The following is a 230,686-nucleotide window of genomic DNA, read 5'->3' on the forward strand; positions in this document are numbered from 1 at the left end:
CTGTTCGACAGTTGTACCGAACTCATGCATATGACGGACTGCCATCATCGCGTAATAACCGGTATAAAAACCGCCGATAGGATAGTCGAAATTTGTATCACTAGCTAGAGCGATGAACTCATTTCCCTTCCACGTATTTACGTGAGACATTGTTTCGAATCCGTAAACTACGACTGCATCCATCCTTCCGGATGCTATCTCTTCGTATCCTGCTTGGAAAGCCAGACCCCCTGTTGCACCACCGCCTTCAATTCTCTTGCTTGGCTTCGGTACTAATCCAAGGTAATCCTGCACCATTATTCCCGCCATAAGCTGCCTCTGGAAGTGGTCCGAAAAATAGGAGGCCACGGATCCATCTATATCGGCCAATGTAAGGCCGGCGTCGTTCATGGCGTAGTCAAATGCCTTCTTTACACGAAGGCGAAAATCCATGTCCGGAGAAGCCTTGGAAAACTTTGTTACACCTCCGGCAACCATGTATACGTCTCTACCCTTCGATTTCATATATCTTTAACTTATTACAATTAATAAATATTTTGCGCAATTATTACTGATATAATGCTACCATACCAGAATTGAAGCTATTTAATTAATGATTGGCTTAACCTTATTTCCCTCATAAGTATATTAAAACTTCTTACTAGATCTTCAGGATCGAGTATAAACGTAACGTCCGTGTAGAACGACACTATTTGTATTATGTTTATGCCATTGTGTGAAAGTATGGAGGACAGGTAGGCCACATAGCCACGGGTAAAAGTTATAGTCTCGGGACTGGTCATCACGATCTCTGAAAGCTTCCTATCCATCTGTATTACTTCTCCCTTAGGTATGCTTCTAACAATCTTTTCCGCATCGTTATCGTTCATGACAAGCGCTGCACCCTGAACACCCTGTATTAGCCTAAACCTGCCGTAGTTGATAGATTGCCTCTCGGCTAGCGAAAGTATGAGCTTCATGTTTTCGCTCTTTGGTTTAAGAATTATTACCGTTACGTTAGTATACATCTCTACGGTTGATCTAGAAAGTATATTCTTGTAGTCAGGTTCGCCTGACTGCGGCTTATATCTTTTCAGGGCCGCTTCTACGGCCTGGAAGCTTTTGATGTTGTACTGTTCCATTATCTTTCTAGAAAGGGATGAAAAATTAACTATCCCTTCACTCAAGGCTTCCATCACGTAAGGATGTCTACTTACATATTCCTTGACAAGATCTGAAACATTCATATTTAGTAAACTAAATCGCTTTTATGAATGTATATTTTTGGGCACTTAAGTCCAATATTTTGCAATTATGCAAGATTTAAATAAAGTTTGGCCGGAAGCTTATATATGTCTGCAACAATCAATTTTCTAATGTTGAAGAGAGAACTCGGCATAATCGATCTAACGATGTCTTCCGTTACAGGAATGATAGGATCTGGGTGGCTTTTCTCTGCATTATACGCATCTTCTATTGCAGGGCCATATTCTATTATATCTTGGATCGTAGGCTCCCTAATAGTCGCTGTCCTCGCACTGATCTATGCAGATCTTAGCGGCAGAATGCCAACTGCAGGGGCCGCAGCTGCCTATCCGTTCCTGACTAATGGAGATGCAGCTGGCTCGATAAACGCATGGTCACTGTTTCTTGGCTACGCTTCGACTCCGCCTTTAGAGGTTATTGCATCAATAACTTACATGAACTTTGTAATGCCTGGACTAATAAATAGTTCAGGAATGCTAACACTAAGGGGAATGCTTATCGCTATCTCCCTTTTATTCGTTTTCTTCATCATAAACGCTATGGGTATAAGGCACACTTCCAAGGTAAACAACTACATTTCTTACCTTAAGATCGGAATTCCGATAATAACAAGCTTCTTCTTTATATCAACTATGTTCTCCATCTCAAATTTCTCTTATGTGTCATCCGTTCATCCTGAAGGCATTTTCACTGCAATACCTGATGCAGGCATAGCCTTCTCTTTTCTTGGCTTCAGGCAGGCTGTTGAACTTTCTGGAGAAGCGAAGAACCCACAAAGAACAGTTCCAATAGCCATAATGCTCTCTGTTGCCATAGCGTCAGGGATATACCTCCTAGTTCAGGTGGCCTTCATAGGCTCGCTTAAGTGGTTTAGCTTAACACCTGGAGACTGGTCTGGACTTTACAACAGTGCATATTCATCTGGCCCAATGCTGGTGCTGGCTTCAGCTCTAGGCCTCGGAGCACTTGCCTCGGTACTGCTATTCGACGGAGTAGTTTCACCTCTAGGTACGAGCAACGTATATCAGACGTCAACTTCTAGGGTAGTATACAGGATCAGTCGCATGGGTTTCCTAACTAAGAAGATCGGAACGCTCAACTCAAATTCAGTACCGTTCTACGCATTGCTGCTCGACTTCTTTGTAATGTCCCTCTTCATTCTGCCTTTCCCATCCTGGTATGACCTTGTTTCAGTTAATTCCGACTTAACCATAATTGCATACATGACGGGGCCTATATCCCTAGTCATAATGAATCAGCTGGGAATTGCACCGAAAGGATTCAAGTTACCTTTGGCAAAAATTCTTGCACCTTTGGGCTTTGTTTTCTCAATTCTCATAATTTATTGGTCAGGGTACCCTACTACACTATACATGAGCATAATTGCACTTGCAGGCCTTGTTCTTTTCATATTTGCACGCAGGAGTCCGTTAAAGAGCCTTGTGGGGGCTTCCTACATGATATTTATCCTCATATTCGTGCCAGTGGCATCATTCCTTGGCAGTTATGGGATTGGCCTTTTTCCGTTTCCATACGACATAGCAATAGTTGCTGTGGCTTCCCTTGGAGCCTTTGCCATTGGTACAAGGTTGTACGTCCCGTCAGCGGATATGAGTGATAGGATCAAAGAAACTGTCAATTAAAAATTTAAAAAAAATTTATTTTTTAAGGTTATGCTGCTGTATATTGCCCCCCAGACTTGCCTATGCTAAGGAGCTTCATCTCGTGGTGCAAAAGCAAAAGTATGATCAATATTACTGGTATAACTGAAACAAAGGAATACTTCAAACCTATGTAAAGTACTACCGAACCTGATACGAACGGCATAACGGAGCCGATAGCCATCATTATTGAGAAAAACAGGCTGTTTGCAGCGTTCCTTGATGATATATCAAAGGCCCTGGATATGGAAATCACGGACAATGGATAGGTGAATCCATGCGGGAAGCCCAGTATTAACATCGATAGCTCCATAACAGTTAAGCTTGGCGACTCCACTATGCCCATAAGGCCAACAGTAGTAAGCAAGACTGAAAGGATCATTAGGCGCCAGAGGTTTTCGGGAGGCTTGAGCGCAAGGAGCAGCCTGCTTATAAATGAAGTAAAGAAGAAGCTTGAGAACATTAAAGTAACGGTCGAATACGAAGCGCCGAAGAAGTCCCTGGCGTATATGCCTCCGAATGTCAGTATAAACGCGAACGGTATATTGTAGGTCATTATGTTGTATACTGAAACTTTGAACCCGTGATTCTTAATGACGTTCTTTGCCTCTATCTTCACGTTGCTTTGCTCTTCAGGAAACTTTATGAAAAATGAAGTAACGAAAACTAATGCGGGGAATATGCTGAAGAATATAAAAGTCTCTAGTAACGGGTATATCCTAAGCAGATAACCTTCTATTGCAGGTCCGGCTACAAGTGAAATGCTAAGCGTAAGAGTATATATGGAAAGTACGCGTTCCCTAGCTTTTCTGTCTGGCAAGAGGCTTGCAGATGTTATAATGTTCGGCATTATTGCCCCAAGAACAAAGCCAGACACGAAGACTATTGGCCATATTGTTATTGAATTTGAAAAATAGAATGTTGGAAAAACTAACGCATAGGCAAGTGAAGAAGCGATAAAGACTTTCCTCCTCAAAGTACTGGATAACTTTGAATTGATGAACGCACTCATCACGAATGTGGCCAGTGCACCAACAGCAGAGACCGAGCCTACTAGGAACTCGTTAAAGTGTATTATGTACCTTGCAACAAGGGGTATTTCTGTCATGAACATGTTGTTGCTGGCCCTTACTGCAAAGGTTATTGTGACGATTACTAATATTGCGTACAGTAAGGAAATGTTACCCTTCTTTCCATTCATAAAAGCGCTCTCAACTGGAATGGTTTAGGACAATCGCCCTGAACTCTTCATACGGCTTAACCTCAAGAGGGCCGGATTCTGACTTAAGGATAGCTGCATGTATGAATTCTGTGTCGAATTTTATCGGTAATACTGAAGCTACGTATTCAGCTGTTCCGGAAGGATCTTGCCTAAACCTATCAATGCCCTCCGAATAAACTGAATTAAAATAGTCAAGAATCTCCGGCTTGACGTATGCGGCACAGCTGCCAGGCATATATAATTTAGTTTCTGCAAATAGATCCTCAAATGCTTTGCCCTTAGCAAACGCAGATGATAGCACTGCAGAGTCTATCTTATTTTGGGTAAGCATATTCCTTATTTCACGTTGGTCTTCCGCGTAAACTATCTCTGACTCCTTCTTGTTGAGATCTAGCAATGCCCGCAGAAGGACGTCGTTCGCGCTACCCTTCCTCCATACACCGATCTTTTTACCAATATCAGGGTACACAACAGAGAGCTTCCTTATAAGTGAGATATTAAAATTTATGCCTCTTTTTACTAGAGAAACTGTCGAATCAAGAACTATGTCCCCCTGACCCTTTTTATCAAATATCATATCGATGTCCTTTGCCTTAGCAGCTATCAATGGATAAGAAACAGGACCAGGTGCTACAATTGCTTTTATCTTTTCCATATATTGATATGGAGTTTATCTATAAATAGTTTATTCTACTCTTCGTCTATAAGATCGACCGTCTTTAATAGATCATCAATTATTTTCCTCGCTATCAACAACGATTCCGAATGAGAACAAAGGAACTTTTTCCCCTCCTCCGTAATGTAATACTTGGTAAGCGTTTGACCCTTTTCGTTCTTAGCGTTTTCTGATGTTACGAAATTCCTCTCCTTCATTGTTTTCAGGAGTACATAAATCGAGCCCTGGGGAAGAGGATTTCCAATGACAGATGATAAGGTCTTTTGTAGTTCGTATCCGTGCATAGGCCCCCTAACAAGCTCCTTCAACAGGTATAGGGTAATAAGGCCATGGAGTATCCTCTCCTTGGTTGGATCACTGTTCATAATATAGTAATAGTTTATAGCTTAAAAGATTGTCTATAAGTCACTTATTCCTACTTTCTATTCTATTTCGCAATACTGATTTCAATTTTTCTATAGACGCCGGATTTTCAAGGCCGGTACGGTCTCCGACAATGTCTCCATAAACATAGATCTCCCTAAGGAACCTTCTGAGTATTTTTCCACTTGGGGTCTTCGGCATCTCTTCAACAACGATTACATCGGACGGTGCTGCAAACTTCCCAATGCCCTCCTCAATCATCTTTGATATAGTTTCTTCAATGCCTGTCGCTGATATATCATTCTTCAATGAAACGAATACAACGGGAGTGAGACCTCTGATTTCATCAGGGATTCCTACAACTGCACATTCAGCTATTCCGTTTACGCTAGCTACAAGGCTCTCCATCTCCATCGTGCTCAGTCTATGGCCGGAAACGTTGATTACATCATCATTCCTCCCGAGAACCCAAAAGTGGCCATCTTTATCCTTTACAGCAACATCATAGGTGAAATACAATCCTTCTAACTTTCCATAGTATTCTTTTAAGAAACGTTCGTGTTCGTTCCATAGATCGCGGATCATCATAGGGAACGGTTTCTTTATTACTAAATTTCCTGGACGTTCAAGCACTGGATTACCCTCATCGTCAACAACATCCAAGGATGCTCCCAGGAACTCGATGCCGCTAGATCCTGGCTTCATGCCAGTAGCAAAGGCAGATCCTGCAAGCGGAGTTCCAGCAGTTTCGGTTTGCCCCCACGTATTATTAATGTATGCAGATCTGAAGTGTTTATTCATCCAGTGCCACGCTTCTGGATTCAACGGCTCGCCCACTAGTCCTATTACACGAACGGATGAAACATCATACTTGCCCTCTGGAAAGCCGTACTTCATCAGCATCCTTATCAAAGTTGGAGCTGTGAAAATTTTTGTTACTTTGTATTTTTGCACTATTTCGTAGAAACGATCTTGAGAAGGGTAATCGATTGCCCCTTCATAAAATAGAGTCGTAGAGCCATTAGCAAGAGCCCCAATTATACCCCATATATGCATAGTAAGCCATCCTATGTCAGCTGTGCACCAAAGTACATCAGATTTACTCAAATCGAGGTGGTGCTTTGCATACACGTAGTTGTTCACCAGAAATCCGGCACCCGAAAGCACCACTCCTTTTGGCTTACCTGTTGTACCTGATGTATAAAAGACTATGCCAGGCTCGTTTGCCTCGACATCTCCCCCTTTGTCTTTATCGTTAAACTTCGCTATTAGGCTGTAAAAGTCTAAATCTCTTTCTGTAAAATTCAGATTGAGCCCTACATTTTTTACTACGATGATCTTTTCAAAATTAGAATCTCGAATCTCATCCACTTTTTTCTTTAACTCCACTAGTTTGCCTCTTCTGTATGTTCCGTCTGCAGTTATTATTATCATAGGGTTAAAATGCTTTAACCTGTTCTCCAATGCCTGCGTAGAGAAACCAGAAAATATTGTATTGAAAACAGCACCAACCCTGTAGCACGCGAGCACACTGAATAATGTTTCAGGTATGTTTGGCAGAAATATAGAGACTCTGTCACCTTTCTTTACGCCTAGGCTTCTTAGAGCATTTGAAAGTTTGTTTACAATAGATTGCAGCATTGCGTATGTATATACAGCGCTTCGCCCTGTTTCGCTCTCAAATATCAAAGCAGCTCTATTAGCTTCCCCAGCTTCTATATGTCTATCTATGAGGTTTTCAGCAACGTTTAAATAGCCTCCCTTGAAAAAGGAAAATTCAGGAAGTCTGCCTTCCATTACGGTATCCCATTTCTTTCTCCAAACTAGATCAGAAGCAATACTCTCCCAAAAGCCATTTGGATCGTTCTTCGAGAATTCAAGCAAACGCTTAAATTCATCCCTTTTCTTCTCGTCTATTCTAAGGATCTCCTTACTATTTAAAACAAAATTCGGTAGATCATATGTCATGGCATTTACTAACATGTAATTAAGATTATTTAAAGATTTTCAAATACGTATATCTTATATCTATATAATATATACTAAAATGATATCTTTATTGTACTTCCTATTTTCTCTTCTTGTATATCTACATCTAGCCCCTCAGTACGCATTTGTTCGTAGATCTTCTGGGCCTTATCTCTGCTAGTAAAATAAAGGTATAGGGCTTCAACTCCGAATTCCGGGAGACGGTCAGAAGCATATATGGCTTCCATAGCTTTTTCAACAGTACTAATAAACTTTGATCTATCGCACGAAAGCCTTCCAGATTCAATCCTTGAAATGCCCTCTTTAACAACCCATTCATATTTAACCTTGCCTTCAACCTTTGAATCGGATTTAGTGAAAAGTAATGAATTCAAGTTAAGACCATAAATTATTAAAATGATGCCAATTATAATATCAACTAATCCAAGATAAATGTCAACAACTATTGTCACTGCGCCAACTATCGCAATAGCCAATCCTATTATTACATCATGGGCCTCTATGCTAATCGGTTAGTTATTGAAGTAAACTTTTTGAATTTTCTGATCCCAAAATATTCTAAGGCACATGTCCGTATCCTTTCAATCGTTGTTGAATATGGTCCTTCCGAGTTCTTCTATTTCTTTAATGGAATCTAGGTCTTCAGTGTTGCTCAAGTCTCCGGGGTCTTGGCCAAGGAATGAGGATCTTATAACACGCCTCATGGTCTTGCCATTCCTCGTCTTTGGCAGTTTTCTCAATCGCAGCACATAGGACGGCGAGAATGGCTTTCCCATCTTAGATTCTATAGCGTCTTTTATCCTACCTGATAGATCCGGTTCGCCAACGTAAAACACAGCGAGAGCTTCACCCTTTATTTTATCTGGTATGGAAATTACAGCTGCCTCTATAACGCCGTTCACTGCCATTACAATATCTTCCAATTCGTTGGGCCCGACCCTTTTGCCAGCTACCTTTATCACATCGTCCGCCCTTCCATAGAGATAAAAATAGCCATCTTCATCCATTTCTCCAAAGTCGCCGTGAAACCAAACACCCTGAAATCTAGACCAATAGCTTTCGAGGTAGCGGTCCTCTGCCATCCACAAACCCCGCGTCATAGAAGGTGATGGCTTCTTTGCTACAAGATAACCGACCTTTCCATAGACCTCTTTTCCGTTTTCGTCAAATATGGATGCGTTCATTCCGAGCCCGCGGTAGAGGCATTTCGGTTTAATCGGTATTGCCGGGTTCGATGCAAGGAAGCAGCCGATAATGTCAGTGCCTCCAGAGATATTCGAAATAGGCGTTTTGCCTCCACCAAGAACATTGAACAAGTAGCTCCACGACTCGTCGTCCCAAGGTTCGCCGGTAGATCCAAAGAGCCTTACTGTATTGAATCTTCTCTCAATATTTTTATACCTCAGCATGCGAACGAGAGTTGGCGATAGACCAAGCAGTGTAACGTTGTTATCTTCAAGTATGGTGAAGAGTCTAGAGGCATCCGGATAATCTACAGCACCGTCATACAGATAAATCGTCCCGTGCAGTACATTCGTACCTATTAAGGCCCACGGGCCCATCATCCACCCAAGATCGGTTATCCAGTGAAGCACGTCACCGTCCTTCAAGTCCATATAGTACTTCACCTCTTTGGCTATGTTAATCAAGGCTCCACCGTGGACGTGTACAGTTCCCTTAGGCTTTCCTGTTGTCCCAGATGTATAAAGCATTATGGCTGTGTCTTCCGATCCCGTTTTCTCCGTCTCTATCCGCTTCTGCCCATGCATAGCATCTTCGAAACTATAGCCTTTTTTGCTACCGCCTTCAGCTATTATGGGCAAGCCAACCTTCTCGGCTACAGACATCATGTCGACAAATTTTCCTTTTCTGGAGTATCCTTTGGATGTAAAGAGAAGCTTCACTCCAGCATCTTCAACGCGTGTTTTTACAGCTTCATAGCCGTATCCTGAGAACATAGGAACGGCTACTGCTCCAATTCGAAGTATGGAATAGAAAGCGATTGCACTCTTTAAGTTAAAAGGCATGTAGATGCCAACCCTATCGCCTTTCCGTATCCCCATATCAAGAAGAGTAGAGGCAACAGAAGATACATATATATTGAGTCCGGAATAGGAAAGCGTTTCCCTTTCGAGATATTCATTCTGGTAAATTACTGCAGGCTTTGACGAATCCTTATACCTTGAGACTGCGTTATACTCTATGTTTATGAGTCCTTCAGTAAACCATTTCGTATGTTGCGGCCCGCCTGAATTGTCAAAAACTTTTTTGTATGGAGAAAAGAATTCAATTCCAGTATCTTTAATCACCTGAGGCCAAAACCATTCTGGGTCTGAATCTGCTTTATCGTAGAGTTCCTTTACAGTGATTCCAACAGAAGAAGCAAACATCCCCAAATTCGTTGATGCTATCTCCGCTTCATCAGGCTTATAAACAAACATTATATGATTATAGTAAGTTATATATTTAATATTTATCCAATATACCCTTAGTTAATGTCCTCTCCAAGCTTATATTTCCTTATCAAGCTCTTTGCTATGATCCTCTTCCTTATCTCTGTCGTACCAGCTCCTATTTGGCCCAAAATTGCGTCCCTCAGGAACATCTCAATACCAGTATCCTTTATGTATCCGTATCCGCCAAATATTTGTATTGCTTCCCTCGCAATGTATTCTGCTGATTCTGATGCGTGCATTATGGCTGCTGCTGCGTATAAAGGATCGTCCCTGCTGCTTTCTAGCTTCTCCAATGCCCTATATGCAAGAATCCTGCTTGTTTCGTACTTTGTATACATATAGGCGAGCTTCTCTTGTATTAGCTCAAACTCACTAATAGGCAGGGAGAACTGTTTTCTTTCACTTGAGTACTTTACTGCCTCATCTAGTGCCCTTCTAGCCAGTCCAACAAATATAAATGCAAGTATTACCCTCTCTGAATTAAGGCCAGACATTATTATCCTTTTGCCATCGCCTCTCTTTCCAACTATCCTTTCATTTCCTATATCAATATCATTGAAAAACAGTTCTCCCGTCGGAGATCCTCTCATCCCCATCTTCTCAAACTTCTTTCCACGCTCAAAGCCTTTATCTGATGAAAGTACAATAACAGAAGTGTATGAATCTCCATCTTTAGCGTGCACGAGAAACAGATCAGCATACGGGCCATTAGTTATGAACGTCTTACTTCCTGTCAGAAAAATTCGACCACCGTGATCGTGCAACGTAGTATGCATAGCAAGCGCGTCTGAACCTGAACCTGGCTCCGTCAAACATAACGAACCTATCCACTCACCGGATGCAAGTTTAGGTACGAATTTTTCCCTTATAGCCTGGGATCCGTTCCTATAAACGTTATCAAGGCACAAGTTGCTGTGCGCACCATAGGATAAGGCGAGGGAAGGTGATGAATAGCCTAGTTCTTCCTCTATCACAGCCTGTGTAATATATCCCGCATCCGATCCGCCGTATTCCTGAGGTATGGTTACACCGAGGTAGCCGAGCTTTCCCATTTCCTTGAAAACGTCCACAGGAAAATAATCTTCCCTGTCTATCTTCATCCTTATGGGTTCTACTTCCTTCTTTACGAATTCCTTTATAGAGTTCCTAAGCAGATCATCCGCATCGACATAACTGTGCATGCGTGTATGAATCACTGATTCAATATATAGAGTTTATCATTGAATTATTTCACGATTGAATGAGATATAACGATGAAATATCTATAATTGTACTAGAAGATCCCGATATTTTTCGATATCACTTTTATAGTTTATGTTTATGAAGTTCACTTCATCATCCGATCCTATATCATAATATTGCAAAGGTTGTGTAAGAAGAAAAGCATGGAGGCTTTCTCCGCCTTTGTCCAGGTATTCCTTCAAAGCATTGTAAAGATCTTCCGTGTATATACCGAAGAGCGGTTCAAGCATGCCGTCCATGTGACGCGGAAAGAGCGGTGAGCCTTTGTATTGGGAAAGCATCTTCGAAACTAGCTCAGGCTTTATCAATGGCATATCCCCGGCTACAGCAAAGAATGTACCAAATTTGTCGATTGCTGCAAGGACGGAATCGGTTATTATTCCATTCGTTGTATCAAATTCTATGCTGCAGCCGTTACATATAATATCTTTGTCCTTCGTAAACACGTAAACCTTGCCTATATTTGATAATTTTGAAACAATAATCTCCAAAAGGCTTTTTCCACCAATCATGTATGAATGCTTGCCTGGAAATCTTACGCTCCTCTTGACAAAAACCACGAATGGCATTTTAACTTCCATAGGATCATTACCTCATAATTTGCAATATCTATCGCCATATTTAAGAGTCACCTATCCCAATTTATCCTCAATGAGTTAAAAATATTAATTTTAATCTTCAGATATAATTATCCCGTACTGCCCGAGATAATTTATAAATTGTTTGTAAAAATTCTCATCTTTTCCGAGGATTTCAGGTGCAACAACACCATATTTACCAATCTCATTTTTAGAGAGGAAGTCTGCCGTTGCTGATGCTGGAACAGAAGTTACGTTTGCCATTGAAGACCGCTTTCTTTTCTCATCGTATGGCGCCACCATGCTGGCCTCATGCTTTACAATGTCACCATTCCTTGTTCCAGTAACTTTAACGTACATGAGAGAAACATCCTTCACGCCGCTCATAGAGAGATTATTCCTAAATATCTCAGCTGTAAAATCAAAGGGTGCTATTTCGCTGTTTCCTACTTTAACCTTTTTACGGCTAAAGAAGCCTAGGTCCTTAAGTAGCCTTATCTTTTCTGCATGCCCGCTGTATCGTACAGTTTTCTCCCACATGCTGCCAGATGCACGGATGGTCTTGCCTAATGTGCGTAGGCCGTCAGTGTAGAATGCTTCAAGGTCTGTGTATTTCTGTATATTAATTTTCTCAAGGCCGCTAAGTGGTTCTACCTGAGTGATGCTACCGTTCTGTACGATGTGAACAGGCCTTGTATATTCGTCAAGCAAGCCTTCAACCGACCACGTTATTACGTAGTCCAGGCCGCCTATACGTTTCTCTGGTATACCACCCACATATATGTGTACATCCTTTACGTCTTCCAGTTCGTACGAAAAATGGCCTACAAGTACGTTGCTTATGCCTGGAGCAAATCCTATATCTGGCACAATAACTGAAGAACTCTTCTTCGCAACATCGTCAAGAAGAAAGACATCATCTTCATAATAAGATATATCTATCATCCTTACCCCAAAAGGAGCGATAGATTTTGCAAATTGAAAACCTACGCTTCCAGGAAGTGCCGATACCACTATATCGTAGTCAGATATTATGTGCTTTATATCGTCGCGAAGGGCATCCACCTGGATCACGCTTACTCTGCTACCAATATTATCCTGAATCTTCCTTAGGTTTGTTGGATCACGGTCTGCAACCGTCACATCCATCCCGTCCACCAAATTGAGTGCTACAGATGAACCTATTTGTCCCGATCCAAATACAATGCCTTTCATGTTTGTATATAAGTTGAAATAATTTTATTTTATCCATTGCGTAATGAGTAACGGCATAATCCCAAAAAATAGAGTAATTAATCGCCATTCCTATCTAATACCGATATGTATTGCAGGAGAGGCATTAGGCTGTTCCTTACATTCATCCCTTTCTCTGTTAGGGCGTAGGTAGTAATTTGACCAGATCTTCTTTCAACAAGACCAGAGTCTATAAGGTCCTTTATCCTCCTAGATAGGATCGTACTGCTTATCCCGGGTATAGAGGACCTAATGTCATTGAAGTTTTGCCTTGTGCTGCCGTTTCCCAACACGGATATGATCAGCATTGTGTATTTCTTGCCAAGGAGATGAAGGACAGATTCTGATGGATCGATACATATTTCTGTATCCCCGTATCTCAACATGCAAGCTTTAGACCTTGTTTGATCCATATGGATCCATACTATTATTGCTATATAATTCCTTCCTGACCCTTTGCCCAGTTGAGCATGCTTTCAAAGGGCACTTCATGCATATCGGTTCTTTCCTGCAGAAGTCCTTGCTTAATTGAACTATCATCGCATGAAAATTCTGCATCAGTTTTACATCAGCGAGTTGTTCTTCAACGCTTTTCTTTATGGAATCCACTTCATCAAAGGATGAATACCTCTCAAGAAATCTTACTGTATACTTATCTATAACAAAAACAGGAGCGTCGAGAGCGTAAAGGAGTATAGAATTGAGGGTCTCTTGCCCGATTCCTTTGATAGATTTCAATCTCTCAGCAAATGCATCAATATCCTTTATCCTATCAATTCCATTGAATTCCCCTACTATTAAGCAAGATACAGCTTTAAGCCTCTCCGCCTTCTGGTTGTAAAAACCTGAGCTCCTTATTAGTTTGGCGATCTCATTCTTCTCTATTTTGCAAACATCTTCGAGTTTCGTTATGCCGTGCGATTTCAGGTTTGCTATTGCTTTTTCCACGTTTTTCCAACTGGTATTCTGCGTTAGAATTGCTCCTATAACGATCTCATCTTTAGTTTCTGCCGGCCACCATCCAAGATCACCGTAGTAACGAAAAAGCTCTTCGTAAATATTTGCAAAATTCGGAGGGTTTGATGTCATTCCAAGGATTCTATTACACCGTACCCTATAAGTCTCCACCTATTCAATACGCGCCTTCCTATAGCCACGCGCATTCCGTTAAATGCAGCAACAGGATATTTTAGAGAAACTTCTATATCCGTACCTTTCACGTTGCTTACTACACCAACAGTATTTGCAGTAGCCACTGTAAACATCAAGGTCTCCTTTGCCCTTATAGGCTCAACGTTAAGTTCCTGGTCTGACCCGACAACACGCTTAAGCAGGTGTGCTTCCAGCCTCATTGAGAACGAGATAGGCGGCACCTTGCCTATGTATCCAGCTATCCTGCCAGTGAACGCATCTCCCTTTGTCAAGAATGGATCTAATTTTGTACCAACGGCGGCAAGGCCGCCTGGTTTTATCATATCATAGGAATATTTTCCAGCCATAAGGCTTACCACTTCCGTGGTAACATTGGTCCAAACAGTCTTATTTCCCCTGGTATTTTGTATGCCAGGTACTATTTCGATCTCATCGCCTATTTTTAGTGATCCCTGTGTAAGGGAACCCCCTATTATTCCTCCCTTAATCTGATCGATTGGCGTACCTGGTTTATTTACATCAAAGGATCTAGCAATATACATTATCGGATCGGATCCTTCGTTGTACTCGGGTGTAGGTATATACTTTTCAATAGCTTCAAACAAGATATCTATATTTGTATTATGATATGCACTGACCGGTATTATGGGTGCATTTTCAGCAATGCTGCCCTTAACAAATGCCTTGATCTCTTTATAACTTTCCAGTGCTCGCTCTCTTGTTACTAAGTCTATTTTATTTTGCACAATAACTATGTTCTTTATGCCCATTATCTCTAATGCAGTAAGGTGCTCCCTTGTCTGCGGCTGAGGGCAATGTTCGTTAGCCGCTATAACCAATAGCGCACCATTCATGAGGGCCGAACCAGATAGCATAGTGGCCATAAGCGTTTCATGGCCAGGAGCGTCTACAATCGATATCACACGTTCAAGTTCGCAATTCTCACTGGGTTGCCTTGTATAATAAGGATTCCCAGAAGCATCGTAACACTTATAAACCGGCGTATCAGCATAACCTAGCTTTATAGAAATTCCTCTCTTTATTTCTTCAGAATGCGTATCCGTCTTTACGCCTGTCAGGGCGAGAGTTAAAGTGCTCTTGCCATGATCGACGTGACCCACCATACCTATGTTTACAGTGGGCTGAGGCATTTTAAGCTTGCTGATCATCTTTTTTCTCCTCTATGGGCGTCGGCCCATACTGAGTTATCTTGAGATTAATCTGCGTTATGTCCGATCCGATTATAGAACCACGTGCAGTGATCCTCTTTCTTATGCCATTCTTGCCACGGTATCCAGAGGTATACTTAACAAGTATCTGCTTCTTGCCTTGGGTCTGCAGGTCCGGCCTCATAGCGAAACCGTCAACCGAACTTCCACCAGTTATCTTCATCTTATAGCCTACGAGATCAAAGAATACACCGTCTACTTCTTCGCCTATTTTTCTTCCGATTAGAGAACTCATTCTCTCGCTTGGAATTTCCCTCTTATACGTCTTACCTGTCTTAGGATCTGCAATTATTGCCAATGAATTTGCCATGCTAATCTGATGGCTAATATCAATACCCTTTATAAGAATTTAGGGATGATATGCTGTGCCCTAAAATTTACCTTTGCTTTTATGGATAATTAATTGCATTTAAATCGAAATAAAATATACGGGTTCTGTGATAGTTCTTGGACTTGAAGGTACAGCACACACGATAAGCTGTGGGATACTGGATGAAAATAGCATAATGGCTAACGTCTCATCCATGTACAAGCCAAAAACTGGCGGCATCCATCCAACTCAGGCTGCAGCTCACCATGTAGATAAGGTCTCTGAAGTAATAGCTAAGGCTATCGAGATTGCAGGAATAAAACCCTCAGATATCGATCTTGTGGCGTTCTCTATGGGACCAGGGCTTGGCCCATCGCTGAGGGTAACGAGCACTGCAGCAAGGACTCTCGCGGTCACCCTAAAAAGACCCATAATTGGTGTGAACCATCCGCTTGGCCACATAGAGATCGGGAAGAGGTTAAGCGGTGCACAAGATCCAGTTATGCTATACGTATCTGGCGGAAATACGCAAGTGATTGCACATCTTAACGGAAGATACCGTGTACTTGGCGAGACTCTCGATATCGGAATAGGAAATATGATCGACAAATTTGCCAGGTATGCGGGCATTCCCTTTCCAGGAGGCCCTGAAATTGAGAAGCTTGCAAAGGACGGTCGCAAGCTTCTTACTCTACCCTACTCCGTCAAAGGCATGGATACTTCGTTTTCCGGCATCCTAACCTCAGCGCTCGAATATCTTAAAAAGGGAGAACCAGTGGAAGATATAAGCTTCAGCATTCAGGAAACAGCTTTTTCAATGTTAGTTGAGGTGCTTGAAAGGGCACTTTATGTTTCAGGCAAAGACGAGGTACTTATGGCTGGCGGTGTTGCCCTCAATAACAGGTTAAGGGAGATGGTTTCTGAAATGGGGCGCGAGGTGGATGCCACTACGTACATGACTGATAAGAACTACTGCATGGACAACGGAGCTATGATAGCTCAGGCCGGACTCTTGATGTATAAATCTGGTATAAGGATGAATATAGAGGATACAAGCATAAACCCAAGGTATAGAATCGACGAAGTTGATGCACCTTGGGTAATTGAAAAAAATGTAAAATACAGGGATGCCGGTGCTGAATCAAGGATCGTTAATACAGATTTCTATGGGCGTAGCGCTGTTAAGAAGATCCGCATAGCAAAGGGATACAGGCTTAAGGAATTAGACGAGAGGATCAGGGGCGAACGTATGAAAAACGAGTTTACGGTGATCAGAAGGATGAGGGATGCTGGAATATGCGTGCCAATTGTATATGATTATGATCCATTTGAAAAAACACTTACCTTGAGCCAAATTCAAGGGGAATTACTTAGGGATGTCATACGTGCGAGGCCGAACGTTATGGGCAACGTAGGACATGATGTTGCAGTTATGCACAAAAATAAAATTTCACACGGAGACCTTACAGTGAACAATATAATCGTATCTGACAGGATATGCTTTATCGATGCGAGTATGGGAAAGGTAAACGCAGAACTAGAAGACCTTGCAGTCGATGTGTATACTCTTGAGGATTCAATAAATAGCCTGAGTGAAAATGGAAAAACACTCATGAAGGAATTTAAAATGTCGTATAGAGCAAATTTTCCACAAGCAAATGATGTACTGAACATAGTTGAAGACATAAGAAGGAGGCATAGGTATGTTTAAATTCGTTACAAGCAACAAGCACAAGTTTGAAGAGATCAAAGAGCTTGGGACACGTTATGGCATAGACATTGAATGGGTCAACATGAAATACGAAGAAATTCAGGAGGAAAGCACAGAAAAAATATCCTATGACAGCTGCAAGAAATTAATTAATTTGGTAGATAGCCCGTTCTTCATAGACGATACTGGGCTATATATTGAAAGCCTTAACGGCTTCCCTGGCCCATACTCATCATATGTTTCAAAAACCATAGGTAATTACGGCATATTGAAGTTGATGAACGGCATAGAAAAGAGAAGCGCTTACTTCGTTACTGTAATATCATTAAATGAGGGTGGAAAAATAACTCAGTTTACTGGCAAGGTCATTGGCGAAATATCAAAGGAGATCAGAGGAAAAAATGGATTTGGTTACGATCCTATATTTATTCCGAATGGAAGTGAAAGAACATTCGCAGAAATGGAAACTTCTGAAAAAAATATGGTTTCGCACAGGAGCATGGCATTCAAAGGGTTATTCAGCTATATTAAGGAAAACTACAATAAGTGAGAAAAACAAATTTAAATGCACAGAAAATAATTGAAACTTATAAAAAGCGAGGCATAATTTTTATATGTTGATCCCTCTTTTATTCATAAATAATCGACTTTCTGATGTTTTTTGAAAGGAATGAAAACCAATCGATCATTTTATGAGCTTCTATTTATTTCTTTCGATTGTGAAGGTATTTTTAACCAGTCTAATGTCGAATTACGTCATCTGTGATGTACATTCTGAAATAAATTAGAAAAAAACAAAAAACATATAAATAAACTCGCTATGTTCTGTCAATGAGTGAATTTGACGTTGCGGTAATAGGTGCAGGGCCGGCAGGATCTTCCGCTGCCATAAGGCTTGCCCAAAACGGGATGAATGTCCTACTTGTTGAACGTGGTGACCCTCCAGGAACAAAGAACGTATCAGGTGCAGTTCTCTGGGGCAATGAACTTGCTAAGGTTGTCCCAGATTGGGAGAGGAGTGCACCAGTTGAAAGATACGTTACAAGAAAAGAAGTAGCCTTCCTCACGGAAAAATCCAAGATTGCTATTAGTTTTAGCTCAGAGGAACTCCAGAATAGTAAGTCTGGAAAGATTATTGTCAGAGGCAAGTTTGACCAGTGGCTTGCAAAAAAGGCCAAGGATGCTGGAGCGATGCTTGTAACCGGCGTTACTGTAGATAGACTCGCCATCGACAATGGAAAAGTAATCGGCATACAGCAGGACAATGACGTAATTACTGCTGATGCCGTAGTGGTAGCAGAAGGGGCCAATCCTAGGGTACTTATAAACTCAGGCCTTAGGCCGAAATTATCCGACCGTGATGTTGCGCTCGGAATAAAAGAAACAATTAAACTTCCCGAAAATGTCATAAACGAAAGGTTTAACGTCGATTCAAAAAGCGGATTTGCATCTGAGTTCGTGCTTGGTTTCCTCGATGACGGATTGCTTTCTGGCGGTTTTCTCTATACAAATAAAGATACAGTCTCACTCGGTATAGTTGCTTCATTAGATCGCCTTAGGGCAAATGGAGTGACACATTCTTACGATATAATGGGAAAGTTCGAAGAACATCCTTTCATAAAGAACCTTATAAAAGATGGCATACCGGATGAATATGCGGCTCATCTTGTACCCGAAGGTGGAATTTCGAGCATGCCAAAACTCTATGGAAATGGATATCTTGTGGCCGGTGATGCCGCAGCATTCACATTCAGCAATGGCATGGTGCTGCAGGGAATAAATTATGCCATTACATCTGGCATACTAGCTGCCGATACAATAATAGAAAACAGAAATAACATAAATGAAAATACACTGGCAAAGTACGTTGATAAACTAAGGGAAAGTTACGTACTCAGCGATCTCTACAACTTCAATGGCATACAGAACGTAACGTGGAGTGATTTTGTACAAAAAAGCCTCCCTACCCTTGCGGAATCAGTTATGATGAGCCTCTTCGATGAAAAGGGAATGCCGAAAAAGCATCTTAGGCAGATTGTCACAGACGCAATGAAGAGCGGCCACATGAAGTACAGCGATCTCATTACAAATGGGTACCGTGTTATAAAGAGGATGTGAGGTGAAGTTAATGAAAATAGAAGAAAAATTATCGTTATTAAATTATAAAACGGATAAATCATACGCACATATAACAATAAACCCGGATATATGCAGTACATGCCCAGATCATTTCTGCGTGTTTGCGTGCCCTGCCAACTGCTATACGCTTATAAATGGCAAGCTTAACTTCAAATATGAAGACTGCGTAGAATGTGGAACCTGCGATATAGCCTGCTCCCATGGGAGTGTTAAGTGGACGCTACCAAAGGGGGATAACGGAGTTATATACAAATACGGGTGATGCCGAGTGTTGAACATAGTGGTTATGATTAAGCAAGTTCCTGACAGCAGTGAAGTTGAAATTGATCCGGTGAAGATGACGTTAAACAGAACGAAGGCTAGGAACGTAGTAAACGCTTCTGACTTAAATGCACTGGAATACGCCCTACAGATAAAGGATAAAGTGGGTGCCACGATAACTGTAATATCTATGGGGCCACCGATGGCAGATTCAGCCATAATAGAATGCATGGCTAGGGGCGCAGATCGTGGCATACTCATAACTGATAGGGCATTTGCTGGTGCCGATACTTATCCGACAGGCCTAACGCTTGCGGCAACGATATCTAAAATAGGGAACGTTGACATAATATTTGGAGGAGACGAAACAACTGATTCTAGTACAGGTCACGTAGGTCCCGGGGTAGCAGAATTCCTCGGTATAGATCAAATTACATATGCAAAAACAGTAGACTACGAAGATGGATATGTAGTAGCTACTCGTGAACTTGAAGATGGTGACGAAATTGTAAAAGTAAAGCCTCCGGTACTGGTAACTGTACTCTTGAATTCAAATTTACCAAGGCACCAGAGCCTCAGGAAAAAGATAGACGCTTTGAGGAAAGGCGTTGAAAGTTGGGGCGTAAATGAGCTCGGTTTAAAGCCTGAGTGGGTTGGTCTTCGCGGATCTCCTACCATAGTAAGATCTATGAAGACAATAAAGGAGATTGAGCATATGAAGAAGAAGATAGATATAGATCACCTTGGCGATATGGTTAAGGAACTTGTTGACAAGGGTCTAATAAAGGCAGGTGGTTCCCAATGACTGGACTCATAAATGCTATACCTGCAACAAACAAGGACGAATATAAGAATGTTGGAGTATATATAGAGCATAGGGGAGACGAATTAAAAAGGCCTTCCATAGAAATGATAGGCATAGGGAAGCAGCTTGCAAGGAAGGTAAACGAAAAGCTTATCTGCGTAGTTATTGGCGATAAGGTAGATGGCATTGCCAAGGAAGTTGGAGAATATGGCTGTGATATAGTGCTGGCTGCTGAATCTCCAGAACTAGCCGAATATAGGACTATGCCCTACGCTGAGATAATCGGCGGCTATATTCAGGAATATAAGCCGAATATATTCCTGCTTGCCGCAACTAGGAACGGCAGAGACTTGGCTTCAAGGATAGCGGTTAAGTCCAGGACAGGTATAACAGCAGACTGTACCGTACTTGATATAGATGAAAACAGAACTCTTCTTGCAAACAGGCCTACGTATGGTGAGAGTACTCTAGCAGAGATACTATGCAGGAACCACAGACCACAAATGGCTACTGCGAGGCCGGGCATATTTCCGCCTGCAGAGAAGGAAAAAGACCATAAATACGAGGTAATTAAAAAGAAAGTTGACGTAGACAAGAAACTTCTCGGAAAGCAGATACTCAAATTCATCCCAAGAAAATCAACAGACCTTACTAGTGCGAAGATCGTCGTAGCTGGAGGCCTGGGGCTTGGCGGGCCTGATGGCTTTAAGATGCTTGAGGAACTTGCGAATCTCATTGGAGGCGCCGTAGGTTCATCAAGGCCGCCGGTTGATCTTGGCTGGATAACAAGGGATCACCAGGTCGGGCAGACAGGCCAGTCGGTGAGGCCTGACCTATACATAGCGGTAGGCATATCTGGAAAGCCGCAGCACATAGCCGGAATGAAATTTTCCAAGGTTATAGTATCCATAAACAAAGATCCAAACGCTGAAATCACGAAATACTCAGACTATATAATCACCGAAGACTACAGAAAGGTGATTCCTGCCCTAATAGATGCAATAAAGAATTCCAAAAAGGCCCAGGCACCTGTTCAAAAGGCCTGACCTACCGACCTTTTTTCTATTTCATTTTTTATAATTTCAAGGAACTCGTTCATGCCGTAGGTCTTTGATTTGCCTGCTCTGTTTCTCACCGTTACTGTATTATCCTGTTCCTCCTTCGCCCCTACTACTACTATGTACGATGGACGCTGGTCATGTATCATTTTTATCTTTTTGCTCACTGTATCAGGGCCGTCGTCAACTACACTCCTTATACCCGCATCAAGGAGACTCTTGTTAACTTTCCTGGCATACTCTGCATTGGCCGTGCCCACAGGTATGACGTAGGTCTGTATCGGTGTTAGCCAAGTCGGCAATTTACCAGCAAAATGCTCAAGCAGTATTGCCATGAAGCGTTCATAGCTGCCGTATATTGCCCTATGTATGATCACGACCCTCTCTTCCTTCCCCTCACTGTTGGTATACGTAAGACCAAAATTTATTGGCATAAAGAAATCGACCTGTATTGTGGAAAGCTGCCACATTCGGCCTAGCGCATCTTTAACATGAACATCTATTTTTGGGCCGTAAAACGCGGCTTCTCCAGGGTATTCCTTATACGTAATTCCCATACTATCCATTGCCTGCCTAAGTTGTTCAGTAGCGTTGTCCCAGGTAGAAAAATCAGGATCCATATTATGTGAATGGCATACCGGGCATTCTATATCGGTACCGCGCAGACCCTCGACTCTATTGCCACAATCTTTGCAAACATAACTTAAAAGATAATTTTCCGGGTGTTCCTTGTCTATTACGCTTAGATCAAAGGCCATTTCTATGTTTCCGAATACAGTAGTAAAGGTCTCCCTGACCATGCCAAGCAGAGTCTTTATCTCACCTACTATTTGATCCATCCTTATGAATTCGTGACCATCATCTTGGGTAAATGCCCTAGGCCTGGTGAGACCACCAACTTCTCCGGACTTCTCGTACCTGTAAACAGTACCCGGCTCTGAGTACTTAACCGGAAGGTCTCTGTAGCTGTACTTTCTCCTTGCAAATATTGCTATATGGCCCGGGCAGTTCATTGGCTTTATGCCATAACTGTCTCCGTCCGGCAATACAAACAAATACATGTTCGGTTTGTACTTTGCATAGTGCCCAGACTGCTTCCATATAGTATCTTTAAACACATGGGGAGTCCAAACGTCAGTCCAGCCGTTCTTTCCATTTACGTAATCCATGTACTTTATGAGTTCTTTCCTAATTATCTGGCCGTTCGGCGTGTACATAGGAAATCCGGGTGCCCATTCAGAGTTAAAAACGGCAAGGTCCATCTCAGCTATTATTTTTCTGTGATCTCTCTTCTTTGCCTCCTCAAGGTTCTCAAGGTAGCGTCTCAGTGATTTTTCGTCTGGAAATGCAGTTCCGTATATTCTAACAAGGTTTTTACTTTCGTCGTACTTGTATACCGCACTTGCTATTGAGAGCAGCTTAAATGCCTTTATGTATCCGGTTGATGGCACATGTGGACCAAGGCACAGATCTACAAAGTTTCCCTGCTGGTACACGGAGCTTTTTCCTTCCACATTTTCATTTATAATCCTTATTTTGTATGGATTTTTTGAAAAAATCTTCAGCAATTCATCTTTACTGTATATCATTCTCCTTATTGGGACATTCTCCTTAACTATTCTCTTCATCTCTTCTTCTATCTTCGATAAATCTTCTTCGGTAATCGGCTTCATATCAAAATCGTAGTAGAAGCCATTTTCAACTACCGGCCCAGTGTTCGGAAGGGCTTCTGGAAAGAGATTGGTAACAGCATTTGCGAGAAGATGAGCAGCTGAATGCCTTAGTATGTAGAGGCCATCTTCGGAATCTAGGTATACTGGTTGAACGGCCTCGTCTTCTCCCGCAATTTCATCCAGATCGAGAAATTTATCACCTTTTTTTACCGCTATTACCTTCTTATCATTTATGGCATCACGGTACCTCTGTCCTTTCTGTACCCGGATCTCGTTAATTGGCATAATTAGGTAAATGTAAACGGTATAAAAAGATGAAGATTACAAATAATCATTCTCGATTTAGATCATAAAGACAGGGCAAAAAATAGGTGTCATAGAGCTATATCCACAGCATATCCTTTGTTTCTATGTTTCGTGAAGGATTTTGTTTTAGCAAGCACCATTGACACAAAATTAAATGCAATAACTATGAAAATTCCGGTATCGTAAAAAAAAGTTAAAAACGCGCATATTCTGCCGACAGTCCATCACTTAAGATGCATAAGGCAATAAGGAATGCCGCAGGAATTAAAAAAGCAGTTCTTTTATATTTAGATATTTGTTATAAAATATATAAATATTAATTTATCCAGACGGTCTTTATGTTTGTAAACTCTAGCATTCCATATCTGGACAATTCTCTACCAACTCCGCTTTTCTTAACACCGCCGAATGGCAGCCTTGGATCCGATGCAACTATCTTGTTGACAAACACCATTCCGGCCTGTATTTCTGGGATGAGTTTTTCGGCCTCATCAGGATTCCCCCATATCGAAGCCCCTAAACCGAACGGTGTCTCATTGGATATCTCGACTGCTTCTTCCGGTTTGTCAAAGTATTTTACAACCGCTACGGGCCCAAAGATCTCCTCATTATACCTTACGTCAGTCTTTATTATTGTTGGCATTACTATGTTACCCTGATAATCTCCGCCGATTACCAATTCCGATTTTCCTTTGAGATCCGATACCTGCCTTAGTACGGTTTCCTTTTGATCCTGGCTAGAGAGCGGCCCTAGGAATGTATCAGAGTTCAGCGGATCTCCTATTTTTACCCTTGAAAATTCATCCTTTAGCATTTCCACAAATTTCTCCCCGATCTTTCTGTTTACTATGAAACGCTTGGAAGCTATGCAACTTTGGCCATTATTCTGAAGCCTACCAAAAACAGCATTTTTTACAGTATCTTCTAAATTATAATCGTCCAAAACTATAAATGGGTCTGAACCACCAAGCTCCATAACAAACTTCTTTATATTTTTCCCCGCAATCTCTGCTATCCTAGAGCCTGTCGAAGTAGATCCAGTAAAAGACACTCCATCTACTTCTGGTATTACCGAAGAAGCAGTTTCACCAGACGTTATAACGGATCTAAATGCATCTGTATTAAGCAGATCTTGAATTTTAAGGCTTGTTCCAGAAACTATAGAGGCATGTTTGAGTATGACTGTATTTCCAGCTGCCAAGGCAGGAATTGCAGCCCTCATAACCTGCCAGACAGGGAAATTCCAAGGCATTATAATTAGGATAACTCCAATTGGATCGAATCTCACATAACTCTTTCGTGCTTCGGTCTTTACATCTTCGATCGCCAGGAACTTTTCTGCGTTCTCAATTACATAGTCCATTAGCCAAATAGATTTCTTTACCTCGGAGATGCTCTGGGAAATTGGTTTTCCCATTTCCAGGCTCATAAGCTTTGAAAGATCGTCTATTTGAGTTTCAAAATTCTTTTTTGCCGCCTTTATTACCTCTATGCGTTCACCAATATTCTTTCTCCACTTAGCCTGGTACTCTCTTAGATCCTTTATTTTCCTAATCACTTGTTCTTTGTCTTCCTCATTGTAACTGGCTATGACCTCTCCCGTATATGGATTCAAGGTCTTAATCATCTTCCCATCGCTTCCTTGAATAGGAATTCAATATCTGATTTATCAATTTTCTTCGGTGATAAGCCTATAAGCCTCTGCTGAGCCATTGTTCCATCTACCAATTTTTCGATGTCCGAAGATGTAAAGTCTAAATCTGATAAATTGTCTGGAATCTTTAGGGCATGGAGCAGGTCTATGTAGTAGCCGTACAGGGTATCTCCAATGTCTTCCGCACTCATACCTTCTGTATCGTAACCCAGCGCTGTGAGAACATCAGCAAATCTTTCAGGGACAAACTTTGATAGGTACCTAAAAACGTAGGCTGCTGGTATGGCGGTGCTTATTCCATGTGGCGATATTGGATAGCCGAAGTCGTAGTCATCTGGATGCCACTTCTTTATCATTCCGGCAATTGGATAAGCCATCGCATGCGGTATATGGACACCTACATGGCCGAAGCCCATTCCCGCTATGCTTGCCCCCATAGTCATATAATATCTGGCTTCTAGATCAAGCGGATCTGCAAAGGCCCTTCTTAGATACTTGTGCACCCACTCTATGGCCTGCAACCCAAAGAGATCTCCTATTGGCGTACTTCCAGAGTAAACTGGCCTTTCATCAGGTGATGCTACAGGCGGCCTAGCTGTATATGGGTGTGAGGTATAGGATTCTATAGCGTGGTTAAGTACATCTAGGCCTGTCGATGCCGTTACCTTCGGCGGCATGGTTAGAGTATTAACAGGATCAATTATGGCTAGGCTTGGCCTTATGAAGGGATTGCTTATCCCTGTCTTCACATGCAAGCGCTCTACATCAAATATAGTAACGTTAGTTGTCTCGCTCCCAGTTCCGGCCGTAGTAGGTATAGCTATATGTGGGAGAAGGTCCCCCTCTGGAATCATACCCTTTCCTATAGGCTTGTTAATGTAGTCATTGATATCACGGGGATACTTGTAGAGCAGATTGAGTATCTTAGCGGTATCTATTGTAGAGCCTCCTCCAAATGAGATTAAGCCATCTATCTTCTTTCCCTTTATGGCCTCATAGCCTTTTGTTAGATTTTCGTCATCTGGCTCAGTTTTAACCTCATCAAACACTGCATAATTAATACCAGATTCAGAGAGCGATGACAACACATCATGGAATTGCTTTGAGTCTTTCAGTCTGGGCCCAACAACAACCAAAGCGTTTTTGATCTTAAGCCCAACAGCGTCTTTTCCAACTTCTTTCGTAGTATTCATCCCAAACTTTATTTTCGGTACGTTTATGACAAAAGCGGTATCGTTAAAATTCGTCGATATTAGGTAGTTTCCTTCCATAAAGATCACTCCACAAATTTCGGTGCATGTGGATATTTATCCCAAATTCCTGGATCATGGCTTATTATAAGTTTCTGCTTCCTTGCCTTTTCACGTATCTTCATCTTCTTAATATAGGAGTTCCATTCCGTAGCATTAGATAGAAGCCATCCCTTCGCCTCCACATCGTACTCTTTGGGGAGATGTAGGAAATCGCCCGTTAAAGTGTACATGCTACCCTTTTCTGTTTTCACCGTGAGAACTTGATGGCCGGCAGTATGCCCTCCTGTGAACTCAGCATAAACACCATCGACTATCTCGAAGACAGGATCGTCTAAGGGCATCCACGCGGCACCTTTCAAAGGTAAAAGGTCTGAGTAATCATATGCACCACTCTTTCCCTGCCAAATCAATGAAAGAGCACTTTCAAGTTCCTTTTTTTGTACTATTATGGGCACATGCGAGTCCTTAAAGACAGCTGCTTGGCCAATATGATCAAGATGGAGATGTGAAATGACAACGAAATCAATGTCTTCTGGTTTTAGGCCGATAAGCTTAAGCTGGTTCTCTATATGGTTTTGATCATCCATCTTTGTTATTGGAAAAGCCTCCATGAGTCCTCTTTCATGTGTTTTCATAGCATCTGGGGCTATGCCAGTATCGAAAAGTATTCTAGCATCAGGATGATCGATGAGTGCGCCGGTGATCGGTATCTCAACCCAGTCACGCCTAGGGTTCCTTTCACTGTTTGTCATAGCACCGCCCAGCTGCCCTGGCAAAAACCAACCTATGTCGCCTCCGAGCCAACCGTAATCCAACAAGTATATCTTGCTAGCAGGCATATCTGAAATAACGAAAAAGCATATTTTAGCTTTATGGATTTATATATTACAATAATACCACTGGAACATCGCGAAATCACAGTATCCCCGTAAAAATCATTGCATAATCGTATCCATAGGATCATCTTCCATTTATTATTTTGAATTTTGAGACTAAATAAAATATACAAACTAGAACTTCCTCTTAGAATAATGCGTTAATCTCATGCAGGTGTCGGGATTTGGACCCGAGTCGAAAGCTTGGAAGGCTCTCGTGCTACCAGGCTACACCACACCTGCTCCCACCTGTATCATTGCACGAGATATAAAATTTATTGGATTATTAATGGTTTAAGGAATGCCCTACCCAATAGTCGGAGCGTTTTGCGTGATACTTGCATACATGTGGTACGTCATTTCAGAGGTTAAGTTAGCGCCGTTGACATATGTGGACGCATACACACTAACGTAGTAAGTTGAATCATAGTTCAAATTGGTAAGGTTGAAGTAAAGATAGTTGCCGCTTAGATGTGAAGATATAATTGATGGAGGGCCTCCAGCTTCATATTCGACTACTTTAGTAAAATTTACGCCTGAATAAGCAAATACGTAAACTCGAAAACTATCATTTGGTACTGCTATATTGTATACGCCGTTTGAGAAAGGCACCGAAGTCCAGCCGCCATTGCTGAACATTTGGATGTTGGATATTTCAGGACCAGAAACATGGCTGAAAGGAGGATTAAGCACTAATATCCAGAAAACTATCCACGTCAAAAAAAGTTCGCCTATGAAAAGGATCCTATGTGTTGTTTTCTTCGACACCTTTACCCCAAGGCCCTTGAGTATGTATTCCGAAAACACAAGAACAATTAGAAGCAGAAGCACAGAAAAATACCAATAACCGATGAGTTGAAGATAACCGGACAATATACCTATTACTGCCCCAATTATAAATATCATTACTATGGATTTTGCCCGTTCCTTCTCATCAAATAGGAATTGCTTTTCGTCGAATTCTGGAACTTTGACCAATGGCTCTTCTGTATCCTTGGGCATTTGGCAACCCTATTTTTACTTTATTAATGAATTTAACGATCTTACTGGATCTGGACTCTTGACTACGCCAGAAGATACGAGTATTCCTTGTGCCCCTAGATCCAGCGATTTCCTTACGTCCTGCCTGTTTTTTATCCCTGCACCGACAAGCACTGGAACTCCTTCTGTACCGCATATATCAACGATTTCACTTATTATTTCAGGCTTTGCAGTCGATACGGACACGTTTCCGCCAATTAACTCTTTAGGTTCATAGGCTATGAACGACGGCTTAAGTGCAGAATACCTTTTTGCTTCTTCCATTGACTCAACGCAAAGGGCTATTTCAAACCCTAGCATCTGCGCTTTCTTTACCGTTGAAATGATCTTGTCCTCACCCAATCGCCTCTCTGAATGATTAAGCAAGGAACCTATTATACCGTAATTCATAAGCGATTCTATAGCTATGTGGCCTGTGTACGGACCATATCCCACATCATCCACGTGCTGCGAAAAAAACTCAACATTCCTAAATTCATGCGCATTATGCAGATCTAAAATAGCAGGTGCAATTATCAAACGGACACTGTCGTATTTTGGCAGTTTGGAAACAAATTCTACAAAATTCTTCCCATTAGCTTCTGCATAATTTTTCAAATTAACTATTACAGTAAACATTGAAAACGTATGTCGACGTATTTCAAACATTTTTCTGATTCCTGCGTAGAGGATAAACTAAAATAATATCATCCATCAATGAATCGCGCTGAATATCATTAGTCCTCGCCCTCAAGGTAGTAAAAGTCCCCTATCATTGCCCTTACCTCTTTTTCAGGCAAAGAGAATCGCCTTACTTTAACGTTGCTTTCTAGGAGCATAAGTTCAGCAAGTTCGTCGGGATATCCTTCTGCGTAGACAATTTCCTTTATTTGTGCGTTCATGATCATTTTAGAGCACACTACACACGGGTGGGTAGTAACATAAATTGTTGAATCCTTTATACTCACACCGTGAACAGCTGCTTGAATTATTGCGTTCTGTTCGGCATGCAGGCCGCGGCAGAGTTCATGGCGCTCTCCCGATGGTATCTTTAGGTCTTCCCTTATACAGCCGACTACGTCGCAGTGCGCTGTCCCTGAGGGTGGGCCATTGTACCCTGTGGCGAGCACGTTCTTGTCCTTGACTATAACGGCACCAACCTTGCGCCTTATGCAGTTAGTCCTAGATGCAGCTAAATAAGCCATCCTCATAAAGTATTCGTCCCAAGATGGTCTCTTTACAAGCTCCACATTCTCACAGCCATCATTTAGATATAAATGTTTTCTACAAAAATAGAAAAAAATTACTGCCTTAAGGAAACAAAAAGAACTATGAATGACGCTAACCCAATTGAATTGATCAGTATTAACGGTACAGAAACTGATGCCCCAACAAAGTGTGAAAAGTTATAGTAGTAATAAACGGACAAAATGGACTGCAATAAAAATAAGGTGGAAAATAACACGATGGGCAAGAGGAATTTCGACTTAACAGCAATTATAGTCTTAACATAGAAAGCTATTATAGTTGCAAGAAGAGCAGCTTCGATAAGTATTATTATTATGTTAGTTAGCCAGAATATGCCCATCGTTTTCACCAATCATAAAAAATATAAAAATTTATTTAATTACACCTTGTTCAGTGGGCCAGGAGCTCCGCCCAGCACGTTGAAGACTTCACTAACTATCTCGAACTGGAATTGCCCGGTCTTTACGTTGAATCCCATATTCTGATATACGATTTGGTATGAAACGTTGATGTAGTCGAAGGTTGTCGCGTTCTTCTGCACTACAAATTGTACTGTTGCATTAACGTATGCCATGTCTCCCTTCATAGCTACAGTCGGTGGCTCCTCGGCATAGAACCATACTGCAATCCAAGCCTTGAAGAATTTGTTCCAGACTGCGCTTATGTTAGAATATCCCTGGTAAGTTCCATTGAGCGTGCTGTTCACCCAATAGAGCGTCGCGCTGTCGTTATACTGTTCCATCACGGACGTTAAGTTTTCAATTGCTATATTGTTCCAGTGGCTGAATGCAAGTGCAAGCACCTGATTGTACATATCCTGATTTTCATTGGTTGATATGTATCCTGTACCTACGATGTGCCAAGTCTCGCCAACGATTTTGTATTGGCCCATTTCCTTGTAATAGTTGAGCGTATAGCTAATATTCAGGTATTCTACCGTATTATTCGCAGATGTAGGCGTAACTATAAACTGATTCATTGATGTGACCGTAGCTGTTTTTCCAATAACAGAAACAGATGGCGGCGTCACAGTATAGAACCAGACGGCGGACCATAGGCCAAAGAATTTGCCCCATGTACCTATTATGCTTGATACCCCTGAATACGTTCCAGTAAGTGGGCCGCCGATCCAGTCTAATGTGGCGTTAGACGCGTACTCAGGCTGAAGGAGGCTTGTGTTTTCTATGGCTATGTAGTCCCAGTGTTCCATTGCCTGTGCTTCTACCTCTTGTGTGAGAACTGCTGATGGTACACTTGCTAAAATGCCCGCACCTGTTATGTGCCATACCTCATGGGTAATGTAGAACTGCCCGCCTGATTTCATGAAGTCAAGAGTATATGACACATTAATGTACTCAACCGTGTTGTTAACGTTAAATGGTGTTACAATAAATTGCACTGGTGCAGTGACCTGTGCGGTATCGCCACTCGTTGTTACTACTGGCGGGTTAGAGGTATAGAGCCATACTGCAGACCATAGGCCAAAGAACTTATTCCAAGTTGAATCTATAGCAGACAGCCCAGTATACGTGCCGCTTAGCGGACCGCCTATCCACTGTAGAGTAGCGTTAGACAAATACTGCGAAGAGACAAGTGTGGTATTTTCTATTGCAATGTTGTTCCAATGTTCAAAAGCATCTCCAAGCACGGCATTTGGTTTGTAATCTTGCGCATTCGCCTGCGCTGTGCTGTACGCAGACGAAGTCTTAGAGTTCTGATAGTAGGAATAGCCAAAAGCACCTGCAAAAACTATTACAAGTGCTATGGCTACGCCAAGAGCTACCTTTAGAGTATCCATATATGCTTATTATAGACTTAGTACAAGTGAATTTTTCAAAATTATTTGCAAATTATGTGCAAATCTTTTGCATTTTGCGCATAGAAAAGGATTTCCTTATATTCATACAGATAAAATAATATTCTTTGCTCTACCATTTTTGGCCAGTTATCTTTTCAAACATCATTCTGTATAGATCGGACACTTTCGATACCATATCATCGGAGAGTGCGGGTATATCTGGTTCTGGTAGCCCATTCTCCCTGGCATAGTATAGTTTATCGTGGTACCCTATAGATCTATAGTACTGCCTTACCATTTCCTTGCTGAGCTCAACCACCCTGCCGTTATCATATTCTTTCTCGTCCCAGAACCTGTCTTCATCTGCTGTGCCAAAGGTGTCAACTACAACTATCCTTCTTTCTCGGTCTAGAGCTATTTCTTTCTTTCCATCTGCATGTATGAGTCCTCTTTTTGATACTTCCATATCAATTCTTCGATCTATCTTGAACACTGCCTCCATTATTTCGCAGTAATCTTCTAAAGTTAAGCCGCCTATTTCCATAGCTTCCTTTTTTGTGAGCAATCGATCGGTCTCTTCCCTCTTGGTTGTAGCCTCGAATATAGGATCTATTAATTTTTCACCGTATTCAGGTACATGCTTTAGGCCTATGTCCATTGGCTTAACTTTGCCCTCCTTTATTCTATCATAAAGAGAGCCGGCTACATAGTACCTTGTTATAAACTCAAGGGGAATTACGTAATTGCTTGATCCTAAGCTAACTTTATTCGGGACCGCAAACTTCCGAACGCGCATTGTCCTATTATCGATCAATTCGATGAAGTGGGACTTCATTCCATAAGATTCTATGAGCTGAAACCAGAATGCAGAAGTCCTGCAAAGTGATTCTCCCTTGTTGTCTATTTCGTTTGGTATAATCTTATCGAATACAGATATCCTGTTTGAAAATTTGAATACAAGCGTGTCACCGTCATCGTACACATCCTTTACTTTTCCTGTAGTAAGTAACTTCATATTGGCATATTATCGCCGAGAATAATAAGCTTAGCAGTTGTTTTGGGTTTAAGACTTTATACTACATACTACTCATGTGACCAATGAATGCCTTTTTAAAGGCTCTTCATGGGCTCGACCACGATTATATTCCAGTATGGTTCATGAGACAGGCTGGTAGGTATTTGAATGTTTACAAAGATTATAGAAAAAAACTTGGGCTGGAAGGCATGATGACAGACGCCGATGTTATAGTTAAAATTACACACTCTCCTGTAGATATGATCGGAGTGGATGCTGCTATAATCTTTGCTGATATAACTACACCTCTACCAGGTCTTGGTTTCAAGGTTAGGTTCGAAGATAATGTAGGCCCTATTGTGCTGAACAATTTAAGCGATAACGGGTTTTCCGGAATTAATGAATTCGATGAAGCAAGTTTTAATCATCCTGTATTGAAAGCAATATCTATGTACAGAGAGATGTACAGAGAACCTTTGATTGGTTTCTGTGGGTCTCCAGTTACACTTCTCTCTTATCTTATAGCCGGATCTTTTGACAAAGATTTGGCCAAGACGAAGCGGCTTATGCTTACAGATCCCTCAAAATACAAAGAAATATCAACCTTGCTTACAGATGCCTCCGTAAAGTACGCAAAGCTGCAAATTAAAAAGGGCGTGGATGCCTTTCAATTGTTCGACAGCTGGGCAGGATATCTTTCCCCACGCCAGTATAAAGAATTCGCCGTTCCATACATAAACGACATACTAAGTGAAATCGCAGGGAAGGTACCGACCATATATTTCAGTACAATGACATCCTCTTTCGTATTTCAATCCGGCATCATTTCCGATTTCATTTCAGTTGACTGGAGAGTAGAAATGGATAAAGTAGTAAAAGAATCAGGCGACTATGGGCTCCAAGGGAATCTAGATCCATTTATAGTCAACTATGATTATGCATTTGCAGAATCCGAACATATAATAAATGCCGTGAAAGGAAATAATAGATACATATTCAATACAGGGCACGGCATACTGCCTGATACAGATCCAAAAAGGTTAATAGAAATTGTAAAATACGTCCACAGCGTGAATCTATGAAAACAGCAGTTCTGCTTCTCTCCTACGGAAGCCCTGAGAAAATGTCAGATATTGATGAATACCTTTCAAAAATTTTCGGAGGAAAGCCTGTTCCAAAGGGCGTTGCAGAAGAGAATTACAGGAAATACGAAATGTTCGGCGGACTCTCACCGTCAAACAGGATAATTCAGAGCATTAGGGATAGGCTTCAGAAAAGGTTCGATCAAAGCGGGGATGTGGATGTATTCACAGCCTTCAAGCATTGGTATCCCTCCATCGGAGAGGTTGTTCCAGATCTGAAAGGTTACGACAACATAGTTTCTATCCCACTTTTTTCCTTTTTTTCAGAAAATGTAAAAGCGAGTTATTATAAGCCCCTTGCCGAAGCACTTGAGAAAAATGACATACGAACTAAGATGGAGTTTGTTAACGGCATAAGCAATTACGATCTCTTCATCCCAATGTGGATACATCTAATAGAAGAGAAAGAAAAAGGTGATTCATTCTATCTCTTCGATGCACATAGTCTCCCGCATCCTGAAAACGAAGAGGATTATCTCTTCTGGCTCAGGTACTCGACGTACAAGATAACCCAGATAATGGGCCTTCGCTCTTCTGACTTTGGATTTCAGGGAGGCCATGAAGGATGGCTAGGCCCGAGTATATACAACGTCTACAGAAAGGCCAAGGAGAAGAAGATAATTGCTGTTCCCATATCCTTCCTCTACGACCACTTAGAGATTCTATACGATCTGGATTATGAATTCAGGAAAAAGATCGAGGAAGACGGCTATTCTTATGAAAGAGTGCCAATGCCAAACGATTCAGCTATCTTCATAACTCTGCTCGAGAGGATAGTTTCATCATCTATAACTCACCTTAGCGGGGAATTAATTGGAAACGGAAAAGAAAAGAGTGAAAACTTCATTTAAATAGCACGATTTGGATCATATATTTGACAACTGACGAATTTGAAATAGACGAAATATATTTTAAATCCGTGGGTATAACTTCATTATGATAGGTGCAGTGATAGAGGCAGGTGTTGGGATTACCGCTGCACTCATATCACTGATCGAGGATAAGCAAAACTTCCTTAAAAAGTATGAAGTTTCTTTAATAATACTTCCAATACTTGTGATATTTTTTCACTCCATGCTTATAGTGCCAATATACGTTTTTTCAATAATATCAGGTACTTACCTATACAGCAAGAAGTTCTATTATCCATTCCTTTTGCTATTCGTGTCTGTATTCCTTATCTATATAGTTTATGGGATAAACTACCCATGGAAATCCACAGACATCGCGATCTCAGCAGGCATGATCGTTGTAATGGTTTTTGATAGCAGGGAAAAGGAATACGTAAAGCAAAACGAGATGAACAGGGGAACGGATAGGAAAAAGGAGATCAGAAGGGACTACGTTCAAATACTTGCAGGTGCAGTTATAATTCTTCTGATATATTATTACGGAATAGACGTATCGCGAATACTTGTCACATTCGGTTCTCTCGTTTTATACGTTACAGGAAATTTTCTTGCAGGGCGACCGGATCTCTTGCTTGGAAAGCTCCTTAATAGCCTTGAAAGGAGCAGTACAAAACTGGGGATCGGATCGCTCTGGTTCGCATCAGGCATACTCATAGCATATAGTCTTCACGACAGCACAGCTGTTGTGATGATGATAGTATTCTCCATAGCTGTAGGAGATTCTCTGGCAACAATAATAGGGACTTCAGTATCGAGCCCAAAGCTTCCTATAAACAGAAAAAAGAGTGCTGCTGGATCGATCGCTTTCTTTGCTGCTTCCGCAGCCTTTGCCATCTTTGTCCTAGGTTATGCCGGCCTCTTCTACGCTGCTGTAGCAACCATTACTGAGGCAGTTTCTGGATTTCCTTTGGACGATAATCTCACTGTCCCGTTCATCCTTTCAATTTTAGCTTATGTATCAAAAATGTTATGACAGCATCGATCTCTATCCGCTACAAAATAAAATGGGATTTATGTTAAGCCAAACAATAATATCTTTATCTTCAGTTAAAAGGAATCTCAAAAAATTGATGATAAAAGGCGACTACCTATATTTGCTATAATCGTATATGAGATTTATCAGTTTTTTCTGCGTATCGTAGTCTATTACGCCTTCTTGGTACTTTCTACCAATAAACTCCTTTGCTTCCTTTATCCCTTTTTTGGATGCCAACGAATAGATGGTGCCTCTTATAGCCCCCCTGACACTGTCTGGAAGGCCCTCGACCGTTTTGCCGAGCATGTATCCAAACTCTTCGCTTCTACTCATATCCAATTTCTTTTCTCTTTTCTGGAACTCCCCCCTATCAGAGAATCCTCTCTTTTCAAACTGTTGTCTTTTCATGTTGCTTTATATTCCTAATTTTATACTGTATTTATACTTTTTTATGAGGCGGATATTGAACATCGATTTCATTCGTATAAGGTAAAGAGCTTTTGGTCCCTCATGCCGTCAAATATTCCCAAGCGAACCCCGCTATCAATCCATCCATAGGAATAATTAAGGGATGCGAAGGCGTTTATGATATCTCCCTTTGCATAAAAAAACTTGGCATCTTCGAAATAGCTCTTAATCATTTTAAAGCTATCTTCTGCGAATTTCCTTAGAAAAGACCTTTCCGGAACAGCTATACTGAGTTTTGAGAGAGCAGCTTCTTCAACCTCTATATAATGTTTTACCTTTGCAATAAGTTCATCTTCAATCAAGGGAAACACCCTCAGATCTTTTCTTGAAGAACCCGCTGTTTTTCAGATTCCATAAATTCAGACATTTTGGCCATAAGATCGGGATATTTTATTGACAGTATTCGAATTGCCAACAGAGCTGCATTCTTCGAATTGCCAATAGCAACAGTAGCTACTGGCACACCAGAAGGCATTTGCACTATTGATAGCAGGGAATCCATCCCTCCTAGGTTTTTCGTAGGAACTGGCACTCCAATCACCGGCAATGGAGTCATCGCAGCAACCATGCCAGGCAGGTGTGCAGCTCCGCCTGCTCCAGCTATTATAGCTTCTATTCCAGAGGAAGCTGCCTCCTTTGCAAACTGCATCATAAACTCTGGAGTCCTATGTGCAGAGACCACTTTCGAGATTACATCTACACCGAACTCGTTGAGTGTATCTATGGCGGCTTTCATTACTTCGTAATCGCTTGAACTCCCCATGATTACTGCAACCTTTGGCATGAATCGCAAATCTCTCAACCACTAGTTAAGTTTTGTCCTTAATCTCTTTAGTATTATCGCTGATACCATACTCATCGAGATATTCTTTTAACTCTTCTGATGAGCTGATGACTGCGGTTGAAGCTTTCCTTATCCTATTCATTATTGCAAGGCCTATACCTTTCTCTTCAAATGGGATAATGACGCCGTAATTGTAGCTACTATCGTCTAATTCGATAAAGCTCGAGAATAGGTTGTGCGCAACTGAATAGAGGTCGGAATCTCTGCCTACTATAATCTTATTCGTGCTTATCCCTTGAGATACCTCTTCTGTACACATCAATACACCATTGTTTGGTAGCTCTTCTTTAAGAGATTCAACAACTTCCCTATCTTTACACAGAAATATCTTCTTGTTAGGGGAATAGTGCCTATACTTCATGCCGGGTGTTATAGCAACCTTTGCCTCTGCCTTGCCCAGCGCAACCTTATCAACTGTTATTTTACCAAATAAAGGTTCTAGATCTTCTACAGAAAATGCCCCTGGCCTAAGCAACCTTACAGGATCCTGCGTTAGATCTATTATTGTGGATTCTATTCCGAATTTGACTTTTCCGGCATCTATAATAACATCGACCCTGCCATCAAGAAATCTTATGGCATCCTTCGAATCAGTTATACTAGGTTTTGTCGATATATTGGCAGAAGGAGCTGCTATAGGACCGGCCATATCGATTAGGTTCCTAGCTATACTATCATCGGGCATCCTTATTGCGACAGTAGGAAGCTTCGCCGTCACCGTATCCGGAATACCGTTGGCTTTCTCGACAACTACGGTAAGTGGGCCTGGCCAAAGCTCTTTTAAAATAGCTTTATACTCTTCTTTAACATTTTTTGAGAAATTTTCCAACTGATCCATATCTGAAATGTGAACTATCAAAGGGTTATCAGACGGCCTACCCTTTGCAATAAAAATTTTTTTACAAGCCTCATCATTCATCGCATTTGCACCTAGGCCGTAAACTGTTTCGGTAGGAAATACGACCGTGCCCCCATGCTTTAGAGCTTCAACAGCATAGTACAGATCATCCTTGGAATAAGAGTTTCGGTCAATGTGGATTACCCTTGTCATATGCTCCGATATTTATCGTTCATATATATCGGTTATTTGAGCGATCTATTGCGCCAGCGAAAGCCTATGAGCTAACTAACATTTTTATAATTGCAGGTAATCAAAAAATATGGATTTCAGTATAGAAGAATATGATTTGACCTTCGATTTTGACCTCAGTGAGTTCACCTATCGTGGGAAAGAAAAAATAAAACTTTCTGGTGAAGCAAACGAACTCGTACTTGACTCTGTCAGGTTATCCATAGATAGCGTCAAATTGAATGGGTCAGCCGTTGATTTTGATGTTAACGACAAGGCGCTCAGAATAGAAAGCAGAATTAAGAGTGGAGATGTAGTAGATATCGACTTTCATGCAAAGGTAAGCGACACACTAATGGGATTATACCTTTCGAAGACAAGAGAAGGTACCATGATAACTACACAGTTCGAATCAACAGGCGCTAGGATGGCTTTTCCCTGTATTGATCATCCTGCCTACAAGGCAGTCTTCTCAATAACTCTTGTAATAGACAAAGACTACGATGCAATATCGAACATGCCTGTAAAGAAGGTAGAGACATCTGACAGGAAGATAGTGGAGTTTGAGAAGACTCCAAGGATGTCAACCTATCTGCTGTACATAGGTGTTGGAAAGTTCAAGTATGCATCAGAACGTTACAAGGACAGGGAGATAATACTTGCATCCCTTAAGGACATTAAGTCGAAGTATCCAATCGATATAGCTAAAAGGTCAATAGAGTTCTACGAAGGTTACTTCGGAATACCCTATGCACTGCCAAAGATGCACCTGATATCAGTTCCGGAATTCGGAGCAGGTGCAATGGAGAACTGGGGTGCAATAACATTTAGAGAGATCGCACTTATGGCGACTGAAGATTCTGGATCCCTTATGAAGCAAAATGCAGCCATAACCATTGCCCACGAAATAGCCCACCAGTGGTTCGGAGATCTCGTCACAATGAAGTGGTGGAACGATCTGTGGCTGAATGAGAGTTTTGCAACATTCATGAGTTATAAGACGGTCGATTCGTTCAGCAAACAGTGGGACGTATTTTCCGATTTCATAAAGAGCGAGACTGGCGGCGCACTTCGCTCAGATTCTCTCAAGAATACGCACCCTATAGAGGTTGATGTAAAGGATCCTGATGAGATATCGCAGATATTTGATGAGATAAGCTATGGAAAGGGTGCGTCAATACTCAGGATGATAGAAGACTATGTTGGTGCTGAAGACTTCAGGAAGGGCATATCGAAATACCTAAAAGAACATGCATATGGAAACGCAGAAGGCTCTGATCTATGGAATGCAATAGAAACAGAATCAGGAAAACCAGTGAACAGGATAATGGAGGCATGGATAACAAAGGCAGGCTATCCAGTATTAAAGGTAAACAAAGACGGTAATAGGATAAGGCTAACGCAGGAACAGTTTTACCTGGACGGGACAAGTGGAAACACGGAGTGGCCAATACCGCTCACCATAATAACAAAAAAAGGCAAGGTATCTATGCTAATGGAGGATGAAGTGTACATAGACGAAATGCTCAAACTAAACGCAAACAACAGCGGCTTCTACAGGGTTATGTATGACAATGATACTTTCAACACGGTTATAAGTAGCTTAGACAAATTCTCAAATCTCGACAAATGGGGCCTCTTAAACGATATGTATGCTTTCTTAGTATCCGGCAGGCTCTCAGTCAACGAATATGTGGAAAGGATAAAGAACTTCCTAAATGATGAAGATCACCTGGTTGTTGAAGAAATAGCTTCTCAGCTTACCTCCCTATATCTGATAAAACCATCCTCTCAAGTGGTTTATCAGCTTGCCAAGGACTATCTTAGGAATCAAGTTCAGAGACTTGGAACGAAAAAGAAAGGTGAAGACGACAAGATCTCTAAGCTAAGGGGTATAGTTTACCAGGACCTCGTAACTGTGGATGAGGATTTTGCAAAGGAGCTTTCTCCGCAGTTCGCCAGCCTGAGTGAGGATCCCGATCTTGCCTTGGCAAAAGCAGTAGCTAAAGCGAGAACAGATGGCCTAAATGAACTCATTGACGCTGCAAACAAGTATACAGACGATGAAATAAGGGTAAGAGTGATAGCTGCCATGGGTTGGTGCAGCAAGGACCAGCTCTCCACAATATTCAGTCTTATCGACAACGGCACCATTAAAAAACAAGACATGCTATATGTATTTTCTTTCGTGGTTACAAATCCGTCAGGAAGAGATTTCTTCTTCCAAAATATTGACAAAATCGTCTCGCTGATGGAACATGCGTTCGAAGGAACAGGTTACACAAGTAGGATACTTGAGGGTTCCATTCCGTATATAGGTCTCGAAAAGTATGAAGAAATCAAAGCTAAAGCCAGCCAGATCAGAAGCCCAAGCTACAATGTTGGAATAGATAAAGGGCTCGAAACTCTTGAAATAATAAGAAAGTTATATAATAAATTATGAAAATATTAAAAAATTATGCTTTTTCTTTAGATATATTTGGCTGTTTATGCATCGCATAGACTATTGCGGTTCCAATCACTACAACTACAAGGTTTATAACTAGTGCAGTTAAACCGACAAATATTAAACCGAAAGCAGATGGCATGAGGGTCGTCTTAATAATTGAATAATGCAAGTATACAAAATTTGAGTATATTTCGAAGTAGACACCGGATGCTATTCCCGCTAGCCATCCAGCTGCAATAGCGTATTTTTCAAGGTGCTTTACATACATACCAAGGAATACTGCCGGGAGAGTCTGCAGTATTATTATGCCGCCTATAAGCTGCAAACTGATAGCGTATGTTTCAGGCACTATGAAGACGAAGCCAAGTGCGAGAAGCTGGAAAAATACCATGGACAGTTTGGCTATAAACGTCTCCCTTTTCTCCTCTAAGTTTCGATTTACATATCTTATAACATTCCTTGTTAGTAGTGTTGCCTGCGACATAGACATTATAGCGGCCGGAACAAGCCCGCCTATGAATATGCCAAGGAATGCAAAACCAGTAAACCACTGCGGTGTTACACTTGCTATTATTGTTGGCACAACCAAGGCACCCTGGATGGAAGACGGATATATTTTGAGAGCAGATTCAGCTGCAGGTATTCCGTATACGATGACACCAAACAACGCCAGGAATGCCAGTCCTATCCCGTATATTGGCAAAAGCGCGGTGCTTAGCCTGAGTTTTTTGGCTGACATTGAACTTAAGCTTCCATTTATTGCATGCGGGTAAAGGTAAAGGGCAGCTGCACTCATCAGAAACAGAGACCAGTAAGCGTTGTACAATTTAGGAGGCAGATCAGCGTATACCGGCTTTACAGTAAATGCAGTTGTAAAAGCACTGTGGTAGGCTACGAGAGCTACCACAATCACGACTATCACTGTGGTAAATATTATTATGTCTTTCATCACAGCTGTCAAAGACGCACCTCGAAGACCACTTGTATAGGTGAATGCTATAAGCGCAAGAAAAGCCAGCACCAGTGCTATGTTACTGATCAAAGTGACGTTGCCGCCGACAGGATGAAGTAGAGCAGTAAGTATGGCTCTCATACCGACTATTTGCAGGGCTATATAAGGTAGCTCAGCAACGATTCCTGTTAGTGCTATAACTATTGCCAGCGATTCGCTATTGAACCTGTCTTTTACGAAATCTCCTGCAGTCACATAGCCTTTTTCCTTCGCTATTGCCCACAGTTTCGGCATTGTGAGCATGGCTATCGCGAAAGCCAAAGACACATAAGGTACTGCGAAGAAATAGACACTTCCAACCGAGTACATTGAAGACGGCACAGCAATGAAAGTATAAGCTGTATACAGATCAGCTCCCACAAGGAACCACACCAGAAAAGTGCCAAGTCGCCTGCCGCCGAGTGCCCACTCAGGCAGCTGATTCAGATTTCCCTTCCTGAAATTCTTTGCGAGAAACCCAATCGCTATGAAGACAATAAAGAAAACCAGGAACACTGAAATTTCAACTGTATCGATCACTCCTTCACCCCTTTATCTATTATGTAAGCAGCTATGCCAAAGAGAAGTGCAGATATAGCAAGCCAAAGCGTCTGGTACCAATAGAAAAATGAGAGACCACCTATTGCTGGATTCACCCTATTGTATGTAGGTATCGCAAAATATGCGACAAACGGGATGATCAGCAATATCCCGACAATAATGTCTTTAGTGTTCATTGATAGCTAATGATCTGGGCAATATTTAAATTTTTTTAAATCAATTTAATACATTATTTATACTATAAAGGTTTTATTGAAAAATTAATTGCAACTCATTTACCCCTTCTTCTATTTCGAATAAGTTATCTTCTATGTACTTAGTATTTCCGTTTATAGTAATGCCCTTAACGTAAACTCCGTGGAATTTAATTGTAACCGCTTTGATGCTACTTCCACGATGTATATTTATTTTTCCGTCTTTTGATACAGAAATATCGAGTTCTGAGTCTTCTCCTCCAGCATCTATGTAAATTTTTGCAGATTCTCCCTCTTCGGAATGGAATACGTGCAGGATTAATTTCCCCTCATCCCTTGCTATTATTGATCCGGATCTAATGTATATAGGTATCATGTTAAGAGGCGCTTCTACCTTAATTTCACCAAATACCTTTTCATCACTGTATAGGTTATACCATAATCCGGGTGGAAGCTTAACTATCCTCGAAGTTGAATGCTCTGAAAAAATAGGTGCTACAAGTATGGAATCGCCAAAGAGATATTCATCATCGACAAGAAGCATATCCGGATTGCTACTATACCAGTATACTGGTCTGATCATAGGTATCCCAGTAATGGATGAAGATATAGCCTCACTGTATATCTGGGGGAGGAATGAGTGCCTAAGTTTAATTATGTCTCTGATTATTCCCAAGTACTTTTCTCCAAACTCCCACGGTTCTCTCCTCTTTGACTTTTTATTGGAATGAACGCGGAATAACGGGTAAAAAATCGCTGACTGCAGCCATCTAATAAATAGTTCAGCGTCAGGAGATCCAACAAAACCACCAATATCGCAGCCAGTTAGTGAAATTCCAGAAGCTGACATGTGAAGTATAGTAAGCAGGTTTTGCTTCATCTCTTTCCAGCTGGTTTCAGTATCACCGGTCCAAATCCATGCGTACCTGCTTATTCCAGCCCAACCGGATCGTGAAAGTATGAATGGTCTTTCCGTTTTGGATAAGTGGTCATACGCGGCCTTATCCATATAGTAACCGAAGAGATTATGGACTTCGCTGTGAGAGCCATTAGATTGCGCCGCTGATAGTGCCATACTGTTGTCACCCCAGGCCACGAATATGGCAGGCTCGTTCATGTCGTGCCAAAATCCGGATACACCGTTCTTTTTCATGAAGTCGTATTTTTTTCCCCACCACTCCCTTACATCATTGCGAGAAAAATCAGGAAAAGCTGCCATCAACGGCCAAACGGGTGCATAGAATATATTTCCGTCAGGGTATTTTATGAAATAACCATTTTTAACAGCTTCGTCATATATTGTGTATCCTGGTTCCATCTTGACGTTTGGTTCCATTATCGTTATCAGACGGACTCCCCTTTCTCCCAAGTATTTCGTTAGATCTTTCACGTCCCAGAATCTATCGGAATTAAAGGTGAAAACCTTGAATTCATCCATGTAATCTATGTCCAAATATATTGCAGACAGGGGTATACCAAGCTCATTAAACCTATCTACTATAGACCTTACCTCTGCAGAGCTCATATAGCTATACCTTGACTGCTGAAACCCGAAAGCCCAGTATGGCGGCCTGTACGGTTTTCCAGTGATTTCTGAGAACTTAGAATATATCGATTTTATATCCCCTGTTATAACATAATATACCATGGGCTTCGATTTGAAATAAAACGTCACTTTATCTTCTCTTGAGAACCCTATATCTACGGTTGCATCTCCTGCATTCTCGAAAAAGATTAGGTACGAAACATCATCATGCAAGTGGAGCAGAACGGGTATATTTAGGTATAATGGATCAGAATCTGGCCCGTATGATCCTTTTGCATCGTGGTTCCAGAGTCTATAAACGTGACCTCTTAGGTTTATTGGTCCAGCCTTCTCGCCTAGGCCAGAAAATAGATCGTCACCGAATATTCTCAGGCTCTGAGACAGGACTTCGTTGAAATCTGGAATATACCCCTGATAAATCAACTTTCCGTCTTGATCTTTCAGATACAATCCATTCTCATCAAGTGAGATGGAATAATTTCCTACAGACACCGTATTATCGTGCAGCTGCAGATCATCAAATTCTATGTTCTCCACGGGAAGTTTCGGGCCGTCTGTCCAGGAAAACTTAAAGACGCCGTCGCCCCTTGCCTCTACCTTAAGGTCATAATTTTCAAAGTGGAAGTATACATATTTATTCGATTTTTCTGCAGATAGAAATCGACCTATTTTTTTCATATTTAATTTTTTATAATAAATAGAGTCGTATCTATCTCTAGTAAGGGAATAGCTAATCCTATCCTTCAGCATTCCGTCTCCAAATGTTTTTAAGAACCCATCAATTTCTTCGAGAAGTTGCATATATATCTGTTGAGTAAACAATAGTAAAATATTAAATTTTTTACCAATCTTAACGGTATTTATTTTGATGTTAATCTTAGGCACCAGTAAATTCTCAATAAACTAATAAAATAATTATAAATAAATGTTAATAGAAATATTTAATATAGGGCCCATTGTTGATGCGGTTCACTAAAAATTTTTTCTAGTTGTTTCAAGATGTATTTCCTTCATTTTTACCCTAGCTTCATGTCTAATCATGTCTATACTGCCAATCTCCCTGTCTTCGACTATAGTAAACGCTCTACCTGCTGCACCCATTCTAGCAGTCCTGCCAACGCGATGTACGTAAACCCTAGGGTCGTCTGGGACATCATAATTTATAATATCTGAAATTCCACCAATATCTAAGCCTCTTGCGGCAACGTTAGTGGCAACGAGAAACCTGCCAAAGTTTTTGAACCTGTAAAGCGCTTTTTCTCTCTGGGCTTGAGTCAAGTCTCCGTGCATTATTACGGCATCTTGCCCGTGATTAATCAGCGCTTCATATATCATGTTGGCGCCTGCCTTAGTTCTAGAGAATATTATTGACTTTTCAGGCTTGTATTTATCGATGTAGGAGAATAGTGTACGGAGCTTTCTTTCCCTCCTGCTTACTGCGTAATTATGATCTATGCCATTTACCGTTACCTCATCCTTTGATAAAAATAATATTTCTTCATTATGCATAAAGCCCTTTGCCAGTTCGATTATTTCTGATGGTATCGTTGCAGAGAAAAGAAATGACTGCCTTTCAACTGGGAGTACATTTATTATCTTCTTAATATCCTCTATAAATCCCATGTCAAGCATTTCATCAGCTTCGTCAAGAACAAAATAGGAGACCTTATCAAAATTTAAGATCCCCCTATCTATAAGATCAAGAGTTCTACCAGGTGTACCGACTATTATATTAGCGCCGCGCAATATCAGTTCAATTTGTTTATTGATTGATACTCCACCGTATACAACAACAGTCCTTATTCCAGATCTTTTGCCTAAAGCCTCAGAAACCTTTGCAACTTGAACCGCCAGCTCCCTTGTTGGTAGAAGAATAAGAGCTCTTATTCCCTTTTCCTTTGCTGTGTTGTTTATTATAGGTATCAAATAAGCAGCCGTCTTTCCAGAGCCTGTCTTTGACCTAACAACTAAGTCAGAGCCTGCAAGAGCAATCGGTATTGCCATAGACTGAACCTCAGTCGGCTCACTATAACCCGTGCCCCTTATACTTTCAATCAATTCATTCCTTAAATTAAATTCTTCGAACCCTTTCATTTCCAACACTGTTTAGTAAAAAATAGATTGCAACATGCTTCTCTATTTTTATTCCATATCGTCATTCTGGTCTTATATAAAAAGATGCCTCGCTTGCTTAGAATTTTTCATTAATTATCTAGTGGCATCGCAATATACAGAGATATATAACATTATAAAACTATTTAATATTTAAAATCACTATATTATAATATCAGAATATAAATACATGATAATTTGAATATTGTCAGGTTAAGCTTATATTAGTTCTACCACTTATTCATTTCGATACTATGGAAAACGAAAATGTCTATTTGGTTGACTTTAAGCGCACAGCCTTTTCGCGCTCCAGGCCTAATGATCCGGAGAGGGATGTCTTTAATTCCTTAAGAATGGACGAAGCAATGGCAAAATTGATAAATATAGTGATCGATGAAACTGGTATAAGACCGGAAGAAATCAATGATGTAATCACAGGATGCGCCCTGCAACAGGATGAGAATTGGACTTATGGCGGAAGGCATCCAATTCTACTAGCCAACCTCCCTGACAATGTTCCTGGAATGGCACTTGACAGAGCATGCTCTTCATCATTGAACGCCATAACAATTGGTGCTATGGAGATAATGACCGGAAATGCAGATATCGTTATGGCTGGCGGATACGAACATATGACCCACGTACCGATGAGCAACAGTCCGTTTCTGAAGCCAAATGTTAAGCTACTTGTCAGGCCAGAATATATGCACTACGATATGAATACGGGTTATTCTATGGGGCTTACTGCTGAAAAACTCGCTTCGCTCCACCACATTGGAAGGGAAGAAATGGATCAGTATGCCCTTAGGAGCCATCAGCTGGCATCTAAGGCCTTGGACGATGGATACTTCAAAGGGGAGATCGTTCCAATGGAAGTCGAGATAGGAGGAGAGACAAAGATAATCGATTCGGATCAGAGTATAAGGAAGAACACGTCGCTAGAGGAGATGCAGAAACTTAGACCTGCATTCAAGGACGATGGTGTAATTACTGCCGGGAATTCTTCCCCGTTAAATGCAGGTGCATCCTTAACACTGCTCATGTCGGAGAAGAAGGTGAAAGAATATGGCCTTAAACCTCTCTCGCGTATAGTGTCATTCGGCTGGGCTGGAGTAGATCCCAGCATAATGGGTGAAGGCCCAGTCCCAGCTACTCAAAAGGCACTTGCCAAGGCAGGAATGAAAGTAGAGGACATAGATTACTGGGAGATCAATGAAGCCTTCGCAGTAGTCGTCCTAAATGCAATGAAGGAGCTCGGAATAGAAGAAAACAAGGTAAACATTCATGGTGGGGGTATATCGATAGGCCATCCGCTTGGTGCAACCGGAGCTAGGATAGCCGGAACGCTGTCTAGAATATTGAACGAAAAGCAAGCTGAGTATGGAGTTGCTACGCTCTGTGTTGGAGGGGGGCAAGGATACTCGGTGATTTTTGAGAGGTATTAATATGAATTTTGAACTTGATGAAAACCTATTAAACTTTAGGAAAAAGATAGAAGAGTTTGCGAAAAGAGAATTTACCGAAGATTTAGCTTCGAAATACGATGAGCAAGAACACTACCCAGAAGATGTCTTTACGAAGATGATGTCCGAAGGAATTTTTGATTACACGAATCCCTGGAACATACTTATGGCGACAGAAGCTTTATGCAAGTACGATGCTGGCATGGGAATATCTATGCTCGTACCATTCTTCGGAAATGAGGTAATTGCACTTTTTGGCAATGATGAACAGAAGAAAAAGTACTTGAGCAGAGTTTTTGCTGGGAAAGCAAAAATGGGCCTAGCTGTTACAGAGCCAGGTGGTGGCAGCGATGTAGCAAACATAAAAACTACCGCTGTAAAAGAGGGAGATCATTATGTACTAAATGGATCAAAGATGTTTATTACAAACGGAGACATAGCGGATTTCTTTGTTCTCCTTGCAAGGACGTCTCAGGAAAAAAAGAAACACCACGGTATGAGTGTATTTATAGTAGAGAGGGACTTTGAAGGCTTTAGATCTAACAAGATAAAGGGTAAACTCGGAGTTAGAGCAACTGATACCGCTGAGCTCACATTGGAAAATGTAAAGGTACCTGAGGAGAACCTGGTTGGTGAACCTGGCAGAGGCTTTTACTATATAATGACGTTCTTTGACATAAGCAGGGCCTATGTTGCTGCACAAGCTCTCGGCATCGCCGAGGGAATACTCGAAAGAACTTTATCCATACTACAGAAGGATGGCCCGCTGACATCTCAGCCTGAAAGAGTGCAGTTTACTATAGCAGATATGGCCACTAGGATTGAGGCAACAAAACTTTTAACTTATGAGGCTGCATCTTACATATTTAACTTCAACCCAAACCCTGCTGTGACGAGCATGGCGAAGGCATACGCCGCCGAAACAGCCGTTTACGTATCAAGAAAGGCTATGGAGGTAACGGGAATCGACGGCCTTACATCTAGCATTGAGAGATCGTTTAGGGATGCTAAAATAATGGAGATATGGGAAGGCACGAGCGAAATAGAAAAGCTTGTAATAGCCAGAATGCTTAAAACAGGTGATGTCCAGTGATGGAAGAGTACGAAATATTACGTAACACTGTTAGAGAGTTCGCCAATAAAGAGATAGAAAACATTTCGAAGGATATCGAGATAAAAGGCATACCTGATACACTTGTCCTCAAACTCGGCGCCCAGGGTTTCCTTGCTGCAACTGCTCCTCAGGAAAAAGGCGGTTCAGGCTTAGACGAATTAGGTTACATAATAGTGCTTGAGGAGCTCTCTAGAGTTTCGCCGTCAGTAGCTATGAAGGTTTTCCTGACCAACTTCTATCTACAGCTAAATCCGGATGACGATGTGAATTATATCGCTTCCGGAAAGAAGAGGGTATCAGTAGCATTCCCAGACTATTATGCCAGGGGAAAATCTGGCAAGGTTGAAGTCTCAGCAGGCAAGATAAATGCTACCAAGGAAAACGTAATAAATGCAAATGTCGAAGCAATAGCATTGACGGATGGTAAAGATGTTTACGCTGTAAGCAAGGAATAAGTACAAAGGAAAAGAGGCATATGGGCATACGTGGCCTTGATCTTTCGGACTTATTCGTGTCTGGTGCTTCATACAAAAGGCTTGGCTCAGAGGAAATGATGAGATCCACATTCCAGAAGCTCGATAGAGAGATAGCTGCAATTTTCCTTGGCTTGTCCGATGGTACCATATCTAAGGCTATAGAATATTCAAAGGTAAGGACTGCATTTGATCATCCCCTGAAAGATTATTCACCTATATTCGACGACCTAGTTTCCTTGAAGATGGAGATCGATGTGCTTAGGTTCTATCTTTATGGATCGGGTGACGAGTATTCAAGAGCACTCATAAAGATCAAGGCAAAAGATCTGTCTCTTAGAGCCACTAGGGTCTCCCTTCAGACTCATGGCGGCTATGGATACATACACGACTTCGGGATAGAAAAATACTATAGGGATGCTATGGCACTTTCAGTCTATTTCGGCCAGGACAAGTACGAAAATATGGTACTATCAGATCACATCTTCGGAGAGGCAGGGGGCATAATCTGAGGTTATGCGAATTACGAAAATGAGGTTAAGGAGGCAGAAAGTCTCGCCATTCACCACGGGCATGGGTAGCCTCCTTATAAAAAGTTTAAATATTTTTTTCGTAAAGAATATTCAATGGGAGTGGTTCGCTGAGCCACTCAACTGCTCCTCAAATGAGAGATATAAACACGAATCGATTGGAAAAACACCCTCCCTTTAGGGCGTGGAGGAAGTCGTATAAATTTATTTTATTATTTGTGCAGATCTTATTTTTCGATATTTTATACATATCAATTTGATATTGCCAATTTATATTTTTATTGGAGCAATTGGATTTCATCAAATTTTATCCTAATAATTTCGTTTTACCTTGAAATTCCGTAATCAATTGTTTTTGGCTCAAAAAATATATTTATTATTTTTCCTAAGACCTGTACAGGAAGTATACTCCTGTCGATTTTGAGGAGAGCAAGTTTTCCCCATCATAGACCAATACTTCCACGTATGCGATGCTTTTTCCAATCCTATCAACTCTTGAAATGAACCTTACGGGACCCTTTGCTATGGGTCTCATGAACTCTGTGTTGAAACTCACCGTTACCTGATTTACTATGCCTGGATAAGTCATGGCTGACAGCCCACCGATTGCATCGGAAATAGCCATAACTGCTCCACCATTCATTATTTCACCTATTCTGAGCAGGTTATTGCGTAGCGGGACGATTATGGAAATTTCCCCCTCTCTTATGTACTCCGGTTCAAATTGAATTGTTTTTAAGAAGCCGTCAAGACTGAAAAGATTTTTAAGGTCAGAGCCGTCAAACATCCCATGCTCATTTCTTACTCTTTTAAAAGTTTATGATCACAATTACAATTATTTTTATATTCAGACATATTTCTATTCCTTGATTCATCTACCTTTTTTTAAGTAATTTCTTTTAGAAAGAGAAAATATATTAAGAACATTAGCAATATAAATACATGAATGGCGATTACCAGCTGACAATAGACAAGATGTTAGAGAGCGGAGTCTCTTCGAATCCAAATCAGATAATAAATTATAGCGGCAAAAAAACTTTTACTTATAAAGAGTTCAGAGAGAGGGTTTACAGGCTCGCAAAAGCATTAATTTCCATAGGGGTTAAGAAGGGAGACACGGTAGCAGTCATAGACTGGGATACATACGTATACTTGGAGGCCTACTTTGCTGTTCCAATGATAGGGGCGGTACTGCATACGGTTAACGTTAGGTATCCTCAAGATCTTATATACTACACAATGGATCACGCCGAGGATAAGTATGTTATAGTAAGGGACGAATTTGTCCCTATTCTCTCAAAGAATAAGGAGGCTTTCTACTTCATAAAGGGCTGGATTATATATTCCGAATACGGGAATGTCCCAGACGAACTTTCTCCAAAGTACATCTATGATGAGTTGATGTCGAAAAACTACGATATCGAACTTCCAGAAATATCGGAAAACGATCTAGCAACGACCTTCTACACATCCGGAACTACTGGAATTCCAAAAGGTGTACAGTTTACACACAGGCAGATAGTTTTGCACGCAATATCATCCGGCTTGGCACTATCTGACAGGCCTATTAGCCTGACTGCAGATGACGTCATAATGCCGTTGGTGCCAATGTTTCATGTTCATGCTTGGGGAGTTCCTTATATGACAATAATGAGCGGCCGGCAATATGTCCTTCCTGGTCGTTATGACTTCGATCATATAATAGATCTTATCGCACAAGAAAATATCACGGTGATAGCCATGGTACCTTCGATCCTCTACATGATCGTTACGAATCCAAATGTAGGGAAGATAGCTGGGAGAAAGATAAGAGCGATAATAGGAGGCGGAGCTCTTCCTGAAGGCCTCCAGAAAGCTGCAGAAAAGCTTGGTATAATGGCAATATCTGGTTATGGCCTCTCTGAGACTGCCCCTATACTTACGCTAGCTACATACAACTCTGATGTCAAGAAGCTCCCACTTGAAGAGCAAAAGAAGTATCACCTCAAGACTGGAATACCAATACCGCTTGTACAGCTCCGTGTTATCGATGACAAATGGAACGATGTGCCAAGAGATGAGAAAACCATAGGCGAGATCGTGGTAAGGGCGCCCTGGTTGACGTCTGTGTATGTAAAGAACAAAGAGGGTACTGAAGCTTTGTGGAAGGGCGGCTGGATGCACACAGGTGATTTGGCTGTTATGGATAAGTTTGGATACATTAAGATAGTTGACAGAGAAAAGGATGCGGTAAAGTCTGGCGGGGAGTTTATACCATCACTTATACTAGAAGATGCAATAAGTGCGTGTCCTGGTGTTGTTGAAAACGCTGTCGTTGGAAAGCCCCATGAGAAGTGGGGAGAGAGGCCGGTAGCCTTCTATACAGGTACTGCTAAGCCAGAGGAGATAAGAAAATGCTTGGAAGATATTGTGAGGCAGGGAAGAATTGCAAAATTTTGGATTCCAGACGACTTCATAAACGTAAAAGAATTTGTAAAGACCAGTACTGGCAAAATAGACAAAAAAGTACTCAGGGAAATGTTGAAAAAATAAATTATTTTCCCTGATAATTAGGCTTTCTTTTTGAAAGGAATGCGGATATGCCTTCCTTCAGATCTTCTGTACCGTACAGAGTTCCCATAGCCATAGATTCCATCTCTAGACCATCGTCAAGGGATGTATTGGCGCTTCTAAGCAACAGACGCTTAGCAAGAGCGGCAGATATTGGCGCAACCCTCTCCGATATGTCCTTTGCAAACTTCAAAGTTTCAGCATCGATCTCCTGCGGCTTGTATAATCTAGATACTAACCCGATTTCATAAGCCCTTTTGCCGTCAAAGCGCTCAGCAGTTAAAACGTAATAAGACGCCCTAGATTCGCCAATCAGCTTAGACAGCTTCTGCGAGCCTCCCCAGCCGGGTATGAGACCTAGCGTCACTTCAGGGAAACCGATCTGCACGTCTTCAGTTGCAACTCGAATATCGCAGGCAAGCGATAGTTCCAGGCCACCACCAAGCACGTACCCTTTCATCTCTGCTATTGTTATCTTTGGCATCTCACTCAGAAGCTTGAAGATCCTTTCTCCTTTCCTAGAAAATTCAAGGAAATCGAAGGTACTGGAGAAAAATGAGTCAAGCTGTGCGCCGGCTGAGAATACTGATCCATTTCCAGTTATTACGACGACATTTATCTCTCTATCATGCCACAGATCGTTTATCTGCTGCTCCAGTGCATCTAGGACAGCCGAGTTTATGAGATTGTTCTTTGTGTTGTTAAGGCGGAGCACTGCAATCTTTCCATTCCTTTCAAGAATAACTGGGTCAGATGATTCTACGATAGAGGGCTTTTCCTGTTCAGTCTGTTGTCCTCGCACTGGGGGCTCAAATTTTTCAGATATGAGTGATTTAAGCCTACCTTCTGATATTGACTTGGCGGGCTGGAATACCGAAACTCCGAACTTGTTGTATAGAGATTCTAATTTGCTTTTTATCTCCGCATTTGTGAGGCCTTTTGCAACAGTTATGGGGCCGAATGGCCTGTTCATACCCAACTTGACGCCTATCTCGATGTCTTCAGGCGAGACGATCTTTTCCTCTATTATTTTCACAGCCTCATTTATCTCGAGCGCAAATATGTCCATAAGCTCAACGTTTTTAGTAGGCTGGGCGTCTGGTATCTGGGCCTTACCATTAACCCACTTGTAGAAACCTTCTCCTGTCTTTAGGCCCAGCTTCTTTTCGTTGTAGAGTTTGTTGTATACCTGGCATTTAGCATAATCAGGAGAAAGTTCCTTCGCGTAGTATTCTAGGGAATGGTATACAGTATCGATGCCAACGTAATCCATTAGCTCGTATGGGCCCATAGGAAGTCCCTGAGACCTAGCAAATCTGTCTACTTCCTCAGGTTTCGCTATCCCTTTATCAAGTACAAGGCAGAAGTAAAGTGATTCGGGTGCGTTTATCCTGTTGACAACAAATCCTGGGGTATCCTTGTAAACCTTTATAGGTATCTTTCCAATTTTCTTGGAAAAATCATAAACTGCTTCAAATACTTCGTCTTCAGTATAATCACTCCTTATTACTTCTACCAGTTTCAATACTACTGGAGGGTTGAAGAAATGCATTCCAACGACCTTTCCCTTTTTCTTTACACCTTCAGCTATCTCTGTCAGCCTTATGTTCGAAGTATTCGTAGCAAGTATGGCATCCTCTTTAGTGCTCTGATCTAACTGCGCGAAAACCTGCCTTTTTATATCTAGAATCTCTGGCACAGCCTCTATGACGAGATCGGCATCTTTTACAGATTCAGGTATGCTGGTGAAGTAATGTATCCTTCCAAGCACCTTTGTTTTGTCTGATAGTTTTCCAGACTTTACAAGCCGGTCAAGACTTGCATCAATTTCGGCTTTGGCTTTAGCCAGAACATCATCAGATATATCCTCCAGATTAACATCATAGCCAGCAAGCGCTATAGTTTCCGCAATCCCGTGACCCATTATCCCGGATCCAATCACGGTTACTTTACTTATTTCCAAAATTAATCACCTCGTTTTGCCTATGACGCTAATTATTTTTTGAACAAAGAATAAGTCTCCTGAAACAGTGACCTTTCCGCTCATGAAAGCTGAAAAGGCGTTAAGCTTGCCGGTTATTATATCAGATAGGGTCTGATCTGAGCATTTAACAGTTGCATCAGCTTTCTCAGGTGTTTCATCTGTAAGTTGTATTTTGCCATTTTTAATAATGATAGTGAATGGCTTGGCATCAGAAAGTGCTATTGAAACAATTTTTTCGGCGTTAGCTATTCCAGAAAGATCTTTTTCGTTTACCTTCGAAACCATTTCATTTATTAATTCTTTAGAACCCATAGTAAAGTATAGGATCATAATCCATATAATTTTTCCCTAGGTTGTAAATAGTGAGCTATTAAATGAATTGATAGAATTAAGAATATTTAAAACTTAGAAGATATATTTTATTCTTCGTAATCGCATGCTGGATTTGAGCATCTAAATACCTTTATCTCTCCCTTTTGATCATATACCGGGACGAGAACGCCTACACCACACTTTGGGCAGAGATGTTTGTAATCTTTCGTGCGGTGGGATAGAAGTACGTCCACTATGCTGGCCCTAGATAAATATCTTGATAGATCTGTCAGCGTGATTATGCCAACGACCTTTCCTGTAGAATCAACAACGGCGCACCTTTCAAGACCGTTTTCGCTTAGATATGCCGCAGCGTCTCTAACATCATAACTACTTGGTACCTTTGGTATCGGTTTCCTCATCACGTATTTTATCTGTACCTCATCCGGCTTCTTGTTTCTCGGGATAAATCTCTTTATAATGCTTCTTTCACTTATCAAACCAACGTCTTTACCTTCGTTGTCTTTAACTATAAGGCCATATAGCCTGTTTTCATTCATTATCTTGACAGCATCGAAGACGCTAGAATTTTCATTCACGGACCTATAATTTGTATTCATTATCTTTTCCACTCTCATAGATTCAATATTTAAATTAATAATATAACATTTATTATAATTTAGAAAGAGTCCGACCGTTTTCTGACTAACTCCAACCATAAAAATAAGCGCAATAGATCATCCATGCAAGAAAAAGGACAAAAATACAGTACTTTGGAAGAAAAGTTTATCAATAAAAAGAGTCTACATATCAAGGATAAGATGACCAGATTCGTACTTGTATCTGACACCACACTGAGTTATGAATATAGACACTTTCCATTGCTAGACTTTCTCCCTTGTGCACCTGGTAAGACAATACCTGGACCAATATACAGGTTCTTGAAAGGACCAGAACCACCTAATGTAAACGGGATAGTCAAATATGCTCCATATGCAGTCAGAAAAATAGAAGCTTCTCTGGTTAAGCGATTTGGGAGGGATAGTGTCGTTGTAGTCAATGAAGACTACCTTGGGGAGTACGTTGATGATAAAACTGAGGTCATAGGCGTCTCCACCATGGATCCGCTTGGCTTGGGCCCGACTACTATGTCCTATTATGCACTCTTTGGCGGTGACCTTGATGCGTGGGTCAGACGCGAATGGGATACGTTGATGGAGAAGGTTAACAAAGCGAGAGAAGGTAAGAAAGCAAAACTGATAGTGGGCGGCCCTGGGGTTTGGGAGTTTACTATACTAAGAGATGAGATCGATAAATACAAGGTCGATTACTACGTCCAGGGTGAAACGGACGATGTTGTTGCGGATCTATTCGAGCAGGTAGCTGAAGGCAACATAGACAAACAGATGTTCTTCAATGGCTATATGAGCTACGACGAAGAGTTCCACAAGGTACTTAAAAAAGACGAGAAGTTTCTAGCACGTGGAATAACACAATCTGCCTATCCAAGGCTTGAAGATATCCCTGAAATAGTAAACCCGTCGATGAAAGGTATGGTAGAGGTCATGAGGGGTTGTGGAGTAGGATGCGATTTCTGTGAGGTTACATTGAGGCCTTTAAGGTACATGCCTCTAAGCATGATAATAGATGAGATAAAGATAAACGTTGCCGGCGGTGTAGACAACGCATGGCTGCATTCTGATGAAATATTCGGCTATAAACACGGCCACTTTTTCGAACCTAATGAAGAAGCACTTAGCGAGCTTTTCTCCGCTGTTATGAGCGTTCCTGGCGTAAAGACATCTAACCCGACGCATGGAAGGATCTCAATACCTGCTGGATACCCAGAAATGATTGAAAAGCTTTCCAAGATACTGAAAGCCGGCCCAAGGAACTGGATCGGCATCCAGACTGGCCTTGAAACAGGGAGCGAAGTACTCGCAAAGAAGCACATGCCCAATAAGACTTTGCCGCTCAGAATTGGAGTAGATGGTTCATGGCAGGATATCGTATGGCAGGGAGTCAACGTAGAGACAAAGTACTATTGGAGATCGGCCTTTACAATTCAGGTAGGGCAAGAAGGCGAAACACCAGAGGATCTTTGGGACACTATCGCCCTTATTAACAAGTTGAGCAACTCATATGTTGATGGCAGGCCATTCGAATTTACAGTTACGCCTTTAGTCAATGTACCGCTTGGAAGGATAAAGTCGAGGAAGCTGAATACAAATCTACTTGATGTCAACGGCTTAGCTGTCTATTATGCATCCTACAGGCACCTTGCAAAGATGGCAGCAAGGGACGGTTTTAGAGACGCCCATGGAAACGCTTTTCTGAAGCTAGCTACTGGCGGTCTAATATCCTTCGGCGGAAGGCTTATGATGGACTTTATTGAGAAGAAAGCTGAGAAGGCAGGCGTTGACATAGAGAAGGTGAAGCGCTGGGGTGTCGAGGGTACTGATGAAATTACCTCATTGGCCCAGTTTGTAAGAGCGTGATAATTATTTATCATTTAACTACATATCATTCTTATGAAGTATGTTCGTCTAGGTAGTTCAGGTACTCTTGTATCCCAGCTTGCACTTGGCACGTGGCATCTGCCAGGTTCGAATAGATACTCATCGGATGGTGTGGAGAAAGTCGATGAAAGTGAGTTCCAGAGGATCTTCAAGAAAGCATACGATGCAGGTATTAATTTTTTTGATACCGCTAACATATACCACGGCAGGGTTGAGAAGAATGAAGATCATATAGATCACATAGGAAATTCCGAGAGAATACTTGGCAAAGCCATCAAAGGATACGAAAGGGAATCCTTAGTCATAGCAACTAAGGTTAGGGGGCCAGTTTCTAAGTTCATTAACGGGGAGGGGCTCTCACGAAAACACATAATGTGGCAGATAAAGGAAAGCCTTCAGAGACTTGGCCTAGAATACGTTGATCTCTACCAAATACACTGGAGCGACAGCCTTACGCCACACGAAGAAACAGCGAGAGTATTAAGCCATATAGTCGATCTTGATATGGCAAGATACATTGGCGAAAGCAACCACTCTGCCGAAGATATAGTGGATTTTATGAACATCTCAGAAAAGCTCAACTTGCATCACTTTGTCACGATGCAGGAGCCTTACAATATACTGCAGAGGGGAATAGAGAAGGATAAGATCCCTGTGGCGAAGAAGTATGGTATGGGTATCTTAGCCTATGTACCACTTGCACAGGGAGTTCTCACAGGAAAATACGTATCTGGGCCAGAAAAAGGATCAAGATCATCGTATTATCCCGAAATAATTGATTTCCACCAGAAGAATCAAAAGAAGATAGACGCGTTGATTAACTTCGCCAAGGAAAAAGACATAACTGGAGGGCAGCTGGCTATTGCTTGGTTGATAAAGAAATCGCAGATCGAGGGGATACCCATAATTCCGCTGCTCGGAATTACTAAGGAAAAATACCTTGAAGAAAATCTGAAAGCCTTAGAAGTAAACCTTACGGATTCTGATATGAGGGAAATTGATAGGATGGTCCTGTGAGCCTTATCGATAAAATATCGCATTATCCTATTTTATGAATTTATTTTTGAAGTTCTTTTGAGAAGAGCCTCTTCAAGCTTTGGAGCTACCCTTATCACACCCAAGTGTGATAGTGCCTGCGGAAAATTCCCCAAAAAATCACCAGATTTCTCATCTATCTCCTCTGAGTACAGCCCTAGGTGGTTTGCCTTTTCAAGCACAGATTCTAGGACCTCTCTGGCCTTCTTAAGCCTCTTCATAAGTATTAGATCCTCTATATACCAGAATGTCAACATTAAGAAGGAACCTTCATCGCCTTTCAGGCCGTCATCTTCCCTGTACCTCTTGAAGAGGTAACCGTCAACCATCAACTCTTTTTCAATCCTTGAAAGTGTACCCAGAAACTTCTCATCATTGGCTGGTATAAAGCCAAGTATTGGGAGCCTAAGGAGCGCAGCATCTATGTTTTTGCTTCCGTAGTACTGTACAAAGCTGTTTGTATCCGTATCGAATCCCTTTTCAAGAACTTCTTTCTTTATTTCATCCTGTATAGATTTCCACTGCTTGATCGGAGCACTTAACCCAAGGTCCTTCGCCATTGAAATAGCACTATCAAAGGCAGCCCACGACATAACTTTTGAATACACATACTGTTTCGGCTCAGTACGAAATTCCCAGATGCTTGAATCTGGATACTTCCAAAGGTATTCGATCTTGGCCATAACCTGCTCCACGAAATCCCATAGATAAGAGTTTACTATGCCGCCCGCCTTCGCCATCGAGTGAATTGCCCTTACAATCGAACCGTATTGGTCTATCTGAAGCTGATCCACAGCTTTGTTTCCTATCCTTACAGGGCGGGATCCCCTATATCCTTCGTAGTCTATAATCCTCTCCTCGAGATCATTTGAGTCATCTATGCTGTAGATGGTCCTAATCCTATTATCCCTTGTAATCATATCCATCATATCGTATAGGAACTCAGTTGCCTCGTACTTATATCCGATGCTGGAAAGGGCTTCAATGACGTATGCTGTGTCCCTTATCCACGTAAACCTGTAATCCCAATTCCTTTCGCCCCCTATTGCTTCTGGTAGACTAGCAGTGGGTGCCGCTACCATAAGCCCAGTCGGCTCATAAAAAAGCACCTTTAAAGCAAGCGCCGACCTCATTACCATACTATGGTACGCGCCCGCATAGCTAGACGAAGAAGCCCACTTTCTCCAGTAATCAGTGGTCTCCTGCAGCCTAAGGTATGACTTATAATCAGTTGTCCGGAATAGGTGATGGATACCATAGAGTGCAATAATCCATGATGAGCTTCTAGGTTCCATTTTGACATTCCCGAATATACGGTCGGAATTCTTCCTTAGAGGAAACTCAGATGATATTCCTATAGATTCCTTGTCAGTCGTGAAAATAAATCCGTGCTGATCCTTCTCTATTATCGGCTTATCCTGCCCATAGTTGAAAGTAGGCTTGAAGTCTATGGTTATATCTATAGGTTCCGAAAATGATTCCACAAATCTGTGAACCTCGGGAAAACTTATTTTCCCGTATTCTGAATCCGGCATAAAATCTGTGAGGCGTAGTATTATCTTACCATTCTTTACGAACTCAGTAACAAGGACGTTCGTCATCTCCTTATAATATTGATCGACGTAAACATCGGTTGTGTCTGAGGGGAATATTGCAAAGTAACCGCCTTTGTTCTTATCGAGTATAGAGGAGAATACGGCGTTTGAATTAAAATTTGGCAGGCAGCCCCAATCTATGTATCCGTTCATGGCTACAAGCATTGCAGTCCTATTGTTGCCAATAAAACCATGATACTGTATTTTGGGGTATCCTTCGACTGTTATATCCGAATATTTAACAAGACCATGAAAGGCCATATGAGTCAGTTCATGCGGTATTTTTTTCATGGATATTAACGTTATCTACGGTAAGATCCAATTCCATGCTTGAATAAGTAACTCAGGACGTATAATACTGTTCGATCTTTAACTCTCAACGAAATGCATAGAATAACTATGGCATTGTAAATCATGTCCTACAAAGATTTATATCTATCAAATTATAAGTATTGTGTGGATACCCAGAGATTTGTAATAACGATGAACGGCGATAATATATCCTTTATCGTGGGAGATAACGCAATCAACCACTTATCCGAGGAAGCTGGGAAGTATGATAGTATCGTTATAATGATAAGCAAGACCGTCGAGGAGATGTATGCAAACCATATACCTGATGTAGGTAGCTTTGGAAATTCCGTGGTAAAGATATCCCTCAACGATGGAGAATCATTAAAATCGTTAAGAAACTATCAAAAGATCGTTAAAGTGCTGCTGGAGAGAAAGGTAGACAGACGATCCCTGCTGGTATACATTGGTGGTGGTACGGTAGGAGACCTTGCTGGCTTTGTAGCTTCAACATATAAAAGAGGTGTTATGATGATCGCAGTGCCGACGACATTGCTTGCACAAGTCGATAGCTCCATAGGTGGCAAGAACGGCTTGGACTTCTCGGATGTCAAGAATGTGATAGGGACTTTCTATAATCCGTACATGGTTATTGACGATACCGTGTTCTTGAAGAACAATTCGTTCATAATAAGGGAGGGGATGTCTGAAGTCATCAAGTACGCTATAATATCGGGCGGCGACATGTACGATACCCTGAATAGATGTTCCATAGACAATTTTGATGCTTGCGCAACTAATATAATAAAACTGAGCGTAAAGATAAAAAGTGAAATAGTTAACAGGGACTTTTATGATCGCACCGGGATAAGGAGCGTATTGAACCTAGGCCATACAATAGCCCACGGAATAGAGGGCGCAACAAAGGGTAGTATTTCACATGGAAAGGCGGTAGCAACTGGAATGCTTGTCGAAGCCCACATAGGAGAAAAATACGGAAATACAAACCATGAAGTCATCGAAGCAATACGCGATTTAATGAAAAGATATGGGATAGAGGAATTAAACTTAAAGGAAATTGGGCCAGGAAACATACTTAGGTATATTTCCAACGACAAGAAAATTATGGAGGGCTACATCAATATGCCAGTGCCTTCAGAAATAGGGAAGGTTATAACGATGAAGGCGACTGAACGCATGATAAGCGACGGAATAAACACTTTCATAAAGGAAAATGATGCCTCCTGATTATGTATTTGGGCTCATAGGCCATCCCGTATCCCACTCAATAGGGCAGATTGTCTACAACAGGTATTTCCAGAAAAAGGGATTAAATGCCATTTATCTATCTATTGATATATTTCCAGAGACGCTAAAATATTTCATGTCTTATGCATCCAAGATGGATGGGTTCAACGTTACGATACCTCATAAAATAAGTATAATGGATTACCTAGACCAAATAGATTGGGAGGCCCGTTCAATAGGATCTGTCAACTTAGTAAAAACTGAGGATGGATTATTAAAGGGCTTCAACACAGACTACTATGGCATAGAATATATGTTCAAAAAAGGCGGCGTCGATGTAAGCGGAAAGAGCATAGTCGTAGCAGGGTCTGGAGGGATAGCTAGAACTGTTATACACTATTTAATTAAGAACAATGCTAAAAGTGTGACAGTAAAAGCCAGAGATGTCAAACTTGCGAAGAATAAACTTAATGCGTACGATGTAGATATAAAAGAATATGCCAATAATGATTATGACATATACATCAACTGCACACCGCTAGGCACAGAGGCCGTCGGGGATCCATTCCCTGAGGTTCAATTTGGCAAAGGGAAAATAGCAGTAGATGTGGTCTATAATCCTCCAGTTACTCCATTCCTTAAAAGAGCAGGCATTTCGGGATCAAAAACATTGTCTGGTCTTGATCTTTACATTGGCCAGGCTATTAAAACACTGGATATACTAACATCAGGATGCGACATCGATACCTTAATTAATTCCGTAAGGGTGGCCGTAAATGAAGTTCGCTGAAGCTACCACCAATGGAGGTATATCAATACTTTCAGCTTTCATAGATGGATTAGGCGGTGCTTTTTCCATAGATCTTCCCCTTACAGCAACAGTTTATGCTGGAACTAGGAGAAGAGAGGATAGATTGATGGAAGCCATAAGAAGTGAATTTGGAATAAAGGATCAACTAACTTATAAAGTGAAAAGCTCAATACCAGCCGGTTATGGATTAAAGAGCAGCAGTGCGCTTGTTCTGGCCCTGGCCAAGGCGTCCTTATTATACAAATCCGTGGATATAGAGGATGCGGATTTACTTGTGCGCCTTGCCAATATTTCCAAAGCGGTTGGTCTTTCAGCCACTGGGGCACTCGACGATCTGTGCCAAGCCTTATACGGTGGTTACTGCATCACAGACAACAAAAGGATGAAAATTATCAAAAGAGGAAAGCTTCCTGAACTTGCTGTGCTTGTTTGTGCAAGAGGAGAAACAAGGCCTTCGAGATCTATAAATATCCGTGGAAATTATTTTAAAGTTGCCAGATCCGCTGAGAACCTCGCACAAAGGGGCTTCATATTCCAGGCAGCGGTTCTCAACGGCTTTATCTATGGAACAATATTCGGCATAGATCTAGAGACGGTAAGGAAGATCGAAGAGAATGGAGCTAATTATGCATCCCAAAGCGGAAAGGGGCCTGCTGTTTTTGGATTATTCACAGATCCCAGTGACGCAAAGAGGGCAAAAATGGATATCGGTTTTGGGATAGTGACAAAGATAAACAACCATGGGATACGTTATAGAATATATGATAGTTAAGGTTTCAAATCTTGGCGGGAGTGGTATTGCCGAAATGCCATCGTCAAAGAGTTTTACCCAGCGGTATGTACTCGCCTCGGCTTTTCTAAACAAGAGCGTAGTGCTGAATGGTATAACCATAACAAACGATGATGATGTTGCAATGAGGATAGCTGAAAGCGTTGGATCTACAATTACAATAAACAATAGATCGATAAAGATCTCTAGCAATTTCAAGTGCCCAGAAGAAATATATGTTGGTGAATCTGGCACTTCCTACCGGCTTTCCATAGGCCTACTTGCTGCATCTGGTTGTGTTACAAGAATTAAGGGTGAGGATAGCCTTGCAAAGAGACCTATTGAGCCTCTTCTAATGGCATTAGGGGAAAATGGAGTAAAATTTGAAAGGAACGAAGCGGGTTTCTACAATGTGGATGGAAGAAACTCTCAGAAAAAGCACGTCGAGATAGAGGGGTCTAGTTCACAGTTCGTATCATCCCTTATGCTATACTATGCCAAGAAGGGCGGCGGCGAATTTACGGCAAGAAACATTAAATCGATAGGATACGTCTATATAACAAAGAGAGTTCTCTATGATCTGGGCTATTTTGCTAACATAGAGAGAACCATAACAATAAATCCAACAGGTGTATGGAAGACTGCCATAGACGTTGAACCAGATTATTCGTCGATGGCGTTTTTTATGGTGCTAGGCCTGCTATCTGATTCAGTTGATGTGAGGTTTAGGATAAAGAGGATTAGCCGAATCCAGCCCGATTCCGTGATACTAGATCTTTTCAAGAATAACATTCTAATTAATGGGGAAGAAATACGCGTAATAAGCGGCATAAATGAGCCTGTTTCAGTTGATGCAGATATGAATCCAGACCTCTGCCCGCCATTATCTGTCATAGGAATTTTTTCAAAGTACGGAGTGCAGATAAGGAACTACGAAAGGCTTAAGACTAAGGAGAGCAACAGGTACGAGGGCATTATTGATCTTGCAGAAAGGTTCGGTGCAAATGTGGAAGACAACGGCCAGGATCTTTTCATAAAACCTGGCTCAGTAAGGTTTCCAGATGTTATCTCATATAAAGATCATAGGATGATAATGGCAGCTTCCATAGCTTCGCTCATAGGTGGTTTTCCGACTGTTATAGAAAATGCGGAAAAGACTGCCAAGAGTTTTCCTGGTTTCTTTGCAGAACTCTCAAAGTTCGCAAATGTAGAGGAACTGGCATAATTTTTATATGCTTCAACAATTAACTGATATGCTTATTTTTCAGGATATTAGAAAATTGATATTTGAGAGGGTAAATGAAGTTCATAAGACACCAGAAAATGATGTGTATGTCGATCCAACTGGACATTCAGATTTTACAGTAAGAGTATTCAGGTTAATAAATCAGCCAGATGGAAGGGAGAAAATAGAGAAGATGATAGAAAAGATAAGGACTATTGAAAATATTTCTGGCGCTAAGTTAGAAAATGGATACATTAATATTTATTTGGACAAAAGGGGCGTACTTAGATACCTTCTGGATTATGTTGAAAAGTATGGGAAATATCCAGATACGTTCCAGGAGCCAGAAAGAGTAAGCGTAGAACATACGAGTGCCAACCCGACAGGGCCGCTGCACATTGGAAGGGCAAGAAATTCCATAATAGGAGATTCTATTTCACGCCTATTAGGGAGATTCGGCTATAGAGTAACAAAACAATACTTTGTAAACGACTCAGGAAAACAGATGCTTTCGCTATATACTGCTTACGAGAAGTACAATGGCCCAATGACAATGGATAATCTACTCCAAGATTATCAGAAGATTTACAAGGAAATAGAGAAGGACAAGAGCGTAGAGGAGGAGATCGAAAATAATTTAATGCGGTATGAGAGAGCAGACCCAAATATCTATGGAAAACTTCGCGAGATCGCTGGCGTTATGCTTCAGGGAATAACAGGGACGCTGGCCAAGGTATGGATAGGATTCGATGAATTTAACTGGGAATCGGATTTCATTCGTTCTGGAGAAGTAGAAAAGGCGATAGAATCTGTAAATCCGTCTGAGGAGGGCGGTGCTAAATACATAGAGGTGGGCGGCAGGAAAGTCTTTTTAACAAGAAGCGACGGCACAACACTCTATTTTTCTCGAGACATAGCCTACCATTTGTATAAAGCTCAAAATTTCGACTGGATAATTAATGTCCTCGGAGAGGATCATAAAGAGCACGGAAAATTGCTAGAGCATGTTATGAAGGGCATTATGAACATAGAGAGTAAAATGTCCTTCGTTTACTATAGCTTTATAACTCTTGAGAGCGGAAAGATGTCAACCCGGCGTGGTAATATAGTTACACTGGAAGACTTGATCGAGAGGACCTTTGAAGAGGCGCTCCGAATAGTAAGAGAAAAGAGGCCAGATCTAGAAGAAGAAAGAATGAAAGAAATAGCAAAGGTCATAGCTTCTTCGTCAATAAGGTTCAACATAATACGTGTAAGCGCACCAAAGCCAATAACCTTCAGGTGGGACGAGGCCCTTAACTTTGAAGGAAATTCAGCACCCTTTATTATGTACACCTACGCAAGGGGCGCCAGCATAATTAAGAAGAAGGAAAGGGATGAAAAAGACTTCTCAACAGAAATGGATCATGAAGAAGAAGAATTAGTAAGGCAGATGTATCTCTACCCTTATGTCCTATCAGACGCAGCTCAGAACCTGAGACCGGATATAATTGCTGGTTATCTAATTGATCTAGCGCAGAAGTTTAATGACTTTTATAAGGCGTGCAGAGTGATAGGGGCTCCAGATGGGGTTTACGACAGAAGAATTAGATTGATCGAAACGTACATGAAAATTGTAGAAGATGCAGGGGATATACTTGGTATAAAAATGTTAGAAGAAATTTAAAAATTTATTTTTTCTTTTCCTGTTTTTTGGGAAGTTCAGTCTTTGGCTGTGGCCCCTTCTGTTGTTTTGGTGTTCCTGACCTCAGCTTGTAGTATACGTATATAACTATCACGAGTACCACAATTACTGACACAACTATCAGAGGCGTCCTGTAAGCAGGGGGATTTACGCTTACAGTCTGTGTCAAAGCACCAGCAGTAACGAAGGATCTAGGTTCGGAATTCACGCTCGCTGTTGCATACACAGATACCTTTCCCGAGGTAGGTGGTACCCAGTTTATAGATACATTGTCTGATGCACCTGCCTTTATCTCGCTCACAGTCGTAGAGCCATAAACTTTCCCGTTGACATAAACTTGTATTAGTACATTATATGCATTTTCAGTACCAAGGTTAGAGACGTTGACATAGAGCTTAGAAGAAGACCCCTGATACTGTGCTCCAGATGCATATATCGAATTTACGACAAGCCTCGGCGTAACTACAACCATTGATACTGTTTTGTTTGCGTAACCCGATACATTGGATGGATTTGTCACCTGAAGAGAGATCTTCATGCTTGCTACCGTGTTAAACACTATTTGAAGATATGATTCATTCATAGGAGTAAGGTTTGTGTATGTGGTATCAGACGGGGCTGCAGGAGTGCCATTTATGTATTCAATTATCCATTGGAATTTCAGAGAGCTGAATGGATAGTAAGGATCGGTAGTGTTGTTAGCGCTGAGTGTTATAACCTTTCCTGCAACAGGGTTCGTAATGTATGTATTATTGTATTTCATGAAAAATGTAGCAGATGGTGGTGTTGTATCATTTACGTATACCTTCATCAGTATGTGGTATACATTGCCGGCTTCGGTTGTAATATTTGCAAATGATACTTGGTTTCCGTAGCCAGGGGCAATGCTTGGATGCGAGAATGCGTATGATACATTATCTCCTATGTATGTAGCTGTTGGAAACTTCCAGTTGTAGCCAAGGTAAACATTATAGCCAGATAGAACTAAAGATGAACCGTAGAGGCTGTATGATATCTGAGCAGATTGCGGTACTGATAAACTAACAAGCATAGTTTCATTCGTCGAGTACAGCTTGCTTGTGTATGAAATAGAGTGGCCGTTATAAGAAGCTGAAAACTTTACCTTCGGCGCAGTGGTATTATTCAATGACAACACCGTGAAGTTTGAATAGGCTGTTCCACCGGAAGGACTTCTCACAAATACGCTCACACTCGTGGATGATGACCTGAAAACATTTGATATATTATATCCGTAAAATACGGATGAGCCAATAGTCCAAGTAAAGTTGGCTTGCATATAATCATCAGAATTTGTAACAGGGTTGAAGTACGCGGTCGATGAATTCAGGTAAACAGTTTGATTCCGTGGTACAACGTATACGGAGTTGGTCGAGGTAGAGTTAAGAACATAGTTGTTTGAAACCATGTCCTTCCAGTACAGAGTGTATGAGGAATTCGTCATAACTGGAGAAACCACTGGTGAAAACTTAAGAGTGGCCCAAACATTTGATGGCTGAGGCTTAATCTTAACAAACATATAGGATGATGACAGTGGGACATTGGAGGAAGATACTGCAAGGGATGTGTTGTGGTAACTTATATTATAATAATAGTTGAGTGCACCAGGTAAATACTGAGTTCCGTAGACGTAGACGTTAATCGTGTTCAGAGAACTGACCGGACTAACATTTGCATAGACAGCATTAATGGTAGCATGAGAAGTATTGGATGTGCTGATAACCGATACTTTAGGCACAGCAGTTAGGTTATAGTACACTCCATTAACCATAAAGCTCTTCTGTGTGTAGTTCTGTGCAAGGCCGTAGAAGTATTTCACCATTTCAGATGTAGTTATGTGATCAAGCTTCATTTGCCAGTATAACGATCCGACGCTTGAATTGCCAAAAAATGCTGGAAAGGTTGTGGCATTATTTAGGTTATAAGTTATGTTCAAGTATAACTGTTTCAAGTTTGATGAAATACTGTAGTTGTAATAAACATTCGAGGTTGATGGTTGCAAAGCCACTGTATTTCCGTTTTCAGAGGATTTGAAAACCTGCGGTGAATATCCAGGTGCTTCAACAACCACTATGGTATTAGGTGTATTCGAGTATACGGAAAACGAATAACCCGAAAATGGTATAACGGTATAATTGTATGGTGATACATCATTTATGAGCACAATATTTCCATTTGGAACATTTGTGAACCCATAGTAGTTAGGTGTGTTAGGCGTTATATTAAAAGTAGAAGAAGAGGAATTTATACTCATCAAATACGTTGTTATCTTCGATGAGTAATTTAAGATAGCGTAAATAGGCGTATTAATCGGTAGTTGGAAGATGTAAGTACCAGCATTTACCTGCGTTTCATTGAATACAAAATTGTCCGCAGTTTTAAACATAAGCATTGCTGGCTTCGTTATACCCTTAACGTTTACGCTTATGCCATAAGTCTGAACTGCGTTAACGTTTACACTAATATCGTAAGAACTAGAAGTTAGGTTGAAGGGTATGGTCTTCGAATAATATATCGTATTATTTATCGGGCCAGTACCATAATAATTAGGGATGTAAACGTAATATTTCCCAAAGGTAAGGTTAGCGGTAAAGCTTGGCCCCATTCCCTTAGCTACTAGAACGCCATTGGAGTTGAGTATTTTAACAGGCACATCAGCCGGACCCAATGGCGATGTTACCTTTACATTTACAACGCCGGTCTGAATCGGCTTGGCTAGGCTAATTCCCGCTAGGGAACTCAATGCTACAAGCGAAATCAAAGCTATCGCAACAATAGATTTATTCACCGATATCCTCCCTTTTTTCTGCCTAAGGAAAACTTTTCTTATAAATATTATGATCATTTAGCCCTTAACAACGGCCAATGGAACCATACGCACTATTGATCTTGCAAGATGGGCCCCTTCTACCGCGGCAACAACTTCATCAACGTTCTTGTAGCTTCCGGGTGCTTCTTCGTAGAGGACACGCTTAGTTGCAGGCCTGGCATAGACGTCCTTTTCTTCCAACTCCCTATCCACTATTGAAGAAAACTTCTTTATGGCCTGATTTCTGCTTAGTACTCTCCCTGACCCATGGCATGCGGTTCCGAACGATTTTATTAGATTTTCTTTAACTCCGACTAAGACGTAAGAAGCTGTCCCCATGCTCCCTGGTATCAGAACAGGATGCCCAGTATCCTCAAATGGTGGAGATGATTTGCCAGGACCGAATGCCCTGGTGGCTCCTTTTCTATGAACAATGAGGCTCTTCGTTTTCCCCTCAACTATGTGATCCTCAACTTTCGCAATATTATGCGCTAGGCTATAAACTAATTCTGGTTCTACATCGAAGAATTTTTTGAAGACCTTCCTCACGCCATAAATAGCCATCTGCCTATTTACAAAAGCAAAATTTGCTGCAGACTTCATGGCGTCTAGGTAATTTTCGCCTATTTTTGATTTTACGTGAATTGAGATTAACTCAGGGTCTGAGGTCTTAATAGATTCCCGACTTTCCCTTAGTTCTCTTAAGTAATCTGTTGCAACCTGATGCCCAAGGCCCCTAGAACCAGTATGGATCATCACTGTCACCTCATCTTTATAGAGGCCAAACTTACGTGCAACGTCCTCGTCGAAAATGTCTGATACCCTCTGAATCTCAAGGAAATGGTTGCCAGCCCCTAGAGTGCCTATCTGCGAGAGTCCTCTCTGCATAGCCTGCTTTGACACATGTGTGCCATGGCTTTCTATCGAACCGTTATCTTCAGTATTGATCATATCCAATTCTGTGGCGAGGCCTCTAGAAACTGCCCATTTCAGTCCGGATGTCAAAATTTCTTGAAGATCGTTTTGGTTCACTGGAAAACCCTTCCTCGAAGTAAGACCACTAGGAACTTCCTGAAAAATATAGTCTGTGATATCCTTTATCCTCGGTTTAATTTGGGCATAGTTCATCCCTGTTCGCAGTAGAGCTACTCCACAGTTTATGTCATAACCTACGCCGCCTGGTGATATTATACCCTCGTCATAGTCGAATGCAGCCACCCCTCCTATTGGGAATCCGTAGCCCAGGTGTATGTCCGGCATAGCATAGGAGGCTTCCACTATACCAGGTAACTTCGCTACATTTACCACCTGGTTTAATGATCCATCTTCTACCGTATTCTTGAATAATTTATCTGTGGAGTAAACTATTCCATGGACTATCATATCACCTTCCCTTGGTATTTCATAAGTATAATCGTCTATTTTCCGAATATTCATAATCAGCAATTGATTTCCCGATCATAAACTTTGGCTATAAACCATAGAAAAAGATTAAAATGAATTTACCGCTTTGTTCTTTGGTTAACTATGGACGATAAGTGTATCGAAATTGATAACTTTCCAGAGGAAAAAAAGTTTAAGATAAAATTAGAAGCTGCACTGATATTGGATGCACAGCGTATAAAAGCATTGTATAATGAAAGGAAAAAATTCGATGATTATATAGATGAAAGGCTTAACATAATAAAGAACATGCTTGGTATTGAAGGGGATTTTGCTGTTAAGGATGGCGATAAGGAGATAATCGTGGTATCTAAAGGCGAAATAAAGATAAATCTTTAGAGAAGCCCATTTTTTTTATTATGCTGAGTTCAGTTCTAACAGAATAAAAATATATGCTAGCATGTGATACGTGTACATGAAGGAATATTCAATATTTAGGGAGATCATAAACGACATGGATACCCTTAAGCGGCATATCTCAGTCATCAACGTTTTATTGAGGGAGCAGCCTATTGGGATAATAAAACTTTCCCAAGAAACAGGCATTCCTGAACACAAGATAAGGTATTCCCTAAGGATACTAGAACAGGAAAACATAATATCTCCATCTAGGGAAGGGGCAATACTTACTCCAGACTTTATAGAGCATAAGGAACAAATAATAGCTGATGCTGAAAAAGTCCTTGAAGAAGCAACCAAAATTGCTGAAGATGTAAGAAAGATGCTTGAGAAGAAATGATTAATAACGACAATTACATTTTTAAGCGTTATGCTGTGGAAAAAAGCACAGGAAGAAACGCACGATTATATAATAAGAAAAGCCGATCCATCCGATGCTGCCGGAATCATTTCCTGCATGCAGAGCGTGATGGATGAACGTATATATCTTGTAGGCGAATATTATCTTTTGTCAGAGCGCGCCGAGCAGGAGAGAATTAAGAGCCTTGATGACCTTACGCTTGTTTGCGTGATAGATAGGAAGGTAGTTGGAGTTCTTACCGTTCAAAGGGGGATATATAGGAAGAATCGGCACACTGGTATGCTAGGTATTGCTATAATGGCCGGCCACAGGCATAAAGGCCTTGGAACAAGGATGATAAAAGAGGCTATATTGTGGTGCGAGGATCAAGGTATAAAAAAATTAAACCTAGAGGTTTTCTCAACTAATGTAAATGCCATAAAAACTTATGAAAAAGTTGGATTCGAGGTCGAAGGGAAGAGAAGAAAGCAGTTTTTAATCGATGGGCAATATGTTGATGACGTACTAATGACTTATTATGTTGATAAAAGCCTAAAGGAATGATTAATCTTCTCTTATAACCATGTACCTATCTATTAAATAAACGGCTTGTTTAATTACGCCTTCTGGAACATCTATATCCTTCATTTTTGCGTCTTCCACCATTGCTGATATCTGTATTGCAACCCTCTTCATGTCTTCAAGAGCAGAATAAAGTGAGAATTTTATGGCGGCATATCTTGATTCCAGTTCAGCCTTTTGCCTCAACAGATCTTGGTATTTTTGGCAGGTGTCAAAAAGGACACTAAAATGATATCTAAGATCTTCATCGCTATCTATCAGTTCTATGTCCGATTCATCAATGCTTATGCATTTTTTTGCTTCCCCAAGTTCAGTCACCAAGCACACCCTTAAACCAATTAATTATGTTTTGCGCGTTATTCCTGTCGTTATTCACTTCGCTAAGCCTTTTCGATATTGATTCGACATCCGAATTTAATCTTTCAATCTCATCATTTATCTGAAAAATCATAGCTTTATAATATGCTGTTTCAGATAGAATGCGTGATTTAAGACGATCCTTATCCATAATATGACAATCTAAACATACTATTTACCTTTAACTAAGCGCTTGAAATTTAATATAGCCGGATTGTAGCACTTTCCGATTGAAAATATTAAATTCCATGACAAGTTACATAATGGTATGAAAACGATGATCTGGAATATAGATTACTTCTGTAACCTGAGGTGCAAAAGCTGCAACGCCTGGCAGGGCAAAATATTCTTTCCGGAAGATCTCATAGACAAACATATAGAAGAAATGAAAAAAAACGGAATCAAAATAGTATCGGTAACTGGAGGGGAACCCACTCTTAATAAGTCCGTGGTCGAGATAGTGAAGAAATTAAAAGAACATCACTTCTTCACCCACATAGCTACAAACGGTACAAATCCTTATGTTATGAGAAAGCTATATCCATATCTCGATGCAGTTACGATATCGCTTGACAGCGATGTACCCGAAGAGCACAACGCCTATAGAGGATTAAAGATCTTCGATACAGTTGTATCTACAATAAAAGAGGCAAAAAACAGTGTTAAGATCGTTACTGCTAACATGCTGGTAACGAATTTCAATTATTTCAAAGTAGGCAGGATAGCAGATTTTGCCAATAAAGAGCTTGGAGTACCACTTTCCATGTGCTTCCCGGAGCAAGACGCATACTATTTCCAGGATTTTCATGTAACAAACGACATGATAAAACAGGCATTCCAATATGCTTATGAAAACTACAGCAGGCACGTATTTGGAAATATGAGGTCGTATTACAAGGATGCAGTTGATTACCTTGAAGGAAGATCGAGTTTACAGTGCAAAGCAGGTCAAGAGATATTCTATACGGATTATCGTGGAAAGGTACATCCATGTTTCGAGCATGTGGAGGTAGTTTTAAACAAAAAACCGGAATGGGATAGGTATGATAACCACTGCTCTCAATGCTTCACTGAATGCTTTTTAGAGCCATCCATAGACAGGACATTCGAGGCAGCCTCACTCATAGGTAAGATATGGTGGTTCAATCACGTTAAGAAGAGGGATATTAGATACGTAGATACGAAAAGAGTCAAGAGTATTCCATCTTGAACAAACAAAAATAATTGAACTTATATCTATTACAAATAATGATCTTTTCTCAGGAAGAACTTTTTAAACCATACAATTTCGTAATAAATAAGGATAGCTTCCGTGAATATTATTAGGAGCAAGCCATAGATAAGAATCAAGTTGGTTCCTATTGACTGGTAAACTACGTCCTCGTATATAGATACATTTGGGATAAACGTCAGCGAAAAACCAACTATTAGAACGTCAAAGAAAATGCATCCAATTAAATAAAAACCACGAAGAAAGTCACCAAAGATATATTCAAGTTTTTGCCTAGTTGTTAATTGCTTCCCTTCGGTTACCTCTTCTTCCTCCTCCTTTTCAATTACCTGGATTTGGCGCATTCTCTATTTCCTCCTTCACTGGAGATTCGTACAGAAGGCAGGAAACGAAGTGGTCCTTCTTGGCTTCCACGAGTTTCGGCACATCCGGCTCTATCATTTTTATTGCAAGCGACTTGCCATCGCTTTCCCAAGTTATATTTTCTATAGCTTTGTACATTATGCCTCTCTTTCCTAAAGATTCTTTATCTACTATAGACTGCACAACTGAAAGTACCTTCTGCTGATCCTGTACCTGACTAGAAAACCTGACGTGCAATATATTATTGCCTTCGTCTACAACTATCTTTGATATCTCAGGCAAGGCTTCTGCTTCTGGATTCCTGAAAACATCAAAGGCGTCACGTATTGGCTCGGACAGATCGCGTGGAGACCATCCACAGTTTCTCATTGCCTCAGGGCATCTGTTATGGAAATAGCAGCCCTTGGGCGGGTTAACCGGACTGGGTATCTCTCCTTCAAGTATAATATGCTGCTTCTTAGTGTCTGGATCTGGCACAGGTATGGCTGAAAGCAATGCCTTTGTGTAAGGATGAAGCATCTCTGTGAATAACGTATGCGTTTCTGCAATCTCGACTATTTTTCCAAGGTACATAACGATAACACGATCTGACATGCTTCGTATCACGTTTAGATGGTGCGATATAAAAAGGTATGTCAGGTTATGCCTCTGCTGGATGTCTTTCAGCATGTTTAATATCTGTGCCTGTACAGAAACATCGAGCGCTGAAGTGGGCTCATCCAAAAGGAGCAGATCCGGCTCTATTGATATTGCTCTGGCAATACCTATTCTCTGCCTCTGCCCACCGCTGAATTCATGTGGGAATCTATAAAGGTGATCTTCGCTAAGGCCTATTTCATTTATGATCTCTTTTTCCTTTTCAAGGATCTCTTCCTTCGACATGTTTGTCAATAATTTCATTGGCTCCGCTATTATGTCCTTTATGAGCTTCCTTGGGTCAAGGGATGAAAAAGGATCCTGGAAAACAGGCTGCATATACCTCCTGTATTCTTTTATCTGCTTAGGCTTCATCTTAGTCAGAGAATATTTCTTCCTGAAGGGTATTAGTTCATCTTCCACTTCCTTTATTCTACGTTTATCTTCTTCTGATTTCTCCTTTTTATGCGTCAATGAATAATACTCTTCTTCAAGTTCTATTGCCTTTTTCATAATGTCCTGATCTAGGTGAAAGTAAACGTTACCATCTGTCGCCTTAGTTAGTTGAAGGATTGTTCGACCAAGAGTTGTCTTACCACAGCCGGTTTCTCCGACAATCCCTATTGTTTCTCCCTTCTTTGCGGTGAACGTAACATCATCAACAGCTTTAACGTAACCAAGATTTCTTCCAAGACCGTTAGGGATATCGAAATACTTCTTCAAATGTGAAACATAAAGTATGATTTCATCTTCCATTACTCTGCCTCCTTTTCTACACCATTCTTATCTTCAAATAGAAAACAGGCAACCTTGTGACCGTTGCCTATGTCTATTAGCTTAGGTTTCTCTTTATCGCATATATCCATCCTAAAAGGACATCTCGGATTAAACCTGCACCCTGACGGCGGATTAATAAGATTCGGAACAGAACCCTTTATAGATTCCAACTTCTCGAACTTATCGACTTTAACATCTGGCCTTGGAATCGCCTTGAGCAGGCCAACAGTATATGGGTGCTTTGGATTCTTAAATATTTCTTTAACGGGTGCTTCTTCCACTATATTGCCTGCATACATTACCGCTACTCTGTGACACATCTCAGCTATAACTGCGAGATCGTGCGTTATAAAAAGAATCGATGTTTTAGTTACTCTGTTTAGATCCTTCATTATATCGAGTATCTGAGCCTGCGTTGTTACATCTAGCGCAGTTGTAGGTTCGTCTGCGATCAAAATCTTGGGATTTGATGAAAGGGCCATTGCTATCATTGACCTTTGAAGCATGCCTCCACTGAGCTCGTGTGGATAAGAATCAATGACTCTTTCCGGACCAGCTATGTTGACAAGCTTTAGTAATTCTAAGGCTCTCCTTCTAGCCTCTTTCTTGAAAGGTTCATCGATTCTTTTCCCTATAAATTTCTTTATTATCCGATAACTAGTAAATTTGGATCTTATGTAGGATTGTGTATGCTTTATTTGGCCTCGAAGTTCTGATATTTTATTCTCATCTTTCCTACTCTCAGCCGCAAGGAGCTGAAGGTTTAGATCGAAAAGTAGCTCATTGTATCTTTCGTAATCACGCTCTAATCCTATGTACTTAAGGTTAATATGGGTTTTTTGTTCCTCTACAATACTTTTTAGCTCCTGAAGGGCATTTTGATCATTTCTCTCGATTATCTCAATTATGCCTTCCTCAGCTTCAGCCACACCGTAATCCTGGGCCCATGAATGTACGTATCTTCTCAGCTCTAGATGTGACTTAAGAGCTGAAGCAGTTTCATAAAATTTCTTAAGATCATCGTCACTCATAGTTTCGCGTCTTATTATACTGTTGGCTATTTCTATCTTGCTGTGAAGCAGTATAGCTTCTGTTATCTGATCCCCTATTTTCATAACTGGGTTCATTGAAAGGGATGGTTCTTGGAATATCATCGATATTTTGTTTCCCCTGATCTTAGACATTATAAAATTGTGTCTCTTCATGTATCTTTTATTTCTTTTAACCTTTACCTTAGTTTCTGACTTAACTATTATTTTTGCCTGTTTATCGAGATCCGCAAGAATATTAAAGTTATCTATGTAAATTTCACCTGAAATTATCCTGCCTGGTGGATCTGGTATGAGGTCCATAATGGAAGTAGCCGTTACGCTTTTTCCGCAGCCACTCTCACCTACAAGTCCCAGTATCTCACCTGGCTTGATTTGGAAAGATACCCCATCGAGAGCTTTTACTATGCCTTTGTATGTAAAGAACTGCGTAACTAGATTATTCACCTTCACGATTGGCTGAATTTCTTCTTCTTTAGATCTCTGTTCTTCTATCATCTTTATCTCCTCTGCCTTGGGTCAAGTACGTCTCTAAGACCGTCTCCGAGGAGACTGACTGATACCGTAAATATCATCAGGAAAATAGCCGGTATCAATACAGCCCACCACTTACCAAATATAAGATATGATTCACCCCAAACCATCATCCTACCAAGTTCAGGTAGGAATGGATCAACTGGCACGACGCCAAGAAATTCGAGAGCTGCAAAAAGTTGCACAACTGTCCCTATATCCAAAGAGAACTGAACGAAGAGCGGAGACAGGACCCCCGGTATTACGTGATAGAAAATGTTTCTAACTGAAGAAGATCCGGCAGCATTAGCAGCTTCTATGAAATTCATATTCTTTATGGAAAGAGTGAGGCTTCTTCCTAGCCTTGCATAAATAGGCCACCATACTATTATGAACGCCAATGCAATATTAGTAAAGGTCAAGCCGATTATAAAAGCAATCGCTAAAGCTAGTATTAATGCCGGTATACTGAAAAATATATCAGTTATCCTCATCATAGCTTCATCAATAAGACCGCCATAGTAGGCCGATACCGTACCAAGTATTAAGCCTATCAGCGCACCTGTCAGCACTATTTCCACGGACAAGGTAAGATCAACTTTCAATGCGGCAAGCATGTCAGGTAGTATAGGTATACCATATTCCGTTGTACCTAGCCAGTAATACCATCCATGGGAAAGCGTTGGAGGGAGAACGAGTGTTGCACTTGGATAATAGCTCTTCCCATGTAAAAAGTTAAGTGCTGAACTTAGATTGGAAACACCAAGCCACCTCGGATCTATATAATCGATTACAGCTATAGCAAAATATACTAAAGTTATTAGCAAACCTACAAAGGCTATTTTGTTAGAAACGATAAGTCTAAGAGTGAAGAGAAAATCTTCAAGCCTAGCTGATCTCTTTTTTTGTTCCTTTCTTCTAGCTTTAAATACTTCTACTTCTGCCATTTGAGCACCTCAATACCTAATCCTTGGATCCAAGAAGGCATACACAACATCGACAATCAGGTTTGCAAACACAAGCACTAAGCCAAATACCAAAGTAACACCCATGACGCCATATATTGAATAACTAGTTATTGCGTTAATGCCAAGTAGGCCCATTCCAGGATAATCGAAAACGTCTTCGATTAAAACTACACCACCCAGCAAACTTGCAAATAGGAGGCCCAAAACAGTAACGGTAGGAATGAGTGCGTTCTTCCTTATGTGCCTTCTTATTATAACTTTCTCAGGTACACCCTTTGCCCTGGCGGTCTTCACATATTCCTGCCTCATATTATCCATCATGCCTGCCCTGAGAAACCTCACTATGCCTGCAAGTATACCCAAGGTCAAAGTAAGGACCGGTAGAACAATATGAAGAAGACCGCTGTATGCAATAGCATAATTGTGGTGAATTAAAGCATCGAATATTATCAAGTGCGTAGGGTGGCTTACAAGAGCACTTGTACCAGGCGTAGTTAACCACGAAGGAACAGGAAACGGAACTAAAGCGTAATTAAATGTTCCAGAAATCGGGAAAACACCAAGAGGGTTTCCTGTTATAGCACCCCTTCCGAACACAATTTGGAATAAAAGAGCGAGTACGAAGGCAGGCATAGCGTATACAGCAAGTGAGAATATTCTACCTGCGTGATCGGCAAGGGAATTGGGCTTTGAACCGATGTAAGTGCCCAGGGGTATAGATATCAATACTGACAATATTACAGCAAATATAGTCAACTGCAATGTATTCGGGAAGAATTCCTCTATACCTGTAAGCACTGGGCCTGTATAAAAGTTACTTACCATAAACCCCCAATTGCCATGTATAAGTGCAGCTAAATAGAAAAAGTACTGTATAGGAACAGGATAGTCTAAGCCAAGTATAGCCTTCGCATGAGCAATCTGAACAGATCTAGGAAGCGTACTATGCGGATTTACATACTGAGATAACAATAGAGAAGTGGGCAAGGCTCTAACAAGGATAAATGTCAACAAAGTCAACCCTATTAGCGTCGGAATTAAAAGGAGCAGTCTACGGATTATAAAGAATCGTAACTCCATATAGTTAGATCAAAATTTACTATAAAAGAATTTTGCAAATTCAGACCAATAGAATTCATTTATCCATTCGACAATCAATATTTTTAAAAAATATTTAAAATATAATATATTTTACGCAATTATCGATTTATATGTCTAAGTGTAGTAAAGGTAATTGTATAGTAAGTCTCCGCCACCGATCGTCCCTATAATGTTCTGTTCCCAGGTTTTCATAACACTCATTGGTACCTTATAAGACATTATCTGGAAATCTACTGCCTGATAGAGGTAAACATAGAATGTCATGTTTATGAGTTCCTCGTTCATCTTGTGGAACCAATAGAGGGCTAGTGTAATATTGGACGTCGAAGTTCCATTATTGTAGTAGCCAATCATCTTCTGCAGATACATAGCTTCCGTTACGTTTCGAGCCGGATTGCTTGTGTTGTATCCGATCCACCACGGAGTCATGTCATTCGGGCCTGGATATGTTGTTGAGTTTTCTGGCAATGCCATTGGACCCAAATAATCCGTTGGATACGGGTAATCCGGAGCCCATCCTAATTCATATATAGGCATGGGATTTTGACCCTGGACCTGGTATCCAATGATACTCGGGAATGCAAGTGGTATAACCGTAAAAGTAAAACCTGTAATGAATGTTGACAGATAATCACCCCACTGAGTTGCTCCAGCTAGATCGTCCGGATCACCACTGAATATTATTATTGGTATATTGAGCGGTTTCCCCTGGTATACATAATCACCCTTATTCGTACCTGATGTTGCGACAGTTATATCTAATGACGAATTTCCGGTAGAATTAACAAGTTTATTCCAGTCTCTTACTCCCTCTTCCCAGTACATCTTGGCTAGGTTTAGGTTGAAGTATGGAACCTGTCCGTTAGTTGTCGCATTCAGTTCATTTATGCTCTGATATCCCAGCATACCTACATCAAGCATACCAGCATATGGTACTGCAAAGGTAACGTTATATATTGCATTTCCTTCGTCCTTGTTCAAATACTCGCTCTCGTTGTAGGCGTAGGCAAAAGCCTTTCTTATCTGCAGAACTGAGAATAAGGCTGAAGGCATATTGGCACTTTTGTCTAGAGTAGACAGCATCGTAGTATTAACGTTTGCATTAAAGTTGTACCAGAATATGCTAAGGGACGGCTTCGACAAATAGTAATCTATGTGTGAAGCATTAAGACCCTCTACCAAAGACCAGTCGCTCGTCGGTATTCCCCCAGTCTGAGCGTAGCCCGATTTCAGCTGCAGATACCTTGTCGAGGTTTCCCCTATGTATTCAAGGACGACTTTATCTATATGCGCCCTCGGGAACCATGGACCAGGAGGATTAAAATCGGGATTCTTAATTAATACTACGGCAGATGATGGGATTATGTAGTCTATTTCATACGGACCGTCAGCCATAACGTTGTTAACCAGATATTGGTTGTAGTCTGAAGCTGATCCTTGTGCTTTATACTCGTTGAAGCCAGTAGCGTTCCATGGGAGCGAATAGGGCGTTAAACCTGACTTCCAGGCCAAAGCTGGCTGGGATGCTGTAGCATGGGCTACTATCCAGTTAGCGTCCATTACATAGTCTCCGCTGGCAGAAAGTAGCTCAAATACGAAATTAGGTGTGAGAGGTTTCTGGAAGTGGAATGTTATACTATTCGTGGCGTTATCCACTGTCATGTTTTGGGTTATGTTCCAGAATGTATTAGAGGTATAATAATTGCCAGGCAGAAGTACTTGGGCGATTATCCAGCCTGGTGTCTCAGGAGAACCTGCATCAAACAAGAGTGTTCGTATGTACGAATAATATACATCCCATGCTGTTACAGGCTGCCCGTTCTGCCATGTAGCGTTAGACCTTATGTGGAAAGTGTAGTTTTCATATGGCTTTATGTGAACTGTGTAGCTAATTCCCCATGGAGTATGTACAGTGTAATTCTTGTAATTCGTATTTATGCCACCGTTAGTTGTTGATGGGAGCTGAGAGGCAAGTTGAGGTACGAATGAAGTAGAAGAAGATCCATTGTACGTGACTAGGAACTGATAAACATTTTCAAGTATTTCGTCAGAAACCGTATCGTATGCTATAGCTCCATCCAGGGTCTTATATGCTCCAGTCTCATCCTCAGCGTTGACGAAAGTCGTTACTACGGTTGGCGCGACATACAGAGAAGCTGAACTCGCAACAACAAAATCCTGATAGAAGTAAGTGTGGAATATGCCTGCAGTTACATTGATAGCTCCAGTCGTAGAGTTGAGTATCTCTCCAGTGTATGTAACCACACCGATTTCATAGAAACCTGACCCAAGGTTGGTCAAATTAACATAGGCTTCGGATGGTGGCAACTTGAATGATCCACTGGTATTATTGTAATAGTACGGCAACGTTATTTGGTCTACTAGAGATCCGTTTTTATAGATGTAAGCAACCTGAGATATTATTGTAAAATCGGGATTTGATGGCAGTGTATAATAACCCACTAAATACGACAGACTAGTTCCAATTGGGAATATCTGCGTTTGATTTATAAGCGCATTTTTCGAGCTGCTTATAAGAGATACCGTTGCTAGTGATTCATTTTGCGGGAGAACAGGCGCTGCGGCAACTACAGACACGAGAGAATCCAAACTTGTATAAGTCGAACCACCGAAATTAACTACATAATAGACGTAGTAGTTCCCTGGATATTTGTATATATGGGATACCGTTACCGTATCCGAACCTGTATAGTAAACGGTAGATGTTGTTTGATCACCCCAGTATATGGTCATATTGTCAAATTTTCCATTTGTGGTTATCGTCATTGTATACGGCTGTCCTATTGAGGCTGTTGATTGAGCAGATGTCACTTTCGCACTTGTTCCCGTTGTCACCGGATGGTAGAAGCCCAACACGCTGACTACAACAATAATAACTACAAGCACAGCTATTATTGCGTACCATTTCGTGTTGGACGCTTTTGGTGCAACAGGAGGGATATTAGGTTGAGTATTATCCATATTCTTATCCTCCAATTTATGCAAGTGCTTATGTAAATCTAAATATTTAAATTTTGTTGAACCCTATATTTTAGAGTAGATGCTAAATAGTTTCTAGATCAATGCTGTCAGATATCTCATTCACCTTTTACATTGCTCCGTGATTTATAAAAAGTGTTACCAGGGGTTGGCCCAGCAGAAGAAAATAAAAAAGTATCATCTGGAGGTTTACTAACATTAAAAATTTATAACATACCAATTTATCTAAAATTTAAAGTCTAAACGTGCCAAAGCCCACGTGCAAAGATTTCAGTACTTGAGCTTAATTATATAAATAAGGGACCAGATTGAGAATAAAAATTGAACACAAGAAGCAAAGAGATAAAATCCAATTCAGATATCTTTGGCTCTTGTTGTTATCAATAGTACTTATATTAGCAGGAATCAGCGTAACAGCGTTTTCATATACGCAGCATCCTACCTATTACATAAACTCCTCATCGAAGACAGTAATTGTAGGGAATGGCAGTGCAGAATTCTATGGATATTCTGGACTTCCATCTAATCTTACTATAAAGACAGTAAACGGCAATGCGACAGTAGAAGTATACCTAGTATCCGTATACAAAAACGCACTAGGCATAACACAGATAAGTTATACTCTTGAAGGCCACGAAATTATCGGCTTTAATGAGACCACAATAATACGATTGCCCGTACAGTACTTTAGTCCAGAGTATAAAGTGAACGTAACATCAAGCAACAGTACGAATGTAACATTAGTATTCTCAACTCAAATTCCGCAAAAAGCTGCATCAAATATTTATATAGAAGCAATAGGCATATCAATGCTTATATTCGGGATAGTAACGCTTGTAGTTTACATAACAAAAAATAAAACGCCTTGAGGATTATGCAAATTCCTCAAGATCATCTTCAGTTAGTTGGTGTATTTTCTGGTCTATCAAAGGTCCATCTTTAAGGACTTCATCCAGATCTTCATAGGTCGGCCTTTCAACTTCGTAAAAGACTCCGATCGGTATTTTGTCTCCCCATTCAAGACCGAGTTTGTATGCCTGATCGAAGTTGGTAACGTCGTTACCTTCCAGATGGTATACCCTCGGCCTGAAATATTCATAGCTGTTCTCCTTATTCCAAGTAACACATGGGCTCAACACATCGATGAATGAGAAACCCTTGTGCTTTATTGCTTTAACAGTTAATTCCTTGAGGTGCTTTATGTCGCCAGAAAAGCCGCGTGCTACAAATGTTGCACCCGCATTTAGTGCAAATGTTATTGGGTTAAAAGGAGTTTCTATGTTACCATCAGGTGTTGTTTTTGTCCTTAGGCCGATCGGTGCAGTAGGAGATGCCTGGCCAGTTGTTAATCCGAATACCTGGTTATCCGATACCATATACGTAATATCTACATTTCTCTTGGCGGTATGGAAGAAATGCTGAGTACCTTCGAAGAATCCGTCGCCGTCTCCACCGTATGCAATTACCGTCAATTTTGAATTTGCCCATTTGACTCCGGAGGCAAATGGAAGGAGTCGGCCATGCAATCCGTGATATCCGTACGTGTTCAGGAATTCCGGCATATTTGAAGAACATCCTATACCGCTAGCTACCACTACATCCTTTGGATCTATCTTCAATTCTGCCAGTGCCATAGTAATCGCTGAGAGCTGAGCAAAATTTCCGCATCCTGGGCACCAGTCAGGTGGTACCCTTTTGTTTTTATAATCATTCATATTCATATACATCACTCCTTTATAACTTCCTTTTTCTTTCCAATCCGTATCTCAATTTCATTAGCCAGAGCACCTGGATAGAAAGCTTCACCATCATACTTTGTTATCAGTTCAGGCTTGATTAGGAATTGTGCTGCAATATACTTTGAAAGTTGCCCTGAGTAGTTATTCTCTACAGCAAATATCTTCTTTCTGTTCTTAAGTAGGGAACCAATGTCAGGGTTCAGTGGGAATACATTTTTGACCTCTATTGCCCCGATTTTTATCCCTTTCGATCTAAGGATATCTATGGCCTCTTCGACAGCTCCTTTTGTGCTTCCCCACTGTATTATAACGTACTCAGCATCTGATATTTTGTACGTTGGTGTAGGTGGCATTTCTTCAATATAGGTATCAAGCTTTCTCATCCTCTTCTGCATCATCTTTATCCTATCTATTGGATTCGTAATTGCATCGCTAACAACGTCACCATATTCATTGTGCTCGTCTGAATCTTCATTATGCATTAACCCAGCTTGCCCAGGAATAGCCCTTGGAGAAATGCCTGTATCAGTTATAAGATACCTTTTATAATCTTCTTCGTTATCCTTTGCCCTTTCTCCATTGTCAATCTTAAAGTTAAGATCTAATCCGTCTAAAGTATCGTAATGCTCTGCAAGGTAAAGATCTGACATAACAAATACCGGTGTTTGGTACTTTTCAGCTAAGTTCATAGCTTCCCTGGTTATATAGAACGCTTCTTCTATATCCCCGGGAGCGAAAACGATCCTCGGGAAGTCTCCTTGAGAAGCTCCAAGGACTTGATTCAGGTCACCTTGCTCGGTTTTAGTGGGTAAGCCTGTTGATGGGCCAGGCCTCTGCGCCTCGTATATCACTATGGGGACTTCTGTCATACCGGCCAATCCAACTGCTTCAGTCATAAGTGCAAATCCTCCGCCGGATGACCCAGTCATGGCCCTTACTCCTGCATAGTTCGCACCTATGGTGGTATTTATAGCAGATATTTCATCTTCCGGTATTTTGACAAAAACACCATATTTCTTTGCATGCTGTGCAAGGAAGTGTAGAGCTGATGAAGCTGGAGTCATTGGATAGGCCACATACATCTTAAGGCCGCCAGCAACAGCACCTAAGGCAACGGACATACCTCCAGAAAGCATATACTTCTTCTTACCATACTTAAATTTCTTGCCAAGCGGCTTATAATTTGCCAGATAATAATCGTAACCCTCTTTGGCTGCCTTTACATTGGCTTCAGCTATGTCGCCTTTCTTCCCAAACTGATCCCTTATAACACCAGCGAGGATATCAAAGTCTATGCCTATAGCAGCTATCGCCGCTCCAAGGCCGACTGTGTTTTTTAACAACGGATTCTTGCTGTACTTTGATGCAATATCTGATAGGGGAATTGGGCAGTAATTAGTTTCCCTCTTAGTATAGTTCTTTATTGAGCTATCAAATATAGCAACACCGTCTTTTCCAAGGGGAGATGCCCCTCCTTCGTTTATCTCTGGATTTGTGTGCCTTTCAACGCCGTCAAGATTAAGAGCTATCAATACATCTAACCCGTCTCCTTGATTTTTTACTTTCTCGTCCGAAGCCCTTACTTGGTACCAGGATTCACCGCCTCTTATTATATCCTGATAATAGTTGTACGATGTAGCGTATAACCCGCTTCTTGCAAAAGTTCTAATAAGTATCTCTCCTGCGGATTGCACACCGTCACCAGCTGCACCCGCAACTCTTATAATAACTTCATTTTGTTTCATGATGCTCGTGTTTTGTTATTACTGTATGATATTAATATGTTTTTTCCCAAAAGTTAACGTATCGATATTTAGATATTTGAACACGTCATTAAATATTAGATTGTATACTTATCTAAGCATTAAATTATTTTATCTCGATGCAAAATAAAATAATCAAAAATTTATAGACGTATTCTATATTCTATTATGAGAACTGAAAGGGATGTAATTGGAGAAATACAGCTTGAAGATACTGTATTTTACGGTATAAATACTGCTAGGGCCAAGGAAAATTTCAGGATAACCGGCCTGACCTCCGATTCTGACCACATCGTTTCTATTGCACAGATAAAAAAAGCAGCAGCCATGGCTAATGCGGAAGCTGGTGCACTGGACAAGGAAAAAGCTGAATTTATAGAGAAAGCGTGTGATGAGATCATAAGTGGAAGATACCACGACCAATTTGTTATAGATGTTTACCAGGCCGGTGCTGGAACATCTTTCAACATGAACGCAAATGAGGTAATTGCAAACGTTGCACTTACATTAATGGGCAAGAACAAAGGAGATTACTCAGTAATACACCCCAACGACCACGTCAACATGAGCCAATCAACAAATGACGTTTATCCTACAATGATGCGGCTAACGGTGACGAAAAAAGTGAAGAAACTTAAGGAGGCCATTTCCGACTTAATAGAAAGCCTGGAAAAGAAATCCAAGGAACTTAGGGGTATACCAAAACCAGGCAGGACGCACCTTCAGGATGCAGCACCTGTAACGGTTGGATTGGAATTTTCTGCCTACGCATATGCAATAAAAAAGGATAGAGATGAAATTACTGATGCCCTTGATTATATAATGGAATTAAACATAGGGGGGACGGCAGTCGGCACGGGCATAAATACATCAAAAAATTATCAGGAGAACGTTGTAAAGCATATAGCTGAGATAACGAGGGAAAATTTCAGGAAGAGCAGCAATCTGATGGGAATTATGCAGTTTATGACTGATTTTTCGAGAGTGATGAATGCTGTTACGAACCTAGCACTAGATATTGAAAAGATAGCTAATGACATAAGGCTTCTCTACTCAGGTCCTGGGACAGGTATACATGAAATAATAATACCCGCGGTGCAGCAAGGTTCGTCCATAATGCCTGGAAAAATAAATCCGTCCATAGCAGAGGCAATGAACATGATATGCCATTCGGTTATAGGTGCGCAACAGGCAGTAAACATGAGCGTACAGGCCGGGCAACTGGAACTAAATGTAATGATGCCTAATATAGATTACGAGCTAACGAGATCAATCGACATAATGAGAAACGGCCTAATAATGTTCAAAGAAAAACTCATCGACGGGATCAAGGCCAACGTAAACACATGCAGAGAACATCTCGCAAATAGCTTTGGATCCGCTGCACTCTTGAATCCATACCTTGGCTATGATAATGTTGCAAAGATAGTCAGAGAAGCCGTCGAAACTGGTAAATCAATAAAATCATTAGTGTTAGCAACTGGTAAAATCACAGAAGAGCAGTATATGAAAATTATGGAAAGTGGAGTCCCAAAGGATTGAGGACTCCATCAAATCTATATTCCTATCCACGGGTTTTTACGGTAAGCCTTGGATATGATCATTGTTTCAAAATTTTTAACCCCATTTAGTTTTGAAATAAAAGCCTCAAAATTCTCAATTGCTTCCAAATTAAGGAAGAGCGTTTCTGCTATCAGTTGGTTTTTACCACGCCTTCTGTAGAGACTAAGGACGTTTATATTATCGCTTATGGCTCCCGCTATTTCATCCATCCTATTTGGGTCTACGTCAATTATTATATATGCTTTTATACTGTTTTCCACTGCTTGAAGATCAACAAGTGCGGAGAATCCTATTATGATCTTTTTCTTTACCAGTTCGTTTATTCTTCGCCTCACCGTTGCTTCGCTTGTGTTCAGAGCTTTGGCTATTTCGGCGTTCGATATGCGTGCATTGTACCTTAAAAAACATATTATTTGTTTATCGAGTTCATCCACGGGGAGCAAAGAGGGATCTATTTTCGACCACCTTATGGCGACATCACAGCTATATCCCTCCAAGTACTGATCTGAAATGTCTTTCTTCTCCATATTATGTTATTTAATTTAAATATATAAATTATTAGTTTCAGATTCTGTTATTTTATAACGTATTGCAAAAAAGTAATTTATATTTTATGAAATATAGTCGTCTATCGTTTTTTGCCGAACGACATACAAACTAAAATATAAGGACAAAATTCACACTCAGATGAAGATATACTTTGAAGCCTACGGCTGCACTTTGAACCAGGGTGAGACCGCACTCTACGTGAATAAACTCCTAAACGAAGGAAATACGCTTGTATCGAATCCAAAAGAAGCGGATCTATCTATAATAGGCACCTGCGCTGTCATAAAAAAGACGGAAGATCATATGATGGCAAGGATACAGAATCTTTCTAGGTTCGGGAAAGTTGAAGTTATAGGGTGCTTAGCTCCTGTTAAGGGAAAAACCATGGTGGAAGATAATGTCAGCGTAATAGAGAAGGATAGATTCCGAAGCTTTCAAGAGGTCATAGATGAAGTAAGCCCTGTAAATGCAGAGATCGTTTCAGGCATACCAATTAATCAGGGATGTACTGGAAAATGCAATTTCTGCGTATCCCATATAGCTAGAGGAAAACTTGTTTCAAGAAAGCCTGAAAAGATCGCTGGACAGATAAAAATACTCCTTCAGCGCGGAATCAAGGAAATAAAGATAACATCTCTAGATACAGCAGCTTATGGCAAGGATATAGGGCTTCGCCTGCCTCATCTGATAAGAACGATAACAGAAATCGGGGATGACTTTAGGCTAAGGGTAGGAATGATGGAACCCAAGAACACCTTAGAAATTGTTGACGATCTCATAAGTGCATACAGAAGCGAGAAGGTTTTCAAGTTCCTTCATCTTCCCGTGCAGAGCGGAGACGATTATGTCCTAGAAGTTATGAACCGGGAATATACTGTATCAGATTTTATTAGAATAACAGGCAAATTTAGGGAGGCTTTCCCAGATTCGACCCTTTCTACTGATTTAATAATAGGGTACTACGCAGAAAATGATGATAGTTTCGAGAAAACTGTCCAATTAATAGAAAAAATAAGGCCAGAAATTATTAACGTCACTAAGTTCTCTCCGAGGGAACTGACAGCTGACTTCGAAAAGAGGCCAAAGCCCACTAATATACTAAAAGAGCAGGACAGAATGATAGCGGACATGCATAAGGAGATACTACAAGAAAAATTTTCCAATCTTATAGGAAAGACAGAATTTGTATTGATTACGGAAAACGGTAAAGGGCGATCAATGATAGGGCGGGACCATGCCTACAGGCCAATAGTTATAATGGACAAAACAAGGAAATTTGAATTTCATCAGGTTGAAATAACTGGATTTGAAAATACTTCACTTATCGGCAGGATCATCGACTGAAACTATCTCGTCCAGCACATATCTATTTGAGTTTTTAACGAAGCCCATTTCAAACTCAGCCGGAGTCAGCAAAGGCATGGTGAATTTTTGCTGGTCATCTATCGGAACCCTTGGGCAGCCTGTATATACTACTGCATCACATCTCATGTTCTCTAAATCCTGATTCGATATGTTGTCCGTAACGGCTAAAATACCTTCAAGCCCCATCTGCTGGACCTGGCGTAGAATGATTCTTGCCAGTCTTTCTCTCCTCTGGCCTATCCTTGTGTCAGATATAATGCATATTTTCCTTGCTTCTTTGGCTCTGAATATCTGGGCATACCTTTTTCTGATAAACTTGTCTGCTTCATCCTTCATAGAGTGAAGCTTATAGTCGTTTAAATCTAAGACAAAAACCTCTCTTTCTGTAGACAGTTGTGCACCTATGCCATGAAATTGTCCAGTAGACACAAGAACGTACGCATCCACATCGTAGGATATGCTATGCACAGAGCTAAAATTGCATCCTAGTACCTGCCCGTCATAGGCCATCCTGCCATCTTTTTTTCCGATTATAACGGTAAATCCCTTATTTTCAAAGATTTTCCTGACTTCATCAGCAACTTCTTTATACTGAACTGAGAATAAGAGGCCGATACGATCGTATTTTCCCTCCAACAGCGATGTATCAATGTTCGAAATCCTCGCATTATAGTGGTGCTCAACAAAAATTGTAGGTTTTGGGTATTTTACGTTTGGCATAGGGGAATGCCCGATCTGAACTATCGCATCTACCTTATCATAGATGGATGAGGGGCCGATATCACAAGCCCCGTATACTGGTGAAGATGATATCACTACATTATAATTAGCTGAAAGGTAGTTAAAATAGTGATATACCTCGGGCTTGAGTCCGTCAGGCAGCTGTAGTAATATCTTCTTTGCCCCTAGATGTTCTAATGCAGCACGTATCTCCTCTATATCTTTGTATATATCTAAATTCATATAATTCTCAAAATTATTTTTGTACATAATCTAAACACTTTGACGGTCCTTATCTACACTGATCTTCAACTAATATACAATCATTTCGTATTATAGATATCTCAAAACCTTTCGATCAGGTTATGTATGAATAGAGGCATAAATTATAAGCTGGGCTATAAGCGACAATACAGTCGATACTAGTATTGGGACTAAGAAAGGAACTCTATAGATCATTACCTTTCCGCTATTTGTATCTTTAAGTTGGTACTTTATAGTGTTTCTTAAGTATTCGTGTTCGTCGTACAGCACATTTAGCCCCCTTAGCTTTAATCCATTCAAACGTGCGTAGACAACAAAATAAAGCAAAGCCCCTCCAGATGCAACCGCTATAAAGAAAACGAAGACAATAGAAAATGGGATATAATTGTTGAAGCGTGGAATAGAAGAAAATAGCAGCACCACAGAAACAATGCCCTTTATATCTCCTATGCCAAAAAGAAGCTCACCGAATCCCGTGAGAAGGAACATACCTACAATCAAAATCGTCAATAAATTAATTGTATCAAAAAATCCTATTCCAATTATTATTAATGGCAAAACAATATAGACATAAATATTCGGTTTTATAAATACGGCAACCGTAGAAAGTATAGTAACGATGGACATGACAACATCCTTATCCAATATATAAAACGCCAAGGCCAGAATGAATATTGGCAGGAAGGTAAAGGAGTTTATACTTCTTTTCTTTACATCAGAATGTGATCCGAAGATTAGCAGGGGTAAGCTTATAGCGATAGATGCTATAATCGGAATGAATCCGTTCATCTCTCGAAATAATGTATGTATGTTTTATTTAAGTTTCTGCGGAAAGAAAAAATTTCCTCCTAAAATAATAAGAAAACCTTTGAAGAAATGCGCATTAAACCTGAATCTCGTCTCCAGTTTTTTCTTTTCTCTTTAATATCACACCGATGATTGCTATTATTATGCCTATTATTAACAAGACTATGCCAAATACGGAGAGAAGAGACAGGTATGAAACTGATAGCGGCAAATACGAGTATGTTACGGGTGGTTGTGAACTATTAAATGCGAGCAGGTAATAGCTTCCAGTTCCCAAATCGTATCCTTTAACGTAGAGCGAAGATACGTGAGTATTTTCAATTGGGCTTATAGCGTAAGTTGCATAATTACCCGATGTTACTTTTGAATAGTTTGATGAGGTTACCACAATCCAATTGGGGAATGTACTTGAAACAGTAAAGAGTGAAGATGAAGTGAGCGTGATCTCCCTACCGTATTGCCCCGTGGCAAGCTCTTTTACAGCAGTATCCGTAACAGTATAGTGGAGGATGGCTGCGTCACCTCCAGCAAATATCACTATGCCAATGACAAGAACTACGACACCGATGAGTACAATTTTTTTCCTCATATGAAAAAAATGATAAAATTGCAATATTAAAAACTTTATATCTAATTTTTTGGAGGCAAAAATGAAGAAAAATTTAAGTGGCTCTATTTCTTGCCGCTGGATCCGGATGAGCTCTTATTGTAGCTCATAGAGGCTTTTCTCAACGACGATAGGCCGTTATTCTCGAATAAGTCGCTAATTTGTTCCACGGACAATTCTTTGGTTTCTGGCATTATATAATAAAAGATCAATACTGCTATTAATGAAAGGATGCCGAAAACAAACATTACATTTTTTATTGTTATTAATGCTTCGAGTACAGGGAATATTTCTATTATGGCAAAGTTAGCGATCCAATCTACAAAAGCTCCAAGAGATGCATAGAGGCCTCTCATATTGGTTGGGAAGTACTCACCCTGAATCATCCAACCTGTACCACCGACACCGAATGCAAAGAAGATTATGAAGCCGGCAAATGCAATTAGTAAACCAACATCAAATTTAAGGTAGAGCAAAAGCCCGCCCAGTAAACCGAAGAACGTCATACCGGAGTATCCTAGTAGGGCTAACTTCCTTCTTCCGACCGTATCTATGTACCTGAAGCCTATGTATGTTGCTGCCACGTTAATCACTGCGAGTATTGTTGCAGCTGCTACAGCATATATTTGTGTAAATACTAAAGATTGCGTTGCCGAGCCAAACAGGTGTAATTTTTCAATTACTATTGGCCCATAATAGAACGGTATATTTATGCCAGTAATCTGTTGGAATACAAAGAAAAGGGCGACAACTAGAAATGCTCTCTTCACACCGTTTGTGATCTTAGCTCTCTGCCTAAACTTAACCTCCTTTAGCTCATCAACACTTAGATTTAATCCGAGTTTCTTGAAAGCCTCTGAGGCTTCCTTGTATTTTCCGTTGATCATTAACCATCTTGGAGATTCGGGCATCATAAACCTAAAGCCTAGGCCAATGAGAGCAGGTATGGCCGCAACACCAAGCATTATCCTCCAGTCTAAAACTGAAGCTAGACCTGGTGCAGCATAGAGTGTGGCCATTCCTACAATATAAGCACCAAGTATTCCTATAGTTATCATCCACTGCTGCAGTATTCCGAGTGAACCTCTCCTGTCTTTAGGGGCATACTCGGATATATAAGCTGTAGCTATACCAGAATCAGCACCGACCGCCAAACCTATAAGTGTTCTTGATAGGAGAAGCATGGCGAGATCTATGGTAAATGCTGATAGTATTGCACCAGCCGCATAAATAGCTGCATCTGCTATCAATAGATATTTCCTGCCGTACCTATCCGTGAGACCAGCTGCAATCAAAGCTCCTACGGCAGCCCCCAGAGATGCACCTGCAACTAGGTATCCTTCTATGAAACCCTGCACAGGGTATGGAATAAACACCAACGCTGTGCCGATATTAGAAGTATCGTAACCGAAGAGAAAACCACCGATAGTTGCGAGTAAGGTCAGTAGCCAATAGAACCTTGTGACTTTGCTGAAGTCAAGTTTTTCTATAACTTCATGATATTCCATATTCTTCGATAAATAGACTGTATTTAATCTTTTGTCAGAAAATATATGAAATATATCCAAAAACTCTGTAATCTAAATGATTATAAATTCACCGCAAAAATATATTTGATAAAATTCTAAATAAATCGAAAAATTTACATAAATCTTCAATCAATGGCCGTTATAAATAGCCCAGTTAGGATTGCATTATTTATAAAGTGTAAGGGAACAGCAATTGCCTTGTTAAGCAATTTCGGTATAGCTAAGCTTTCTTCGTACCCTGTGGCTCCAAATAAACTGACTGCAGATTCAGTAACTGCTATTGATCTTTCCGTGGAAAACAGCTTTGCAGAATAGGCTAGGCGGATATCATCATTTATCGATGCCCTATAAACCAGAGATCTTGCTGCCTCTGTATCAGCATACAAATGGAAGAGCTTATCTTGAACTGTCTGGTTAGATAAGAGACTTTTACAAGCTATTTTTCTCTCTTTAACATGCGATGAAACTAGCTCCAAAGCACGTTCCATTATTCCAAGGGAGATTGATGCAGCGCCTATTGAAAATATCCTTGCTATAGTTGGAATTATTTTTATGCCTTCGTTCTCCTTTCCAAGGATTCTGTGTTTTTCAAGTATGAGATTATTGAAGCTTATTTCGCCCCAACCTATCCCTTTCATTGCTGATCCGATAAGATGAGTTCCGAGTTCTAATCCTACGTCACTTTTTAAAACAATAAATGTAGTAAACGCAGCTGGATCTTCATGCGTTTTGGCCAGAACAGCGTATAGATCAGCGTCTCCACCCATAGTGATGAATGTCTTAGACCCTTCAAGTATCCAATTTTCCTCGTACTTCCTGGCGGAAGAAGCAATTGCAGAAGCTGTAGCTCCAGAAGATGATTCAGTGATTGCTATAGTGCCTATGATTTCACCATCCGCCATTTTCCTTAGATAACTATCTTTTTGTTCTTCTGTCCCTAACTTATCTAAAGCATATGAAGCAGCAACGTGAGTTACGTAAAGCCATGCGACTTCAGGGGAAACCTTTGAGATCTCTTCTGCTATTAAGGAAAATGAATAAGTATCTTGGACACCTATGCCTGGCAGCATGACGGAGAAAAACCCATTTTTCCCTATTTCTCTAAGTATATCCATCGGGAAATAATCATCATCTTCGATCCTCTTCTCGATCGGTTCTATCCTTCGCTTTGTGAATTCAGCGATGCTTCCTTTAATAATGCTTTGCTCTTCAGAAAGGCACAACATTTTAATCACTTCTATTTTCTGTTGTGACAAGGTAATAATCATTATCTATTTATTATTTTTCCAATCCATGGACCTTATTTCATGAATATGAATTGTTAACCAAAAAACGTTTTATTTGATATGTAAATGAAGGATTATGTCAGGAAAGCTTGAAGGCAAAACAGCGCTCATTACGGGTGCTTCCAAAGGCCTAGGCAGGGCCATAGCAGAAGAATTCGCCAAAGAAGGCGCAAGAGTTGCTATAAATTACGCCCACGACGAGAAATCCGCTCTTGAGGTTAAGAAAATAACCGGTGGAGAAATATTTAAAGCAGATGTATCAAACAGAGATCAAGTAAAGGAAATGGCTAGGCAAATACATGAAAAACTAGGGAAAATTGACATACTTGTCAATAACTCCGGCATATGGTACCTTATGCCTTTTGAGAATTACGATGAGGAAAAAGTAAGGCGAATGTTAGATGTTAATTTAATGGGTGCTATCTATACAACCCTGGAATTTTTGCCAGACTTAAAGGAAAAAAAGGGAACAATTATCAACATAGGGTCAAATGCCGGCATTGGTACAGCGGCGAAGAACACAACTTTCTATTCTCTTACAAAGGCTGCCATTATTATGTTAACAAAGAGGCTTGCATTTGATCTTTCCGAATATAGCATAAGGGTAAACGCCATCGCACCAGGATGGATAGAAACAGACCTAACAATAGGCGGAAAAACTGATGAGGAAATAAGAAAACTTGAGGAAGACTTTAAGTCTAGAACCACGCTGAAGATGTTCGGCAAACCAGAGTATATAGGCAAGGCGGCCTTGTTCCTCGCTTCCTCTGATTCCGTTTATATGAACGGCCAAGTAATAGTGATAGATGGAGGTAGGATAGACAATTTAACTCATAGTATTTAAAATTATTTATATAATTATCGTATTTAATAAACTTTAAGTTATATTACGGAATTTTGAGTTATCATGGATGTTGTGGTAGTAGGATGCAAAGGATTCGGTAAAGAACACCTGAGAGTGTATTCAAAGAACGGAATAGATGTTGCTATAGTTGAGAGGGATAGTAAGACTGCACAAGAGTGCGTAGAAAAATTCAATATAAAGAAAGTATACAGCAACTTTAACGATTCTTTAAGCTCAAATGCGAACGTCTTCGATCTTGTTGTTCCAGATGGGCTTCACCACGACATGGCCTTCACATTGATGAAGTTGAAAAAACACGTGCTGTTGGAAAAACCGATAACACCAGACATAGACTCTGGGATAGACCTTATAAAAACCTCTAATGAACAATCTGTGAAATTCATGGTAGCGGAACAATTCTATTTCGATCCTACAGTAAAATTCATAATAAATGAAATTAAAAAGGGGACCATAGGAAAGGCCCATACAGTGATAGTGAGACACCAGTCTCATCGAAAGCTTGAGGGGTGGAGAAAAGAATCCAGAATGATAGGCCGCGGTATCCTTATAAACGAGGGTACACATTATATTGATACACTTCTCAACATAGGCGGGCGGTATTCCTCTCTTAGATCGTACGTTCACAGGACTTGGGAATCAGCAGGCGAAGATACTGCGGAAGCAGTTTTTAATTTTGAAAACGGCATGCATGGCGTGTTCTTTTACTCTTGGAACTATCCCCACGCACCTGAACTTCCGGAATTCGAAATTATCGGAGATTCGGGAAGCATATATGAAGACGTAAAAACAAAGCCTACCGGCGAATGGTCTGATCGAAAAAGAAGGACTGCCTACGGCGATCCAGTTGTGAACGGCAATCACGTGAACATAGAAATTTATGATGTTATAGAAAAGGAAATAATGGACTTCCTTAACAGCGTTGAGAAAAATGAACCAGTACCTATGGATCCTGAGCTTGCTCTGAGGGATCTCATCACTATAGATAGGATATACAAAGCGTCTTCAGATTGATATTGTAGCAGCTTCAACTAGATAGCTAAAGAGTGCATCGAAATCCACATACACACCTATTCCATCCCCTTTGTTTGCTTCTATTACGCCCTTCTTCATTCTGAACGGGTTCCTGACTATGTCTTTCCTGAAATATTTCTCATTTGGCGATGTATCGCCAGGGTAATCTATTAACTCTTGTGAGGCCAGGGCTATATTAAAGGCCCTTCCTATACCTGTTTCAAGCATTCCCCCGACCCAGCAATGCCCATTGTTTTCTCTTGCTATTTTTGCTATTTCTATCGAATTATGGAGACCTGCAACCCTCCCTGGTTTTATGTTAATTACATCAACTGCCCCAATTTCGAATGCTTTTTCCGCCTTCTCTGGATCGGTTATAGATTCGTCAAGGCATACCGGAGTTGATATTTCTTTTTTAAGTTTTGAGTGGTAGATGAGATCGTCTCCGCGGAAAGGCTGTTCTATGTATTCAAGTTCGAATTTATCAAGTTCCTTGAGCAAAGGTATATCATGGTAGCTGTAATCTCCATTGGCGTCAACACTCAGCCTTATATCAGGGAATTCGTCTCTGATTTCAGATACTATGTTTTCTCGACCTCTTTTTATTTTAACCTTTATTCTCTTATATCCAAGGGATACAGCAGACCTAACCTGTTCCTTCATTTCCGATATATCAGACATGCCTATAGATATACCAACGTTGGCATAGCCCCTGCTCTTTCCCATATAATCATCGAGAGGTTTTCCTGCTAACTTGCTGTGATAATCCCAAAGAAGCATCTCAACTGCTCCCTTGGCCATGTTGTGGCCCTTTATCCCCTTAACGCGATCTAGGAATTCATGCGGCTGTGGAGCATCTGCTACGTACTTAGCTAGGAACTTTTCTATGGTATTGATGGCAGTATCGTTATATTCGTATCCATAGTCTGGGAGGAAAGATGTAACTATTTCAGAGAAGGCATCGATACCATCCTTATTCATGTGCAGAATTATCGCTTCCCTGTATTCTTCTGTACCGAAGCTTGTAGTAAACGGTCTTATAAACGGAATTCTAACTTTAAAAAATCTGATCTGCATAGATCCCTTATCGCTCCCTTAAATAAATTTAATCTTTTCTAAAATCGGTCTAAATTTTTATATTTGAATCTGTGCGTCATAAAAAATGTTTTTATATCTCTTTGATAGTAAAGAAGTGTGTACGGGACGTTTGATCTTAAAAGTCTTCCACCTTCAGCAAGGCTCGTACTTGCTTACCTAAGAAGCGCCAAAATATCAGACGTAGCTAGGATAATGGAAAACACTGGCCTATCTAGGAGATCGGTTATGAACTCCGTAAAGATGTTGAAAGAGCTTGGCCTAATAGATATACAAGTATGCCTGAGTGACACTAGAAGGAGGTATTACTGCGTGAAGATTTTTCCCTGATTTCACTTGATTTATGCTATTGAAAGAATTACCTCTTTTTTGGATGTACGAAAAATAATAATTTTTCCGTATGTGTAGCTCTTGCACATATAAACAGCATTAAATAAATTCACTGAATATGACTGTATGGATCCAATGGAAAGGATGACCGAAATACAGAAGGTTTTTTCAGCAAGCTCTAAGATTAAGCCTGATCTTACTGAGAGTTTTCTATCGTTTATGGAGAAGACCCTTGGAAAGGGAGAGCTGGATGTTAAAACCAAATCTTTAGTTGCACTGGCTCTCTCGCTAGGCCTGCAGTGCGAGTGGTGCATAACATACCATACAAAGAAATGCCTCGAAGCAGGATGCACAGAATCAGAGATGATGGAGACCGCTTACATTGCAGCGATAATGGCAGGCACTCCGGCGCTCATGAACGTCAATATCATGGAAGAAGCTATAAGAGGCTTCAATCAAACAAATTCTGATTCAGATATATCTCACTGAAGTCCATTATTTTATGCCCATGTTATTTATTTGCAAAAATTTAAGTATGATAGACATATTCACGCACTATGAAGTCTGGTGGTTCACTTTATAGAGATTGAGGATTTGAGACAGGATTTGCTTGAGAATACTAAATCTATTTTAGCTTTGTTGGAAAAAAGAAGAGAGATCACAAGGAAAATAGGGAAAATAAAGCATAACAATGGGCTTCCCATAAGGGATGCAGAAAGAGAACTAAGGGTAAAATCAGAACTATGTTCTAATAATCCGCTCTTAAACGTTCTCTTCGAAGCATCCATATTCGATCAGCAGTCATTGAACTCCGCTATGGATCTAAGGCTTTCAGGAGATAAGGATTCTTTGCTCTTTGCTTTAGGACTTATTCTTTCCAAGCCCGGCATAATAATATGCGTCAACAGAGCAGTACCTAGGTCCCTAGAAGCAGGATGCCAGCTAAACGGCGGCCATATAGTGGTAGGTGGCAATGTAACTCCCGATGCAGTAATAGACTTGAAAACCGGTGAACTGGCAAAACTTGAAGGGGAGAGCCTATTTATTTCCGCTGCATTTATAGAAAGTAGGCATCGGCTAAATTCTGTGAGGTTATTGCTATGAAGGTTGGGATTATAGGAAAACAGGGCAGGCTGGGGAGAGTCCTACAAGCTATCCTAGATGAGAATGGCTTCGATGTTGTAGAAAATAACTGGGACATAGCTTTTCTCTCAGTGCCCATTGGTGCAGCTATTTCGTACATAGAAAAATATGATGGACCATTTATAGAGGTAAGCTCTGTAAAGACGCCTTTCAAAAAATATGCCGGTAGAATAGTAAGCATACATCCACTGTTCGGGCCCGCTAGCTATAAAGATGGCGTTCACAGAACAGTGCTATTCATCAAAGACATTTCTATGCCAGAGTATAGGGATTTAATTGCCGAGATGTTCCGTGGATACGAAATCGTTGATACAACAGCAGACGTCCACGACAAAGAGATGGCAAAGTCACTTGCGCTTCCATATGCAGTTGCGATCATATCGAAGAATATCGACACAGCATTCAGAACCAAGTCGTTCGACACTTTTAAAGGGATAGTTAGAATATTAGAAAATGAAAATGAAGAAGTGATGTTAGATACGATAAATAAAAATCCTTATGCGCAATATATGTACGATATAGTTAAGAATTTAGGAATGGTGATACAATGATAATGATAGCGGACAACGAAGAAATTAAGGAAAATGTGGTACGAAAGCTCGAAGAGAATGGATCGGATTACAAAGTTGTCCCATTCTACGAAAAATACGTTATAATCGAAGGCAATAAAGATGCTGGGGAAAGATTATACTCAAAAAAATACAGAGACAAAACCGTAGTAGATGTGGGTGATATTAAAATTGGCGAAGGACTCGTTTTCGCTGCCGGCCCGTGTTCAGTTGAAGACGAAGACCAAATAATAGAGATAGCTCGCTCTGTGAAAAAAGCTGGTGCCAACATGCTTAGAGGGGGTGCCTTTAAGCCGAGGACATCACCGTATTCATTTCAAGGGCTTGGAGAAGAGGGGTTAGAACTGCTAAAGAAAGCTAAAGAAGATACCGGGTTACCTATAGTCACAGAAATAATGAACCCCGAGTACTACAAATTCTTTGATGATATTGATATGCTTCAGGTTGGGTCTAGAAATGCACAGAATTTCGATCTTTTGAGATTTTTAGGTAGGCAGAAAAAACCAGTTCTATTGAAGAACGGAATGGGCAACACGCTTAAAGAATGGCTGGAAGCTTCAGAATACATAATGTCCGGTGGCAACGGCAATGTTGTCTTATGCTATAGAGGAGTTAGGGGAATAGAGGAAGCAACACGCTTTTCTATGAACGTAGGCACAGTAATAGCAGCAAGATCGATGACGCATCTGCCAATGTGCGTAGACCCTAGCCATGCGTCTGGAAAACGTGAGTACGTAGAGGCAATGACGCTTGCAGCTGTAGCTGCCGGTGCGGATATGATAGAAATTGAAGTTCACAATAACCCAGACTGCGCACTATCTGATTCTGAACAGCAGGTAACGCCTGAAGTCTTCGGGAGAATAGTAAAAAAAGCCAAACAAATAAAAAACATAGTTTCTAATTCTCAATTTATATAATCTATCCTATTATTATTTCCGATTAAGATGCCTGTCCTATAGCCGCACTTCTTGCACGCTCCATCATCATTCAGACCCACGACGCTTGAGTTGAAGCCATGCCTTTTTATAAGTAGGGAATGGCAGTTGGGGCAATATGTATCTTCATAATAACCAGGTACGTTGCCGATGTATACATATTTCAATCCCATTGACACGGCCAGATTATAATGTGCTTTAAGTGTCTCTAAAGGCGTAGGTGGAAGATCCATCATTTTATAATCTGGATGAAACCTTAAGAAGCTTATGGGAAATTCGTAGCCAAGTATAGAGATCAATCTCTCAAGCATGGATCTGGCATCCGACAGCTTATCTCCAACCCTCGGAACAACTAGATCCGTGATCTCTACGTGTATCCCTGATTCTTTCATCAGTTTTATTGTATCAAAGATTGGATCGGCGGATGGTACTGAAATATACTTCCTGTAGAAATCATTGCTGGCATTTCCCTTGAAATCAACGGTCGCTGCATCGAGAAAATCCTTACTGTACTCTACAGCTTCCGGCGTCTCATAGCCATTGGTCACGAATATATTTATAAGTCCGCGTTTTCTTGCCAAAATTCCTACATCGTGTGCAAATTCCATGAATATGCTAGGCTCATTGTAAGTGTAGGCTATTCCCCGGCAGCCATCCTCAATGGCTGAATTAACTATCTCCTCTGGGCTATAATCAAAGCCCTCAATATTTCTCCTCTGGCTTATATCGTAATTCTGGCAGTATTGACACGCAAAGCTGCAGCCAACCGTGCTTATTGAATATATGAGTGAATTAGGGTACATGTGGAGTATAGGCTTCTTTTCTATGGGATCGATATTTATTGCTGCTGGCATCCCATAGACAAGAAGATATAAGTTACCATTTATATTCTTTCTTACACCGCAAAAACCTATTTGGTTATTTTTTAGGCGGCAATACCTCCTGCAAGCTGTGCATACAACTGTCTCGCCCTCTTTCTTGAATAGCACTGCCTTTGAAGGTTTTCTAACAGAAACAAACATGATACATAATGATCCGGATCTCGCATTTATTCCTTTTGCATCTTGTATCAAACTTTACCATTGAAATTTAGCAAATCTAAAACAAGTTACGTTTTGTATAATAAAAGTGTTGGGAATAACATAGCGAATCGAAGGCTTTAGTCCACAAGAAAATACAAAAACAATTTTTGGCCTATTATTAATCGCCAGATATAAGTAAAAAACTTATTGATCCGCAGACTAAACTATTAATGATAGAGATAGATGGGGATAATTTAACTCTGGAGGATGTATATTCAGTTTCAGTCCTGCACGAGCCTGTAGAACTTTCGACGAAAGCTCGGAATAAAGTTGCTGAGATCCATAGAAAATTCCTCGATCTTATATCTTCTGGCCAGACGATATACGGGGTAAATACAGGGTTCGGAGGGTTGTTGAACATTAAAATAAGCAGGGAAGAAGAGATCGAACTTCAACGTAACCTTATAAGAAGCCATTCTGCAGGTGTGGGGAAGTACCTTCCGACCGATGTGGTCAGGTCGATCATGGTAATAAGGGCCAATACGCTAGCGAAGGGTTATTCAGCTGTTTCTACAGAATTGATTGATGCCCTGCTAGCCATGATAAATAAAGACGTAGTGCCAGCAGTGCCAGAGTTCGGATCTGTTGGCGCTAGCGGGGATCTTGCTCCACTTGCACACATAGGGCTGGCAATGATGGGAGAGGGCCAGGCCTTCCTGAACGGGGAACTAATGAGATCGGACATTGCACTTTCAAAGGTTGGCCTGAAACCATACGAGTTTAAAGAGAAAGAGGGCGTAGCACTGATCAACGGGACTTCAATGATGGCAGGCATCATGGCTCTCGTAACCTCAAGAGCATACAGGACAATTGAAAACGCAGTGAGATCCTCACTTCTTTCCTTTGAAGCGCTAAGAGGGACTTCAAAGGCCTTTTCAGATTGGATAGTATCAGCCAGGCCTCACCTTGGGCAGATAGCAATAGCAGAAAAAATGAGAAAATACCTTGCAGGAAGTAAAAATGTAGAAAAATCAGATAAAGAAAAAGTGCAAGACGCTTACACACTCAGGTGCATACCACAGGTATATGGCGCCGTACTTGATACGTTAGAATACGTTTCTAGCGTGTTGGTAACGGAGATCAATTCCGCAACAGACAATCCTCTATTCAATGGCAAGGAAGTTGTATCGGGCGGGAATTTTCATGGTGAACCAATAGCGCTTGCTGCAGATTTCCTTTCAATAGCGTTAACAGACATGGGAAATATGATAGAGAGGAGGATAGCCAGGCTTGTTGATACAAACCTAAGCGGTTTGCCACCATTCTTAGTAAAAAACAGCGGACTTAACTCAGGATACATGATACCACAGTATACTGCCGCCGCACTCTGCAACAGAAATAAAGTACTTTCTTACCCGTCCTCTGCAGATTCTATACCGACATCTGCAAACCAGGAGGATCATGTCAGTATGGGTTCTACTTCAACGTTGAAACTTTTGGAAATTGAGGAAAACCTCGAATATATTGTTGCAATAGAATTTCTGCTTGGCGCCCAAGCACTTGAATTCAGCCAAGACCCAATCTCCCCTGTAACAAAAGCCATATACACAAAGATCAGGGAGTATGTGAAACCACTCGATAAAGATAGGCCTTCTTATCTTGACATAGAAAAAATAAGGGAAATAATGAACAAAAACGAACTTATCAATGCGGCTTAAAACGTCATTATCTCATAATTTTTCTCAGACAATTCCTTTATTATTGGGCCTACCCTTTCAATCTTAATATTTTGGGCCTTTTGCAGATCGTCGATTATATTGAAGTTGTTAGCGACTACCTGGCATGCGAGGGGCTTTTCCCCAAGGCTGTTGAAATCATCCAGCAACTTCATTACGTCTTTGTCGTTCTCGGCCACAAGCCTCTCACTGGGCCCAAAGAGTATAAGTTTTACGTCATCGAAAAGCTTGTTCTTCTTGGCGACATTTGCAAAGGTTAGGGCGGTTAGCACTTTTTCCTTTTCATTTTTTCCGGAGGATATTATAACAGCTAAATTCCTCATATTAGAAATATTATTTCTTACTATTTAATCTAATTGAATGTTTTTAAAACACTACTTTTAAATTTTTCTATTAGTCATTTACCTCGTATTAGTTTTAATACCGTGATATTGATAAATTATTACAAAGCCTCTTCGATAGATATTGAGCCTATATTTTTAACCTTATCAGGATGATATTTTGCAAAGCTGTAACCAAAGATAACCGCGAAGGCAACATAGGCTAAACCTATAAAGACGGCAGCTGTTATTGGATTTCCCTCTGAAATTGAAGTCCGCGCCGAATAATAAACTACTATCAAGCCTATTATTATTGACAATATTGGTAAAACTAAATGCGTTATTGCGTTAAAGTGCAGACCATTTCTTTTAATGTAAACTGGTAGTGATGCGTTAACCAGCATATGAGTGAAGAGCAGCGCAAAGATATTTATAGAGAACAATATGAGAGCGCCTGTAAACGGACCATAAAATATGGACGGGATTATGGCTATCACGATTCCACCAATTTCAAGCAGCATGACGGATATATATGGAGAATGATGGATTGGATGTATTTTCGTAATCGATTTCGGAAGGATACCATCCCTTCCGAGCGAATATACAACCCTAGATACTGACGACATAAGGGAAACATTAGAGCTTAAGTAACTATTTACCGTCAAGATTATTAGTATTATACCTGCAACAATACCACCATACCTTTCGAATATTATAACCCCAGGATCAGGAAGTTGTGTAAACCCAGCCATATTAGAAACCCCATACCCTACGGTAAGTGAATATGCGGGTACTAGCAATGCTGCCAACAATACTAGCATAGATATCCATATAGATCTTCTTATTGTCTTTATAGATCCTTTCGTTTCCTCAGCTAAAGTGATTACTGTTCCCGAACCTGCAAAAAGTGGTATGGAAAATATCATAGCAAAAAATAAAAGAGAGAAATTGCCGTTCAATGGTTTTAGTGTAAAAACCGAAATAGTATTCCCGGAACCGACTTTTATGGCTATTATTATGCCCATTAGTATCAAAAATCCTATTTCAATAGAAGCGCTAATCATCGAGTAGTTCAAAGAGGGCCTAAGCCCACGATAACCAAGGTAGAAGGTAAAGAAAGCTACCAAAGCAACAAACAGTAGCTATATGGAGGGAACCTTCTCCAAGCTTGGAGAAACATAATAAAGAAATGTTGCAAAACCTAGCAGCCCAAACGCAGCTAATGAAAAAAATTGAAACATTACGTACCAAAGCGACGTTATAAAACCTGCTGTTGGACCAAGAGACTTAGACACATACCCATAATAACCCGATGCACTCCCCGTGAACTTTGAAAACTGATAGTTCGCATTTAAGAATAAGAAGTAAATCGCCCATGCAAACAGAACGGCGAGAGGAGTGCTACCATATGCAAAACCCGCCGTTATAATTAAAAGAATAGCAACGTCCGCTGCAGGGGCGACATATGATACTCCTTGAAAAATTGCTTGTGCTAATCCTATTTGATTTGGTTTAAGGTTAGATTCATACATATAGTTATATTGAATTAAATGTATTTAAAAGTAATGATGTATATGATCATAATATATATTCTATAAATGAAAAATAATTTGAAAAAAAATAAATAAAGTAATACGTTCAATATTTATGGAAGAAAAGGCAGGAGAAATTCACGCACCCAGAGGCAATAAACTAAATACAAAGGGATGGGGGCAAGAAGCTGCTTTAAGGCTCCTTATGAACAACCTTGATCCAATGGTTGCAAAAGACCCCGCAAACCTAATAGTATATGGCGGCAAAGGAAAAGCCGCAAGAAACTGGGAGGCCTTTGACAAGATAGTTGAAGAGCTAAAGAAGCTTGAAAACGATGAAACATTGCTTATACAATCCGGGAAACCGGTTGGCGTCTTCAAGACTACTAAAGATTCACCGAGAGTTCTAATCGTAAATGCCCAGATAGTACCCCATTGGGCAACAGATGATGTGTTTTGGGATCTAGAAGCCAGAGGTTTAACAATGTTCGGCCAGATGACTGCAGGCTCGTGGATATATATAGGTACACAAGGAGTTTTACAAGGGACTTACGAAACACTTTCGGCTTTAGCGAGAAAGGAGTTCAAAAAAGACGATCTGTCGGGGAAGTGGGTTTTGACTTCCGGATTAGGTGAAATGGGTGGCGCCCAGCCACTCGCAATAACAATGAACAACGCAACGGGTATCATAGTAGAAGTAGATGAAGAAAAGATAAGGAGAAGGCTCAGGGACAAATACCTAGATACTTGGACTGACAGCCTTGATGAGGCCTTAAGGTTGAAAGACGAGGCCCTAAAATCAGGAAAACCTACATCGATCGGATTGCTGGGCAATGCTGCAACGGTATACGATGAGCTAATGAAGAAGAATATTGTGCCGGACGTAGTTTCCGACCAAACTGCAGCTCACGACTTGAACCTTGGGTATATACCGGAAGGCTACACAGTGCAGAGCGCAGCTGAATTTAGAGAGAAGGATAAAGATGGATACGTAAAGAAAGTATACGCATCTATAGTAAAAGAGGCAGAGGCTATACTTTGGTTCATGCAGCATGGATCTAAGGCTTTTGATTATGGTAACAACTTTCGCACAAGGGCCTTGGAAGGAGGCCTGAAAAATGCTTTTGATATTCCTGGCTACGTTCCGGCATACATAAGGGATCTTTTCGCCATAGGCTCTGGCCCATTCAGGTGGGTAGCGCTATCCGGAGATCCGCAGGACATTTACAAAATCGATGACGCTATAATAAAGAACTTCCAAGACGATCCTCACCTCATCAGATGGATAAAATTGGCGAAGGAGAGAGTACACTTCCAGGGTTTGCCAGCGAGGATCTGTTATGCAAGTTATGGTGAAAGGGAAAAAATAGGGCTAATGATAAACGAAATGGTAAGAAACGGAGAGGTTTCAGCTCCAGTTGCTATAGGCAGGGATCACCACGATACCGGATCAGTAGCATCACCGTACAGGGAAACAGAGAAGATGAAAGACGGCAGCGATGCAATAGCAGACTGGCCAATACTCAATGCTTTGCTAAATGCTATATCAGGTGCAACGTGGGTATCTGTACACCATGGTGGAGGTACAGGTATCGGGAATGCCATACATGCAGGCTTTGTTATAGTTGCAGACGGAACCAAGGATGCAGAGGAGAGGATAAAGAGAGTACTCAATGCAGACCCTGGTATTGGCGTAATAAGGCATGCTGATGCAGGATACGAATCCTCCATAGAGATAATAAAGAAAGGGCCAAAGTTCAGGTATCCATACCTATGAAGATAACTAATATAGGGGCTATCGTAACACCAGTCGGAAACAGCTATCATTCTGGCGATAAACAGTCTGAACTTGATTTTATAGAAAATGCAACGATATATATAGAAAACGGTAAAATCGCAAAGATAACAAGGGAACATTCATCGGACGCCGGGGATTTAGATGCAGAAGGAAGCATTGTTATTCCCGGTCTCGTTGATTCACACACCCATATAATTTTTGGTGGAAATCGCAGCCAAGAATTTTACCAGAGGGCGTCCGGATACACATACTCTGAAATATTGCGATCTGGAAATGGTATTTACAAGACAGTTAGAGACACTGCGAATTCATCCGCCGATGAAATTTTCACTCAGTCTATGAAACGCATAGCTGATGCAGTTTCGCATGGGACGACCACGATAGAACTTAAGACTGGTTACGGCCTCTACGAAAAAGAAGAGCGAAAGTTACTTGATGTAGCGAGGAAAATTTCAAACTCTGGCCTTGTAAGTACTGTTTTGACTTATTTGATGCACGTACTTCCTGAGGGAGAAAGCGAAGAAGCGTACGAAAAATATTCAGAGAAAATTCTTTCCTCATTTAGAAACTATATATCCTTCGCAGATGTATTTTGTGATGAAGGGGCTTTTTCTCCAAATGCAGCAAAAGCGTTCTTGAAGTTTGCAGACAACCTCGGCCTAGGCCTTAAAATACACGCAAATGAGATCAATAACATAGGATGCGTAAAGGCATGCTCAGGACTAAATGTAAAGTCATTTGACCATATGATACACGCTAATGCCGAAGACGTCGAAACAATAAGATCAATCGGATCCGCCATAACTCTTTTGCCACTGACAGTATTCGCTTTGGATGAATCATACCCAGACGCAAGGGTCTTCATAGACAGTGGTGTACCGGTAATCATAGCATCAGATATTTCGCCGCTCAACTACAATGCAAATCTAATCTTTGCAATGCACCTAGCTGTAAAATACTCATCAATGAAGCCTGAAGAAGCCCTAACTGCAACTACTATAAACGCAGCCTCCTCACTTGGTTTGGGCGAGAAGAAAGGCACCGTAGAGGAAGGAAAGGATGCCGACATCGTTATAATTGATGTTGACGATTATACTGAAATACCCTACGAATATGGAATAAATACGGTTAAAAAGGTCTTTCATAATGGATCGCTCGTATTCGATAGAACAAAACAATTTAAGTTGTAAGAATTTTATTCAGTGGAACTGATCTACCCGCGCATATCATAAAAAATTATCGAAAAAATAAAAAGTATTATTATTTGGCTGATACTACGTAAATTATTTTCGATATTTATGGTTGCAATTATTAATCTTTATATTTGCCTGCACGCTACAATGGAAGAGTATCCAACGACCTCATCATAATCATTAGTAACATCCCCTGAATTGGAATGGTTAAGAAGAGATATCTTGGCTCCAATTTTTTTAGCTATTATCATTAATATAGCTATAGCACCATAGCCGCACGCTGTTACGTTTTCTCTCTCAATCGTATCATAGAATCCATCAATATCAAGATCTACTATACGCGATATAAGATCCATGTCCTTCCTTTCAACTATATCTGATCTTTCATAGTGCGTAAAATCTGAACTAGCTATTAGTATATACGGCTTGCTTAGGCGCATTAATGCACTCGCTATGTCATTTGCAACGACTTTTTCCTGATCACCTAGTATGACAGGCACGAATGTAAACGAGTTTCCAAACATATACTGCAAAAAGGGTATTTGGACTTCAATAGAGTGCTCTACAGAGTGTGATTCTTCGTCTTTAACTATGTACTGGGAATTCTTGTAAAGTTCTGATGCAAGTTCCTCATTGATTATCGCATTGCCTAAAGGCGTCTCCCAAGAACCAGAGGGGAATATGGAAGCATATGGAGTCATAGGGCGGTGGTTTGGCCCTATTATGATGAAGTCTCTTATGCTGGAATTTCTGAGAGCATTATATGAATACATAGCCGTTCTGCCAGAGTATACTATACCGGCATGGGGAACTACAACACCGATTGGTTGGCAACTCACTTCTGACTGCTGCACATGGAATGATGATATCAACGAAAGCAATTCGTTTCTATTACTTGGATAAAAATAACCCGCCACAGCTGGTTTCCTTATCATCTCTGTTCGACCTTCCCGTTAGGTTCAATTTCCCCAAATACAATGGCTTGAAATTTGCTTATTTTTACCTTCTTGTATTTCCAGCACCCTTGCCATAATCCGGCCTTTTCACAAAGCGCCTCGAGGAATTCCTCTGCTGACATCCTATACTCTGTTGCAACCTGGGGGAGAAGCAGGCCGCTTGCCCCATTGTAGACAGCAATTATGCCATCCTTCCCAACTGTTATAGCTTTCGGCCTTTCCTCTGGGTTAACAGTCACTTCCTGAGGTACCGTAAGTATGGATAATTCGAAAGTTACTCTGTTTAATTCATCCGGCTCCATAGGATCGAAGCGTGGGTCATCAGTAGCAGCATAAATGCTGCTCTTGATTATCCCTTCACCTAGTTCGTAGTATGGCTCTGGAAAACCTATGCACCCTCTTAGTTGGTTGTCTGGATACGTGTTTATAGTTGTAAAAACACCGTGTTTTTCATGAAATATAGGGTCATCTGGCACTTCAGGTAGTTTCTCATTATTTAATTTAGCGGCAGCAGCCCGCCTTGCAAGCATAACGGCTTTTGCGCCAATATCCAAATTAACATTGATTTGTTCGGAATCCATATATGGATCATGGCTATTGCTGTTATAAAGATGATCTGTTTCATTTCCCGTTAAATTGAATAGTGAATGTGGATAAATTTGCTACCTGATATTTAATGATATCATAATTAATGCTTACTAACCTATATGCTTTTTTGAATGCCTTCGAACATCATTCCGATGATCGCGCACAAAGATACTATTTTAAATTATAGCAATCTACGATACATATAAATCTGAATGCCACATTAATATGGCTATGACCACGGAATTCGCAAATGAAATCACAGACGTGGCCAAGGCCATATATGAATATGCTGAACTCGGAAGCTCAGAGTACAAGTCGTCATCTTATCTGGTCGAAGCTTTCAAGAGGCATGGTTTCCAAGTAGATTTCCCCTACCTTGGAATGAAGACAGCTTTCAAGGCAAGATATTTTAATGGGAAGCCAATGGTTGGTTTGCTAGCAGAATATGATGCGCTTCCCAACGGCCACTCATGCGGTCACGATCTCATTGCTGCATGGGCGTTTGGTACTGCGATCAGATTGAAAGACGAATTTGGTATTTCAGTAACTGTATTCGGAACGCCGTCAGAGGAAGGAATAGGCGAATATGCAGGCAGCAAGGCGAAATTTGCCCAAAGCGGCGCCTTCTCTGATGTTGATTACGTTATAGGTATGCACCCGGATGACAGATGGGCCGTAGGATCAACATCACTGGCAGATCTGACCATAGAAGCCCAATTTATTGGAAAATCTTCTCATCTACTCAGCCCTGATTATGGAATAAATGCACTTGATCCACTTGTAGAAAGCTACGTGGCATTAAGCAATTTTCGTAGAAGCGTACCTAACTCCAAATATCCGGTAATAGGGATGATAGTCAAAGAGGGCGGTAGAGCCTCAAATGTGATTCCTGACAAAGCCTCTATGGAAATAGATATACGGGCCAAGAAAAAGGCTGATCTTGCAGGCTTCGTTGATCAGATAGAGAGGATACTCAAGATGGAGGGTGAAATGCACTATTGCAAGCTAAACATAAACGAAGTTACTCCCATATACGACGAATACAAGAGCAACAGAGTTATAGACAGCTTGCTAGAAGAAGAGTGCCAGAAGCACGCAGTTAATCCTTTCAACGTCGACAGAAGCGGTGAAGAGCCCATGGGAAGCACAGATGAGGCAAACGTGAGCCAAGTGATTCCGACAGGGCATCTTGACGTGAAGATAGTTGATCCAGGGATACCGGCCCATACAGATGAGTTTAGAATTGCAGCCGACCCCTCAAGATCTGGTAAAACATTATTAAAAGCTATAGATATTACTGTGGAAACAATAAAAACGATATGGCAGGATAAAAAATTTATGAACAAAATTAAAGAGGAATTCAAGAAGTGATGGCATGACTGAGAGAATAAAGCCACCAAGGCTTAAGGAAGGCGATGAGATACGCGTGATAGCTCCAGCAAGCGCGCCCGATATGAAGAACTTGTCGAGGTCTATAGCCAGGCTCAGGAAAGCAGGCTATAAGGTGACTTTAGGGCATAATATAAAAAGGCTAGTCCAGATGAATCAACTCTCCGCCCCTGATGTGAACAGGAGAGATGAACTCATGAGCGCCTTTATGGACGACAACGTAAAGGCTATTTTCTGCGCAAGGGGTGGATATGGTTCCATACACATACTTCCTTTAATCGACTACGATGTTATAAGGGACCATCCTAAGATATTTGTTGGGTACAGCGATATAACTGCTCTGCACCTCGCTATCAATTACAAGTCTTCTCTAATAACCTTCCATGGCCCAATGCCTGCAGCCGATCCGGATGAGTTCAGCAAAACGAACTTTAAGGATTTTATAGAGATACTGAAGGGAGAAACAACGCATATCAATTCTAATTCTGAGAGGATCGTAAGGTATATAATACAAGGGAAAGTAGACGGCATAAGCGAGGGGACAAATCTTTCAGTGTTTGCATCACTTATAGGTACCGGCTATCTGCCCAATTCTGAGGGGAAGATACTATTTGCAGAAGATACAGGAGTAACTGCAGGCGATATAGACAGGTATCTCTTTACAATGAAGCTTGCAGGCATACTCGATAAATTTTCAGGCTTTGCATTTGGAGAGTTTAAGAGCTATGTTGATCCAGAGGATCCAATGCCATTTGTCGAGGACATAGTTGAGCTTTATATGAATTCGCTAAAGAGAGTATCTTTATACGGGCTTCCATTTGGGCACGGAGAAGACCAGATGCTGATACCACTAAATGCTAAGGTTCGAATATCACATGAAGAGCCTTACGTAGAACTATTAGAAGAGGTCGTTGATTAGAAAATTACCGAATAGCTTACTGCTCTTTCTCTCTCGAAAGCTTAGGTTTAGGTATTATTACGACAAGGATAATTATGCCTATCACAAGCAAGGCAAGCCCCCATTCGAATTCTACACGGTTTATGCTAGCTATTACCTTGCTTATTACCTCTCCAAAAAGATAACCACCAATGATTATAAAAACTACCGATATTATACCAGCTATAAATTTAGCCGTCCATTTGAAAGCCAATCACTACACCTATTCAAATATAATGAAGAAATAGATAAATATTTATGCCGATATCTCCTCAAGCGTAAGCTTTGAAGATTTTGGACCAAAGAGTGCCAGAATGCCTGCTATAAGCCCTGTGATGGCTATGAACTTAAATCCAAAAGAGAATGAATAAGCCGAAACTATAACTGGAAGTAAGAGTGCACCTAATGCACCACCTACATGCCCGATTCCATCTGTTAACGCAAATCCTGAACTTCTTGCTCTGGTAGGATAATTCTCAGCAGTGTATGTATAAGCGACCTGAAGGTACATACCGAGTGCCATAGAAGCAAGGAAAGATCCAATGAATATGGTTGTTCCTATCTTAATTGAGAATAGGAATAGGCCAATGAACCAGACCACAGTATCGGCAAAGATAACGTACTTCCTTTCGAAGTGATCAGCAGTAAATATCATTATGAGTGCACCCACAGGGTATCCTATGGCACCAACTGCCAAGTATAATATTGAGGAAGATATTGAAAATCCTGCAGCTGAGAGCAAAGCAGCAGAATCACCAAGGAAACCGTAGTTGCCTATGTACCAGAAGAACCAAACAAATACGAGGAGCGCAAGTCTTGAGCTATATGGTCTTCTGATGAGATAAAGTGTAGGAAACTTCTGCTCTTCTATAACTACCTGCTCTGGTTTCGGTTATGGCAGTGATTTAACTTTCTTTAAGGCAGTGTGCTCCATAATCTGTATTATTTTCTCGGCTTTCTCTATGTTGTGAGCCTTGGAAGCTAACCATCGTGGTGATTCAGGAAGCTCAAACCGGAGGAATAATGCTATAAGGGCTATTACTGCACCTATTCCAAAAAGGTATCTCCAGCCATTGTAATATACTGGAACGAGATGAAGCCCTATAAAGGGAGTTATTGCCTGGCCAAGAATGCCTATGAGGAAGGTATAAACAGTTATGCGGCCTCTCACTGCTGGCGGTGCAAACTCGCTTATATAACTTGATACCAGGTTCAGATCAGCTCCCAACCCCAGACCTGTTATAAACCTAAATATAGTTAATTCAGGAACGTTTATAGATATAGCATCTCCGAACGACCCGAGGGCCGTAAGCCCCATTGTTAAAATCATAGAGCGATACCTTCCGTATACATCTGCCAGGCTTCCGATCAAATATGAACCAATGGAATAACCTATTAGTCCTACAGATAGGGCAATAAAAAGACTGAGCGATGTGCCTATATGGAACTGGGAAGCTATGGCTGGCATAGCTAATCCGATATCAGATATATCGTAGAAAGTGAAGAAATAGCCTATACCTATTATAGCAAGGAAAGTGTATGGAAGTGACCATACTGGTATTCGGTTTTCTCTAGCTATAATATTTTTAATTTGTTCTTCTGAAACCATAAATGAATATCTGCTTATCTCTACATAAATTTTTGTTTATTCATATTTTATGATTTTTTAAGATATAGCCTAAACTATCGAACAGTGTGCCTAAATAGTCTGCGTAAGAATATAGCTAACGGAAACAGTATTATTACGAAGGATAATACTGAGATTACCGCGAACGGAATTTTGAAGTTCCCAAAATAGGTGAAGAGATATCCTATGGCTAATGGAGATATTATGCCTCCGACCTGGCTACTGAAATTCAGTATACCGCTTGATGTGCCAAGGTTTTCCTCTCTGCCGACTTCAGAAGCGAGGCCCATTGAAGGTCCAGCGTAAAGCCCGTAGAGGAACCCAGTAGCAAAGGATAGAGGTGGGACATAATTCCGGTTAACAATACCTATTAACATTAGGACGACGCTGAAAACTATTATGGGCACAATGGCCATAAGAGCCTTCGCATGCCACATTTTTCTTGATATCATTCCACCTAGAGGCGATCCTGCTATACCTCCAATAGCAGGTATCCAGGCATAAGCATACGCCTTGGAGAGAGGTGCTATGCCATCATAAACAAGAAAAGTCGTAAATAGAGACAGGAAACCTAGATACATAAAACCAGCTGAGAAACGTATTAGCGAAACATATAAGATGCCACGTGGTATTATTTCATTATTTTTCTTAGATAAACCAGGCTCATTTTGAAATAAGAAATCTAATGTAAGCGATATTAACAGAAGAAGGGATACGGCAATATATGAATAATAAAACGATATGTCAAGCAGCTCAAGAACAATATATTCACCTACAGAAGAACCCATAAAAAACCCTATCTGGAAAATGCCTATAAAGAGGGATCTATTTGATTGATCGGCAGATCTTTGTACTAGAGATATACCAGAAACATAGACTATAGAAGATAAAGATCCAAGAAGTAGCTGCAACAAAAATATAAGGAGATATTCATGCATGGCTATAGGCATTAAAAAAAAGGCTATTGTTAAACCGAGAAACGAAGCCTTTGAGGTCTTGGCGGTCCCAAACCTGTCCGAAATTATTCCAGCCGGAATTTGAAAAGCAGTGTAACCGATCCAGTACGCTGTTATGAGGAGAGATGCCTGGTATACGGATATTTTAAGCGCAGAAATTATGAATGGGAGTATCGCAGGTATAAAAAATCTCACAGTAGAATTAATGAAAAATGAAAATGTGGAGGTCCACACGTTCCTTTGAGAGTAATTACGGATGGGGAAAAAGTGAAAGGGCATTAATCATGATACACATATCATAATAATTTATACTTTTGTTGAAAACGCAAGCAGGAACGTAATGTGAATTCGTAACGATTGAATAAAAGTTCACTTGCCAATAATCACATCTGTTAAATAATTAATTTCAATGAAGTGTTAATGGCGCTCCGCAAGGAAGATCTAATACTTATACCACTTGTCGCAGGAGTCATGATGGGAGCCATAGACAGTACCATAGTCGTATTGGCCCTTCCTACGATATCTGATGATCTCAAGGCACCTTTGTCTTTATCAATATGGATAATACTTGCTTATCTCCTTGTTGCAGCTGTTTCTACAACACAGTTTGGCCGTCTCGGTGATATGATCTCAAGAAAAACAATTTTCAACTCAGGCATGGCTATTTTCACTCTAGGATCTTTCCTATGCGGGGTCTCTTCAAATATAGATTTCCTCATAGCCTTTAGGTTTGTGCAGGCGGCCGGTGGTTCCATGATGCAGGCTAACTCCGGCTCGATAATAGCAGACAATTTTCCTCCTAACCTGAGGGGGCGTGCCTATGGGTATACATCGGTTGGATGGAACTCAGGAGCTACCTTGGGCATAGTGCTAGGGGGTATAATAACTACCCTTATCGGCTGGCGGTATATTTTCTATATAAATGTTCCAGTAGGCATAATTTCGCTCTACTTTGCTATAAAGTATATCATCCCCGGCTCCAAGAAGAACGTCAAACTTGATGTTCCAGGAGTCGTAACCCTTACAGCTGCTCTATCATCTATTGCCTATGCTGCCACAGATTTCACTTCCCATGGCCTCGAAACAACTAACGAGACCCTGCTATCCATAGGTTTTCTTCTTCTAGTCGTATTTATTTTCCTGGAAAGAACAAATAAAAATGCGCTTTTGCCATTTCACCTTTTCCAGAACAGGGTTTTCAACTTTTCCATTGCTGCCTCATTCTTACAGAGTTTAGGGTACCTTGCCGTTACATTTATCGTGATAATGTATCTGCAGGGTCTAAGGGGTCTAACCCCGCTCGATAGCTCCCTCCTGCTTGTGCCAGGTTATGTTCTGGGCGGTTTCACAGGCCCTATATTCGGAAAGCTTTCCGACCGAATAGGTGCCAGGACACCTGCAACTCTTGGTATGTTCTTAATGATGATTGCAGTCTTGCTTTATATGACTTTCAACCTAAAGACACCTGTATACTATGTAATACCTGTATCGATAATATCAGGCCTTGGATCCTCAATGTTCTTTCCTGCCAACAACAGCGCTGTTATGGCCAGTTCACCTGCTGGTTCCTATGGGGCCGCTTCTGGACTCCTAAGGACAATGGCCAACATTGGTATGCTTGGATCGTTTGTATTAGCGATAACAGTTTCCACTATTGCAATACCGAGGTACGTAGCCTTTGAGGTATTCGCTGGAGTCGGCAGGCTTGTAGGCGGCTTGTCTGCTTCATTTCTAACAGGGATACATACAGCTCTAGAGGTTTCCTTTGCAATCATCGCAGTTGGTATGTTATTCTCCTTTGTGAGGGGGAAAGAAAACAGATCCACTTCTACACCACCTAGGGCAACTGAGACTACAAAATGATAAGTTCTAAATACAGTTTAAACCTGACTTCAACGTGGCTGAGGACATTATTGAAGTTGAACATTTCAAGCAAACTTACGATGGAAAGAAATTCGTTGTGGACGACGTATCATTCCACGTAAAGAGGGGAGAGATATACGGGCTCCTTGGAAAAAACGGTGCAGGAAAAACAACCACAATAAGGACTCTCACCACGATCATGCCAGTACACTACGGAAAAGTAAAGGTTCTTGGTTTAGACGTCTCAACGCACCCCGAGAAGATAAGGCAAAGGATCGGCGTAGTTTTGCAGAGCGAATCCTTTGATTTTACTACCGTTGAAAAGAACCTAAAGATCTACGGTATGCTATGGGATGTCCCAGGTGAAGTGCTTAAGGCCAGGATAGAAGAGGTTATGGAAGTATTCGACCTGTCAAGATTACGCAAGATTAGGGCCTTAGAACTTTCCGGAGGGCAAAAGAAGCGGCTGCAAGTGGCTAGAGAATTCCTGCACGATATGGATTTACTTTTCCTTGATGAACCCACAGTCGGTTTAGATCCAATAATGAGAAGAACAGTACTTAATTACATAAAAGAGAAAGCAAAGGCAGGTCTTACTGTCCTTTACACAACACAAATAATGGAGGAGGCTGATTACCTGTGCGACAGGATCGCTATAATGAACAATGGTAAAATAGTAGCTGAGGGCACAAGCGATTTCCTCAAATCTAAGTACGGAGACCTTAAAACGATAAAGATACACATATCAGGAAATGTCAACAGAGAGGATTTAAAGATGATGTTCCCTGAATTTGTTCAAATAGAAGGGGACGAAGTTAGGTTGATATCAAAAAACGTTGAGGATGTACTTCCAGACATGATACTCTATTTTAAAAGATCCGGGATTCACATAGAGCGCATAAATGTAGAAGAAACTAGCCTTGATGATGTTTTCCTGAGGGTGGTATCATGATCCCTCCATCTATCCGCCTGACACTGCGAAATTTGATCGTGAATACCGATCCAGGTACACTTCTCTTCCTTCTCGGCCTGCCTTCCTTTTACTTGATAGTGTTAGGACTTATGTTCCAATCCATAATACCAAATGTTCCTTTTGCTGGAAAGGATATAAGCTATGCACAGTTCCTATCGCCAGGTGTTGTTGCGATGCAGCCGTTCATCGCCGGATCTATCGGCGGGAGCATGCTTTGGTCAGATCGGCGGTGGGGTATGTTTGAGCAATTAATAGTGGGCCCATTTCACCGCATTGACTATCTTCTTGGCATAATATACGTATCAATAATATTCTCCGTCGGTGGTGCTTTCCTCATGTTCCTCGTATCTTACGCCATAACTGGTTTCCTCGTGAGTTATGATATAAACCTACTGATGATAGCGGTAGTCCTTATTGTTTCCTCGATTCTCTTTACATCTATATTCCTCGTCCTGTCTGTGTTTATAAGAACAATACAAACCTATAACACAGTCACTATGTTTGTTTTCTTCATACTTGATTTTGCGAGTTCAGCATTCTATCCAATAAATTCTAGAACTCCGTTAGGGCTAAGGATTGTCTCATACATGAACCCACTTACGTACATCGTAGATGCAGTTCGAAACATGATGTTCTACAAGATTGGAATGCAAGACTATATATCGCTTCTCATAGTCGTAGTACTTTCAGGCTTTTTCTTTTTAATAGCGCTTGTTTCGTACGGCAGGGCAAGGGTATAGGCATGGTAACATTCATCGATAGGTATGAAGCTGGAAAGCAGCTAGCAAAGAAAATAACAAATTTATCAGGTAAATGTACAGTAACCGGAATAGCTAGAGGTGGAATCGCCGTTGCATATCAGGTATCGGCTTCCATCGGCTTACCTCTAACTACCATTATCGTAAAAAAGATTGGCCATCCGGCCGATGAAGAATTTGCAATAGGGGCAGTTGCCGAAGGGCCTGAACCATACGTGTACAAAGGTGAATATGCTCTATCAGTCGAACCCGCGATATTCGAGGCATTTGCAGCTGAGAAAAAGAAGGAGGTAAATTCTGTAAGGAGGATACTGGGGCAGGAAAATAGCGTATTCTATAAGAACTGGGACTGCGTGATACTTGTAGATGATGGTGTCGCCACAGGATCAAGCATGATAGGTGCTATAAGAAGCCTGAAACTTAACGTATCTAAAAATATAATAGCTGCTGCCCCTGTATTTTCTGAAGAGGCTTACGTCGCTGTAAGATCAGAAGGCGTTTCAATTGCATATGTCATTATACCTTTCGACTTTGAGGCGGTCAGCGAATTTTACCGGGATTTTTCCGAGATAACTTACGCTGACGTACTTGAAATTATTCGTAAAGCTTATGCAAACAATGGAAAATAACGAAAGATATTTGTATGTACTTCCCATAATCGTCTAATCTAGCCTCCTGTGTTGGGGACATGGGGTAATGGCATCCTGACGGGCTCCAGTCAGGAAGTGATTAGAAACAGGGTCATCTGATTTAATGATGAGTGACTGGAACTATGATCCAGGAAGAGACCCGTAGATCTGGGTTCAACTCCCAGTGTCCCCATATTTTCTTTATCCTCTTTATTCTGAAAGTATACTTTAAATAAGGCTTACATTTGTTATAACGATAAATTTGCTTTCAATAAAGCGAGTTTATGAAAACCGGACGTATGATGACGGATATAGAGTACTTGTTGAAAGGCTTTGGCCACGGGGCATTACAAAAGAAAGAGCTGCACTGGATGCATGGTACAAAGATATCGCGCCAAGCGATTCTTTGAGGAAATGGTTTTCGCATGATGAAAGGAAATGGGATGAATTTAAGGAAAGGTACATGGATGAACTCTGTGGAAACAAGGCGCTAGAGAAGCTTGTTGAAATTGCTTCGCAAACCAACGTTACACTTATAATATCCAGCCGTTCTACCTATAACAACGCCGAAGTGCTCAAATACATTATAGAAAACTATGACGAGTTCAAAAGGAGATGTGAAGGAAAAATGTAATGTATTCGGCAAATGACGAATCGCACATTAACAAAATATAAATACAAGGTATGCGTATTATTAACAATGCCAAATATACACATAGAAGATGAGGTGTATAGACACCTAATAGAGAGGAGTGATAGCCCGGAAGATCTAGCAAATCAGATACTAAGAAGTTTCCTTATGGCGCCAAAGGTATACAGCGTTGAAAAAGGAGAATACCAGAAATACCTAGAAGGATACGTAATGCATGGGAACGCAGACTGATCATCGTATTATTTCCATCGCAAACTTTCTTATATTGTGGTTCAATCAGGTCAGAGTCACACAAGTTCATTAGAGGTGTTTGGTTGAAGAGAAGTTCCAGGGACTGGAAGAAACGCGGCAAAATGCGATGGAAATGGAGAAAGAAGAGGATCAGAAGGCTTAAGAGGGAAAGACGGGCAAATAGAATGTAAGTATATATCCCAAATCTCTTTATTCTCTCTAATATAATGATTACCTATGGACGATGATTTAGAAAAATATTTTAAGGAATTTATGAAGATAATGCCTACCGAGGATCTTTATTTTGAGGCAGTGAGGGACATAGTTAAAGACTTGATCAAAGAGTACATTAAGAAAAAAATGAACGAAGACGAGACTATAAGGAAGGATCTCGCGAGGGTTATAGAGGAGTTCATGGATGCAAGGATCAAGGAATACGATGCAGTTGCCAGCATGGCAAAGATAGTTGCAAAGATCGGCCTTGTCAGTGCACCCGATGACGTGAAGGAACAGGTATACAACGATTTCATCACCATGTTTCAAAAGGAAATAGAGGGGATAATTAAGAAGACGCTATGAGGTCGATTTATCGAAGTCCTTAACTATGACTGTTCTTGAATACAGATCGAAGAGCGTTAATTTGGATGGCTTCGGATTGAAGTTCATCATCTTTTGGTATTCTGTCTGAGATTGCCATGTAGATGAATTTACGTAGCGTACTCCCTTATAATTGCCTATGTAGTGTGAATGGATATGGCCCGTAATGAAGATGTCAGGAACCTCCTCTATTACGTGGTAGTCCACGCTTGAAGGTATAAGTGGCGTATTGCCACCGTATCTTGGGCTCAGGTGTCTCCTAACCAGTATTGCTTCTATAGCCTTGCCAATGCTGTCGTAATTGGCACCAGGTATAAGCTCTATCATATCGTTTAGCGACATGCCGTGGTAAACGAGTACATTTTTGCCTTCCAGTTTGAGGTTATACGGGTTTGGAAGAAAAACTGCATTCGATGGAAACATCTTCCTTATCTTCTCAGGGAAAACTGGCTGCGGCTCGGAAAGCCTTACGGTATCATGGTTTCCAGGCATAATGAATACTGTTATGTCCTCAGGTATCTGCGATACGAATGATGCCAATGCCTCATATTGATCAAGTGGGTTCAGCAATTCAAGGTCATTTTCTTGGCCGGGATATACGCCTATGCCGTCTACTACATCTCCACTTAGGATCAGATACTTCGTACTTAGTGAAGTATCGTCTGAAGATTCGAACCACTTGATCATATCCTGAAATTCATTCTTCCGGAAAGTCTTACTGCCAATATGTATGTCCGATAGGGAGGCCACAAATACTGGTTCATGCTTTGTTTCATCAAGGATTCTATAAGGTATATCCGGCCTTACTATCTCATCAGCGAAGATCACCGGGTCTTTGGAAGAAGAACTTACATTGCCTATTATTCCTATTACCTCATCTTCAAGGATGACCTCGTTTATTATGCCCCTATCCTTAAGGATGAAAACCTGTATACTGTCATCTAGATCCTCGATCAATACTCTTTTGTGCCCATTCTTGGTCATAGATACTTCAGATACCATGCCTATGACCTTAACCTGGCCTTGGCTATGCTTTGCAGTTTTTATGCTGATCGAACCACGCATTGAAGATGAAGCAGATATTATCCTGCTGAGCTTTTCATACTTACTCACGAACATTTTCCTGAAGTCCTCGACTGAAGAATTGAAGCGTACTTCAGGCAGGTAAACCTCAAAATCATTCATTTCCCTCTTCGGCTTTAGAGCCGCTTCTACAATACGATCGTCGATATATCCATCGGAGTTCTTAACTAGATCCTCGATCAGCGAGCTTGAAGAGTACTTTATGATCTTCTCAAGTGCAGACGGTGAAACAAGTACACCGTTCTTTGTGAAATACTCAAGCAAACTTGCTTTATCGAGGTCCGCCATAATCAAGCACCTATCTTTGATAGAAGATGTTGATTAGGTATATTTACATAGTTTTTTTCTTTATCTAACCTCTTATTTATTAGCTAATATTTAATTTGGCCGTATGGATCGGGCCACTGAACCTGTTCTTTTCTTTTTCATGGCGTTTTTCTGGGCGCTTAACTACGTTATGGTTAAATTCGCATACGCGTACGATCTTTCATCTTCTATCTTGCTGATGCGCGTTTTATACGCATCAATATTCTCTTCGCTTATCTTCATCCGCCAGATTAAGCTGCCTAAAAGTCCACTCGAACACCTTAAGGTCTTCATATTGGCAAACCTCAACATCACAGGGTTTTTCTCTCTCTGGTTCTTTGGGGAAACTGGAGTGAGCGCAGCAGTCACGTCCATAGTAATATACTCATATCCTATACTCGCAACAGCATTCTCGTATTTGTTTTTAGGCGACAGATTCGGTGCTATGAAGACGCTGGGCCTCATACTCGGGTTTGCTGGCCTGGTAATCATTTTTATCAGATCAATCAACGTTGAGAATTTAGTGGACCTTATCATGCTCTTAGTAGCAGCGATAAGCTGGGCCATCGGTACGGTATTTTACAGGAAATATTTACTTGGCTATGATTCGGCTGGGCTGAATACCCTGCAGCTTTTGTATGCTCTCCCAGTCGTACTCTTAATTTCTCTCTTCACAGGCGGGATAAATATAGGACTGCTTCAGCTTAAGTTCAACCTCATAATGATTTATATGGGATCATTCGGAACTGCAATTGCTTACTTCATATACCTTTACCTATACAGGAAGTATAAGGTGAGCTCCATATCGGCTTATTTTTTCCTCGTTCCTGCGATCTCTGTTGTACTGGCCGCTGTACTGCTTAAAGAACCGATCTCTGCTCTTACAATTGCAGGCTTTGCTGTGATGAGCGCAGGCATCTTCCTATCTGGAAGCTTTAAATGACACTACATTAAGATCTTTCTCTTCACAAGGAACGGTTTAAACAAATAGTCTTTGTACATGTAGCTATTGAATGATATCTCTTTGCATGCTGTCCTGCCGTATAACATTTTGAGTAGCTTAGAATCGTCCGAAAATAGTGCGCACCTATCCGCTTCAACTTCATTTATTAAATTAACGGCGTCCTCAACTGATGCTGAATTTACTAGATAAACAAGGGGTGCATGTACAAATGGATCTTTCACAACATCATCTGTAAGAATTATGGCGGGTTTCATTAAATTTCCCTCAACCCCCCTGAACATAGCCAGCAAACGTTCAACGCGATATTTACCCACTATGCTCAGAGCTTCCATTAGATCCTCGTCTTTTGTTACTGGTCCTAGATCTGTGGCTCCATCCGCCGGATCACCGACAACGATCCGAGAGAGCTCCTCCTTTAGCCTGTTGAGAACATACTCGAACATCCTCCTGTCAACAACTAGAAGCTGTTCGTTGCTGAAAGGCATTCGTACGAGTCTCTTTGTAAACTCTGAAACTGCACTGTCTGGATCTATATCCCCCCATAAAACGGTAGCTGGTTTGTGCCTTTCACTCTGGATTATCCTATTTATCCCAAGCCCATCATAGGTATCTTGAAAATAAGAAAAGTTTTCTCCATATAGGTAAGCATAATTAAAATTAGGCTTAAATGGAATCACGTTCACTACGCCTTCCGGCAAGCCAATCTCAGATAGCATTGAAATAATTATGTGGGCTGATACGAAGTTATATGGATTTGCAAAAACCAAAACCGGAGAACCTTGCAGTATAGTGGCGAAGAGAGGAACGAATAGCGATAGAACTGGATCGTTGCAATTATAATTTAATGCGGATACACCAGGTTTGACAAATTCATGGAGATCTTCTGGAATTCTTATAGACTTGATCTCCCTTATCGTTTGCAGGATTTCTTCCCTAATGTACTTAAAAGGCTTGCCAGTTTCAGAGGCTATTTCTATAGATATACGATCAACGTTTCTGTCCAGATAATTGCTGATTCTTTCACGTAGTTCAATGAAGAAGCCCTGATCTTTGCCGTAAAGGAAATCGGCCGCGTAAATTGACGATCTGCGCAAGCTTTCTGTTCTACAATTTTCCAAGAAAAAATGAATGATTTCTTGAGTATACCTATTCTTTACTATCACGTGCATGCATCGTAATATCGTATAGAAAATTTAGGAGAGTTTAAAGGTTATAGTTAGAGATCTGGTAGTTTGGAGGTTCGCTTATCAGCCTTATGTCGTGTGGATGACTCTCCCTCAATCCATTTGATGATATCCTTACAAACCTGGCCCTCTCCTTTAACTTCCCTATGTTTTCAGCTCCTACATAGCCCATTCCAGTGCGCAGGCCTCCAACCAGCTGGAATAGCACTTCATCTACTCTGCCCCGGTACGGTACTGCGCCCTCAACCCCTTCCGCGATAAAGCCGTTTCCAAGCTTGCTGTACCTATCGGATATGCCTGTTGATAATGCACCAATCGATCCCATGCCTCTGTATGCCTTGTACTTCCTTCCGTTTATTATCATCTCCTGGCCCGGGCTTTCTTCAGTACCGGCAAGCATAGATCCAAGCATTACGCTGTCTGCCCCGGCAGCAATGGCCTTTACAATGTCGCCAGAGTACCTAATGCCTCCGTCTGCAATTACAGGGATGCCGTATTCTTTGGCAACCTCTGCAACTTCAGATATTGCAGTAAGCTGCGGCACGCCGACACCCGCAACTATCCTCGTTGTGCATATTGAACCGGGGCCGATGCCGACTCTCAGGCCGTCAACTTCGCATGAAATTAGATCCTCTGCTGCACCAGCTGTAGCTATGTTTCCTGCCACTATATCAACAGAGATCTCCTTCCTCATCCTTTTAATTGAACTTAGGACATTCTCGTTGTCTGCATGTGCAGTATCCACCACGATCAAATCTGCACCGGCCCTCTCAAGTTCGATCGCACGGTCTAAGTCAAATGGGCCGACGGCTGCGCCTACCATCAACTGCCCCTCGTCGTCCCTAGTAGCATCCGGGAACCTCTGCCTTGTTATTATGTCCTTTGCTGTTATTAAACCAACCAGGTGGTTATCTTTGTCAACAAGCGGCAGTTTTTCTATCCGGTTCTTATGCAGTATATTTATTGCGTCTTCCAGATCGACATTTTCAGGGGCAGTTATTACGTTCTTCACCATTACATCTGATACGGTTGATCCCTGTTTTGCAAATTCGAGGTCCCTTTTTGTCAGGATACCGACCAACTTCTCCTCCTTAAGCACAGGCAAGCCTGCAATGTTCTTTGTCTTCATTATTGTCCTTGCAACTTCTATTGGCGTTTCCGGGGACACTGTATAAACGTCCCTGATTATGATCGTTTCTTCCCTCTTAACCCGCCGTACCATCTCCACTTCTTTTTCCCTCGGCTGGTTTCTATGTATAATGCCGAAGGCACCATAACGGGCCATGGCTATTGCCATTGCTTCCTCAGTAACTGTATCCATTGGCGAACTAACTATTGGGACCTTGACGTTTATTCTTCGGCTCAGGCGAGATGAAACGTCTACGTTCTTTGGTTCGACGCCCGTCTTCATTGGCAGAATAAGAACATCGTCAAAAGTGTAACCTTCAGTTATGTTTGAAAATTTATCCCTATACATGGGAAAGGAAATAAAATCCAGTAAATAAATATTGCCAAAACTTAATCATAGCTGTTATGTAACATGCTTTCAATCGTTTCTTATTCTAGCTTTCCCGTTACTAGCTGTAATAAGAGATCTGACAAAATTTATAGTCCTCTCAACTTCAATGCCATACTCGTACCTTATAACAGAGTAATAGTCCGATGCTACGCTTAAAGGTATGCCGAGGCGCGAGGAAAGTGCCATCGAACATTCATCTTTATACGAATACGATGATAAAATGGCCTCATCGATGGCAGAATAATCGAAAGGCTCCCTGGAAACGGTGACGGCGTACACAGGCTCCATTCCATACAGCTTTGAGAACATGTTTCCGACATCGGCTATAAGGGGGTATTTTTTGGAATAAACGCGGAGGGCCTCGTCCCCATTCAGAAGAGCATAATCTTCAATCGCCAAAAGATCCTCCGCTTCTGTTTTATCCGTCCTCACGAATGTATAGTCTATGCCGAGGCGTTCTAATACGAGTGATAGATAGAATTCTGTAGTCCTGGTATTCTTTGTTATTGCTACCCTTATCTTTCTATCCATGCCTGGCTTCCTCGATATAAGAATAGTTGATATCGTCTTGCGGGTGCTATGTATAGTTGCTGTCTTTAGCAGAATAAGATCGTTTGAGTTCTCAAGGTATGATAGAAGGGATACCATCGAAGCATCTACCTTGCCATCAAGGACAAGCTTCAAATTTTCGAATGGATTATTTCTGAGTACATGTTCCTTATTGCTGAATCCAAGATAAAGCGGATCGCTATGTGAAAAATTTATTATGGATATCATGCGTATTCTACTATATTATAAAATGTATCTCGGACACCTGGTATCTTTCCAGCTTGCCTGATCATATTATTCAATTCTTCGGTTGTTGTCGACGTCTTTCTGTCAGTAGCACCAAAAACCTTTTCACTGTACGCTGTCCCAACAAGGTCATTTCCACCTCCGTTTATTGCTATCTGTGCAGTCAGCTTCCCTATGGCGACCCAGTATACGCTTATGTTCCTTATGGCCCTCCCCATTATTATTCTAGCCAGAGCTATAACCTTAAGGTCTTTGTCAACAGGTGCAGGGCCATGAACCCTGCCAGAGCGGAGAAGTGCAGTATTTTCAGGACTGAATTTTAATGGTATGAATGAGAGAAAACCTGGAACCTCGATCTGGTTGTCCCTCAACCTGATCATGTGATCAATTATATGCTCCCACCCCTCAATGTGACCATAGGTCATGGTCGAGTTGCCTTTTAGGCCGAGGGAGTGTATTATTTTGGCATCTTCTAACCATTTCTCTCCCGATACCTTCTCTGGTGTGGTTATGTATTTCCGTATTTCCTGATCAAATATTTCGGCGCCTCCTCCAGTGTGTGCATTCATTCCAGCGTCCATAAACCTCAAGACGGTCTCCTTTATGCTGTTGCCAGTCGTCCTTGCAATGAAGTCTATCTCTGGTATTGTAAAAGCTTTAATGGCAACGTTTGGCATAATTCCCCTTATTGTCCTAAAAATATCTTCGTAGTACTCTATGCTAAGGTCAGGATCAAAACCTCCGACTATGTGTATCTCCGTAGCTCCTTTTTGCTTCGCTATAAGAGCTTCTTTTCTTACCTGTTCTTTGGTTAGTTCGTAGCCTTTGCCGAATCTTTTGTTTTTGTACGGGACATAAAATGCGCATATGGGACAGCTTGCTGTGCAGTAATTTGTGTAGTTTATATTGTAAGAAATAGCATACGAAACGGTTTCACCTGCATCATAATGCGTTAACCTGTCGGCAAGTTTCATAAGATCGTATAGATCCATATTAAGGAGATCTATTGAATCGGAGTATTCCAGTGGTGATTCTATGGCTCTTTCATACCAATAATCCACATCATAGCTTAGCATTTTACAATCATTATTATTAAGTATATAAAGTTGGAGCAGGTAACGGTTGAAATTACTAGGTTACCAGTAAACTGAACTTTCTCATGCACTATTTAATAAAGTATCATTATGATTGAAAAATAAGAATGCAGATACTACGGCATCTCTGCGTATTTAAAAAATGTTCAGCCAAGGAAAATAATAGTTAAAATATCAAGGAAGAATCATGAAGTGTTATATATGGATGCAGATGTTGTTTTTGTTCATCCGCCTTCAATTTATGATTTTAGGAAGAGGGATATCGACCCAGGGCCAATAAGCGACGTTGTTCCCTCTACACCTGTCTTTGAGATGTATCCCGTCGGATTCATAAGCATGCTGAATTTTCTAGTACAGAACGGCTTCAATGCAAGGATAGCAAATGTAGCTGTAAGGATGGTGGAATCAAAGAAATTCAACGTAGAAAAATACCTGTCGGAAATAGAAGCACCTATATTTGGTATAGACCTGCACTGGCTTCCCCATGCACATGGGGCACTAAACCTTGCCAGGATTATAAAGAATATACACCCTGAATCTTACGTAGTGTTTGGTGGTTACTCTTCTACTTACTTCAGGTATGAACTTATGAAGAACTACGATTTCATAGATTTCGTACTGGCAGGCGATTTCCAGGAATATGGCATATACAAGCTTGCAGAAGCTTTAGAAGAAGGTGCTTCGTATTCCGAAGTCCCAGGCCTTGTGTACAGGGAGAACGGTAGGATTAAGGAAAACCAGAGGTACGATTTTCGTAAGGGCCTAGACAACGTGTTCTTGAACTACGAGGTGCTGCTTAAAAATGCCATTAAGTACCATGACGTGAAAGGGCATCTTCCATACGCAGACTGGCTCAGAAACCCAGAGGGTTTTACGATGATAGAAAGGGGTTGCCAGTTAAACTGCGGTTTCTGCGGAGGATCGAACTTTGCTTACAAGTCTAATTTTGCAATGAACTATCAGTTCAGAGACCCGTGCAGGATCGCCGAAGAGATCGAGATGTCCCAAGATATCCTCGGTTCACCTGTTTTCATAGCTGGTGATATTGCGCTGGCGGGGCCCCATTACTATGAGAGGCTTTTCAAATGCTTAAATGAAAGGCGTATAGACATACCTCTGTTAACAGAATATTTCAAACCGTTCAACGAAGATTACGTAAAGTCTCTAAGCAAGACGGTTGAGGACTTTTCCATGGAGATATCGCCGGAGACATACGATGAAAATGTGAGAAGCTGGAACAAGAGCGGCTACTCGAATAAGGATATGGAGAGAAGCTTTTCGCTTGCTGAAAAATACGGATCCAAGAAATTCGACGTCTATTTTTCAATAGGCCTATCCCATCAAAACAAAAAGAACGTTATGGACACCGTGGAGTATGCAGGAAATATAATGAAAGGTTACATGCGTAGCAGCATGCGCATGAGCACCTTCATATCACCTATAGCACCCTTTGTAGATCCAGGATCGCTATGGTACGAAAAGCCTGATCTATATGGCTTTAAGATATACGGTAGAAGCGTATCTGATGTATACAGAATCCTTGACCTCGGAAGAACTTGGTACGATTTCCTGGATTATGAGACGAACTGGATGACAAAGGATGACATAGTCAATTCGACGTACGATGCAGAGATTAGAATGACGCAGTTACGATATGAAGTTGGCGAAATTACCGAGGAAGCAAGGGACACAATAATCAGGAATGTAATGAACTATAGAGAGGGAAACAACTACTGCAGGAACGATAGGATGGATAAGCACCTAGCGTACATGAGCAAAGACATAGAGTGGTCCCACAGGCACAAGCCTACGTTAACGTCTTTGCTTATCCTACTCTATAGATCCTATGATTCTGTCATAGGCGGGATGAGTATAAGGAATTAGCAATGGTTAATAAGGAAATGAAGATGGTGGGTACGTGATAAAAACCGGGGAACTTAAGTATATTGAAGAAAAAATAGAGAGAAGAGAGGATCTTGACGAGGATGACATCGTTTACATGTACGATGAGGCTGATGTAAATGATCTCGGGAAGCTGGCAAGGAGCATTACCGATAAGATCAGTGGGAAGAGGGTTTCCTTCGTCTCAAATATCATACTAAATTACACAAACATATGCAATGTCCGCTGCAAGTTCTGTGCGTTTTACAGGAAGAGCGGCGAATATGATGCTTATACGATGACGCCGGACGGTGTAATTGACGAGATAAGGAAGTATTATCCCTACGGAATAAGGCAGATACTCATACAGGGTGGCGTGAACCCAAACCTCGACTTAGATTATTATCTAACGGTTTTCAGGAAAATAAGGGAAAATTTTACTGAAGCTGGCATCAACGGCCTTTCTGCTGCAGAAATAAACTTCATATCAAAGAAAGCGCATTTGACCTATGAGGAAACGATATTAAAGCTCAAGGAAGCCGGCCTCGAAACTATACCTGGGGCGGGAGCCGAAATACTAGACGAAGATGTTAGAGTTAAGCTTGGGAGGCCTCGTGGCAGCGGTAGGCAATGGCTGGAGATTATGGAGACTGCACACAGGCTAGGCGTGAAAACGACCGCAACCATGGTATATGGACATATAGAAAGCAGCATGGACAAGGCAAGGCACCTTATATCGATAAGAAACCTGCAAAAGAAATACCACGGCTTTTTATCCTTTACACCGTGGAATATGGAACCTGATAATACCGAGCTGCAGAAAGAGGGTATACTAAAATACAGGGCAGGTGCAGAGGATGTGATAAGGAACATAGCTATATCAAGGATAGTCTTCAATTACGATCTTCCAATAATCCAAAGCTCATGGCTAACGAACGGTGTAGAAATGGGCCAGCTTGCCATACTTTATGGAGCAAACGACTGGGGAGGCACCATATACGATGAGAAAGTTATACCAGCTACTGGAAAGCGAGTCGGGAACCTAAGGAAGGAGATCATAATTAGGAGCATAAAGGACCTCGGCATGGTACCAGTAGAGAGGGACAACCTTTACAGAGAAATTGCTGTATATGAATAAACCTGAAAATTTTGAAGAAGCTATAGAGATAAAGAGGGATCCTGAGGATTTCTCGGTCGAAGAGATCGCTGACATAGAGCCAGATCCTAATGGCAAGTACACTATAATAAAGGCCAGAGTAAGGGACTGGGATACCAACAGAATAGCGGCGGAGATAGCTAGACGGCTCCACATGAGCAGGAAAAGGGTCACCTTCGCCGGGACAAAAGATAAGAGGGCCGTTAAATTGCAATACTTCTGCATAAATAGTGCGGATGTAGATGTTGCTTCTCTGTCCGGCATAAAGGATTTTGAAGTAATCGAAAGTTTCAAGTCAAGCCATTACCTCACCCTCGGAGACCTCATTGCAAACCATTTTAAAATTAGATTTTATGGCATCGATCCGGAAATGTTTAGGGAAAGATACGTTCACATTATTTCGAAAGGTGGCTTTCCCAACTTCTTTGGAGATCAGCGTTTCGGATCTAGGAGGAGAAATACCCATGAGATCGGAAAGCTAATCATAAAGGGAGAATACGAAGAAGCTGTCAAAAAATACATATATGATGAAAAATACGATAAAGAATCTTATAGGAAGCATTTCATTGATACACTGGATTATAAAACTGCACTCGAAAGGTTTCCCCATTCGCTGTCCTTTGAGAGATCATTAATCGGATACTACGCCAGGAACGGCACGTTTAAAGGGGCCTTCGACTCTCTGCCAAAAAACCTTACAATAATGTTTGTACACGCCTACCAATCGTATCTATTTAATAGGATACTAGACGAAAGATTGAAGATCTACGGCTTAAACGCAGTGCTTCCTGGGGATATAGCATTTCCTGTTGATGCCTATTTTAATCCTGACAAAAGCAAACCCATAGAAGTAAACAGCTACAACAGGGAGAAGATCTCTAAATTAGTTTCGAGCGACAAGATAAGGATATCGCTTCCCATATTCGGATATAAGACCTGGATCGACAATAGCGATTTCGGTGACGTCGAATATGGAATATTGAAGGAGGAAGGAATATCCCAAGATGACTTCAAGAACAAGGACTTCGCATATCTGTCCTCAAGCGGAGATAGGAGGATAATATCAGCAAAGCCAATAAACTTTTCACTGGAAAATAACGTAGTTGAATTCACGTTAGGCAAAGGGATTTACGCTACAGTCTTTCTTTCATCAATTGGCAGGTTAAAAGAAAATGTATACTCAGACAGCGAAGCAGAACTTTAAGAGATAAAAACGGTGATCTAAATAGGCTTAGAAACAACATCAAACCTTTTTTCATTCCGGAGGAAGCTTATGAAACCCAGCAATCCGCCTACTATTTCGAGAGGCGATATAACAAATATGTACAGGAAAACCAAAACTAACTGATCCATAAACCTGTGCTTATAGTCCCCGCAGATCTCCTTGTTTATCTTCAAGCCTGATAAATAAAACCATATCCAGAAAGAAAGGGTAAAAGCCCATAGACCTAGAACCTCATCATTTATGATGGGCATTTTCATGACACCTAATATGTGAAGGAGTAGCAATATGGGCACAACGTTCTGAATAACCATGCCAACCCAAAATATGATGCTGTATATCATGAATGCCCTATACCTCAATGGAACGTTTCCAAAGAAGCTTAAGTTTGATACGTTTAAGAACCACCTTTTTCTCTGCCTGAGCATGTCCCGGATTGTTGACGGCGAAGACCCATAGGTAACTGCCGGCATAAATGAAGATCTTCCTGGATACATGTATGCAAATCTGAGCGCAAAGTAACTGTCATCGGCGATTGCCCTGTTGCCGTTATCCCATCCGACTGATTCCTCAATGTCAGAACGCACTAGCATGTTTTCACCATGAAGCCCGATGAGCGGCATCTTAACAACGTTTGTGAAAAAGTAGAACCTAGTTAGATCGTCTGTTGGCCTCATTGAATCTGCAAACCTTGTAATAATGCTCTTCGTCAGATAGTGGGGAAACGAGAGTATCCCCTGTGCAAGATAGTACTCACTTCCGTGCAAGAATATGTGTTCGGCTATGGCGGCCACAGTATCGGGGCCGATTGAGGTATCATCATCCAAATGGTATATCCACGTCCTATTATTTACCAGGCCCCTCTCCCTCAAATACTCGATTGCGTACTGATTCGCCCTTGACTTTGCAAGTGAATCGTTCTTGGTCTTGTATGATGCTGGCACCTCGATTATATTTATCCTCGGATTTTTTCCGTACTTATTTTTTAGGTAGTATTTGCCTTCAGAACTTTCCTCGATAACTATGTTAAGCAACCAGTTTTCAAGGTTTTTAGGCGCATTCATGATGACAGAGGATATTACACGTTCTAGCGCATTGAGCAAGTCCCTTCTTGCTATGCTCGGCACCTGGAATATAACAGTATCGTTAATCTTGCCAGAGAACATTGAGAGTCTAACATCCCTGCTTTTGTATGCGCCAGCCAGTGCGATGATTATTACAGGCAGGCCCATAAACCAAAGAGCTTCTATAGCGTATGTGATCGGGCTGGAACCCCCCGATACTACAGTAAACCCGACAGGGATCAAAAATACAAGGATTATAGGTATCTGCCAAAACGTGAGGCCAAGATTTAGCACAGGAGTACGTACTGTTTGCATTTAATGACGATCTGGTTTTCATTATATAAATTTTGGTTTAATATGGATGCTTTCCGAAAAATGAGGAGTATCGAGAATACCATCTTGGCGTATTTCTTATTTTTTGAGCTCCTCGACTATTTTCGGGACTATTGCGAATATGTCTCCGACTATTCCATAATCGCACTCCTGGAAAATCGGTGCGTTCTTATCTTTGTTAATTGCAATAACAGTCTTAGAGTTCCTCATACCGGCAATGTGCTGTATTTGTCCAGATATGCCTAGTGCGATGTACAGTTTGGGAGAAACCTTCTTCCCAGATAGCCCTACCTGCCTGTCTTCACTTAACCAGCCGTAATCCATGCAGACCGGACGGGATCCGGCGAGCTCGCCTTTAACGGCATTTACCAAAGGCTCTATCTTTGATATATTCTCCTTGCTGCCTATGCCCCTGCCGACCGATACAATTATTTTTGCGTCTTCTAGCCGCACGCCTCCTGCATTCTTCGGAACTACTTTGTTGACTCGTACTTTGCTTGGTTTTATAGGCAGATCCTTTTCCTCAGGCTTGCTTTCAAATTCCTTGGCCTCTATTACTCCAGGGGCAACAGTAAATACCTTTGCATCGCTTTCTTCTTCTATAACTGTCTTTCCACCGTAGAAGAACCTCTTTGTCTTTGCTTTCCCATTAGAAAATTCCAGCGAGAATATTTCAGTAGCTGCGTAATAACCAGTTTTGCCGGCTATATAACCAGCAACTTCTCTGCCAAATTCCGTTGATCCTGCTACAATGATATCGTAGTTTCCCATGATCTCTAGTATTCCATCAGCTACCGCATCATAAGGAGTGCCTTTCTTTACAGTATATAGGGTTGATGCACCTACTCCGCTAACTCTTCCTTCACCAACGTAAACTGCATCATATTCTGCCTTGCCGTTGACAAGCGTGCAGGCCTGCTTCAGGAAATTAATATCGTCTGATACTACGAGTGCCTTCATCTCATCTCCTCCTTTATCACCTTGACTATCTCGGGTATGCCCTCATCAACTTTTTCGAAGATCTTTTTCTTCCTTTCGCTCTTAGGCGCAAGGTTCGAGATAACGTTTACATTTGAGAACGAACCATCATACTTCTCCATCCTTATAGGCTTACGGCCTGCAGCCATTATCTGGAGGACAGGCGGAAGCCTGGGCTGGTTTATTTCTTGAGTCACCGATACTATAGCAGGCATATCCGCCTCTATCTCTGCGTTTTCGGCCTCGCCGACCTGTGTTATCCTCACGCTCCTGCCGTTTATCGTTATAGAGTTAGCGTTACCTAGGAGCGGAAAACCGGTCATTGCCGAAAGGAGGCCAGGCAGCATTCCTGTATATGAGTCAGCTGACTGATCTCCGAGTACGACAATGTCATACTGCAAATTCTTTAATATACTAGTTATAGCCTTAGCCGTTACTATTGGGTTGCTTCCTTTGTATCCAGTTATTATTATACCTTCGTCTACCCCCATAGCATATGCCTCTTTCATGGCAGCTGTAGACGCCTCTGTCCCAAAAATTATGCCCGTTACTTTGCCCCCATTCTTTTCCTTTAGCTGAACAGCTGCTTCTATGGCGTTTTTGCTTAGGTTCTCAACTCTATAAGGAATGCCTGAAAGAATTGGTTTTCCTTCGCTGTCAGTTTTCATCTGGTCTATGTCTATTATCTGTTTTATGAGAACTATTACGTTAACCATTATTCCAGTATTCGTTGAAAGTGTATATACATTTCTTAGCCGCATACTCTAATTTTTCTATTATTTAGTGGGCAAAAGTGAAAATATAGCATTATAAACTTATATAAATGAAGTTAAAGTGGATCTTTCTCCCTTTCAGCACCACTTAACTTGAAAAGCCTGGGATTTGTTATTACAAGAATTCCTGTAACGAGTGCCATCACTGCGAAACCTACAGATATGAGGAACAACATGTGCCTGCCTACTATCCACAGGATAGAACCCATTAAAGGGGATATAACCATAATTGGATTCCTAAAGAACGCCGTTATTTCCCTGTAGTTTAAGTCTGCTGGGAACTGCGATTTCAGGAATTTCTCAGACCCTATAAAAGCGGCCGGAAAGAAAGAAAGAAATGCCAATGACGCAAAGTAAGATGGAGGAGACATGAAGCTCATGAGGAGAAGACCTACTATAAGCAGTACATCTTTGGATAGATAATAGAAAGACATTATTGGAAGCTGCATAGATAAGTAAAGATAAACGGCAACGGCAGCTACGAAAGAAGCTGTTGCTATAGAAATCATAACAGCGGAATGCGATAGCCCGGATCCGATGCCTGCGGCTATGAGGAACGGGAAGGAAGCTCCAATTGCCAACCAGAGGAATATTTCGTCCAGAGAATCGGCGAGCAAAAGCAGCTTCTTATCTGCCTTCCTGACTTTATCCATTGAGTAGAACGGCCTCATGAAGATGTAGAGAATGTCCATCTTTTCAGGTTTTGAGTTTGTCTTCTTAGTGAATAATATTATTGTGATGAGGCCTATCATCAAGAGCAGTATGGAGACATATGAATATAGATCGGATACTACGCCGCCGAAGAACGCTGATACAAGCAGTCCAAGGAGAATGCCGATGCCGGAAGATATTATGAAGGAACTTTCATTGATATCCCTTCTGTACCCGTTCTTAACTGTTGAATTGTAGAATACCGTGAATGAAATTGTAAAAATTATAAGCGATGCGGTTATTGAAACAGCTCCCTGCGAGATGTATATTATTATAAACGCGACAGAGAGTACGAGTATGCTTATAGGAACTGAAAAGAGATCGCCATATCTTTTTACGTACTCATAAGAAACAGGGTTAAACGCAAGGTAGAATATAATCGCTACAGAAAAGTAAACGCCAAGGTAATAAAGAGGAATCGACCCCTCAATAAGTACGAATGTGAATGAACCTGCATACACGGAGAGCGAAAAAAACGTTAATAGCACTATGGAAAACTCAATTAAGAATATCCTATCGTTCTCCGTTATGTTACGCATACATTGGTCATTCGATCCTATTTATAAATAACTTTCTCCGTTTGAGGAAGAGTTTTTCGCCAACAACCGCAATAAATGTTAATAGCTGCAATGATGTTACTGCCCTATGCCATTCACCGTAAAGAATGGTAGTATCGCCGCAGGATCAGTTGCGGGCATACTTGTTATGATAGCTATCGCTACAGCCACTCCTTTATCGTGGCTTGCATCCGGCTTTGTTGCTGGGATAGCGGCAAAGGGGATGGGAAGGGGAGCTAGCTCCTCGCTAGTTTCATCGCTCGTGACATTGTTCATAATGGTAACACTGGCTATTTTCATCCTGCCGTCTGGCCTTTCCCAGCTCCATAGTACCATTGGGAATAGCTTCCTTTACAATTTTATTGCTTATTCCTTAAACACGATGAGCATTCCAACAAACAAGCTCATAAAAGAAATAATACTAGATGATGTTTTATTATCCATCATCGGTGGGCTCATAGGCGGTTCGATCTTCAAATCAGTTTTGCCTAGAGAGGATGTTCCTCAAGCAAAAAAATAATTTAATATAGTTTTCTAGCAGCTGAATCAAGCCCTTCAAAGCTCATCGGGTGCTGATGGGCCATCTCTGCGAAGTCCCTTGCACTTAATCCCTTTGATATTCCTAACGCTATCTCATTTATCAGGTTCCCGGCATCATTTCCGATAACGTATCCGCCTATTATCTTCATCCTTGAATCAAAGAAAAGCCTTATCTCACCTTCCATCTCTGAGTTTACTTGTGCCATTGCATCCTTTTCCATCTGGTAATCTGTCTCAATGTAACTTATTCCCAACTTTTTCGCCTGATCTGGCAGTATGCCAACATAGGCTACCTGCGGTACCGTGTATACAGTGAACGGGACTGATAGAGGATCGAAGTAGTCAACAGGCACATGGTTTGCCATAATATTGTTGGCCGCTACTAAAGACTGCCTCTTAGCCGCATGGAAGAGTGGTGTTAATCCGTTGACATCGCCCGTAGCGTATATATGCTTTATATTAGTCTGCATAGCCATATTTACCTTGATCCCGTGCTTGTCGTACTTTATTCCAAGATCGTCTAAGCCCTCCGGGAACATTGGCATCCTTCCCACAGCCATTAAAACTGCTTCCACTCGTATTTTTTCAGTTTTGCCCTCGTGATCGTATGATACCTCGAACATGTCACCGCCTCTTCGTATTTCCTTGACTGGTGAACTTAAAATGAGGTTCATCTTTGGAAGGAGTGGGACAAGCTTGCTTACCATGCCGGAATCCATCGTGCTAAGAACGCGGTCTAGCAACTCTATAACTGTGACGTCAGTACCAAGCAGCGACATAAACGATGCCGTCTCCAGGCCGATATAACCTCCACCAATTATTGCTATGCTCTTTGGAAGCTTTCTTACCTTTGGGTTAAGCGCATAGAGTTCCCTGCTTGTCCAAGCGAGTTCTGCTCCTGGTATCTTCGGTACATAGGTATCTGAACCTGTGCCTATAATAATGCTTTCTGCCCTGTACCTCTCTTTACCTGTATCCGTCTCAACTTCTACAGTATTTTCATCAATCAGTTTTGCCGTTCCTTTCAGTATCTTGAGGCCAGCTTCATGAAGTTCTTCGTCGTGCTGCTTGTACCTTATGTTTTGGACATCGTCCTTGTGCTTTACTATATCTTCGTAAGCTATCGAATATTTTCCGAACTTTTTCAATTTTGAATAGTTATGGACAGTTTCAATGATTGCCTTTGATGGAACACAGCCTTCAGCAAGGCAATTCCCAGACATTATTCCCTTCTTATCTATCATCAGCACGCTGTATCCAGACTTCTTCAAGCGGAATGCGGCCGGATAAGCAGCACCGCCTGCACCAAGCGTGATGACATCATAAGTTTCCATGTTACGTATATCGTATCAGTAAATAAATTCCTTTGCATGATTATATATTCACATTCATGGAAATTTACATGAATTGATCGTATCAAAATAATTTTATCCCTATTAACAATCCACCGCCATCATGAAAGTTTCTGAAATAATGACGCCTAATCCTATAACTTACAGAGTTCCAAGTTCGATAAACGAAGTGATAAAGGTCCTTATAAAATACAACGTAACTGGTATACCTATAACAGATACAGCAGGGCATTACGTAGGTTTCGTAAGTAGGAGAGACATATTTTCAAACCCAAGGGAGACGCAAACAGCCATGGTAATGAGGAGATCAAATGCAGTGTATGAAGACGATGAAGTAAAGGTAGCTGCTGTGGAGATGTTGAATCAGAGGAAGAGGCATCTTACCGTTATTAACCGTGAAGGCATAGTAACAGGCATACTCACTCCCCAGAACTTTATGAAAGTTATACGCGATACTTACGGGACCGTAAAGGTTAAGGAGGTAATGAAAGGGGTAAGTGTCCCTATATGGTACAAGACCCCGCTCCCTGCTATACTAACCATAATGAACGTATCGAATATATTTTCATTTCCTGTAATAAATGATGAGGGAGGTTTCATCGGCCTGCTCGTAGATAGAGATATATTCGACAGAATCGATCTAAAATTTGATTCTGTTCTGAGCGAGATGGGCATCGCCGACGATGAAGACCCATGGTCCTGGACTGGCCTTAGGAATGTTTTCAAGTACGTTGTTGAAAGGGCAGACATAAAGCTCCCTAAAATATCGGCGGAAGAGATAATGGTAAAAGATCCTACGGTAGTTTATGCAAATGATCGGCTATCGACTGCCGCTGACCTTATGATAAAATACAACTACAACCAGTTGCCCGTGCTCGATGATACGCACGGGATATACGGTATGCTCTACGATATAGAGATGCTGGGCGTTTTTCTATGAGCTTTGAGGATGTTGTCGAACTGGCAAAGAGAAGGGGCTTCTTTTGGCCCTCGTTTTCTATTTATGGTGGTTCTTCCGGTTTTTATGACTATGGCCCGCTTGGCACTCTGCTTAAGGATAATATAATAAGTATCTGGAAAAAATCATACGCTAAGGAAGGGGCAATTTTCTTAGACACGCCGGTTATAGCGCCTGCAGACGTATTCAAGGCTTCAGGGCATCTTGAAAAGTTTTCCGATATTGCAGTTAAATGCGAAAAGTGCAAGACAGCATATAAGCTTGAGAACCTTCTTAAGTCCGTTGGCATCGATGTGCCTCTGAATAATGTGGAAAAGGCGAACGCTGTACTAGAGGAATACGATGTAAAGTGCCCAAAATGCGGTGCTCCACTGCGTGGAGCATATGAATTTAACTTGATGTTCAAGGTCGGAACAAACGAGCTTTACCTTAGGCCTGAGACTGCGCAAGGCATATTTATCAATTTCAAGAACTTGTATAACTACTCAAGAAACACCATGCCAATAATAGTCTGCCAAGTCGGGAAAGGTTTCAGGAATGAGATATCTCCAAGGCAGGCGCTGATAAGGATGAGGGAATTCACCCAGGCTGAAGTCGAGGTATTTTACCTGAACGATTCAGACTTCAACCCCAATGGAAACAGCTTAAAATTCAAACTCCTGCGAAACACTGGCGAAGAAGTGACCGTAGATCTGAAGGAAGCACTTCACTCAGGTATTGTGAAGAACCCGGTAATGGCCTATTTCCTCGAGAAGACATACAGCATACTCTCTTCGATAGGTTTCAATCCTAATCACCTCAGGGCCAGAGAACACGACCCGCTGGAGAGGGCGCACTATTCGTCAGAGACTTGGGACTTCGAATACCTTATGGACGGCGAGTGGATAGAGATAGTCGGGGTCTCTGATCGTGGTACGTACGATCTTGGACGGCATCAGCAATTTTCCGGTGAAAATATGGAAGTAGATGGAAACATCCCAAGGGTAGTAGAGCCCTCCTATGGGATAGATAGGATAGTCCTTACTATATTGAACGATGGATATTACATAAGAGACAACGGATACAAGGTACTGAAACTCGATCCTGCAGTTTCACCTCTGCATTTCGCCGTTTTTCCCCTGCAAAGAAGGGATGGCCTTGATGCAAAAGCTAAGGAACTTTTCAACAAAATAAAGCAAATCGATCCATTTGTTTACTACGACGAAGGAGGCAACATAGGGAGAAGGTATGCAAGGCAGGATGAAATAGGCACGCCCTTCTGCATAACTGTAGATTACGAGACCTTGGAGGATTCAACGGTTACGATACGTGAACGCGATTCGACAAAGCAGGTCAGAGAAAACATAGAAGAACTTCTTCAAAAGATAAGTGATTATCCAGAGTATCCAACATCGCTATTCAAAAATTAAGTTAATCTTCTGATATTCCGGCAAATTTTCTTACTGCATTCCTAACCGCATCAGGGGCTCCTTCGACAACATGTTCTGTGAAGCCCTCTATTATTAAGTTCTTTGCAGTTTCCTCATCAATTCCCCTAGACCTGAGGTAAAAGAGGCTTTCTTCATCTATATTCGTAACGGCTGACGCGTGTTTCGATTTTACGTCATTGTTGTTTATAAGCAGTGCTGGCTTCGTATTAGCATAGGCCTCCTTAGATAATAGCAGTATCCTAGTATCGTAGTATCCCTCCGCCTTTCGGCCTGATTCTTTTATATCTATATTTCCCCTATGCATAGTCAAACTCTTCTCCCTCACTATGCCCCTTACGTATATGTTTGCAATAGAGTGTGTTCCGATCTGAATTGTGTTGTCCCTGAGGTCCATCTGCTGCAGCCCCCTGGTAAAGCTTACGCCACGGAGCTGATAATTTGTAAAGTTTCCTTTCTGGTACGATTCAGTCATGATTATCGATTTGTTGTAGCCGTTTTCTACATGATGTATAGTGGCCTGCGTATTGTCCTCCATAAATGTTTTTAGGAACTGGATTCCGTCAACGGTCTTTGGCCTGTCCTGCACCTGGGAATAAACTATACTGGAATTCCTTGACAAGAATATGTATGTATTGTCGCCTTGCGCGCCATTGCCTTCCCCGCCACCCACTATATACCTAGTAAAGTTAAGGGATGATCCTTCACCTACAATGATCAGGTTCTTGGCCGCGAAGGATGAAGTTGATTTGGCAAAATCAACCGCTTTAATTTCAGAGGATTTATTTGGTGGCAAATAGACAAGAAAACCGTCGTAAAAGCCTGCGTTTATCAGGTACTCGTACCTGTCATCAACGTTTTCCTTGTCAGTATAATCGAAGATTAAATTAGGATATTTCCGCTCAGCCTCCCTTATAGGCTCTACTATGCACCCTTTTCCATTGTATACCATAAGCTTTCCGTTGACGAAAGCAAAGTCTTCATCGCCCTGTCCGTAGCCCTTCGCATCATCCTCAGGTTCGCCAAGGACCATTTTCTCAACTAGGTCGTCTGTGAAATCAACGTACCTAAGCCTAGTCGGGCTTTCCTTGTATGGTTGCACCGGTGACTTCATGAACTGGATGAAGTTATCCTGCCTATATTCATGAAGCCCATCGTTTCTGCGATCGTTTATCAAATCTCTTATCTGCTCGATCATCCCACAGCACCCATCTTGCTCATTTCAAGCTTAACTAGCCTATTCATCTCAACTGCAAATTCCATAGGTATCTCCTTCATCACATCGTCCAGGAAGCCGAGCACTATCAGCGAAGAAGCTTCGTCCTCAGAGAGGCCCCTGGACCTTAGGTAAGTAAGTTCCTCTGTACCTATCTTGCCAACTGTCGCCTCATGGGTGAAGTTTGCAGTTGGTTCATATATTTCGTCATGCGGCATAGTATAAGATACGGATTCATCGTTTATTAGAAGAGCATCGCACTGGACATAGCTCTTTGCGTTAAGGGCATCTTTGTTTATCCTTACAAGGCCCCTGTAGATCGACTTGCCATCTCCAAGACTCACACTCTTTGCTATGATCTTAGAGCTTGTATTCGGTGCCATGTGGATTGCTTTTGCACCGGTATCCTTAACAGTGCCTGGGCTTGCCAGCGCTATGTTCAGGTTCGATGTAGTCGCATTTCTTCCCCTAAGATAAGATGATGGGTATATCATAGTTACCTTTGATCCAAGCGAACCACCAACCCATTCCATGTTGCCGTTTTCTTCTACCCAGGCCCTCTTTGTAGGCATATTGTAAACACTGTTAGACCAGTTCTGCACGCTGGTATATCTCCCGTGCGCGTTTTTCATCACGTAATACTCTACAATAGCCGCGTGCAAGGAATCTTTCGAATATACCGGGGCAGTGCAGCCTTCGAGGTAATGCACGCTTGACCCTTCATCCGCTACAACTATAGTATGCTCAAACTGCCCTGTAGCTTCTCCGTTGATCCTGAAGTATGTCTGAAGTGGCATGTCTATGTGGACACCGCGAGGCACATACAAGAAAGCGCCTCCGCTCCATACTGCCACATTAAGTGCAGCAAACTTGTTGTCGCTGGGAGGAACTGCCTTCGCAAAGTACTCCTTAACTAGATCTGGGTATCTCTGCAACGCTGAATCAAGATCCATGAAAACTACTCCTTTCTCTTCCCATTCCTTCTTTAGGCTGTTGTAAACCCCTTCACTATCGTACTGTGCTATCGAACCGGCCAGATACTTTCTCTCCATCTCCGGTACGCCAAGCTTTTCAAATGTATCCTTAATCTCCTTTGGAACTTCATCCCAGTTCGTAGCCTTCACATCGTCCGGGCTGCTGTAATAAGTCATGTTGTCCCAATCTATGCTTGATAGGTCAGGACCCCAAGTTGGTACAGGCTTTGAATTGAATATCTCTAGTGCATGGAGCCTTATCCTCCTCATCCAGTCTGGTTCCTTCTTTATCTCAGATATCTCTTCAACGACCTTACTATTGAGGCCCTTACCAGTTGAATACACGGGTTTTATATTGTCGTGGAAGCCGTAATCAAGGGCCTTTCCGTTCTTAAGGTCGCTTATTAACCTATCTATTTCCTCATCCTTATTAACATAAGTTGACTCCATTTAAGCCACCTCCTTCAGCCAATCGTATCCCTCCTCCTCGATCTTATCCGATAGAGACTTGTCGCCGTTCATAACTATAGTACCATTCACAAGTACATGCACGAACTGTGGCGGTATGTCCTTCAATATTCTCTGGTAATGCGTTATGATCAGGAAGCCAACATCGTTGTTCAGGTATGACCTTATCTGTTCAGCTACCATCCTCAATGCGTCTACGTCAAGTCCAGAATCGATCTCATCAAGTATTATTATCTTTGGCTTGAGTATCATCATCTGCAGTATCTCGAACCTCTTTCGTTCTCCACCGGAAAACCCATCATTCACCGATCTGGATATAAAACTCTCGTCTAACCCTACGGTTTTCATCAGGCTCTTTACCTTTTTGTTGAATTCTGATATAACGATCTTTTCCCCTGGATGCAGATTCGAATAAGCTATCCTCAGGAACGTAGATATCCTGACGCCTTCAACAGCTACTGGGCTTTGGAATGCCAGAAATAGGCCGGCTCTGGCCCGTTCCTCTGGTGTTGCAAAGGTTATATCCTTGCCGTCCAGCAACACGTTGCCTCCGGTCACCTTGTAATCAGGGTGGCCTATCAGCACGTTACCTAGTGTGCTCTTCCCAGCGCCGTTTGGCCCCATTAGCGCGTGTATTTCTCCGCCTTTTACAGTCAAATTAACGTTTTTAAGTATCTCCTTGCCTTCTACTGATGCAGACAGGTTGTTGATCTCGAGTATCATTTTTTATCTATGGATCATACCATAATACTATTTAAACACTTTTTTGTGTTTAAATTGACTAAATTTAAATATCTCGTTCATATTAATGTATTATGCTTTACGATGACATTCTTGGCGATACAAAGGCTAAGATACTTGAGAAGCTTAACATATCGGACCTGAGCCTTGATCAGCTGTCCGAAATACTCAAGATAAACAAGACTGCAGTAAAGGAACATATGGAGTTCCTTGAGATGCGCGGCTACGTATCCTCATATTTCAAGCCCAGCGGAACAGGCAGGCCGAAAAAATTCTATAAGCTTACAGATAAGGGCATATCGCTTTTCCCAAAGAAGTACATAGAGTTCACTAAACTTCTCGTTGAAGAGGTCGAAAAGGACGTCGGATCTTACAAACTGAATGGTATGCTTGAGAGGATAGCGGCTAAGATAATATCTGATACAGGATGGTCCTCAGGGGACCTCAGGGATATGCCAAGGGATGAGAAGATAAGGAAATTAGAAGAGTACGTAAATATGTTAAATGTACTAGGTTACAACGCAACGATAGATGTGTACAGCGATAGAGTCGTAATATCAAGGCACAACTGTATATTTTACGATTTAGCCAAGACAAACAACAAGATCATATGCAATTCGCTTGGGAAAGATCTTGTTTTACAGTCCCTTAACGCTGATTTTGAGATCACAGAGAGGATAAGCAGCGGATCAAGCAAGTGTGTCATCGAAGTTAAGTTGTGAGGTGTTTTTTATGGTGACTAAGGAGGAGATACTGGAAGCTTTGAAAACTGTATCCGACCCTGAAATAGGGTATGATGTGGTGAACCTCGGCCTGGTTTATGATGTTGAAATAAATGGAAATAGGGTATACATAAGGATGACTATGACTGCACCAACCTGCCCTGTTACGCCCTGGATACTTAGCCAGGCCCAGCAGGTCGTTGAAGAGCTACCTGGCGTTGAGGCTTGCGATATAGAGTTGGTGTGGGATCCCCCATGGAGTCCCAAGATGATGAGTGATGAGGCAAAACAGGCTCTGAACATTGATGAATGATTCATTTTATTCTTTTCGACAAAAATCTATTAGTTTAAATACTATTTAAATATGATCCACTAGATACTTATGAGTGAGAGAGAAAAGATAACCATTGAAAATATAGTAGCTTCTACTTCGCTGGCTGAACATCTGGATCTCAGCAGGATTGCGCTCGCCCTTGATGGCTCTGAATACGAGCCTGAGCAATTCCCGGGCTTGATATATAGGCTTCAAGATCCTAAGACCGCTGTCCTAATATTCAGAAGCGGAAAGGTCAACTGTACTGGAGCCAAGAACATAGAAGATGTAAAAAGGACAATAAAAATAATAATTGATAAACTCAAGGCCGCAAACATTGAAGTTTATGATGATCCGGACATTATAGTTCAGAACATAGTGGCAGTATACGATCTTGAATCTGAATTGAATCTAACGGATATAGCCATGTCCCTGGGACTCGAAAATGTAGAGTATGAGCCAGAGCAATTTCCTGGCCTAGTCTATAGGGTAGAAGAACCGCGCGTAGTCCTCCTTCTCTTTGGATCGGGGAAAGTAGTGTGCACAGGCGCAAAGGAAGAGAGTGAAATAGAGCAGGCAGTGATAAAGGTAAAAAAGGAGCTCCAAAAAGTCGGCCTGATCTAATTATTCGATCAGGTTTTCCTTAATTATCTCTGAAATATCCTTTACCTGAATTTTATCTTCGAGGTTCATTGTCCTGGCTGCATCACTGAGCATGGCCATGCAAAACGGGCATGCCACTCCTACTGTAGAAGCTTTAGTCTCAATAGCCTGATCCATTCTTATGTGGCTGATTGATTTCTCGTTTTCAACTCTGTACCAGTAGTTTCCGCCTCCAGCTCCGCAGCAGAAACTCTTTTCCCTTGATTTTTCCATCTCTACTAGATCGCCGGTCGATGATATTATGAACCTAGGATCATCGTATACTCCGTTTCCACGCCCAAGGTAGCATGGGTCATGGTAAGTGACTATATTACCTGAGTTCTTTACCTTTAGCTTTCCGTCCTTTATCAATTCAGAAAGGAATTCAGAGTGGTGTACAACTTCTGCATTGAGCCCAAGCTCTGGGTATTCGTTTTTGAAAGTGTTGAAGCAATGTGGGCATGATGTGACAATTTTCTTAACCCCGTACTTGTTAAAAGTCTCTATGTTGCCAGCAGCCAGCGTCTGGAATAGGCCTTCTTCGCCCATCCTTCTTGCAGTTTCTCCTGTACATTTTTCCTCGGATCCTAGGATGCCGAACTTGACGCCTGCTTTCTTCAGCAGATCGATTACCGTTAGAGCAATCTGCTTGTCTCTTGGATCGTAGGCGCCCATGCAGCCTACCCAGTAAAGAACCTCCATACCCTCCTCGTACTTCGGTGCATACTGCAGCAAATCGTCACGGTCCATAGGCGAGCTCCCAAGAGGGTTGCCTGTGTTGTAAAGATTCATAAGATAGGCCGATGCTTCCTTCGATACCTTGTTTTCCATTACCAAGTTTCGCCTTGTCTCTACGACGAAGCTGTATGGCCTTATAAGAACAGGGCATTCCTCAACGCAAGCCATGCACGTCGTACATGACCAAGAGGCGTTCTCAGTCAACACAACCGGTACGAGCTCAGAATCAGTGTTAACAAGCTTTTTTACGTTCTGGACTACTAGCCTTGGATCGAGATCTGTGCCAGAGGCGTATGCAGGGCAGGCCCTCTCGCATCTGCCGCAGTCGGTACATGCCATCGCTGCAGTCCTATATTCCAGGGACAGCTCTGATACCTTCTTTGCGCCAACATGAACTTCGTAGTTGCCGGTAGCTGCCACGTCTGCAAGCAAAAAAGGCGTGCCTACGGCGGAGTTTCCAAGTATTTTAGTCTTAGAGGCGTGGGTCGGCGCTAAAAGCGAATGGAAGAGTTTTGAATAAGGCAGATAGAGAGCAACAAGAAAAGCTGTCAACACGTGAGCCATCCAGAGTTCTCTGTAGACAGTTATTCCAGCTGGACTCATAGATCCGTAAGGAAATATATAGCTGAGGTACCATTCTACAAAACGGTACACATCGAAGCTCTGGCGGAAAAGGTCTATTTTAAGTGCTCCAAGGAAGAAACCTTCGAGGGCAAGTACAAGAATGCCAGAGAGCAGAAGATAGTCCTCTGAAGTAGTATGCAGAGGTATAAAATTTGTGATTCTTCTCAACAGTGCCATAAGCAACCCAACGATCAATATTATACCCCCTATCTGTGTGAAGGCTTCAAATAGCAAGTAGAACGATCCATATAGTATTCCAATACCGATAAGCGGCTTTAGTATATCATGTGAGAGCGCGATCAAGGACGTTGCAATGAATAGTATAACGAAGCCATAAAATATGAAAAGGTGCATAATGCCTGCGTATCTGTTCTTAACTATCTTCTTCTGGAATATTGCGTAAGTGAAAAATTGTTTAACCATCCTTGGGAAGTTAGACCTAAGGTACTTCCACATGAGTTTATAGTCAATGCCTTGCTTTCTATAGGATCTGTACCACATATAGATGTCGAAGATTGCGACTGGGAAAGATATTAAATACAATATTATCAGCTCCGGCACTGGTATGAAAACAAGGGTTGGGCTTACTGGTATAGTCATACTCTCTTATGAGCGATGCATATTTTAATCTTTTTTAACATTATTTGCAGGAATATTTCTAAAAATGGAGTAAATATGTGGTTTACGTGATAGACGTAAACACGAATTGATGGGGAAAACACTCGCCCTTTAGGGCGAGGAAGCCAGATTGGCTTCACGCATACCCATGTATATATATTCTAGCGCTCTGCACTAGGATAAAAGTGTGCATGGACAATAGCCATTGAAATTATAAGAAATGCTATCCCAAATATAGCGGAAATAAAAACGAAGTAGAACGAATATTCTACACCTAACGTGAAGATTATGGCAAAAAGAGTGCTCCCCATGAAACCTGAAACTGCCTTTCCAGTATAGAATATGCCGTTATTCGCCGTTGAAAAGCGGGTACCAAATACGTCCCCTATAAGAGAAAAGTACAGAGATATCATGGAACCTCCGAAAAAGCCTATAAGTACGACTGCGAATATGAAGTTCCTTAAAACTAGGAACAGTGCTCCGATAAATATTGCAACATCAATAAGCAGTACGGAAGCGGGCCTTCCAATTGCATCTGAGATCGCACCGATGATCGGCCTGCTTATACCGCTTAGCAATGGAAATATGGATACGAGAACGGCAAATTCCAGTTCTGGAAGCTTGGATCCTATGAAGCCGAAGGAAGAAGATATGACAATTAGCGGTATAGAACCGAATACAAAGGAAAGATAGAGTATCCAGAACCTCGGGTTCTTAATATTTCTGCTAGGCCTCTCTCCGGTTAAGCCTGAAGAAGGGTACTTTACAAAGGAAAGCAGGAGGGGAAGCACTATAAGTTCGGCTAGGCCTATAAACATCATCGGGAAACGAAATTCGGAGGCCTTTTCAAGGAATATGTTTGCAATGCTCGATCCGAGGCCAAAGCCCAGTGAGACAAACCCAACTGCAAAGCCCCTTCTTCCACTGTACCACTTTACAGCTAGATTTGTAGCTATTCCGTAAAGTATCCCTTCTCCGATGCTTCCGATAGACCAGATTACATAGAATAGGTATATCGAATGAACCAGGGAAGAAGCAACGAACCCAAAAGCCGACATCAATGCTGCTGCAATGCTTACGTTCCTCGGCCCGTCTCTATCGGCGAAATACCCTCCTATACCCTGAAAAGTAGTGGAAAAGACTGCGAAGAGAGTAAACGCTATCTGCACAGAAACAATCTCTACTCCAAATCCCTTTGCAAGCAGCGGCTCGAAAACATTCCATGAATATTGATACAAAGAGTTAAAGCACATAACAAGAAGGGCAATTATGAGGTAACATCTCTTCACATTTGGAAATAAAGCTTGAATAAATATAGCTTTTTACCGAAAACCAGTTATAATGTGAAGTATTCGATAACGCATGCCATTCTACGTAATCACGACCTTTCAAAATGCTGAGGAGGCAAGGCGCATCGGAATGATGGCGCTTGAAAAACAGATGGCAGCTTGCTTTAGCATCATTGACAACGTAAAATCAACGTATTGGTGGAGAGGAAACATAGAAGAATCTAGCGAAGTTTTCTGCGTGTTTAAGACTACAGATGACAATGAGCCATTGCTTTCTCAATTCATTAAGGAAATGCACAATTACGAAGTGCCTGAGATCGCTTCTATGAAGATGGACAAAATAAATGAGGAATACAACCGATGGCTGAACGATTCGTGCAGACACAAATAATCACCGGATTACGGATATGCCATGTTTCTCTAGGAGGCCCGGGAGCCTATTAAGGCAATCGGATCTAAAGCCTCTAAAAAGGTAGTCATCGTGCATTTTTCCAGACATGTAGTGGAAGTCATTCTCTTCCAATACAGCGATTATTCGTAGGCCGATCTTTAGAAGCACATTTATAGACGGTAAATTTTCTACATAGGCTGTAGCCTTCACAATTTTTGCGTTGATGTCTGAGAGCGCTGTATAGAGAAGTGCATAAATGAGGCCAGTTTTCCTCCAGCCCTTAGATACGCCGTAGTATATTTCAGCGATGTGTGGCTGCACTTCCGGCCCGTAATCTGGGCCTAATAGCGAACCTGCAAACCCGACTACTTTATCTTTGTAAAGTGCGAAGTGCATGTAGTGCGGATGCACGTTCCAATTCTTCGATCTCTCGACTATGCTTTCCAGTTGCGGAGGATCTTTCGAATAGTTGACTAAAATGTACGAATTCGGATCTTCATAAAGCTCCATTAAAAGATCATAATAAGACTTTGCCAGACCTGGAGTCGCCCTTACAATCGATACTTCGTGGCCGCCTATTTCGTATATCACTATCGTTTATAGATTGCGAACAAATTAATACTTTCCCTTCGATATGATTGCATGGATAAGAACGGAGAGATCGTTGAAAAAATAAAAGACGAGAAGTCGATAAACCAGAATTTAGATTTCCTAAGGAACTACAGAGACTCGTACAATAGGACGCCGCTCATGGTTGCCTGCATGCTTGGAATGGAAAACGCAATCGATAAACTCGTAGAAAATTTCGACAAATTAGAGGATAAGGATATCGAAGGCAGTACGGCCCTTATTTGGGCAGTCAAGAACAACAGGTTGGGAATAGCAGAAAAACTCCTAAGCAAAGGATCGAACGTTAATACAAAAGACTTTTCGGGAAAAACGCCGTTAATGTGGTCAATAATCTTTGGTTACAGTGAGATGTCATACTTTCTCCTTGAACATGGCGCTAACGTAAACGACAGAAATTTAGAGGGCGAAACACCATTGATAGTCGCATCTAAGTACGGCAGATCCGAAATAGTTAAAAAACTTTTAGAGCTTGGGGCAGACATATCAGCCAGAGATTTAACAGGCCTTACAGCAGAAGCTTCTGCTAGAATTTTTGGAAGACAAGAAGTCATAAAGATATTTACAGAAGTGCGGCGGGCTTAGGAAAGCGGCAAGCCAGGCCATTAGAGCTGCTGTATGCAGATTCTCATAAACATCACTGCTTGAATAATGCCAATTGAAAAGTCCAGCAGGATCAACGGTGGCAAGATGAACCGCGAAGAAGTTAAGGATAGTGTATTGTTAGGTGACAGCCTTGAAATAATGAGACGAATTGACGATTGCATATACGATTTAATCTTTCTTGACCCTCCCTACTACCTTCAGATGACTCCAAAGAGGCTTAAAAGGTGGAACAATAGATCGGTTCCACAGACGGTAAGGGAATATTGGGATGCATTTCCTTCTTTCGAGGCATACGATTCATTCATATCATCCGTATTAAAGGAGGCTAAGCGTTTGATGTCCGATACATCCACAATATGGGCAATCGGTACCTATCACAACATATTCAGGATAGGAAAGATCATGCAGGACATGGGCTTCTGGATACTCAATGACGTAGTTTGGATCAAGACAAATCCCATGCCAAACTGGCTTGGGGTAAGGTTCACAAATTCAACCGAAACCCTGATCTGGGCTACGAAGGGAAAGGAACAAAAAAACTACACGTACAATAGAAACCTAGCAAAGGAATTTGGCCTTGGAAAAACGGCAAACAACGTATGGGTAATGAAGACTAGCAGGGGAAACGAGAGGGTAAGGGATGAGAATAGAAAAAGCGTGCATCCAGCCCAGAAGCCTCTGGAACTTATGAAGCGCATAATACTCTCATCAACTAAAGAAGGCGACTTGATACTCGATCCGTTTGCTGGGGTCGGAACTACTGGCGTAGCCGCCTCGATGCTTGGCCGCAATTTCACACTTATAGAGAAAGACCCTGTTTATTACCGAGCTATGCTTTCCAGGTTCTCCAGATTTGGAATCCGCTATACAGAAAAGATATAGATAATTGAAATGCTTGTATGTTATGGATACTTATACGTACAAAGCTGATGTAGAATGGATAGGGGCAAGGCGTACCATTTTGAAGACTGATGCGGGTGATCTGGAAGTATCGTCACCGCCAGAGTTTGGGGGGCCGGAAGGCAAATTCTGCCCGGAAACATTATTTCCCGGAATTTTAGCTTCATGCCTCCTCACTACGTTCCTGGAGTTCCGTGAAAGGATGGGAATAGATCTGAAGGAGTGGAAGAGCGAGGCCACTGCTGAACTTGGGCCTTCTCCAGAGAAGGGCTTCAGGTTCCAAAGGATACGGATACACGTGAAACTAAGGGTATCAGAACAGGATAAGGAGAAAATTCCGAGAGCTATGGAGCTTGCCCACAAGTACTGCTTCATTTCAAGGGCGATAAAGAACAACGTGGAAGAAATTGTTGATTATGAATTTATATAATGTTAGATAATTAAATTATAAAGATTTAAGAAAGCCTGTGGTGATCTCTATGAATCTCTTCGGTTTCTCGAGGTACACAGGATGCTTTGATCCTTCCACTATTTCTAGCTGCGAGTTTTTAATTGCACTTCTATATTTGTTTCCAAAATGCGGGTCGACCACTGTATCTTCCGAACCCCATACAAGGAGCACAGGTTTCTCTATATTTTTCATCTTTTCCGTGTAATTTTCAACCCAAGCTGGAGCCACTGCAATCACTGCATCTACCATATCGGGATGCGCCATGCCCATAAGAATCGCCATGCCGCCGCCCATTGATGCCCCGAGAATTACCGCATGCTCAACGCCTAAGCTTTGCATGTAATCTTTTATGAATGATGCCGAGGCTTCTATATTTCCTCGTTTTACGCTGTAAAAATCCGATGGTTCGGACATGCCAAAGCCGGGATAATCCGGTGCATACACATTAAAGGAAAGGTTCGCGTATTCATTGAAAAGCCCAGGTGTTTCCCAATCTCTGGATGTAAAAGACCAGCCATGCAGCATGACTATGTCCTTTTTCGCTCCGGATTTTAAATACCTGTGGAAAACCCTTTTTCCATGCACATCAACATACCCGGTACTTACAGACTGCATATTTCATAATTACAATGACAGATATTAGTCGTATTTTTTTTTTTTTGGGCTTTAATTCACAATTCTGATAATTTTTTTATTCAATCGTTATTGTTCAAAGGCCCCTGAGATCCGACTTTATCTTCTCTTCGTCTTCCTTATATCCGTAAACGTAAACGTACCTTCTCTCTATGGCCTGGTTGAGGGAATTTACCAGGGGCGATATCTCCTCCCCTGCTACTATTCTGCCCTGTATTTTTACGCTGACGTCGGTTTTAAGCCTCTCTCTTCCGCTGAACGAAAGTGGCGGTATAACGTCTACTATAGCATCTTCCCCGATCCTATCCGTTATATCCCTGTATAGTTCTTCTCCGTACTTCTCCTTAAATATGACTTTCATAAGCCTCCTGTTTATGATGTCCCTTGCTATGCGTTCCGATCTCTTCTTAGACAATAGCAATGCCATGAGTTCCTCATCAACCATCCTGGATGTGCCAATGGCCTCTGCAAGCCGGGCCGCTATTCCAAGCATCTTGTTTGCAATCCTGCAGGTCTTGTGGAAATAAACCGCCTGGTACATGAGGAACCTTGATATCAGGAGGCTTTCGATATCTGACAGCCCCTTCTCCTCCGACACTATTTGGCCTTCATAAACGCTTGATACGTCTATTATGCGGAGAGGATTAACGTATCCTATGGATACTCCGCAATAAAAGGAGTCCCTGCGAAGGTAATCGAGTTCATCCGCATCCAGCGGGCCGCTTATTATCTCTGAGAGTACGTTCGATATGCCCTTTAGTATCGAAGATACCCAATGAGGATCTATGCCGTGTTTTTCCAGTATTGCCGGTATTTCAGATTCCGCCTTTCCTTCTATTAAATTTATGCCGGCCTGAAGATGGTCGATCTTTTCCGTTTCCATATAAAATTCTTCTATGGTATGCGAATAAGGGAAATGGCCTATATCGTGAAGCAGAGCAGCGATCTTAAGCTCATCGGACATGGTGCGTAGGTGTTCATTGTATAAACTAGCAAGGTAGTATGTTCCTATAGAGTGTTCGAACCTTGTGTGGTTTGCGCCGGGAAAGACTAGGCTGCAGAGACCGAGGTTTTTAATGCGCCTTAGCCGCTGGAACTCTGGAGAATCTATTAAGTCCAGTATTACACCATCGGCCTTTATCGGCCCAAACACTGGGTCCTGTATGATCTTCACCATAATTATCGTCAAGCCAGACACACCCGGTTCGGTCTGGGCGTCCTGCCAGGTACCCCCCGCTTCCTCTCACCCCCGCACCCCTCCAGCATCGAGAGTCCAGGGTGTCGTTGCTCCCTTCCGGGCCTGGCGCGTTCCCCTGGTAGGCTGCACATACACCCTCCTTTGAGGATGTACATGCAGGCCTCCGATCCAGAGGGACAGAGGATCAATGATTCCACGGGGCCTGACAGAAACCCAGGTGGTCTCACCGGGCTGTCGCCCCCGCATCTAGACTTCGGGTACAGGGGACGCCTAACCCCCCGGCCAAGTCTGGCACATACCTCATTAAAATACCGGTAAAAAACTTATGCACATGATTTCATTGGTTATCCATGGATCTTTACAGAGAAGGGGAAGAAAAATTCGGCCCTATAACTTCACACTTTTACGAGATTATATCAAACCATTTCCTGCGCAATCTCTACAGCATGATAACAGAAGACATAGACAAATTCAAACCCGAAACGATTCTCGACGTAGGCTGTGGCACAGGGACTGCAGATTTTTTCATAGCGAACAGCTTCAGCAACGTAATCATAGACTGCATAGACCCGTCACCGTACATGCTCAGCATTGCATCAAAGAAGCTTTCGCGTTTTAAGGGACGAGTTAACTTCGCGCTGGGAAGCAGCAGGTCTATACCATTCGAAAAGAAGTACGATTTCGTGTTCAGCTCAATATCCTTTCACCACTGGAAGTGCAGGGAAAACGGCCTCAAGACTATGGGCTTGCACGTAAAGGATAACGGCGTTCTTGCCATATATGAATATTACAGGCCAAACCTTCGAAGTTTCCACAAAGCTGCTGGCAAACATGCTCTGAGCGAAAATGAGATTGAGGGCCTAAACGTAGATGGATTCGAAAAGATATACGAGATAAATGGTGAAATGGTTCGTATACTGTTTTTAAAAAATGATCGAAAGTAAGTTTTCATAGTTTAAAGTATTATGCAATTTATATTACGATGATACTATCAAGGTCGAAGGTGCATATATCTAACTTAACCCAATACCTGTTTTAAGGCTATTTTGGATAAAATGGAAAGGTACGCATACTATACCATGGCAATTGCTGGTTCGTCCTTTTGAGGCCTTTCATCTACAACAACAAATATTCATGGAACTATTTGAGCCTTTCCTGATTGTTTTCCTATTCTCTGGTTCAAGCATAGGATGTTTCTTCAAGCCTGGCATCTCTCTCAATTTATAGCATAATGCTGGCTGCAACCGATACAAATTCAGGAACAATAGTAACTGTGACTGCATTTGTAATTAAGTTGCTTTTGTCTTTATGCTCCATTTTACGCTCTGCCCTAGAAGGCTAAAATTAGGAATTAGGAAGCTTGGGATATTTTCAACATATTTCATCGCATATTTACTATCCTTGTACCTATTTAATTTTCCGAGGCAAATAAACTACCTTTGGGGCAGGAACTTGTGCCTCGTAATTTGACTCCTACTGCTATTTGTTCCGATTAGTATATTTGGAACTGTGCTTGTCTACGGCCTATACCTGTAGAATCCAGAGGGCATAAGTGGAAGTTAAACTGCAATGACCAATATGTAGCCAATAATAGCCTCAATATCATCGTACTTGGTGATGCACAAATGGCTAAGCTTATATCAGTATGCAGTATATGCCCCGTTCTTGGCCTCAGCCGCAGCTATATCTTTTAAGAAATTCGGAAAGATACAAACATTATTTAATTAAATCGATCTTATGCCCAGCATGGTCGATTACGAAATAGCTGGCCAAGAGGTCCAGTATTTGAAGGCAAAGCTAAGCCCAGAAGAATATGTATACATAGAACCGGGCCATCTTATTTACAAGGACGCATCGGTTCGCCTTGGCGCAAGCGCTGGAGGCCTAAGAGGGGCTTTTTCGCATCTGCTTTCCGGTTCTGCTGTATTTTTGCTAAAAGTGGAGGGGCCAGGGGAAATAGTTTCAGCAGGTTTCCTTCCTGGCAAGGTTGTCAGGATTGATCTTAACGGGAATAGCATAATAGCCGAGTTCAATGCTTTCCTCGCTATGGATTCGACGGTCTCTTATTCCACTAAGTTTGCAGGCATAACCCAGGCAATCTTTGGCGGAGAGGGCGTCTTTTTGGAAAGGTTCAGCGGAAACGGTTCTGTTTTCCTGCATGGTCATGGCCTGCCAATAGTCAAAGATCTGAAACCAGGCGAAGAGATACAGGCAGAGATGAGCCACCTTCTGGCTTTTGAGGATGGTATGGAGTACACTATAGAGAGGATCGGCGGCTTGAAGACGATGCTGCTGGCGGGCGCCGAGGGAGAGGGGCTTTTCTTTGCCAGGATAAGGGGCCCTGGAAGGGTATGGCTTCATACGATATCGTTATTCCAGCTCGCGGCAAAGCTTATGAGAAGATAGTGAAATGGAAATTCGATAGATGGTTTTGCCAAAGCTCAGCAATATGTATAAATAAATATTTTCAATAGCCTTAACGGGCCCGTGGCCTAGCTAGGATAAGGCACCGTCCTTCTAAGTCGGGAATCGTGGGTCCAAATCCCACCGGGCCCGTATATAATCTGTGTCTTATAATGCTATATTACCACATTAATTATTTAATATCGAGAGTTTTGCGTTAATTATATATCAAATGCACAATCCATTTTCTTTTGATTCTCGGGACATTCCTTGCTGATTTATATGTATTCAGCATGTATTAACCAAACCTATAACGTACAGGAATCTTTTATTCTTCCTCTTCAGCTCTATGTAATATTTATATATTTTAAAACATTAAAACTCTACGGCCAAGGTATCTAACTACAATGGTGCTGAAAAGGAAGCAAAAGCCTGGGTAAGCAACAAATATCCTTAAAATTTGGCTCTGAATTTTACAAGAATATGGAAGAAGATGAAAATACATTGATCATAATTTGAGATGTTATAGCCGGTATAAAAGGAAAATAAAAATCTTTAAATTGCAGTTAGGAGCAGAAAGTGGGGAAATAATAGGTTATAGCGATTAATGAGTTTAATGTAAACGTCCGAAACATTCTATACAACGTACATTATAAAATAATTGATCCAATAATTAATAAAACTGAAGATCTGATTAAACTTTGCTAACTACAAATATAAAAGTTTTGAAAATCTAAATACAACGTGACGTATGACTGGATATGGATCTGAAGGATAAGGTAGCTGTTGTAACAGGATCTGGGAGAGGTATTGGAAGGGCAATTTCCGTTGCGCTAGCTAAGAACCGCTGCAAAGTGATAATAAATGTGAAGAAGAGATTAGAGGAAGGCCAAGAAACTCTCCGCATGGTCGAAGAATACTCACAAGGTATTCTTGTAAAGGCTGATGTCTCTACTAGAGAAGGCTGTGCATCAATAATAAACGAGGCAAGAAAAAACTTCGATTCAATAGACATACTTGTAAATAATGCAGGCTTAGGCATAGCTATGCCATTCATGAACAGTGATGATTCTCTAATCCAAAAATTGATCGACACAAACATAATGTCAGTAATACGCTGTTCTCAAGAGATAGGAAGGGTCATGGAGGATGGTGGAACGATCATAAACGTATCCTCCGTCGCTGGTCTAAAACCAATGCCGCTCCTACCCATATACGGGATGACAAAGGCTGCCATAATCAATCTGACGCAATACATGGCCTATGACTTTGCCCAGAGACGCATAAGGGTAAATGCAGTAGCACCTTCTGTAGTCAGTACGAAGATGGGGAACAGCCTGGTAGATATAAGCGGCTTGAAGGAGGATAAATTTGCAAAGGAATACACACTTACAGGAAAAATAATTGATCCGGATGAAGTTGCGGATGCAGTCATATTTCTTGCAAAATCTGATAGTATAACGGGCCAAACCCTTGTTATTGATTCTGGATGGTTACTGAAATAATGTTTATCTATACGTATGTGCAATCAGTCTACGTACATCGAAGTTCAGTATTGCAAGTAGTAAAGCGATCTGAAAGCTAAAAAAACAAAATCTGCTGAGATAATGATCAATCCAACCATTAAGAAAGAATAAGATGGACCGAACAGCTGGTAAAGCAGCCCACCTATTAGACTGGATAATGCTGATGCAGCCATGCCAAAAGTATTCATCGACCCCTGTATCCTTGCCATCATCTCATGCGGAACTATACGCATCGATAGTGTAGATAATACGCTGCTCTCAATCCCTATTGAGAGGCCGGCAAGAAAAGACGGCAGTACTAGCACGTATACGCTATGAATTAAGGATATTGAGACAAATGATACTCCGAGTACTATGAATACTAAAAGATTTATCCTGCCTACCTTGCCTGAAATCTTGGATGCAGAAATGGAACCGAATACCATTCCAAGAACAATAACCCCAAATATTAAGGAAACATACATTGCAGGAAGCCTGTAGCCTTCTTGCATGAGGGATATATAAAGTATAGCAGCAACACCTATTGAAAAATTTGATACAAAATTTATGGCTATGATCTCAGCCAGCCTCTTATCCTTCCTCAACAGTGTGAGAGCTTCGGCCACCCCAGTATGAATAGATTTACTCGTTCCATATGCAGTATATTTTATCATAATAAGGGGAACCGAAGACAATGCGAAGAAAAGCCCAATAATTAAAAATGAGGCTTCAAAGCCAAGCGCTATTAATATTCCTGAGATTATAAATCCAACCCCTTGAGAAGCCATTATTACCGACGACATCTCGGAAGAACCTTTCTTATAATGCTTATCTCCCAAAAATGCCTTAGTCCATGTTGCCCTAACTGAATCAACGACATCGGATGTGAAGCCAATAAGGAAAGTCGCAGCATAAATGGTAATTATAACATCTATAGAGGGCCAGAATTGAATCGATATCATTATAATAATCACGAGAACAACTCTAAATAAAGAAGAGATAAAAGCCAATGTCTTTTTCCTTTTGGATTTATCTACGTACGCTCCCACTAAAACACTGATCATCAATGGTAAAGTCAAAAGGCTGTCTGAGAAACCTGCCAATAGCGGTTTTTTCGTAATAAACAAAACTACCCATATCACAATTAAATTGTATGCTGAAAACGCTGTATGCGAGAACCAAACGCTGGAAACTAAGAACTTGAAGTTTTTATTCCCGGAATTATTTGATTTTAAGTTATACATATAAGATTATCTTATACGTAATTTTTTATCTTATATATAAATATGACCTTCATGCCCGAAAAGAGGAACGCTGACTTGCTCTTTAGGGGCTTTAGCAAGACAAGGTTAATGGTAATAACACTCATAGCCGTGAACGGCCCTATGACGGTTACACAGCTTTCCAAAGTTATAAAAACCACAAGATCAAACCTTTATCAGGCAATAAAGGAAATGGTTAGCGATGGTATACTTGTCCAAACCCGCACAGTTTCTGAAAAGAATTATGTTGAAAAATTTTATGATATAAACACCGATCTATTCGATGCAATAAAGTATGGTGATATCCGTAAGGCTATCGAGGAGATGGATGAAGATAAATTGAGGAACATCCTATATTCGTTTCTAAGGTCAGCCTCAGCAATCCTTTCAATAATGGCGGAACAGGTTAATTTATCCAATAAAGATGATCTTGATAAGTACGTAGATTATGTTAGGAAAAACCTGCTTATAATTTCATTTTCAACACATTCAACTAAAGACATGAGTAAGTTTTCTTCTATGCTTTCGAATTTCTTCACAGAGATCGATGATGACAATGACGAAAAGAAAGATGAGCACCTCCTTTACATAGTAGGGTTTCCAATCCTCAATCAAATGGGTTTTATTTCCAAAAGCAGGCATGAGAAACTAACTGGAGATGGAAAGGAATGAAGGAAATCGGAGCATCAATAAGGAAATTCCTTGATGATTCTGGGAAGTGTGGCGAAACTATTGAAATATCCGAGCCTTTCTCCGTTGATAATGAGGTAAGAGCTCTATCTGCAGCATTAGAAAAAAGCGGAAAAGTATTAATATAACCTTATACGCCTTCCTTCAATGTAAACATAACAAAATCTTATACTTTTACATTTGTCACATTGTGATATACATATATTCTATACAATATTTGATGTGACAAAACTGAACGCAAATTATTGCAATCCATTATGTGTCTCCGTGTTGATGAAACATAAAATAATATTTATTACTTGCTCCAAGTTATTGATGTCAATTTTTCGAATAGCATAATTTCATAAATTCTCCTGCTAGATATTTCTCTAACACATATTTTCTGCGTCGGTTCCTCAATACTCACTCGCTCTATATCCAATTTTATTCTGCAGATTTAAAGTGTATCATTTTTGAGGTGAAACATGTATACTTATAGATTCCGCTATTTTGTAATCTAAATATCGTTCTAGATATGAATAAATCATTATCCACGATATTACTTTTTTACAGATTTGCTATTGCAGAAAGAATATGGTACCAAATGAACCCACCTGGTATTATGATTCCCTTATAGCAATAACGCTATCTAAGAAGTAAAAAAATGGCACCTTTTCGGCTCAAGAATCAACTTTTATTTTATGTTCTTTTTGAGCTTACTGCTTCATGATAAAAGTAAATTAGCCTCCTGAAATTTTTAAAAAAGTATTCAATACTCGATGGAAAAGATATTTTTGCAGCTTGAGAAGCTCCACATGATCGAGGATTAGTATGGAGATTTCAGGGAACTGGAGAGAACATAGAAATCATAGACACTAAATATGTCATCTGGATCTTATATTTTCATTGCAATTTTCTTATAATTATAGTTCTGCCGGCTTCGTAATACCCTATGAAGTCTCCATCTCCTATATCCAGAATTTTCGCTATTCTACGCGGTATCGTTATTCTTACTGTATTTTTCTGTGAATTAACCTTGACTATTTCAAGCAGTTTTTCTTTTTCATCCATTATGTAGAAATTGCAAAATAGATTTAATCTTATCCATAAATCTGAAGACCGATCCATTTTTTGCTGCCAACTCATTTTGACGCCATTCGTTAACTTTGTAAAACACTTTTACTTGCTAGTGCCATTGATTGTGTTTAATCTCTTCGATACCTCTCGTAGTGTTCTAAATGTTGTGTTTTTATAAAGGATGCCTCACATGGAACATGTCCATTTCTCGTACATGCATTTATATTATCCTTTTAGTGTTGTTGGATGATATTTATTCTCCTACTTATCTTATGTTCGTTAATTCGATGGGATTAGTAGAATGTATCGATCTCCTTATTTATTCGGACAATAGTATTTTAGGAGTGAGTTTAAGTTCTTCCCCATATTGTATATAGGCCTAGTATACTTCTCTGGCCATTTATTTTTGAATTCATCGAACATGCTTATTGCTTCTTCTTTAGTTCGTAATAGCAATATTTACTTAAGACCGGAATAGATTTTATTTATATTGTGATCTCTTACATTTGATTGGAAATTCCTTGATGCATGTATTGTACGTAAATAGAAATAAGCTCTAGGATACAATTCTTTGATCTCTTCCCCTATTTCGGGCATGTCCACTATGAACAAAGCTGTTGGTTGAAGCCACTTTTCAGATCGATCAATACATTCCGGTAGGCAATGTTATTCTCAACGGGTTTATGCAGAATCCGGGAAAATCATACTGTCCATTATCCATAATGCCGTTGCAAATATGACGTATTCCTTCTGGACATTTCCTAATATCCCTAGGTTTTAACACCTTTTGAAAACACGGATCTGAATTGAGCTGATCTTGTCTGTAAAAAAACTGAACTTTACTCACGGAATGGCTTATTTCATGTTCTTTTTTCTCATTCTTTTTCTTATTTTCCCATAGCTTACGCTATCTTGCCCTGTTTCTTCAGGCTAAGCAGGGTCATGAGATTGTACCCAAGGCACATGAACATCGACTTTACCCTCACTCTCCTGACCATGGTCACGAAGACATGATCGCCATGGAAGATTCTCTTCATGACAGAATACGGCCTTTCACCAGGAGAACACTTCCTGGATATGCGACGGTTTCTCCTGATCTGTTTGGCGGTCAGCTTATGATTCCTTGATGCCTTGTCCATGGTTGCATCAATTCCCCTGGTTGGTGATCCTGAATATCCTTTTGTCCCTGTATGTCGGGATTCCTGGAATTCCAAGATCAACCTTCGAATCATGGGAGAAGGCTGTGGTGAGAACGAATTCCATTATTAGCGGAATGTCCGTACCCTGTACAGTATGCAGCTTGTTGCCGAAATGTGATCTTTTTCCCTTCTTTGCCCATGTTCCGTCCTTGAATCTTCGTGTCTTTGCATTCCTTCTCTCATCACGCCTGATCCTCTTCTTCTCTGCCACCCGTATCTTTGCTTCCCTTTTTGCCTGCCTCTTCCCATCCTTTGTCATGGTCTTATCTTTCTTTTCATCTTGCACAATTTCAGGCATATTTGGGGATACAGGAGGCTTCTTCCTTCCATGTTTGCCTGGATCGGATTCAATGAAGGATGCATCCTGAACAACTCCTTTCTTCACTGTTATGCCCTCTGATTCGAACGGTTCCCAGATCATCTTGTCCTTACCTGTCGATGACAGTCTCTCCCTGAACAACCATATGGCCCTAGAATCCGGAACACTGTCAGGGTAGTTGAGAAAATTCATGAACGATACCCTGTAATGCATCTCCCTCTCCATGGCCTCATCAACCAGATTGTATACAGACTGCAGGAAGAGTACCTTGACCATGAGTATGGGATCGTTGTTTGGTCTCCCTCCCAGTTTACCAGTTTCTCCATTTCAGCAAGCCTGTCCCCATCCCTTGAGAGTTCCTCATATTTCTCGCGGAGACGGTAATTCTTTATGTTCATGATGTTTGATCATGAGCGCATGAATAAAGCTTTCTGTTACAGATGCCGCATATTACGGGTTCCTGAGTAAGAACATCATGAAAGATCATGAGCGGAAAGACAGGGTGATTCAGCAAATTGAACAGGGGTTATTGGGAAAAGTGTATAGATTTATATTACTCCAACTAATTGATTTCATCAACTTATGATTCAATGAACATCATTTTCCTGTCGATCTCTGGTAGTGCAAAAGTATGGGGTGTACGACAGGATTTTATAATAAATAGATTATTAATATTTTACCCCTTATGCTTATTGGGTGCTTTGACTCATCATAGTTTCTTCATTGCTGTTTTAAGGCACCTATGCTAGTTGATCAATACACTTTGAATTAATTTTTCAGATATCAGATATATCAGAAAAATTAATAATCATGTATCAATTATCTATAGTAATCGGGTAATACACTATCTATAAGAGTTTGAAACAAACGTCCTAAATGATACTAGTATAGCGTTTCCTTATTAACAATAATATTTATATATTAATTTACTATATATAATTATAACGTTTAAAAGAACCAAAGGTGAATTGAAATTATCTGAGGATGATATAAAAAAGCTTGAAGAATTATCAGTATCAAGGACAGAGAAATACAGCACTGTTTAAAGGTCAAAGATACTTTTAATGTATTATAACAATAAAAGCATTAATTATATAGCAAAATCGATGAATGTATACGAGGCAAAGATATACAGGACAGTAAATAAGGCTTTACTATCTGGAATAGATGCAGCATTAAACGATAGACAAAGACCAGGAAAGCCAAGAATGATATCCGATGAGGCAAGGGCATACATTATTAAAACAGCATGCACAAAGCCCATAGAACTAGGATTATCATATGAATTATGGACCAACAGGTTATTAACAAGATACATAAGGGAAAATGCACCCGAAGAATACAATATATCTGGAATATCCAATGGAACAGTATCAAAGATTCTTAAAAAAAGCAATATAAAGCCATATAAAATTACATACTATGAGGAGAAAACAGATCCTGATTTTGATGTAAAGGGAAGGGAGATACTGCATGTGTATAAGGATATAAACATATATAAGAGAAATAATGACAACAATAATGAATTGTATGCATTTTTATCCTATGATGAGAAACCTGGAATACAGGCAACAGGAAATATATACAATGACAAGCCTCCAGATAAAAATCACAGTAATATTGCAAGGAACCACGATTACATCAGGCATGGTACACTATCATTGCTTGCAGGAATAGACCTTGTTACAGGGCATATAATATATAGCATTGAAGATAAGCATAAAAGCATAGAATTTATTAAATGCCTTGATAATGTGGATAAATATTACCCTGATGATTATAAAATAAAAATAATTTTAGATAACAATTCCATACATAAATCAAAGGAAACACAGGAATACCTTAATAAAAAACCCGGAAGGTTTAAATTTGTATTTACGCCTGTGCATGCAAACTAGAGTTTTGCGTTAATTATATAGCAACCACATGATTTAATTTATCTCTGAATTTCAGGACATTCCTTGCTGATTTATACGGGTTCAGCATGGATTGTTTAACAGCCATAACGAATCGATCACCATACCTACTGAATCCATCAAACAGTGATTCAAGGAATTGGAAGCAGATCCATCTCTCCGCTTCCCTATCCTTCAATGTAAGTCGAGATATTTTCGCATTGACATTATGGCGGAAATTTTGAGGATCACCCCTTCTTGTTGACGTTAGATTAAGGTGCATCTCTGTCTCGCAAAGCTTCCTCATAAAGATGTGACCTAAACCCCCCTTGCTTAATATCCCTGTGAATTATCTCGATATAGCTGCGCCTGAGATATGTTTCTATTATTCGCTTCATGTTCCATTCCGATCTGTTTGTTGCATAGTATCGTTTAAAATTGATGCCTTCTGATATGATTACCTTCACCTGTCCCATGCCTATTATCTTTCCCTTAACCTCCCAGACAGAGTATGTATTCCCTGATAATTTTATGGTCTGAGACTTACTGTATGGCAAAAATATGGAATCAAGGGTGGTCCATCCCCCTTAATCTTGATCTTCCTGTTGCCCTTGCTCTGGAATACCCAGTTAAGTTTCTTTCCATTCAGGAACGATATGATATCCTTTGTGAAGTACCATGCGTCATCGGTCACTGTTGAGAAATTAAGCTCATCGGTGAAGCATTTCTCAATGACTCCTTTCTGTATATCAATCTTTGAACGGTATTCGTTCTCATCGTCAAGACTCTCCTTTCTCCTGTATATCTCAGCAGATCTGGGCTATATGCCATATCTGCTTGAAGGGGACGTTTTAAACTGCATTCCCCCAGCTATCTTTTCCGATGGAATGATCAAATATTAATCGTGCAGCCTCAATGTTCTTTCCTGTCTTTTTTATTATGTCGTCTATTGCAAGTATTCCATCATCTTCAACTGAATTTATGTTTTCTACAGTTTTCATGAACATCAAATCAGTGTCAATCCCTGATTAGAGGAATCTGTTTATGCTTGACTGGTTCACATGAGCAATGATGGTGGAGTTCAGGTGTGCCACACTCCTGTTTGAGATGTTCGGAAGGATGAGATAAGCTCCTCAAAGTGCCTGAACTGCCTTATCTCACCAAAACATGATCGGAAGGGATCAGTCAGTTCACTGAGAATGTCGTGGCTGGAATATATGGGTATATCCATATGGCTGACAAATGTTTGACACATCCATAACCTTTATGGCTGAAGGAATTATTTGTTAGTGAGAGAATAAAATTAATGCAAAACTCTAGTTCTATAACTATTTTTCAATATTTACGAAAATTGTTTATATTACTGTATGATATTATATTATAATGGATTATCTAGATATAGGACAGGCCGCTGATAATAAGTATTATTCATCAAAAAGAACTCTTCCACTTGCTATTATGAAAGAAAATGCAAAGGAATATCAACCATTGAAAATAAATACAATTAAAACTTGTTCCTGCAAAGAAAATAACCTTAATTGTTTAACAGCTAAGGAATGGATAAAACGGCAAATTGGAGTGTGGGAATTTTATTACGAGAAAAGAGACATAAGAGATAAAACTGTTCATCCTGCTACATTTCCAATATCCTTAGCAAAACAGGTTATAGAATTGTTCTCTCATGAGGGTGAGCTTGTTGTTGACCCTTTTGTGGGAAGCGGGACAACACTGGTAGCTGCTAGGGATTCTAATAGGAATGCAGTGGGTTTTGACCTTCAGGAAAAATATATAAAGCTTTGTGCTGAAAGATTATCTACACAGAGGATTGTTGGCAATGCTCAACAGGTTGCTATAGAAGAAGATGCAAGAAACATCTCCAATTATTTCAATGAAGAATCAATATCATTAATTTTCACATCACCACCTTATGCTAACCTATTGAACAGAGAAAGGAAAAATAAGTCAAGAAGAAACAGAAAAAACAACCAACTCGGTAAAGTGGAGCAGTATTCTCAGGATCCTAGAGATCTCGGTACTCTTGATGTAGAAAGTTATACTAAGGAAATGGGAGATATTTTCGAAAAGGTTAAGCCAGCCCTAAGAACAAAGGGTCACTGTGTTATCAATGTTCCAGATATGTGGTGGGAAAATAAGAGGATAGCTATACACGTTTATCTGATTAATGAAATGACAAAAAGAGGCTATGAGCTTAGAAATATTATAATCTGGGATAAGAGAAATTTAGTAAACCAAATAGGAATTTTTGGGTGGCCAAGCAATTACATAACTATGGGTGTCACTTTTGAATACCTATTGGATTTTTGGAAACCATAAATACCGAAAGAAATTTAAGACAAACACATTTAATTGGAATGGTACAAATGTCGCAACCAGTTTACTCTAAACAAGAGCTTATTGAGAGGTTAAAAGAAATAAGGGATAAAGGATGGATTCAAAATAGAAGAAAGGGCAATACAGGCGGTATAGGCAATACACTTGAAGATCTTCTCGAAATAAAGGAAAACAATCTACCTATACCAAACTCAGCTGAGTGGGAACTTAAGACACATAGAAAAAACAATGGATCGTTAACCACACTTTTTCATTCAGAGCCGTCTCCAAGATCCTTGAAAATAGTGCCTTCAATATTACTACCATATTATGGCTGGAAACACGAAAAGGCTGGAACAAAATACCCTGACTCGGAAATGAGTTTCAGACAAACTATAAATGCCGTTACCAGAACAGATAGAGGTTTCTGTATAGTTATTGATTATGACGAAGAAAAAATACTAATATCGTTCGATCCAGGAAAGGTATCTCCAAAGCACAAAGAATGGCTTACGAGTGTAGAAGAGAGAGTTGGGCATATTGGAGAACTTGATATACAACCATACTGGGGTTTTGACGATCTTTTTCACACAGCAGGGTCCAAACTATTAAATTGTTTCTATATAGATGCTGAAGTAAAAAAAGAAGGTGATCAAGAATATTACCTTTACAAAGATATATACATGCTCAGAAAATTCAGCAAACAGAAATTTATAAAAGCAATTCAAAATGGTATTGTTTTGATAGATTTTGATGCAAGAACAGGGCATAATCATGGTACGAAATTTAGGATCAGAGAGGATAAAATACCAATTTTATATGAAGAAGTATCAATGTTCTAATTTGGTTGGCATTGTCAATGGTTTATTTTACTATTTTACCATTTTTTCTTGCACAATTTATTCCGAACTTATGATTATGGGATAATAAACACAATTACGAATAGATAGATATATCTTAATTACTTTTTGTATTTTAAAGACAAGTATCTCTGTGAGAATTTATGAAAACGTTTGAATATATCTAGAATGTGTTATATAAGCTATTATAAGCAATATTACGTTAAATTATTACACTCAACATAGTTTATGAATCAAACCAATTTATCAGTAAAAATCACATTTACGTGGGACATGGAGCGAGTGAGCCGAGCTCCTACCAGCTTTGCCATAGTGATAAACCCGATCGCCCATACTAACTGGTGCTTGTAAGCACCATCACTTGCAACAGCAAGCACTGATATTTAAAGTTTTTATTCAGGGAAACGTAAAGACCGGCAAATAGGAAACGATAATGATCCTTTAAAATACTAATTCCATATTAAAATCCTGTCAGGATCGGTTTAGCCTTAATATTTAAACACTGGTTCCCGGCGCATTAGTGGGCTATTCCTTTTTGCCGGTATCTCGGGTTCCATTATTCCACGTGAGTTACGCTCGATAACTCATATATGTGAGTTTCTTGCCGGAACTCACAGTTTTCATACCGAACAGGTTATTTAAGGTGCGGGAGGCGGGGCCTGACTTCGGGAATTTAAACAAATTATTCGGCGGAGACGCTATAGACCTCGAGGAAAAGGAGAGACAAGCTAACAAAATACGTTATAAAGTCAGAATCGGCAATATAGAAGTCAAGAGTCTTTAAATGCAACGATCAAATAAAGGAAATGTTCAATAATAGGTATCCATTGTATAATACACAAAATTCTGGACACAATCTTTCAACACGCGAATAGAAAGGGTTATATTTAGTGAGGTTAAATTTCTATTCTCTATGGAAATAAAAGATCATCACATCTTCACCGCTATCCATCTAACTCTCACGATTGAAAGAAACTTTTAATTATCAACTTCCAATATATAATTATAGTGAAACTAAATGGACATAAACCAATTTATTGAAAAATTTAAACAAATAGAAACGAAAGGCTTTGTAAAATCTATGAGAAGAGGCCCTACTGGAATCGGAATGACATTGGAGTCATTGCTTGGAATAAAAGAAAATAATATAAGCTTGCCAGATCTCGATGGAATCGAATTAAAAGCACATAGGGATAATTCTATGAATTTGATTACATTGTTTACCTTTAATAGGGGTGCGTGGATAATGAATCCTCTGGAAGCAGTAAGGAAATATGGAACTTTAGATAAAAACGGTAGATTAGGTTTATATTTCACGATGAATTTTACACCAAACAGTGCAGGGTTATATTTATTTGCAGACAATGAAGCAGTTTCTGTTAGGCATATCAATGGCGATGTTTTAGTAAAGTGGAATTTTAATGATTTGGAAGATCAATTCAAAAGGAAAGTGCCGGCATTAATTATAGCATATGCAAGAACAGAATACAGAGGAAATGATGAATATTTCCAATTTTATAAAGCTGTATTGTTAAAAGGAACAACAAAAGATATAATAAGGGAAAGCATTAAGAATAATATTATATTAATTGATTTAAGATTGCATGACAAAGGCACAATGGCAAGAAACCATGGAACAGGATTTAGGATATATGAAAAGAATCTACCATTGGTATTTTCAAATACAGAGGTGATAGCATAATAACAGAATTAGATGACTGGACATTCAATAAATCCTATACGAGGGAATACACACATATTTACCATGATTACCCTGCAAGGATGATACCTCAAGTTGCAAGAAAACTTCTATATTTATATGGATCCAATGCTAAAACAGTATTCGATCCATACTGTGGCACAGGCACTTCATTAGTCGAGGCCATGTTGCTTGGCATAAATGGAATAGGCACAGACCTAAATCCATTGGCACAGTTAATTGCAAAAGCGAAAACCAATGCATATATTGATTATAAAAGTGTGATCTCGGAGATAGAAAAATTTAATGAAAATGCCGACAAATTAGATCCTATAGTACCGAATATTAAAAACATCGATTTCTGGTTCAGCAAAAATGTATCTATTAAATTAGGAAAGATAAAGGCATACATCGAATCAATAGAAGACGAAAATATAAAGCAATTCTTCATGGTAGCATTTAGCGAGACAGTAAGGGAAAGCTCAAATGCAAGAAAAGATGAGTTCAAGCTTGTTCGGTATAAGGAATATAAGCTTAAAAATTGGAATCCAGACCCATTTGAAATAATAAATATAAAACTAAATAGAAACCTTAAAGGCTTAATAGATTTTAAAAAGAAAATAGCGAGTCTTAATGAAATTCCATACGTAAAAATATATAATTACAATTCTGTAAATGAAATACCAAATAATGACATACCAGAAGATTTTGCTGATATCGTCGTGACGTCACCTCCATACGGTGACTCGCATACTACTGTAGCATACGGCCAATATTCGAGATTATCATCTGAATGGCTATCATTAATAGGCAATGAAAATATTGACAATAAATTAATGGGCGGTAGCAAATCACCGATTATAGAAGATTTTCCTTCTTTGCCATTAAATGAAGCAATACAAGCGATAGAAAAAAAGAACAAGAAACGTGCCATTGAAGTGTCATCATTCTACCGTGATTTGCAAATGTCAATAAAAAACGTTGGCAGGGTATTAAAAAGCAACGGATACGCATGCTATGTAGTTGCTAATAGAACAGTAAATTCTGTTATACTTCCAACATCCTATGCTATAAAGGATATATTCGAATACTACGGCTTCGAATACATAAAAACATATATTAGAGATATACCTAACAAAAGGATGCCATCAGTGAATAGCCCTACCAATGTAGCTGGGGAGACATCTAAAACTATGCTGAAAGAACATATAGTAGTAATGAAAAAAATGTGATACAATTACTATAGATTTGGGACTTTATGATCCTTAAAAATTACATTGAATTTTTCATATCGCAATATCATTTAATTTCGCCTTTTGTTAGTTTAATTTTATCATAATTGCTTACCTAAACTTATTCCATAGGAGCTGTAATGAATAACTCCAAAATAAGAGTTATTGCTGCAACTCCTGTTCATCATGGCCTACATGGCGATCTAACGCACGACCTGATTTCGGGAATATCAACAAGCTGCTTGGCAGGGGTTCTATCGACCTCTGGAATAAGGGGAAACAAGCAGGGCCTCAGCCTGGCGATCCATACAAAGACCGCATTTTCACCTATCTTAGCCCGAACACATAACAAAAGAATGAGCGCATCCATGCAAGAAAACTTATCCGGATGAGGCACACCTTAGAAAAGATTCCATCCAGTCAAAGGGCTATATCCAGAAGGCGCACCACCCAGAATAGGCAATATCCATAAAAGCGGCCATTCAGCAACGAAATCGTTACGATTTTGCCTTCAAGCGAGGTGTTCAGTGCATCGGTATTCGTGTATTTCTTTATGCCATTCTCAGGCTGCTTCTTTTCTCGATCCTGTATCATGGGAATGCCTCCGCTGCCTTCATGAGCCATGCAAAAAACGCCGGATCGAACATCAAAACAGCCGAGATGGCGATCGTTATTGTTGCTATGGCCGCGATTCTGCCGATCTTGATTTTTGCCTTCTTCGCTACCATCTGAATCGACGTTAAAAATTCGCCGCGATTCCATATACTCCTTTCCATTTCTCCTTTCATACCGATCCTCCTTTTTTTCTCAATTATTTTGTTTGAAAAATGAAACGCTATTATTCGGCAATCGCTTAAAAAAAGGTTTTAGCCATGGCTATTCGCCCATGCGTACCAGAATGTGTTTTTTGAATGTTTTTCATGGTCCATCGCTTCCCCCATAGATGAGTTCTTTCGCAAGCTCTTCAAAAAACATGCTCCTACTGACTTCGGGCATGGTGGCAGGGAAGTGCCTGGAATCGGCCTTCAGCATGTTTTCGTCAATACTGAGGATGACCCATACCAGCGACTCCACATTTCTGTATCTTCATCCAGTTTCAGCGCCTTCCTGAGTTCTGGCGTCTTCTTCGCAAGAACCAGTGTTCGTGGTTGGATCATTATTAGCTCGAAGTCTGCGTTTTTATTGGTTCCCGGCGTGTAAACAGTGTACTCAAGCCTCATGATTGCGTTGTGATCCCCGGATACGACTATCTACCCGCTGAAAAGCCTCTCGAGTGTCCTGAGATAGGTTTCCTCAGCGTCCTTGAGTTCGATCATGGAGACCACCCTTTGCCGATTGCGATTTTCTTCTGGGGCTCATCTGCCATGGCCTTGAATTCACGTTCACTGACCTCACTGCTAAAGTTGTAAGCCTTGATTTGCCGAGCCTCTGAAATCGTCATGGCAACGTACATGCCGGGTTTGTATTTGCTCGGAACGGGATTATGCCTTTTATCGTCAGTGATGATCTTTCGAAAGGTAAGCTGATTTTCCGTTTTCTCTGTTTTTTCGTCCTGGATAGCGGTATTTTTAGGTTCGTCTTGCGAATTCGTTTCGTCGATACCCCGGACCATGCGATTCACCTTTCCGTTTTGATCGCAAGTTGTGGGGGGGTTGAATCACCGCCAGACGCTGAAAAAAGGGGTTTCTGTGATAAATCTGCTTCCTGCCCTATTTGCATGGGCAACTCTTTTACATGTACGCGTGTATTATCATGACCATCATGAGTATCTGGCCGGCCATTAATTAGCCGTCGTAGGATTCGGTGTGGGGTTTTCTCTCGACCCAGAGTTTTCAATGTCCCCAGCAATATCTTTTTTCTCGTATCCCACATTTTCCCGCATGTAGGTTTCGAACGAGGAAGCCGTATTATCAGAGGTCTCCGAGTCAAAAAATGACCGAAATCCCACAAAACGGAAGAAAGCATTGAGAGTCATTTCGAGACGATCTTCGTCTTTTTCGGGTGCGTTTTTTACTCTGGAACCTGTATTATGCGGGTTTTTCTGTTCGTTTCTCTGATTCTCCAGATTATACTTTCTTAAATGTAGGTTTTTGTTATTATTTTTATTTATTATACTAGAGAATACTGGGTCTACATAAAATCCCACATGTGGGATTTTATGGGATTCTTCATTTTCTAAGTTATCGCCAATAAAGGAATTTATCCTCTCCGTAAGTGATCCCACATCGTCAAAATGCAGGCAAACATGTCTGCTGCCAGGTTCCGCCTGCCCAATGAAATCGGTCAGGAACGCCTTCAGTAGCCCTGCGAATCTTTTAGAATCTTGCAATAGGTCTGCGATGTCCTTGGAAGGCCTCCTCCAGTACCGCGTCCCTTGCTGCCCCGTATCCGACTGAAATTCGATACCCAGTGCATTCGACAGGACATTTTTGAGTTGTGCGAGTCGAATATATTTTTCACCATCCTTCCGGATTTTTAGCCATTTGGAACTGAGCTCATTGCCAACGAAATCAGGATTGCGCCAAAGAGCAGTTTCGTTATGTCGCCTTCCAACTTGGCTATGTTGAGAGTTTCGTGTTTTTTCTCCGCCTTGGCCAAGAGAGAACCAGTTACGTCGATCCTTACTTTATAGTTCGTGGCATCACAGCCAATCGTCGGTTTGGTCTGTTTAGCAGGGAAGTCTCTTCGCCTGAACGTGTCCTGTTCAACTATATAATGGAGCTACGTTCCATTGAAGCATACAATATTGAGGACCTGGAGCGGGTTCATAATGCGCTAATCAAGGCGACGAAGGGGAAGGTTCCGTTGGGTTATGAGGTCGTTCGGCAAAATGAGAACTGGATCATTCTGGGGTCTACCGGCAAATATGATCTCTAACTGGCTTTTTAGAACAAATTCGATTAATATATGATTAAAGGCACAAAAATAGGCTCTTCTTCTTAAATATAAAAATGGATTAAACTCAGTATCATATGGACCGGATGGGATTTGAACCCATGGCCTCTTCCATGCCAAGGAAGCGATCTACCTCTGATCTACCGGCCCTTCAAACCTTAATTACAATCCGCTATAAATCTTTTTGATTTCCATAAGAATAGTATTGCCTTTAATCAATCCTTGAACCAGTGGTATTTATAGTATAGCAACAAATCATAAAGGATCTTTACACCACCTGCCACAAAGAGTAACGATGGAGGCCCAGCCTCTATAAGATAACCACCTATAGCTGGCCCAGGCCCATGCCCAAGTGTTCTTACAGTGGTAAAGACAGAGTTTGTCTTTATCCTATCCCCGGGAGGAATTATTGTATTTGTAAAGCTGTCCCTTGCCGGTACGTCCATTTGGCTAGTAGTCTGCCTCAAGTATAGAAAGAGTTCAGCTGCGTAAAGATTTGGCACAAGGGGCATAAGTATAAGGAAAAAGTTGCTTACTATGTGGGTGAAAACCATAGTCTTTATTAGGCCAATTTTTCCTGATATTTTTGAGGAGACGAGAATCGAGAGTGCAGTAAGCACATTTACTATTATGAATATGAAACCGGCTTCAGAAAGTGAGATGTGGTATACTGCCTTGAACCAGAGAGTTAGCATTGATACTGTAACGAAGCCGCCACCAAAAGCATCTATTGCAAAAAGATATGAGAGTGTATTAACGTGAGCCTTCACATTTTTTGGAAGGCGCAAATTTACTGATTCTCTCTTATAATCCGGAAGCTTTACGAATATGTATAGGATCAGCTGTAGTATTGAGAGTACCAAAAGTATCTCGAATATTTCTTGAAATGAATAACGTAAATCAAGATAAAGGAAGGCAGAAGCTATAGCTGCACTTCCATATGAACCAAAGTTGTAGACTGAAAAGGCTTCATTTTTATCCTTCTGAATAGTTTCGAAACTGCTTATGGCGAACTTCTCTATTGGCGGGTATGCTGAAAAGTCTCTGCCTGCGAGCGATATACCACCTATAAAGACTGCCACTACAAATATTACAACATTCCTAACGAAAACTAGAACGGTTAGGGCCGCTACCATAAGAACTGATAGCAACAAGACTCTGTTTTTCGCTGAAAATGGAACTCGGGAATAGAGAAGTATAAAAACTGAACCAGACACTAAACTAATAAATATTATTATACCTACATATAAAGCGGATATGTGCATACTTTGAAGATAATAAGGTGTGATAATAGCCATCATTGAGAATATGAACGACCTAGCTGCCTTGGAGATCGAGATGAGCAAACTGGCTGGCTTCATACTTGGTAAAGCAATGAAATGGTATAAGAATTGCTTACCTTCACTTCATACTTATTTTTCTTAAGCATATGCCTGAGAGCAGGCCATTTGAATCGAACTCGTCGATTCTTAAATGACGATCTATGCCGTGTCATTTAATTTTCTGTAAAGGAAAGGCAGAGAATACAGGTATCTTTCAGAGTTCCCAAAGTGTCCTCCGTTGAATTCTTCATAGTAATGATCGATGTTAGCTAAACCTAGTTTCTTATGAAGTGCCCTAGTACCTATATACAGCTTATATTCATCATTTGTTCCTACATCCAGGTAAATAGCCTTCATCTTTTTTAAAGCCCCAGAATATTTTAGTACATTCTTTGCAGGATCAAACTGAACCCATCTCTGCCATACGTCCTCTATTAGTTCTCCTGTGTCTTCATCAAACGGCAAGTCGAAGCCGTTAACATCATTCATATCAGGAGAATAAAACGCAGAGCTTCCTATAACGTTTAGAACTTTCATCTCATCATCGCTGGGCATGTGAGATGTGAGCATCTTTACGCTCTCAGATTTACCATGACGTTGGATGTATCTAAAGGCCGCTGCCATATCATCAGCGTAGAGATAAAAGAAGCAGCTGTCTCCAAAGTGGTCAGCAAAACCATCTATTATGTCTGGGTGCCTGGCGGCGAGTGTATACGAGCCGAAGCCTCCGGAGGATTTTCCGAAAAGCGCTGTATGATCCGTGCCATATTTATCCTTGAAATATGGTATTAATTCTTTGACGATGAAATCTTCGTAACTGCCGACGGCTGGTGAATTCAAGTATTGGTTCATATTATATCTTGTGGAAAAATTAGGGTTTAAGACTACAGCTTTTAAACCAGATGAGAATAATTTTTCAATTATTAATGAGAATTTGTTGTGCGTCCTTGGCCTCCAGTTTGTGCCTGCAAGCTCTATAAAAAGTGGCAGGCCGCCCTCTGCATCGTCAGGCCTGTAAACTAATATTTGCCTCTTCCAGTCATCTTTAAGGAAGTTATCTTTCAAGCACTCGCTTTCTATCTCCACGATCTCAGTTTTCATATGTTGCCTATCATTGCATTATTCTATATATTGCATTTAGTATGTCATATACATGAGGATTCTCATCTTTACAGATAGGCCCTTGGACCTTGAATGTGGCAATAGAAAGGTGATAATCAGGAAGCACACCAACATGCTTGAGATGGATGCGGATCTATCGTCACTAGACGTCCTTGAAGGGCTTGAATACAAAGAGGCTAGGATAATCGGAGATAGAGAGCCTTCATTTGCCTTTGCACCATATTCATCTAAGAATGTCGAGATCTTAAGCAGGGAGGAAAGATACTGGGAGGCCCATGAGGTCGTGGAGGATATGTGGAGATCATTAAATCACCCATCAGGCCTGCAAAAACTCATTTTGCTCTTGGCCTCGCAGATACACTGCCAGATGGGGGATTGCGCTCACGCTGAGGATCTTTTTATCCGCTACAAAGATTTTCTCGAACAAGTTGGTGTAGAACCCGTTGCAAGCACTTTTACCTATCCCATCACAATACTTTCATCGCATGTGGATCTCCTGTCCTTGATTGGTTAATTTGGATCATTGATCGCATACGTTTATTTACAATAACCATTGTAATACTACGTTAATGTCAAGATCAGCATATCTGTAATATCGTAACTGATCAATGTATGCCAGAAAATATAAGGATTATTCAAACATCAAAGCGAGGTGTCTGAAACGAAAAGAGATACATGGCTGTAATATTAGTCAAAAGGCTTTTTCCTCAGAATGAATTTGCAGGAGTATGCTCCATCAACCTGCCTATGAGTGTATTCTACGTCAAACCCAGTAGTGTTTTCAAAAAGCTTTCTTTCAAGTTCGCAAGCGTATCCATCCTTCTGCGCTATCCGAAATATAGGGCAGTTGTATTCTGTGATCTCGTAAATGCCATCTCGCACAGAATACTCAGGGAAATAACAGTCATCATACCTCAATTTTACTAGCGTAAGAAACTTCTGATCACTATCTTCTCCACTCATCTGTTTTCTATACTCGATTATCTGCTGCGAATACCGCCATTCAAGAAAATTGTCAAGAATCTTTTCGTGTCCATTCTCTGAAAGGAATGAGATTAAGTCCAATAGGATCTTTCCATCGGAGTTAGTTATTTGTGATGCTCCTATTTCCTTAATTGAGAACTTAAAATATGGCCTTCCCTGCTTTCCCTTGAAGGTCCTGCGTTCAACCACTCCAGTTGCCTCCAACTTCTCCATATGCCTTAAAACGGCCATGTTTGAAATGCCTAACTCTTTAGCAAGTTCGTCGAGTCGCTTTGGGCCATCTTTTTTTAGCAGGATAATTATCTCATTTTCAGTTGACATTTTTTATCATAGATAAAACATATTTAATAGATTTGTAGTTTATAAACTTTATAAATAAGAATATTTAATAAAAATCTGCAATTTAGAAACTTATGATTATAATAGAGAAAAAACTGCGCAGAAAAAAGATATTGATAGATGTTGCTAGGACTGATTGCAGGAGTTTTACGGGTTCTATTTCATTCTCATGCATTTTGCACTGAACTCTTTCCCCGATCCTTCATTCTTTCTAACATTGCAATCACTAAGGCTGGCATCACTAAAGAGATAAAAATGGCGGAATATCTGAGCTCAGAATATACCCAAGAACATATCATGGCTGTGAAGGAAACAAATGTGAGGACAGAGACTATGAGGTAAAGCTTGCGAAATTCAAGATCTTTATTCCTGAGAAAAAGCACTATTCCGGTAAGTGAATCCATAGAGAACTCAGCCATAAGAAATACACCTGAAAATGAAAGAAGCACAGAGAAGAAGCCTTCTATGGATCTTGAGAATATCATAAGGAAATTAACTAATTCGGCCAATGCGGATATTAGGATCAGCCCCACGTAGGGCACAAGCCTTGTTTTACTTAGGTATCCAAGATAAGACGGCAGCAGGCCCTCTCTGGACATAGCATACCAGGCCCTGCTGAGAATATAGGTCGTCAGCCATAGAGAGCTTGCAGTTGAAGCTATGACAGCTAGATCCATTACGATTGCATATTTTGGGGCCACGAACATGCCCCACGCATAAAGAGGGTCGACGCTAGATGAAAGGACCTTTATAGGGACTTCTGACTGCATCAGCGTCATAGTTACAACGTATATCGTAAAGACTAGGACGAGGCCGATTACTCCTGTCGTTCCGGGCCACCTCTCCCTGTTAACCGATTCCTCCGATGCGTACGAATCTATTTCCCATCCATCTAGAACCGTGGCTATTATGGGGAGTGAAGAAAGAAGGTTTACGTATTCATTTCTGGAGGCAATAGGCGGTATGAACCAACTGATTGACGGCCTGTTAACGACGCTGTCATGAAGAGACATAACTGCAATTACTACGAACATGGCTATAACGGATACCTCAACAGCCAAGAATAATTCTGTGAGTTTCGCGGTTGGCCTTGCCCCTAAAAGCGATGCTACAAGCGTAACAAAAACCCAGAATGTACCTAATGAGAATATTTCAACTGGGTTTGAAAGAGCCGTTTGAGGTATGGCTCCAATGCTGTAAAGCAGATCCCCGGTGTATTCACCGGCCGGAATGACGATTGGCGGAATCGACAGCAGGTATGCGAGCGTTATTATCCAAGACTGGCCGGAACCATAAACCTTTGATACTGCAATATTTCCCCAGTGGTAGGAGGCACCTGCGTTCGGGTACAGCCTGTTAAACTTCCGAAAGATAAAGGAGGAGGCAAGCCAGACAGGAAAAACCAAAATTATTGCGGAAATAGAGTGAAATCCAAGGTACATGGCTATTACACCATAGGACGCTGCTATGCTGAAGGCTGGAGCCACACTTGAGGTGGAGAGGGCGAAGAGGTCAACAAAGCCATGTACGTTAGACTTCAACGTGCCTATTTTGCTCTCTTTGAAGTGTGAGTTGTTCCTCATTTCTATCACTGTTAAATAAACTTCAGTTTAGTAAAGTTAACTTCATATTTAATCCTTGGCTGCAACGTAGCATCAAAATGTTCTTTCAATGAGGCCATTAAATATGGCGCCGAGAATGAATGCTATGATAAATCATCCCATGCTATGAACAATTTGACAAATGCAATAACGCAACATTTTTCAGACGTAATAACACTCCGCACGACGATTAAGATGATTGGCAATTCTCAGCAAAGTGGAGGCAGAAAAAAACTTTTCGCATTAATCACAGCTCTTGTTATAGTTATTGTCGTACTTGCCGTGCTAGATTTCTATCATCCTGCACCTGCCAGCGCCTCTGCAACTTCTCCCTCGTTCTCCAGCCAAGCTAAAGTATGGTCACCGTTTAATATTACAATCAAAACATCGACCGCTTTTTCTAAAATCAACGTGTTTTTCGGGGATGGCACTGAATCCACCATCGACTATAACGGATCCAACATAGTCAAAATCGAACACATTTACGAAAGCCCTGGCATAGCCTTTGTATTTTATACAGTAGACTTCCCAGACGGATACATTTATTCTTCTACAGATTCTTTGATAAAAGTAACTGTACTGCCCTCTCCTTCCTACATAAACAGCAGAGAATCCCTTGGTGTTATATCTTATAATACCTCCCTGTCATCAAAACCCGAGGTTCCAGGCGAAGCCATATTCTCACCTGGTTCTCATGTTGCAATAGCTGCAGGTTACCAGAATGAACCAATGAACTCTTCGTACATGATAGTAAAGCAGGTCGTTGATATAGCCTACGGCCAATTTAAGCCTATTACTATAAATTATCTGTGGAATTCATCGGCTTCTGCTTACGAGGAACCGGTCTATTACTATAACGTTACGTTTAATTCACCAGGTCTGTATCCTGTGATCCTGTATACATACACAGCTAAGGTTAATTCAACCACAGGCATTGTATCTGGAAGTTATCAAGTTTCATCTGTATTCTACGACATAGCCGTATTTTCAAGGGCATCCATAGAGCAATCTTCAACAGTATTTGTATATCTATCGGCTGCAGTTGGAGGGCCAACTTCGCTTGATCCGGATGTAGACTATGGTGTAAACGGATACCAGATAACACTAAATACACTTCAGACCTTAGTAACATGGAACGGATCATCTTCAACTACATTCGTCCCGCAGCTCGCTTCTCAGCTCCCATCAACAACTAACGGCGGCATAAATACGAATTACAAGAATTACACTGTGCACGCCCCATGGGGAATTAGCTACACAGTTCACATAAAGCCCTATGAAAACTACACTTTCCACATAAGGTCTAACGCTACATGGCAGAACGGGCAGCCTGTAACAGCATGGGATGTTGAGTATTCAATAGCCAGGTCGCTGCTATTTGTAGATGGATCGCCAAGTACTCCCGGATGGATAAGGGCCCAGTACCTGCTTCCTGGAAACTATTATACCTCTAACACGTTCTGGAACATAACCCAGAACATTACTGTAAATAATGCAACTAACAATATAACGTTCCACTTCCAGGAACCATTGAGCCCGGTTCTTGTATTCAATATATTCGCTGCTATAGGAGGTGAAATACTTGATCCGCAGTGGCTACAGGAGCATGGTGCTGGGATACCTTGGTCACCGGAGGGTTTCAAAGAGTATCAGACTGAGGGGAACGCTGGTTCTTACGATGAATACGTTGAGCATAACGTCTTTGCAGACGGGCCGTACGAAATAGCTTACCAAGTTCCAAGCAGTACTATAGTGCTAATTAAAAATCCATACTTTAGCCCACCTGGGCCATGGTATCCAGCTCCAAAGATAGGGGAAATAATCATAGAATATATATCGAGTACTTCTACACGCGTACTTGCGATGAAATCGCAGCACGCGTCTGCAATATCGATACCAACCTCCTATTGGTCCGAGGTCGAATCACTTGAAAAACAAGGGATTGCGAAAGTCTATCCATTTAATATGCTCGGGATCTATTATTACGCTTTTAATTTCAACATAAACTCATCAATATTGGATATATATTACCACGGTGCAAATGTCCCTGAATATCTCTTCACAAGCCTCAACGCAAGGAGGGCCTTTGCCTATGCATACCCATACCAGCAGTACCTGGACTACGATGTAGGCAATGCAATATACAACATTACATTTGGCGAAAGGTATGCCGGTGTGCTCGCAAAAGGCATGTTGGGCTATCAATCAATAGGTGAATTAAACAATACAACTACAGGAGTGCCATACTTTAGCCTTTCCATCGCAGCAAGGTATTGGTCTCACGTTAACCTGTCTAAGTACGGTATTACCGAAAGTAGTGGAAAATATTTATTTGACGGCAAGCCGCTCGTAATACCAATATTCGTATTTGCTGGTGATAGCGTAGACCTGGCAGGAGCTACACTCTGGGGGCAATACCTTTCAGAAATTATCCAAGGAGCTTCATTCCCAGTTATACCAGTAAGTGACAGTGAATTTTCAGGCTTTCTTGTCAACGGCCAGAATCCTATGCCGATATATCTTGCTACTTGGTTCCCAGACTATCCGTATCCATCAGACTATTTATACTCGTTAGCATATCCTTCCAATGGTACATTTATACCTGGATCAAACTCATTCATACCTCAGACTTTCTTAACTACCGGACACATGAACCAATACAGAAACGTTACACTTATGGAGACGTACTATGAAGAAGCTTTCTCGGCCACTAACTTAACTATAGCGATAAACTACTACCATAAGATGAACGAAATGCTAGTAAACATGACCGAATTGGTTTACGTACAACAGGTCAACGGGTTCTGGGTGGTCTCTCCGAACCTTAACTCAACTGCTATAACACGCTATCAAGAAAACGTAATGTTTGCAAGTGGCGGCGATTTACTTTTCAACTATCTTTATTTCTCATAAAATTAATTAAAAAAAGTATTATAATTTTTATATTAGTTACACGGAATTCACTCGTTTTACTCTACATTTTCATTCGAAGGGGCAATTGCAGTCTTCTTTGTTCGTGCATAGGAAACAAGAGGTATCAATGCCAAAACCGAGAGTGATGCTACCATCATCAAATAGAAGGATGTTGCGCTGTATAGGTTTATCCCCGAAGCAGTTATTATAATAGAGGAAGACTTTACACTGGAAAAGGCCGAAACGAATAGTGGAAAGATCGATATGCCAATTATCAGAGACATGTTCCTGAGTGTGAACAATGAGCTGTTTGCTATTCCTCTGAATTTTGGCCCAGCAGCATCTACCACCATTGTTGTAGACGGGGCCCAAAACATAGACCCGCCGAATCCAGCTATGAACAGGTAGACAGGTATAAGCTTCATCGTGTAGGCAGCCATAAATATTCCAAAAGCCTGCATGACCAAGCCTGCACCCAGCAAAAGAGGGCCACGCCCAGTACGGTCGTAGAGCATGCCGCTAAGCGGGTTGGAAATCATAGATGCAAGCGGATACGTAAAGAGGAAAAGCGCAGCAGTCAGTGAGCTGTAATGCAGTGATATTTGAAGGTACATGCTTAGAGCGTATAGGACGCCAAAGAATGATAAAGCCTGGAGGGTTGAAGCTATGGATATCCTAACATAGTTCTTGTTATGCAAGAGCTCTGAAGGTATGATTGAGGATCTTCTTTGTGTGATTATAAATATTGGAAACATTATTGCAGCTGCAGCCAGGTAATAGAAGTTTATGAAAGATATGCCTATTGTCAAGGGGATCAGGAAGGCACTCAATCCTAAGAGCGGAATTGGATTAAATCTCTTTGCACGTTCCTTCTGGTACTTTGGTATCCTTATTAAGCCAAGGGCGAATGCCACCACACCTATGGGCACGTTTATAAGGAACACGTATCGCCAATCGTAGAGAACAAGGTATCCTCCTAATACTGGGCCAACCAAAGTCCCTATGGCCCAAGAAATTGAATTTATTCCCACTGCCTTCCCCCTTTCCTGAGGCGGAAAGGCATCCAAAAGGATTGGTATACCCACTGCACTTAGGAAACCCGCACCGATACCTTCAACAAAACGGAATATTATTGCAATAATTATTGTCGGCGAAACAGCAATTATTAAAGAGGAAAAACCAAATATAAGGAAGCCTGCCAAATATAAAGCCTTCTTTCCTACCTTCCTCATTATGTCACTGCTGGGTATCATAAATACTGTTGACGATAATATGTAAGACACCACTATCCAGGATAGGGAGGAAACATTTGCAGAGAAATAGCTCCCCATGCTAGGAAGAGCCAGGAACACTATAGTCGAGTCTATAGCCGCCATTAGGGATCCCAGTGTTGTAATAGATAATACAAAATATTTTCTGTTGTAATTTTGAATCATTATAAATTAGGTATTGCCTCTAAAGATATATATTTTACCTCTAAAGTTTATTCCGTGCTTGCAATAAAAAATAAGAGTGTACAAGATGCCCGTGCTTTTTCTATCTCACTGTACCTCTATAGATTTAGTCGTAAATGAAGTAGGTGCAGTGAACTGTATTATTGCCGGAGTTCCTGTTTCCGGCGTTACCTGCCCCGAGACTACTGAATCCTGTGTTATGTTCGATCCAAAGGTGTTCGTTACGTTAATTATTATGGCAGCTGAATCGCCAACCGACAGCACAGGGTAATGCCTGGTAAGTGAATGTGATGGGTCAAAGTTAACTATAACTCCAAAGCTGGTCGGATTCCTATTCTTCGCTGAAAGTTCAGACCACACTGGAAGCGAGAACAGATTCGCTGAACCTGAACCCGCTATGTCCGCAAATACGCTTGAATTGTAAACTAATACCGCCGTAACGCCTCCTACTGTAAGCGTTACGGTTGTGTTGGCAAGGTCGACCGGCGTACCACCAGAGCTTATTGACACGAAGATAGCGAGATACGATATCCCACCGCTCTCTGGCGGAGATGCATTGTCATAGCCTATTATCTGATTTATAATAACGCCGGTCGACACCTGCTGTATGGTAGTAGTTCCGGTGCTAGATGCTTTCTGCTGCAGGATCCCTGCTGTGTGTATGAGCACGGACGCAGCAACAGCAGCAACTAAAATCATCGCGATAAAGACGATTAATACGCCTATACCTGATTCGGCTTTCGAATCATCCGTCTTGAATATTCTCTTTATGCTATTTAGTAATTTTAGTATGGGCATCTTCTTCACTATATACATATGTATGTTCATCGATCTGTATTTAATGATTCACGATTGGATTGCGAAATTTAACGAAGCCCACCTGTTGATACCCTGATTCCTACATAACATCGTGCGAAAAACCAGCTTATCTAGATTTCGGTTGGATTTATGATAGTAATGCTAAACAGCGAGGATAGGAAGTTCATAATTGATAGTGTGAAAAGGGGATACAAGGTGTCTGAACTTGCAAAAATGTTTAACGTTACACCAAGGAGGATACAGCAGATACTTCACGAAAGCGCTAGCCCAGATAGCGAAAAAGACTCTGAACTTACAGAAGACGAAAAACGTTTCATAGATGAACTCTGGGACAAGTACAAGATCGGATCGAGGACTATATACTACCTTCTGAGGAGCAAGGGCATGAACGTCTCCTATTATAGGATCTACAACTATATGAAGTTCAAGAGGATGGTGCATATGAAAGCGGATGCACTAATCATAAACGGCAAAGAAGCGGACCCACCGCTTACTACCGTGCTGATGGATTACCACCAAAAGAACCTTAACGATCCATACGCAATTTTTTGCGTAGACATGACGACAAAAAAAATACTTTCATATGCGGAATCACTTAAGATCACAAGCGATGTCGTGAGCAAAGTTATCGATAACCTCTACACGGGCAATGTAAAGATTAAGCATCTTATGATAAGGAGCGGCGTGTTGAGCTTGATATACAATACCAGCTATGTGTCATATCGAATAAGGAGAAAAGGTATACAGGATGTTGTAACGGATAAGAACGGATCCAAGGTACACCTGTCACTATCGAAACTCTGGCAGAATTATGATAGATATAGATGGACTTTTCAAAGCATAGATGATTTCGTTCATTGGTACAATGAGAGGCCCGTTACAAGGTTCGAAGACAGGATAGCATCTCCAGGACAGATATTCGAAGAATATATCAGAAAGTTTGAGATGCAAAGAGGAGAAGATTGAAATGCCTAATAATGGCTGGCGGGCTTGGCACAAGGTTCGGTGAGCCGGAAAAGGCCCTTGTGAAGGCATCTGGAAAACCTTTGATCGGTCGGCTGATAGATGAAGCGAGAAATATTTGTGATGAGATTTTCGTTTCTATAGATCCTTCGATGGTGAATATTAAAAATTTCCTTGGGACCGTTGGCGTAAACATTATTGCAAAAAATAGGGAAGGGTACGTAATAGACCTAAATTTTTCCTTAAATTCAATAAATACCTATCCTATCTTAGTCCTCTCAGCGGATCTTTACTTTAAAGATCCCTCCATATTAAGAAAATTCACGGATATGGCTATGGGAAGGACAGAAGATATCATCACGTTTACACTGCACGGAAATCCTATTGGCATTTCGTTGTTCAAGAAGCCGGAAGGCGATTTTACCAACATAGATTTTGATGATGGCGTCGTAAACGTGAATACGATTGATGACCTTAAGAAGATTCAATAACTGGGTAAAAACGTGTTCCTTCTGCTGATTCGTATCTGTTGAATTCCACGTTAAAAACCTGCTTCAGCACATCTGGTGTAAATATCTCTTGTGGTTTTCCTTGGGCCGCAATGCCTCCGCTCTTCATCAATATAACGTAGTCACAGAAGTTGTAAAGGAAATTTATGTCATGGGACACCACGATTATGGTCTTTCCCATCCGCTTCATTTGCCGTATTAACGACATCACCGTTACAGTTTTGTCTATGTCCAAAAAAGTCATGGGCTCATCAAGAAGGACGTATTTCGTATTCTGGTAAAGCGCAGCAGCGAACATAACAATTCTCTTTTCGCCGCCGCTCAGCGTCGAGAACTCTCTGTTCTTGAGCTGCAGTATTCCGCACAGCGAAAGGCATTCATCTACAGAAATACTTGCATCTTTTCTGCTATAACCGGAAAGCGAAACTACATCGTTGACTGTAAAGTTCATAGGTATCGGCTGTTCTTGCTGTACTACGGATACTTTTGACGCTATCTCCTTTATAGGCATACTTTCAACTGATTTTCCGTCTATAAGTATTGTACCGCCTTCAGGTTTGAGGAAGCCGTACAAATTCTTCACGAGAGTTGTTTTGCCTGAGCCGTTAAGCCCCCCTATCCCATTTATGCTGCCCTCTGTTATGGTAAAATTTAGACCGTTGAGGCTGAAGTTTCTCCTGATGTATTCAAGCCCAGTAACTTCTATCATTTCGTTTCCTCTAGCTCTCCAATGTCTTCTACAGATACGCGATCGTCAATTGGCTTTCCGTTCAAGACCAGAGAGTATGAAACAGATACACCGCCCCTTTCAGCCATTATTGATACCGAACAATATTTCTTTAGCGAAAGGTGTATGGCCCGCCTCGCCTTATCTGGATCGACATCACCATTTATTATATACGAAACATTTGCGAACTTCAAGATTCTGGGATGCTCGCTTCTCTTCTCCCCTTCCACTACACACCTGTAGGATTTAACATCCTGCCTCATCTTGTGCAGGATAGAGAGCACATCGTCGCTGGTACAGCCGCCAATAGCAAGGAGTAGCAGTTCGGTTGGCGAATGCCTATTTGGGTCACCGCCCTGAGAATACGTGATCTTTACTGTTTCCTTTCCATCGTCTGAATCAAAACCCTCTCCATCCTTATAGACAAAAGAAACTTGCATCGTATCGATAAAATTTGAAAATATAAAAGATTATTGGACTTTTTTGATGGAAGAAACTAGAACCTTGGCTGCGTTAACCAGGCCTGTGATCAGTGCCGAGATATCCGGGTCCTTGAGCAGTGCCATCAGCTTCAGAGCAGAGAAAGACTGTGGATTCTTGATGCCGTCTACCAATCCGTCAGTTACTCCCTGCAGGTTGAATGACACAGCCTTAATTACGTCTGAAGTCCTCTCCCCTGCAAGCCCATAGAGCAGGCCCATCATAGAGTTGCCTACCTTCAGCAAAGCTTCTGTAAGCTCCCTTTCAGTGAAGAATTTTGCGAGGAACTCCACATCCGTAGGAGTGTAGTCCTTGGCTATACTCATGAATACATCGATAATCCCTGCCTCCTTCATTTTCTCAAGGAGATCCATCAGGGAAACGATTGTATCTTTGTTTTCGACTACCTTATTCAGCAGCACTTCCAGGTCATCCTGATCTTCTTGGGGAACCTGGGCTTGCTGTTCCTGCTTTTGTTCTACCATTTTTACCACCTCACGCAACTCCCCTAACCATGCTGCTGAAGAATGTATCAGCAGACTGCCACTTCAAGAAGTAGTCAAGCTTGCTGTCGAATTTGGCCTTCGGCGGCTTGTTGTAGTTGAAATAGAGAGTGACTCCTTTCTCATATCCAGTCACAGTTGTACAAGCAACGTCTCCTTCATACAGTTCGTTATAAATATTTCCGGATGTTTCAGAAGCTATCCTATTTGACAGGTACATAGACTGGAAGTGTGCCGTTGCACCGGCCTTTGATACTGGAAGGTTCGTCGCATCCCCAATGGCAAAAACATTGTCGTAGTCTTTGTAATTAAGTTTGTATTTGTCGACGTCTATGTAGCCGCTGTCGTCGGCAAGTCCGGAATCAGTTATTACCTTCTGGCCTCTGTGCGGAGGTATAAGTACCAATAGATCATAGTTTATGCTCTCTCCTTCAAGAGATTGTATCTTTTTGTTCTTAGGATCAACGGATTCAACATTGAATAACGTGTGGGTTATTATACCGCGCTCCTCCATCCTCTTCGCTACAAAGTCCGAAACGTTGGGTATGGTGAATACCCTGTTGAGTGGGTATATGTAGTGAATCTCGGTTTTGTCTTTAAGCCCGTGGAAGTTCAGGTACTCCTCCAACAGGAAGGTAAATTCGTAAGGTGCAGGCGGGCACATAATGGGTATGCTGGCCTGTCCAATCACGATCTTCCCGCCTTTGAATGATTTTATCTCCTTCTGGAGCTCCAGGGCATGCGGAAGATCATAAAAGTGCTTCGCGTCTGTTTCGTATCCAGGGATATCCTCAGGCGTAAAGCGGTCGCCTGTAGCTATTATAAGGTAATCATAGTCGAGGTTTCTGCCGCTCTTTGTAGAAACAGTCTTGTCAGCTACGTCTATCCTAGTGACTTCATCGCGTACGTAGTTGACTCCGTAGTTGAAGAGAAACTCCGTGGGCTTAACGCTCCTCTTGTAATCGATCATGCTGAATGATATGTGCACTCCGTCCGGCTTGAAATAATGTTCTTTCGAATTCCCTACTACAGTTATCTCGACGTCCTTGATGTCGGTATGGAACCTCAGTTTATTTGCCATTATTGTACCGGCATCTCCATCTCCTACTATGAGTACTTTTGATGCCATACTCATCACTTAACCTTCTTCATGACTATTTCGTAGTAGCCGTTCCGGTCGAATACACCAACGAGCTCCTGCCCAGACTTTGATATCCATGCAGGGGCATCCTTCTTTGTGCCTGCATCCGTAGAATAAACGGATATGATTTCGCCAACCTTGGCCTGCTTGTAAGCCTTTATAAGCTCCATCAATGGACCTGGGCAGTAGCTGCCCCTTGCATCAATAACCCTATCTGGTTTTACATCCATTGCTATCACCTCATATAAACAGCGTAGTGTAAGAAGATTCCGTCATTGATACGAACTCACCTACACCTATTATGTCCTCGACCATATCATCCAGATCGTCTTTGGATATGCCCATCACATCGGCCATAAGCGCACATCCGTAGACATGAACGTTTCCGACCTCCTTTGCATTCCTTATCATCTCTATGCCGCTCTGTATCTTCTTTTCATTCATCTTCGACAGGACGAGATCGCTTATCTCAGAGCCATCGTAGCTGAGCTTGTTCACAGTATTGTCGTTCTTCCTAAACTTCATGAGCGCCCAGAATGTGACGAATATGTTGACATCGATGCCGTTTGCGACTGCTCCAGACGTTATAACACCTGCAGCTGCTATCTTGTCTATCGTGCCCGATGCGAGCACAATGGAGAGTGTCTTTGACATAACTATCGAAAAGATATACTAAAAAGATTAATAAAACTTTGGCAATAATTTATAACATTTATTAGATATTGATAATCGTTAAGAATAGTATGTATTCAAAATAAAAAAGAGCGTTTTCGACATAATAATAGAACAAAAAATCGTAAAAACAATGATTATAAAATATCATTGTAAAACTATCGACGAATACACTCTAAATATGATTATCAACGCCACAACAAGACCCATTAAATTAAAATTGGGATACCAAGAAAATAAATAGTTAAAAATAATGCGTGTGTATGCAAAGGGAGAGGACAAACGAGACTTCCCTCCGTGTTGTCTCAAAGGAAAAAGACTCGATTATTGTTGAAATGATAAACTACGATAATACACTCCTACGAACGTTGGTCGAAGAGATACTCAAAGACGACCAGGTAATAGAAGCTCGTTATTATATAAAGCATCCGATCATAGATAATCCGCAAATATATGTAAAGGTAAAATCAGGAAAGCCGCAGGCCGCAATAAAGAGATCGATAAGGAAATTATCGAAGCTCTATGAAGATTTAGGCGCCCAGGTAGAAAAGGAGATAGAAAAATACCGAAGCAACCACATAATAAAAACCACTGAATGAGCGATACATACCTTCTTGAACTTAGCCTTGAAAGGGATGATGCAAGGAAAGTTGAGATTTTATCGATCCAGGAAACCTATGAAGATTTCAAGATAGAGTATATAGACGATTTTATAGCGGTAATTTCAGGGAATTGGAAGAGGATCGAAAGGGCAGCATTTGTAAACACTGTCGGCTTAATACTATCTAAAGGCGAAAAACCTGAAGACCTCAAGATCGATATCCCAGACGGCTTCTTTTACATAAGATACCGCGATATTGATAGGGACTGGCCTGTCTCCGAGGCTGCTTTAGGAGATCTATTAAACGCAAAAGGCAGAATATCGTTCACCCATCCTAACTTTGTCCTTAGGGTAGTGCATCATAAAGTGTTCTACCTCACTATGATTATGTATGAGAGGGACAAAAAATCCTTTGAAATTAGGAAAGCACCGAAGAGGCCTTTTTTCTCTCCAGTTTCAATGCATCCAAAGTACGCTAGATTTCTTGTAAACTGTGCACACGTCAGGGAAAACGAGACAATACTCGATCCATTCTGCGGTACAGGCGGTATACTTATAGAAGCAGCACTGATGGGTATACGGGTAGTCGGCAACGACGTATCTCTGGCTATGGCAGTAGGCGCCAGAACCAACCTGAGCTATTTTCATGTTGAAAACTTTCGAGTATACAATAAAGATGTAAGAGAACTTGACTTAGAAGGCGTAGACGGCATTGCTACAGACATGCCTTACGGGAGAAATTCATACCACACAGACGAAATAACTGAACTCTATGAAGTATCCTTCCAAAAGTTCTCAGATATGCTTAAACCAGGAGGCTATGCTGCATTCGCAGTATCACAGCAAGAACATGTGGAAATTGCAAAGAAGTATTTTGAAGTCCGTTACGTAGTCCCTGTTTATCAGCACAGATCACTGACTAGGTACTTCGTAACTGCAAGGAACAAGATCAAATAGTATATCTCAATTGTGGTGTAGATGAAAGATAAAGAAAGCTCCCTAGACTTCTATGCGTTTACTGGCATATATAGGGAGAGGCTTGTCGGAAGCTTCGTGAAGAAGGTATATCAAACTGGGCCAGACGATTTCCTAATACAGCTTTACAGGTCGGATCTAAAGAGGTTCGACATGCTCGTCTCATTGAAGAAGGGCATATTTTTCAAGAGCGAAGAAACCCCTGATACGGCGAGCCAAACAGCTATGGTTCTCAGGAAAACAATTTCCGACAGAAGGATAGTATCAGTAGAGCAGGTTAACTTTGACAGAGTGGTTAAGTTCGTATTCCACACAGGCCAGGCCCTGATACTCGAACTGTTCAGGGACGGAAATTTAATAGCAACAGACGGCGACAAAATAACCTTCGTACTGAAGCCAAGAAGATGGCGAAATAGAGACCTTGAGGTTGGCGCCATCTATATCCCGCCTTCATCTTCGGATCCAACGAAGATGACGGATGAGGAGTTCGTAAATACGGTTCGGCAAAGCAAGGCTAATGCAGTCCAGACGCTAGCGACGAGGTTCAATCTGGGCGGCGACCTTGCCGAAGAAGTGCTTTTCAGAATAGGCTTGCCAAAAGATGGGGCTGTTGATGACCTTGAGAATCGTGCGAATGATGTAAGAAGATCACTTGCTGAGATACTTCAGGAATCACTCTTAAACAGTGCATACTACTATGAGGATCAAGGGACAGTTTCACCTGTACCTATGAAGCATTTCGGGGAATATACTAGGAAATTTGACGACTTCAATGAAGGTCTCGTATTCCTTCTGTCAATGTCACCTCAAGAAGAAGAGTCGGAAGATCCTATACAGCGTAGGATAAACTCACAGATGAAGAGCATAGAAGAATTCGGCAAGATAGCTGAAAAATACAGGAGCTACGGATCACAAATAATGCAGAACCTGCAGACAGTTGAAATGGCCATTAAAGATGCGAGATCCGGCAATTACCCTAGCGATAAGATGAATAAGGCAACAAAACATATATCGTTGAAGCTGGGGGAGGAGGATATAGACATTGACTATACGAAGAGCGCTGGAGAAAATGCCAACAGGTACTTCGACCTTTCAAAAGATTACAGGAAAAAAATTGAGGGGGCAAAAAAAGCGATAGAAGAGGCAGAACAAGAAAGGATAAAGCTACAGGAGAAAAAGGTAAAATCCGTCAATCGTAGGATTTTCTGGTTTGAGACATACCACTGGTTCATATCTAGTGAAGGGTATCTAGTCATAGCAGGACGAGACGCAAAGAGCAATGAAAAAATCGTCAAGAAACACCTAAAAGAAGGAGATTTGTACGTACATGCGGACATGTACGGGGCCCCGAGCACAATCATAAAATCAGAGGGGAAGCCGATGCCAGGGGAAGATACAATAAGGCAAGCCGCAGCTTTTGCCATCTGTTTTTCCAGAGCTTGGCCTGCAGGCATAGCCTCAGGAACGGCCTACTGGGTATATCCGAGCCAGGTAAGCAAGACTCCAGAATCTGGTGAATATGTGTCGACTGGATCTTGGATAATAAGAGGGAAAAGGAATTATGTTACGAACTTGAAGCTGGAACTTTGCATAGGATTGCGTGAAATAGAGGGCGTTTCTCTACCTATGATAGGGCCACCAGAGGTTTTTGGAGAGAACGAAAAATGCATTCATATTATACCTGGAGACGTTAGAAGATCCGAAATTGCAAAGCAGATTGCAGAATATCTCAATGTCTCTAAGGAAGAAGTTGAGAAGATACTTCCTCCAGGAAACTCAAGGATAGTCCCTCTCAAGCCTGTACAGAATGCGAGTTAACGCAGATTTGCCAATAGGCATATTCGCATAACATACGTAAATGCCTAGATTTCCACAAGCAAATAAGCGTAAATATGATTGTGGCATACAAAAATTATGCAATTTTCAGAAGAGTTGCTTACACTTAAGGATCAGGTGAGGTTTGACAAGTCCTTTAAAGTTGGCAAATACGACAAGATAGTCATAGCAGGCATGGGAGGCTCTGGCATAGCCGGTAGGATATTTTCTGAAATATACGATGAAAAGCCAGTGTTCTTAGTGGATGATTACGACATACCTTCCTTTGTGGATGACAAAACTGAGTTTATAGCAATAAGTTATTCTGGGAACACGGAAGAGACCATTAGTGCGTCGGAAGAAGCTGCTAAGAAACACGCAAATGTGCATGCGATAACGTCCGGCGGTTCTCTCTCTAAAATGGGCTTCGACACGATCATAATACCATCTGGGCTTCAGCCGAGATCCTCCATTGGATACCTCCTTATGCCTTTGGTAAATACGTTCATTAAGCCTAAAATAGGGGACGTTGATGAAGCTTATAGATTGCTTTCTGAGACAGATAAAGACAATGAGGAGGAGAAAAGTATCGCTTCTGAGATATATAACGGAGAGCATATACCAGTTATATATGGTAGTAGGCCTTTCAGGGCAATAGCCTATAGGTGGAAGACGCAGTTCAACGAAAATGCAAAGGTACTAGCATATTCGAACTATTTTTCTGAGCTGAATCATAACGATACAATGCCTTTGAAAGACACTTACAGAAAGGATGAATTTTACTTTCTTGTATTCCGATCTGACGATAGCCGCTTTTCCAAGAGGATCACGGTGACCGAGAAGATCACAGGAAACAGCTTCAGGATGGTAGACGTAAGGGGAAGTTCACTTCTGGCTAAGCTCTTCTACCTCATACATTTCGGAGATTACTTGACATATCACCTCGCTGAGCTGAGAGGAGTGGATCCTCAGGACGTATCGCTCATAGAGAAGCTGAAAAAGGAAATAGCCTGAAATTATCTTTAAGAGATCAGGCTTCCCTTGCTAATAGCATACCAAAATATCCTGCTACATAATAGTAATCTACATGCATTTTTCTTCTCGATATTTCCAAGAGCCTAGCCGTGACGATCATGTTCTGGTAGCTGTCTGGCTTCGCCCTCTCCACTATAGATTTGTCTATATTTATTAGGGCATGGAAGTCATTATTATTTATGCTGTCTATAACTATCTTGTCGTAAAGATCAGCGTCTTCAGAGAAACCGTATGGGCCGTCTTTCGAATGTGTATGCGCCTGGTCTGCACTTATTATTAAGCTTATCTTCCTTTCGAACTTCGACATTGCTGAGTAAAGATCATCTGCAAAGCCAACGATTGCGCTATAGTCTAAGAGCCTTGGCTCACCCATTGCAACTACACGCTTCCTCTTGAAAAACTGGAGCGGTATAAGTGTGCCGAAGTCTAAGGGGCATGGAACGTTCCCCGATAATGTAATACACCTAAGGTGCTGCGCATGCTGCGAACGTGCTATGCTGTCTGCAAGTTCCAGATCATTGTCGTAAGTTTTCCTTATGTAATGGTGCTTTGTCCTGTAGGCCCCGCTAAGCTTTGATGAATATATTACACCGACATCCCTGTCGAGCACTATTCCATGCGGGCTTATCACAACTAGCGTCTCTGAATCGTCATTCTCACTATACTTTTTTATGGCTTCGTGCATTTTCCTGTCTTCATCCGTGTCCATGTCTATTAATTCGTCTCCATGCGGTATAATATAGATCCTGTTTAGCATATTTAGAGTAACGAATTGCCATAAAAAATATTGCTGAAATCATAAAATCTAAGTTAAAATAGGATTTTAACATATTAGGAACGATGAAGCCGCACATAGAATTTAGCAAACTGCAGCGTTACGTACAGGCAAACGGGTCGTACAGCCTTGTCAAACGTGGAGATTCGATCGAAGTTCATTTCTCACCTAACTTTCCTGAGGCGATACCTCACCTCCCAAACAACCTTCCAGTTGAACATATAATGTATGGCGACCTTGTCGACGGAATAGTTTACTTCTACAAGTTTGAGACTGTAAGCAGCTTTGGGACCACTGAAAACCTGCTTACAGATGATGATCCAATAATGGAGTGGCTTAAGTATATTTAGAATTGTCAGGAGAATGCCTTCATTAAATCATCATCTGGATGGTGTATAAGGCGCACTGCAAGCCCTTTCTTTTCATTCATGATCTCTTCTGCGTTTCTTTCGGCTATTCCAACACCTATAAAATATCCTTTTTCGCTCTTTATAAATACTATGTCTCCCTTTTTTATGCTGCTGTCGATTGATAGTATGCCCTGTGCAAATACATTGCTACCGTTTATTATATGCGGCTCTGCCCCTGCATCGACAACTACAGCTCTTTTCTCAGGATTCTTGTAGTTTAAAAGGTATACAGAAGGGATCAAGCGATCTGTCTGGAATGCCATCGGCTTCCCTTTTATGTAATAGCAAGATACTTTGTGGGAGGAAGAGACCTCTACCTCTTCTCCTGAAAGATCTATGCCTATCTCAGCAGCCGATGATACGAGCACCTTCAGTTCCCTTTTTGAGAGAAAATGCTTCTGCGTCATGGAATATAAGCCCTCAACTTTTTTAAGTTTTCTTCAACCGATTCTCCCTTTACGATCAATTCTATAATACCTTTGACCTCGTTTCCAAGAACGACGTCATCATCTGAGAAGACATACCCTATTGTGGGACCACCGGCTATAATGTTAAAGGCGTAAAGTATGGCCTTTTGCACATGCGTACGAGCCATATCCTTGAACTGGAGGATAGCATTGTTTACTCCCTGCTCCTGCGATTGCTTTATTAGATCTGCCAAAAATGCAGAATCAGGCGACCATGGTTCAAACGTAACTTTTCCTTTCCTTGATTCTCGCATAAGATATGATTGCATGTCCTGGAAACTTTTGAAATCCATGCCAGCTTTATCCCTAGATATTTCTTCACCGATTTCAGGCCAAAGAAGATCCATGAGCTTACCCAGGGCTGGGGCCTCAAGGTATATACCTTTAGAATACCTTTTTAAGTAAGGTGCGTAATCCATGGCCCCTGGAATATTCGATATAAAAGAATCGATACTATCGAAGCATTTCTGATCTATTCCATAAAGCCCGTTCTTTACAATATAGGATTGCCTTTCCTGTATTACCTTAGAAAGAAAGTATTTGTCATCGTATTCTCCAGCGAGGTATCTCCTTACATCTCCGGAAATGTCCGGCTGGCTGCATTCCTCAAGGAATGTGCTGCCCACCCTTATCTCTTTGTACGGATCATTAATTAGCATGTGCTTAAGGATCGAATATCCAGTCTTGTATCTTGATTCACGATGTACGATTATTGTTATTGATCCGAATAATTTCATATAGAAAGACGGATCTTCCTGGCCAATCTCGATCTCGTCTTGGCCTGAATACTTTATGCCTTCCTCTTCAAGTACGTCCTTAAAAAATTCCATAGGAGGCGGCGTGTTTTTACAGGATGCAAGGAAATAGTTCTTCGACGAGTATATCTTTACATTTTTCGTTAAGACAACGTTTGAAAATGCAAGCATCCTCCAAACATCATTATCGTAGTTCTGTATCCCGGCTAGTAATTTTTCATCTGCATTACCCCTTTTGCCGTAGTGGACAGTACCGTACGGAGTCTTTATGAGCCCGAGTATAGGGGTATCTGTCGACATAAGTTTGAATGTTTCGGATACTGCACTAAGGAAGCCGTCAGAACCAGAATAAGAAAAATCATTTTTTGCCCTCATCTTTTCAAGCTTTTTGGCATAACCAGTTATAGGGCAAAATAGGGAAGAGTCTAGCATCTGGGGAATTATAGAAAGAGGGTTAGAAAAGAAATCTTCAAGCTTTTTCTTAAATTTGACCTGTTCTTCCTTTGAAATACTTTTAAGCTTCATCTAATCATTTCAAGAGCCTAATGGATTCTGCTTTAACAGTAACCGGTATAGGAACCATGCTCTCTACAAGCTGCACAGTTACCTCCTCCTTTACAGAGTCTATAGATATTATTTTAGCTTTCTCACCTTTGAATGGCCCTTCCACCAGTTCGACCAACGATCCGAGTTCCAGACCGGATACAGCTGGCTTTGGAGTAAGATAATGCGCAATTTCTTCGAGATCTATCTTTCCGGATACCATGCCTTTGTAACCCCTTATATCTTTCGCAAGATAGGATATCCTGTCAGGGTGCATCGTTTCCACAAATATGTAACCCTTAATTTCGTATGGGGCCATTATGGCGAAGACCTCACTTGGCTGTTTCTCTCCGCCTTGGCTTCTTTCATCCCTGTCCCTCTCCGCTTTATTGTTAAGGTCAGTAGCTACCTGCACTTCAGAGCCTACTGTAGTCTTTAATGCGACTATGACAGGCTTCAGTACAATCTTCACATCCTTAGTGAAGTGGTGTACATTGTCCTCTGATTCAATCTCAATATTTAGATCCAAGGTATCGTTTGCAGATGCACCCTTCGGAGCGTATACAGTCAAACCTATGACTTTTTCTTTATTCCCTTCAATATCAAAGTCATCTGAATATTCGCCATCCCCCATCATTGATATATCTTCACTCTTGTTTATCGTAACTACTGCTTTCCAGTCTACGGTAGGATCTTTTTCCATTATATGATATACAATCCCAAAAGAGAATTTCCTTTTCACGTTTTGTATATTCTTTATCCTTAGGGGAAAATCGATCTTCTCTCCACTGCTCCTCTCCATCAACGAATCTGCATTGAAAGTTATCCACTCATATTCTTTGCCGCTTTCCATCCATTCACCTTCTCAGATCATGGCAACTTGAAGTACACATCCATAAGGAGGTATATTATAAAGCCGACACCCCCAATAATAAGAAGGCCAATAGCCGTTATAAGCAATACCTTGATGTATTCATCCCTCGTTGGCTTTCTAGCCATCCTCAAGATCCTGGCATACTTTCCCTTGCCAATGCTCGAAAATTTCCGCTCGATATTGCGCTGAATCTCCTCAGCCTTATCTTCAATTGCCACCGAATCACCGAAACAAGACATTATAAAAAAAGGAAATTTAAAGGTATGGTATAGGTAGACGCCAGCCTGTGTTCTAACTTGGAGGTGATCCATCCGCAGGTTCCCCTACGGATACCTTGTTACGACTTAACCCTCCTCACTGACATCAGATTCGAATCCATCCAATGGACAGACCCTCATCCAACACCAGCTCGGATGGTTTGACGGGCGGTGTGTGCAAGGAGCAGGGGCATATTCACCGTAGGCTGTTGACCTACGATTACTACGGAATCCACATTCGTGAGGGCGAGTTACAGCCCTCAGTCCTGACTACGAACGGGTTTCGAGGTTAGCTTCCCCTTTCGAGGTTGCAACTCATTGTCCCGTCCTTTGTAGCGCGCGTGTAGCCCGGGAGATTCGGGGCGTACTGACCTGCCGTCGACCCCTCCTTCCTCCAGCTTAGCGCTGGCGGTCCCTCTAAAGTGCAGCTTCCCGCTAAGAAAGCTTAGCAATTAGAGATGGGGGTCTTGCTCGTTATCACACTTAAGTGAACGCCCTACGGTACGAGCTGACGACGGCCATGCACCACCTCTCCTTCTATCGGGTAAATTCGTCAGGTTGACCCTCATCCGAAGGTCGCTCCCGGTGAGTTTTCCGGCGTTGAATCCAATTAAACCGCACGCTCCTCCCGTTGCGGTGCTCCCCCGCCAATTCCTTTAAGTTTCAGCCTTGCGGCCGTACTCCCCAAGTGACCCACTTAACACCTTCGCTACGGCACTGCTCCCCCTCAACGGAGAAGCAACACCAAGTGGGCAGCGTTTACAGCTAGGACTACCCGGGTATCTAATCCGGTTTGCTCCCCTAGCCTTCGTCCCTCACCGTCGGATCCGTTCTAGTTGAACGCTTTCGCCACCGGTCGTCCTTTCAGGATTACAGGATTTTACCCCTACCCTGAAAGTACATTCAACCTCACCCGGTCCCAAGTCTTACAGTCTCTTCAGAAGTTCTTCCGTTAAGCGGGAGAATTTATCTGAAGATTTATAAGACCGGTTACGGACGCTTTAGACTCAATAAAAGTGATCACCACTCGAGCTGCGGGTGTTACCGCGGCGGCTGGCACCCGTCTTGCCCAGCCCTTATTCCTGATGCTTTTTAGGCATCAGAAAAGCCTTGACGAAAAGTCAAGGCACTCAGGTTCCCCGTGTCGCGCTTTCGCGCATTGCACAGTTTTCGCGCCTGCTGCGCCCCGTAGGGCCTGGACTGTTGTCTCAGAGTCCATCTCCGGGCTCCCCCTTTCAGGGCCCGTACCCGTCTTAGGCTAGGTGGTCCTTTACACCACCTACTACCTGATAGGCCGCAGACTTATCCTCAGGCGCCGGAGCTTTCATCATTACAACGTTCCAGTTTGTAATGACTATGGGGGATTAGCCTCAGTTTCCCGAGGTTATACCCCACCTGAGGGTAAATTATCCACGTGTTACTGAGCTGTTCGCCGGTGCCTTACGGCCCCGTGACTTGCATGGCTTAGTCGGAACCTGATAGCAGTGACCGCCGGCAGGATCGACCGGAGTTAAAACACTACTTATCAGAATTAGCGGCTGGCATCTACCTGTCAGAAGTGAGCATTATAAACTCACTACCCCATATTTACCAACCCTGGAACAAGAGATTCATCCCCACGAATTTCGTGTGTCATCTCTTTCGTAGGTAGGTTGGTATCCATACCTGTTATGTGCAAAGTAACGAATGGCAATTCCATATATAACCCTTTCGAAGATGATGTTGTATTTTCTAAGAAAAATCAAAATAATTATGGCGGAAATTATACATTAAAATATAAAAGAAATTAATTTTTATATAAGAATAATTAATTACTTCGCTACTTCTTGCTTTTCTATATCAACGAATCTATTCTTAAGTTTTTCAACTACCGCTGGAAGCGTCGTGTACTCCATCTCCTGATCTGGCAGCCTGTGAGGTTCAAACGGCCCCATCCTCCTAATGTGGTCTGTAAGTTCGCCTGCAACCCTTCTAGCGTAGTCAAAAGCGGGATCATCGAACATGTCGACAGGCCCTTCCAGCTTTCCACCTTTAAGGACGTATCCAAGGGCAACAACACGCGGCGGACCGTCAAACCTAGTCATCTTTGCATCTTTCATTGACACAGGCATAATTGGGCCATTAAACGAACCCCTCATCCAGCCTGACACAAAATAAGGAAAAGCGAATGCTTCCAGTGATTCGCCAGCAGCTGGAAGCCCAGACTGAAGCCTCACTACGGCTGCAGGATCATCTTTGCCAACATACTTGCCTGCTATCAGGGAGAGTTTATCAGTAGAAATTACCGCAACATTCTCATCAGGCAATTTTTTGTGCGCAGGCTTTGTGTAGACTCGTTTTATGACATACCTTGATTTAGAACCTATCATGGCAAGTATATCGTAAAGATCCGATGGCGCCTCCAGCATAATTGCTTTATGTTCGATCACATCCCATATTTCAAAACGGAAACCTTCGTGCATAGTTTCGTCTATTACAAGGCCAGGGGTGTTAAACGGATCTGCAAACATCTTGTATATTGGGAGATTAAACGCTCCGGGTTCAGTCTTGTCCATCATATAAACTATAAACGGTTCAGATGGTCGTTCTGTTATCTCCATTTCAGCTACTCCGGGGCCCATGCCTTTCAAGTTTCCTGAGAACGAATCCTTAAGAAGGTCTTGGCCTGCTCCGTATAACCCAAGCTTCTTTGCTACTTCAGTACCGGCTTTAAAAGCATTCCATGCAAGCTCGTGTACCTCTTCACTGTCGACGCCTTTAGTATGCACCATAGTTATTTGGGCATCGTCACCAACATGCGCCATCCTAAAATCAGATACCAGATTTTTACCATGGTCTTCTATATATTCTCTTATTCTCTCCATAACCTTCTCGTCCACTAACGAATGTCCTGGAAGACTACCTATATCAGCTTTTATGTGCGAAATAGTTACTTTCATCAATTCTTTAACCAATCAGCAATAAAAAGATTTGCGGTAATAATGCTATGCGTCGGGGGGGAGATTTGAACTCCCGAGCTACGAGAGCAGTAGATCTCGAGTCTACCGCCTTACCGGGCTAGGCTACCCCGACATAGGAAATAAGCCACTCCGTACGATAAAGATTATTATAAAGTCAGATATAAACATTGCACAGGTAAAAGCGATACCTATATAATGAAATTAAATATCGAAGATTGTTATTTTGAATGATAACAAAATAATTATAAAACGCTTTTAAATACCGGCCTTCTTCGATTCCTTCCTAAACTCAGCAGATAACCTGCCAAGCGGATAATCTGCAGTATCAACAAATTTTATGATTCTGGACAGAGTTGGGTGCACTTTCGAGACTTCCCTGTACATGCTTACCGCTATGTCTCTTAGATCGAAATGGGCCTGCGCAGTACTCCTGAGTTCTACAAAATACGTTACTTCAGAGAGATTCGTGGAAAACGTGATCGGGTATTTAAAAGCGAACGGAACAACATACTGTGATATCCAGGGCCCATACTTTTCCCTTAGCCTTTGGTAAAAGGAAGAAGAATTCGCCATCAACTCATCATACTGCGTTTTCAATTCATCTATAGCAGAGATCACTGGAGGAGTGTCGTATCCGTATGCTGCCGTAAGCGGTTTCCTAATTATACCAAGAAAGCGGTGTCTTTGTAGATCACGGAATGAGCCGTAGTTTAAGTTTAGCTCAAAAACATAATTTACTGATTCGAATGCCCTTCCTGGTTTCATCCTCCTGTTTGCCCTCAACGACCTTATCGACTCTATGAGCTCTTTCATATATTTTACGTAGGATTCAGAGCTGCGGGAGTAAAGTGAAGCCGCGTCCCCATGGAATGGATATTCGATGAGGGATGCCACCTTCCTGAGCTCTTTATCCTCTTCGCCATATGAGAGTAGGCGAATTCTTTCAAAATTGCCAGTGAGATCATAGGGAAACAAGCCCATGAGATTCTTCTTAAAATTTATGATCTCAAGGCCGTGGCCAGATAGTGCATCATCTATAAGCTGTGGCAATTCTGGCTTTAGTTCATCGTATATGTCCTTTGCAAGCTTTGTAGTTTCTGGGATTTCATATTCCATTAACTTCTGTATAAGATGGATTAGGGCCCTTCCGTTGCCGCTAATACCGATGTTCGTCAGCGTCGATGCTGGCAAAATATACCTTACATCATCCAGCGCACGTGACCTAACTGCATTGATATAGGATCTTTCTGCTATTTTTTTCTCGTTTTGATCCATTTCGGTTAGAGTCTTTCCACCAGCATTTTGGAATACCAACTTGTCTTGGGGAAACTTATGCCTAAGGTAATCTTCTACCTGAGGCAATGCCTTGGAATAGAATTCGAAGAGATTGTCGCATAGTTGCACGTAATCCTTAGCATCATCCCCCGATATTCCTATCCTCTCTGGTGAAATGTAAAGGTATCTGCCATCAACCTTTTTGTCGTAACGTACATATCTTGTCGATTTTTCAAGATAAGAAAGGCCGATCCTTATCTCCTCAATTATCTTGGATGCTACGTTTGAAACGTTCTGTATGCCCATCTGTGCAGTTGTAAGTTCGGCAATCGATTCATCGCCATATTCAAGGAAAATCCTCCTGTAAAACTCTTCGCCGCTCTTCGCCCCTGTTTTGAACTCTTTTTCATAAACGGATCGTATATCAGGATCAGATGCCCTACTGTAACGGGACATCAGGGCACCTCTGTCTATCATTTTCTCTATTTTTATTAAGAATACATCTCTCTCGGCGTTCGAAAACTCCATAAATAAATAATGTAGACTTTACCTTAAAACTATGTTTTCTATTCGAGATCGTTCTAAGCTAGTTCTTGAATGATCATAGTTTGTAAATTAGTCTCTGTAATTTTTAAAAATGATAGATATATATATTAATATGCTATACGCAACAAGTGATATTATGGCTGATGAATTAAGCGATAATGCAAAGAAAATTTACGATGCTATGAAGAAGCTTGGAGCTACCTCTGAGGAAAAGCTGAAGACTGCTGACGATATTATGAAGGCAGCTGCACTCGGAAAATCTATTGTAAATGCAGCTCTTCAGGAACTTCAGAAGAAGGGCTACGTTAAAAGAGTGGCTAGGCAGAAGAGTGCTGGATATTTCGTGGTAAAATAACCTAATTTAAACTTGGATCACTTTTTGTGTATATATATTTTTTCGGCAATTGCCTGAGAATACCTTTAAATAGACGACTTGATTAATAAAATCATGCTCTGAGGCAGCTTATGACAACATTGATAATAAACGTAGATAGAGACAACGATTTTGGCGACAAGGCTGGGGTTAATGGGCCTGTTGTCGGTTACACAGAGTGTTATAACGCTGCCCTTAAGCTAATAACAGCTGATCCAGAAGATTCTGATTCAAATGCCCTTTTCGGCGCCCTAAAGGTTTATGAAGATCTGAAAAAAAAGGGAGAAGACGTAGAAATAGCCTTGCTGACAGGGGACAACGATGTGGGAGAAAAATCAGATGAGATCCTCTCTAAGCAGGTAGCTGAGGTTACAGCCGGCGGAGAATACAGCGATGCTATACTCGTATCAGATGGGGCTGAGGATGACTATATCGTTCCCGTTATACTTTCCTACATAAAGATAAGGTACGTCAAGCACATAATAGTACGGCACAATGAAAACATAGAGAGCATTTATTATTACATAGTAAAAGCCCTCAAGGACAAAAAGATAGTGAATAAGTTTATCATACCTCTAGGCCTCGTATTCCTAACTTACGGCCTCGTATCGCTTGTTTTCATACTTTATTCTGCCTATGCTACCGGAGTTAAAGTCATCGATCCTACCGTAGGAGCGATTACATTTGTTACTCTGGTTCTAGGAGTATACCTACTTGAACGTGGCTTCGATCTAATAAAAGTTGTATCGAAGTTCATAAGAGAGGTGCACGAATACGCCCAGGACACAAGGATACTCTTCTTTACGTATATAATTGCAGGTCTCCTTGTTCTCGTCGGCATTGCCTCAAGTTATACTATAGCTGTCCGCACGTCCAAAAATGATCTTGATGCTTTTCTTATATTCCTCTCCCTATTTACTTGGTGGGTATATGGCGCTATATTCACTAGCGAAGTAGGCAGAGTCACAGAACTGGCTGTTGGAAGGAAGGTCGGCATTCTCAAGATATGGTACGGCTTAATATTCTCTCTTTCAATAGCATTTGTCGTTTATGGTATGTTCAATTATATCAGGTACATACTGGGCTTTATATCGTTGAAGTCTGGGCTTGTGAGCATATTCTTCCTAATACTTGGCCTCATTATAGCGATAATATCGTCGATGGTTCACCGCTATTTTAACGAAAACCCAGAAATACAAACAGAGCTTCCAGGGCTTGAACAAAAATGAACCTGTTCAGGTGGATGGATATATATCGCGCGATCTGTGACGATTTTAATATTAATCCCAGCAGCGATTATATTTCTGCTGTCATACTTTCATCTTTATCAGGAGAATTTAAGCTACCGCATAGAAGTAATGAAATAAACGTAGTCGGGAACGGACCGGAACTTAAAGATATACTTACAACGGTAACGAAAAGGTTTGCTATAGTCGCTGATTCAGCGATATCAATTTACTACGAAGAGCTTGGTTGCCCTGACATAATAGTGACGGATCTTGATGGCGATCTTTCTAAAATATGGAATTGCAAAGGCCAAGGAACATTAATAGTAGTTCACGCACATGGAGATAACATAAAAAGGATAATCGCAAATAAAGAGCATATAGATAGAAGAGTTGCTGGGACTACACAAAACCTGCCGTATAGGCAGATAAAGAACTTTTATGGCTTCTCTGACGGTGATAGGGCGGCTTACTTGGCGGATTACTTAGGCGCACAAAAGATATTCCTCATTGGATTCGACTTTTTGAAACCGTCGGCAAAGCCTGGAAGTAACCTACTTATAAAAATGAAGAAATTAAAATGGGCTAGATATTTGATAGCAGAACTGGCAAAATCCAGGAGATCTTCGTTTAATGAGGGGGAAGTGTCAGAGATATAATATTTCATTCGCAATCTAAACCTGCTTATATTATTGCGGCTATAGCATTCTTTTAATATTATTGCCAGCACTTTCCATACATTATTAGCTTATATTCGACTTAATCTGATAGATATTTTTAGAAGGCAGAAGAAATTATACTTAAGCAATTCATATTAAAGTTCATTGGGCGGTTAGCCTATGATCATCTTTAGTGAGAATAATTTTATAGAAGAAAGTATGCATACGTTTAAACTAGGTTTGAATTGATCTGTATGTACGAGAAGGAAAAGGAACAGGTTGTCGAAGCCTGCCGCAGGATTGCCCAGGATGGATTGACTGTTGGTTCATGGGGGAATATAAGCGTAAGGGCAGATGATGGAAAAATTGCGATTACTCCAAGCGGAAAAAATTACAACAAGACGGAAAAGGAGGATATCGTTATAACGTCTATAGATGGAGATATCCTGGAAGGCCATCTCACCCCTTCCAGCGAGAGACTTATGCACTATGAGATCTACAGAAAAAGGAGTGACGTAAAAGCAATAGTCCACACGCATTCTGTATATTCTTCAATACTTTCTGTTGTAGACGATGATCTTCCTGCTATAACGGAAGACGTCATAATGATCCTCGGGCGGAGTGTAAGAGTGGCAAAGTATGCCATGACTGGCACAGTTGATCTAGCAAAAAACGTGGTAGAGGCTCTCGGCGATTCAAACGCAACTATAATGAAAAACCATGGGGCAGTTGCAGTCGGCAAGGACATCGATCGTGCCATGGCAGCTGCCTATGTGCTCGAAAAATCAGCCAAAATATATGTGATGGCAAAACTGCTTGGGAAAGTTTCAGCCGTTCCAGATGATGATGTAGACAAGCTAATCGGAATCAGCGAAGCCTATTTAAAACAGTGGGACCGCTGGAAAAAATGAGATACATAGTGTGAAAAGGCTATGGGATAAAGCTGAAAATTGTACTGTATTAGTTTTTGGAATGAATTATCAAATATATTTATAAGTAAAAATGTAATTTAATATCTGGTGATATCCTACGAATCTTGATGAGTTTTATAACGCTTGGAATAGATGCGGCCAGAGAACATCTTACATCCCGAAAGATACGCCAGAAATAACCAGACATATTAGGTTAGATAATGGCGACTTAATTTATGCTAATTTAAAGGACGTTGTCACAAGACAAGACGAAAAAGATAGAGAAACAGAGAAAAAAATGATTGCGTTGAGGTACGATGTTGGAAACAGAGTCATAGATGTAGCCCTTGTCGACGTAAGGCATATTGCCGAGGTTTACTGACAGATATTCTTAATTATACGAATTTGTGCAGAATAATGGCGTAGGGATATGCCGAAACATTATTCTCAGTTTCTTAAACAACACAATGCCGATTAAAGTACATTTTTCATTTTTTAAAAAGCATTTCGGATTTTGCCATTGAAATGCATTTCAGATAGCAGTTAATAGCTCTTTCACCGTACAGATAATTATGGACAAAAAGGTTGAAAACTTTGCATGGCTCCTGATAGGCATAATTGCCTTGATAGCTGTAGTAGTGTTCGTGTATTCGATTTTCGCAGGCGGCACATTTTATAGCTTTGGCTATGGGCCGCGTGTTATAGTCGGCGGGCTTTTCGGATGGTGGCTTATTATGCCAATATTCGCCTTCTTCGTGATGATTTTCTTTGTAATAATGATGTTTAGCTCACATGGCCACGACCACTGGCACAACAATCGCATGGATTTCAAGAGATCTAGGGCAGAAGATATAGCACGTGAACGGTTTGCTAAGGGGGAGATAACAGAGGATCAGTATAACAGGATAATAAATGAGATCAGGAGGTAGGTATTATTATGGATAAATACAAGTTGTTTGCTCTCGTTTCCCTTGGAATATTAATTTCAGTGGCTGCATTCTATGGTGCCCGTGAGTTGGCTAGCAGGGAGATCGGGTCAAGCGGTGGCTATATTACAAATTCGGAGCTCAACTCATTAAACATCACGCCACCTGGCGTTCAGGTATCATCGAACCAATCTGCAATATACATAAACAACTCCACCACTTTGCCAGTTTTGATGGGGCCAATGTATGCACCAAGCATGTATAGCTTTGAAATACTCAGACTCATAAATCCAACTATAGTGGTAAAAGAAGGGGTGAGCGTGCATTTCATAGTTATCAACGTGGACACTGATTCTTACCACAACTTTGCAATAAGCAATCGCGGACCACCATACCCATACATGGTTGGCATGATGGGTTTAGGATTTGAATACAAGGCGCCTTATTTACCACCTGTCCACTCAGATCTCTACGCTTACTCAGAGTTCAATTACACTTTTTCCAGTATTGGGGATTACTGGTACCTTTGCACGTATCCTGGCCACGCAGAGAATGGGATGTATGGAGAAATAATTGTACGCTAGACTTTAACCGGCGCAAGTAAAAATATTGACTTATTTTTTAGATTTATTTATCAATTCACGAATCAGTAAGAATTGATAGCTATTAAATTAGTAATAGATGAATAAATAAGCAAAAATAGAAACATGGGTATTTTTATATGTTTAATATAAAGGCAAATTGCCATTTTCCGTGAGCAGTTTGGAGAAAAAGATGGATATATTCTGGCTTAAAATATATTTCAAATAGTCAGAAAAATGCTGGATAAATTTAAATAAATCTTAAAAATACACTAACACCCGTGGAATGGCGTTTCCACTCGTACAAACCGCCAGCTCCAGCTGACTGATGACGCCTGATTGAAACTGGTGGCTTGATATGGGCGCCATAACATTAATAGAGACCTTAATGCAGTATTTCTTCGTTGTTCTTACTGCTCCACTATACACCGGCATTTTAGAGAAGCTTAAGGCGATGGTTGAATCGCGTAAAGGGCCAAGCATATTTCAACCATACTATGATCTCTGGAAGCTTTCCCGGAAAATTACCGTAATACCTGCCGGCTCTGGTATATTCTTCAGGTATATCCCCTATGTGCTTTTTGGGATTTATTCCCTCATCGCATTAATAATACCAGTAGTGATACCAGTTCCTATATACTTTACCGCCTCTGCTGATTTCCTTGGCGGCGCTATCCTTTTCTCATTAGCAGCTTTTATGAAGGCTGCTGCAGCTATGAACTCTGGAAGCAACTATGTAGCGCTTGGCGTCTCCAGATCAATGTCTTTCAACTTCCTTTCAGAAGGCACGCTAATAACAGTTTTCATAGCAGTATCTCTGCTCACTGCAACAAATAATCCGTACATAACCAATGCGTTCCTCGCCTCTCATCCACTAGCGAACCTATCCCTGGCCCATATATTCTCAACACTGGCCTTCTTTATGCTCTTTTTTTATGAAACCGGGAAAATTCCACTGGAGAGCTCAGGTGTGCAGGAGCTTGGCATGATAGATGAAGGCCTCAACTATGAGTATAGCGGTAAACTTCTGGCCATAAATAAATGGTCATCTTATATCAAACAGTACTTGCTCGGATCTGTTCTCCTCAACGTTTTTCTTTTCCCGTGGGGCTTATTTTCGACATACCCATACTTCTTCATTGATGTTCCAGTCATGATGGCCAAATGGCTCCTCCTTATATTGATCGTACTTGTTGTTGAAACAACTCTGGCCAAACTCAGGCTGTTCAGAGTAATGGATTATCTTGCCACTGCCTTTACTTTTTCAATACTTTTCCTCATTTTTGCTGAGGTGATACCGTGAACAACATCGATACCGTAGTTTATCTTATATCAAGCCTGATTGCGATTTCGGCGTTTTATATTCAGGGCCAAGAATTTATAGCTTCCATGATCAGAGGGCAGTCTGTACAGTCTGTTCTCATAGCTGTTGTTGCATTCATAATAGGGTGGCAGGAAAGGTCCTATGATTTTTTTATCCTTGGGATACTCATCATAATATTAAGGGCATTTCTTGTCAATTATTTCCTTCAAAAGAGGATCCCAAAACAAAAAGTTTACCTGTATGAGAGAAAGGTAAGCCTTTCTTATTTGTTTTTACTTGACCTAATATTTATCGTAATATCAGTGTTCATAATCTACTCTATAGCATTTTCTGGAATTGTATTGCATTCTTTTTTGGGAAATGGCGGGAACTCCTCAGTCCTCGTTTTTCCTCTTACACTTTTCTTCCAAGGACTCTTTCTCATAGCTTCCCGACGGACGACCTTCACCCACGTAATAGGCTATGTCGAAGAGGAAAATTCCCTTGTTTTATTCGCGATGTTCCTTCTCCCTATACCCATAATAATTGAGGCAAGCGTGTTTCTTGACGTGCTTGCGCTTGTCGTGATATCCTCAATAGTTGTCCTTGAGAAATTTACACACGAACCCATGGAGGAGTTGATTGGATGATTCCAGGAGAAATTCTTGCAGTACTGGTCGTTGTCATACCTGGCGTTGTTAACATTACGTACCGATTGGGCATTAAGAAGGCTACGATAGTTGGAGCATCTGCGGATCTCGTAGTAGCTGGCTTAATGTATTTCCTTCGCCCGCAAACTGGGTTTTTCTACATCCAGGATTCGACTATGCTCTTCATAATAATGGTGTTGTCAGTGTATCTTTTATCAGCCATATATTCGACAAGATACCTAAAAGGCATAGAAGTTATGGGAATTAGGGAGCCAACTTACTACCTTCTCTTAAATTTGTTCACTGCTTCAATGCTTTTTTCACTAGAGGTAAACAACTACGGGCTAATGTGGGTAGGAATTGAGGCTACAACCATATCATCAGCTCTCCTTCTTATCACTGAAAAGTCAGAAACGTCGCTTGAGGCAACGTGGAGATATATTATAATAGTTTCAGCAGGGGTAACATTCGCCTTTATATCCATAATACTAATATATTACACGCTCGGCACACTCTCAGTTTCAACTGCTATAGGATCTCATGTGCATTCTAGGATAATGGTGCTTGCCGTATCTCTGGCGCTAATAGGCTTCGGCACAAAGGTAGGTGTATTCCCTGTGCATACATGGCTTCCAGACGCCCACAGCGAAGCACCATCTCCCGTCAGCGCTATGTTTTCAGGAGTACTTCTTCCCACAGCACTCTATGTCCTTTACAGGGTTTATGAGATAGAGCCTGTTAGGGGGCTTTACGTATGGTTTGCCGTAGTTTCGATAGTTGCAGCATCCATATTCATGGGATATCAGGCCAGATATAAGAGAATGTTCGCTTATTCGACCATGGAGAATATGAATCTTGCACTTCTGGGAATTGCAGTTGGTGGTTCGCTCGGCTTTACTGGAGCGCTTCTACTTCTGCTTTCGCATAGTTTCGGAAAGGCTGGCGCTTTCTACTCTTCAGGGAATATACTCAGGTTTACTGGAAAGAAAGAAATTGCTGAGATAAACGGCATGCATACGTCCATGCCATACACATCCACCTCACTACTGATGTCGTCTCTTGCAGTTACAGGAGCACCACCCTTTGGAACATTCTTTGGTGAATTTTTGATCCTCTCAGGCGTACTTTCACTACACATGTACGTCCAGTTCATAATAGTAATAGTATTCCTTGCTGCGGCATTCATATCAATGAATTATAATGTGACCGGAATGATATTCAATGGAAATTGTCCCAATATCGAGAAAGATCGATTGATGCCTGCTCTCTCTATATTTTCTTCAGTGATCCCCCTTTTTATTGGAATTTTCTTTCTGGTGGTTTATAATGAAATATTATAGGTTTGGAAAACCTGAAGGCAGATTCGTTGGTAATACTGAGAAGTACTCTGTATACGAGCACATTTTATCTGATCAGCGCCGTGAAATTCCCTCTGAATCATACCGCAATTTACCTGGAGAGTTTACCTTCAATTATGGCCCTGCAACAGGAGGCTTGATTGAATCTGTTGCCTTTGACTTCCACACCCCCGGTGAACTGATCAAGCATGTCGATGTATATCCATACATAAAGACAAGGAAGATTAAGGTAAGGGGCCTATCTCCAGAAGATGCCCTACTCCTAGTAGAGAGGATCAATGGATTTCATGCTGCATCCCATGCCGTAGCATTCGAGATGGCAGTGGAAGACGCATTAAATATCGATGTTCCTGAAGAGGTACAGTATTCAAGGATCATAATGCTTGAACTGGAGAGAATGAGGAGCAACCTTGAGGTCGTAAAGAGGCTATGCGAACCTGCTGGTTTTGGTGTTCCGCAGAACCAGATCGCATACCTAAGGGAGAATATTGCAAGAATAATAACATCGTTCGCAGGGCACAGGTATTTCTTTTCATCTTCGTACGTGGGCGGATGCCAGTTCAACGGATTGGTCTTAGAAAGTGTGATCGAAGATGTGAAGGAAGAATTTGAGGGAATTTTTAACGATTTGCTGCAATCCAAAATATTCTTAAATAGGCTTCAGAACAATGGGAAGATTAGCAGCAGCGATATGCTTGGTCCCGCTGCAAGGGCCGCCGGCATTGAAGTGGACGCTAGGATTGATGAAAAAAGGCTTCCGTATAGTAAACTTGGCTTCAAGCCAATTGTGTTCGATGAGCCAGATGCGTTCGGCCGGTTTTATGTGAGAAGCAAGGAGATCCTTTCTTCTGCGGATTTGATCTCTAAAGCGATACGTTTCAGCGGAAACTCTCCGCCAGCAAAAATCGAAAAGACTAATGGTGAAGGTGCTGCAAGGGTCGAAAGCCCGCAAGGGGATCTTTTCTATTATGTAAAAATCAACGACGGGAAGATTTCCGACGTCCAGATATCTTCGCCGTCACTGTTAAACATTGAGGCCTTTAAGAAATCAATGATAGGCAATATATTCACAGATTACCACTTCAACTGGGAGAGTTTTGGCATATGGGTATCTGAGCTCGCGGTGGTGATACAATGAGCAGTATTTGGTTTCTTAATGGGGTGAAAAAAGGAATAAAGACAGAAAGATATCCTTATGCAGAGCCCGTTTCAGCGCCACAGTGGCCATCACGCCTGTCCGGGCATGATGGGGGCAATTGCCCTGTAGATGCAATAACGCCTGATGGATGGGTTATGGAAAAATGCATATTCTGCCGGAGATGCCTGCCAGATTATAAGCCGACGGGTGATCAACGCATTTTCACCATCAAGAAGACTGAAGATACGTTCAGGAGATCGTTTCATGTCTTCCCCATTGATTCCGGGGCTTGTGGCGCCTGCAACATGGAATTTCTAAGCATATTTTCTCCACAGTACGATGCAAACAGGTTAGGAATATTTATGGTTAATACACCGCGCTATGCGGACGCTTTAATAGTAATGGGGGTGATGACTCCTGGAATGAAGGAGGCCCTAGACAGAGCCTATGAGGCAATGCCAGAGCCAAAGCTTGTCATTGCTATGGGAGCATGCGCTGTTACAGGCGGCATTATGGGTGAGAACCCTCTAGACAGAGAAAAGTACAATGTGGAAATTGCGGGATGCCCGCCTTCGCCGTACACATTGATTGCTGCACTCAACGCTGCGATGAAAGATAAGAGAAAAGCTGATTATTTTGAATCGAAAAGACAAGAGGTGCACTGATTATGCTTCCTTATATTGGGCCAGTTTTATTCGGCGTCGCATCCCTACTCGGCCTATTCAACAGGAAAATATCCTATCTTATGTTGTCTTTATCATCGGTTGTATTTGCAGCTACGCAGTTCGCGTATGGCAATTACCTTTCCTATTACTCGGTCATAGCGGCAATTGTATGGGTATTTGCCGGTGTGTATTCGCTATCATACGGCGAAAGGTACGGAAAATGGCTAGCATCACTTATGTCGCTCACAGTGCTTGGAATGTCTATAATATTGGTTGGAGACAACTATCTTGTCCTTATAGCAGGCTGGGAGATAATGTCTGTGCCCTCTTATGCCATAGTCGCCCTTAACAAATCGCAGAAAAGCCCTGCATTCACTTTTATGACGTTCAGTGAATTCAGCACAGTCCTAATAATCGCTGGATCAATATCATCATTTGTTGCCTCAAAAGATAGTTCGTTCAGCTTTATACATCTAACAACGTTCGCTCCGCTTCTTCTAATTTCCTTCGGTTCACTCATCAAAATGGGGATGTCGCCCTTCATGATAAGTGAGTGGCTGCCTATAGCCCACGGCAATGCACCAGCAAACGCATCTGCTGTATTCAGCGCAACGATGACTCTGATGGGCGTCTTCCTTATAACAAAGATGATATTTTTAACTTCTGATAGCCCTGCACTTCTTTACATAGGAATTCTCTTGCTGATCATCGGGAGCATATCCATTTTGTTTGCATCTATCTATGCTTATGTATCCGAGAATATGAAGATGCTTGGTGGATTCAGCACTATAGAAAATCAAGCGGCAATTCTTTCCGCATTCGGGCTTTATCTTGTGACTAGCAATAGCACCCTTCGTGAGTTTGTTCTTGCTACGATAATTATCTTTTCGTTATCTCATGCCGTTTCTAAGACAGGCCTATTCCTCTCAATCGGCAGCACGAGGGGAGAGTATTTTGGAGAAGCTAGGGCACCTGAAGACAGGTGGATGCGCCTCGGGACACTTCTTTCTACGCTGTCTCTATCTGGTTTGTTTCCTGCCATTGGTGGACTGGCAGTGTGGATGCTCCTTGAATCCTTCTTCATGCAGGCTTATTTGGGCGGATATATTGGAATTCTGGCAATAATAGTAGGATCAATTGTTGCAATCTCGGAAGGCATGGTAACTGGATCTATGATGAAAATACTGTCATTTTCAGCTCTATTCAGGGCTAAGAAGGGACATGCCAGCAGGGTGGAAACCGTAACTGTATTCAGTGTTGGATTAACTATACTCATATTCTTTGTTATTTCCATAAAACTTATTCCATCGGCTTTTCTTGGAGGCATACCATCCGTTCTTGTATTCAAAGGCTTCACCATAGAATCAAGGTTTAATATAGCGGATTTCGGGCTGGTTTCGCCGGATTACGTAATAGCACTCATAACAGCATTTTCACTTGCATCATATGCCGTCTTTAGAAAACCAAGAACTCGAACAGCAGAAGTCTGGAACAGTGGCAGATCCCTTTCAAGCGAATATACTTCATTTGCCTATGCTAATAACATAAGGCTCATGCTCCGTAGAATCCTCAGAACAAGGATGGGCAATGGCAACCAGCCAATATCCATAATAGATGTTTTTTGGTTTGCAATGAACTCTATCGGAAGAGGCTATAGGTGGATGTGCAAGAATGCAACACAGAAATTTATGAACAGTTCACTCGCTTGGTACATGATTTACATGATAGTTGCATTTATGGTGGTAATCATAATGGCTGTTGTTATTTATTAAGCAGATATTTTATTCGTCTTATCTTCGCTACCTCACAAAATTAGCCAGTGACACTTGACCTTTATCCGTTGTTTAGAAATCCAACGATCTGTTGTGTTAATTTCACATATATCGTATTTGCCTTCGTTAGAATAAGGTTAAAGAATATAAAATGAGAGGCAACAAAGCTGTCTATCAATTTTCTTCAATAAATAAAGTTCAGTTTATTATAGAATAGATTTTGATGCTAACCCATAGTTAGTTTGATTATGCCTTCGCTTTTTATCAACATTTTATTATCATTTGAAACTTTTAGACCAGACTCTGAACAGGCAAATAAATATATGAAGATGGGAATTTAGTTTAACTGGATAGGGTATTTTCGAATATACGGCAATTCAGGTATACCATTCATCATTCTTTCTTGACTTTCTTTAGGTGTAATTAAAGAGCAGCAAATCGCTATTTGAAACAGACAAGAATGTATTTTATATTTTTGTGCTAGCTTTGTGTGATTACACAACATCTTGGCAGGCAAAATCGACTTGAATCTTATAACTAGAATCGATTATGGACCGGTCTGGATTTAATTAAAGTTTTAATCGAATACTTCAGGAAAGTTTCTATTTGCCTTGGAACAAACTTTTTCTAATGTGGGTTTGCAGAGATGGATAAAGAACATAATCTGAAATTATAATAAAACCGTGATGATCTATTAAAGAGGTTCATCTGACTTTCATGTGGATCCTCACAGATTGGATAACAAGGAAAGGCAGTTTTCAGGGGGTTTTAGAAGTTACAGGATGTCCTGGGAATATATTTTCAGAGGGATCAATGAGGAATCCTTATAAATACACATTCTCAGGTATTTATCGCTCTAATTTACCCACACGAAAGTGTGAAGAACCAAATTTCTAAAATATTCCACCACAATACAAAAAGGAAGTGTAAACGTGTGGAGTTGAATTGGATATTAACACAAGGCTGGCCTGTCATATGTCGCGCGAACCACTCAGTGCACACACTTGACCGGTTAGGATTTGGTTAGGATTCAAAGCTGGTACCTTATCAAATATAAAGATTCAGGATGAAAAGAAAAAATAACCCGAATACAGCAGAAATTAGTGAACTCACAGTCCAGTTAAGCAGTATTGAACGGAATATCATGGGAGTCACCACGTGAGATTTCATAGATCGTTTTGCACCATAAATGGACATGATTATTGTCTGGTTAATTGATGCGTTGTATCCAACAAGATTCCCTGATATTATAACTATAGCCTCAGTAAGTTGAGCAGCTGCTGCAAGAGGGGCATTTGTCTTTACAACCTCGGTTCCAACCCTGCGAATCAGCCTCTGGCCCCATGTTATCAGTCCCAGCCCAATGAAGAATCCTCCAAAGACATAGGGCACTATTCCAGTCAGAATTCCAACTTTTACCAGAGGGGAAATAGCGCTGCTTACGTCATTTGATCCCAGTGTAAAAGAGCTAAAAACACTGCTGCCTATGATTATGATCTTGAGTTTTCGGCTATCATCAGCTAACTTTGATACCAGTTTGGGCGCAAGCAGATAAGACAACAGCATTGCAGCCAGTGGCATTAAAATCCACATAGAGAGGACGATCTCTATTCCGCCATACATCAATTTGATATTTGAGGCCAATCCAACAAATAAAAGGGAAAAGGTGTATACCTGAATAGTCGAAGCAGGCAGTTTCAGTATTGTCGATATTAGAATAGCGACAGAAGCTCCTAACAAGGCTGCCGTCAATTGCCTAATCGTTGTAGTCCCAACAAGGGAGAAAGCATATGTATGCACAACGCCCGAGCTTGCAGTTATAGTTCCGAGAAAGGCAAATGTGGCAGCTATCACGGTTGCCTGCCTTATTGTGAGTGACTTTGAACCATAGGCCATCCCCATTACTGCACCGGAGTAGTGGCTCCCCATATTCCAAGCGAAGAGTGCACTTGCAAAAAGCAGAATGTAAGATAACACCAGCATTGTACTTAAAGCAATTCAATACTTAAAAACCAATAGGATTAATATGATTAGCACCTAGCATCTCTTGAAAAAAAGGGCTAGAATATCCTGCATAAAAAATGGACCGGTCGGGATTTGATTAAAGTTTTAAGGGAATACCCTAGAATTCGCGAGAAAACAAGGTATGGGTTCTCTTTAGTATCATTAAAAGAGTAACTATGAAAACAAACAGAAGGTAATAGACAATAAAGCCTAAGAATAAGTCAAGATAAAGTTCTTTTGGGAGTAGAACATATAGAATAATTGCTATTAATGCGTATATACATAATAGGACAGAAAATTTAACGTTATAGTAAGTTTCTTTGAGTAACCTAATTCTGACATTGTTCTCGACTGAACGCTCGTTATCATTTTGTGGTGAACCTGCATTGACGCCACTTTGCAGCCTCCTACTAAGTATAGAATACATCAGAAAAAGTAAGTTTAGAAGCAACGAGATGAATATGGAAAGTACGGTAATCAACACAGTAATTATTGAGGGTATCAAGAAATTATGAAAATACAGAAAAGTTAATGCGAAGACAAATGGGAGAATGAAATTAATAATAACCGATATTATGTCTACGCCTCCGTTATTATAAAGTTTCAAGGTCCTAACATGATCCTTTACAATCTGAAGATTGGAAAACTTAGTGCTCATTACGTCCACGTAAGTGCGATTTTAAAATCTCCAGATACTTAAGAGCTTCTCGATTAACGCTCTCCTGCGTTGGGAATCCGTCATTACCATACGATACTTTTTTAGAAATATCTATTCCAGGAGTTATTTCAGATCCTTCTTCCTTGAGTGTGAAAGTTTTTTGCGTACCTTTTATTTCAACTTCCGTTTTGATCTCATCAGGAGACATCCATTCAGATTCGATGATTTTACTTATGGGCATTTCATGTTTTACAATTTTTATGAAGTTGTCAATAAATTTACCATGAAATCTCCCTTTTTCAAACCCTAATATTACCCTACCTCTTTTGTCGTCTTCTGTGGAATAATAGTCGGCGAGATCACTAGTAAGTGAATGAGATATTAACTGAACGCTTTTGATGACTCCATTCTTGAAGGCATCTAGAACTTCGTCAGGTGTAATGGGAATCATCTCTAGGATGTAATCGGGAAAACGCTCCTCAAAAAAATTTTGAAAGTGGGATTGAAAAACTCCTTTTAAGCCACTTTTCCTGAACCTTTGGAATATGGCTATGCCCATTTTCTCGATCGGGATATCGCCCTTCTTTGGAATATATAACAAAAATCAAAGAGGGACTAATTCTGTATCTTCTATATTTCTGGTATAAGAGAGTTTACGACTTTTGCGGTTGACTATTGGAGTAATATAGCCATAGTCTCCAATTCTAATTAAACCCTGTATTAGCCTTCCATTGATCTGCACAGGATCGATTGACATCGTCTTATTATCTGTTTCAGGGACGTCTTCTACAGGATATATGGCATTTGAACTGCTGTTAGAGTACTTGCTGAAGTATTGACTAAAGACAGAAAATAAATCATTAGTCCCATCAAACGAATATAAATCTGCATATTCTTTTGATCTTGTTTTCCTTACCCTTATTGAGTAGCCTATTAGAGATACTTTAGCCATACTGCTTACTTCCTTGCTTATATATTAATGATTGTCTTATAATTTCTTTTATTTTCGCCATTAACTAGTTAAGAAATGCCACTTAACGCTATCTAGTCATGTTATTCCGTACTGAGTGGAGGGGGATTGTGCGGTCAATTATTCCTCTCCCCCTGTTCCCCTCAAATTGCACTCTGCAAGAGAGAATAATGTGTCCGAAGCGAGCCGGAAGTCGTGCTACGCAAGACCGAGTGGCGTAAGCGTTAGCGGTGGGTGGTATGGAACACCAAGCGAAGCGTAGGTGTGTAGCACCACCCATACACCACGAGCCGCGAGCACAGGAGACCACCCTGAATGAGCAGGGCGAAGGAGGGGCTAAGGGTGAATCTAGATTGCAGTCGAAGCATGGGGACCTCTGCTCGGCGTGAATGCGAGCGAAGGGCGCATAGTAATTGGCAGAGGCTCAAAGAGGGGCGGCCGTCAGGTCGGGGTGAATTTGAGCCGAAGACTACCAAAAGGTATTAAAATCTAAAAGTATATGAGTATAGTAATGACCACTACTAAATCTAGACTTGTGAGCATACCAAAATCTGATCTTGATAGCCTTGAGGCTACTATTGAAACTCTTGAGAATGAGTATGTCATGGGTCAACTGGAAAGAAGTGGGCAGGACATACTAAAGGGTAAAGTAAGGACTATGAGAGAGTTTCTCGAGGAACTCTAATAGAACTTCTTGGCTTCATCCTTGTGAAGATGGCTCTGAGCGTTACTTTCTTCTCTTCCTCGTTTATCTCATACCAGACCCTGAAAGAGCCCATTCTCAGTTGCCACAATCCATGAAGCTTTCCTCTCAATGGTTTACCTGACTGTGGTTCCTGGAAAACTACTTTTCGAATGCTTCCGTGGATTCAACGATGTAGGTCATAATACCAACAAGTTTTTCTTAGAGTTCCTTTTTGGAATCCTCCACTCAAATCTTTTCGACGCTTTCGTACGACCTGATGATCTCTTCCAATTTTTTAAGAGTCTTGACTTCACGATTGTTTTTGAAGACGCTCTCAGGAACCTTGAGGTAGGTCCATTTATTGCCAGTGAGTTTGGTTGCATCTTCACACCATTCTCTCGCTCTCTTGTCCTTGTTTTTTACTTCTACAGATTCCTCTCCCTTGGTCTCCAAGACATAATTTTCTGAATCGCAAATAACTATGAAATCTGGCAAATAATACGAAAGGCCCTTTTTCTCGTTAACATACTCTAAGTAGAAATTCAGGTTATCATTCTTTATGTACTTTCTGACATCTGAAGCATCATCTAGAAAATTGCAAAAGTCGTATTCAAAGTCGTTGGCAACCGGAACCAAGTTAAGAATGCATTTCTTGGGTGTGTAGGTCTTCTTTCTTGTCAAGAAGGGCCTAATGTCCTTTACTTCTCTTGGTTCTGATTGGAGTTGTACCTCCGTTGAGAGGATGGTCAATTTGTTTATTACCTTTACAAATAGCTCAGTAAGGAAATCAACGACCTTTGGCTCACTCAATGCATGAAGGAACCTATAATCGTCTTTTATTTGTTGAGTCAAAACCGTTGAAAAGAGGCTGTTGGTAATATAAGAATCAAGTTTTCCTACAAGCTCGCTGTTTCGGGAGGGGATCTTACAAGCCCTGAGAATAATATTTGCTAAATAAGAGATAACGGATGGGTAATTTTCTGGTATCGGCTGTTCCCACCTATCCCTCCATCTCTCCTTCTCTGTTAGTGCATCCCTCCCTACTGCTGATTTGATATTGGTATATGTTTCCAGATCCAAGTCATACTTACCCTGCGGAAGTGTAGAAATGTCAATTTCGTTAAATGATCTATTTTCTCTCTTATATTTCGGAGAAAGGACAGGTATCTGAAAGTTTAACTCTGATTTTCTTAGGATATCTGGAAAAATATTTGTAACAGTCGGTAAATTCCTCTCTTTGTATCTCTTTATGTCAATTCCCTGTTTTTTCATTTCTTCGTCTATGTAGTCAACAAATGCCTTTGTACCGAAAACATCGACCGTCTCCTCGTACCCTGATTCTGGGCCAAACATCAATCTAAGCCCGCGTCCCAGAGCTTGTTCCGGTAGTATTTCAGCTTTCGAAGTGAACGGCCTTAAACCAACTATAACACAAACGTTCTTGACGTCCCATCCTTCTCTCAACATCAGGACGCTCACGATTGCTCTGTACTTGTGTGATTTGTCTATCTCTCTGGTCTCCTGTTTGAGTTTTTGCCATTCTTTATCGCTAATGTCACCTTTGAGATTGGTATGAATAATCAGCGTTTTTCCTTTAAACTCATTCTTAGTCTGTAAGTAGTTATAAATGTCTTCAGCTTCAGATGTCTTAGTCGCCATGAAGAATATTATTGGATGCTTCCCAACCTTTTCCATGACGTTGTTGTAGTATGACCATCTTCTGCATCCAGCTTCTATATAATCTCTGTAAATGACATCCGCCCTGTCTGAAGGAGTTTCATGTGGATTTTCAACCTCGCCTATAATAGGTGATTTTACAACTCCACATCTTATTGCATCCGCTAATGGGAAATCAGTAATAACCCATTCAAACACACTACCCGTATCCTGCCTTTTCGGTGTCGCCGTAAAGTCTAGCTGAAATGACAACCCTTTATCTTTCTTCTTTAGCAGTTCGTTGCAAGTCAAAATAAATTGATTCCAGATAATATCTTTGTCCCATACATGATGGGCTTCATCGTTGATTATGCCTAGACTGTTCAGAGACTTAATTTCTTCTATCATTTGATCGTAATATATTATAGAATCAGATGGTTTCTTGCCTACGATCTTTTGTATGGGATTTACAGGCGCATTGTCTCTTTCATATAGCTTCTGAACATTAGTCAGATACAGTCTTCCCTTTGTGTTTCTGGTAGGGATATAATCTTCGGTTACTGCCTCGAACTCCCAGAGATGTTGAAATTCATCCGGTATCATCACTCCCGAGTTGAATATTCTGCAATCTGCAAAGTCCTCTTTTAATCTCTCATACACAGCAATGTTGGGTGCAATTATAAGGAAATTTCTGGGCATTTCTTCATTGTGTTCTACTATGTTGTTGAAATACGACCAAACAATTGCCAGCGCCATGACATAGGTTTTTCCAGAACCCGTGGCCATTTTAAAGCAATATTTGGGAAACAAATCTTCATGTGGATTGTATGCAATTTTCTTAGTGCTGTCGTAATTCAGGATCAGGTCACTCATTTTCCTGAACTTCTTTATCTCATATATGTAGATCAGGGTTTCAATAGCCTCTTTCTGAGCGAAATAATACCTGAATTTCTCATTATCGATCTCATGCTCTTCGTCAAACCAGAATTGCAGCAATCGTCTGGTAGTTTCAGAAACGCCATTGTAACCAGAGTTTCTCCAGTTTGCAACTTCGTTTCGCAAAGCTTCTACAAGTGGTGCTGTTGTCTGCACCCTTGTTTCTGGTTCTTCGAACGGATTCATACCACAGTTACCTCTTTAATTGTAGTAGTATCATTTCCAAACACGTCTATGACCTTGATCATTATCCTATAATTTCCAGGCTCATCGTAGTGATGTTCTATCGACTGCAACTGTAAATTCTTCTTCCTCTTTGTCCTGAACTCCTGCCATTCATTATGAAAGGTGTCTCCCCTATAATTCCAGTCTACGCTCCAATAATCTATAAAATCACTCCACTTCAGGATTTTATCTCTGAGTTCTTCCGGTATGGATTCTGGGTTTGGTATTATGAAATTCTCAAGACTAACCTTTACCTTCCTACCTGAATTTACAATTTTCGCCTCGAGGAACGCTTGCTCATAGAAATTTACATCTCCTGCTTCTGCCGCTCTTTTATCCATCACCTCATTTGGTATGATTCTAAGTGAGACCTTAAGTTCATAGGATTCCCGTAATTCTCGTAGGATCCGGTCATTGAATTCCATTTCAAAGTCCCATCCTAGAACATCCAGAGCGTCAAACCCATTTTCCTTAGCTTCTTTCAGACATTCTTCAACCTCTGCTTTTGTAACAGGATAGTCTATTGGACCAACATGTACCGCTCTTTCAGAAACCATTCCGTGAATGGTTTTGTAGTCATAAATGGGTTTTGCTTTGTAAAGCTGTAATATGAAGTCAATATAGTCTCTATATACAGACCCTAATGTCTGATCCATCCAGTATTTTCTTTCATATTTTCCAAGATTCAGCACCTCAAAAGGTTTACAATGAGGTATATCAAGTAGTCTCTTTCTTATTGTATGAACGGAAAATCTCCCAATATCTGCTCCAATCCACCTCCTCCCTAACTTTTCTGCTACTGCAACAGTAGTACCGGATCCGGAAAAGAAATCAGCTATAAGGTCTCCTTTTTCTGTTGCAGACAGTATTATTCTTTCAAGCAACTGCTCAGCATTTTCGGTTGGATAACCTGTACTAAAAGAATATCCGGGAATATCTGTCCAGTTAGAGTCCAGTATTTGTTCTTCAGTTTCTTCTAATTTGTATTCAGGTTTCCCAGTTTTAGGATTGAGTCTAATTCGACCTTCTGCTATCATTCTATCTATATTTTCTTGTCCAAAAGTCCAGTGTCTACCGGAAGGTGGATACATTGTTTTCCCAAAAATCGTCCTCGGTCCACCCTGGCCTTGTGAGTCCATAGAGTGCCATCGTTCATTCTTAGTAATTTCTAGCTTTTTCTTTACATTTTTGAAAAAATAGTTGTCGGTCTTCGAATAGAAAAACAAAGAATCAGTTGCCGTATTGTACCTCTTAGCTCCAGAGTCGCTCTTCTTGATTCTGTTTATTATTATTTCATTTCTAAAATTTTCATATCCAAAAATCTCATCCAATATGCCCTTGATATAATGGGAATAGTGATAGTCAGATCTCACCCAAATAGATCCGTCCTCAGAAAGTAAGTCTTTCATCAGCACAAATCGGTCATACATGTACTGTAGATATGAGCTTGGGCCTTCTTTCCACATGTTTCTATAGGCTATCTCTTCTATAGCCGAAGGCTCCTTAACTGCCTCTTCATCACCCACTTCAAGAGTTATATTCATATTCGTACCAGTAAAAAAAGGTGGATCAGCATAAATCATCTTTATTTTTCCACGAAACTCTGGCAACAAAGATGCCATAACATACTTGTTATCCCCCCAAATTAGCTTATTCTTCCACTCACTATTCTCAGGCTCCTTTCTGAACTGAGCCAGTGTCCCAATATTTGACCTTGGAAGATTAATCGTCTCTATTTTCTGGAATGGAAGTTCAACTCTCTCTACCTCTTCTTTCTTATTTTTCCAATAAATTCCAAAGTCTCTCATTTGACCTCCATATTTGCATTTCAAAGCTAATTCATTTTGAAGTGTGACATTCCATTAATTCCGTCTCTTTAGCTCTCCCGATACCTTACCTGTTTCTAATATTTAAACCATAACATGCAGAATATTGCAGGAATCTCTTCAATACTTGCTACGTAGGCATGCCATTCTCTTTCCGGTATCGATCAGATCCATTTTATGTAGGTCAAGCCTCCTTGAGAAAACACGGAAAAGTTTATTCTCAGGAGAATGGATCATGATATGCTCTTTAAATTAGGGAGTAAGTGCCTTCCCCTCAGGGGAGGATCAAGCAGTTCAATTCCGGCTATGCCTTGACGGAAGCTTTGCCTGCTTCGTTGATCCTCAGGGGCAGACTTATCCCATGCTTTGCAAGACTTATAATTTCCTGGATGCTCATCCTGCAAGAAAGCATGTCCTGAATCATCAGGACAATATACGCAATCATGGCGGTGAAGATCTGCACCATAATACTATTTATCTTCCGGGATATGAGGTGATCGATCTTTAGGTACGTTTTCATGGTCCGGAAAAAGATATCGATGTTCCATCTCTGCGAGTATATAGTGAATATACATGTCAGGAATCTCCTGTATATACGGTAATTGTGTGCCATTATGTATGGGTACACGAGATCGTAGAATATCTCAACGAAGACCTGGTAAGGCCTCCCTGTATCAAGCTTCGATAGCTGTGCTCACATGGCTATCTATGGATATGTCTGTCAGATCCTTGGAGAGATGAGTGACTCTACAAGAAGAGCTGCATGTTTTAGAAGATCTAACTTCTTTGAATACAGATCATCCGTAATGTCAGATACATTTTCACGCGACTCCTTCAGTATCTTTTCAAGAATATTGATCATGAACTATTGATTGCATCAAAGAATAAATATGACACTGCCAGAGAAAGGTTAAGTACTGGAAACTGGATTGGATACAATAGACTCGTCTGATAATAATATTTGCGATTCCATTGTGTTGTACTGATCAATCTTCTTCTTAATCAGCGTGATAAGACCAAGGTTCTGCAGGTAGTTGATGCTCCTAGAAGAACGTCGACTTGCTAACTCCCCTGAGGAGTAAGTTACTGGACGCTGAAACTTCGGAATATGCTCTGTTCGTATCCTGGTTCTTGATCAATGCTGCAAGTATTAATAAGTCCCGGTCTCCAAGGTTCTTCAGCGTTTCGCCTTCCACTTCAACATAAGCCTGCTTCAGTGCCGTCCTGACAGAATCATCGTCCCATTCGTTCATTCTTCCTATGATTTCGAGAGCTTTGATTCCAATCCTTGCGTCACTCCTGTAGTTCCGGACAAGCATCGCAGACAACAGCCCTAAAGAATCTGGGTCATACTTGTTAAGACCCTCATCAGCCCTCATCTTCAGTATTTCCCTGATCTCATCTGAACTGTATTCATAGAATACAATGTGGTCAGGCTGCAGCGAACTCTTCACGCTCTCGTCATTCGTGTCCATGTACCAGTAAACCTTCTGGGTAAGTAGAATAAGGTTAGCTTTTGTATGCCTCGTTATATGATAGAGGACATCATAGTCCTGGAGAAAATCCACCTCATCTAGTATCACAATTGATTTTCCGTACAGGAACGAGTCAAATTTGTTCTTAACTTCATCGATGTCATTGTCTCTGTTAGATATCTTCGTCACATATCTGTAAATCTTTATTGAGGTGGGGTTCTCTCTCACGTTTATGTAGTAATATGGCACATACTTGTTCTCTTTCAGGGCCTTAGCCAGGAACTCAGGTTCCGTAAGTCTATCAGGCTCAGAGGACAGTATCCTTGACAACTGATGGGAAGGGAATTTTCCAAGGAACCCTGTCTTCAGCTTAGAAATGTCTATCTTCTTGGCCTCTTTCATAAGTTATGAATGCTTCATTGGTTATACGTCGATTTACGGGATATTACGAGGGTTGCCTGCAGCATCATGCAGTTTGGAGAATTCCTCCAGGGTTATGGGATCGTACATGTCGATCGCATTGGAATAGGCATATCCACAGTCGCAGTTGAATTCGATCTTGAGGTGTCTCAACAAAATATCGATGTAAAGTTCATCGCTCACCTTGTACCTTTAACCCTTGCTGCTGGAAATTGACAGAGAAAGGGGATGCCTCTTGAGGCACTTTTTGGCAGGTGACCTTGCCATTGGTTCCTCTAAACCTGATAATTAAGTAAAAGTATCATTATTGCAGCAGATTCCAGAAAAGCATAAGGTCCGACTCTATCATTCTGTTTAAATTTCCTCCGGCTTTGTTCTAAGCTCTATTCTTCTTCTGCCTGTGTTAACCAGAGGCCTGTAGATGAAATTTCTGCGTTTTAGCCTCTTGATACTATTGTCAATCCATTCATGTTTTACGCTGTTTATGGATTTTATTTCCTTTTCCTGGAGGCTTGAAAAGTTCACATAAAGGTCCCTGGTATAGGTTGTCTGGAAATTTCGCTCTCTGACCTGAATCGTCTTGAAAACTTTCTCTGCCCCGTCGTCTCCTGGAACGCTGTAATCAATGGGCGTGAACAAAAGCACACGTCTAAAACTGCATTTTCATAATAGCCTTTCCGTTGGGCACCCTGCAATTTAATCGGGGGTTTCAGAAACCAAGGCTACTCCGATTTCTTTACATCCTCAATGCTGATGCCAGTTGATGAAATGTATAGTGCAACGAGATGAGCACTGTTTCCTACTATGTAAACTATATCCAGCAAAAAGGATAAGACGTTACATCTCTGTAAACGAATGCTAATCAGTTTATTGTAAGGATAACCAACGATAACTCGGTTATGAAGATAAAATGATAGTTGCCAACTTGGTTCATGATTTAGCTTTTCCCTTATTAGGGTCACTGTTTGGCTTGGATAACTGATCCCCGTGGTTTACCCTGTATCGTAACAGAAGGTAGACAAGTGACAAAGCTCCAGCGATCCAAGACACGATTGATGAGATCAAAGGTGCTAACGGGCTTTTTGGGAGCACAGCTACCAGATAATATGTTAAGGTTACAGCTGCGGAGATGAAAAAAATTGCAGTAACTAATGCTATCAAGAGGTATATCTTGTTGGACTTATCTGAACCTATTTTCCATTTTTGCGGAATATCTCATCGCCCCTTCTTTGCAATTTTCCGCTTCTGGCACCTAATATCGCCCCAACCGTCAGTAGTACAATGGATATTAGGAAGGCAAAGCCTCCGAAGAGGAAACTATCAGCTAAAACAGTTCCGTCTGTATGAAAGGCAGCTCCTATTGCTAAAACGACCAAAGACGCAAAAAACGTGAATGTGCCAACGGTCATTGTCCGGTTTATTGGATGAAATTTAACCATTTTATCACCTCATTTATAGTCATTTTTGAATTTCTTAATAAATTCGAGCATTTGCTCCTCCTTCGCCCCATGCTTTCCGACGTAGTTGTAAAAGCCTTCCTCGTCTAATTCACCGCTAAGGTATTTATTCGCCGCTTCGTTAAGTTTTCTTGTATATTTTGTTGTTCCGTAGGGCTTCCTGATGAACAGATTACTGTATTCTACGGTCTTTCCATCAGGGGATTTTACCGCACCTGGCAGATCAGAGAGAATATCGTGATCAGTTTTCCACATTCTGGTACCCTGAATCCTATTTTGTCTCACCACTCTTGTGAAGCCCCCTGAGCCGAGTATTCCAATAACCGGATTTATTCCATAATCATGAACCCTAAAAACTCCATATAAAAGAAGTGAAAGGCCTATCCCAAAGGGTATAAAGAACCCAAAAAAAGAACCAAGATAACTGTAGATTAATATCCCTGGATACTTTAGAGAGATAACAATATCGACGATCATTATTGCGATACCAATACTCACGTATGCCAGCCTATATCTCATTGATTTCACCTCAAACTATATATGGGAATAATAGTTATTTAATTTGATGAAGTTTCTCCTTCGATAATATACTTCCAGTTTAGGATTGTACTAGAGCCTTCATTAAATTGCACAACCGTAACTCCCTCGGTTACTTTATTACTCTTACCTTGTATGTCTCTGTGTGTGGCACGCTTATTTTAGTAATTTTTCTGCCCTTTGCATCAAAACAATTACTATGGGTCATGATTTATGAATATAAATATGTTATAAAAATGTTGTTATAGAGTGAACAAGGAAATAAGACGAAGAATCAAGATAATTGATTCCCTGCCATCAGAGGAGAGCGCCATGAAGATCATCTATCTCAGGTCCACTGAGATAGATGAGAAATGGTCACAGAGATCACTGAGAGGATTCTATAAATGCAGGGACGAGATCATGGAGATGTTCCAGATGAGGTATCCTTTATAAATACACAACTTTCGGGACGCTATGTCCCTGCGGCATATGTTAGATCAAATATGTAGAGATAATCAGAAACGTTCTTTGACCTGAATGCCATTATGTTGATCGCCAGAACAACAATGGATACAACTATAACAAGAATTAAGTGGTATACATAACGATTCATGATTGTCTGGCACTCCTTTTAACTCTATTCTTCCTACTTATGTGAGCACTCAGAATAAAATATACTCCAGCGATAATGGAAACTATGGAAATCAAAGTACCAAATGAATACAATATTTGAACATTAAATAAACCTAATAAACCCACAACACCTAAAGTTAGAAATATAATTCCAAATGTTGATAGGAATGATGCCCTAATTCCTGCTTTTTCTGTATGCACTCAAACCACCCTGAATGAATAATCTAACCATCGCAGCGAAAATTAACATTATACCAATTACAAATGAACCTGCCCATACTAAGGATTTTACTCCCAAGTAAAATGCTAGAACCCCGAACGAAAATAAAGTGATTCCACTAACTAAACTCATCATGCCAGTTCTGAAAAGCCAAGGGGAGTCTTTTTCCATTATAAAAATAACTGCCACCCCAATAGAGGCTATGGAAAAAACCAATGGCAAAACTATTGGCAATGCCGATATGAAATTTCCATTAAACTTTAGGTTGTTAGATAGAAATATTGACACATATAGAAGAGCTAAACCAACAATATAAAAAAGAAGGGACTTATAGATGTTCTCATATCGCATATTTACTTCCCTTTTCTCAATCTTATTAAGCCCCAGTGCAACATTGAATTACATTATACGCATCCTCAGTGCACTCTCCTGCTTTATAAATACAATAGGCACACGCAAGAACATCAAGACTAAAGCATATAAGGCAAGCAGGTAACGTTAAAAAATCAAAGCAAGCTGCAAGACAATCTGGTAAAACTAGACACTCTGCGCATATCTCCTCAATGTCAGGAACACTAAGAACGCAATCCGTGAGACTCAATGCATTCTCCAGGCAACATGTAAAATTAAAATCCATTAAGGTCACCTTGTAAGATAGTTCCATCACATCAATTGCCTTCAATTTATTTCGATTGCTTTCATATGCTTCAGGAAATGCGCTCAGAAGAGACTCCATTTTACTGTAAATCCACTTTCTCTTTTCTGAGGCACCATTATCTAATTTATTTATAACAAAACTTAAGTCCTTTGCAACCGATAAAAAGTCTCCGTTATAATTTATGCTTATAGGTAAAGCGAAAAGGTCAACATGGGTTGGGTCCTTTGGTGAAACGTTGATAGATAGAAACAATGCACCTTTGTTGTTTTCAAGTGGAACTATATTCCCTTCTAAGTATATTATGGCCTCATCATCGGCAATCTCAAAGTATAATGAATAAGCTTTTCCAGACTGAGATATTTTTTTCTCTGAAAGTTCATAATCCATCTCTCGAAATGATAGGGTGTAATTTTGAGTTTTATCAGAAAAAATTAGAGAAATGTTTTTCACACCGCTATTAGCAAACGTTTGAGGCGTTTGAATTTTTGGGGAGATCTTTCTAGGTTTCTTGTAAGTAATAACCTCAGTTTTTATTTCATCTTTATCCTTTGTCACTCGTACTACTTCTGACATTGTGAGTTCCTGCTTTCTGCTACCCATAATAAAAGAAGCAAATCATCTTATATAAATATATTCACATTTATTAGTAAACCCTGTAGTTCAGGGCATTTTTTAATATATAGAAGATGCGCCGGGATTTGATTAACGTTTTGAGGGGATACTTACCAAAATAGCACAATCTGCTCTGTAGCACATTAGTCACATTTCAAAGGTTATTACAGGTATTACTTGTTACAAGTGTAACATTTTGGGGGCAGTGTCTTTTAGTTTAATAGGAATTACTGCTCTTCCAGAAGCTCCACCATCTGCTTATTGATTCCTTTCCTATCCTCCCGTTCATTTCGTGAGAAAACGTGAGACCGCTGTACTTCATTCCAATAGTCATAGTCTATTCTGCTATTCCTCCTTTCTTTTTTGATTAATACCATCTATTTCCACAACCCCTCATACTTTTCTTTCAGGTTATTGAGTTCCTGTCCTCCGCTCAAATTTGATACTGTTTTCAAGATAGCGGTAAACAAAGGCAAGAGCAATCATTATCACTAATGAAGGCAACGCCGCATACAGTGCAAAGTCCCTGAAACTAAGATAGGCATTTGCTACAAGCACATAAACTATGAAAAATATGGCCATCCCACCTATGATATACCTGTGAACGTGTTTTGAAACCATTTTTCACTTCCTCTTTGAATTTTCAAAGAGTTCTCTCATTCTCTCTTGTCTTGAACCGCTTTTTAGGCTTTTTATATATCCGACTGTTCCCACAATTACGATTACCGGTAACAAACCCAGATCAATAAAGGCCAGAACATGTGAATGTATGACCATTATCGCAATTGCTCCGATTAATAAAAACGCTATGAAGAGGAAACCTGCGATAAGACTCAAATAACTAACTGGTTTATGATATTTTACCACTATAATCATCCCACGTTAATGTAAACTATCTAGCATACACCTACCTTTTGGCATATGTACTCGGCTCCCACGCTACAACCGTAATCTGTTATTTCCTCTATTGCCAGGGCGCAGAGAGAGGCACAAATTGATAGACAGATAAGGTAACCGATTAAGGTTTCAACAAATAATAAGCAAATATCTCCTGCTCCCGCAACACATACGTCCGCACATATCTCATCCGAAGGTATGCCGTCTGCCAATTCCTCGCATATTTCCTTAACTAATGCCTGACAAATGTCGCATTGAATAGATGGATCATTGCTTGAGTATGTTTTATTTGATACCACTAATGTTGTGTCTATCGGTTTACTATTCCCGCAACAAGCTTTTCCCTCACTAATTCCTACAATTTTTAGCTTTGAATCATTTTTATTCTTTTCCATTGTATTTATGGAGTATGTTGCTTTCCCAATATTTTTTCCATCGAATATAGTATAGTTGATTGTGTGATTACCGTTTACATCTCCTTTCAATACTTGAGTTCCTTGAATTAGTTTTGGTTTCTCTCCCTCAATCTCTATAAAGATAGAGGCTTGCTGGATTCTTGCTCCCTCTTCCGTGCTTTCATCAAAATGAAGCACCTTTACGCTCTTAATTTTCTTTGCCATAAGGCTAATAATCAAATCATCATACATATATATTCCTATTTTGTATGCGGTCAGTCTTTTGTGACATACCATTATGTCCACTTCATACGGAGCCTTGAAATTAAAGGAAATAGTAACAAAATAGAAGATTTAGTTTTTGCTTAATTGAATTTTGCCCAATACATAACAAGAAAGTCGGTGAAATACAAGCTACACGTACGAAAATAGCAAATTCATTTCCACAATCCGCTGACCAGATACCTTTGAACAATAGAAAAGCAGCACGGCACGAGAACCCCCTCATATTCCTGTAATTCCGCACTAAGCGGAGCGACATTGTGCGGTCAAAATTCCCCTCCCCTAAAATTGCCCCCTGCAAGGGTGAATAATGTGCCCGAAGCGAGCCGGAAGTCTTGCGTAGCAAGACCGAGTGGTGTAAGCGTTAGCGGTGGGTGGTGTGAACACCAAGCGTAGCGAAGGTGTGAAACACCAGCCATACACCACGAGCGGCGAGCACAGGACACCACCCTGAAAGAGCATAGCGAATGAAGGGCTCTTCGGAGAAGAGTGCGAGATGGAAATCAAAAGAGGGGTGGATTGCGATAGCAAGACGGGGTGAATTTTGATTGAAGTCGAAGCATGGGGTCCTGTGCTCGGCGTGCAGGTGAGCTGAGGGCACATAGTAATGGGCGAAGGCTCAAAGAGGGGTGGCTGAAAGTCGGGGTGAATTTGAGCTGGAGCCTTGCCAATAGATACTAAAATCTGACGTGTGTTACTATACTTGATGACAAGAGCCAAGGACAAAATGATAAGCATACGCAAGTCTGATTTGGATAGCCTCCTGGCTACCATTGAGACTCTTGAAAACCAATACGTAATGGATCAACTAAGAAAGAGCGAGGATGACATTAGGAAAGGTAGGGTCAGAAATGCAAGAGAGTTCTTGCAGGAACAAATTTAAGTCGATGTTGGTTCTACTAATCCGTTATGAAGTGTCCTGTCTGCAATAAAGAAAATAGGAATCCTCCGCTTAAACAATGGGCGTTCAACGTATATGAGGTTTCAAGGTACAAATGCTCCGAATGCGGTAACAATTTCAATACCTATGTAGGAGAAAAGAATTCTTACACCATTCCAAAGAGTGCTGCTTAGGTATAAGCTAACCATGCAGAAAGAGTCAATAGTCCTTGAAACCCATGTAATCTCCCAGCGTGCCTCTTACTTTTGCCTTGGTGAGTTTGGCGTATTCCAGTATTTCGCATGTTGTAGCTCCCTGCTTTTTCATCTGTTCAAAGGTATTCTGGCTCAGTAATACATAACTCCAGGTACAGGACATCCTCTCCTCAGGGAGCAGTTCATTCACCTTGTCGATCCAGTCTATGGCTGCCAGCCTCTTGTTTTTCACGTTCTGATTGCTCATGTCTCTCTCTGATTTTGTCTCGACCAGATAAAGCTGGTCACACGCCTTGATCATAAAATCAGGGTAGTAGTGCGCCAACAAGCCATCGTCTCTTATGTAAATTATGTTGGCAAAATCATTGTAATATTCGTTTATTTTCACAAATGCCTTCACTTTTGAGTCAGCGTCTATAAACTCGATGAAATCCTTCTCAAAGCCACCACTGTGCGACGGATAAGCAATTTTTTCGTAAATGTTCTTTGCTGCAGTTATGGCATAAGTCTCCCTTATCCTTATTTCCTTCACCTCTGAGAAATATCTCTTTACGATTTTTGCGTCATTTATCTTCAGGTTATTCATAGAATCGTAAACAGCCTTGGCTATGTTGCTGACAACGTGTTTTATTATGCTGTGCTGTGTTATCAGCAAAATACGCCAGTTATTGTCCTTGAGCGGATCAAACTCCTCTTCAAACAATCTATGTCTTATGTATTCGTCACATAGCTTTGCTATCAGGGCTGAATTCACCTGCATTACAGGAAATTCTCTCTGCTTCCTTCCTCTGGCATTGACATGGATTACTGATACTGCATTTACTATTTTCTGAATGAAAGAATTGTAACTCTTTGCCGTGAATATATCCGCGGTGACAGTATATTCGCCAAAAGTCGTCTTAACAGTGAGTTCTTCGCTATAGAATGTATCTCCTTTATTCCTGACCAGTGGCTTCAATGCTTCCAGTTTAATCGGAAAAGGCTCAAGTTTTTCGACGGAAAGTTCAGGAGTCAAGAGTTCTTCCTCCTTCTCCTGCAATATTATGATCCAGAATAAGTCATAATCCTTGTAATTGGGTTTGAGGCCAACCTTAACCAGATCCCCAACTATCCTGTTTTTGTCCGGCTCCTGGGTAACTACCCCAACCATTCCCGCAAGAACTCTTTCGTAATACTCAATAAAATTGGGGTGCTCAACAACACTGAGAATGTCTATGTAGCTGTTAGGTTCCTCCTTCTTTACGAGAAGTTTTTCACGATTTTCTTTTCTTGTGTCATCATATTCCGGCCCTCTCCACATTAGTCTCAGACCTCTGCCTATGAGCTGTTCTAGGAGCACGTAAGAGGATGCGGATCGAAGCGGCACGATCACGCATATATTGTTTACGTCAAATCCTTCCCTGAGCATGAGAACAGAAACTATCACTTTTGGTTTTTCGTGCCTGTCTATGTCGAAAAGTCTCTGTTTTATTGCCTTCCACTCATCTTCACTTACATCTCCTTTCTTGTTGGAATGAATCTCCATTAGTTCATCATCGGAGTAGCCTTCCTGTTTCAGAAATCCCATAACTAATGGTACAACCTTTGTGTCTTCACACACAATGAGCATTTTAGGATATTTTGCGCTGTCCAGTTTTGTGAACTCTTCCTCCAGAATGTTGAGTTTCTTTACTCCTGCCCTTAACATCAGCTTCTGACCATCAGAGAGACTTGTTACCTGTCTTCCCTCGCGTTCCGCCTTGAATTCGA

General features: G+C 41.0%; 236 protein-coding genes, 5 tRNA genes, 1 rRNA gene, 1 other RNA gene and 1 pseudogene (2 of these 244 only partly in view). 104 read left to right on the top strand and 140 right to left on the bottom strand.

Features of this window, described 5'->3' with window-relative positions:
• Positions 1 to 504: the beginning of a thiolase domain-containing protein gene (locus tag TVG_RS06745; protein ID WP_010917518.1), read on the bottom strand. Its footprint begins 759 nt before the window's first position; only the first 504 of its 1,263 coding nucleotides appear in the window; the start codon lies at positions 502 to 504; the stop codon falls past the left edge of the window.
• A gap of 77 nt (positions 505 to 581) precedes the next feature.
• Positions 582 to 1,226 carry an ACT domain-containing protein gene (locus tag TVG_RS06750; RefSeq protein WP_010917519.1) on the bottom strand — a complete coding sequence of 215 codons (645 nt, stop codon included), beginning with the start codon at positions 1,224 to 1,226 and terminating at the stop codon, positions 582 to 584.
• Positions 1,227 to 1,331: 105 nt separating this feature from the next.
• Here TVG_RS06750 and TVG_RS06755 point away from each other — a divergent pair, with 105 nt between their 5' ends.
• On the top strand, positions 1,332 to 2,888 hold the full coding sequence (locus TVG_RS06755) for an APC family permease (protein ID WP_241760275.1): 1,557 nt from the start codon (positions 1,332 to 1,334) through the stop codon (positions 2,886 to 2,888).
• Positions 2,889 to 2,916: 28 nt separating this feature from the next.
• On the opposite strand, the gene TVG_RS06760 is transcribed toward TVG_RS06755, so the two are convergent.
• The 13 genes from TVG_RS06760 to TVG_RS06820 all read right to left on the bottom strand — a co-directional run bounded on the left by TVG_RS06760 (position 2,917) and on the right by TVG_RS06820 (position 15,356).
• The gene (locus TVG_RS06760; protein WP_010917521.1) at positions 2,917 to 4,107 is read right to left on the bottom strand and encodes an MFS transporter; all 1,191 of its coding nucleotides are present in this window, start codon (positions 4,105 to 4,107) and stop codon (positions 2,917 to 2,919) included.
• A gap of 10 nt (positions 4,108 to 4,117) precedes the next feature.
• Complete coding sequence (locus TVG_RS06765) at positions 4,118 to 4,783, bottom strand: DUF3834 domain-containing protein (protein ID WP_010917522.1); 666 nt, start codon at positions 4,781 to 4,783, stop codon at positions 4,118 to 4,120.
• A gap of 35 nt (positions 4,784 to 4,818) precedes the next feature.
• Positions 4,819 to 5,169, bottom strand: coding sequence for a PadR family transcriptional regulator (locus tag TVG_RS06770; protein WP_010917523.1), 351 nt, complete (start codon positions 5,167 to 5,169; stop codon positions 4,819 to 4,821).
• Between the two features lie 40 nt (positions 5,170 to 5,209).
• Positions 5,210 to 7,135 carry an acetate--CoA ligase gene (locus tag TVG_RS06775; protein WP_156769188.1) on the bottom strand — a complete coding sequence of 642 codons (1,926 nt, stop codon included), beginning with the start codon at positions 7,133 to 7,135 and terminating at the stop codon, positions 5,210 to 5,212.
• 74 nt (positions 7,136 to 7,209) lie between these two features.
• Positions 7,210 to 7,608 (bottom strand): hypothetical protein, encoded by a 399-nt coding sequence (locus tag TVG_RS06780; protein WP_162009547.1) that lies wholly within the window; start codon positions 7,606 to 7,608, stop codon positions 7,210 to 7,212.
• A 129-nt stretch (positions 7,609 to 7,737) separates the two neighbouring features.
• Positions 7,738 to 9,597: an AMP-binding protein gene (locus tag TVG_RS06785; RefSeq protein ID WP_010917526.1), complete on the bottom strand. Its 1,860-nt coding sequence runs from the start codon at positions 9,595 to 9,597 to the stop codon at positions 7,738 to 7,740.
• 47 nt (positions 9,598 to 9,644) lie between these two features.
• Positions 9,645 to 10,793 (bottom strand): acyl-CoA dehydrogenase family protein, encoded by a 1,149-nt coding sequence (locus TVG_RS06790; RefSeq protein WP_010917527.1) that lies wholly within the window; start codon positions 10,791 to 10,793, stop codon positions 9,645 to 9,647.
• Positions 10,794 to 10,874: 81 nt separating this feature from the next.
• A complete protein-coding gene (locus TVG_RS06795) occupies positions 10,875 to 11,435 on the bottom strand; it encodes a molybdenum cofactor guanylyltransferase (protein WP_241760276.1) in 561 nt (186 codons plus the stop codon).
• Positions 11,436 to 11,525: 90 nt separating this feature from the next.
• On the bottom strand, positions 11,526 to 12,647 hold the full coding sequence (locus tag TVG_RS06800; protein WP_010917529.1) for a saccharopine dehydrogenase family protein: 1,122 nt from the start codon (positions 12,645 to 12,647) through the stop codon (positions 11,526 to 11,528).
• A gap of 77 nt (positions 12,648 to 12,724) precedes the next feature.
• On the bottom strand, positions 12,725 to 13,078 hold the full coding sequence (locus tag TVG_RS06805; protein ID WP_156769120.1) for a winged helix-turn-helix transcriptional regulator: 354 nt from the start codon (positions 13,076 to 13,078) through the stop codon (positions 12,725 to 12,727).
• Positions 13,059 to 13,754 (bottom strand): endonuclease III domain-containing protein, encoded by a 696-nt coding sequence (locus TVG_RS06810; RefSeq protein WP_010917531.1) that lies wholly within the window; start codon positions 13,752 to 13,754, stop codon positions 13,059 to 13,061. Before TVG_RS06810 ends, TVG_RS06805 begins: the two co-directional genes overlap by 20 nt.
• A complete protein-coding gene (eif2g, locus tag TVG_RS06815) occupies positions 13,751 to 14,986 on the bottom strand; it encodes a translation initiation factor IF-2 subunit gamma (protein WP_010917532.1) in 1,236 nt (411 codons plus the stop codon). The genes TVG_RS06810 and eif2g overlap by 4 nt, the downstream gene beginning before the upstream one ends.
• Complete coding sequence (locus TVG_RS06820; protein ID WP_010917533.1) at positions 14,970 to 15,356, bottom strand: 30S ribosomal protein S6e; 387 nt, start codon at positions 15,354 to 15,356, stop codon at positions 14,970 to 14,972. Before TVG_RS06820 ends, eif2g begins: the two co-directional genes overlap by 17 nt.
• 127 nt (positions 15,357 to 15,483) lie before the next feature.
• On the opposite strand from TVG_RS06820, the gene TVG_RS06825 reads away from it, so the two are divergent.
• From TVG_RS06825 to TVG_RS06850, 6 genes are all read left to right on the top strand, one after another.
• Complete coding sequence (locus tag TVG_RS06825) at positions 15,484 to 17,067, top strand: bifunctional N(6)-L-threonylcarbamoyladenine synthase/serine/threonine protein kinase (protein WP_010917534.1); 1,584 nt, start codon at positions 15,484 to 15,486, stop codon at positions 17,065 to 17,067.
• Positions 17,060 to 17,617, top strand: coding sequence for an XTP/dITP diphosphatase (locus TVG_RS06830; protein ID WP_010917535.1), 558 nt, complete (start codon positions 17,060 to 17,062; stop codon positions 17,615 to 17,617). Before TVG_RS06825 ends, TVG_RS06830 begins: the two co-directional genes overlap by 8 nt.
• Positions 17,618 to 17,898: 281 nt before the next feature.
• The gene (locus tag TVG_RS06835; RefSeq protein ID WP_010917536.1) at positions 17,899 to 19,185 is read left to right on the top strand and encodes an FAD-dependent oxidoreductase; all 1,287 of its coding nucleotides are present in this window, start codon (positions 17,899 to 17,901) and stop codon (positions 19,183 to 19,185) included.
• A 10-nt stretch (positions 19,186 to 19,195) separates the two neighbouring features.
• Positions 19,196 to 19,468 (top strand): ferredoxin family protein, encoded by a 273-nt coding sequence (locus TVG_RS06840; protein ID WP_010917537.1) that lies wholly within the window; start codon positions 19,196 to 19,198, stop codon positions 19,466 to 19,468.
• A 6-nt stretch (positions 19,469 to 19,474) separates the two neighbouring features.
• Positions 19,475 to 20,272, top strand: coding sequence for an electron transfer flavoprotein subunit beta/FixA family protein (locus TVG_RS06845; RefSeq protein WP_241760277.1), 798 nt, complete (start codon positions 19,475 to 19,477; stop codon positions 20,270 to 20,272).
• Positions 20,269 to 21,318: an electron transfer flavoprotein subunit alpha/FixB family protein gene (locus TVG_RS06850; RefSeq protein WP_010917539.1), complete on the top strand. Its 1,050-nt coding sequence runs from the start codon at positions 20,269 to 20,271 to the stop codon at positions 21,316 to 21,318. The genes TVG_RS06845 and TVG_RS06850 overlap by 4 nt, the downstream gene beginning before the upstream one ends.
• On the opposite strand, the gene TVG_RS06855 is transcribed toward TVG_RS06850, so the two are convergent.
• The 11 genes from TVG_RS06855 to TVG_RS06905 all read right to left on the bottom strand — a co-directional run bounded on the left by TVG_RS06855 (position 21,306) and on the right by TVG_RS06905 (position 32,172).
• Positions 21,306 to 23,288 (bottom strand): threonine--tRNA ligase, encoded by a 1,983-nt coding sequence (locus TVG_RS06855; protein ID WP_010917540.1) that lies wholly within the window; start codon positions 23,286 to 23,288, stop codon positions 21,306 to 21,308. The genes TVG_RS06850 and TVG_RS06855 overlap by 13 nt on opposite strands.
• A 337-nt stretch (positions 23,289 to 23,625) precedes the next feature.
• Entirely contained in the window at positions 23,626 to 24,936 is a 1,311-nt protein-coding gene (locus TVG_RS06860; protein ID WP_010917541.1) for an aldehyde dehydrogenase family protein, read from the bottom strand.
• Positions 24,933 to 26,234, bottom strand: coding sequence for a hydroxyacid-oxoacid transhydrogenase (locus TVG_RS06865; protein ID WP_010917542.1), 1,302 nt, complete (start codon positions 26,232 to 26,234; stop codon positions 24,933 to 24,935). The genes TVG_RS06860 and TVG_RS06865 overlap by 4 nt, the downstream gene beginning before the upstream one ends.
• Positions 26,235 to 26,239: 5 nt before the next feature.
• Positions 26,240 to 27,055: an N-acyl homoserine lactonase family protein gene (locus tag TVG_RS06870; protein ID WP_010917543.1), complete on the bottom strand. Its 816-nt coding sequence runs from the start codon at positions 27,053 to 27,055 to the stop codon at positions 26,240 to 26,242.
• 206 nt (positions 27,056 to 27,261) lie between these two features.
• Positions 27,262 to 27,334 (bottom strand) — tRNA-Gly (locus tag TVG_RS06875).
• A gap of 63 nt (positions 27,335 to 27,397) precedes the next feature.
• Complete coding sequence (locus tag TVG_RS06880; protein WP_010917544.1) at positions 27,398 to 28,093, bottom strand: hypothetical protein; 696 nt, start codon at positions 28,091 to 28,093, stop codon at positions 27,398 to 27,400.
• A gap of 15 nt (positions 28,094 to 28,108) precedes the next feature.
• Complete coding sequence (locus tag TVG_RS06885) at positions 28,109 to 28,750, bottom strand: triose-phosphate isomerase (RefSeq protein ID WP_010917545.1); 642 nt, start codon at positions 28,748 to 28,750, stop codon at positions 28,109 to 28,111.
• Between the two features lie 98 nt (positions 28,751 to 28,848).
• Complete coding sequence (locus TVG_RS06890; RefSeq protein ID WP_010917546.1) at positions 28,849 to 29,361, bottom strand: deoxycytidylate deaminase; 513 nt, start codon at positions 29,359 to 29,361, stop codon at positions 28,849 to 28,851.
• Positions 29,362 to 29,414: 53 nt separating this feature from the next.
• Entirely contained in the window at positions 29,415 to 29,699 is a 285-nt protein-coding gene (locus TVG_RS06895; protein WP_010917547.1) for a hypothetical protein, read from the bottom strand.
• A 39-nt stretch (positions 29,700 to 29,738) separates the two neighbouring features.
• A complete protein-coding gene (locus tag TVG_RS06900) occupies positions 29,739 to 31,157 on the bottom strand; it encodes a membrane protein (RefSeq protein ID WP_010917548.1) in 1,419 nt (472 codons plus the stop codon).
• A gap of 130 nt (positions 31,158 to 31,287) precedes the next feature.
• A complete protein-coding gene (locus TVG_RS06905; protein ID WP_010917549.1) occupies positions 31,288 to 32,172 on the bottom strand; it encodes a phosphoribosylaminoimidazolesuccinocarboxamide synthase in 885 nt (294 codons plus the stop codon).
• Positions 32,173 to 32,255: 83 nt separating this feature from the next.
• Between TVG_RS06905 and hemE the strand changes: the two genes are divergently transcribed.
• The 3 genes from hemE (at position 32,256) to TVG_RS06920 (ending at position 35,198) form a co-directional block, all read left to right on the top strand.
• Positions 32,256 to 33,254 (top strand): uroporphyrinogen decarboxylase, encoded by a 999-nt coding sequence (hemE, locus tag TVG_RS06910; protein WP_010917550.1) that lies wholly within the window; start codon positions 32,256 to 32,258, stop codon positions 33,252 to 33,254.
• Positions 33,251 to 34,165, top strand: coding sequence for a ferrochelatase (gene hemH, locus TVG_RS06915; RefSeq protein ID WP_010917551.1), 915 nt, complete (start codon positions 33,251 to 33,253; stop codon positions 34,163 to 34,165). Before hemE ends, hemH begins: the two co-directional genes overlap by 4 nt.
• Before the next feature lie 85 nt (positions 34,166 to 34,250).
• Entirely contained in the window at positions 34,251 to 35,198 is a 948-nt protein-coding gene (locus TVG_RS06920; protein ID WP_010917552.1) for a diacylglycerol/polyprenol kinase family protein, read from the top strand.
• Positions 35,199 to 35,309: 111 nt separating this feature from the next.
• Here the strand turns inward: TVG_RS06920 and TVG_RS06925 are convergent, their stop codons facing one another.
• The 4 genes from TVG_RS06925 to TVG_RS06940 form a co-directional block, all read right to left on the bottom strand.
• Positions 35,310 to 35,609, bottom strand: coding sequence for a hypothetical protein (locus TVG_RS06925; protein WP_010917553.1), 300 nt, complete (start codon positions 35,607 to 35,609; stop codon positions 35,310 to 35,312).
• A gap of 68 nt (positions 35,610 to 35,677) precedes the next feature.
• The gene (locus tag TVG_RS06930) at positions 35,678 to 35,971 is read right to left on the bottom strand and encodes a DUF357 domain-containing protein (protein WP_010917554.1); all 294 of its coding nucleotides are present in this window, start codon (positions 35,969 to 35,971) and stop codon (positions 35,678 to 35,680) included.
• Between the two features lie 11 nt (positions 35,972 to 35,982).
• Positions 35,983 to 36,453 carry a 5-(carboxyamino)imidazole ribonucleotide mutase gene (gene purE / locus TVG_RS06935; RefSeq protein WP_010917555.1) on the bottom strand — a complete coding sequence of 157 codons (471 nt, stop codon included), beginning with the start codon at positions 36,451 to 36,453 and terminating at the stop codon, positions 35,983 to 35,985.
• Between the two features lie 25 nt (positions 36,454 to 36,478).
• Positions 36,479 to 37,564, bottom strand: coding sequence for an L-threonylcarbamoyladenylate synthase (locus TVG_RS06940; RefSeq protein WP_010917556.1), 1,086 nt, complete (start codon positions 37,562 to 37,564; stop codon positions 36,479 to 36,481).
• Positions 37,565 to 37,673: 109 nt separating this feature from the next.
• On the opposite strand from TVG_RS06940, the gene TVG_RS06945 reads away from it, so the two are divergent.
• The gene (locus tag TVG_RS06945) at positions 37,674 to 40,025 is read left to right on the top strand and encodes a M1 family metallopeptidase (protein WP_010917557.1); all 2,352 of its coding nucleotides are present in this window, start codon (positions 37,674 to 37,676) and stop codon (positions 40,023 to 40,025) included.
• A gap of 13 nt (positions 40,026 to 40,038) precedes the next feature.
• Here the strand turns inward: TVG_RS06945 and TVG_RS06950 are convergent, their stop codons facing one another.
• The 4 genes from TVG_RS06950 to TVG_RS06965 form a co-directional block, all read right to left on the bottom strand.
• A complete protein-coding gene (locus TVG_RS06950) occupies positions 40,039 to 41,562 on the bottom strand; it encodes a sodium:solute symporter family protein (RefSeq protein ID WP_010917558.1) in 1,524 nt (507 codons plus the stop codon).
• Positions 41,559 to 41,759 carry a DUF3311 domain-containing protein gene (locus TVG_RS06955; RefSeq protein ID WP_010917559.1) on the bottom strand — a complete coding sequence of 67 codons (201 nt, stop codon included), beginning with the start codon at positions 41,757 to 41,759 and terminating at the stop codon, positions 41,559 to 41,561. The genes TVG_RS06950 and TVG_RS06955 overlap by 4 nt, the downstream gene beginning before the upstream one ends.
• Before the next feature lie 73 nt (positions 41,760 to 41,832).
• The gene (locus tag TVG_RS06960) at positions 41,833 to 44,124 is read right to left on the bottom strand and encodes a glycoside hydrolase family 31 protein (RefSeq protein WP_010917560.1); all 2,292 of its coding nucleotides are present in this window, start codon (positions 44,122 to 44,124) and stop codon (positions 41,833 to 41,835) included.
• A 171-nt stretch (positions 44,125 to 44,295) separates the two neighbouring features.
• On the bottom strand, positions 44,296 to 45,417 hold the full coding sequence (locus TVG_RS06965) for a DEAD/DEAH box helicase (protein WP_048054028.1): 1,122 nt from the start codon (positions 45,415 to 45,417) through the stop codon (positions 44,296 to 44,298).
• Positions 45,418 to 45,689: 272 nt separating this feature from the next.
• Here TVG_RS06965 and TVG_RS06970 point away from each other — a divergent pair, with 272 nt between their 5' ends.
• The 4 genes from TVG_RS06970 to TVG_RS06985 are packed head-to-tail and all read left to right on the top strand — an operon-like array spanning position 45,690 to position 48,997.
• Entirely contained in the window at positions 45,690 to 46,880 is a 1,191-nt protein-coding gene (locus TVG_RS06970) for an acetyl-CoA C-acetyltransferase (protein ID WP_010917562.1), read from the top strand.
• Between the two features lies 1 nt (position 46,881).
• Entirely contained in the window at positions 46,882 to 47,991 is a 1,110-nt protein-coding gene (locus tag TVG_RS06975; protein WP_010917563.1) for an acyl-CoA dehydrogenase family protein, read from the top strand.
• Positions 47,991 to 48,467, top strand: coding sequence for an acyl-CoA dehydrogenase family protein (locus tag TVG_RS06980; RefSeq protein ID WP_010917564.1), 477 nt, complete (start codon positions 47,991 to 47,993; stop codon positions 48,465 to 48,467). Before TVG_RS06975 ends, TVG_RS06980 begins: the two co-directional genes overlap by 1 nt.
• A 20-nt stretch (positions 48,468 to 48,487) precedes the next feature.
• The gene (locus TVG_RS06985) at positions 48,488 to 48,997 is read left to right on the top strand and encodes an acyl-CoA dehydrogenase family protein (protein ID WP_010917565.1); all 510 of its coding nucleotides are present in this window, start codon (positions 48,488 to 48,490) and stop codon (positions 48,995 to 48,997) included.
• A gap of 403 nt (positions 48,998 to 49,400) precedes the next feature.
• On the opposite strand, the gene TVG_RS06990 is transcribed toward TVG_RS06985, so the two are convergent.
• Positions 49,401 to 49,802, bottom strand: coding sequence for a PaaI family thioesterase (locus TVG_RS06990; RefSeq protein ID WP_010917566.1), 402 nt, complete (start codon positions 49,800 to 49,802; stop codon positions 49,401 to 49,403).
• A 155-nt stretch (positions 49,803 to 49,957) separates the two neighbouring features.
• Here TVG_RS06990 and TVG_RS06995 point away from each other — a divergent pair, with 155 nt between their 5' ends.
• Positions 49,958 to 51,547 carry a fatty acid--CoA ligase gene (locus TVG_RS06995; protein WP_010917567.1) on the top strand — a complete coding sequence of 530 codons (1,590 nt, stop codon included), beginning with the start codon at positions 49,958 to 49,960 and terminating at the stop codon, positions 51,545 to 51,547.
• Between the two features lies 1 nt (position 51,548).
• Here the strand turns inward: TVG_RS06995 and TVG_RS07000 are convergent, their stop codons facing one another.
• The 3 genes from TVG_RS07000 to TVG_RS07010 form a co-directional block, all read right to left on the bottom strand.
• A complete protein-coding gene (locus TVG_RS07000) occupies positions 51,549 to 53,528 on the bottom strand; it encodes a 3-hydroxyacyl-CoA dehydrogenase/enoyl-CoA hydratase family protein (RefSeq protein WP_010917568.1) in 1,980 nt (659 codons plus the stop codon).
• 6 nt (positions 53,529 to 53,534) lie between these two features.
• Positions 53,535 to 53,861, bottom strand: coding sequence for an SCP2 sterol-binding domain-containing protein (locus tag TVG_RS07005; protein ID WP_010917569.1), 327 nt, complete (start codon positions 53,859 to 53,861; stop codon positions 53,535 to 53,537).
• Positions 53,862 to 53,968: 107 nt separating this feature from the next.
• Complete coding sequence (locus TVG_RS07010; protein WP_010917570.1) at positions 53,969 to 54,499, bottom strand: CBS domain-containing protein; 531 nt, start codon at positions 54,497 to 54,499, stop codon at positions 53,969 to 53,971.
• Positions 54,500 to 54,682: 183 nt separating this feature from the next.
• On the opposite strand from TVG_RS07010, the gene TVG_RS07015 reads away from it, so the two are divergent.
• Both TVG_RS07015 and TVG_RS07020 read left to right on the top strand, forming a co-directional pair.
• The gene (locus TVG_RS07015) at positions 54,683 to 56,359 is read left to right on the top strand and encodes a B12-binding domain-containing radical SAM protein (RefSeq protein ID WP_010917571.1); all 1,677 of its coding nucleotides are present in this window, start codon (positions 54,683 to 54,685) and stop codon (positions 56,357 to 56,359) included.
• Positions 56,360 to 56,392: 33 nt separating this feature from the next.
• Positions 56,393 to 57,397 carry an aldo/keto reductase gene (locus TVG_RS07020; protein WP_010917572.1) on the top strand — a complete coding sequence of 335 codons (1,005 nt, stop codon included), beginning with the start codon at positions 56,393 to 56,395 and terminating at the stop codon, positions 57,395 to 57,397.
• A gap of 32 nt (positions 57,398 to 57,429) precedes the next feature.
• On the opposite strand, the gene TVG_RS07025 is transcribed toward TVG_RS07020, so the two are convergent.
• On the bottom strand, positions 57,430 to 59,301 hold the full coding sequence (locus tag TVG_RS07025; RefSeq protein ID WP_241760278.1) for a glycoside hydrolase family 15 protein: 1,872 nt from the start codon (positions 59,299 to 59,301) through the stop codon (positions 57,430 to 57,432).
• A 165-nt stretch (positions 59,302 to 59,466) separates the two neighbouring features.
• Here TVG_RS07025 and aroB point away from each other — a divergent pair, with 165 nt between their 5' ends.
• From aroB to argS, 5 genes are read left to right on the top strand one after another with little or no spacing between them, the layout of a single operon-like run.
• Complete coding sequence (gene aroB, locus TVG_RS07030) at positions 59,467 to 60,549, top strand: 3-dehydroquinate synthase (RefSeq protein WP_010917574.1); 1,083 nt, start codon at positions 59,467 to 59,469, stop codon at positions 60,547 to 60,549.
• Positions 60,536 to 61,339 carry a shikimate dehydrogenase gene (locus TVG_RS07035; protein WP_010917575.1) on the top strand — a complete coding sequence of 268 codons (804 nt, stop codon included), beginning with the start codon at positions 60,536 to 60,538 and terminating at the stop codon, positions 61,337 to 61,339. Before aroB ends, TVG_RS07035 begins: the two co-directional genes overlap by 14 nt.
• Positions 61,326 to 62,132: a shikimate kinase gene (locus TVG_RS07040; protein WP_010917576.1), complete on the top strand. Its 807-nt coding sequence runs from the start codon at positions 61,326 to 61,328 to the stop codon at positions 62,130 to 62,132. The genes TVG_RS07035 and TVG_RS07040 overlap by 14 nt, the downstream gene beginning before the upstream one ends.
• Positions 62,101 to 63,354, top strand: coding sequence for a 3-phosphoshikimate 1-carboxyvinyltransferase (locus tag TVG_RS07045; RefSeq protein WP_241760279.1), 1,254 nt, complete (start codon positions 62,101 to 62,103; stop codon positions 63,352 to 63,354). Before TVG_RS07040 ends, TVG_RS07045 begins: the two co-directional genes overlap by 32 nt.
• A 28-nt stretch (positions 63,355 to 63,382) precedes the next feature.
• Complete coding sequence (gene argS, locus TVG_RS07050; protein ID WP_010917578.1) at positions 63,383 to 65,020, top strand: arginine--tRNA ligase; 1,638 nt, start codon at positions 63,383 to 63,385, stop codon at positions 65,018 to 65,020.
• Positions 65,021 to 65,024: 4 nt separating this feature from the next.
• Here the strand turns inward: argS and TVG_RS07055 are convergent, their stop codons facing one another.
• Positions 65,025 to 67,901, bottom strand: coding sequence for a CARDB domain-containing protein (locus TVG_RS07055; protein ID WP_010917579.1), 2,877 nt, complete (start codon positions 67,899 to 67,901; stop codon positions 65,025 to 65,027).
• Positions 67,902 to 69,302: an RtcB family protein gene (locus TVG_RS07060; RefSeq protein WP_010917580.1), complete on the bottom strand. Its 1,401-nt coding sequence runs from the start codon at positions 69,300 to 69,302 to the stop codon at positions 67,902 to 67,904. It lies immediately after the preceding gene.
• Between the two features lie 90 nt (positions 69,303 to 69,392).
• Between TVG_RS07060 and TVG_RS07065 the strand changes: the two genes are divergently transcribed.
• The 3 genes from TVG_RS07065 to TVG_RS07075 all read left to right on the top strand — a co-directional run bounded on the left by TVG_RS07065 (position 69,393) and on the right by TVG_RS07075 (position 70,611).
• The gene (locus tag TVG_RS07065) at positions 69,393 to 69,647 is read left to right on the top strand and encodes a hypothetical protein (RefSeq protein ID WP_048054029.1); all 255 of its coding nucleotides are present in this window, start codon (positions 69,393 to 69,395) and stop codon (positions 69,645 to 69,647) included.
• Between the two features lie 76 nt (positions 69,648 to 69,723).
• Entirely contained in the window at positions 69,724 to 70,047 is a 324-nt protein-coding gene (locus tag TVG_RS07070; RefSeq protein WP_010917581.1) for a transcriptional regulator, read from the top strand.
• 30 nt (positions 70,048 to 70,077) lie between these two features.
• Positions 70,078 to 70,611 carry a GNAT family N-acetyltransferase gene (locus TVG_RS07075; protein ID WP_010917582.1) on the top strand — a complete coding sequence of 178 codons (534 nt, stop codon included), beginning with the start codon at positions 70,078 to 70,080 and terminating at the stop codon, positions 70,609 to 70,611.
• Here the strand turns inward: TVG_RS07075 and TVG_RS07080 are convergent, their stop codons facing one another.
• The gene (locus tag TVG_RS07080) at positions 70,612 to 70,947 is read right to left on the bottom strand and encodes a hypothetical protein (RefSeq protein WP_010917583.1); all 336 of its coding nucleotides are present in this window, start codon (positions 70,945 to 70,947) and stop codon (positions 70,612 to 70,614) included.
• A complete protein-coding gene (locus TVG_RS07085; protein ID WP_048054030.1) occupies positions 70,940 to 71,137 on the bottom strand; it encodes a hypothetical protein in 198 nt (65 codons plus the stop codon). The genes TVG_RS07080 and TVG_RS07085 overlap by 8 nt, the downstream gene beginning before the upstream one ends.
• Before the next feature lie 117 nt (positions 71,138 to 71,254).
• Here TVG_RS07085 and TVG_RS07090 point away from each other — a divergent pair, with 117 nt between their 5' ends.
• The gene (locus tag TVG_RS07090; RefSeq protein WP_010917584.1) at positions 71,255 to 72,196 is read left to right on the top strand and encodes a radical SAM protein; all 942 of its coding nucleotides are present in this window, start codon (positions 71,255 to 71,257) and stop codon (positions 72,194 to 72,196) included.
• A gap of 29 nt (positions 72,197 to 72,225) precedes the next feature.
• Here TVG_RS07090 and TVG_RS07095 read toward each other — a convergent pair whose 3' ends face one another.
• The 6 genes from TVG_RS07095 to TVG_RS07125 form a co-directional block, all read right to left on the bottom strand.
• Entirely contained in the window at positions 72,226 to 72,561 is a 336-nt protein-coding gene (locus TVG_RS07095; RefSeq protein WP_010917585.1) for a hypothetical protein, read from the bottom strand.
• Positions 72,539 to 73,972 (bottom strand): ABC transporter ATP-binding protein, encoded by a 1,434-nt coding sequence (locus tag TVG_RS07100; protein ID WP_010917586.1) that lies wholly within the window; start codon positions 73,970 to 73,972, stop codon positions 72,539 to 72,541. The genes TVG_RS07095 and TVG_RS07100 overlap by 23 nt, the downstream gene beginning before the upstream one ends.
• A complete protein-coding gene (locus tag TVG_RS08195) occupies positions 73,972 to 75,540 on the bottom strand; it encodes an ABC transporter ATP-binding protein (RefSeq protein ID WP_010917587.1) in 1,569 nt (522 codons plus the stop codon). Before TVG_RS08195 ends, TVG_RS07100 begins: the two co-directional genes overlap by 1 nt.
• A 2-nt stretch (positions 75,541 to 75,542) precedes the next feature.
• Positions 75,543 to 76,502, bottom strand: coding sequence for an ABC transporter permease (locus TVG_RS07115; RefSeq protein ID WP_010917588.1), 960 nt, complete (start codon positions 76,500 to 76,502; stop codon positions 75,543 to 75,545).
• A gap of 9 nt (positions 76,503 to 76,511) precedes the next feature.
• A complete protein-coding gene (locus TVG_RS07120; protein WP_010917589.1) occupies positions 76,512 to 77,603 on the bottom strand; it encodes an ABC transporter permease in 1,092 nt (363 codons plus the stop codon).
• Positions 77,604 to 77,738: 135 nt separating this feature from the next.
• On the bottom strand, positions 77,739 to 80,621 hold the full coding sequence (locus TVG_RS07125) for an ABC transporter substrate-binding protein (RefSeq protein WP_010917590.1): 2,883 nt from the start codon (positions 80,619 to 80,621) through the stop codon (positions 77,739 to 77,741).
• 377 nt (positions 80,622 to 80,998) lie between these two features.
• Here TVG_RS07125 and TVG_RS07130 point away from each other — a divergent pair, with 377 nt between their 5' ends.
• Positions 80,999 to 81,493 (top strand): hypothetical protein, encoded by a 495-nt coding sequence (locus TVG_RS07130; protein ID WP_010917591.1) that lies wholly within the window; start codon positions 80,999 to 81,001, stop codon positions 81,491 to 81,493.
• Between the two features lie 3 nt (positions 81,494 to 81,496).
• Here TVG_RS07130 and TVG_RS07135 read toward each other — a convergent pair whose 3' ends face one another.
• Complete coding sequence (locus TVG_RS07135; RefSeq protein ID WP_241760280.1) at positions 81,497 to 82,339, bottom strand: thiamine pyrophosphate-dependent enzyme; 843 nt, start codon at positions 82,337 to 82,339, stop codon at positions 81,497 to 81,499.
• 11 nt (positions 82,340 to 82,350) lie between these two features.
• Entirely contained in the window at positions 82,351 to 84,108 is a 1,758-nt protein-coding gene (locus TVG_RS07140) for a 2-oxoacid:acceptor oxidoreductase subunit alpha (protein WP_010917593.1), read from the bottom strand.
• 186 nt (positions 84,109 to 84,294) lie between these two features.
• On the opposite strand from TVG_RS07140, the gene TVG_RS07145 reads away from it, so the two are divergent.
• The gene (locus TVG_RS07145) at positions 84,295 to 85,668 is read left to right on the top strand and encodes an aspartate ammonia-lyase (protein ID WP_010917594.1); all 1,374 of its coding nucleotides are present in this window, start codon (positions 84,295 to 84,297) and stop codon (positions 85,666 to 85,668) included.
• 14 nt (positions 85,669 to 85,682) lie between these two features.
• Here TVG_RS07145 and TVG_RS07150 read toward each other — a convergent pair whose 3' ends face one another.
• Positions 85,683 to 86,216, bottom strand: a complete 534-nt coding sequence (locus TVG_RS07150) for an Lrp/AsnC family transcriptional regulator (protein ID WP_010917595.1) — start codon at positions 86,214 to 86,216, stop codon at positions 85,683 to 85,685.
• A gap of 160 nt (positions 86,217 to 86,376) precedes the next feature.
• Here TVG_RS07150 and TVG_RS07155 point away from each other — a divergent pair, with 160 nt between their 5' ends.
• The gene (locus tag TVG_RS07155) at positions 86,377 to 87,582 is read left to right on the top strand and encodes a tRNA (N(6)-L-threonylcarbamoyladenosine(37)-C(2))-methylthiotransferase (RefSeq protein ID WP_010917596.1); all 1,206 of its coding nucleotides are present in this window, start codon (positions 86,377 to 86,379) and stop codon (positions 87,580 to 87,582) included.
• Here the strand turns inward: TVG_RS07155 and dph2 are convergent.
• From dph2 to TVG_RS07180, 5 genes are all read right to left on the bottom strand, one after another.
• Complete coding sequence (dph2, locus tag TVG_RS07160) at positions 87,556 to 88,566, bottom strand: diphthamide biosynthesis enzyme Dph2 (protein WP_010917597.1); 1,011 nt, start codon at positions 88,564 to 88,566, stop codon at positions 87,556 to 87,558. The two genes, TVG_RS07155 and dph2, sit on opposite strands and share 27 nt — an antisense overlap.
• A gap of 120 nt (positions 88,567 to 88,686) precedes the next feature.
• Positions 88,687 to 89,376 (bottom strand): hypothetical protein, encoded by a 690-nt coding sequence (locus tag TVG_RS07165; protein ID WP_010917598.1) that lies wholly within the window; start codon positions 89,374 to 89,376, stop codon positions 88,687 to 88,689.
• 94 nt (positions 89,377 to 89,470) lie between these two features.
• Positions 89,471 to 89,983 (bottom strand): hypothetical protein, encoded by a 513-nt coding sequence (locus TVG_RS07170; protein WP_010917599.1) that lies wholly within the window; start codon positions 89,981 to 89,983, stop codon positions 89,471 to 89,473.
• 83 nt (positions 89,984 to 90,066) lie between these two features.
• Entirely contained in the window at positions 90,067 to 91,509 is a 1,443-nt protein-coding gene (locus tag TVG_RS07175; protein ID WP_010917600.1) for a sugar porter family MFS transporter, read from the bottom strand.
• A gap of 146 nt (positions 91,510 to 91,655) precedes the next feature.
• Positions 91,656 to 92,756 (bottom strand): acyl-CoA dehydrogenase family protein, encoded by a 1,101-nt coding sequence (locus TVG_RS07180; RefSeq protein ID WP_010917601.1) that lies wholly within the window; start codon positions 92,754 to 92,756, stop codon positions 91,656 to 91,658.
• A 136-nt stretch (positions 92,757 to 92,892) separates the two neighbouring features.
• Here TVG_RS07180 and TVG_RS07185 point away from each other — a divergent pair, with 136 nt between their 5' ends.
• Both TVG_RS07185 and TVG_RS07190 read left to right on the top strand, forming a co-directional pair.
• Complete coding sequence (locus tag TVG_RS07185; protein WP_010917602.1) at positions 92,893 to 93,660, top strand: SDR family oxidoreductase; 768 nt, start codon at positions 92,893 to 92,895, stop codon at positions 93,658 to 93,660.
• Between the two features lie 63 nt (positions 93,661 to 93,723).
• Positions 93,724 to 94,692, top strand: coding sequence for a Gfo/Idh/MocA family protein (locus TVG_RS07190; RefSeq protein WP_010917603.1), 969 nt, complete (start codon positions 93,724 to 93,726; stop codon positions 94,690 to 94,692).
• Here TVG_RS07190 and menC read toward each other — a convergent pair.
• A complete protein-coding gene (gene menC / locus TVG_RS07195; RefSeq protein ID WP_010917604.1) occupies positions 94,684 to 95,769 on the bottom strand; it encodes an o-succinylbenzoate synthase in 1,086 nt (361 codons plus the stop codon). The genes TVG_RS07190 and menC overlap by 9 nt on opposite strands.
• 117 nt (positions 95,770 to 95,886) lie before the next feature.
• Between menC and TVG_RS07200 the strand changes: the two genes are divergently transcribed.
• The 5 genes from TVG_RS07200 to aroF all read left to right on the top strand — a co-directional run bounded on the left by TVG_RS07200 (position 95,887) and on the right by aroF (position 98,746).
• Positions 95,887 to 96,117 carry a MarR family transcriptional regulator gene (locus TVG_RS07200; protein WP_010917605.1) on the top strand — a complete coding sequence of 77 codons (231 nt, stop codon included), beginning with the start codon at positions 95,887 to 95,889 and terminating at the stop codon, positions 96,115 to 96,117.
• A gap of 126 nt (positions 96,118 to 96,243) precedes the next feature.
• A complete protein-coding gene (locus tag TVG_RS07205) occupies positions 96,244 to 96,606 on the top strand; it encodes a carboxymuconolactone decarboxylase family protein (RefSeq protein WP_010917606.1) in 363 nt (120 codons plus the stop codon).
• Positions 96,607 to 96,711: 105 nt separating this feature from the next.
• A complete protein-coding gene (locus TVG_RS07210) occupies positions 96,712 to 97,221 on the top strand; it encodes a chorismate mutase (RefSeq protein WP_162009549.1) in 510 nt (169 codons plus the stop codon).
• A complete protein-coding gene (locus TVG_RS07215; RefSeq protein ID WP_010917608.1) occupies positions 97,218 to 97,811 on the top strand; it encodes a prephenate dehydrogenase in 594 nt (197 codons plus the stop codon). Before TVG_RS07210 ends, TVG_RS07215 begins: the two co-directional genes overlap by 4 nt.
• A complete protein-coding gene (gene aroF, locus TVG_RS07220; protein ID WP_010917609.1) occupies positions 97,808 to 98,746 on the top strand; it encodes a 3-deoxy-7-phosphoheptulonate synthase in 939 nt (312 codons plus the stop codon). The genes TVG_RS07215 and aroF overlap by 4 nt, the downstream gene beginning before the upstream one ends.
• Here the strand turns inward: aroF and amrS are convergent.
• Positions 98,734 to 99,786 (bottom strand): AmmeMemoRadiSam system radical SAM enzyme, encoded by a 1,053-nt coding sequence (gene amrS, locus TVG_RS07225; protein ID WP_010917610.1) that lies wholly within the window; start codon positions 99,784 to 99,786, stop codon positions 98,734 to 98,736. The two genes, aroF and amrS, sit on opposite strands and share 13 nt — an antisense overlap.
• A 230-nt stretch (positions 99,787 to 100,016) precedes the next feature.
• Here amrS and hutH point away from each other — a divergent pair, with 230 nt between their 5' ends.
• The gene (gene hutH, locus TVG_RS07230) at positions 100,017 to 101,504 is read left to right on the top strand and encodes a histidine ammonia-lyase (protein WP_010917611.1); all 1,488 of its coding nucleotides are present in this window, start codon (positions 100,017 to 100,019) and stop codon (positions 101,502 to 101,504) included.
• Here the strand turns inward: hutH and TVG_RS07235 are convergent.
• On the bottom strand, positions 101,501 to 101,845 hold the full coding sequence (locus TVG_RS07235; RefSeq protein ID WP_010917612.1) for a hypothetical protein: 345 nt from the start codon (positions 101,843 to 101,845) through the stop codon (positions 101,501 to 101,503). The two genes, hutH and TVG_RS07235, sit on opposite strands and share 4 nt — an antisense overlap.
• Before the next feature lie 119 nt (positions 101,846 to 101,964).
• Positions 101,965 to 103,374: pseudogene (locus TVG_RS07240) on the bottom strand (APC family permease).
• A gap of 115 nt (positions 103,375 to 103,489) precedes the next feature.
• Here TVG_RS07240 and hutU point away from each other — a divergent pair.
• Both hutU and hutI read left to right on the top strand, forming a co-directional pair.
• The gene (gene hutU / locus TVG_RS07245) at positions 103,490 to 105,151 is read left to right on the top strand and encodes a urocanate hydratase (RefSeq protein WP_010917614.1); all 1,662 of its coding nucleotides are present in this window, start codon (positions 103,490 to 103,492) and stop codon (positions 105,149 to 105,151) included.
• Positions 105,148 to 106,362 carry an imidazolonepropionase gene (hutI, locus tag TVG_RS07250; protein ID WP_010917615.1) on the top strand — a complete coding sequence of 405 codons (1,215 nt, stop codon included), beginning with the start codon at positions 105,148 to 105,150 and terminating at the stop codon, positions 106,360 to 106,362. The genes hutU and hutI overlap by 4 nt, the downstream gene beginning before the upstream one ends.
• A 128-nt stretch (positions 106,363 to 106,490) precedes the next feature.
• On the opposite strand, the gene TVG_RS07255 is transcribed toward hutI, so the two are convergent.
• Both TVG_RS07255 and TVG_RS07260 read right to left on the bottom strand, forming a co-directional pair.
• On the bottom strand, positions 106,491 to 107,300 hold the full coding sequence (locus tag TVG_RS07255) for an MEMO1 family protein (protein WP_010917616.1): 810 nt from the start codon (positions 107,298 to 107,300) through the stop codon (positions 106,491 to 106,493).
• Positions 107,297 to 107,902, bottom strand: coding sequence for a TIGR00296 family protein (locus TVG_RS07260; protein WP_010917617.1), 606 nt, complete (start codon positions 107,900 to 107,902; stop codon positions 107,297 to 107,299). Before TVG_RS07260 ends, TVG_RS07255 begins: the two co-directional genes overlap by 4 nt.
• 238 nt (positions 107,903 to 108,140) lie before the next feature.
• Here TVG_RS07260 and TVG_RS07265 point away from each other — a divergent pair, with 238 nt between their 5' ends.
• Positions 108,141 to 109,280: an amidohydrolase gene (locus tag TVG_RS07265; RefSeq protein ID WP_156769125.1), complete on the top strand. Its 1,140-nt coding sequence runs from the start codon at positions 108,141 to 108,143 to the stop codon at positions 109,278 to 109,280.
• A gap of 4 nt (positions 109,281 to 109,284) precedes the next feature.
• Positions 109,285 to 110,217, top strand: coding sequence for a S66 peptidase family protein (locus TVG_RS07270; protein WP_010917619.1), 933 nt, complete (start codon positions 109,285 to 109,287; stop codon positions 110,215 to 110,217).
• A 16-nt stretch (positions 110,218 to 110,233) separates the two neighbouring features.
• Here the strand turns inward: TVG_RS07270 and TVG_RS07275 are convergent, their stop codons facing one another.
• The 4 genes from TVG_RS07275 to TVG_RS07285 form a co-directional block, all read right to left on the bottom strand.
• Positions 110,234 to 110,449, bottom strand: coding sequence for a hypothetical protein (locus TVG_RS07275; protein ID WP_010917620.1), 216 nt, complete (start codon positions 110,447 to 110,449; stop codon positions 110,234 to 110,236).
• A 42-nt stretch (positions 110,450 to 110,491) separates the two neighbouring features.
• Entirely contained in the window at positions 110,492 to 110,977 is a 486-nt protein-coding gene (locus tag TVG_RS08860) for an MFS transporter (protein ID WP_010917621.1), read from the bottom strand.
• 150 nt (positions 110,978 to 111,127) lie between these two features.
• Complete coding sequence (locus TVG_RS08865; protein WP_010917622.1) at positions 111,128 to 111,844, bottom strand: MFS transporter; 717 nt, start codon at positions 111,842 to 111,844, stop codon at positions 111,128 to 111,130.
• Between the two features lie 74 nt (positions 111,845 to 111,918).
• Entirely contained in the window at positions 111,919 to 113,097 is a 1,179-nt protein-coding gene (locus TVG_RS07285; RefSeq protein WP_010917623.1) for an MFS transporter, read from the bottom strand.
• Positions 113,098 to 113,238: 141 nt separating this feature from the next.
• On the opposite strand from TVG_RS07285, the gene TVG_RS07290 reads away from it, so the two are divergent.
• From TVG_RS07290 to TVG_RS07325, 9 genes are all read left to right on the top strand, one after another.
• Complete coding sequence (locus TVG_RS07290; protein ID WP_010917624.1) at positions 113,239 to 114,681, top strand: MFS transporter; 1,443 nt, start codon at positions 113,239 to 113,241, stop codon at positions 114,679 to 114,681.
• A 34-nt stretch (positions 114,682 to 114,715) separates the two neighbouring features.
• Positions 114,716 to 115,633, top strand: a complete 918-nt coding sequence (locus TVG_RS07295) for an ABC transporter ATP-binding protein (protein WP_010917625.1) — start codon at positions 114,716 to 114,718, stop codon at positions 115,631 to 115,633.
• A complete protein-coding gene (locus TVG_RS07300) occupies positions 115,630 to 116,394 on the top strand; it encodes an ABC transporter permease (protein ID WP_010917626.1) in 765 nt (254 codons plus the stop codon). Before TVG_RS07295 ends, TVG_RS07300 begins: the two co-directional genes overlap by 4 nt.
• A gap of 2 nt (positions 116,395 to 116,396) precedes the next feature.
• Entirely contained in the window at positions 116,397 to 117,041 is a 645-nt protein-coding gene (locus TVG_RS07305; protein ID WP_010917627.1) for a phosphoribosyltransferase, read from the top strand.
• A gap of 53 nt (positions 117,042 to 117,094) precedes the next feature.
• Positions 117,095 to 117,234, top strand: a tRNA-Trp gene (locus tag TVG_RS07310).
• A gap of 69 nt (positions 117,235 to 117,303) precedes the next feature.
• Positions 117,304 to 117,675, top strand: coding sequence for a DUF488 domain-containing protein (locus tag TVG_RS07315; protein WP_010917628.1), 372 nt, complete (start codon positions 117,304 to 117,306; stop codon positions 117,673 to 117,675).
• Positions 117,676 to 117,741: 66 nt separating this feature from the next.
• Positions 117,742 to 117,924, top strand: a complete 183-nt coding sequence (locus TVG_RS07320; protein ID WP_048054032.1) for a hypothetical protein — start codon at positions 117,742 to 117,744, stop codon at positions 117,922 to 117,924.
• 83 nt (positions 117,925 to 118,007) lie between these two features.
• A complete protein-coding gene (locus TVG_RS08705; RefSeq protein WP_083755854.1) occupies positions 118,008 to 118,115 on the top strand; it encodes a 50S ribosomal protein L41e in 108 nt (35 codons plus the stop codon).
• A 46-nt stretch (positions 118,116 to 118,161) separates the two neighbouring features.
• Positions 118,162 to 118,503 (top strand): nitrate/sulfite reductase, encoded by a 342-nt coding sequence (locus tag TVG_RS07325; protein WP_010917629.1) that lies wholly within the window; start codon positions 118,162 to 118,164, stop codon positions 118,501 to 118,503.
• Here TVG_RS07325 and TVG_RS07330 read toward each other — a convergent pair.
• Positions 118,498 to 119,892, bottom strand: coding sequence for a DNA-directed DNA polymerase II small subunit (locus tag TVG_RS07330; RefSeq protein ID WP_010917630.1), 1,395 nt, complete (start codon positions 119,890 to 119,892; stop codon positions 118,498 to 118,500). The two genes, TVG_RS07325 and TVG_RS07330, sit on opposite strands and share 6 nt — an antisense overlap.
• Before the next feature lie 103 nt (positions 119,893 to 119,995).
• On the opposite strand from TVG_RS07330, the gene TVG_RS07335 reads away from it, so the two are divergent.
• Positions 119,996 to 120,853: a DMT family transporter gene (locus TVG_RS07335; protein ID WP_010917631.1), complete on the top strand. Its 858-nt coding sequence runs from the start codon at positions 119,996 to 119,998 to the stop codon at positions 120,851 to 120,853.
• A 2-nt stretch (positions 120,854 to 120,855) separates the two neighbouring features.
• Here TVG_RS07335 and TVG_RS07340 read toward each other — a convergent pair whose 3' ends face one another.
• The 4 genes from TVG_RS07340 to TVG_RS07355 all read right to left on the bottom strand — a co-directional run bounded on the left by TVG_RS07340 (position 120,856) and on the right by TVG_RS07355 (position 125,448).
• Positions 120,856 to 121,992, bottom strand: a complete 1,137-nt coding sequence (locus TVG_RS07340) for an aldehyde dehydrogenase family protein (RefSeq protein WP_162009550.1) — start codon at positions 121,990 to 121,992, stop codon at positions 120,856 to 120,858.
• Positions 121,993 to 122,077: 85 nt separating this feature from the next.
• A complete protein-coding gene (gene guaB / locus TVG_RS07345; protein ID WP_010917633.1) occupies positions 122,078 to 123,535 on the bottom strand; it encodes an IMP dehydrogenase in 1,458 nt (485 codons plus the stop codon).
• A 69-nt stretch (positions 123,536 to 123,604) separates the two neighbouring features.
• The gene (locus TVG_RS07350; RefSeq protein WP_010917634.1) at positions 123,605 to 124,354 is read right to left on the bottom strand and encodes an MqnA/MqnD/SBP family protein; all 750 of its coding nucleotides are present in this window, start codon (positions 124,352 to 124,354) and stop codon (positions 123,605 to 123,607) included.
• The gene (locus tag TVG_RS07355; protein WP_010917635.1) at positions 124,351 to 125,448 is read right to left on the bottom strand and encodes a radical SAM protein; all 1,098 of its coding nucleotides are present in this window, start codon (positions 125,446 to 125,448) and stop codon (positions 124,351 to 124,353) included. Before TVG_RS07355 ends, TVG_RS07350 begins: the two co-directional genes overlap by 4 nt.
• 219 nt (positions 125,449 to 125,667) lie before the next feature.
• On the opposite strand from TVG_RS07355, the gene TVG_RS07360 reads away from it, so the two are divergent.
• Genes TVG_RS07360 through truD form a run of 3 tightly spaced genes read left to right on the top strand, consistent with a single transcriptional unit; the run spans position 125,668 to position 129,707 of the window.
• Entirely contained in the window at positions 125,668 to 127,350 is a 1,683-nt protein-coding gene (locus TVG_RS07360; protein WP_010917636.1) for a TIGR04190 family B12-binding domain/radical SAM domain protein, read from the top strand.
• Between the two features lie 34 nt (positions 127,351 to 127,384).
• The gene (gene mqnC / locus TVG_RS07365) at positions 127,385 to 128,485 is read left to right on the top strand and encodes a cyclic dehypoxanthinyl futalosine synthase (protein ID WP_010917637.1); all 1,101 of its coding nucleotides are present in this window, start codon (positions 127,385 to 127,387) and stop codon (positions 128,483 to 128,485) included.
• Positions 128,478 to 129,707 carry a tRNA pseudouridine(13) synthase TruD gene (gene truD / locus TVG_RS07370; protein WP_010917638.1) on the top strand — a complete coding sequence of 410 codons (1,230 nt, stop codon included), beginning with the start codon at positions 128,478 to 128,480 and terminating at the stop codon, positions 129,705 to 129,707. Before mqnC ends, truD begins: the two co-directional genes overlap by 8 nt.
• A gap of 17 nt (positions 129,708 to 129,724) precedes the next feature.
• Here truD and TVG_RS07375 read toward each other — a convergent pair whose 3' ends face one another.
• The 4 genes from TVG_RS07375 to TVG_RS07390 all read right to left on the bottom strand — a co-directional run bounded on the left by TVG_RS07375 (position 129,725) and on the right by TVG_RS07390 (position 134,123).
• Positions 129,725 to 131,104 (bottom strand): glycosyltransferase family 2 protein, encoded by a 1,380-nt coding sequence (locus TVG_RS07375; RefSeq protein WP_010917639.1) that lies wholly within the window; start codon positions 131,102 to 131,104, stop codon positions 129,725 to 129,727.
• 96 nt (positions 131,105 to 131,200) lie between these two features.
• A complete protein-coding gene (locus TVG_RS07380) occupies positions 131,201 to 132,082 on the bottom strand; it encodes an electron transfer flavoprotein subunit alpha/FixB family protein (protein WP_010917640.1) in 882 nt (293 codons plus the stop codon).
• On the bottom strand, positions 132,079 to 132,816 hold the full coding sequence (locus tag TVG_RS07385; protein ID WP_010917641.1) for an electron transfer flavoprotein subunit beta/FixA family protein: 738 nt from the start codon (positions 132,814 to 132,816) through the stop codon (positions 132,079 to 132,081). The genes TVG_RS07380 and TVG_RS07385 overlap by 4 nt, the downstream gene beginning before the upstream one ends.
• A gap of 113 nt (positions 132,817 to 132,929) precedes the next feature.
• Positions 132,930 to 134,123, bottom strand: coding sequence for a hypothetical protein (locus TVG_RS07390; RefSeq protein WP_010917642.1), 1,194 nt, complete (start codon positions 134,121 to 134,123; stop codon positions 132,930 to 132,932).
• A gap of 106 nt (positions 134,124 to 134,229) precedes the next feature.
• Here TVG_RS07390 and TVG_RS07395 point away from each other — a divergent pair, with 106 nt between their 5' ends.
• Entirely contained in the window at positions 134,230 to 134,661 is a 432-nt protein-coding gene (locus TVG_RS07395; RefSeq protein ID WP_010917643.1) for a hypothetical protein, read from the top strand.
• Between the two features lies 1 nt (position 134,662).
• Here the strand turns inward: TVG_RS07395 and TVG_RS07400 are convergent, their stop codons facing one another.
• Positions 134,663 to 136,015 (bottom strand): dihydrolipoyl dehydrogenase, encoded by a 1,353-nt coding sequence (locus TVG_RS07400; RefSeq protein ID WP_010917644.1) that lies wholly within the window; start codon positions 136,013 to 136,015, stop codon positions 134,663 to 134,665.
• 121 nt (positions 136,016 to 136,136) lie between these two features.
• Between TVG_RS07400 and TVG_RS07405 the strand changes: the two genes are divergently transcribed.
• Positions 136,137 to 136,973 carry a CBS domain-containing protein gene (locus tag TVG_RS07405; protein WP_010917645.1) on the top strand — a complete coding sequence of 279 codons (837 nt, stop codon included), beginning with the start codon at positions 136,137 to 136,139 and terminating at the stop codon, positions 136,971 to 136,973.
• The gene (locus tag TVG_RS07410) at positions 136,970 to 138,400 is read left to right on the top strand and encodes a glycine--tRNA ligase (RefSeq protein ID WP_010917646.1); all 1,431 of its coding nucleotides are present in this window, start codon (positions 136,970 to 136,972) and stop codon (positions 138,398 to 138,400) included. The genes TVG_RS07405 and TVG_RS07410 overlap by 4 nt, the downstream gene beginning before the upstream one ends.
• 1 nt (position 138,401) lies before the next feature.
• Here TVG_RS07410 and TVG_RS07415 read toward each other — a convergent pair whose 3' ends face one another.
• The 3 genes from TVG_RS07415 to sufC are packed head-to-tail and all read right to left on the bottom strand — an operon-like array spanning position 138,402 to position 141,799.
• Entirely contained in the window at positions 138,402 to 139,616 is a 1,215-nt protein-coding gene (locus tag TVG_RS07415) for a SufB/SufD family protein (RefSeq protein WP_010917647.1), read from the bottom strand.
• Positions 139,613 to 141,013 (bottom strand): Fe-S cluster assembly protein SufB, encoded by a 1,401-nt coding sequence (sufB, locus tag TVG_RS07420; protein ID WP_173024203.1) that lies wholly within the window; start codon positions 141,011 to 141,013, stop codon positions 139,613 to 139,615. The genes TVG_RS07415 and sufB overlap by 4 nt, the downstream gene beginning before the upstream one ends.
• A gap of 45 nt (positions 141,014 to 141,058) precedes the next feature.
• Complete coding sequence (gene sufC, locus TVG_RS08575) at positions 141,059 to 141,799, bottom strand: Fe-S cluster assembly ATPase SufC (RefSeq protein ID WP_010917649.1); 741 nt, start codon at positions 141,797 to 141,799, stop codon at positions 141,059 to 141,061.
• Positions 141,800 to 141,891: 92 nt separating this feature from the next.
• On the opposite strand from sufC, the gene TVG_RS07430 reads away from it, so the two are divergent.
• From TVG_RS07430 to TVG_RS07440, 3 genes are all read left to right on the top strand, one after another.
• Positions 141,892 to 142,539, top strand: a complete 648-nt coding sequence (locus TVG_RS07430; protein ID WP_010917650.1) for a helix-turn-helix transcriptional regulator — start codon at positions 141,892 to 141,894, stop codon at positions 142,537 to 142,539.
• 10 nt (positions 142,540 to 142,549) lie between these two features.
• Positions 142,550 to 142,852 (top strand): metal-sulfur cluster assembly factor, encoded by a 303-nt coding sequence (locus tag TVG_RS07435; protein WP_010917651.1) that lies wholly within the window; start codon positions 142,550 to 142,552, stop codon positions 142,850 to 142,852.
• Between the two features lie 69 nt (positions 142,853 to 142,921).
• Positions 142,922 to 143,476, top strand: a complete 555-nt coding sequence (locus TVG_RS07440) for a TATA-box-binding protein (protein ID WP_010917652.1) — start codon at positions 142,922 to 142,924, stop codon at positions 143,474 to 143,476.
• Here the strand turns inward: TVG_RS07440 and TVG_RS07445 are convergent, their stop codons facing one another.
• The gene (locus TVG_RS07445; RefSeq protein WP_010917653.1) at positions 143,477 to 145,456 is read right to left on the bottom strand and encodes a heterodisulfide reductase-related iron-sulfur binding cluster; all 1,980 of its coding nucleotides are present in this window, start codon (positions 145,454 to 145,456) and stop codon (positions 143,477 to 143,479) included.
• Between the two features lie 179 nt (positions 145,457 to 145,635).
• The gene (locus tag TVG_RS07450; RefSeq protein WP_010917654.1) at positions 145,636 to 146,763 is read right to left on the bottom strand and encodes an OFA family MFS transporter; all 1,128 of its coding nucleotides are present in this window, start codon (positions 146,761 to 146,763) and stop codon (positions 145,636 to 145,638) included.
• Positions 146,764 to 146,836: 73 nt separating this feature from the next.
• Here TVG_RS07450 and cutA point away from each other — a divergent pair, with 73 nt between their 5' ends.
• On the top strand, positions 146,837 to 147,154 hold the full coding sequence (cutA, locus tag TVG_RS07455) for a divalent-cation tolerance protein CutA (RefSeq protein ID WP_010917655.1): 318 nt from the start codon (positions 146,837 to 146,839) through the stop codon (positions 147,152 to 147,154).
• Here the strand turns inward: cutA and TVG_RS07460 are convergent, their stop codons facing one another.
• Positions 147,155 to 147,745, bottom strand: coding sequence for a GNAT family N-acetyltransferase (locus tag TVG_RS07460; protein ID WP_010917656.1), 591 nt, complete (start codon positions 147,743 to 147,745; stop codon positions 147,155 to 147,157).
• Between the two features lie 51 nt (positions 147,746 to 147,796).
• Between TVG_RS07460 and TVG_RS07465 the strand changes: the two genes are divergently transcribed.
• The 3 genes from TVG_RS07465 (at position 147,797) to TVG_RS07475 (ending at position 149,717) form a co-directional block, all read left to right on the top strand.
• Positions 147,797 to 148,366, top strand: coding sequence for an ankyrin repeat domain-containing protein (locus TVG_RS07465; protein ID WP_010917657.1), 570 nt, complete (start codon positions 147,797 to 147,799; stop codon positions 148,364 to 148,366).
• A 66-nt stretch (positions 148,367 to 148,432) separates the two neighbouring features.
• A complete protein-coding gene (locus TVG_RS07470) occupies positions 148,433 to 149,269 on the top strand; it encodes a DNA-methyltransferase (RefSeq protein WP_010917658.1) in 837 nt (278 codons plus the stop codon).
• Between the two features lie 22 nt (positions 149,270 to 149,291).
• A complete protein-coding gene (locus tag TVG_RS07475; RefSeq protein ID WP_010917659.1) occupies positions 149,292 to 149,717 on the top strand; it encodes an OsmC family protein in 426 nt (141 codons plus the stop codon).
• A gap of 15 nt (positions 149,718 to 149,732) precedes the next feature.
• Here the strand turns inward: TVG_RS07475 and TVG_RS07480 are convergent, their stop codons facing one another.
• The 3 genes from TVG_RS07480 to ffs form a co-directional block, all read right to left on the bottom strand.
• Positions 149,733 to 150,353: an alpha/beta fold hydrolase gene (locus tag TVG_RS07480; protein WP_010917660.1), complete on the bottom strand. Its 621-nt coding sequence runs from the start codon at positions 150,351 to 150,353 to the stop codon at positions 149,733 to 149,735.
• Positions 150,354 to 150,447: 94 nt separating this feature from the next.
• On the bottom strand, positions 150,448 to 151,560 hold the full coding sequence (locus tag TVG_RS07485; protein ID WP_241760282.1) for an HD domain-containing protein: 1,113 nt from the start codon (positions 151,558 to 151,560) through the stop codon (positions 150,448 to 150,450).
• Positions 151,560 to 151,863, bottom strand: an RNA gene (ffs, locus tag TVG_RS08230) — signal recognition particle sRNA. The genes TVG_RS07485 and ffs overlap by 1 nt, the downstream gene beginning before the upstream one ends.
• A gap of 56 nt (positions 151,864 to 151,919) precedes the next feature.
• Between ffs and TVG_RS07490 the strand changes: the two genes are divergently transcribed.
• The 4 genes from TVG_RS07490 (at position 151,920) to TVG_RS07505 (ending at position 155,477) form a co-directional block, all read left to right on the top strand.
• Positions 151,920 to 152,513, top strand: a complete 594-nt coding sequence (locus tag TVG_RS07490; protein ID WP_010917662.1) for a class I SAM-dependent methyltransferase — start codon at positions 151,920 to 151,922, stop codon at positions 152,511 to 152,513.
• Positions 152,514 to 153,315: 802 nt separating this feature from the next.
• Positions 153,316 to 153,975 carry a TIGR00266 family protein gene (locus TVG_RS07495; RefSeq protein ID WP_010917663.1) on the top strand — a complete coding sequence of 220 codons (660 nt, stop codon included), beginning with the start codon at positions 153,316 to 153,318 and terminating at the stop codon, positions 153,973 to 153,975.
• Positions 153,976 to 154,050: 75 nt separating this feature from the next.
• Positions 154,051 to 154,125 (top strand) — tRNA-Arg (locus TVG_RS07500).
• A gap of 608 nt (positions 154,126 to 154,733) precedes the next feature.
• Positions 154,734 to 155,477: an SDR family oxidoreductase gene (locus tag TVG_RS07505; RefSeq protein WP_010917664.1), complete on the top strand. Its 744-nt coding sequence runs from the start codon at positions 154,734 to 154,736 to the stop codon at positions 155,475 to 155,477.
• 44 nt (positions 155,478 to 155,521) lie between these two features.
• Here the strand turns inward: TVG_RS07505 and TVG_RS07510 are convergent, their stop codons facing one another.
• Positions 155,522 to 156,721 (bottom strand): MFS transporter, encoded by a 1,200-nt coding sequence (locus TVG_RS07510; protein ID WP_010917665.1) that lies wholly within the window; start codon positions 156,719 to 156,721, stop codon positions 155,522 to 155,524.
• A gap of 51 nt (positions 156,722 to 156,772) precedes the next feature.
• On the opposite strand from TVG_RS07510, the gene TVG_RS07515 reads away from it, so the two are divergent.
• Both TVG_RS07515 and TVG_RS08580 read left to right on the top strand, forming a co-directional pair.
• A complete protein-coding gene (locus TVG_RS07515; RefSeq protein ID WP_156769126.1) occupies positions 156,773 to 157,411 on the top strand; it encodes a winged helix-turn-helix domain-containing protein in 639 nt (212 codons plus the stop codon).
• Complete coding sequence (locus tag TVG_RS08580; protein ID WP_156769127.1) at positions 157,408 to 157,557, top strand: hypothetical protein; 150 nt, start codon at positions 157,408 to 157,410, stop codon at positions 157,555 to 157,557. Before TVG_RS07515 ends, TVG_RS08580 begins: the two co-directional genes overlap by 4 nt.
• 754 nt (positions 157,558 to 158,311) lie before the next feature.
• Here the strand turns inward: TVG_RS08580 and TVG_RS08585 are convergent.
• The 4 genes from TVG_RS08585 to TVG_RS08645 form a co-directional block, all read right to left on the bottom strand.
• Entirely contained in the window at positions 158,312 to 158,479 is a 168-nt protein-coding gene (locus TVG_RS08585) for a hypothetical protein (RefSeq protein WP_156769128.1), read from the bottom strand.
• A 908-nt stretch (positions 158,480 to 159,387) separates the two neighbouring features.
• Positions 159,388 to 159,624, bottom strand: a complete 237-nt coding sequence (locus TVG_RS08200) for an IS5/IS1182 family transposase (RefSeq protein ID WP_010917667.1) — start codon at positions 159,622 to 159,624, stop codon at positions 159,388 to 159,390.
• A 7-nt stretch (positions 159,625 to 159,631) separates the two neighbouring features.
• On the bottom strand, positions 159,632 to 160,279 hold the full coding sequence (locus TVG_RS07520; RefSeq protein WP_010917668.1) for a transposase: 648 nt from the start codon (positions 160,277 to 160,279) through the stop codon (positions 159,632 to 159,634).
• Positions 160,192 to 160,401, bottom strand: a complete 210-nt coding sequence (locus TVG_RS08645) for a hypothetical protein (RefSeq protein WP_162009551.1) — start codon at positions 160,399 to 160,401, stop codon at positions 160,192 to 160,194. The genes TVG_RS07520 and TVG_RS08645 overlap by 88 nt, the downstream gene beginning before the upstream one ends.
• Positions 160,402 to 161,058: 657 nt before the next feature.
• On the opposite strand from TVG_RS08645, the gene TVG_RS07525 reads away from it, so the two are divergent.
• Positions 161,059 to 161,901 carry an IS630 family transposase gene (locus TVG_RS07525; protein WP_338384165.1) on the top strand — a complete coding sequence of 281 codons (843 nt, stop codon included), beginning with the start codon at positions 161,059 to 161,061 and terminating at the stop codon, positions 161,899 to 161,901.
• A gap of 269 nt (positions 161,902 to 162,170) precedes the next feature.
• Here TVG_RS07525 and TVG_RS08870 read toward each other — a convergent pair whose 3' ends face one another.
• A complete protein-coding gene (locus tag TVG_RS08870) occupies positions 162,171 to 162,455 on the bottom strand; it encodes a hypothetical protein (RefSeq protein ID WP_048054034.1) in 285 nt (94 codons plus the stop codon).
• A gap of 294 nt (positions 162,456 to 162,749) precedes the next feature.
• Positions 162,750 to 162,899, bottom strand: coding sequence for a hypothetical protein (locus TVG_RS08590; RefSeq protein ID WP_156769129.1), 150 nt, complete (start codon positions 162,897 to 162,899; stop codon positions 162,750 to 162,752).
• Between the two features lie 382 nt (positions 162,900 to 163,281).
• Here TVG_RS08590 and TVG_RS07540 point away from each other — a divergent pair, with 382 nt between their 5' ends.
• The 6 genes from TVG_RS07540 to TVG_RS07565 all read left to right on the top strand — a co-directional run bounded on the left by TVG_RS07540 (position 163,282) and on the right by TVG_RS07565 (position 168,412).
• On the top strand, positions 163,282 to 164,232 hold the full coding sequence (locus TVG_RS07540; protein ID WP_010917671.1) for a DNA methyltransferase: 951 nt from the start codon (positions 163,282 to 163,284) through the stop codon (positions 164,230 to 164,232).
• A gap of 47 nt (positions 164,233 to 164,279) precedes the next feature.
• Positions 164,280 to 165,071: an MvaI/BcnI family restriction endonuclease gene (locus TVG_RS07545; RefSeq protein WP_010917672.1), complete on the top strand. Its 792-nt coding sequence runs from the start codon at positions 164,280 to 164,282 to the stop codon at positions 165,069 to 165,071.
• Between the two features lie 619 nt (positions 165,072 to 165,690).
• Entirely contained in the window at positions 165,691 to 165,873 is a 183-nt protein-coding gene (locus tag TVG_RS07550) for a hypothetical protein (protein WP_156769130.1), read from the top strand.
• 234 nt (positions 165,874 to 166,107) lie between these two features.
• A complete protein-coding gene (locus tag TVG_RS07555; RefSeq protein ID WP_048054037.1) occupies positions 166,108 to 166,791 on the top strand; it encodes an MvaI/BcnI family restriction endonuclease in 684 nt (227 codons plus the stop codon).
• Positions 166,791 to 168,020 carry a TRM11 family SAM-dependent methyltransferase gene (locus TVG_RS07560; protein ID WP_277770641.1) on the top strand — a complete coding sequence of 410 codons (1,230 nt, stop codon included), beginning with the start codon at positions 166,791 to 166,793 and terminating at the stop codon, positions 168,018 to 168,020. Before TVG_RS07555 ends, TVG_RS07560 begins: the two co-directional genes overlap by 1 nt.
• Before the next feature lie 140 nt (positions 168,021 to 168,160).
• Positions 168,161 to 168,412: a hypothetical protein gene (locus TVG_RS07565; protein WP_048054039.1), complete on the top strand. Its 252-nt coding sequence runs from the start codon at positions 168,161 to 168,163 to the stop codon at positions 168,410 to 168,412.
• Between the two features lie 28 nt (positions 168,413 to 168,440).
• Here the strand turns inward: TVG_RS07565 and TVG_RS08595 are convergent, their stop codons facing one another.
• From TVG_RS08595 to TVG_RS07600, 8 genes are all read right to left on the bottom strand, one after another.
• Positions 168,441 to 168,614: a hypothetical protein gene (locus tag TVG_RS08595; RefSeq protein WP_156769131.1), complete on the bottom strand. Its 174-nt coding sequence runs from the start codon at positions 168,612 to 168,614 to the stop codon at positions 168,441 to 168,443.
• Complete coding sequence (locus TVG_RS07570; RefSeq protein ID WP_048054040.1) at positions 168,611 to 168,808, bottom strand: hypothetical protein; 198 nt, start codon at positions 168,806 to 168,808, stop codon at positions 168,611 to 168,613. The genes TVG_RS08595 and TVG_RS07570 overlap by 4 nt, the downstream gene beginning before the upstream one ends.
• A 237-nt stretch (positions 168,809 to 169,045) precedes the next feature.
• Complete coding sequence (locus TVG_RS08925) at positions 169,046 to 169,177, bottom strand: hypothetical protein (protein ID WP_277770630.1); 132 nt, start codon at positions 169,175 to 169,177, stop codon at positions 169,046 to 169,048.
• A gap of 155 nt (positions 169,178 to 169,332) precedes the next feature.
• Positions 169,333 to 169,632: a hypothetical protein gene (locus TVG_RS07575; RefSeq protein WP_010917675.1), complete on the bottom strand. Its 300-nt coding sequence runs from the start codon at positions 169,630 to 169,632 to the stop codon at positions 169,333 to 169,335.
• A gap of 168 nt (positions 169,633 to 169,800) precedes the next feature.
• Complete coding sequence (locus TVG_RS07580) at positions 169,801 to 170,349, bottom strand: hypothetical protein (protein WP_048054041.1); 549 nt, start codon at positions 170,347 to 170,349, stop codon at positions 169,801 to 169,803.
• Between the two features lie 644 nt (positions 170,350 to 170,993).
• Positions 170,994 to 171,065: transfer RNA gene (locus TVG_RS07590), tRNA-Ala, on the bottom strand.
• Positions 171,066 to 171,130: 65 nt separating this feature from the next.
• Positions 171,131 to 172,276, bottom strand: a complete 1,146-nt coding sequence (locus TVG_RS07595; protein WP_010917677.1) for an MFS transporter — start codon at positions 172,274 to 172,276, stop codon at positions 171,131 to 171,133.
• A gap of 120 nt (positions 172,277 to 172,396) precedes the next feature.
• Complete coding sequence (locus tag TVG_RS07600; RefSeq protein WP_010917678.1) at positions 172,397 to 173,338, bottom strand: alpha/beta hydrolase-fold protein; 942 nt, start codon at positions 173,336 to 173,338, stop codon at positions 172,397 to 172,399.
• A gap of 52 nt (positions 173,339 to 173,390) precedes the next feature.
• Between TVG_RS07600 and TVG_RS07605 the strand changes: the two genes are divergently transcribed.
• The gene (locus TVG_RS07605) at positions 173,391 to 173,873 is read left to right on the top strand and encodes a DUF309 domain-containing protein (protein WP_010917679.1); all 483 of its coding nucleotides are present in this window, start codon (positions 173,391 to 173,393) and stop codon (positions 173,871 to 173,873) included.
• 173 nt (positions 173,874 to 174,046) lie between these two features.
• Here the strand turns inward: TVG_RS07605 and TVG_RS07610 are convergent, their stop codons facing one another.
• Positions 174,047 to 174,664 carry a helix-turn-helix transcriptional regulator gene (locus TVG_RS07610; protein ID WP_010917680.1) on the bottom strand — a complete coding sequence of 206 codons (618 nt, stop codon included), beginning with the start codon at positions 174,662 to 174,664 and terminating at the stop codon, positions 174,047 to 174,049.
• A 185-nt stretch (positions 174,665 to 174,849) separates the two neighbouring features.
• Entirely contained in the window at positions 174,850 to 176,265 is a 1,416-nt protein-coding gene (locus TVG_RS07615) for an APC family permease (RefSeq protein WP_010917681.1), read from the bottom strand.
• A gap of 213 nt (positions 176,266 to 176,478) precedes the next feature.
• Between TVG_RS07615 and TVG_RS07620 the strand changes: the two genes are divergently transcribed.
• The gene (locus TVG_RS07620) at positions 176,479 to 179,196 is read left to right on the top strand and encodes an ABC transporter substrate-binding protein (RefSeq protein WP_162009552.1); all 2,718 of its coding nucleotides are present in this window, start codon (positions 176,479 to 176,481) and stop codon (positions 179,194 to 179,196) included.
• A gap of 56 nt (positions 179,197 to 179,252) precedes the next feature.
• On the opposite strand, the gene TVG_RS07625 is transcribed toward TVG_RS07620, so the two are convergent.
• Together TVG_RS07625 and TVG_RS07630 are read right to left on the bottom strand one after the other, a co-directional pair.
• Positions 179,253 to 180,632, bottom strand: a complete 1,380-nt coding sequence (locus TVG_RS07625; RefSeq protein ID WP_010917683.1) for an MFS transporter — start codon at positions 180,630 to 180,632, stop codon at positions 179,253 to 179,255.
• Positions 180,633 to 180,737: 105 nt separating this feature from the next.
• A complete protein-coding gene (locus TVG_RS07630; RefSeq protein WP_010917684.1) occupies positions 180,738 to 181,466 on the bottom strand; it encodes a flagellin in 729 nt (242 codons plus the stop codon).
• A 132-nt stretch (positions 181,467 to 181,598) separates the two neighbouring features.
• Between TVG_RS07630 and TVG_RS07635 the strand changes: the two genes are divergently transcribed.
• Positions 181,599 to 182,435, top strand: a complete 837-nt coding sequence (locus TVG_RS07635; protein WP_010917685.1) for an IS481-like element ISTvo3 family transposase — start codon at positions 181,599 to 181,601, stop codon at positions 182,433 to 182,435.
• Positions 182,432 to 182,923, top strand: coding sequence for an NTP transferase domain-containing protein (locus tag TVG_RS07640; RefSeq protein WP_048054042.1), 492 nt, complete (start codon positions 182,432 to 182,434; stop codon positions 182,921 to 182,923). Before TVG_RS07635 ends, TVG_RS07640 begins: the two co-directional genes overlap by 4 nt.
• Here the strand turns inward: TVG_RS07640 and TVG_RS07645 are convergent.
• Genes TVG_RS07645 through TVG_RS07670 form a run of 6 tightly spaced genes read right to left on the bottom strand, consistent with a single transcriptional unit; the run spans position 182,907 to position 186,446 of the window.
• A complete protein-coding gene (locus TVG_RS07645) occupies positions 182,907 to 183,650 on the bottom strand; it encodes an ABC transporter ATP-binding protein (RefSeq protein ID WP_010917687.1) in 744 nt (247 codons plus the stop codon). The genes TVG_RS07640 and TVG_RS07645 overlap by 17 nt on opposite strands.
• Positions 183,647 to 184,108 (bottom strand): OsmC family protein, encoded by a 462-nt coding sequence (locus TVG_RS07650; protein ID WP_010917688.1) that lies wholly within the window; start codon positions 184,106 to 184,108, stop codon positions 183,647 to 183,649. Before TVG_RS07650 ends, TVG_RS07645 begins: the two co-directional genes overlap by 4 nt.
• A gap of 30 nt (positions 184,109 to 184,138) precedes the next feature.
• The gene (locus TVG_RS07655; protein WP_010917689.1) at positions 184,139 to 184,633 is read right to left on the bottom strand and encodes a DUF1641 domain-containing protein; all 495 of its coding nucleotides are present in this window, start codon (positions 184,631 to 184,633) and stop codon (positions 184,139 to 184,141) included.
• A gap of 10 nt (positions 184,634 to 184,643) precedes the next feature.
• Positions 184,644 to 185,780 carry an NAD(P)/FAD-dependent oxidoreductase gene (locus TVG_RS07660; RefSeq protein ID WP_010917690.1) on the bottom strand — a complete coding sequence of 379 codons (1,137 nt, stop codon included), beginning with the start codon at positions 185,778 to 185,780 and terminating at the stop codon, positions 184,644 to 184,646.
• A gap of 5 nt (positions 185,781 to 185,785) precedes the next feature.
• A complete protein-coding gene (locus tag TVG_RS07665; protein ID WP_010917506.1) occupies positions 185,786 to 186,022 on the bottom strand; it encodes a sulfurtransferase TusA family protein in 237 nt (78 codons plus the stop codon).
• A gap of 10 nt (positions 186,023 to 186,032) precedes the next feature.
• The gene (locus TVG_RS07670; RefSeq protein ID WP_010917507.1) at positions 186,033 to 186,446 is read right to left on the bottom strand and encodes a DsrE/DsrF/DrsH-like family protein; all 414 of its coding nucleotides are present in this window, start codon (positions 186,444 to 186,446) and stop codon (positions 186,033 to 186,035) included.
• A 281-nt stretch (positions 186,447 to 186,727) separates the two neighbouring features.
• Between TVG_RS07670 and TVG_RS07675 the strand changes: the two genes are divergently transcribed.
• The 4 genes from TVG_RS07675 (at position 186,728) to TVG_RS07690 (ending at position 190,869) form a co-directional block, all read left to right on the top strand.
• Positions 186,728 to 187,063, top strand: coding sequence for a DNA-directed RNA polymerase subunit L (locus TVG_RS07675; RefSeq protein ID WP_010917691.1), 336 nt, complete (start codon positions 186,728 to 186,730; stop codon positions 187,061 to 187,063).
• Positions 187,060 to 188,022 carry a TIGR01177 family methyltransferase gene (locus TVG_RS07680; RefSeq protein WP_010917692.1) on the top strand — a complete coding sequence of 321 codons (963 nt, stop codon included), beginning with the start codon at positions 187,060 to 187,062 and terminating at the stop codon, positions 188,020 to 188,022. The genes TVG_RS07675 and TVG_RS07680 overlap by 4 nt, the downstream gene beginning before the upstream one ends.
• A 21-nt stretch (positions 188,023 to 188,043) precedes the next feature.
• A complete protein-coding gene (rqcH, locus tag TVG_RS07685) occupies positions 188,044 to 189,858 on the top strand; it encodes a ribosome rescue protein RqcH (RefSeq protein ID WP_010917693.1) in 1,815 nt (604 codons plus the stop codon).
• Between the two features lie 96 nt (positions 189,859 to 189,954).
• A complete protein-coding gene (locus TVG_RS07690) occupies positions 189,955 to 190,869 on the top strand; it encodes a bifunctional phosphoglucose/phosphomannose isomerase (protein ID WP_010917694.1) in 915 nt (304 codons plus the stop codon).
• 16 nt (positions 190,870 to 190,885) lie between these two features.
• Here the strand turns inward: TVG_RS07690 and TVG_RS07695 are convergent, their stop codons facing one another.
• Positions 190,886 to 191,647 (bottom strand): hypothetical protein, encoded by a 762-nt coding sequence (locus tag TVG_RS07695; RefSeq protein ID WP_010917695.1) that lies wholly within the window; start codon positions 191,645 to 191,647, stop codon positions 190,886 to 190,888.
• 83 nt (positions 191,648 to 191,730) lie between these two features.
• On the opposite strand from TVG_RS07695, the gene TVG_RS07700 reads away from it, so the two are divergent.
• Positions 191,731 to 192,015, top strand: a complete 285-nt coding sequence (locus tag TVG_RS07700) for a hypothetical protein (RefSeq protein WP_010917696.1) — start codon at positions 191,731 to 191,733, stop codon at positions 192,013 to 192,015.
• Positions 192,016 to 192,020: 5 nt separating this feature from the next.
• Here TVG_RS07700 and TVG_RS07705 read toward each other — a convergent pair whose 3' ends face one another.
• From TVG_RS07705 to TVG_RS07740, 8 genes are all read right to left on the bottom strand, one after another.
• Positions 192,021 to 192,482 carry a DUF1947 domain-containing protein gene (locus TVG_RS07705; RefSeq protein ID WP_010917697.1) on the bottom strand — a complete coding sequence of 154 codons (462 nt, stop codon included), beginning with the start codon at positions 192,480 to 192,482 and terminating at the stop codon, positions 192,021 to 192,023.
• Entirely contained in the window at positions 192,479 to 193,822 is a 1,344-nt protein-coding gene (locus tag TVG_RS07710) for a hypothetical protein (RefSeq protein WP_010917698.1), read from the bottom strand. Before TVG_RS07710 ends, TVG_RS07705 begins: the two co-directional genes overlap by 4 nt.
• A gap of 4 nt (positions 193,823 to 193,826) precedes the next feature.
• On the bottom strand, positions 193,827 to 194,693 hold the full coding sequence (locus tag TVG_RS07715) for a transcription elongation factor Spt5 (protein ID WP_010917699.1): 867 nt from the start codon (positions 194,691 to 194,693) through the stop codon (positions 193,827 to 193,829).
• 17 nt (positions 194,694 to 194,710) lie between these two features.
• A complete protein-coding gene (locus tag TVG_RS08235) occupies positions 194,711 to 194,932 on the bottom strand; it encodes a protein translocase SEC61 complex subunit gamma (protein ID WP_048054162.1) in 222 nt (73 codons plus the stop codon).
• A 79-nt stretch (positions 194,933 to 195,011) separates the two neighbouring features.
• Positions 195,012 to 196,482: ribosomal RNA gene (locus tag TVG_RS07725) — 16S ribosomal RNA — on the bottom strand.
• A 300-nt stretch (positions 196,483 to 196,782) separates the two neighbouring features.
• Complete coding sequence (gene fbp / locus TVG_RS07730; protein WP_010917701.1) at positions 196,783 to 197,910, bottom strand: fructose-1,6-bisphosphate aldolase/phosphatase; 1,128 nt, start codon at positions 197,908 to 197,910, stop codon at positions 196,783 to 196,785.
• A gap of 50 nt (positions 197,911 to 197,960) precedes the next feature.
• Positions 197,961 to 198,043 (bottom strand) — tRNA-Ser (locus TVG_RS07735).
• A 143-nt stretch (positions 198,044 to 198,186) separates the two neighbouring features.
• Entirely contained in the window at positions 198,187 to 199,734 is a 1,548-nt protein-coding gene (locus tag TVG_RS07740) for an FAD-dependent thymidylate synthase (protein ID WP_010917702.1), read from the bottom strand.
• A 154-nt stretch (positions 199,735 to 199,888) separates the two neighbouring features.
• Between TVG_RS07740 and TVG_RS07745 the strand changes: the two genes are divergently transcribed.
• The 12 genes from TVG_RS07745 to TVG_RS07800 all read left to right on the top strand — a co-directional run bounded on the left by TVG_RS07745 (position 199,889) and on the right by TVG_RS07800 (position 211,314).
• Positions 199,889 to 200,107, top strand: coding sequence for a MarR family transcriptional regulator (locus TVG_RS07745; RefSeq protein WP_010917703.1), 219 nt, complete (start codon positions 199,889 to 199,891; stop codon positions 200,105 to 200,107).
• Between the two features lie 110 nt (positions 200,108 to 200,217).
• A complete protein-coding gene (locus tag TVG_RS07750) occupies positions 200,218 to 201,354 on the top strand; it encodes a DUF373 family protein (protein WP_010917704.1) in 1,137 nt (378 codons plus the stop codon).
• Positions 201,355 to 201,368: 14 nt separating this feature from the next.
• Positions 201,369 to 202,010, top strand: coding sequence for a 6-hydroxymethylpterin diphosphokinase MptE-like protein (locus TVG_RS07755; protein WP_162009553.1), 642 nt, complete (start codon positions 201,369 to 201,371; stop codon positions 202,008 to 202,010).
• Positions 202,011 to 202,264: 254 nt separating this feature from the next.
• On the top strand, positions 202,265 to 202,921 hold the full coding sequence (locus tag TVG_RS07760) for a class II aldolase/adducin family protein (protein ID WP_010917706.1): 657 nt from the start codon (positions 202,265 to 202,267) through the stop codon (positions 202,919 to 202,921).
• A gap of 572 nt (positions 202,922 to 203,493) precedes the next feature.
• Positions 203,494 to 203,850: an SHOCT domain-containing protein gene (locus TVG_RS07765; RefSeq protein WP_010917707.1), complete on the top strand. Its 357-nt coding sequence runs from the start codon at positions 203,494 to 203,496 to the stop codon at positions 203,848 to 203,850.
• Between the two features lie 8 nt (positions 203,851 to 203,858).
• Positions 203,859 to 204,431 carry a rusticyanin gene (locus tag TVG_RS07770; RefSeq protein ID WP_010917708.1) on the top strand — a complete coding sequence of 191 codons (573 nt, stop codon included), beginning with the start codon at positions 203,859 to 203,861 and terminating at the stop codon, positions 204,429 to 204,431.
• Between the two features lie 355 nt (positions 204,432 to 204,786).
• Entirely contained in the window at positions 204,787 to 205,731 is a 945-nt protein-coding gene (locus TVG_RS07775) for a respiratory chain complex I subunit 1 family protein (RefSeq protein ID WP_010917709.1), read from the top strand.
• Positions 205,728 to 206,381, top strand: a complete 654-nt coding sequence (locus tag TVG_RS07780; RefSeq protein ID WP_010917710.1) for a hypothetical protein — start codon at positions 205,728 to 205,730, stop codon at positions 206,379 to 206,381. Before TVG_RS07775 ends, TVG_RS07780 begins: the two co-directional genes overlap by 4 nt.
• A complete protein-coding gene (locus TVG_RS07785; protein WP_010917711.1) occupies positions 206,378 to 207,721 on the top strand; it encodes a hydrogenase 4 subunit F in 1,344 nt (447 codons plus the stop codon). Before TVG_RS07780 ends, TVG_RS07785 begins: the two co-directional genes overlap by 4 nt.
• Positions 207,708 to 208,877 (top strand): nickel-dependent hydrogenase large subunit, encoded by a 1,170-nt coding sequence (locus TVG_RS07790; protein ID WP_010917712.1) that lies wholly within the window; start codon positions 207,708 to 207,710, stop codon positions 208,875 to 208,877. Before TVG_RS07785 ends, TVG_RS07790 begins: the two co-directional genes overlap by 14 nt.
• Positions 208,874 to 209,542 carry an NADH-quinone oxidoreductase subunit B family protein gene (locus TVG_RS07795; protein WP_010917713.1) on the top strand — a complete coding sequence of 223 codons (669 nt, stop codon included), beginning with the start codon at positions 208,874 to 208,876 and terminating at the stop codon, positions 209,540 to 209,542. Before TVG_RS07790 ends, TVG_RS07795 begins: the two co-directional genes overlap by 4 nt.
• A 2-nt stretch (positions 209,543 to 209,544) precedes the next feature.
• Positions 209,545 to 211,314 carry a proton-conducting transporter membrane subunit gene (locus TVG_RS07800; protein ID WP_010917714.1) on the top strand — a complete coding sequence of 590 codons (1,770 nt, stop codon included), beginning with the start codon at positions 209,545 to 209,547 and terminating at the stop codon, positions 211,312 to 211,314.
• A gap of 1,047 nt (positions 211,315 to 212,361) precedes the next feature.
• Here TVG_RS07800 and TVG_RS07805 read toward each other — a convergent pair.
• The 3 genes from TVG_RS07805 to TVG_RS07820 form a co-directional block, all read right to left on the bottom strand.
• Positions 212,362 to 213,297 (bottom strand): inorganic phosphate transporter, encoded by a 936-nt coding sequence (locus tag TVG_RS07805; RefSeq protein WP_010917715.1) that lies wholly within the window; start codon positions 213,295 to 213,297, stop codon positions 212,362 to 212,364.
• A gap of 668 nt (positions 213,298 to 213,965) precedes the next feature.
• The gene (locus TVG_RS07815) at positions 213,966 to 214,535 is read right to left on the bottom strand and encodes a hypothetical protein (protein ID WP_010917716.1); all 570 of its coding nucleotides are present in this window, start codon (positions 214,533 to 214,535) and stop codon (positions 213,966 to 213,968) included.
• 45 nt (positions 214,536 to 214,580) lie between these two features.
• Positions 214,581 to 214,928, bottom strand: coding sequence for a hypothetical protein (locus TVG_RS07820; RefSeq protein WP_010917717.1), 348 nt, complete (start codon positions 214,926 to 214,928; stop codon positions 214,581 to 214,583).
• A 115-nt stretch (positions 214,929 to 215,043) separates the two neighbouring features.
• Here TVG_RS07820 and TVG_RS08600 point away from each other — a divergent pair, with 115 nt between their 5' ends.
• Both TVG_RS08600 and TVG_RS08680 read left to right on the top strand, forming a co-directional pair.
• Positions 215,044 to 215,208: a hypothetical protein gene (locus tag TVG_RS08600; protein WP_156769132.1), complete on the top strand. Its 165-nt coding sequence runs from the start codon at positions 215,044 to 215,046 to the stop codon at positions 215,206 to 215,208.
• Positions 215,209 to 215,457: 249 nt separating this feature from the next.
• Positions 215,458 to 215,631: a hypothetical protein gene (locus TVG_RS08680; protein ID WP_010917718.1), complete on the top strand. Its 174-nt coding sequence runs from the start codon at positions 215,458 to 215,460 to the stop codon at positions 215,629 to 215,631.
• Between the two features lie 246 nt (positions 215,632 to 215,877).
• Here the strand turns inward: TVG_RS08680 and TVG_RS07825 are convergent, their stop codons facing one another.
• From TVG_RS07825 to TVG_RS07840, 5 genes are all read right to left on the bottom strand, one after another.
• Positions 215,878 to 218,409, bottom strand: a complete 2,532-nt coding sequence (locus TVG_RS07825) for a DEAD/DEAH box helicase (RefSeq protein WP_010917719.1) — start codon at positions 218,407 to 218,409, stop codon at positions 215,878 to 215,880.
• Complete coding sequence (locus tag TVG_RS07830) at positions 218,406 to 220,256, bottom strand: site-specific DNA-methyltransferase (protein ID WP_010917720.1); 1,851 nt, start codon at positions 220,254 to 220,256, stop codon at positions 218,406 to 218,408. The genes TVG_RS07825 and TVG_RS07830 overlap by 4 nt, the downstream gene beginning before the upstream one ends.
• Positions 220,257 to 220,578: 322 nt before the next feature.
• Positions 220,579 to 220,887, bottom strand: a complete 309-nt coding sequence (locus TVG_RS07835) for a transposase (RefSeq protein ID WP_010917721.1) — start codon at positions 220,885 to 220,887, stop codon at positions 220,579 to 220,581.
• A 108-nt stretch (positions 220,888 to 220,995) separates the two neighbouring features.
• Positions 220,996 to 221,136 carry a hypothetical protein gene (locus TVG_RS08605; RefSeq protein WP_156769133.1) on the bottom strand — a complete coding sequence of 47 codons (141 nt, stop codon included), beginning with the start codon at positions 221,134 to 221,136 and terminating at the stop codon, positions 220,996 to 220,998.
• A 181-nt stretch (positions 221,137 to 221,317) separates the two neighbouring features.
• Complete coding sequence (locus TVG_RS07840; RefSeq protein WP_010917722.1) at positions 221,318 to 222,151, bottom strand: Cdc6/Cdc18 family protein; 834 nt, start codon at positions 222,149 to 222,151, stop codon at positions 221,318 to 221,320.
• A gap of 66 nt (positions 222,152 to 222,217) precedes the next feature.
• Here TVG_RS07840 and TVG_RS07845 point away from each other — a divergent pair, with 66 nt between their 5' ends.
• Positions 222,218 to 222,385 (top strand): hypothetical protein, encoded by a 168-nt coding sequence (locus TVG_RS07845; RefSeq protein ID WP_156769134.1) that lies wholly within the window; start codon positions 222,218 to 222,220, stop codon positions 222,383 to 222,385.
• Between the two features lie 138 nt (positions 222,386 to 222,523).
• On the opposite strand, the gene TVG_RS07850 is transcribed toward TVG_RS07845, so the two are convergent.
• From TVG_RS07850 to TVG_RS07860, 3 genes are all read right to left on the bottom strand, one after another.
• Complete coding sequence (locus tag TVG_RS07850) at positions 222,524 to 222,808, bottom strand: hypothetical protein (RefSeq protein ID WP_156769135.1); 285 nt, start codon at positions 222,806 to 222,808, stop codon at positions 222,524 to 222,526.
• Between the two features lie 551 nt (positions 222,809 to 223,359).
• Entirely contained in the window at positions 223,360 to 223,608 is a 249-nt protein-coding gene (locus TVG_RS07855; RefSeq protein WP_156769136.1) for a hypothetical protein, read from the bottom strand.
• Positions 223,609 to 223,617: 9 nt separating this feature from the next.
• Positions 223,618 to 224,145: a hypothetical protein gene (locus tag TVG_RS07860; protein ID WP_010917723.1), complete on the bottom strand. Its 528-nt coding sequence runs from the start codon at positions 224,143 to 224,145 to the stop codon at positions 223,618 to 223,620.
• Positions 224,146 to 224,412: 267 nt separating this feature from the next.
• On the opposite strand from TVG_RS07860, the gene TVG_RS07865 reads away from it, so the two are divergent.
• Complete coding sequence (locus TVG_RS07865; protein WP_010917724.1) at positions 224,413 to 224,598, top strand: transposase; 186 nt, start codon at positions 224,413 to 224,415, stop codon at positions 224,596 to 224,598.
• Between the two features lie 19 nt (positions 224,599 to 224,617).
• Here TVG_RS07865 and TVG_RS08610 read toward each other — a convergent pair whose 3' ends face one another.
• The 8 genes from TVG_RS08610 to TVG_RS07890 all read right to left on the bottom strand — a co-directional run bounded on the left by TVG_RS08610 (position 224,618) and on the right by TVG_RS07890 (position 227,812).
• A complete protein-coding gene (locus tag TVG_RS08610) occupies positions 224,618 to 224,758 on the bottom strand; it encodes a hypothetical protein (RefSeq protein WP_010917725.1) in 141 nt (46 codons plus the stop codon).
• A complete protein-coding gene (locus TVG_RS08615; protein WP_021792164.1) occupies positions 224,755 to 224,979 on the bottom strand; it encodes a hypothetical protein in 225 nt (74 codons plus the stop codon). Before TVG_RS08615 ends, TVG_RS08610 begins: the two co-directional genes overlap by 4 nt.
• Positions 224,954 to 225,349, bottom strand: coding sequence for a hypothetical protein (locus TVG_RS07870; protein WP_021792163.1), 396 nt, complete (start codon positions 225,347 to 225,349; stop codon positions 224,954 to 224,956). The genes TVG_RS08615 and TVG_RS07870 overlap by 26 nt, the downstream gene beginning before the upstream one ends.
• A gap of 25 nt (positions 225,350 to 225,374) precedes the next feature.
• The gene (locus TVG_RS07875; RefSeq protein ID WP_010917727.1) at positions 225,375 to 226,256 is read right to left on the bottom strand and encodes a hypothetical protein; all 882 of its coding nucleotides are present in this window, start codon (positions 226,254 to 226,256) and stop codon (positions 225,375 to 225,377) included.
• A 239-nt stretch (positions 226,257 to 226,495) separates the two neighbouring features.
• Complete coding sequence (locus TVG_RS08650; RefSeq protein ID WP_021792161.1) at positions 226,496 to 226,645, bottom strand: hypothetical protein; 150 nt, start codon at positions 226,643 to 226,645, stop codon at positions 226,496 to 226,498.
• Positions 226,646 to 226,679: 34 nt separating this feature from the next.
• Positions 226,680 to 226,889 (bottom strand): hypothetical protein, encoded by a 210-nt coding sequence (locus TVG_RS07880; protein WP_010917728.1) that lies wholly within the window; start codon positions 226,887 to 226,889, stop codon positions 226,680 to 226,682.
• Between the two features lie 3 nt (positions 226,890 to 226,892).
• Positions 226,893 to 227,144, bottom strand: a complete 252-nt coding sequence (locus TVG_RS07885; RefSeq protein WP_021787305.1) for a hypothetical protein — start codon at positions 227,142 to 227,144, stop codon at positions 226,893 to 226,895.
• A 20-nt stretch (positions 227,145 to 227,164) separates the two neighbouring features.
• On the bottom strand, positions 227,165 to 227,812 hold the full coding sequence (locus tag TVG_RS07890; protein ID WP_021792159.1) for a halocin C8-like domain-containing protein: 648 nt from the start codon (positions 227,810 to 227,812) through the stop codon (positions 227,165 to 227,167).
• 736 nt (positions 227,813 to 228,548) lie between these two features.
• On the opposite strand from TVG_RS07890, the gene TVG_RS08685 reads away from it, so the two are divergent.
• Entirely contained in the window at positions 228,549 to 228,725 is a 177-nt protein-coding gene (locus TVG_RS08685; protein WP_010917730.1) for a hypothetical protein, read from the top strand.
• Positions 228,726 to 228,941: 216 nt separating this feature from the next.
• Here TVG_RS08685 and TVG_RS07895 read toward each other — a convergent pair whose 3' ends face one another.
• Positions 228,942 to 230,686, bottom strand: the 3' portion of a protein-coding gene (locus TVG_RS07895) for a DEAD/DEAH box helicase family protein (protein ID WP_010917731.1). The gene runs 1,180 nt beyond the window's last position; 1,745 of the gene's 2,925 nt are visible here — the last part of the coding sequence; the start codon falls outside the window, past its right edge; it ends in the stop codon at positions 228,942 to 228,944.

Source organism: Thermoplasma volcanium GSS1 (assembly GCF_000011185.1).
Classification (GTDB): Archaea; Thermoplasmatota; Thermoplasmata; order Thermoplasmatales; family Thermoplasmataceae; genus Thermoplasma; species Thermoplasma volcanium.

What these genes read in the sequence shown, in the direction of transcription:
- TVG_RS06750 (WP_010917519.1), bottom strand. Translation starts at nt 1,226, where the DNA reads ATGAATGTTTCAGATCTTGTCAAGGAATATGTAAGTAGACATCCTTAC.
- TVG_RS06755 (WP_241760275.1), top strand. Translation starts at nt 1,332, where the DNA reads ATGTCTGCAACAATCAATTTTCTAATGTTGAAGAGAGAACTCGGCATA.
- TVG_RS06760 (WP_010917521.1), bottom strand. Translation starts at nt 4,107, where the DNA reads ATGAATGGAAAGAAGGGTAACATTTCCTTACTGTACGCAATATTAGTA.
- TVG_RS06765 (WP_010917522.1), bottom strand. Translation starts at nt 4,783, where the DNA reads ATGGAAAAGATAAAAGCAATTGTAGCACCTGGTCCTGTTTCTTATCCA.
- TVG_RS06770 (WP_010917523.1), bottom strand. Translation starts at nt 5,169, where the DNA reads ATGAACAGTGATCCAACCAAGGAGAGGATACTCCATGGCCTTATTACC.
- TVG_RS06775 (WP_156769188.1), bottom strand. Translation starts at nt 7,135, where the DNA reads ATGACATATGATCTACCGAATTTTGTTTTAAATAGTAAGGAGATCCTT.
- TVG_RS06785 (WP_010917526.1), bottom strand. Translation starts at nt 9,597, where the DNA reads ATGTTTGTTTATAAGCCTGATGAAGCGGAGATAGCATCAACGAATTTG.
- TVG_RS06790 (WP_010917527.1), bottom strand. Translation starts at nt 10,793, where the DNA reads ATGCACAGTTATGTCGATGCGGATGATCTGCTTAGGAACTCTATAAAG.
- TVG_RS06795 (WP_241760276.1), bottom strand. Translation starts at nt 11,435, where the DNA reads ATGGAAGTTAAAATGCCATTCGTGGTTTTTGTCAAGAGGAGCGTAAGA.
- TVG_RS06800 (WP_010917529.1), bottom strand. Translation starts at nt 12,647, where the DNA reads ATGAAAGGCATTGTATTTGGATCGGGACAAATAGGTTCATCTGTAGCA.
- TVG_RS06805 (WP_156769120.1), bottom strand. Translation starts at nt 13,078, where the DNA reads ATGGATCAAACAAGGTCTAAAGCTTGCATGTTGAGATACGGGGATACA.
- TVG_RS06810 (WP_010917531.1), bottom strand. Translation starts at nt 13,754, where the DNA reads ATGACATCAAACCCTCCGAATTTTGCAAATATTTACGAAGAGCTTTTT.
- eif2g (WP_010917532.1), bottom strand. Translation starts at nt 14,986, where the DNA reads ATGATCAGCAAGCTTAAAATGCCTCAGCCCACTGTAAACATAGGTATG.
- TVG_RS06820 (WP_010917533.1), bottom strand. Translation starts at nt 15,356, where the DNA reads ATGGCAAATTCATTGGCAATAATTGCAGATCCTAAGACAGGTAAGACG.
- TVG_RS06830 (WP_010917535.1), top strand. Translation starts at nt 17,060, where the DNA reads ATGTTTAAATTCGTTACAAGCAACAAGCACAAGTTTGAAGAGATCAAA.
- TVG_RS06835 (WP_010917536.1), top strand. Translation starts at nt 17,899, where the DNA reads ATGAGTGAATTTGACGTTGCGGTAATAGGTGCAGGGCCGGCAGGATCT.
- TVG_RS06840 (WP_010917537.1), top strand. Translation starts at nt 19,196, where the DNA reads ATGAAAATAGAAGAAAAATTATCGTTATTAAATTATAAAACGGATAAA.
- TVG_RS06850 (WP_010917539.1), top strand. Translation starts at nt 20,269, where the DNA reads ATGACTGGACTCATAAATGCTATACCTGCAACAAACAAGGACGAATAT.
- TVG_RS06855 (WP_010917540.1), bottom strand. Translation starts at nt 23,288, where the DNA reads ATGCCAATTAACGAGATCCGGGTACAGAAAGGACAGAGGTACCGTGAT.
- TVG_RS06860 (WP_010917541.1), bottom strand. Translation starts at nt 24,936, where the DNA reads ATGATTAAGACCTTGAATCCATATACGGGAGAGGTCATAGCCAGTTAC.
- TVG_RS06865 (WP_010917542.1), bottom strand. Translation starts at nt 26,234, where the DNA reads ATGGAAGGAAACTACCTAATATCGACGAATTTTAACGATACCGCTTTT.
- TVG_RS06870 (WP_010917543.1), bottom strand. Translation starts at nt 27,055, where the DNA reads ATGCCTGCTAGCAAGATATACTTGTTGGATTACGGTTGGCTCGGAGGC.
- TVG_RS06880 (WP_010917544.1), bottom strand. Translation starts at nt 28,093, where the DNA reads ATGCCCAAGGATACAGAAGAGCCATTGGTCAAAGTTCCAGAATTCGAC.
- TVG_RS06885 (WP_010917545.1), bottom strand. Translation starts at nt 28,750, where the DNA reads ATGTTTACTGTAATAGTTAATTTGAAAAATTATGCAGAAGCTAATGGG.
- TVG_RS06895 (WP_010917547.1), bottom strand. Translation starts at nt 29,699, where the DNA reads ATGGGCATATTCTGGCTAACTAACATAATAATAATACTTATCGAAGCT.
- TVG_RS06900 (WP_010917548.1), bottom strand. Translation starts at nt 31,157, where the DNA reads ATGGATACTCTAAAGGTAGCTCTTGGCGTAGCCATAGCACTTGTAATA.
- TVG_RS06905 (WP_010917549.1), bottom strand. Translation starts at nt 32,172, where the DNA reads ATGAAGTTACTTACTACAGGAAAAGTAAAGGATGTGTACGATGACGGT.
- hemE (WP_010917550.1), top strand. Translation starts at nt 32,256, where the DNA reads ATGAATGCCTTTTTAAAGGCTCTTCATGGGCTCGACCACGATTATATT.
- hemH (WP_010917551.1), top strand. Translation starts at nt 33,251, where the DNA reads ATGAAAACAGCAGTTCTGCTTCTCTCCTACGGAAGCCCTGAGAAAATG.
- TVG_RS06920 (WP_010917552.1), top strand. Translation starts at nt 34,251, where the DNA reads ATGATAGGTGCAGTGATAGAGGCAGGTGTTGGGATTACCGCTGCACTC.
- TVG_RS06925 (WP_010917553.1), bottom strand. Translation starts at nt 35,609, where the DNA reads ATGAAAAGACAACAGTTTGAAAAGAGAGGATTCTCTGATAGGGGGGAG.
- purE (WP_010917555.1), bottom strand. Translation starts at nt 36,453, where the DNA reads ATGCCAAAGGTTGCAGTAATCATGGGGAGTTCAAGCGATTACGAAGTA.
- TVG_RS06940 (WP_010917556.1), bottom strand. Translation starts at nt 37,564, where the DNA reads ATGACAAGGGTAATCCACATTGACCGAAACTCTTATTCCAAGGATGAT.
- TVG_RS06945 (WP_010917557.1), top strand. Translation starts at nt 37,674, where the DNA reads ATGGATTTCAGTATAGAAGAATATGATTTGACCTTCGATTTTGACCTC.
- TVG_RS06955 (WP_010917559.1), bottom strand. Translation starts at nt 41,759, where the DNA reads ATGAACACTAAAGACATTATTGTCGGGATATTGCTGATCATCCCGTTT.
- TVG_RS06960 (WP_010917560.1), bottom strand. Translation starts at nt 44,124, where the DNA reads ATGCAACTTCTCGAAGAAATTGATGGGTTCTTAAAAACATTTGGAGAC.
- TVG_RS06965 (WP_048054028.1), bottom strand. Translation starts at nt 45,417, where the DNA reads ATGAAAGGGTTCGAAGAATTTAATTTAAGGAATGAATTGATTGAAAGT.
- TVG_RS06970 (WP_010917562.1), top strand. Translation starts at nt 45,690, where the DNA reads ATGGAAAACGAAAATGTCTATTTGGTTGACTTTAAGCGCACAGCCTTT.
- TVG_RS06975 (WP_010917563.1), top strand. Translation starts at nt 46,882, where the DNA reads ATGAATTTTGAACTTGATGAAAACCTATTAAACTTTAGGAAAAAGATA.
- TVG_RS06980 (WP_010917564.1), top strand. Translation starts at nt 47,991, where the DNA reads ATGGAAGAGTACGAAATATTACGTAACACTGTTAGAGAGTTCGCCAAT.
- TVG_RS06985 (WP_010917565.1), top strand. Translation starts at nt 48,488, where the DNA reads ATGGGCATACGTGGCCTTGATCTTTCGGACTTATTCGTGTCTGGTGCT.
- TVG_RS06990 (WP_010917566.1), bottom strand. Translation starts at nt 49,802, where the DNA reads ATGTTTGACGGCTCTGACCTTAAAAATCTTTTCAGTCTTGACGGCTTC.
- TVG_RS06995 (WP_010917567.1), top strand. Translation starts at nt 49,958, where the DNA reads ATGAATGGCGATTACCAGCTGACAATAGACAAGATGTTAGAGAGCGGA.
- TVG_RS07005 (WP_010917569.1), bottom strand. Translation starts at nt 53,861, where the DNA reads ATGGGTTCTAAAGAATTAATAAATGAAATGGTTTCGAAGGTAAACGAA.
- TVG_RS07010 (WP_010917570.1), bottom strand. Translation starts at nt 54,499, where the DNA reads ATGAGAGTGGAAAAGATAATGAATACAAATTATAGGTCCGTGAATGAA.
- TVG_RS07015 (WP_010917571.1), top strand. Translation starts at nt 54,683, where the DNA reads ATGACCAGATTCGTACTTGTATCTGACACCACACTGAGTTATGAATAT.
- TVG_RS07020 (WP_010917572.1), top strand. Translation starts at nt 56,393, where the DNA reads ATGAAGTATGTTCGTCTAGGTAGTTCAGGTACTCTTGTATCCCAGCTT.
- TVG_RS07025 (WP_241760278.1), bottom strand. Translation starts at nt 59,301, where the DNA reads ATGAAAAAAATACCGCATGAACTGACTCATATGGCCTTTCATGGTCTT.
- TVG_RS07035 (WP_010917575.1), top strand. Translation starts at nt 60,536, where the DNA reads ATGATGCCTCCTGATTATGTATTTGGGCTCATAGGCCATCCCGTATCC.
- TVG_RS07040 (WP_010917576.1), top strand. Translation starts at nt 61,326, where the DNA reads ATGAAGTTCGCTGAAGCTACCACCAATGGAGGTATATCAATACTTTCA.
- TVG_RS07045 (WP_241760279.1), top strand. Translation starts at nt 62,101, where the DNA reads ATGGGATACGTTATAGAATATATGATAGTTAAGGTTTCAAATCTTGGC.
- argS (WP_010917578.1), top strand. Translation starts at nt 63,383, where the DNA reads ATGCTTATTTTTCAGGATATTAGAAAATTGATATTTGAGAGGGTAAAT.
- TVG_RS07055 (WP_010917579.1), bottom strand. Translation starts at nt 67,901, where the DNA reads ATGATCATAATATTTATAAGAAAAGTTTTCCTTAGGCAGAAAAAAGGG.
- TVG_RS07060 (WP_010917580.1), bottom strand. Translation starts at nt 69,302, where the DNA reads ATGAATATTCGGAAAATAGACGATTATACTTATGAAATACCAAGGGAA.
- TVG_RS07065 (WP_048054029.1), top strand. Translation starts at nt 69,393, where the DNA reads ATGGACGATAAGTGTATCGAAATTGATAACTTTCCAGAGGAAAAAAAG.
- TVG_RS07070 (WP_010917581.1), top strand. Translation starts at nt 69,724, where the DNA reads ATGAAGGAATATTCAATATTTAGGGAGATCATAAACGACATGGATACC.
- TVG_RS07075 (WP_010917582.1), top strand. Translation starts at nt 70,078, where the DNA reads ATGCTGTGGAAAAAAGCACAGGAAGAAACGCACGATTATATAATAAGA.
- TVG_RS07085 (WP_048054030.1), bottom strand. Translation starts at nt 71,137, where the DNA reads ATGGATAAGGATCGTCTTAAATCACGCATTCTATCTGAAACAGCATAT.
- TVG_RS07090 (WP_010917584.1), top strand. Translation starts at nt 71,255, where the DNA reads ATGAAAACGATGATCTGGAATATAGATTACTTCTGTAACCTGAGGTGC.
- TVG_RS07095 (WP_010917585.1), bottom strand. Translation starts at nt 72,561, where the DNA reads ATGCGCCAAATCCAGGTAATTGAAAAGGAGGAGGAAGAAGAGGTAACC.
- TVG_RS07100 (WP_010917586.1), bottom strand. Translation starts at nt 73,972, where the DNA reads ATGGAAGATGAAATCATACTTTATGTTTCACATTTGAAGAAGTATTTC.
- TVG_RS08195 (WP_010917587.1), bottom strand. Translation starts at nt 75,540, where the DNA reads ATGATAGAAGAACAGAGATCTAAAGAAGAAGAAATTCAGCCAATCGTG.
- TVG_RS07115 (WP_010917588.1), bottom strand. Translation starts at nt 76,502, where the DNA reads ATGGCAGAAGTAGAAGTATTTAAAGCTAGAAGAAAGGAACAAAAAAAG.
- TVG_RS07120 (WP_010917589.1), bottom strand. Translation starts at nt 77,603, where the DNA reads ATGGAGTTACGATTCTTTATAATCCGTAGACTGCTCCTTTTAATTCCG.
- TVG_RS07135 (WP_241760280.1), bottom strand. Translation starts at nt 82,339, where the DNA reads ATGAATGATTATAAAAACAAAAGGGTACCACCTGACTGGTGCCCAGGA.
- TVG_RS07140 (WP_010917593.1), bottom strand. Translation starts at nt 84,108, where the DNA reads ATGAAACAAAATGAAGTTATTATAAGAGTTGCGGGTGCAGCTGGTGAC.
- TVG_RS07145 (WP_010917594.1), top strand. Translation starts at nt 84,295, where the DNA reads ATGAGAACTGAAAGGGATGTAATTGGAGAAATACAGCTTGAAGATACT.
- TVG_RS07150 (WP_010917595.1), bottom strand. Translation starts at nt 86,216, where the DNA reads ATGGAGAAGAAAGACATTTCAGATCAGTACTTGGAGGGATATAGCTGT.
- TVG_RS07155 (WP_010917596.1), top strand. Translation starts at nt 86,377, where the DNA reads ATGAAGATATACTTTGAAGCCTACGGCTGCACTTTGAACCAGGGTGAG.
- dph2 (WP_010917597.1), bottom strand. Translation starts at nt 88,566, where the DNA reads ATGAATTTAGATATATACAAAGATATAGAGGAGATACGTGCTGCATTA.
- TVG_RS07165 (WP_010917598.1), bottom strand. Translation starts at nt 89,376, where the DNA reads ATGAACGGATTCATTCCGATTATAGCATCTATCGCTATAAGCTTACCC.
- TVG_RS07170 (WP_010917599.1), bottom strand. Translation starts at nt 89,983, where the DNA reads ATGAGGAAAAAAATTGTACTCATCGGTGTCGTAGTTCTTGTCATTGGC.
- TVG_RS07175 (WP_010917600.1), bottom strand. Translation starts at nt 91,509, where the DNA reads ATGGAATATCATGAAGTTATAGAAAAACTTGACTTCAGCAAAGTCACA.
- TVG_RS07180 (WP_010917601.1), bottom strand. Translation starts at nt 92,756, where the DNA reads ATGTTGTGCCTTTCTGAAGAGCAAAGCATTATTAAAGGAAGCATCGCT.
- TVG_RS07185 (WP_010917602.1), top strand. Translation starts at nt 92,893, where the DNA reads ATGTCAGGAAAGCTTGAAGGCAAAACAGCGCTCATTACGGGTGCTTCC.
- TVG_RS07190 (WP_010917603.1), top strand. Translation starts at nt 93,724, where the DNA reads ATGGATGTTGTGGTAGTAGGATGCAAAGGATTCGGTAAAGAACACCTG.
- menC (WP_010917604.1), bottom strand. Translation starts at nt 95,769, where the DNA reads ATGCAGATCAGATTTTTTAAAGTTAGAATTCCGTTTATAAGACCGTTT.
- TVG_RS07205 (WP_010917606.1), top strand. Translation starts at nt 96,244, where the DNA reads ATGGATCCAATGGAAAGGATGACCGAAATACAGAAGGTTTTTTCAGCA.
- TVG_RS07215 (WP_010917608.1), top strand. Translation starts at nt 97,218, where the DNA reads ATGAAGGTTGGGATTATAGGAAAACAGGGCAGGCTGGGGAGAGTCCTA.
- aroF (WP_010917609.1), top strand. Translation starts at nt 97,808, where the DNA reads ATGATAATGATAGCGGACAACGAAGAAATTAAGGAAAATGTGGTACGA.
- amrS (WP_010917610.1), bottom strand. Translation starts at nt 99,786, where the DNA reads ATGTTTGTTTCTGTTAGAAAACCTTCAAAGGCAGTGCTATTCAAGAAA.
- hutH (WP_010917611.1), top strand. Translation starts at nt 100,017, where the DNA reads ATGATAGAGATAGATGGGGATAATTTAACTCTGGAGGATGTATATTCA.
- TVG_RS07235 (WP_010917612.1), bottom strand. Translation starts at nt 101,845, where the DNA reads ATGAGGAATTTAGCTGTTATAATATCCTCCGGAAAAAATGAAAAGGAA.
- hutU (WP_010917614.1), top strand. Translation starts at nt 103,490, where the DNA reads ATGGAAGAAAAGGCAGGAGAAATTCACGCACCCAGAGGCAATAAACTA.
- hutI (WP_010917615.1), top strand. Translation starts at nt 105,148, where the DNA reads ATGAAGATAACTAATATAGGGGCTATCGTAACACCAGTCGGAAACAGC.
- TVG_RS07255 (WP_010917616.1), bottom strand. Translation starts at nt 107,300, where the DNA reads ATGATAAGGAAACCAGCTGTGGCGGGTTATTTTTATCCAAGTAATAGA.
- TVG_RS07260 (WP_010917617.1), bottom strand. Translation starts at nt 107,902, where the DNA reads ATGGATTCCGAACAAATCAATGTTAATTTGGATATTGGCGCAAAAGCC.
- TVG_RS07265 (WP_156769125.1), top strand. Translation starts at nt 108,141, where the DNA reads ATGACCACGGAATTCGCAAATGAAATCACAGACGTGGCCAAGGCCATA.
- TVG_RS07270 (WP_010917619.1), top strand. Translation starts at nt 109,285, where the DNA reads ATGACTGAGAGAATAAAGCCACCAAGGCTTAAGGAAGGCGATGAGATA.
- TVG_RS08865 (WP_010917622.1), bottom strand. Translation starts at nt 111,844, where the DNA reads ATGGTTTCAGAAGAACAAATTAAAAATATTATAGCTAGAGAAAACCGA.
- TVG_RS07285 (WP_010917623.1), bottom strand. Translation starts at nt 113,097, where the DNA reads ATGCCCTTTCACTTTTTCCCCATCCGTAATTACTCTCAAAGGAACGTG.
- TVG_RS07290 (WP_010917624.1), top strand. Translation starts at nt 113,239, where the DNA reads ATGGCGCTCCGCAAGGAAGATCTAATACTTATACCACTTGTCGCAGGA.
- TVG_RS07300 (WP_010917626.1), top strand. Translation starts at nt 115,630, where the DNA reads ATGATCCCTCCATCTATCCGCCTGACACTGCGAAATTTGATCGTGAAT.
- TVG_RS07305 (WP_010917627.1), top strand. Translation starts at nt 116,397, where the DNA reads ATGGTAACATTCATCGATAGGTATGAAGCTGGAAAGCAGCTAGCAAAG.
- TVG_RS07320 (WP_048054032.1), top strand. Translation starts at nt 117,742, where the DNA reads ATGCCAAATATACACATAGAAGATGAGGTGTATAGACACCTAATAGAG.
- TVG_RS07325 (WP_010917629.1), top strand. Translation starts at nt 118,162, where the DNA reads ATGGACGATGATTTAGAAAAATATTTTAAGGAATTTATGAAGATAATG.
- TVG_RS07330 (WP_010917630.1), bottom strand. Translation starts at nt 119,892, where the DNA reads ATGGCGGACCTCGATAAAGCAAGTTTGCTTGAGTATTTCACAAAGAAC.
- TVG_RS07335 (WP_010917631.1), top strand. Translation starts at nt 119,996, where the DNA reads ATGGATCGGGCCACTGAACCTGTTCTTTTCTTTTTCATGGCGTTTTTC.
- guaB (WP_010917633.1), bottom strand. Translation starts at nt 123,535, where the DNA reads ATGTATAGGGATAAATTTTCAAACATAACTGAAGGTTACACTTTTGAC.
- TVG_RS07350 (WP_010917634.1), bottom strand. Translation starts at nt 124,354, where the DNA reads ATGATATCCATAATAAATTTTTCACATAGCGATCCGCTTTATCTTGGA.
- TVG_RS07355 (WP_010917635.1), bottom strand. Translation starts at nt 125,448, where the DNA reads ATGCTAAGCTATGATGTGGATTATTGGTATGAAAGAGCCATAGAATCA.
- TVG_RS07360 (WP_010917636.1), top strand. Translation starts at nt 125,668, where the DNA reads ATGGATGCAGATGTTGTTTTTGTTCATCCGCCTTCAATTTATGATTTT.
- truD (WP_010917638.1), top strand. Translation starts at nt 128,478, where the DNA reads ATGAATAAACCTGAAAATTTTGAAGAAGCTATAGAGATAAAGAGGGAT.
- TVG_RS07375 (WP_010917639.1), bottom strand. Translation starts at nt 131,104, where the DNA reads ATGCAAACAGTACGTACTCCTGTGCTAAATCTTGGCCTCACGTTTTGG.
- TVG_RS07380 (WP_010917640.1), bottom strand. Translation starts at nt 132,082, where the DNA reads ATGAAGGCACTCGTAGTATCAGACGATATTAATTTCCTGAAGCAGGCC.
- TVG_RS07385 (WP_010917641.1), bottom strand. Translation starts at nt 132,816, where the DNA reads ATGGTTAACGTAATAGTTCTCATAAAACAGATAATAGACATAGACCAG.
- TVG_RS07390 (WP_010917642.1), bottom strand. Translation starts at nt 134,123, where the DNA reads ATGCGTAACATAACGGAGAACGATAGGATATTCTTAATTGAGTTTTCC.
- TVG_RS07395 (WP_010917643.1), top strand. Translation starts at nt 134,230, where the DNA reads ATGCCATTCACCGTAAAGAATGGTAGTATCGCCGCAGGATCAGTTGCG.
- TVG_RS07400 (WP_010917644.1), bottom strand. Translation starts at nt 136,015, where the DNA reads ATGGAAACTTATGATGTCATCACGCTTGGTGCAGGCGGTGCTGCTTAT.
- TVG_RS07405 (WP_010917645.1), top strand. Translation starts at nt 136,137, where the DNA reads ATGAAAGTTTCTGAAATAATGACGCCTAATCCTATAACTTACAGAGTT.
- TVG_RS07410 (WP_010917646.1), top strand. Translation starts at nt 136,970, where the DNA reads ATGAGCTTTGAGGATGTTGTCGAACTGGCAAAGAGAAGGGGCTTCTTT.
- TVG_RS07415 (WP_010917647.1), bottom strand. Translation starts at nt 139,616, where the DNA reads ATGATCGAGCAGATAAGAGATTTGATAAACGATCGCAGAAACGATGGG.
- sufC (WP_010917649.1), bottom strand. Translation starts at nt 141,799, where the DNA reads ATGATACTCGAGATCAACAACCTGTCTGCATCAGTAGAAGGCAAGGAG.
- TVG_RS07430 (WP_010917650.1), top strand. Translation starts at nt 141,892, where the DNA reads ATGCTTTACGATGACATTCTTGGCGATACAAAGGCTAAGATACTTGAG.
- TVG_RS07435 (WP_010917651.1), top strand. Translation starts at nt 142,550, where the DNA reads ATGGTGACTAAGGAGGAGATACTGGAAGCTTTGAAAACTGTATCCGAC.
- TVG_RS07440 (WP_010917652.1), top strand. Translation starts at nt 142,922, where the DNA reads ATGAGTGAGAGAGAAAAGATAACCATTGAAAATATAGTAGCTTCTACT.
- TVG_RS07445 (WP_010917653.1), bottom strand. Translation starts at nt 145,456, where the DNA reads ATGACTATACCAGTAAGCCCAACCCTTGTTTTCATACCAGTGCCGGAG.
- cutA (WP_010917655.1), top strand. Translation starts at nt 146,837, where the DNA reads ATGCCATTCTACGTAATCACGACCTTTCAAAATGCTGAGGAGGCAAGG.
- TVG_RS07465 (WP_010917657.1), top strand. Translation starts at nt 147,797, where the DNA reads ATGGATAAGAACGGAGAGATCGTTGAAAAAATAAAAGACGAGAAGTCG.
- TVG_RS07470 (WP_010917658.1), top strand. Translation starts at nt 148,433, where the DNA reads ATGCCAATTGAAAAGTCCAGCAGGATCAACGGTGGCAAGATGAACCGC.
- TVG_RS07475 (WP_010917659.1), top strand. Translation starts at nt 149,292, where the DNA reads ATGGATACTTATACGTACAAAGCTGATGTAGAATGGATAGGGGCAAGG.
- TVG_RS07480 (WP_010917660.1), bottom strand. Translation starts at nt 150,353, where the DNA reads ATGCAGTCTGTAAGTACCGGGTATGTTGATGTGCATGGAAAAAGGGTT.
- TVG_RS07490 (WP_010917662.1), top strand. Translation starts at nt 151,920, where the DNA reads ATGGATCTTTACAGAGAAGGGGAAGAAAAATTCGGCCCTATAACTTCA.
- TVG_RS07495 (WP_010917663.1), top strand. Translation starts at nt 153,316, where the DNA reads ATGGTCGATTACGAAATAGCTGGCCAAGAGGTCCAGTATTTGAAGGCA.
- TVG_RS07505 (WP_010917664.1), top strand. Translation starts at nt 154,734, where the DNA reads ATGGATCTGAAGGATAAGGTAGCTGTTGTAACAGGATCTGGGAGAGGT.
- TVG_RS07510 (WP_010917665.1), bottom strand. Translation starts at nt 156,721, where the DNA reads ATGTATAACTTAAAATCAAATAATTCCGGGAATAAAAACTTCAAGTTC.
- TVG_RS07515 (WP_156769126.1), top strand. Translation starts at nt 156,773, where the DNA reads ATGCCCGAAAAGAGGAACGCTGACTTGCTCTTTAGGGGCTTTAGCAAG.
- TVG_RS08580 (WP_156769127.1), top strand. Translation starts at nt 157,408, where the DNA reads ATGAAGGAAATCGGAGCATCAATAAGGAAATTCCTTGATGATTCTGGG.
- TVG_RS08585 (WP_156769128.1), bottom strand. Translation starts at nt 158,479, where the DNA reads ATGGATGAAAAAGAAAAACTGCTTGAAATAGTCAAGGTTAATTCACAG.
- TVG_RS08200 (WP_010917667.1), bottom strand. Translation starts at nt 159,624, where the DNA reads ATGGACAAGGCATCAAGGAATCATAAGCTGACCGCCAAACAGATCAGG.
- TVG_RS07520 (WP_010917668.1), bottom strand. Translation starts at nt 160,279, where the DNA reads ATGGTCAAGGTACTCTTCCTGCAGTCTGTATACAATCTGGTTGATGAG.
- TVG_RS08645 (WP_162009551.1), bottom strand. Translation starts at nt 160,401, where the DNA reads ATGAACATAAAGAATTACCGTCTCCGCGAGAAATATGAGGAACTCTCA.
- TVG_RS08590 (WP_156769129.1), bottom strand. Translation starts at nt 162,899, where the DNA reads ATGAAAACTGTAGAAAACATAAATTCAGTTGAAGATGATGGAATACTT.
- TVG_RS07540 (WP_010917671.1), top strand. Translation starts at nt 163,282, where the DNA reads ATGGATTATCTAGATATAGGACAGGCCGCTGATAATAAGTATTATTCA.
- TVG_RS07545 (WP_010917672.1), top strand. Translation starts at nt 164,280, where the DNA reads ATGTCGCAACCAGTTTACTCTAAACAAGAGCTTATTGAGAGGTTAAAA.
- TVG_RS07555 (WP_048054037.1), top strand. Translation starts at nt 166,108, where the DNA reads ATGGACATAAACCAATTTATTGAAAAATTTAAACAAATAGAAACGAAA.
- TVG_RS07565 (WP_048054039.1), top strand. Translation starts at nt 168,161, where the DNA reads ATGAATAACTCCAAAATAAGAGTTATTGCTGCAACTCCTGTTCATCAT.
- TVG_RS08595 (WP_156769131.1), bottom strand. Translation starts at nt 168,614, where the DNA reads ATGATACAGGATCGAGAAAAGAAGCAGCCTGAGAATGGCATAAAGAAA.
- TVG_RS07570 (WP_048054040.1), bottom strand. Translation starts at nt 168,808, where the DNA reads ATGAAAGGAGAAATGGAAAGGAGTATATGGAATCGCGGCGAATTTTTA.
- TVG_RS08925 (WP_277770630.1), bottom strand. Translation starts at nt 169,177, where the DNA reads ATGATCCAACCACGAACACTGGTTCTTGCGAAGAAGACGCCAGAACTC.
- TVG_RS07575 (WP_010917675.1), bottom strand. Translation starts at nt 169,632, where the DNA reads ATGGTCCGGGGTATCGACGAAACGAATTCGCAAGACGAACCTAAAAAT.
- TVG_RS07595 (WP_010917677.1), bottom strand. Translation starts at nt 172,276, where the DNA reads ATGAAGCCAGCCAGTTTGCTCATCTCGATCTCCAAGGCAGCTAGGTCG.
- TVG_RS07600 (WP_010917678.1), bottom strand. Translation starts at nt 173,338, where the DNA reads ATGAAAACTGAGATCGTGGAGATAGAAAGCGAGTGCTTGAAAGATAAC.
- TVG_RS07605 (WP_010917679.1), top strand. Translation starts at nt 173,391, where the DNA reads ATGAGGATTCTCATCTTTACAGATAGGCCCTTGGACCTTGAATGTGGC.
- TVG_RS07610 (WP_010917680.1), bottom strand. Translation starts at nt 174,664, where the DNA reads ATGTCAACTGAAAATGAGATAATTATCCTGCTAAAAAAAGATGGCCCA.
- TVG_RS07615 (WP_010917681.1), bottom strand. Translation starts at nt 176,265, where the DNA reads ATGAGGAACAACTCACACTTCAAAGAGAGCAAAATAGGCACGTTGAAG.
- TVG_RS07620 (WP_162009552.1), top strand. Translation starts at nt 176,479, where the DNA reads ATGATTGGCAATTCTCAGCAAAGTGGAGGCAGAAAAAAACTTTTCGCA.
- TVG_RS07625 (WP_010917683.1), bottom strand. Translation starts at nt 180,632, where the DNA reads ATGATTCAAAATTACAACAGAAAATATTTTGTATTATCTATTACAACA.
- TVG_RS07630 (WP_010917684.1), bottom strand. Translation starts at nt 181,466, where the DNA reads ATGTATATAGTGAAGAAGATGCCCATACTAAAATTACTAAATAGCATA.
- TVG_RS07635 (WP_010917685.1), top strand. Translation starts at nt 181,599, where the DNA reads ATGATAGTAATGCTAAACAGCGAGGATAGGAAGTTCATAATTGATAGT.
- TVG_RS07645 (WP_010917687.1), bottom strand. Translation starts at nt 183,650, where the DNA reads ATGATAGAAGTTACTGGGCTTGAATACATCAGGAGAAACTTCAGCCTC.
- TVG_RS07650 (WP_010917688.1), bottom strand. Translation starts at nt 184,108, where the DNA reads ATGCAAGTTTCTTTTGTCTATAAGGATGGAGAGGGTTTTGATTCAGAC.
- TVG_RS07655 (WP_010917689.1), bottom strand. Translation starts at nt 184,633, where the DNA reads ATGGTAGAACAAAAGCAGGAACAGCAAGCCCAGGTTCCCCAAGAAGAT.
- TVG_RS07660 (WP_010917690.1), bottom strand. Translation starts at nt 185,780, where the DNA reads ATGGCATCAAAAGTACTCATAGTAGGAGATGGAGATGCCGGTACAATA.
- TVG_RS07665 (WP_010917506.1), bottom strand. Translation starts at nt 186,022, where the DNA reads ATGGATGTAAAACCAGATAGGGTTATTGATGCAAGGGGCAGCTACTGC.
- TVG_RS07670 (WP_010917507.1), bottom strand. Translation starts at nt 186,446, where the DNA reads ATGTCAAAGACACTCTCCATTGTGCTCGCATCGGGCACGATAGACAAG.
- TVG_RS07675 (WP_010917691.1), top strand. Translation starts at nt 186,728, where the DNA reads ATGCAAAGGGAGAGGACAAACGAGACTTCCCTCCGTGTTGTCTCAAAG.
- TVG_RS07680 (WP_010917692.1), top strand. Translation starts at nt 187,060, where the DNA reads ATGAGCGATACATACCTTCTTGAACTTAGCCTTGAAAGGGATGATGCA.
- rqcH (WP_010917693.1), top strand. Translation starts at nt 188,044, where the DNA reads ATGAAAGATAAAGAAAGCTCCCTAGACTTCTATGCGTTTACTGGCATA.
- TVG_RS07690 (WP_010917694.1), top strand. Translation starts at nt 189,955, where the DNA reads ATGCAATTTTCAGAAGAGTTGCTTACACTTAAGGATCAGGTGAGGTTT.
- TVG_RS07695 (WP_010917695.1), bottom strand. Translation starts at nt 191,647, where the DNA reads ATGCTAAACAGGATCTATATTATACCGCATGGAGACGAATTAATAGAC.
- TVG_RS07700 (WP_010917696.1), top strand. Translation starts at nt 191,731, where the DNA reads ATGAAGCCGCACATAGAATTTAGCAAACTGCAGCGTTACGTACAGGCA.
- TVG_RS07705 (WP_010917697.1), bottom strand. Translation starts at nt 192,482, where the DNA reads ATGACGCAGAAGCATTTTCTCTCAAAAAGGGAACTGAAGGTGCTCGTA.
- TVG_RS07710 (WP_010917698.1), bottom strand. Translation starts at nt 193,822, where the DNA reads ATGAAGCTTAAAAGTATTTCAAAGGAAGAACAGGTCAAATTTAAGAAA.
- TVG_RS07715 (WP_010917699.1), bottom strand. Translation starts at nt 194,693, where the DNA reads ATGGAAAGCGGCAAAGAATATGAGTGGATAACTTTCAATGCAGATTCG.
- fbp (WP_010917701.1), bottom strand. Translation starts at nt 197,910, where the DNA reads ATGAAAGTAACTATTTCGCACATAAAAGCTGATATAGGTAGTCTTCCA.
- TVG_RS07740 (WP_010917702.1), bottom strand. Translation starts at nt 199,734, where the DNA reads ATGGAGTTTTCGAACGCCGAGAGAGATGTATTCTTAATAAAAATAGAG.
- TVG_RS07745 (WP_010917703.1), top strand. Translation starts at nt 199,889, where the DNA reads ATGGCTGATGAATTAAGCGATAATGCAAAGAAAATTTACGATGCTATG.
- TVG_RS07750 (WP_010917704.1), top strand. Translation starts at nt 200,218, where the DNA reads ATGACAACATTGATAATAAACGTAGATAGAGACAACGATTTTGGCGAC.
- TVG_RS07755 (WP_162009553.1), top strand. Translation starts at nt 201,369, where the DNA reads ATGGATATATATCGCGCGATCTGTGACGATTTTAATATTAATCCCAGC.
- TVG_RS07760 (WP_010917706.1), top strand. Translation starts at nt 202,265, where the DNA reads ATGTACGAGAAGGAAAAGGAACAGGTTGTCGAAGCCTGCCGCAGGATT.
- TVG_RS07765 (WP_010917707.1), top strand. Translation starts at nt 203,494, where the DNA reads ATGGACAAAAAGGTTGAAAACTTTGCATGGCTCCTGATAGGCATAATT.
- TVG_RS07770 (WP_010917708.1), top strand. Translation starts at nt 203,859, where the DNA reads ATGGATAAATACAAGTTGTTTGCTCTCGTTTCCCTTGGAATATTAATT.
- TVG_RS07775 (WP_010917709.1), top strand. Translation starts at nt 204,787, where the DNA reads ATGGGCGCCATAACATTAATAGAGACCTTAATGCAGTATTTCTTCGTT.
- TVG_RS07785 (WP_010917711.1), top strand. Translation starts at nt 206,378, where the DNA reads ATGATTCCAGGAGAAATTCTTGCAGTACTGGTCGTTGTCATACCTGGC.
- TVG_RS07790 (WP_010917712.1), top strand. Translation starts at nt 207,708, where the DNA reads ATGAAATATTATAGGTTTGGAAAACCTGAAGGCAGATTCGTTGGTAAT.
- TVG_RS07795 (WP_010917713.1), top strand. Translation starts at nt 208,874, where the DNA reads ATGAGCAGTATTTGGTTTCTTAATGGGGTGAAAAAAGGAATAAAGACA.
- TVG_RS07800 (WP_010917714.1), top strand. Translation starts at nt 209,545, where the DNA reads ATGCTTCCTTATATTGGGCCAGTTTTATTCGGCGTCGCATCCCTACTC.
- TVG_RS07805 (WP_010917715.1), bottom strand. Translation starts at nt 213,297, where the DNA reads ATGCTGGTGTTATCTTACATTCTGCTTTTTGCAAGTGCACTCTTCGCT.
- TVG_RS07815 (WP_010917716.1), bottom strand. Translation starts at nt 214,535, where the DNA reads ATGGGCATAGCCATATTCCAAAGGTTCAGGAAAAGTGGCTTAAAAGGA.
- TVG_RS07820 (WP_010917717.1), bottom strand. Translation starts at nt 214,928, where the DNA reads ATGGCTAAAGTATCTCTAATAGGCTACTCAATAAGGGTAAGGAAAACA.
- TVG_RS08680 (WP_010917718.1), top strand. Translation starts at nt 215,458, where the DNA reads ATGACCACTACTAAATCTAGACTTGTGAGCATACCAAAATCTGATCTT.
- TVG_RS07825 (WP_010917719.1), bottom strand. Translation starts at nt 218,409, where the DNA reads ATGAATCCGTTCGAAGAACCAGAAACAAGGGTGCAGACAACAGCACCA.
- TVG_RS07830 (WP_010917720.1), bottom strand. Translation starts at nt 220,256, where the DNA reads ATGAGAGACTTTGGAATTTATTGGAAAAATAAGAAAGAAGAGGTAGAG.
- TVG_RS07835 (WP_010917721.1), bottom strand. Translation starts at nt 220,887, where the DNA reads ATGGCACACAATTACCGTATATACAGGAGATTCCTGACATGTATATTC.
- TVG_RS08605 (WP_156769133.1), bottom strand. Translation starts at nt 221,136, where the DNA reads ATGATCAATATTCTTGAAAAGATACTGAAGGAGTCGCGTGAAAATGTA.
- TVG_RS07840 (WP_010917722.1), bottom strand. Translation starts at nt 222,151, where the DNA reads ATGAAAGAGGCCAAGAAGATAGACATTTCTAAGCTGAAGACAGGGTTC.
- TVG_RS07845 (WP_156769134.1), top strand. Translation starts at nt 222,218, where the DNA reads ATGCAGTTTGGAGAATTCCTCCAGGGTTATGGGATCGTACATGTCGAT.
- TVG_RS07855 (WP_156769136.1), bottom strand. Translation starts at nt 223,608, where the DNA reads ATGGTTAAATTTCATCCAATAAACCGGACAATGACCGTTGGCACATTC.
- TVG_RS07860 (WP_010917723.1), bottom strand. Translation starts at nt 224,145, where the DNA reads ATGAGATATAGGCTGGCATACGTGAGTATTGGTATCGCAATAATGATC.
- TVG_RS08610 (WP_010917725.1), bottom strand. Translation starts at nt 224,758, where the DNA reads ATGAATCGTTATGTATACCACTTAATTCTTGTTATAGTTGTATCCATT.
- TVG_RS07870 (WP_021792163.1), bottom strand. Translation starts at nt 225,349, where the DNA reads ATGCGATATGAGAACATCTATAAGTCCCTTCTTTTTTATATTGTTGGT.
- TVG_RS07875 (WP_010917727.1), bottom strand. Translation starts at nt 226,256, where the DNA reads ATGGGTAGCAGAAAGCAGGAACTCACAATGTCAGAAGTAGTACGAGTG.
- TVG_RS08650 (WP_021792161.1), bottom strand. Translation starts at nt 226,645, where the DNA reads ATGGTATTAATCAAAAAAGAAAGGAGGAATAGCAGAATAGACTATGAC.
- TVG_RS07880 (WP_010917728.1), bottom strand. Translation starts at nt 226,889, where the DNA reads ATGGTTTCAAAACACGTTCACAGGTATATCATAGGTGGGATGGCCATA.
- TVG_RS07885 (WP_021787305.1), bottom strand. Translation starts at nt 227,144, where the DNA reads ATGATTATAGTGGTAAAATATCATAAACCAGTTAGTTATTTGAGTCTT.
- TVG_RS07890 (WP_021792159.1), bottom strand. Translation starts at nt 227,812, where the DNA reads ATGTATGATGATTTGATTATTAGCCTTATGGCAAAGAAAATTAAGAGC.
- TVG_RS08685 (WP_010917730.1), top strand. Translation starts at nt 228,549, where the DNA reads ATGACAAGAGCCAAGGACAAAATGATAAGCATACGCAAGTCTGATTTG.